This is a genomic window from Allokutzneria sp. A3M-2-11 16 (genome assembly GCF_024213555.1).
In the GTDB taxonomy this organism is placed as follows: Bacteria; Actinomycetota; Actinomycetes; order Mycobacteriales; family Pseudonocardiaceae; genus Allokutzneria.
The window spans coordinates 1-230,686 of the sequence record NZ_JANAVO010000004.1; the positions used below are offsets into that span (position 1 = coordinate 1).

At 70.3% G+C, this 230,686-nt stretch carries 184 protein-coding genes, 1 tRNA gene and 1 riboswitch (1 of these 186 cut by a window edge); of the genes, 92 read left to right on the top strand and 93 right to left on the bottom strand.

Annotated features, from left to right (window positions below; genetic code table 11):
• Positions 1-207: 207 nt before the first annotated feature.
• Positions 208-1,317 (bottom strand): nucleotide disphospho-sugar-binding domain-containing protein, encoded by a 1,110-nt coding sequence (locus NLX83_RS24395; protein ID WP_254237481.1) that lies wholly within the window; start codon positions 1,315-1,317, stop codon positions 208-210.
• An 84-nt stretch (positions 1,318-1,401) separates the two neighbouring features.
• Between NLX83_RS24395 and NLX83_RS24400 the strand changes: the two genes are divergently transcribed.
• Positions 1,402-2,025 (top strand): TetR/AcrR family transcriptional regulator, encoded by a 624-nt coding sequence (locus tag NLX83_RS24400; protein WP_254237482.1) that lies wholly within the window; start codon positions 1,402-1,404, stop codon positions 2,023-2,025.
• A gap of 11 nt (positions 2,026-2,036) precedes the next feature.
• Here NLX83_RS24400 and NLX83_RS24405 read toward each other — a convergent pair whose 3' ends face one another.
• The 4 genes from NLX83_RS24405 to NLX83_RS24420 form a co-directional block, all read right to left on the bottom strand.
• On the bottom strand, positions 2,037-3,623 hold the full coding sequence (locus NLX83_RS24405; protein WP_254237483.1) for a S8 family peptidase: 1,587 nt from the start codon (positions 3,621-3,623) through the stop codon (positions 2,037-2,039).
• A gap of 620 nt (positions 3,624-4,243) precedes the next feature.
• Positions 4,244-7,255 carry an AfsR/SARP family transcriptional regulator gene (locus NLX83_RS24410; RefSeq protein WP_254237484.1) on the bottom strand — a complete coding sequence of 1,004 codons (3,012 nt, stop codon included), beginning with the start codon at positions 7,253-7,255 and terminating at the stop codon, positions 4,244-4,246.
• Between the two features lie 157 nt (positions 7,256-7,412).
• On the bottom strand, positions 7,413-8,132 hold the full coding sequence (locus NLX83_RS24415) for a CHAP domain-containing protein (protein WP_254237485.1): 720 nt from the start codon (positions 8,130-8,132) through the stop codon (positions 7,413-7,415).
• Between the two features lie 313 nt (positions 8,133-8,445).
• A complete protein-coding gene (locus tag NLX83_RS24420) occupies positions 8,446-9,651 on the bottom strand; it encodes an NAD(P)/FAD-dependent oxidoreductase (RefSeq protein WP_254237486.1) in 1,206 nt (401 codons plus the stop codon).
• 175 nt (positions 9,652-9,826) lie between these two features.
• Here NLX83_RS24420 and NLX83_RS24425 point away from each other — a divergent pair, with 175 nt between their 5' ends.
• The gene (locus tag NLX83_RS24425) at positions 9,827-13,600 is read left to right on the top strand and encodes a hypothetical protein (protein WP_254237487.1); all 3,774 of its coding nucleotides are present in this window, start codon (positions 9,827-9,829) and stop codon (positions 13,598-13,600) included.
• 263 nt (positions 13,601-13,863) lie between these two features.
• Positions 13,864-14,835, top strand: a complete 972-nt coding sequence (locus NLX83_RS24430) for an ArsR/SmtB family transcription factor (RefSeq protein WP_254237488.1) — start codon at positions 13,864-13,866, stop codon at positions 14,833-14,835.
• A gap of 209 nt (positions 14,836-15,044) precedes the next feature.
• Here the strand turns inward: NLX83_RS24430 and NLX83_RS24435 are convergent, their stop codons facing one another.
• Both NLX83_RS24435 and NLX83_RS24440 read right to left on the bottom strand, forming a co-directional pair.
• On the bottom strand, positions 15,045-15,716 hold the full coding sequence (locus NLX83_RS24435; protein WP_254237489.1) for an HNH endonuclease family protein: 672 nt from the start codon (positions 15,714-15,716) through the stop codon (positions 15,045-15,047).
• A 94-nt stretch (positions 15,717-15,810) separates the two neighbouring features.
• Complete coding sequence (locus NLX83_RS24440) at positions 15,811-16,197, bottom strand: hypothetical protein (RefSeq protein WP_254237490.1); 387 nt, start codon at positions 16,195-16,197, stop codon at positions 15,811-15,813.
• Positions 16,198-16,471: 274 nt separating this feature from the next.
• Between NLX83_RS24440 and NLX83_RS24445 the strand changes: the two genes are divergently transcribed.
• Positions 16,472-17,398, top strand: a complete 927-nt coding sequence (locus NLX83_RS24445) for a CHAD domain-containing protein (protein WP_254237491.1) — start codon at positions 16,472-16,474, stop codon at positions 17,396-17,398.
• Between the two features lie 204 nt (positions 17,399-17,602).
• Here the strand turns inward: NLX83_RS24445 and NLX83_RS24450 are convergent, their stop codons facing one another.
• Positions 17,603-18,058: a MarR family winged helix-turn-helix transcriptional regulator gene (locus NLX83_RS24450; RefSeq protein WP_254237492.1), complete on the bottom strand. Its 456-nt coding sequence runs from the start codon at positions 18,056-18,058 to the stop codon at positions 17,603-17,605.
• Positions 18,059-18,107: 49 nt separating this feature from the next.
• On the opposite strand from NLX83_RS24450, the gene NLX83_RS24455 reads away from it, so the two are divergent.
• Positions 18,108-19,169, top strand: a complete 1,062-nt coding sequence (locus NLX83_RS24455) for a serine hydrolase domain-containing protein (protein WP_254237493.1) — start codon at positions 18,108-18,110, stop codon at positions 19,167-19,169.
• On the opposite strand, the gene NLX83_RS24460 is transcribed toward NLX83_RS24455, so the two are convergent.
• Genes NLX83_RS24460 through NLX83_RS24470 form a run of 3 tightly spaced genes read right to left on the bottom strand, consistent with a single transcriptional unit; the run spans position 19,151 to position 21,928 of the window.
• The gene (locus NLX83_RS24460) at positions 19,151-20,008 is read right to left on the bottom strand and encodes a bifunctional 5,10-methylenetetrahydrofolate dehydrogenase/5,10-methenyltetrahydrofolate cyclohydrolase (RefSeq protein WP_254237494.1); all 858 of its coding nucleotides are present in this window, start codon (positions 20,006-20,008) and stop codon (positions 19,151-19,153) included. The genes NLX83_RS24455 and NLX83_RS24460 overlap by 19 nt on opposite strands.
• A 16-nt stretch (positions 20,009-20,024) precedes the next feature.
• Complete coding sequence (locus NLX83_RS24465) at positions 20,025-20,669, bottom strand: response regulator transcription factor (protein WP_254237495.1); 645 nt, start codon at positions 20,667-20,669, stop codon at positions 20,025-20,027.
• Positions 20,666-21,928: a sensor histidine kinase gene (locus NLX83_RS24470; RefSeq protein WP_254237496.1), complete on the bottom strand. Its 1,263-nt coding sequence runs from the start codon at positions 21,926-21,928 to the stop codon at positions 20,666-20,668. Before NLX83_RS24470 ends, NLX83_RS24465 begins: the two co-directional genes overlap by 4 nt.
• A gap of 164 nt (positions 21,929-22,092) precedes the next feature.
• Here NLX83_RS24470 and NLX83_RS24475 point away from each other — a divergent pair, with 164 nt between their 5' ends.
• From NLX83_RS24475 to NLX83_RS24495, 5 genes are all read left to right on the top strand, one after another.
• Entirely contained in the window at positions 22,093-22,542 is a 450-nt protein-coding gene (locus tag NLX83_RS24475) for a hypothetical protein (RefSeq protein ID WP_254237497.1), read from the top strand.
• Between the two features lie 97 nt (positions 22,543-22,639).
• Positions 22,640-23,737: a LamG domain-containing protein gene (locus NLX83_RS41960; protein ID WP_254237498.1), complete on the top strand. Its 1,098-nt coding sequence runs from the start codon at positions 22,640-22,642 to the stop codon at positions 23,735-23,737.
• A 136-nt stretch (positions 23,738-23,873) separates the two neighbouring features.
• Complete coding sequence (locus NLX83_RS24485; RefSeq protein WP_254237499.1) at positions 23,874-25,097, top strand: NAD(P)/FAD-dependent oxidoreductase; 1,224 nt, start codon at positions 23,874-23,876, stop codon at positions 25,095-25,097.
• A gap of 114 nt (positions 25,098-25,211) precedes the next feature.
• A complete protein-coding gene (locus tag NLX83_RS24490) occupies positions 25,212-25,592 on the top strand; it encodes a hypothetical protein (protein WP_254237500.1) in 381 nt (126 codons plus the stop codon).
• Between the two features lie 89 nt (positions 25,593-25,681).
• The gene (locus NLX83_RS24495) at positions 25,682-26,530 is read left to right on the top strand and encodes an SDR family NAD(P)-dependent oxidoreductase (RefSeq protein ID WP_254237501.1); all 849 of its coding nucleotides are present in this window, start codon (positions 25,682-25,684) and stop codon (positions 26,528-26,530) included.
• A 248-nt stretch (positions 26,531-26,778) separates the two neighbouring features.
• Here the strand turns inward: NLX83_RS24495 and NLX83_RS24500 are convergent, their stop codons facing one another.
• Positions 26,779-29,076 (bottom strand): M20/M25/M40 family metallo-hydrolase, encoded by a 2,298-nt coding sequence (locus NLX83_RS24500; protein WP_254237502.1) that lies wholly within the window; start codon positions 29,074-29,076, stop codon positions 26,779-26,781.
• A 97-nt stretch (positions 29,077-29,173) separates the two neighbouring features.
• On the opposite strand from NLX83_RS24500, the gene NLX83_RS24505 reads away from it, so the two are divergent.
• Both NLX83_RS24505 and NLX83_RS24510 read left to right on the top strand, forming a co-directional pair.
• On the top strand, positions 29,174-30,130 hold the full coding sequence (locus NLX83_RS24505) for a LysR family transcriptional regulator (protein WP_254237503.1): 957 nt from the start codon (positions 29,174-29,176) through the stop codon (positions 30,128-30,130).
• Positions 30,131-30,548: 418 nt separating this feature from the next.
• Positions 30,549-31,667 carry an HNH endonuclease signature motif containing protein gene (locus NLX83_RS24510; RefSeq protein ID WP_254237504.1) on the top strand — a complete coding sequence of 373 codons (1,119 nt, stop codon included), beginning with the start codon at positions 30,549-30,551 and terminating at the stop codon, positions 31,665-31,667.
• 53 nt (positions 31,668-31,720) lie between these two features.
• Here NLX83_RS24510 and NLX83_RS24515 read toward each other — a convergent pair whose 3' ends face one another.
• From NLX83_RS24515 to NLX83_RS24550, 8 genes are all read right to left on the bottom strand, one after another.
• Positions 31,721-33,766, bottom strand: a complete 2,046-nt coding sequence (locus NLX83_RS24515; protein WP_254237505.1) for a S8 family serine peptidase — start codon at positions 33,764-33,766, stop codon at positions 31,721-31,723.
• 283 nt (positions 33,767-34,049) lie between these two features.
• Positions 34,050-35,060 (bottom strand): TolB family protein, encoded by a 1,011-nt coding sequence (locus NLX83_RS24520; protein WP_254237506.1) that lies wholly within the window; start codon positions 35,058-35,060, stop codon positions 34,050-34,052.
• Positions 35,057-36,283, bottom strand: coding sequence for an MFS transporter (locus NLX83_RS24525; protein ID WP_254237507.1), 1,227 nt, complete (start codon positions 36,281-36,283; stop codon positions 35,057-35,059). The genes NLX83_RS24520 and NLX83_RS24525 overlap by 4 nt, the downstream gene beginning before the upstream one ends.
• A gap of 36 nt (positions 36,284-36,319) precedes the next feature.
• On the bottom strand, positions 36,320-37,909 hold the full coding sequence (locus tag NLX83_RS24530; protein WP_308209367.1) for a discoidin domain-containing protein: 1,590 nt from the start codon (positions 37,907-37,909) through the stop codon (positions 36,320-36,322).
• A 108-nt stretch (positions 37,910-38,017) separates the two neighbouring features.
• Positions 38,018-38,683: a metallophosphoesterase family protein gene (locus NLX83_RS24535; protein WP_254237508.1), complete on the bottom strand. Its 666-nt coding sequence runs from the start codon at positions 38,681-38,683 to the stop codon at positions 38,018-38,020.
• 81 nt (positions 38,684-38,764) lie between these two features.
• On the bottom strand, positions 38,765-39,298 hold the full coding sequence (idi, locus tag NLX83_RS24540) for an isopentenyl-diphosphate Delta-isomerase (protein ID WP_254237509.1): 534 nt from the start codon (positions 39,296-39,298) through the stop codon (positions 38,765-38,767).
• Between the two features lie 216 nt (positions 39,299-39,514).
• Positions 39,515-40,888, bottom strand: coding sequence for an FAD-binding oxidoreductase (locus NLX83_RS24545; protein WP_254237510.1), 1,374 nt, complete (start codon positions 40,886-40,888; stop codon positions 39,515-39,517).
• A gap of 98 nt (positions 40,889-40,986) precedes the next feature.
• Complete coding sequence (locus tag NLX83_RS24550; protein WP_254237511.1) at positions 40,987-43,896, bottom strand: helix-turn-helix transcriptional regulator; 2,910 nt, start codon at positions 43,894-43,896, stop codon at positions 40,987-40,989.
• 471 nt (positions 43,897-44,367) lie between these two features.
• Here NLX83_RS24550 and lanL point away from each other — a divergent pair, with 471 nt between their 5' ends.
• Together lanL and NLX83_RS24560 are read left to right on the top strand one after the other, a co-directional pair.
• Positions 44,368-47,028 carry a class IV lanthionine synthetase LanL gene (lanL, locus tag NLX83_RS24555; RefSeq protein ID WP_254237512.1) on the top strand — a complete coding sequence of 887 codons (2,661 nt, stop codon included), beginning with the start codon at positions 44,368-44,370 and terminating at the stop codon, positions 47,026-47,028.
• 51 nt (positions 47,029-47,079) lie between these two features.
• Positions 47,080-47,310 carry a hypothetical protein gene (locus NLX83_RS24560; protein ID WP_254237513.1) on the top strand — a complete coding sequence of 77 codons (231 nt, stop codon included), beginning with the start codon at positions 47,080-47,082 and terminating at the stop codon, positions 47,308-47,310.
• Between the two features lie 338 nt (positions 47,311-47,648).
• Here NLX83_RS24560 and NLX83_RS24565 read toward each other — a convergent pair whose 3' ends face one another.
• A complete protein-coding gene (locus NLX83_RS24565) occupies positions 47,649-49,016 on the bottom strand; it encodes a dihydrolipoyl dehydrogenase family protein (RefSeq protein WP_254237514.1) in 1,368 nt (455 codons plus the stop codon).
• Positions 49,017-49,759: 743 nt separating this feature from the next.
• Here NLX83_RS24565 and NLX83_RS24570 point away from each other — a divergent pair.
• The 7 genes from NLX83_RS24570 (at position 49,760) to NLX83_RS24600 (ending at position 67,469) form a co-directional block, all read left to right on the top strand.
• On the top strand, positions 49,760-56,875 hold the full coding sequence (locus NLX83_RS24570) for a type I polyketide synthase (protein WP_254237515.1): 7,116 nt from the start codon (positions 49,760-49,762) through the stop codon (positions 56,873-56,875).
• Positions 56,876-56,890: 15 nt separating this feature from the next.
• The gene (locus NLX83_RS24575) at positions 56,891-61,321 is read left to right on the top strand and encodes a type I polyketide synthase (RefSeq protein WP_254237516.1); all 4,431 of its coding nucleotides are present in this window, start codon (positions 56,891-56,893) and stop codon (positions 61,319-61,321) included.
• A 53-nt stretch (positions 61,322-61,374) separates the two neighbouring features.
• Positions 61,375-61,629, top strand: coding sequence for an acyl carrier protein (locus tag NLX83_RS24580; protein ID WP_254237838.1), 255 nt, complete (start codon positions 61,375-61,377; stop codon positions 61,627-61,629).
• A 2-nt stretch (positions 61,630-61,631) separates the two neighbouring features.
• The gene (locus tag NLX83_RS24585) at positions 61,632-62,450 is read left to right on the top strand and encodes an alpha/beta fold hydrolase (RefSeq protein WP_254237517.1); all 819 of its coding nucleotides are present in this window, start codon (positions 61,632-61,634) and stop codon (positions 62,448-62,450) included.
• A gap of 40 nt (positions 62,451-62,490) precedes the next feature.
• On the top strand, positions 62,491-63,696 hold the full coding sequence (locus NLX83_RS24590; protein WP_254237518.1) for a glycosyltransferase: 1,206 nt from the start codon (positions 62,491-62,493) through the stop codon (positions 63,694-63,696).
• Positions 63,693-65,555 (top strand): class I SAM-dependent methyltransferase, encoded by a 1,863-nt coding sequence (locus NLX83_RS41965; RefSeq protein ID WP_254237519.1) that lies wholly within the window; start codon positions 63,693-63,695, stop codon positions 65,553-65,555. The genes NLX83_RS24590 and NLX83_RS41965 overlap by 4 nt, the downstream gene beginning before the upstream one ends.
• Positions 65,556-66,311: 756 nt before the next feature.
• Positions 66,312-67,469, top strand: coding sequence for a hypothetical protein (locus tag NLX83_RS24600; RefSeq protein ID WP_254237520.1), 1,158 nt, complete (start codon positions 66,312-66,314; stop codon positions 67,467-67,469).
• Here NLX83_RS24600 and NLX83_RS24605 read toward each other — a convergent pair.
• A complete protein-coding gene (locus tag NLX83_RS24605) occupies positions 67,438-69,369 on the bottom strand; it encodes a tetratricopeptide repeat protein (protein WP_254237521.1) in 1,932 nt (643 codons plus the stop codon). The genes NLX83_RS24600 and NLX83_RS24605 overlap by 32 nt on opposite strands.
• A 447-nt stretch (positions 69,370-69,816) precedes the next feature.
• On the opposite strand from NLX83_RS24605, the gene NLX83_RS24610 reads away from it, so the two are divergent.
• Genes NLX83_RS24610 through NLX83_RS24635 form a run of 6 tightly spaced genes read left to right on the top strand, consistent with a single transcriptional unit; the run spans position 69,817 to position 74,039 of the window.
• Positions 69,817-71,682, top strand: a complete 1,866-nt coding sequence (locus tag NLX83_RS24610) for a class I SAM-dependent methyltransferase (RefSeq protein WP_254237522.1) — start codon at positions 69,817-69,819, stop codon at positions 71,680-71,682.
• Positions 71,683-71,704: 22 nt separating this feature from the next.
• Positions 71,705-72,328 carry a TetR/AcrR family transcriptional regulator gene (locus NLX83_RS24615; RefSeq protein ID WP_254237523.1) on the top strand — a complete coding sequence of 208 codons (624 nt, stop codon included), beginning with the start codon at positions 71,705-71,707 and terminating at the stop codon, positions 72,326-72,328.
• A complete protein-coding gene (locus NLX83_RS24620) occupies positions 72,325-72,891 on the top strand; it encodes a DUF1349 domain-containing protein (protein ID WP_254237524.1) in 567 nt (188 codons plus the stop codon). The genes NLX83_RS24615 and NLX83_RS24620 overlap by 4 nt, the downstream gene beginning before the upstream one ends.
• A gap of 51 nt (positions 72,892-72,942) precedes the next feature.
• Positions 72,943-73,278, top strand: coding sequence for a hypothetical protein (locus NLX83_RS24625; RefSeq protein ID WP_254237525.1), 336 nt, complete (start codon positions 72,943-72,945; stop codon positions 73,276-73,278).
• Between the two features lie 27 nt (positions 73,279-73,305).
• Positions 73,306-73,707 (top strand): phage holin family protein, encoded by a 402-nt coding sequence (locus tag NLX83_RS24630; RefSeq protein WP_254237526.1) that lies wholly within the window; start codon positions 73,306-73,308, stop codon positions 73,705-73,707.
• Positions 73,704-74,039, top strand: a complete 336-nt coding sequence (locus NLX83_RS24635) for a DUF3618 domain-containing protein (RefSeq protein WP_254237527.1) — start codon at positions 73,704-73,706, stop codon at positions 74,037-74,039. Before NLX83_RS24630 ends, NLX83_RS24635 begins: the two co-directional genes overlap by 4 nt.
• 42 nt (positions 74,040-74,081) lie before the next feature.
• Here NLX83_RS24635 and NLX83_RS24640 read toward each other — a convergent pair whose 3' ends face one another.
• Positions 74,082-74,531, bottom strand: coding sequence for a hypothetical protein (locus NLX83_RS24640; RefSeq protein ID WP_254237528.1), 450 nt, complete (start codon positions 74,529-74,531; stop codon positions 74,082-74,084).
• Positions 74,532-74,626: 95 nt separating this feature from the next.
• Positions 74,627-76,282, bottom strand: a complete 1,656-nt coding sequence (locus NLX83_RS24645; protein ID WP_254237529.1) for a DUF885 domain-containing protein — start codon at positions 76,280-76,282, stop codon at positions 74,627-74,629.
• Positions 76,283-76,561: 279 nt separating this feature from the next.
• Between NLX83_RS24645 and NLX83_RS24650 the strand changes: the two genes are divergently transcribed.
• The 3 genes from NLX83_RS24650 to NLX83_RS24660 all read left to right on the top strand — a co-directional run bounded on the left by NLX83_RS24650 (position 76,562) and on the right by NLX83_RS24660 (position 79,307).
• Entirely contained in the window at positions 76,562-77,836 is a 1,275-nt protein-coding gene (locus NLX83_RS24650) for a glycosyltransferase 87 family protein (RefSeq protein ID WP_254237530.1), read from the top strand.
• 180 nt (positions 77,837-78,016) lie between these two features.
• Positions 78,017-78,601, top strand: a complete 585-nt coding sequence (locus tag NLX83_RS24655; RefSeq protein WP_254237531.1) for a DNA-binding protein — start codon at positions 78,017-78,019, stop codon at positions 78,599-78,601.
• A 49-nt stretch (positions 78,602-78,650) separates the two neighbouring features.
• Positions 78,651-79,307, top strand: coding sequence for an RES family NAD+ phosphorylase (locus NLX83_RS24660; protein WP_030431495.1), 657 nt, complete (start codon positions 78,651-78,653; stop codon positions 79,305-79,307).
• On the opposite strand, the gene NLX83_RS24665 is transcribed toward NLX83_RS24660, so the two are convergent.
• From NLX83_RS24665 to NLX83_RS24675, 3 genes are all read right to left on the bottom strand, one after another.
• Positions 79,289-79,834, bottom strand: coding sequence for a GNAT family N-acetyltransferase (locus tag NLX83_RS24665; RefSeq protein ID WP_254237532.1), 546 nt, complete (start codon positions 79,832-79,834; stop codon positions 79,289-79,291). The genes NLX83_RS24660 and NLX83_RS24665 overlap by 19 nt on opposite strands.
• Before the next feature lie 87 nt (positions 79,835-79,921).
• On the bottom strand, positions 79,922-81,859 hold the full coding sequence (locus NLX83_RS24670; RefSeq protein ID WP_254237533.1) for a S9 family peptidase: 1,938 nt from the start codon (positions 81,857-81,859) through the stop codon (positions 79,922-79,924).
• A 66-nt stretch (positions 81,860-81,925) separates the two neighbouring features.
• A complete protein-coding gene (locus NLX83_RS24675) occupies positions 81,926-82,699 on the bottom strand; it encodes an IclR family transcriptional regulator (protein ID WP_254237534.1) in 774 nt (257 codons plus the stop codon).
• Between the two features lie 176 nt (positions 82,700-82,875).
• Between NLX83_RS24675 and NLX83_RS24680 the strand changes: the two genes are divergently transcribed.
• On the top strand, positions 82,876-83,907 hold the full coding sequence (locus tag NLX83_RS24680) for an alcohol dehydrogenase catalytic domain-containing protein (RefSeq protein WP_254237535.1): 1,032 nt from the start codon (positions 82,876-82,878) through the stop codon (positions 83,905-83,907).
• 253 nt (positions 83,908-84,160) lie between these two features.
• Here the strand turns inward: NLX83_RS24680 and NLX83_RS24685 are convergent, their stop codons facing one another.
• The gene (locus tag NLX83_RS24685; protein ID WP_254237536.1) at positions 84,161-85,147 is read right to left on the bottom strand and encodes a TerC family protein; all 987 of its coding nucleotides are present in this window, start codon (positions 85,145-85,147) and stop codon (positions 84,161-84,163) included.
• Between the two features lie 233 nt (positions 85,148-85,380).
• Here NLX83_RS24685 and NLX83_RS24690 point away from each other — a divergent pair, with 233 nt between their 5' ends.
• From NLX83_RS24690 to NLX83_RS24705, 4 genes are all read left to right on the top strand, one after another.
• Positions 85,381-85,674 (top strand): antibiotic biosynthesis monooxygenase family protein, encoded by a 294-nt coding sequence (locus NLX83_RS24690; RefSeq protein WP_254237537.1) that lies wholly within the window; start codon positions 85,381-85,383, stop codon positions 85,672-85,674.
• 69 nt (positions 85,675-85,743) lie between these two features.
• Complete coding sequence (locus NLX83_RS24695) at positions 85,744-86,058, top strand: antibiotic biosynthesis monooxygenase family protein (protein WP_254237538.1); 315 nt, start codon at positions 85,744-85,746, stop codon at positions 86,056-86,058.
• Positions 86,059-86,148: 90 nt separating this feature from the next.
• Positions 86,149-89,019: an alpha/beta fold hydrolase gene (locus NLX83_RS24700; RefSeq protein ID WP_254237539.1), complete on the top strand. Its 2,871-nt coding sequence runs from the start codon at positions 86,149-86,151 to the stop codon at positions 89,017-89,019.
• Between the two features lie 23 nt (positions 89,020-89,042).
• A complete protein-coding gene (locus NLX83_RS24705) occupies positions 89,043-89,936 on the top strand; it encodes an ABC transporter permease (protein WP_254237839.1) in 894 nt (297 codons plus the stop codon).
• Here NLX83_RS24705 and NLX83_RS24710 read toward each other — a convergent pair.
• The gene (locus NLX83_RS24710) at positions 89,873-90,079 is read right to left on the bottom strand and encodes a hypothetical protein (protein ID WP_254237540.1); all 207 of its coding nucleotides are present in this window, start codon (positions 90,077-90,079) and stop codon (positions 89,873-89,875) included. The two genes, NLX83_RS24705 and NLX83_RS24710, sit on opposite strands and share 64 nt — an antisense overlap.
• A gap of 449 nt (positions 90,080-90,528) precedes the next feature.
• On the opposite strand from NLX83_RS24710, the gene NLX83_RS24715 reads away from it, so the two are divergent.
• Both NLX83_RS24715 and NLX83_RS24720 read left to right on the top strand, forming a co-directional pair.
• The gene (locus NLX83_RS24715) at positions 90,529-91,374 is read left to right on the top strand and encodes a helix-turn-helix domain-containing protein (protein ID WP_254237541.1); all 846 of its coding nucleotides are present in this window, start codon (positions 90,529-90,531) and stop codon (positions 91,372-91,374) included.
• A 190-nt stretch (positions 91,375-91,564) separates the two neighbouring features.
• On the top strand, positions 91,565-91,945 hold the full coding sequence (locus NLX83_RS24720; RefSeq protein WP_254237542.1) for a VOC family protein: 381 nt from the start codon (positions 91,565-91,567) through the stop codon (positions 91,943-91,945).
• A gap of 94 nt (positions 91,946-92,039) precedes the next feature.
• On the opposite strand, the gene uvrB is transcribed toward NLX83_RS24720, so the two are convergent.
• Positions 92,040-94,205 (bottom strand): excinuclease ABC subunit UvrB, encoded by a 2,166-nt coding sequence (uvrB, locus tag NLX83_RS24725; RefSeq protein WP_308209368.1) that lies wholly within the window; start codon positions 94,203-94,205, stop codon positions 92,040-92,042.
• A gap of 46 nt (positions 94,206-94,251) precedes the next feature.
• A complete protein-coding gene (locus NLX83_RS24730) occupies positions 94,252-95,388 on the bottom strand; it encodes a DUF5685 family protein (RefSeq protein ID WP_254237543.1) in 1,137 nt (378 codons plus the stop codon).
• 109 nt (positions 95,389-95,497) lie between these two features.
• Here NLX83_RS24730 and NLX83_RS24735 point away from each other — a divergent pair, with 109 nt between their 5' ends.
• Positions 95,498-96,037 (top strand): DUF402 domain-containing protein, encoded by a 540-nt coding sequence (locus NLX83_RS24735; RefSeq protein ID WP_254237544.1) that lies wholly within the window; start codon positions 95,498-95,500, stop codon positions 96,035-96,037.
• 155 nt (positions 96,038-96,192) lie between these two features.
• Entirely contained in the window at positions 96,193-96,720 is a 528-nt protein-coding gene (locus tag NLX83_RS24740; protein ID WP_254237545.1) for a DUF402 domain-containing protein, read from the top strand.
• Positions 96,721-96,738: 18 nt separating this feature from the next.
• On the opposite strand, the gene coaE is transcribed toward NLX83_RS24740, so the two are convergent.
• Genes coaE through NLX83_RS24755 form a run of 3 tightly spaced genes read right to left on the bottom strand, consistent with a single transcriptional unit; the run spans position 96,739 to position 100,296 of the window.
• Positions 96,739-97,929: a dephospho-CoA kinase gene (gene coaE, locus NLX83_RS24745; RefSeq protein WP_254237546.1), complete on the bottom strand. Its 1,191-nt coding sequence runs from the start codon at positions 97,927-97,929 to the stop codon at positions 96,739-96,741.
• Between the two features lie 13 nt (positions 97,930-97,942).
• Positions 97,943-98,803 (bottom strand): SDR family oxidoreductase, encoded by an 861-nt coding sequence (locus tag NLX83_RS24750; protein ID WP_254237547.1) that lies wholly within the window; start codon positions 98,801-98,803, stop codon positions 97,943-97,945.
• A complete protein-coding gene (locus NLX83_RS24755; RefSeq protein ID WP_254237548.1) occupies positions 98,800-100,296 on the bottom strand; it encodes a flavin-containing monooxygenase in 1,497 nt (498 codons plus the stop codon). Before NLX83_RS24755 ends, NLX83_RS24750 begins: the two co-directional genes overlap by 4 nt.
• A gap of 100 nt (positions 100,297-100,396) precedes the next feature.
• On the opposite strand from NLX83_RS24755, the gene NLX83_RS24760 reads away from it, so the two are divergent.
• The gene (locus NLX83_RS24760) at positions 100,397-101,032 is read left to right on the top strand and encodes a TetR/AcrR family transcriptional regulator (protein WP_254237549.1); all 636 of its coding nucleotides are present in this window, start codon (positions 100,397-100,399) and stop codon (positions 101,030-101,032) included.
• 231 nt (positions 101,033-101,263) lie between these two features.
• On the opposite strand, the gene rpsA is transcribed toward NLX83_RS24760, so the two are convergent.
• Positions 101,264-102,796, bottom strand: a complete 1,533-nt coding sequence (rpsA, locus tag NLX83_RS24765; protein ID WP_254237550.1) for a 30S ribosomal protein S1 — start codon at positions 102,794-102,796, stop codon at positions 101,264-101,266.
• Positions 102,797-103,048: 252 nt separating this feature from the next.
• Between rpsA and NLX83_RS24770 the strand changes: the two genes are divergently transcribed.
• The 5 genes from NLX83_RS24770 (at position 103,049) to NLX83_RS24790 (ending at position 108,320) form a co-directional block, all read left to right on the top strand.
• The gene (locus tag NLX83_RS24770; protein ID WP_254237551.1) at positions 103,049-103,885 is read left to right on the top strand and encodes a class I SAM-dependent methyltransferase; all 837 of its coding nucleotides are present in this window, start codon (positions 103,049-103,051) and stop codon (positions 103,883-103,885) included.
• Positions 103,886-103,888: 3 nt separating this feature from the next.
• Positions 103,889-104,818, top strand: a complete 930-nt coding sequence (locus NLX83_RS24775) for a GNAT family N-acetyltransferase (RefSeq protein WP_254237552.1) — start codon at positions 103,889-103,891, stop codon at positions 104,816-104,818.
• A gap of 276 nt (positions 104,819-105,094) precedes the next feature.
• Positions 105,095-105,766 carry an ATP-binding cassette domain-containing protein gene (locus NLX83_RS24780; RefSeq protein WP_254237553.1) on the top strand — a complete coding sequence of 224 codons (672 nt, stop codon included), beginning with the start codon at positions 105,095-105,097 and terminating at the stop codon, positions 105,764-105,766.
• Positions 105,763-107,742: a YhgE/Pip domain-containing protein gene (locus NLX83_RS24785; RefSeq protein WP_254237554.1), complete on the top strand. Its 1,980-nt coding sequence runs from the start codon at positions 105,763-105,765 to the stop codon at positions 107,740-107,742. The genes NLX83_RS24780 and NLX83_RS24785 overlap by 4 nt, the downstream gene beginning before the upstream one ends.
• Positions 107,739-108,320 carry a TetR/AcrR family transcriptional regulator gene (locus NLX83_RS24790; RefSeq protein ID WP_254237555.1) on the top strand — a complete coding sequence of 194 codons (582 nt, stop codon included), beginning with the start codon at positions 107,739-107,741 and terminating at the stop codon, positions 108,318-108,320. Before NLX83_RS24785 ends, NLX83_RS24790 begins: the two co-directional genes overlap by 4 nt.
• Here the strand turns inward: NLX83_RS24790 and NLX83_RS24795 are convergent.
• Together NLX83_RS24795 and NLX83_RS24800 are read right to left on the bottom strand one after the other, a co-directional pair.
• Positions 108,304-109,182 carry an alpha/beta hydrolase gene (locus NLX83_RS24795; protein ID WP_254237556.1) on the bottom strand — a complete coding sequence of 293 codons (879 nt, stop codon included), beginning with the start codon at positions 109,180-109,182 and terminating at the stop codon, positions 108,304-108,306. The genes NLX83_RS24790 and NLX83_RS24795 overlap by 17 nt on opposite strands.
• 235 nt (positions 109,183-109,417) lie before the next feature.
• A complete protein-coding gene (locus NLX83_RS24800) occupies positions 109,418-110,194 on the bottom strand; it encodes an SDR family oxidoreductase (protein WP_254237557.1) in 777 nt (258 codons plus the stop codon).
• A 52-nt stretch (positions 110,195-110,246) separates the two neighbouring features.
• Here NLX83_RS24800 and NLX83_RS24805 point away from each other — a divergent pair, with 52 nt between their 5' ends.
• Positions 110,247-111,005, top strand: a complete 759-nt coding sequence (locus tag NLX83_RS24805) for a helix-turn-helix domain-containing protein (RefSeq protein ID WP_254237558.1) — start codon at positions 110,247-110,249, stop codon at positions 111,003-111,005.
• On the top strand, positions 111,002-111,505 hold the full coding sequence (locus NLX83_RS24810; protein WP_254237559.1) for a class I SAM-dependent methyltransferase: 504 nt from the start codon (positions 111,002-111,004) through the stop codon (positions 111,503-111,505). The genes NLX83_RS24805 and NLX83_RS24810 overlap by 4 nt, the downstream gene beginning before the upstream one ends.
• Here NLX83_RS24810 and NLX83_RS24815 read toward each other — a convergent pair.
• The 3 genes from NLX83_RS24815 to NLX83_RS24825 all read right to left on the bottom strand — a co-directional run bounded on the left by NLX83_RS24815 (position 111,489) and on the right by NLX83_RS24825 (position 112,851).
• Entirely contained in the window at positions 111,489-111,923 is a 435-nt protein-coding gene (locus NLX83_RS24815; RefSeq protein WP_254237560.1) for an SRPBCC family protein, read from the bottom strand. The two genes, NLX83_RS24810 and NLX83_RS24815, sit on opposite strands and share 17 nt — an antisense overlap.
• A 10-nt stretch (positions 111,924-111,933) precedes the next feature.
• Positions 111,934-112,260, bottom strand: a complete 327-nt coding sequence (locus tag NLX83_RS24820) for an ArsR/SmtB family transcription factor (RefSeq protein WP_254237561.1) — start codon at positions 112,258-112,260, stop codon at positions 111,934-111,936.
• 111 nt (positions 112,261-112,371) lie between these two features.
• Positions 112,372-112,851 (bottom strand): NlpC/P60 family protein, encoded by a 480-nt coding sequence (locus NLX83_RS24825; RefSeq protein WP_254237562.1) that lies wholly within the window; start codon positions 112,849-112,851, stop codon positions 112,372-112,374.
• Between the two features lie 213 nt (positions 112,852-113,064).
• Here NLX83_RS24825 and NLX83_RS24830 point away from each other — a divergent pair, with 213 nt between their 5' ends.
• Positions 113,065-115,905 carry an AfsR/SARP family transcriptional regulator gene (locus NLX83_RS24830; RefSeq protein WP_254237563.1) on the top strand — a complete coding sequence of 947 codons (2,841 nt, stop codon included), beginning with the start codon at positions 113,065-113,067 and terminating at the stop codon, positions 115,903-115,905.
• Positions 115,906-115,977: 72 nt separating this feature from the next.
• Here NLX83_RS24830 and NLX83_RS24835 read toward each other — a convergent pair whose 3' ends face one another.
• From NLX83_RS24835 to NLX83_RS24850, 4 genes are all read right to left on the bottom strand, one after another.
• Positions 115,978-116,415 carry an SSI family serine proteinase inhibitor gene (locus tag NLX83_RS24835; RefSeq protein WP_254237564.1) on the bottom strand — a complete coding sequence of 146 codons (438 nt, stop codon included), beginning with the start codon at positions 116,413-116,415 and terminating at the stop codon, positions 115,978-115,980.
• A 667-nt stretch (positions 116,416-117,082) separates the two neighbouring features.
• Entirely contained in the window at positions 117,083-119,728 is a 2,646-nt protein-coding gene (polA, locus tag NLX83_RS24840; protein ID WP_254237841.1) for a DNA polymerase I, read from the bottom strand.
• Between the two features lie 88 nt (positions 119,729-119,816).
• Complete coding sequence (locus NLX83_RS24845; protein WP_254237565.1) at positions 119,817-120,224, bottom strand: type II toxin-antitoxin system VapC family toxin; 408 nt, start codon at positions 120,222-120,224, stop codon at positions 119,817-119,819.
• Entirely contained in the window at positions 120,221-120,577 is a 357-nt protein-coding gene (locus NLX83_RS24850; RefSeq protein ID WP_254237566.1) for a type II toxin-antitoxin system Phd/YefM family antitoxin, read from the bottom strand. Before NLX83_RS24850 ends, NLX83_RS24845 begins: the two co-directional genes overlap by 4 nt.
• 106 nt (positions 120,578-120,683) lie before the next feature.
• Between NLX83_RS24850 and NLX83_RS24855 the strand changes: the two genes are divergently transcribed.
• From NLX83_RS24855 to NLX83_RS24865, 3 genes are all read left to right on the top strand, one after another.
• Entirely contained in the window at positions 120,684-121,106 is a 423-nt protein-coding gene (locus tag NLX83_RS24855) for a hotdog fold thioesterase (RefSeq protein ID WP_254237567.1), read from the top strand.
• A 64-nt stretch (positions 121,107-121,170) separates the two neighbouring features.
• Positions 121,171-122,439: an ATP-binding protein gene (locus NLX83_RS24860; protein WP_254237568.1), complete on the top strand. Its 1,269-nt coding sequence runs from the start codon at positions 121,171-121,173 to the stop codon at positions 122,437-122,439.
• A gap of 39 nt (positions 122,440-122,478) precedes the next feature.
• Positions 122,479-123,387 carry a hypothetical protein gene (locus NLX83_RS24865; protein WP_254237569.1) on the top strand — a complete coding sequence of 303 codons (909 nt, stop codon included), beginning with the start codon at positions 122,479-122,481 and terminating at the stop codon, positions 123,385-123,387.
• A gap of 48 nt (positions 123,388-123,435) precedes the next feature.
• On the opposite strand, the gene NLX83_RS24870 is transcribed toward NLX83_RS24865, so the two are convergent.
• The 6 genes from NLX83_RS24870 to NLX83_RS24895 all read right to left on the bottom strand — a co-directional run bounded on the left by NLX83_RS24870 (position 123,436) and on the right by NLX83_RS24895 (position 129,362).
• Positions 123,436-124,149, bottom strand: coding sequence for an ABC transporter ATP-binding protein (locus tag NLX83_RS24870; protein WP_254237570.1), 714 nt, complete (start codon positions 124,147-124,149; stop codon positions 123,436-123,438).
• Positions 124,136-125,068 (bottom strand): ABC transporter ATP-binding protein, encoded by a 933-nt coding sequence (locus tag NLX83_RS24875; protein ID WP_254237571.1) that lies wholly within the window; start codon positions 125,066-125,068, stop codon positions 124,136-124,138. The genes NLX83_RS24870 and NLX83_RS24875 overlap by 14 nt, the downstream gene beginning before the upstream one ends.
• Complete coding sequence (locus NLX83_RS24880; RefSeq protein ID WP_254237572.1) at positions 125,065-126,213, bottom strand: branched-chain amino acid ABC transporter permease; 1,149 nt, start codon at positions 126,211-126,213, stop codon at positions 125,065-125,067. The genes NLX83_RS24875 and NLX83_RS24880 overlap by 4 nt, the downstream gene beginning before the upstream one ends.
• Positions 126,210-127,199 carry a branched-chain amino acid ABC transporter permease gene (locus NLX83_RS24885; protein ID WP_254237573.1) on the bottom strand — a complete coding sequence of 330 codons (990 nt, stop codon included), beginning with the start codon at positions 127,197-127,199 and terminating at the stop codon, positions 126,210-126,212. The genes NLX83_RS24880 and NLX83_RS24885 overlap by 4 nt, the downstream gene beginning before the upstream one ends.
• 123 nt (positions 127,200-127,322) lie before the next feature.
• Positions 127,323-128,525 carry a branched-chain amino acid ABC transporter substrate-binding protein gene (locus NLX83_RS24890; protein ID WP_254237574.1) on the bottom strand — a complete coding sequence of 401 codons (1,203 nt, stop codon included), beginning with the start codon at positions 128,523-128,525 and terminating at the stop codon, positions 127,323-127,325.
• Positions 128,526-128,753: 228 nt separating this feature from the next.
• Complete coding sequence (locus tag NLX83_RS24895) at positions 128,754-129,362, bottom strand: ANTAR domain-containing response regulator (RefSeq protein WP_254237575.1); 609 nt, start codon at positions 129,360-129,362, stop codon at positions 128,754-128,756.
• Positions 129,363-129,703: 341 nt separating this feature from the next.
• On the opposite strand from NLX83_RS24895, the gene NLX83_RS24900 reads away from it, so the two are divergent.
• The 8 genes from NLX83_RS24900 (at position 129,704) to NLX83_RS24935 (ending at position 137,711) form a co-directional block, all read left to right on the top strand.
• Positions 129,704-129,940, top strand: coding sequence for a hypothetical protein (locus tag NLX83_RS24900; RefSeq protein ID WP_254237576.1), 237 nt, complete (start codon positions 129,704-129,706; stop codon positions 129,938-129,940).
• Between the two features lie 163 nt (positions 129,941-130,103).
• On the top strand, positions 130,104-130,325 hold the full coding sequence (locus NLX83_RS24905; protein ID WP_254237577.1) for a hypothetical protein: 222 nt from the start codon (positions 130,104-130,106) through the stop codon (positions 130,323-130,325).
• Positions 130,326-130,783: 458 nt separating this feature from the next.
• Complete coding sequence (locus NLX83_RS24910) at positions 130,784-133,390, top strand: nitrate- and nitrite sensing domain-containing protein (protein WP_254237578.1); 2,607 nt, start codon at positions 130,784-130,786, stop codon at positions 133,388-133,390.
• A 32-nt stretch (positions 133,391-133,422) separates the two neighbouring features.
• Positions 133,423-133,854: a roadblock/LC7 domain-containing protein gene (locus tag NLX83_RS24915; protein WP_030431546.1), complete on the top strand. Its 432-nt coding sequence runs from the start codon at positions 133,423-133,425 to the stop codon at positions 133,852-133,854.
• A gap of 4 nt (positions 133,855-133,858) precedes the next feature.
• A complete protein-coding gene (locus NLX83_RS24920; protein WP_030431547.1) occupies positions 133,859-134,230 on the top strand; it encodes a DUF742 domain-containing protein in 372 nt (123 codons plus the stop codon).
• The gene (locus NLX83_RS24925) at positions 134,211-134,816 is read left to right on the top strand and encodes a GTP-binding protein (protein WP_254237579.1); all 606 of its coding nucleotides are present in this window, start codon (positions 134,211-134,213) and stop codon (positions 134,814-134,816) included. Before NLX83_RS24920 ends, NLX83_RS24925 begins: the two co-directional genes overlap by 20 nt.
• Before the next feature lie 365 nt (positions 134,817-135,181).
• The gene (locus tag NLX83_RS24930; protein ID WP_305884199.1) at positions 135,182-136,273 is read left to right on the top strand and encodes a tryptophan dimethylallyltransferase family protein; all 1,092 of its coding nucleotides are present in this window, start codon (positions 135,182-135,184) and stop codon (positions 136,271-136,273) included.
• Between the two features lie 61 nt (positions 136,274-136,334).
• Positions 136,335-137,711, top strand: a complete 1,377-nt coding sequence (locus NLX83_RS24935; protein ID WP_254237581.1) for a tryptophanase — start codon at positions 136,335-136,337, stop codon at positions 137,709-137,711.
• Positions 137,712-137,732: 21 nt separating this feature from the next.
• Here the strand turns inward: NLX83_RS24935 and NLX83_RS24940 are convergent, their stop codons facing one another.
• Positions 137,733-138,569, bottom strand: coding sequence for a methyltransferase domain-containing protein (locus NLX83_RS24940; RefSeq protein ID WP_256564369.1), 837 nt, complete (start codon positions 138,567-138,569; stop codon positions 137,733-137,735).
• A gap of 182 nt (positions 138,570-138,751) precedes the next feature.
• On the opposite strand from NLX83_RS24940, the gene NLX83_RS24945 reads away from it, so the two are divergent.
• Together NLX83_RS24945 and NLX83_RS24950 are read left to right on the top strand one after the other, a co-directional pair.
• Positions 138,752-139,570: a VOC family protein gene (locus NLX83_RS24945; protein ID WP_254237583.1), complete on the top strand. Its 819-nt coding sequence runs from the start codon at positions 138,752-138,754 to the stop codon at positions 139,568-139,570.
• 279 nt (positions 139,571-139,849) lie between these two features.
• Positions 139,850-140,455 carry an NIPSNAP family protein gene (locus NLX83_RS24950; protein WP_254237584.1) on the top strand — a complete coding sequence of 202 codons (606 nt, stop codon included), beginning with the start codon at positions 139,850-139,852 and terminating at the stop codon, positions 140,453-140,455.
• Here NLX83_RS24950 and NLX83_RS24955 read toward each other — a convergent pair.
• Both NLX83_RS24955 and NLX83_RS24960 read right to left on the bottom strand, forming a co-directional pair.
• Positions 140,452-141,120, bottom strand: a complete 669-nt coding sequence (locus NLX83_RS24955; RefSeq protein WP_254237585.1) for a vitamin K epoxide reductase family protein — start codon at positions 141,118-141,120, stop codon at positions 140,452-140,454. The genes NLX83_RS24950 and NLX83_RS24955 overlap by 4 nt on opposite strands.
• Positions 141,117-141,794, bottom strand: coding sequence for a DsbA family protein (locus NLX83_RS24960; RefSeq protein WP_254237586.1), 678 nt, complete (start codon positions 141,792-141,794; stop codon positions 141,117-141,119). The genes NLX83_RS24955 and NLX83_RS24960 overlap by 4 nt, the downstream gene beginning before the upstream one ends.
• A 149-nt stretch (positions 141,795-141,943) precedes the next feature.
• Between NLX83_RS24960 and NLX83_RS24965 the strand changes: the two genes are divergently transcribed.
• Genes NLX83_RS24965 through NLX83_RS24975 form a run of 3 tightly spaced genes read left to right on the top strand, consistent with a single transcriptional unit; the run spans position 141,944 to position 144,418 of the window.
• Positions 141,944-142,678 carry an alpha/beta fold hydrolase gene (locus tag NLX83_RS24965; protein ID WP_254237587.1) on the top strand — a complete coding sequence of 245 codons (735 nt, stop codon included), beginning with the start codon at positions 141,944-141,946 and terminating at the stop codon, positions 142,676-142,678.
• A gap of 33 nt (positions 142,679-142,711) precedes the next feature.
• Entirely contained in the window at positions 142,712-143,506 is a 795-nt protein-coding gene (locus NLX83_RS24970) for a MerR family transcriptional regulator (protein WP_254237588.1), read from the top strand.
• Positions 143,507-143,518: 12 nt separating this feature from the next.
• Positions 143,519-144,418, top strand: coding sequence for a hypothetical protein (locus NLX83_RS24975; RefSeq protein WP_254237589.1), 900 nt, complete (start codon positions 143,519-143,521; stop codon positions 144,416-144,418).
• Here the strand turns inward: NLX83_RS24975 and cobN are convergent.
• Positions 144,387-148,016: a cobaltochelatase subunit CobN gene (gene cobN, locus NLX83_RS24980; protein ID WP_254237590.1), complete on the bottom strand. Its 3,630-nt coding sequence runs from the start codon at positions 148,014-148,016 to the stop codon at positions 144,387-144,389. The genes NLX83_RS24975 and cobN overlap by 32 nt on opposite strands.
• Positions 148,017-148,075: 59 nt before the next feature.
• Positions 148,076-148,141: riboswitch (cobalamin riboswitch) on the bottom strand.
• A 49-nt stretch (positions 148,142-148,190) separates the two neighbouring features.
• Here cobN and NLX83_RS41970 point away from each other — a divergent pair.
• The 3 genes from NLX83_RS41970 to NLX83_RS24995 are packed head-to-tail and all read left to right on the top strand — an operon-like array spanning position 148,191 to position 151,440.
• Positions 148,191-149,345 carry a hypothetical protein gene (locus NLX83_RS41970; protein WP_254237591.1) on the top strand — a complete coding sequence of 385 codons (1,155 nt, stop codon included), beginning with the start codon at positions 148,191-148,193 and terminating at the stop codon, positions 149,343-149,345.
• On the top strand, positions 149,342-149,968 hold the full coding sequence (locus NLX83_RS24990) for a precorrin-8X methylmutase (protein ID WP_254237592.1): 627 nt from the start codon (positions 149,342-149,344) through the stop codon (positions 149,966-149,968). The genes NLX83_RS41970 and NLX83_RS24990 overlap by 4 nt, the downstream gene beginning before the upstream one ends.
• Positions 149,965-151,440: a precorrin-2 C(20)-methyltransferase gene (locus NLX83_RS24995; protein ID WP_254237593.1), complete on the top strand. Its 1,476-nt coding sequence runs from the start codon at positions 149,965-149,967 to the stop codon at positions 151,438-151,440. The genes NLX83_RS24990 and NLX83_RS24995 overlap by 4 nt, the downstream gene beginning before the upstream one ends.
• Here NLX83_RS24995 and NLX83_RS25000 read toward each other — a convergent pair.
• The gene (locus NLX83_RS25000) at positions 151,415-152,155 is read right to left on the bottom strand and encodes a cobalt-precorrin-6A reductase (RefSeq protein WP_254237594.1); all 741 of its coding nucleotides are present in this window, start codon (positions 152,153-152,155) and stop codon (positions 151,415-151,417) included. The genes NLX83_RS24995 and NLX83_RS25000 overlap by 26 nt on opposite strands.
• A gap of 17 nt (positions 152,156-152,172) precedes the next feature.
• Here NLX83_RS25000 and NLX83_RS25005 point away from each other — a divergent pair, with 17 nt between their 5' ends.
• Positions 152,173-153,240, top strand: coding sequence for a cobalt-precorrin-5B (C(1))-methyltransferase (locus NLX83_RS25005; RefSeq protein ID WP_254237595.1), 1,068 nt, complete (start codon positions 152,173-152,175; stop codon positions 153,238-153,240).
• 141 nt (positions 153,241-153,381) lie between these two features.
• Here the strand turns inward: NLX83_RS25005 and cobM are convergent, their stop codons facing one another.
• Genes cobM through NLX83_RS25020 form a run of 3 tightly spaced genes read right to left on the bottom strand, consistent with a single transcriptional unit; the run spans position 153,382 to position 156,041 of the window.
• Complete coding sequence (gene cobM, locus NLX83_RS25010; protein ID WP_254237596.1) at positions 153,382-154,125, bottom strand: precorrin-4 C(11)-methyltransferase; 744 nt, start codon at positions 154,123-154,125, stop codon at positions 153,382-153,384.
• Complete coding sequence (cbiE, locus tag NLX83_RS25015) at positions 154,122-155,321, bottom strand: precorrin-6y C5,15-methyltransferase (decarboxylating) subunit CbiE (RefSeq protein WP_254237597.1); 1,200 nt, start codon at positions 155,319-155,321, stop codon at positions 154,122-154,124. The genes cobM and cbiE overlap by 4 nt, the downstream gene beginning before the upstream one ends.
• A 9-nt stretch (positions 155,322-155,330) precedes the next feature.
• The gene (locus tag NLX83_RS25020; RefSeq protein ID WP_254237598.1) at positions 155,331-156,041 is read right to left on the bottom strand and encodes a S1 family serine peptidase; all 711 of its coding nucleotides are present in this window, start codon (positions 156,039-156,041) and stop codon (positions 155,331-155,333) included.
• 131 nt (positions 156,042-156,172) lie between these two features.
• Between NLX83_RS25020 and NLX83_RS25025 the strand changes: the two genes are divergently transcribed.
• Entirely contained in the window at positions 156,173-156,535 is a 363-nt protein-coding gene (locus NLX83_RS25025) for a DUF2203 domain-containing protein (RefSeq protein WP_254237599.1), read from the top strand.
• Between the two features lie 66 nt (positions 156,536-156,601).
• Here the strand turns inward: NLX83_RS25025 and NLX83_RS25030 are convergent, their stop codons facing one another.
• From NLX83_RS25030 to NLX83_RS25070, 9 genes are all read right to left on the bottom strand, one after another.
• Complete coding sequence (locus tag NLX83_RS25030) at positions 156,602-157,399, bottom strand: hypothetical protein (RefSeq protein WP_254237600.1); 798 nt, start codon at positions 157,397-157,399, stop codon at positions 156,602-156,604.
• Between the two features lie 123 nt (positions 157,400-157,522).
• The gene (locus tag NLX83_RS25035; RefSeq protein WP_254237601.1) at positions 157,523-158,206 is read right to left on the bottom strand and encodes a Crp/Fnr family transcriptional regulator; all 684 of its coding nucleotides are present in this window, start codon (positions 158,204-158,206) and stop codon (positions 157,523-157,525) included.
• A 73-nt stretch (positions 158,207-158,279) separates the two neighbouring features.
• A complete protein-coding gene (locus tag NLX83_RS25040) occupies positions 158,280-158,966 on the bottom strand; it encodes a sirohydrochlorin chelatase (protein ID WP_254237602.1) in 687 nt (228 codons plus the stop codon).
• Positions 158,963-160,093: a uroporphyrinogen-III synthase gene (locus NLX83_RS25045; protein ID WP_254237603.1), complete on the bottom strand. Its 1,131-nt coding sequence runs from the start codon at positions 160,091-160,093 to the stop codon at positions 158,963-158,965. The genes NLX83_RS25040 and NLX83_RS25045 overlap by 4 nt, the downstream gene beginning before the upstream one ends.
• Positions 160,090-160,455 (bottom strand): nitrite reductase small subunit NirD, encoded by a 366-nt coding sequence (nirD, locus tag NLX83_RS25050; protein ID WP_254237604.1) that lies wholly within the window; start codon positions 160,453-160,455, stop codon positions 160,090-160,092. The genes NLX83_RS25045 and nirD overlap by 4 nt, the downstream gene beginning before the upstream one ends.
• Complete coding sequence (nirB, locus tag NLX83_RS25055; protein WP_254237605.1) at positions 160,452-162,944, bottom strand: nitrite reductase large subunit NirB; 2,493 nt, start codon at positions 162,942-162,944, stop codon at positions 160,452-160,454. Before nirB ends, nirD begins: the two co-directional genes overlap by 4 nt.
• 98 nt (positions 162,945-163,042) lie before the next feature.
• The gene (locus NLX83_RS25060; protein ID WP_254237606.1) at positions 163,043-164,350 is read right to left on the bottom strand and encodes an MFS transporter; all 1,308 of its coding nucleotides are present in this window, start codon (positions 164,348-164,350) and stop codon (positions 163,043-163,045) included.
• A gap of 572 nt (positions 164,351-164,922) precedes the next feature.
• A complete protein-coding gene (locus tag NLX83_RS25065; protein WP_254237607.1) occupies positions 164,923-166,359 on the bottom strand; it encodes an FAD-dependent oxidoreductase in 1,437 nt (478 codons plus the stop codon).
• Complete coding sequence (locus NLX83_RS25070) at positions 166,356-168,389, bottom strand: molybdopterin oxidoreductase family protein (RefSeq protein WP_308209370.1); 2,034 nt, start codon at positions 168,387-168,389, stop codon at positions 166,356-166,358. Before NLX83_RS25070 ends, NLX83_RS25065 begins: the two co-directional genes overlap by 4 nt.
• Positions 168,390-168,533: 144 nt before the next feature.
• Between NLX83_RS25070 and NLX83_RS25075 the strand changes: the two genes are divergently transcribed.
• On the top strand, positions 168,534-169,844 hold the full coding sequence (locus NLX83_RS25075; protein WP_254237608.1) for a S41 family peptidase: 1,311 nt from the start codon (positions 168,534-168,536) through the stop codon (positions 169,842-169,844).
• Here the strand turns inward: NLX83_RS25075 and NLX83_RS25080 are convergent.
• The 7 genes from NLX83_RS25080 to selD all read right to left on the bottom strand — a co-directional run bounded on the left by NLX83_RS25080 (position 169,790) and on the right by selD (position 175,897).
• Complete coding sequence (locus NLX83_RS25080; RefSeq protein WP_254237609.1) at positions 169,790-170,737, bottom strand: nucleoside hydrolase; 948 nt, start codon at positions 170,735-170,737, stop codon at positions 169,790-169,792. The two genes, NLX83_RS25075 and NLX83_RS25080, sit on opposite strands and share 55 nt — an antisense overlap.
• A gap of 14 nt (positions 170,738-170,751) precedes the next feature.
• Positions 170,752-171,156: an SsgA family sporulation/cell division regulator gene (locus NLX83_RS25085; protein WP_254237610.1), complete on the bottom strand. Its 405-nt coding sequence runs from the start codon at positions 171,154-171,156 to the stop codon at positions 170,752-170,754.
• Between the two features lie 273 nt (positions 171,157-171,429).
• Positions 171,430-172,134 (bottom strand): ABC transporter permease, encoded by a 705-nt coding sequence (locus tag NLX83_RS25090; RefSeq protein WP_254237611.1) that lies wholly within the window; start codon positions 172,132-172,134, stop codon positions 171,430-171,432.
• Positions 172,135-172,139: 5 nt separating this feature from the next.
• Entirely contained in the window at positions 172,140-173,057 is a 918-nt protein-coding gene (locus NLX83_RS25095) for an ABC transporter ATP-binding protein (RefSeq protein WP_254237612.1), read from the bottom strand.
• Positions 173,054-173,908, bottom strand: coding sequence for a hypothetical protein (locus tag NLX83_RS25100; RefSeq protein WP_254237613.1), 855 nt, complete (start codon positions 173,906-173,908; stop codon positions 173,054-173,056). Before NLX83_RS25100 ends, NLX83_RS25095 begins: the two co-directional genes overlap by 4 nt.
• Positions 173,892-174,827 carry an ABC transporter ATP-binding protein gene (locus NLX83_RS25105; protein WP_254237614.1) on the bottom strand — a complete coding sequence of 312 codons (936 nt, stop codon included), beginning with the start codon at positions 174,825-174,827 and terminating at the stop codon, positions 173,892-173,894. Before NLX83_RS25105 ends, NLX83_RS25100 begins: the two co-directional genes overlap by 17 nt.
• Positions 174,824-175,897, bottom strand: a complete 1,074-nt coding sequence (selD, locus tag NLX83_RS25110; protein WP_256564370.1) for a selenide, water dikinase SelD — start codon at positions 175,895-175,897, stop codon at positions 174,824-174,826. The genes NLX83_RS25105 and selD overlap by 4 nt, the downstream gene beginning before the upstream one ends.
• A gap of 34 nt (positions 175,898-175,931) precedes the next feature.
• Between selD and NLX83_RS25115 the strand changes: the two genes are divergently transcribed.
• From NLX83_RS25115 to NLX83_RS25160, 10 genes are all read left to right on the top strand, one after another.
• Positions 175,932-176,024: transfer RNA gene (locus NLX83_RS25115), tRNA-Sec, on the top strand.
• Between the two features lie 14 nt (positions 176,025-176,038).
• On the top strand, positions 176,039-177,304 hold the full coding sequence (gene selA, locus NLX83_RS25120) for an L-seryl-tRNA(Sec) selenium transferase (RefSeq protein WP_254237615.1): 1,266 nt from the start codon (positions 176,039-176,041) through the stop codon (positions 177,302-177,304).
• Positions 177,304-179,010, top strand: a complete 1,707-nt coding sequence (gene selB / locus NLX83_RS25125; RefSeq protein WP_254237616.1) for a selenocysteine-specific translation elongation factor — start codon at positions 177,304-177,306, stop codon at positions 179,008-179,010. Before selA ends, selB begins: the two co-directional genes overlap by 1 nt.
• A 149-nt stretch (positions 179,011-179,159) precedes the next feature.
• Positions 179,160-179,702, top strand: a complete 543-nt coding sequence (locus NLX83_RS25130) for a hypothetical protein (protein ID WP_254237617.1) — start codon at positions 179,160-179,162, stop codon at positions 179,700-179,702.
• The gene (locus tag NLX83_RS25135; RefSeq protein ID WP_254237618.1) at positions 179,702-180,211 is read left to right on the top strand and encodes a hypothetical protein; all 510 of its coding nucleotides are present in this window, start codon (positions 179,702-179,704) and stop codon (positions 180,209-180,211) included. Before NLX83_RS25130 ends, NLX83_RS25135 begins: the two co-directional genes overlap by 1 nt.
• Positions 180,183-180,734 (top strand): hypothetical protein, encoded by a 552-nt coding sequence (locus tag NLX83_RS25140; RefSeq protein WP_254237619.1) that lies wholly within the window; start codon positions 180,183-180,185, stop codon positions 180,732-180,734. Before NLX83_RS25135 ends, NLX83_RS25140 begins: the two co-directional genes overlap by 29 nt.
• A gap of 187 nt (positions 180,735-180,921) precedes the next feature.
• Complete coding sequence (locus NLX83_RS25145; protein WP_254237620.1) at positions 180,922-181,419, top strand: hypothetical protein; 498 nt, start codon at positions 180,922-180,924, stop codon at positions 181,417-181,419.
• 1,182 nt (positions 181,420-182,601) lie between these two features.
• The gene (locus NLX83_RS25150; RefSeq protein ID WP_254237621.1) at positions 182,602-182,868 is read left to right on the top strand and encodes a hypothetical protein; all 267 of its coding nucleotides are present in this window, start codon (positions 182,602-182,604) and stop codon (positions 182,866-182,868) included.
• A gap of 4 nt (positions 182,869-182,872) precedes the next feature.
• Positions 182,873-183,676, top strand: coding sequence for a DddA-like double-stranded DNA deaminase toxin (locus NLX83_RS25155; protein ID WP_254237622.1), 804 nt, complete (start codon positions 182,873-182,875; stop codon positions 183,674-183,676).
• The gene (locus NLX83_RS25160) at positions 183,673-184,131 is read left to right on the top strand and encodes an Imm1 family immunity protein (RefSeq protein ID WP_254237623.1); all 459 of its coding nucleotides are present in this window, start codon (positions 183,673-183,675) and stop codon (positions 184,129-184,131) included. Before NLX83_RS25155 ends, NLX83_RS25160 begins: the two co-directional genes overlap by 4 nt.
• A gap of 13 nt (positions 184,132-184,144) precedes the next feature.
• Here NLX83_RS25160 and NLX83_RS25165 read toward each other — a convergent pair whose 3' ends face one another.
• The 3 genes from NLX83_RS25165 to NLX83_RS25175 all read right to left on the bottom strand — a co-directional run bounded on the left by NLX83_RS25165 (position 184,145) and on the right by NLX83_RS25175 (position 189,820).
• Positions 184,145-187,309 (bottom strand): S8 family peptidase, encoded by a 3,165-nt coding sequence (locus NLX83_RS25165; RefSeq protein WP_254237624.1) that lies wholly within the window; start codon positions 187,307-187,309, stop codon positions 184,145-184,147.
• A 45-nt stretch (positions 187,310-187,354) separates the two neighbouring features.
• Complete coding sequence (locus tag NLX83_RS25170; protein WP_374118806.1) at positions 187,355-188,215, bottom strand: HAD family hydrolase; 861 nt, start codon at positions 188,213-188,215, stop codon at positions 187,355-187,357.
• 456 nt (positions 188,216-188,671) lie between these two features.
• Positions 188,672-189,820, bottom strand: coding sequence for a L,D-transpeptidase (locus NLX83_RS25175; RefSeq protein WP_254237626.1), 1,149 nt, complete (start codon positions 189,818-189,820; stop codon positions 188,672-188,674).
• A gap of 94 nt (positions 189,821-189,914) precedes the next feature.
• Between NLX83_RS25175 and NLX83_RS25180 the strand changes: the two genes are divergently transcribed.
• Positions 189,915-190,826 carry a phosphotransferase gene (locus NLX83_RS25180; protein WP_254237844.1) on the top strand — a complete coding sequence of 304 codons (912 nt, stop codon included), beginning with the start codon at positions 189,915-189,917 and terminating at the stop codon, positions 190,824-190,826.
• Here the strand turns inward: NLX83_RS25180 and NLX83_RS25185 are convergent.
• The 10 genes from NLX83_RS25185 to NLX83_RS25230 all read right to left on the bottom strand — a co-directional run bounded on the left by NLX83_RS25185 (position 190,814) and on the right by NLX83_RS25230 (position 210,248).
• Positions 190,814-191,722 carry an aminoglycoside phosphotransferase family protein gene (locus NLX83_RS25185; RefSeq protein ID WP_254237627.1) on the bottom strand — a complete coding sequence of 303 codons (909 nt, stop codon included), beginning with the start codon at positions 191,720-191,722 and terminating at the stop codon, positions 190,814-190,816. The genes NLX83_RS25180 and NLX83_RS25185 overlap by 13 nt on opposite strands.
• On the bottom strand, positions 191,719-192,603 hold the full coding sequence (locus NLX83_RS25190) for an aminoglycoside phosphotransferase family protein (protein ID WP_254237628.1): 885 nt from the start codon (positions 192,601-192,603) through the stop codon (positions 191,719-191,721). Before NLX83_RS25190 ends, NLX83_RS25185 begins: the two co-directional genes overlap by 4 nt.
• A complete protein-coding gene (locus NLX83_RS25195; protein WP_254237629.1) occupies positions 192,600-193,343 on the bottom strand; it encodes an acetoacetate decarboxylase in 744 nt (247 codons plus the stop codon). The genes NLX83_RS25190 and NLX83_RS25195 overlap by 4 nt, the downstream gene beginning before the upstream one ends.
• Entirely contained in the window at positions 193,333-198,300 is a 4,968-nt protein-coding gene (locus tag NLX83_RS25200) for a beta-ketoacyl synthase N-terminal-like domain-containing protein (protein WP_254237630.1), read from the bottom strand. Before NLX83_RS25200 ends, NLX83_RS25195 begins: the two co-directional genes overlap by 11 nt.
• Positions 198,297-203,756 (bottom strand): type I polyketide synthase, encoded by a 5,460-nt coding sequence (locus tag NLX83_RS25205; protein ID WP_254237631.1) that lies wholly within the window; start codon positions 203,754-203,756, stop codon positions 198,297-198,299. The genes NLX83_RS25200 and NLX83_RS25205 overlap by 4 nt, the downstream gene beginning before the upstream one ends.
• Positions 203,757-203,780: 24 nt before the next feature.
• Positions 203,781-205,346, bottom strand: coding sequence for a PfaD family polyunsaturated fatty acid/polyketide biosynthesis protein (locus tag NLX83_RS25210; protein ID WP_254237632.1), 1,566 nt, complete (start codon positions 205,344-205,346; stop codon positions 203,781-203,783).
• Complete coding sequence (locus tag NLX83_RS25215; protein ID WP_254237633.1) at positions 205,343-206,170, bottom strand: 3-hydroxyacyl-CoA dehydrogenase family protein; 828 nt, start codon at positions 206,168-206,170, stop codon at positions 205,343-205,345. The genes NLX83_RS25210 and NLX83_RS25215 overlap by 4 nt, the downstream gene beginning before the upstream one ends.
• A gap of 91 nt (positions 206,171-206,261) precedes the next feature.
• A complete protein-coding gene (locus NLX83_RS41975; RefSeq protein WP_254237634.1) occupies positions 206,262-207,074 on the bottom strand; it encodes an NBR1-Ig-like domain-containing protein in 813 nt (270 codons plus the stop codon).
• Between the two features lie 167 nt (positions 207,075-207,241).
• Positions 207,242-209,062 (bottom strand): DNA helicase RecQ, encoded by a 1,821-nt coding sequence (gene recQ / locus NLX83_RS25225; RefSeq protein WP_254237635.1) that lies wholly within the window; start codon positions 209,060-209,062, stop codon positions 207,242-207,244.
• Positions 209,063-209,435: 373 nt separating this feature from the next.
• Complete coding sequence (locus tag NLX83_RS25230; protein WP_254237636.1) at positions 209,436-210,248, bottom strand: SAM-dependent methyltransferase; 813 nt, start codon at positions 210,246-210,248, stop codon at positions 209,436-209,438.
• Between the two features lie 111 nt (positions 210,249-210,359).
• On the opposite strand from NLX83_RS25230, the gene NLX83_RS25235 reads away from it, so the two are divergent.
• The 3 genes from NLX83_RS25235 (at position 210,360) to NLX83_RS25245 (ending at position 213,530) form a co-directional block, all read left to right on the top strand.
• Positions 210,360-211,706 (top strand): cytochrome P450, encoded by a 1,347-nt coding sequence (locus NLX83_RS25235; RefSeq protein ID WP_254237637.1) that lies wholly within the window; start codon positions 210,360-210,362, stop codon positions 211,704-211,706.
• 56 nt (positions 211,707-211,762) lie between these two features.
• Entirely contained in the window at positions 211,763-212,824 is a 1,062-nt protein-coding gene (locus NLX83_RS25240; protein ID WP_254237638.1) for an alpha/beta hydrolase, read from the top strand.
• Between the two features lie 202 nt (positions 212,825-213,026).
• Positions 213,027-213,530 (top strand): hypothetical protein, encoded by a 504-nt coding sequence (locus tag NLX83_RS25245; RefSeq protein WP_254237639.1) that lies wholly within the window; start codon positions 213,027-213,029, stop codon positions 213,528-213,530.
• Positions 213,531-213,770: 240 nt separating this feature from the next.
• Here NLX83_RS25245 and NLX83_RS25250 read toward each other — a convergent pair whose 3' ends face one another.
• Positions 213,771-214,460 (bottom strand): phospholipase D-like domain-containing protein, encoded by a 690-nt coding sequence (locus NLX83_RS25250; RefSeq protein WP_254237640.1) that lies wholly within the window; start codon positions 214,458-214,460, stop codon positions 213,771-213,773.
• Between the two features lie 360 nt (positions 214,461-214,820).
• Here NLX83_RS25250 and NLX83_RS25255 point away from each other — a divergent pair, with 360 nt between their 5' ends.
• A complete protein-coding gene (locus NLX83_RS25255; RefSeq protein WP_254237641.1) occupies positions 214,821-215,984 on the top strand; it encodes a type VII secretion protein EccE in 1,164 nt (387 codons plus the stop codon).
• Here NLX83_RS25255 and NLX83_RS25260 read toward each other — a convergent pair.
• Positions 215,948-216,517 carry a hypothetical protein gene (locus NLX83_RS25260; protein WP_254237642.1) on the bottom strand — a complete coding sequence of 190 codons (570 nt, stop codon included), beginning with the start codon at positions 216,515-216,517 and terminating at the stop codon, positions 215,948-215,950. The two genes, NLX83_RS25255 and NLX83_RS25260, sit on opposite strands and share 37 nt — an antisense overlap.
• Positions 216,518-216,535: 18 nt before the next feature.
• Here NLX83_RS25260 and NLX83_RS25265 point away from each other — a divergent pair, with 18 nt between their 5' ends.
• Positions 216,536-217,438 (top strand): hypothetical protein, encoded by a 903-nt coding sequence (locus NLX83_RS25265; protein ID WP_254237643.1) that lies wholly within the window; start codon positions 216,536-216,538, stop codon positions 217,436-217,438.
• A 58-nt stretch (positions 217,439-217,496) separates the two neighbouring features.
• Here NLX83_RS25265 and NLX83_RS25270 read toward each other — a convergent pair whose 3' ends face one another.
• The 3 genes from NLX83_RS25270 to eccCa form a co-directional block, all read right to left on the bottom strand.
• Entirely contained in the window at positions 217,497-218,513 is a 1,017-nt protein-coding gene (locus tag NLX83_RS25270) for a hypothetical protein (RefSeq protein WP_254237644.1), read from the bottom strand.
• 48 nt (positions 218,514-218,561) lie between these two features.
• Positions 218,562-220,562, bottom strand: coding sequence for a hypothetical protein (locus tag NLX83_RS25275; protein ID WP_254237855.1), 2,001 nt, complete (start codon positions 220,560-220,562; stop codon positions 218,562-218,564).
• 153 nt (positions 220,563-220,715) lie between these two features.
• Positions 220,716-224,690 (bottom strand): type VII secretion protein EccCa, encoded by a 3,975-nt coding sequence (gene eccCa / locus NLX83_RS25280; RefSeq protein ID WP_254237645.1) that lies wholly within the window; start codon positions 224,688-224,690, stop codon positions 220,716-220,718.
• Between the two features lie 160 nt (positions 224,691-224,850).
• Between eccCa and eccD the strand changes: the two genes are divergently transcribed.
• The 4 genes from eccD (at position 224,851) to NLX83_RS25300 (ending at position 228,592) form a co-directional block, all read left to right on the top strand.
• The gene (gene eccD, locus NLX83_RS25285) at positions 224,851-226,254 is read left to right on the top strand and encodes a type VII secretion integral membrane protein EccD (protein ID WP_254237646.1); all 1,404 of its coding nucleotides are present in this window, start codon (positions 224,851-224,853) and stop codon (positions 226,252-226,254) included.
• A 43-nt stretch (positions 226,255-226,297) separates the two neighbouring features.
• A complete protein-coding gene (gene eccB / locus NLX83_RS25290; protein WP_254237647.1) occupies positions 226,298-227,731 on the top strand; it encodes a type VII secretion protein EccB in 1,434 nt (477 codons plus the stop codon).
• A gap of 159 nt (positions 227,732-227,890) precedes the next feature.
• Positions 227,891-228,232 carry a hypothetical protein gene (locus tag NLX83_RS25295; protein WP_254237648.1) on the top strand — a complete coding sequence of 114 codons (342 nt, stop codon included), beginning with the start codon at positions 227,891-227,893 and terminating at the stop codon, positions 228,230-228,232.
• Positions 228,233-228,301: 69 nt separating this feature from the next.
• Positions 228,302-228,592 carry a WXG100 family type VII secretion target gene (locus NLX83_RS25300; protein WP_254237649.1) on the top strand — a complete coding sequence of 97 codons (291 nt, stop codon included), beginning with the start codon at positions 228,302-228,304 and terminating at the stop codon, positions 228,590-228,592.
• A gap of 100 nt (positions 228,593-228,692) precedes the next feature.
• Here NLX83_RS25300 and NLX83_RS25305 read toward each other — a convergent pair whose 3' ends face one another.
• Entirely contained in the window at positions 228,693-229,967 is a 1,275-nt protein-coding gene (locus tag NLX83_RS25305; RefSeq protein ID WP_254237650.1) for a S8 family serine peptidase, read from the bottom strand.
• Positions 229,968-230,064: 97 nt separating this feature from the next.
• Here NLX83_RS25305 and NLX83_RS25310 point away from each other — a divergent pair, with 97 nt between their 5' ends.
• Positions 230,065-230,493, top strand: a complete 429-nt coding sequence (locus NLX83_RS25310; RefSeq protein WP_254237651.1) for a YbaB/EbfC family nucleoid-associated protein — start codon at positions 230,065-230,067, stop codon at positions 230,491-230,493.
• A protein-coding gene (locus NLX83_RS25315) for a hypothetical protein (RefSeq protein ID WP_254237652.1) crosses the window boundary here: on the top strand, positions 230,490-230,686 show its 5' portion. The gene runs 148 nt beyond the window's last position; the window shows 197 of its 345 coding nt (coding positions 1-197); the start codon lies at positions 230,490-230,492; its stop codon lies beyond the right edge, outside the window. The genes NLX83_RS25310 and NLX83_RS25315 overlap by 4 nt, the downstream gene beginning before the upstream one ends.

The following is a 230,686-nucleotide window of genomic DNA, read 5'->3' on the forward strand; positions in this document are numbered from 1 at the left end:
GGGTTTCATCCCGTGCCCCCGTGAGGCCCAAGGGCACGCGCAAGGGGCCCCAGGTCAAGCCGACCCCCACGCTGGAAGCCCAGCGCCCCACGCAGGAAATCCAGCCAACTCCGCTGGAAGTCCAGCCGTTCCCCCGCTGGAAGCCCAGCCCACTCGCACTGAAAGCCCAGCCACCCAAGCAGGGAGCCCAGCCCGCACAAGCCCAACTCACCCCGAAAGCACCCCAACAACCTCCGCCGGAGCAGGCATAGCGCGAATCTCCGCCCGAACCTCCGCCGCCGCACCACGAAACCCCGACCCCAGCACAGATGACACCACCGCAGCGTCCACATCGGACTCCGATGCCCGCAGCCCCACCCCCCGCCGAGCCACAGCGTCCGCGTTCACATAACGATCAGCTCCCGTAGGCAGAACCAACTGCGGCACTCCGGCATCGAGCGCCGCCATGGTGCTACCGGCACCGCCGTGGTGCACGATCGCGGCACAGCTCGGCAGCAGCGCGTTCAACGGAACCCATCCTGCCGCGCGCACGTTCTCCGGCAACGTGCCGAACTCACTGAGATCCACATCGCCGAGCGCGAGCACGAACTCCGCGTCGATGTCCTTGGCGCACTTGATGATCCGAGATACCGGGGTAATGCCCGTCATCCCTGGAGCAACGGTGCCGAGGGTGACGGCGATGCGCGGGCGATGGGGTACCGTGCGCAGCCACGAAGGCAGCGAAGCTCCACCGTTGTAAGGGATGTAGCGCATCGGCAGGCCAACGGGAGAGACGCCCATGCTCGGCGGCGCCACGTCGAGCCACTGGCGCGAAGTGGGCATGGTGAAGCCATAACGGTCGAACGTCTCGGCCATCCTCGCGTACGCGCCTTCCTGGGTGCCCGTGGCACGAATGAGGCCGAAGTTGTGCTCTACCAAGGGAATCCCAAGCACTCCCGCGACTAGCAGGCCGACCGTCTGCCCCTGGGACTGCACAACGAGATCTGGCCGCCACTCTCGCGCGACCGTGAGCGCGCCGTCGAACAGCGCGGGCGTGATCTCCGCCATCGCCTCGACGATCTCGCCGAGGTCCCGCACTTCGGCGGTGAGCATGGCCCGCACCAGGTCCGGGCGCTCGCGGCGGAGCCGGGCCATGGTCTCCGCGCGGCTGAGCCCCGGCGCGATGTCGACGACAGGCAACCCGGCGTCCGCCACCGCGAGGGCCTCGCCGGAACTGCCCACCAGGACCTCGTGCCCGGCGGCGCGGAACGCCCAGGCCAGCGGAACCATCGGGAACACGTGCCCGATACCGGGCGAGGACAGGAACAGCACCCTCATGCCGACCCCCTACCAATAGAGAACGCAACGTTCCCTACGGTAGGGTGCGGCGGTAGAGAACGCAACGACCTCTAAGCGGAGAACATGGGCGACCACCGGAGCAACCCGCGGCGACGCGGCGACGTGCTGCTCAACGCGATCTTCGAGGCGACACTCGCGGAACTGGCGGAGTCGGGCTACGCGAACCTGACCATGGAACGGATCGCCGAACGCGCGCGGACCAGCAAGGCGTCGTTGTACCGGCGCTGGCCGAGCCGGGCGGACCTGGTCGCGGCGGCCGCGGGGCACGCGTTGCCCGCCGACGACGAACTGCCCGACACCGGGGACCTCCGGCGCGATGTCCTCACGCTGCTGCGGATGATCGCCGATCGGTTCGACGGACCGTTGGGGGCCGCGGCGCGGGGGTTGCTCGCGGAAACGCTGCACCACCCGGAGCTGGGCAGGGAACTGCGCTCACGCACCACGAGCAACCGGGAGCGGATGATGCGCGGGGTCCTCGACAAGGCGGTGGAACGGGGAGAGATAACCCCCGAAGCGCTCACGCCGCGAGTGGTGATGGCCGGGCCTTCGTTGCTGCAACTGCACTTCCTCCAGTACGGCGCGCCTGTCCCGGACGAGGTGATCGAGCAGATCACCGACGAGGTCGTACTGCCCCTGGTCACGCGGAAGGGGTGGCACCGGCGAACCGGCACCACCCCGACTGGCTAGATCAACTAGAACTAGAAGCGCAGCGTCCAGGAGTCGACCGAGCCCGAGTCACCGCGGGCCACGTCCTGCACCCGGAGCTTCCAGGTCCCGTTCTTCACCTTGCCGCCGACGTTGACCGTGTAGGTCTCGTTGACGTTGTCGGCGCTGTCGTAGGCGCTGGAGTTCTTGACCCGGAAGGCCGTGTTGTCCGGCGCGATGAGGTCGATCACCAGGTCACCCCGGTAGGTGTGGGTGATCTTGACCTCGGCCTTGACGGAGGTGGCGTTGCCGTCGCAGCGGGCGACGACCACGGGGCTCTCCACGGTCTTCAGGTCACCGATGGCAACGGCACCGCCGCTGGTCACCGCGTCACAGGTGGGCGGAGGAGTGGTGCCGCCGCCACCGACGAAGAGCAGCTTGTTCGGCGAGCCCGCGCCCGGGTTGGTCACCTTGCCGCTGGTGGCGTCGGCGACCAGCTTGTCGCGCACCTGGGCCGGGGTCCAGGTCGGGTTCGCCGCGAGCACCAGTGCCGCGCCACCGGCGACGTGCGGAGCCGCCATCGAGGTGCCGCTGATGGTGTTGGTCGCGGAGTCGCTGTCCTTCCACGCCGAGGTGATGCCGACGCCGGGTGCCCAGATGTCCAGGCAGGTACCGAAGTTGGAGAACGTCGCCGACGCGTCGGTCTTCTGCGTCGCGCCGACCGTGATCCCCTCCGGGGTGCGGGCGGGCGAGGCGGTGCACGCGTCCTGCGGGCGACCGAAGATGTCACCGTTGCCCGCCGCGAGGGCGAACGGGATGCCCTTGCCGATGGCGTTCTTGACCGCGGTGTCCAGGGCGTCGTTCGCGCCGCCGCCGAGGCTCATGTTCGCGACGGCGGGCTTGACCGCGTTCGCGGCGGTCCAGTCGACACCGGCGATGACCTGCGCCCAGGTGCCGCTGCCCTGGCAGTTCAGCACACGGACGCCGACGACCTTGGCGTCCTTGGCGACGCCGTAGCTGGTACCGGCGACGGTGCCCGCCACGTGCGTGCCGTGGCCCTGGCAGTCGTCGGTGTTGTCGTCGTTGTCGATGAAGTCGCGACCGGACCGCGCACGGCCACCGAAGTCCTGGTGCGTCTGCCGCACACCGGTGTCGATGATGTACGCCGTCACACCCGCCGCGGACGGGTAGGTGTAGGAGTTGTCCAGCGGGAGGTCACGCTGGTCGATCCGGTCCAGGCCCCACGACGGGGTCGGGGTCTGCGTACCGGACATGCGCACGGTCTTGTTCTGCTCGACGAAGTCGACGTCCGGGTTGGCGGCCAGCTTCTTGGCCTGCGCCTCGGTCATCTCCACGGAGAAGCCCTGGAGCGCGGTCGCGTAGACCAGTCCGACCTTGCCCTGGTACTGCTGCGCGAGCGCCCCGGCCTCGGCGGAAACGGCTGCCGCCGTCCTCACCTTGTCCTTGAGCACCACGATGTAGCTGTTGGCTACGGCATCGGCCCCACCGGCGTTGCGCACGGCGCCCTCAGCCGGTGCGGCGGTCGCGGTGGAACCCAGGGCCACCAGGCTCATCGCCAGGGTGGCACCGAGCACCGAGGCCGCGGCGAGCCGAGACCTGGTCCTGTGCTTACGAGTCATATCGCGGTCCTCTCTCCTCCATGCACGTTCGGCGCCCGTCGATGCGGGGGCCGAGCAAGGAAAAGCGCACGTCCTCCCCACGGCAGGGGTTTCTGCCGGTGGGGTCAAGGAAACGGAGTACTGACTACAACGTCCGCGCGAACGTAAGATCGATGTTAGGCGGGGTTCACCGAGTTCGTACAGACACTGATTTCAACGGCTTGACCGCGTCATAAGTAAAACCCCGGGGAATTCCACAGAAAAGAAAAGCAGACGAAGTTCGGCGACTTTATCGCACGAAAAACGGCCGGTCGATAGGCCAAGGGGCGTCCGGGCGTTACCCGGAGCCGCCCACGCCGGTCGGACGACGCGTTAGGCCAAACCGCCGTATAGGCAAATCCGCAGCTCACAGCGCTGTAGCCGAAGGCAAGATCGAATGCACACGTTCTTACCTGGGCTAATACCGGCCGCCTCCGAGTTCGGGCCGCGACGGGCGTGACACGAACAGCCCACAGCACGCGTGAAACCGGTCATAGCATGTTCCACACTGCTCCCTGGACGGAAGCGGCGCATCTCCGGGTGGCACGGCCGGGAAAAATCCCCCCGATTGTCGTAACGTCGGCGGAACTCGAATGGCGGCGCTAGCGGCGGCACGGCCAGCGCTGTGGCCAGCTCGTTACCTCGGCGGCCTCCCTGGTGCCCAGCCGCCGGAACTCCGCGGCCGCGGCCGACCAGGCCCGTTCGCTGCTGTCCGCGTCACCGGTGATCGCGTGCGCGGCGCCGACGTCGCGCAGCGTGCGGGCCCGCCACACCGGCAGCCGGATGGTGTTCCAGTCCGTCAGCGCCTGCTCCAGGTACGCCAGCGCGCGCTCTGGTTCGTCCATGGCGATGTAGCACTCGCCGAGGGTCCGCCTGGCCAGCGCGACGCCGAACGCGTCGTGCAGTTCGCGGCAGCCGCGCAGGCATTCCAGCAGCATCGGCTCCGCCTCGTCGGCCTTGCCCTGGCGGATGCGCACCTTCGCCAACGCCTGCGCGGTGTAGCGCACCAGCAGCGCGTCATCGACGGCGACGACGATGCGGTGCGAGCGCTCGCAGTACTCCTCCGCCGCCGCCAGATCGTCCGACGCGCGGTGCACGAGCCCGATTCCGCGCAACGCCAAGGCTTCGCCACGGTCGTTGCCGACGAACCGGTACATCTCCGCGGCCAGGTTGAGCGTGCGCAGCGCCGCCTGGTCCTCCCCCAGTTCGCGGTAGGAGTAACCGATGCCGTAGAGCGCGTGCGCGACGCCTTCCTCATCCCCCTGGTCCGCGAGCAGCGTGTACGCGCGGTTGAGCGCGGGCAGCGCGGTGGAGTGCTCGCCGAGCTCGCGGTTGACCATGCCGATCCCGTTGAGCGCCACCGCTTCCCCGCGCGCGTCGCCGTCCTCGGTGAAGAGGGCGAGCGCGGTGCGGAAGTGCTCGCGCGCGGTCTCGAAGTTGTCGCGCTTGTAGTACATCTGGCCGAGGCTGCATTCGAGCGCGGCCTCGCCGTGGCGCAGTCCGGTCCTGCGCAACGCGGCCAGCGCGGCGTCGTGCGTCCGCTCCCAGCCGTCGTAGCGGTTGTGCACCGCGAACCAGGCGAACACCAGCGCCTCGGCGAGCCCCGCGGCGGACTCCGCGAGGTCCAGCTCGGCCGCCCGCTCCACGGCGGTGATCAGCGCGGCCTCCTCCTGCTCGAACCAGCTGTCCGTCTCCGGAGTCCGGTTCCGCTTGGAGGGCAAGGAGTTCAGCTCGGTCTGGCACAACCGGGGAACCGCGGGCGGGAGGTTCTCCACCAGTGACTCCACTGTGGACAGAAGCGCGGAGACCGCGCGGTGCACGGCGTCCCTGCGCACCTGCTCGGAGTCCTCCAGCTCGGCGCGCTCGCGGGCGTGGATGCGGACCAGGTCGTGCACGCGGTAGCGCAGCGGCTCGACCGGCTTGCTGATCACCTCGACCAGCTGCGCGTCCACCAGCCGCTCGAAGACGTCCTCCGCGTCGTCCTCCGGCAGGTCGAGCAGCGGCGAGGCCAGCCAGCCGGGCAGGTTGGCGTAGCCCAGCGCGCCGAGCAACCGGTACGCGCGCCTGCTCTGCTCGTCCAGGCCGAGGTAGGTGACGGCGAGGCCGGTGCGCACCGCGAGGTCGCCGACGGAGAGCTCGTCCAGCCGTTGGCGTTCGTCGCGCAGCCTGCGCAGCAGCCGCGACACCGGCCAGTGCGACCGCGCGGCGAGCTTGGCGCCGGTGATCCGGATCGCCAGCGGCAGGTACCCGCACAGCTCGACGACCTCGGTCACCGCGTCCGGCTCGGCCTGCGCGCGGTCGTCGCCGAGGATGCGGGAGAACAGGGTTCGCGCGTCCTCGGGCGGCAGCACGTCAAGGGGAACCCTTGTGGCGCCTTCGATCCCGGACAGCCGCTGGCCGCTGGTCACGATCACCAGGCAGCCGGCGCCGCCCGGCAGCAGCGGCCGCACCTGCGCCTCCCCCGCCGCGTCGTCGAGCACCACGAGCACTCGCCGCCCCGCCAGTTCGGCCCGCCACAGCGCCGCGCGCTCCCGCAGCCCTTCGGGGATTCGCTCGCTCGGCACGCGCAGCGCCCGCAGCAGCGCGTCCAGTGCCGCTTCCGGTGCGGCGGGGCTGTGATCGGCGGATTGCCCGTGCAGCTCAACGAAGAGCTGTCCGTCCGGGTAGCGGTCGGAAAGGCGGTGCGCTGCGCGAATCGCCAGCGCCGTCTTGCCGACGCCGGTCGGTCCGTCGAGCCACCACACCCGCAGCGCGGACGAAGTGTCCACAGTGGACTCGGTCAGCCTGCGCAGTTCGTGCTCGCGGCCGGTGAAGTCGTGCACGTCGCGCGGGAGGTAGTTGCGCGTGGCCTGGTCCCGCCCGGCAGCTGTCTCACCGCTGAACCCCGCTGCCCCCGGGCGACCTTCGAGGATGTCGAGGTGCAGGCGCTGCAAGTCCGGCCCAGGCTCGATGCCCAGTTCCTCGGTGACCGCGCGCCGGGCGTCCTGGAACACGCGCAGTGCCTCGGCACGGCGGCCGCACCGGTAGAGCGCTGTCATCAGCTGCCCGCGCAGCCGTTCCCGCAACGGGTTGTCAGCGACCAGCGTCGGCAGTTCCGTTGCCAGTTCCGCGTGCCTGCCCAGGGTGAGGTCGGCGTCGATGCGCGCTTCGATGGCGGCCAGCCGCTCCTCTTCGAGCCCAGGGAAGAACCGCTCGCGCATCCAGTCCGAGCCGACGTCGGCGAGAGCGCGGCCGCGCCACAGGGCCAACGCGTCGCGCAGCAGCGCGCTCGCGCGCCCCGGATCGGGCTCCTGCATCGCGGCGGCCACGCGGGATCGGAACACGTGCAGGTCGACCTGCTCCGGCCGGACCGCGAGCAGGTAGCCGGGCGGGCTGTAGCGCAGCGACACCGACGGCAGCAGCTGGCGCAGGTGGGAGATGTGCACCTGGAGCGCTTTGCGCACGTGCGGCGGTGGTTCGTCGCCCCAGACCGCGTCGATCAGCCGCTCCGCCGGGGTGATGCGACCGGCTTCGAGCAGCAGCATCGCCAGGATCTGGCGGGACTTCGGCGGCGGCGGGTCCAGGCGCGACCCCGCCTCCCAGACCTCAACCGGGCCGAGAATGCGAAAGTCCACCGTGGCCCTCCGTCTCGGACGGTCGATGGCCAATTGTTGGGTGTTCCCTCGCCTATGTCTGCGTCCGACTGTCGCAGCCGCCACCAGAAAATTTGATATCCATGGCCGAAATACCGGGTGGGGACGGCCATCCCCACCCGGTAACCCCCAGCGGCCGTCAGGGGTGGCTGCCGCCGTAGAAGGTCCGGCTGCTCAGGGTGCGCTTGACCTGGCGAACCTTGTTCTGCGAGTTGCCCTCGACCAGCGTCACCGAACTTCCGGAAACCGATTTCACGATCCCAATGTGGGTGCTGGTCTTCGTGCTGGACGGGCCGGTGCCGAACAGCAGCACATCACCCTTGGTGGCCTTCTTCAGGTTGGCCTTGCCGTAGGACTTGCCCTTGCGCTTGCCCCACTTGTAAACGTCGCCCGTGAACGGGTACTGGGGAATGCCCACCCCGGCCTTGCGCCAGACCCAGGTGGCGAACAGCGCGCACCACGCCACGCACATCTTCGAGTACTTGGTGCAGTTGCTGCCGTTCGGCTTCTCGCCGTTGCCCTTCTCGGCGTTGGCGATCTTGACGATGGTGTCCTTGAGCGCCAACGTGTTCGCGTCATCCGCGTTGGTGTCGTCGGCGACGTCCGCGGCAGTGTTCCTGTTCCGCTCTTCTTCCTCGGCCATGAACTGACGCAGTTCCTCGCCCGCGAGCGGAGCGCCGTGCTCGTCGAGCACTTCCAGCACCGCGGGCGCCGGATCGGACGGTGCGGCCACCGCGGGCACCGACACCGAGCTGACGGCCACCGCCGCGCTCATGCCGACCACCGCGAAACCGCGAACGAGACGCCGGAAAACCGAAGACTTGCTTGCAGAGTCGAGAATCTGCACGGTGTTCTCCATGCCGCATCCCCTCATTTGGCGCCCAGCGGCGGCAGGGGGTTGCCGCTAAGGCACCACCGCCAGGTCTCCCCGACGGCCACCCCACAGTGCGCGCACGGCCCTAAGCCCCACCCAAGGCGCGGTAAACCCGCACTCCGCCGCACGGGTAGGGCCCCCGCCGGAGTTCCCCGGTCTTCAAGTACCCCGAACCCCGGCCCCAGCGATCGCAAACGACCCCCAACCCCGGAAGCGGGGCCGGGGTTGGGGGCGGTTTGAGACGTTCTGGAGGGGGGTCGGGGGTACTTGAAGACGGCCCTACCCGGGGGGCGGAGTGCTAGGGGGCCAGGGAGCGCACGAGGGAGGGGAGCGACGCGGAGCGGAGCAGGTCGCCGGAGACCTCGGCGCGCCGGGCGATCAGGGTGTCCAGGAGCTCCCCCGCGTCCCAGACGTTGACGTTCATCGTCGCCATGACGCGCCCGCCGGAGAGCCAGAAGGCGATGAACTCCCGCGCCGCCACGTCACCGCGCACCACCAGCTCGTCGCTGGGCCGCGCCACCCCGCGGAACTCCATGCCCAGGTCGTACTGGTCGGAGAAGAAGAACGGCACCTCGGAGTGGATCTCGTTGCGCCCCAACATGTTCCGCGCGGCCACCGGGCCCTGGCCGAGCGCGTTCGCCCAGTGCTCCACCCGGACCTTCCTGCCCAGCAACGGATGCCGCACCGTGGCGACGTCACCCGCGGCGTAGATCCCGGGCGAGGAGGTCTCCAGGTACTCGTTCACCACGATGCCGTCCTCGACGGACAGCCCGGCGGCCCTGGCCAGCTCGACGCGCGGGCGCACCCCGACCCCGACGACCACCAGGTCGGCCTCGACCAGCCCGCGATCGGTGCGCACGCCCGCGTCCACGATCTCGGTGACCGTGACGCCCATGTGCATGTCCACGCCGTTCTCCGCGTGCAGATCGCGGAAGACCTCGCCCATCCGCACGCCGAGGACCGTCTGAAGTGGACTGTTGCGCCGCTCGACGAACGCCACCGACCGACCGAGCCGTCGCGCGGAGGCCGCGACCTCCGTGCCGATCCAGCCGCCGCCGATCACCGCGATCCGCTCCGCGCCGTCCATCGCCGAACGCAGCGCCTCCGCGTCGGCCATGGTGCGCAGGTAGTGCACGTGCGGCCGGTTCGCGCCGGGGACCGCGAGCGGCCGCGCCGTGGCCCCGGTGGCCAGCAGCAGCCGGTCGAACGGGATGCGCTCGCCGGTGACCAGCACGACCTCGCGGTTCTCCCGGTCCAGCGCCGCGACGCGCTCGCCAATCCGCAGCTCGATCCCGTTGCCCGCGTAGAACTCCGCCGGGTGCACCCAGGACGCCGCCGCGCCGCGCAGGAACTCCTTGGACAACGAGGGCCGCTCGTACGGCGGCCGGTCCTCCTCGCCGAGCAGCACGACCCTGCCATCGAAGCCCTCGGCACGCAGGGTCTCGACGGCCTTCGCGCCCGCGAGCCCCGCCCCCACCACCACGAAGATTCGATCGCCACCCATGGGTGAACACCATGCAGCGCCAACGATCAAACGATCAACTATGCACGCGAACACCTACCTGTCAGGGTGACGCCCACCCCCCACCTGTGGCGTTGCGCCTTAGTTACCCCCGGTAAGTGACGGGTTACTAGGCTGGGCGATCTGCATCGGCCGCCGGAGGAGGGGACACCGACCTGTGCTGGAGCCTGAGATCGGTCTCGTCGGCCGCGATTCCACCGCCGCGCTGGTGGAGTCGCTCATCGACCGGAGGGCCCGGTACCCGTTGCCGGTGCTGGTGGCGTTCGGCCCCGGCGGCAGCGGCAAGACCACGCTGCTCGACCACGTGCGGCGGCGGTGCGAGCCCTCGGTCCCGCTGGCGCGGGTCGACCTCGACGAGACCGGCTCCAAGTCCTGCCGCGACGTGCTCGACGCCGCGCACAACCAGCTCCGCCAGTACTACCACCCGCAGTTCGGCAGGCTGCGGATGCCGCGCTACGGCCTGGCCCGCGCGGTGCTCGGCGGACGGCCCCCGGCCGAGGCCGATCCGCTGCGCGCGGCGCGGGAGCTGATCGGCCGCGACGCGCGCACCCTGCCGACGGTGACCGACGCGCTGAGCACGGTCGCCGAGGCGAGCACGCCGACGCAGTGGCTGGGCAGGCTGATGCGCCCGCTCGGCCGTTCGCTGGCCACGGTGGCCACCGTGCTGCCCGGCTGGCTGCGCTGGCTGGCCGGTTACCGCCAGGCCGCCGTGCTGCGCTGGTACGAGCGGGAGGCCGGGCGCGAGCTGCTCAGGATGAGCCCGGGCTGCAAGGTCGACGCGGTGATCTCCCAGCTGTGGCACCTCGCCGACAGCGAGGACCGCAGGGACCGGCTGACCGTGGACCGCTTCCTGGTGGCCGCGTTCCTGGCCGATATCGAGGCGGCCTACCGCGGCGCCCGGCACCGCAAGGTCAACTGCGTGCTGTTGCTGGACGGGGCGGACCTGCTCTCCCCGATCGAGCTGAACCTGTTCCCGGCCGACCGGCCGGTGTCCCCGGCGCCACCGACCGACGTGGTGGAGCTGTTGGCCGAGGCGCGATTACGCCATCCGGACCTGCCGCTGCTGGTGATCGCCACCAAACAGTCCACTGCGGACATCGAGGACATCCCGCTGCCGCCCGAGCTGGCAGGCGAGGACGGCGGCGATCCGTCCTCTGTGGACATCGCACGGGCGGTCTACTGGGGCTGGCGCAACCGGTTCGAACGGGTCAGGCGGACCGACAGCGCCTACCTGCCGATCCGCCTGCGCTCGTTCACCAGGGACGAGACGGGGCAGTTCCTCGCGCAGTGGACGCAGCGGCGGGCGGGCACGGTCGAGCGCCCCGCACTGGTCTCCGAGCTGCACGAGGTCACCCACGGGCACCCGCTCGCGGTCCGGCTGGCCATAAAGGTCGTCGACCGGCGCTACGCCCGCGACCGCGTCGTGCCGCCGGTGCGCTCGGTCTACGCGCAGCTGGTGCCCAACCCCGAAGCCGAGGGCGCCGACCGCACCGAGACCGTCGGCGAGTACCTGATGTTGCGCTTCCTGCAACGGTTCCGGGACAGCGACCTCTCGCAGCGCACGCTGACCAGGCAGCTGCTGGCCCGGCTGGCGGCGCCGCGGCGGCTGGACGTGCACACGATCCGCCTGCTGGTCCCCGATCGCGACGCCGACGAGATCTGGACCAGCCTGTCCACCTACAGCTTCGTCACGCTCAGCCCGGACTGCGCGCAGCTGGAGTTCCACCCGCTGCTGCGCGACCTGCTGGCCGAGGAGTTGTTGCGCACCAACGGCAATCCCGACTTCACCCACGACCAGGTGCATCGCGCGCTGCGCGACCACTACGCGCGGCTCGGCAAGCACTCCGACCGGCTCTACCACTGCCTCGCGCTCGGCGACGTGCGCGCGGTCGCGCTCTACCTGGCGCCGCGCATCGCGCAGTGGCACGGGCGCTGGGCCACCGAGCTGGAGGAGATCGCCGCAGCGCCCTACCGCTCCGACATCGAGGTCGCGCCGCTGAAAGCCGGACTGGGCTGGCTCAAAGGCCCTCGGTTGCGCCGGGTCGAGGACCTGGTCCGGGCCACCTGGCGGTTGCGCTCGGGGACCGGAACCGCGCTGCGCGGCGGGGAACTGTTCCACGACGTGCTGGACGGGTACCGCTCGCTCAACGCCGACGACGACCCTTCTGTGGCCCGGCAGCTGTCCCGCTACCGTGCTCTGGTGCACGCCTCGCAGGACGGCAACCCCGCGACCCCGCTGCCCCAGCTCCCGGAGTACTGCACCGGGACCGGCAAGCACCCCTACCCCCGGGTGTGGCCGCCGAGGCACGCCATCCGCAAGTCCGTCGCGGTGCTTTCCGTGGTGCTGCTCGTGCTCTACGGCGCCGTCTACATCCGGCACGTGCTGGTGCACTGCGACCGCGAGGGACCGCTGTCGGTCGGCACGGTGGCGGGCACGCTGTTCGACGACAGCAAGGTTCTGTCCAATATGGACGGCGAGTGCGTCGGGGTGACCGGTGCCGCGGGCACCTTCCTCGCCGACGAGAGCACCGCGGGCGAGGACGACCACGAGGTCGCCGAGCTGACCAGGCTCATCAAGGAGCAGAACGACCAGGTGCTCAAGGAGGCCGGGCGCGCGGGCGGGCGGCCGTACGTGAGCATCGTGGTGGCCACCATGCTCAGCTCCACCGAGCGCCCCAAACGGGACCTCTCGGCGGGCGTCAACGAGCTGCGCGGCGCCTACCTCGCGCAACGCGACTGGAACCGGTTCCGCACCTCGACCATCCAGCGCGGGTTCCTGGTCCGCCTGCTCCCGGCCAACTTCGGTGGCGACTCCGAGCACGCCGAGCACACCGCGGAGCAGATCCGCGGGCTCGCCGACGCCGATCCCACCGTGGTCGCGGTCAGCGGGATGGGGCAGACCAGGGACGCCACCGTGCGCGCCGCCGAACTGCTCGGCACCGCGACCGGGACCTGGACCGGCATCCCGATGATGGGCTCGGCCCCCTCCGGCAACACCTTCAGCGGCAAGCCGTACTTCTTCCGCGTCGCCCCGACCAACGCCAGGCAGGCGCAGGTGGCGATCGAGTGGGCGGTGACCGCGCGGCCCTTCCGCGGCAGGCAGCCGTTCCTGGTCTACAACCCCACCGACCGCTACAGCCGGGAGCTGAAGGAGGACTACCAGCGCGAGCTGGAGAAGGAACAGCGCAAGCAGGTCCCGGAGCTGCGGGCGGGCATCGAGAAGCCCTACGAGGCTGGCACCACCGGCACCGCGAGCACCCTGCGCACGCGGGTGCGCGAGATCTGCGAGGAGAACCCGCCGGACCTGCCGGGCCCGATGATCGTCTACTCCGGACGGGCCAACGAGCTGCCCACCCTGCTCGACGAGCTCAGCCGCAGCACCTGCCGGGACGAGGCGATCATCCTGGGCGGCGACGACCTCTCGCAGCTGGAGACCGCGGGCTTCCGCGACCTCGCCGGGCGCGAGGACTACGCGAGCGAGCGGCTGTTCTTCACCACCTTCGGCCCGACGAGGGAGGGCTGGGAGCTGCGCGGCAACGGCCGGCTGGAGCCCGGCGTCGACCGGTTCTTCGCCGATCACCTCGCCGTGGAACGGGAACAGCGCCAACGCGGTGGACCGGCATTTCGGTCAGGGCCGAATGGCCACGTGATGCTCTCCTACGACGCCGTGCACCTGCTGCTCACCGCGGCCGAACGGGCGCGGACCGACGCGCGCGGGGTGCCCAACCGGCACCAGGTCTACCAGTCGTTACGCGAGACCACGGGAGCACTCGCCCACTCCGGAGTGACGGGAAAGGTGGACTTCGGGGCCCCTGACCGCGCTCTCGGGCGCGGCGGGGCGAATCCGCAGGACAAACTCGTGGTCGTGCAGGAAGTGGTGAAACAGGACGGCCGTCTTGTTTCGTCCTACCTCACCAGTCGCGGCCGATGACCGCTACCGTGTGTGCTCACCACCCCTGGTGCGACCCTGCGTGACCGGGTGGGGGTACGGCGGACGAAGAGGGATACGTCAGCTGGCTGATATCGATATCGGCAGTTTGATGGAGTATTTCCCACCGACGGGTTTCCTAGGTATTTGTTGACGGTTCGGGTTCCCCTCTCGGGGAGCCGGGACACCCGCAAATCCCCCACCGCCGCGGAGGGCTCGTGCTACGCATACGCTTCGGACCCGACGATCTGCCGCGGATCCGCTTCTTGGTATCTCCCCTGGTGGAGACCCTGCTCAGCGTTCGGGTGCTGGCCCAGACGGGCGGCGGCGCCGAATTCGGCCGCTGGCGGCGCAGGCTCGCCGAGCTGACCAGGTCGGACTCGCTGACCCTGCTCGACCTGGTGCCCCAGGACCAGCCGCTGAGCACCGCCCTGGTCACCGCGCTCGGCGAGCGCACGTCCTTCGACCGCGAGCTGCAGGACCTGGCGACGCACTGCGAACAGCCGCTGCACCGGCACCTGCGGACGATCGACCCGCGGTCGGTCAGCGCCCCCAGCTGGATGTGGCACTCCGGCGGCCGCAGCGGCACGCGCATCCTGCTCACGGTGCTGCGCCGCTATCACGAGACGTGCCTGCAACCGGACTGGGCGAAGCTGCGCGCGCACCTTGAGGCGGATCTGGCCGACCGGTCGACGGTCCTGCTCGCCAACGGGACGGAGCGGCTGCTCAGCGGCCTGCACCCGACGATCCGCTGGCGCGCCCCGGTCCTGGAGCTGGCCGCCACCCAGCGCTCCGAGGTCGACCTCGCGGGCCGCGGGCTGGTGCTCGCCCCCTCGGCGTTCCTGCCGGAGGGACCGCAGCTGATGCGCGACCTCAGCGGCCAGCCGATCCTGGCCTACCCGACCAAGGCCCGGTTCTCGCCGGACGTGCCGTGGTCGGAGGACCCGCTGCGCTCGCTGGTCGGGCAGACCAGGGCGGCGATCCTGCGCGGGCTCGGCCAGGGCGGGTCGACCACCCAGATCGCCCAGCGCGTCGGCGTCAGCCTGAGCCGGGTCTCGGAGCACCTGACCGTGCTGCGGCACTGCGGGCTGATCGCCACCGCCCGCCAGGGCCGGTCGATGTGGCACGCGCCGACCGCGCTGGCCCAGCAGCTGCTGAGCACCACCACGACGCCCGCGGTCTCGCGCCGCGCGCCCACGCCCGGTCAGGCACCGGCGCTCGCCATCGCGGCCGACTAGGCGTCGCTTCGAGGTTAGAGCGCGCTAACGCTGGGGAGAGCAGACGCGCGAAGGGCGCCCGATCCGCACCGGATCGGGCGCCCTTCGGAGTTCGCGCGTCTTCAAGTACGGCACACCCGCCCTCACACCGTCTCAAACGACCCCCAACCCCCGGGTTCGCTGCGGTTGGCGACTTCTCCAGCAGGGGTCGGGGGTACTTGAAGACCGTCTTACTTGCAGGTGGCGAGCATGTCGCGCAGCGCGGTCTTCTCCGCCTCGGTGACGTTGAGGGAGTAGACCTTCTTCACCGCGATCCAGTCCTTGGCGTACTCGCACCAGGTGTCCTTGGCTGGCGGCTTCCACTGCGAGGGGTCCTGGTCGCCCTTGGAGCGGTTGGTCGCCGCGGACACCGCCAGCAGCTGCGGGTTGGCCAGGTCGTTGGCGAACTCCTGGCGGCGCTGGTCGGTCCAGGTGTCGGCGCCCGAGCGCCACGCGTTGGCCAGCGGCACCGTGTGGTCGATGTCCATCTCGCCCGCCGCGGCGATCTCCTTGCCCTCGTAGCGGCTGACCCACCTGCCCGCGGTGGCCTTGCAGCTGGCGTCGGTCACGACGCTCCTGCCGTCCCGCTTGAGCACCGTCTCCCGGGTGTCGCACTTCTCGCCCTGGGTGATCCAGTGCTTGAACTTCTCCCTGGTGTAGCCCTTCATCGGGTGCCAGGCGGCGACGGCGAGCCGGTCGAGGTCGGCCCGGCTGGCCGCGGCGGAGTCCCCGGCCGGGGCGTGCTCGGTGGTCACCGGCGCGGAGCCGGTCGGCTTAGGATCCTCCATGAACAGCGCGGCCGTTCCGGAGACGATCGCGATCACGGCAAGCACGGCGGCCAGAATCCAGCGCCCTCGGCTCACGCCAGTTTCCTCTCACAGCGACGGTGGACGAGCGCGCTGATCATGGCGCATCCCCGACGTGAGCGGAGGACGACCCTCCGTGGAGAGCCGGAAATCAGGTGCGATTCGCGTGGTCCAGCAGCTCGCAGACCCCGTTGCCGACCACCGCGAGCCCGACGAGTCCCGCGGTCGGCAGCACGCCGAGCGTCGCGGCGGTGACGGCCAGCCCGGCGGCGATGGCCACCAGCATCGGCGTGCCGCCCGAGGCGGGCCTGCGGTGCAGCACCGACCGCGCGGCGCGGACGGCCCTGCGCAGCGCGGGGCGGCGACGGGCGGGCGGGGTGATCGGCTCGGCGGCGATCGGGTCCCGGACCACGGTCAGGCGGACACGGCCGGGGCTCACCGGGACGGACCTTCTGCGGAGCGCGCGTCGCGGCGGGACCGGCTGGGGCGCGGCGAAGGCGATGTCGTCCAGCACGGCGGCTGCGGCGTGTCGGCTCACGTGGACCTGGTTTCTGATTCGACGAGCGGGTGCGCGGAGCAGACTCGCGAGAGCAGTCCAGTCCGACCAAGTGGATCTTGACAGCCCAATGCGGACTGCGCCAGGGGAGTCAACCGGTCGACAGAGAGCGACGACGCCTCTGCCAGGCATAACGTTGCGTCGTTTGTAAAGATCACCCATTCGAGTGATCGCGCTTACCGCGCGATGTGGGGCAGTCGCCCCACACGGCCGGGGCGGTGCGCTTGCCCCGGCCGTTCGGTGGTAAGTACCACCCATGACCACGAAACAGGAGTCCGCTGTTCCGGCGCTGGCGGGCCAACGGGCCGGGGACGTGGTCGGGGCCTATCTGCGCGAGCAGGTCGACGTCGTGCTGTTCCAGGAGGGCAGGGTCCGGCACCGCGAGCCCGACGCGCTGCGCAGGCTGCGCGTCGGCGTGCGCAGGCTGCGCAGCGGGCTGGAGGCGTTCCACCGCTTCCTCGACGCCGACCACGCGCGGTTCGTGGTGGCCGAGCTGTGCTGGTTCAACACCATGCTCGGCGACGCGCGGGACCTGGAGATGGTCCAGGCCAGGCTCAACGGCCAGATCGCGCTCACCCCGCCCGTCCTGATGCGCGGTCCGGTGGCGGCGCGCGCCGGCAAGTTCTTCACCGGGCGGCGCATCGAGCTGCACACGCGCGTCGTGTCCACTTTGGACAGCGAGCGGCAGGCCGGGCTGCGCGTGGCCATGGAGCGGATCTTCGACCACAGCTCCCCCGACGCGTCACTGGCCGCCGCGTCGGCGTTGCCCGGGGAGGTGGCCCGGTCCTACCGCCGCCTGGAGTCGCGGATGGCCGCCGTCGCGGAGTACCGGCACCCCGGCCCCGAACGCGACGAGGCACTGCACGACGTGCGCAAGGCCGCCAAGTGCGTGTGGGACGCGTCCATGGCCGCCGCGCAGGTCTGCGGGCGCCCGGCCGTCCGCTTCGGCAAGCAGATGCGCGACCTCCAGCGGTTCCTCGGCGTCCACCAGGACAGCGTGGTGTGCCGCCGCCTGCTGCGCGCCCTCTCCGACGAGGCGGAGGAACACGGCGAGAGCGCCTTCACCTACGGCCTGCTCTACGCCCGCGAGGAGCACCGGGCCCACGACGTCGAGCACGGCTTGCCCGGCGAGTGGCGACAGCGCACCCGCTCCAAGCACCGCCAGTGGCTCACCCCCGCTTAGTCCCTGAACGAGTCATTCAGGGAACCCAACGCCCCCAATGACTCGTTCAGGGGCACTCATCACGATCCACCCGCGCAGGTTGGCCAGTCTTCAAGTACGCCCAACCCCCCTCCGCGCAGTCTCAAACCGCCCCCAACCCCCCACGTTTAGGCCCTGAACGAGTCATTGGGGTAGTTGAGCGGCCTCAATGACTCATTCAGGGCGTTAAGCGCGGGGGCGGAGGCGGCGGGCGAGGAGGTCGACGAGGCCGCCGGAGTGCTCGGCGAGCGCGTGCAGGGCGGATTCGAAGGCGGGGGCGGAGGAGCCGAGGGCGGCGCGGAACTCGGCGTCGACGGCGGCACGGGCGGCGCGGCCGGCCTCGATGAGCGAGCGGCCCCGGGGCGCCAGCTCCACCAAGCGGTTGCGCTGATCGCCCGGGTCGACGACGCGCCGCACGTAGCCGGCGCGCTCCATCTCGGCGGTCAGCTTGGACGCGCCCTGCGGGGTCATGCCGAGCTTGGCGGCGAGGTCGGAGATCCGCTCGGGGCCGACGAGCAGGTGCTGGAAAACGAAACCGTGGCTGTCCCGGACATCGGTGAAGCCCGCCGCGGCGACCGCCTCCCGCACGCGCGCGTCGGCCGCCGCGGAGGCCGCGGTGAGCAGCAGGACCAGATCCGTCACGAGCTCCACCCTATTTACACAACCATGGTTGCGCAATTACGGTTGCGCGATGGACGGACGATGGGACCGGGCGTTCACCCCGGTACGAGAGGCATTCGCGGCCTGCCTGGACGACGACGAGCTGGGCGCGGCGGTCTGCGTCAGCGTCGACGGCGCGGTCATGGTCGACCTGTGGGGCGGCGAGACCGCGGCCGGAACGCCGTGGCAGCACGACACCGTGGTCAACGTCTTCTCGGCGACCAAGGGCGTCGTGGCGACGATCGCGCACGAGCTGGGCCTGGACCTCGACACGAAAGTCGAGTCCTACTGGCCCGAGTACGCCGCGCGGGGCAAGGGCGACACGACAGTTCGCGATCTGCTCAGCCACCGCGCGGGACTTCCCGCGCTCCGCCAAGAGCAGCCGCCGGGATCGCTCTACGACTGGGATCACCTCGCCACCGCGTTGGCGAACGAGGAACCGTGGTGGGAGCCCGGGACCAAGCACGGCTACCACGCGGTGACCTACGGGTTCCTGGTCGGTGAGGTGCTGCGACGGGCAACCGGGAAAACCGTGCGACAGCTGACGGAGGAACTCGCGCTCGATGTCCACATTGGACTCCCGGAAGCCGAACGGAGTCGCCTCAGCGGTGTGGTGTTCGGACCGCCGCCGAAGCTGGCCGCGCTCACCGACCCGAACTCGGTGACAGCAAAGGCATTCGGCAACCCGCCGGACCTGGCCACGGTCGACCTCACCGGAGCGCGGTGGCTCGACGCCGAGGTTCCCGCGGCCAACGGGCACGCGACCGCACGCGGACTCGCGGAGCTCTACGCGCGGACGATCACCAAATCCTTTGTGCGTCAAGCGATCGCGCCGGTCAGCGATGGGCCGGACGAGGTGCTGCTCGGCCACTCCAGGTTCGCGAGCGGCTACATGCTGCCGAGTCCGATGCGGCCGTTCTCCCCTGGCGCCAACGCATTCGGGCATCCCGGAGCGGGCGGCGCGCTGGCCTTCGGAGACCCGGACGCGGGCCTGGCGTTCGGGTACACGCCGAACAAGCTGCGGACCACGGTCTCCGGTAGCGATCCTCGATGGGACCGACTGGTCGGCGCGGTCTACTCCTGCTTGAGCTGAACCATCGCCGCCTGCGCGACGTGGCGCAGCACGAGCGTGGGCATCAGCGCGCCCACGGTGAGCGAGCCGATGAAGGCGCCCGCGACCTCGGCGACGTCCTTCGCCTCGGCGTCGCCGACCGCGCCCGGGAGCAGGCCGCCGAACTCGCCGCCGTGGCTCTCCCCCGAGTGGTCGAGCCCGACGCTGACCACGGTCGCGCCCTGCTTGACGTGCTTCGCGGTGATCAGGCCGCCCTGCCCCACCGCGGACACCAGCACGTCCGCGGCGGCCGTGATCTCCGGCAGCGCGGGTGCGTCCCCGCGCACCACCGTGACCGTGGCCTCGGCGGCGCGCAGCTGCAACGCCAGCGAGATCCCCTTGCCCACCAAGACAACTCGCGCGCCGACGAGCGGAATCTCCGCGTGCCGCAACAGTTCCATCACGGCGACCGGAGCCACTGGGGAGAACGCGGGCAGGCCGTGCGCGAGCCTGCCGATGGAGAGCGGGTTGACGCCCTCGACGTCCTTGCCCGGATCGATGCGCTCGCGCAGTCCCTCGGCGGCGAGGAAGCCCTCGGCCACGCTCACCCCGTGCACCTCGGGGTCCGCGGACAGCTCGTCGAGCAGCACCGCGAGGTCCACGGCGGGCGCGTCCACCGGCAGCACCCGCAGCACGACGTCGATCCCCAGCTCGACGCCGTCCCAGCTCAGCTGCTCTCCGTGGAGCGCGCCGACCGGATCCTCCTCGGGGATCAGCGCGGCGAGCCGGGGCCGCGCGGGCAGGGCGGCGACGGTGTCGGCCACCTCCGCGTACAGCGCCTCGGCCAGCGGCGAGCCGTCGATCTCCCGAAGTTCATGCATGGTCATAAATGTTAGGTCAGCGAACGCTGACGAATCCGGACTCGTAGGCAATGATCACGGCCTGCGTGCGGTCACGGGCGTGCAGCTTGCCCAGCACGTTCCCGACGTGCGTTTTCACCGTCTCCACGCTGACGACGAGCTCCGCCGCGATCTCCGCGTTCGTCAGACCTTTCGCCACCAGCCGAAGCACCTCGGCCTCCCGCTCGGTGAGCTGAGCCCCGTTGAGCGCCTTCCGCTCGCCACCCGCGCGCTGTTCGGCGAGCGCGCGGATCGCGCTGGGGAACAACAGCGAATCCCCGCTGGCCACCGTGCGCACTGCCTGCACGATCTCCGCGGGCCGAGCGCGTTTGAGCAGGAACCCGCTCGCACCTGCGCGCAGCGCGTCGTAGACGTAGTCGTCGTTCTCGAAGGTGGTGACCACCAGGATCTTCGGCGGCTCGGCCATGGTCGACAGCAGGTGGCGGGTCGCCTGGATGCCGTCGACCGCGGGCATCCGCACGTCCATCAGCACCACGTCCGGCTTCAGCGAACGCACCAGCGGCACCACCTCGGCCCCGTCCGCCGCCTCGCCGACGACCTCCAGATCCGGCTCAGCGCCCAGGATCGCCCGCAGTCCCGTGCGAATCAGGTCCTCGTCATCAACAAGCACGACCGAAGTCATCTGTCCCCCAAAGGAAGAGTCACCGAGACCCGCCACTCCCCGTCGTCCGCGCCCGCGGAGAACCGGCCGCCGAGGACCGTCACGCGCTCCCGCATCCCGATCAACCCGCGGCCACCGCGCCCCGCTGCCTTGGCTGCGCCGACCGGGTTCGCCACGTCCAGCTCCAGCACTCCGTCCAGCACGGCGATCCGCACCCGGACATCGACCTCGCCCGCGTGTCGAAGAGCGTTGGTCAGGCACTCCTGCACGATCCGGTACGCCTCCCTGGACACCGCCGGACGCACCCGGTCGAGGTCGCCGGTGAGCTCGGCCTGAACTCGCGGTTTGTCCAGCAGTGAACGGATGTCGGCAAGCGTTCGCTGCGGCGTCGTCCCGGCGGCGCGCTCCTCCCGCAGCAGTCCGAGCACGTGGTCGAGGTCCTCCAGCGCCGCGCGGCCCGCCTCCTCGATCGCCAGCAGCGCCTTGCGCACGAACTCCGGATCGCTGTCGAGCACCAGTCGCGCCGCACCGGCCTGCACGGTGGTGACGGTGAGCGCGTGGCCGACCGAGTCGTGCAGCTCGCGCGCCAGGCGGTTGCGCTCGGCGAGCTGTTCGGTGCGCCGCTCCAGCCGGGCGATCCGCTCCTCCGGCGACGGCCCGAGCAGCGCGGGCGCCAGGTGCCGCAGCAGCACGCCGAGCCAGAAGATCACGTACAGCGAGCAGGCGAACAGCACCAGCCCGGCGGGCACGCCCCACAGCGCCGCCGCGCCACTGGGGAACTCCACGACCCCGGTGTCGGAGAACTTGATGCGCTGCTCCGGCACGAGCGGGGCGATCATCATCGCGACGCCGAAGGTCGGCGCGATCAACGTGATCAGCGCGATGACCCCACCGCACAGCAGGTGCAGCAGGAACCAGGCCGCGGTGCGCCACCGGGTCCGCCACGAGCGCCCGTCCTCGGCGGAGTAGTCCGGCAGCGGCACGCCGAGCAGCGCGCGCACGGCGACGATCTCCACCATCCGCACGGCCGGGATGAAGCCGGTGATCACCGGCGGCACGACCATCGCCAGCACCATGACCAGCACCTGCGCGGGCGGCCACGGGAACCAGCCGCCGACAACCGTGCCGATCCCGGCGTCGAGCCCGACGAACGACAGCAGCAGGCCGCCGCCGGGCAGCAGCAAGATCCACGACCGGAACGTGAAGCGGCTGACCAGCGGACCCAGCACGCGACGGAGACCGGTGCCGATGCTCGATCCCGCAAGCGGATCTTCGGTCACACTCCGATCCTCGCAGACCACCCCGACGACCGTCTCCCTCGCGCGGGGGAGACGGTTCGCGCCTCAGCGGGAGTCCCACGACGGGGCGGCGAGCACAGGCTGAGCGGGGTGATCGGCCTGGGCCGCTGGGGGTGCCCAGGCCGATCCGAGGCGGAAGGAGGCGCGTGACCGGCAACCCGGACCTGCGCGGTCCACTCGCGACGATCGCGTGCCACGGAGCGGTCGCGCTCGCCGTCCTCTACGCCGGGCTGCGGGCTTACTGGACGTTGGGCGGACAGGCCCTACTGGAGTCGGTCGGCGTCGCAGAACGCCTTCTCAGCGATTCCCTCTTGCCCCCGCCGGGCCTCGTGATAGCGGCACTGGCGATTGCCGCGCTGCCGCTCGGACTTCGTCGAACGAATTTTCGCCGAGCATTGCTGATTCCGGCGTGGGTGGCCGTGGCGGCACTGGCGACGCGCGGGTTCTCCGGGTTGCTCCTGCTGTATCCGCTTCGCGAGACCGTTCCCCCGCTGAGCACGCCCGCAGTCCTGGCACTGGCCGCGTACTCGCCGATGTTCCTGCTGTGGGCGGCCCTGCTCGGCGGCGTCGCGATCCTTTCCAAGACGCATTCTTGAGCACCTACCGGAAAGTTCAAGAATTCGCCATATCGATTCTTTGAAGTAACCGTCGTGCTATCTTTGAATTCCCGTTTCGGTGAATGCAGGAGGTGTCGTGACGGGAAGCTTCGAAGACGCGCCGCCGGATCCGGCCGGAATCTCCGGCAATGCCGAACTGGTCGCCCGGCTCAACGAGTTGCGCGGCTGGGCGGGCACGCCTTCGCTGCGCAGGCTGCGGGCGCTCGCGGGCCCGGCGGACGCGCTGCCCCCGGCCACCGTCTCGGACGTCCTCACCGGAAAACGGCTGGCCAGGCTGCCCCGGCTGGAGTTCGTCGAGGCGTTCGTGCTGGCCTGCCTGCGCGCGAGGGAGTACGACGAGGCGGAACTGGCGGCCTGGACCAGGGCATGGCGGGCGCTCGCCAGCGCCGAGCACCCGACGGCTCCGGTGAAGACCGAGCTGCCCGTGTCGCGCTGGTGGGCCCGGCGCGCGACCCGCGTGGCGTTCGCGTTGCTGTGCCTGTGCGTGTTGCCAGGGGCGCAAGCCGCCCCGGTGCTCGCCGATGCGACCCACACCGGGCCGGTGACCTGGTGGAAGCTGGACGACGGGGCCGGGGCGACCGCCGCCGACTCGACCGGTTCGGGCGCGGCGGGAGTGCTGAGCGGGGGCAGTACCTGGGTGCGGACCGAGCAGGGCCCCGCGGTGGAGTTCGACGGCAACGGCCGAGTGTCCACCGACCGGCGCGTGGTCGCCGCCGAGAACGGCTTCAGCGTGACCGCGTGGGTGCGCCTCACCGCCACCGGCGACTGGGCGACGGCGGTCAGCGCGCGCGGCGGCGGGTTCGACTCGTTCCTGCTCGGCTACAACGGCGACGCCGACGCGTGGTCCTTCGCCGCCCCGCACAAGGACGACGGTGACGTGATCAGCGCGGCGCTGTCCGGGACGCCACCGCGCAGGGGCCGCTGGACCCACCTCGGCGGCGTCTACAGCGCGGCGACCCGGCAGCTGACCCTCTACGTCGACGGCGCGGCGGTGGGCACCAGCGAGCTGCCCGCCGGACTGCGCCGGACGACGGGCGCCTTCGACATCGGCCGCGCGGTGTACCGGGGGCGGCACATCTCGGGCTGGCGCGGGGAGATCCGCGACGTGCGGCTCTTCGACCGGCCGATCAGCCGCACGGAGCTGCGCGCGATCACCGAGAAGATTTCCGGCTGAGCACCGTCCCGGCCGGAAAATCGCATGTCCTCCCCGTCCGAGCCTGTCCGGGACACGGGGAAGTCGTTGCCGGACACCGAGCGCCCGGCGGAGGTTCGGTCCCTTGCCCCCAGGACTTCCAGCGAAGGGACCACTCGTGTCAGGACCCGGGCACCGGCCGCCCCTGACCGCGCTCACCACCGACGCCCCACCGGCGAGCACGGAGATCACCGTCATCGGCGGCGGCCTGTTCGGCGCGGCCTGCGCCTACTGGCTGTCCCGTTCCGGCAGGCGGGTCGCGGTCATCGAGGCGGGCAGCCTCGCGGGCGGGGCCAGCGGCAGCGGTGCCGGGCTGGTGGTGCCCACCACGCCGGAGCCCTACGAGCGGGCGGTCGACCGGCTCGGCGGGCGCTCCGCGCGCCAGGTGCTGCGGATCGCTGAGAAGGGCTTCTCCCTGCTGCGCAAGGCGACCGAGCACGGCGAGGTGGACTGCCCGCTCAAGGACAACGGCCACATCCAGCTCGCGGTCGGCGCCGAGCGGCACGCCGTGCTGGCCGAGCGCGCGAGGGCGCTGAAGGCCGACGGCGTGCCGACCGAGTGGCTCAGCCCACGCGACCTGCGCGGCCCGGTCACCACCGCGCTCGCCGCCGACGTGCGCTGCGGCCTGCTCCTACCCGGGGGCGTCCTCGATCCGACGCAGCTGGTACTCGCGCTGACCAAGGCCGCGATGGACCTCGGCGCCACGGTGCACACCGGCACCGCGGTGATCGACGTCAAGCAGTCGGCCAAGGGCGTCCGGGTGATGACCACGCGCGGGCTGGTCCGCTCCGAGGCGGCGATCATCGCGATCAACGCGTGGAGCGGGCGCCTGGTGCCCGACCTGGACCGGATGATCACCGCGAGCCAGGCGCAGGTGCTGGCGACGGACGTGCTCCCGCCGGTGTTCTCCACCGGGATGTCGGCGACCATCGGCGCGGACGGCACCTACTGGCAGCAGACCAAGGACGGCCGGGTGATCCTGGGTGGCTACGGGCCCGCGGCCTCCGCACAGGCCAACGGTTCCGGCCCGCTCGACCGCAAACCGGAGGACGCGGTGCACGCGACGCTCGTGCGGGCGCTGCCGCGGCTGTTCCCGGCCATCGGACAGATCCGGACGACGCAGCGACGGGCCGCCCCGGTCGCGCGCACGGCCGACCACCTGCCCGTCGTGCACCGCGTCGACGAGCGCGTCTGGGCGGCGGGCGGTTTCGACCTCAACGGCCTGCCGCTGGCCTTCGCCCTCTCCCGTGCGCTGGCCCTCGCGGTGCCCACCGGCTGGGCGCCCGCCGAACTGAGCCCGTTCGCCCTCACCCGCCCGTCGTTGCGCCCCGCAGCCGTCTGAGCTGCGCGTACGGGTCCGTCCGGGACAGTCCGGACTAGGCCGATCGGGTTGCCGGTCAGCTCGCCGCGCCCAGAAGGTCGAGTTGTCGGATTCACCCAGCTCGGGAGAGATCGCATGACCATCACTCGCACCGCAGCAGTCCTCACCGCCGCGCTCGCCGTCGCAGGCGGCCTCACCGCGGGCGTCGCCGGCGCATCGGCCGCGGCCTGCAAGCTCACCGCGGGCACGCCGTTCCACCACAGCGGCAACGTCAAGGCCAACGTCTCCACCTCGGGCTGCAGCACGGCGATCACCTACACCGCGAAGCTGCAGTGGCGGAACATGACCGGGTTGAACTGGACCAATCTCGACTCGGGGACGTGGCGGGGCAACGAGAGCCAGACCCTGCTCTTCGACTGCAAGGCCGGCGAGAAGGAGACCTACCGCGCGGTCGTCGACGGCAGCAACGGCACCGAGAAGTACAGCGCGGAGAAGACCTTCACCTGCGGGCAGTAGCGCCGAGGTCGCGCCGGAACACTGACAGCGGTTGTCAGGTTTCGGCGCGACCATCTCCTCGTCGGAGAACGCGACGACGGAGGAACGACATGCGACTGGACGGCAAGATCGCCGTGGTGACCGGGGCGAGCAGGGGCGCGGGACGGGGCATCGCGGCCGTGCTCGGCGAACGGGGCGCCACGGTGTACGTGACCGGGCGCTCCAGCAGGGAAGGCGGTAGCCCGACCGGTCGGCCGGAGACCGTCGAGGACGCCGCGGCGGAAGTCACCGCGCGCGGCGGCAAGGGCATCCCGGTGCGCTGCGACCACACCGACGACGAGCAGGTGCGGGCGTTGTTCGACCGGGTCCGCGCCGAGTCGGGGCGGCTGGACATCCTCGCGTCCAACGCGTGGGGCGGCTACGAGAAGCGGATCATGCCGCTGAGGTCGTGGGAGCTGGAGACCGCGCACCTCGATCTGATGCTCGACGCGGGCCTGCGGGCGCACATGGTCACCGTGCAGCTGGCCGGGCCGTTGCTCACCGAGACGCGCGGTGGGCTGGTCGTGCTGACCACGTGGGCGGTCGGGGACGACTACAAGGAGAACCAGAACCTCTACTACGACGTGGTGAAGACGGCGATCAACCGGATGCCGGTCGGGCTCGCCGAGGACTTCGCGCCGTACGGGGTGACCGCGCTCGCGGTGTCGCCGGGCTGGATGCTCACTGAGTCGATGCGCGAAGTGCTCCCCGAGGAGAAGGCGGAGCTGACGGAGTCGACCGAGTTCGTCGGGCGCGCGGTCGCGGCGCTCGCCGCCGACGCCGATCCCTCCCGGCACGCAGGGACCGTTCGCACCGTCGTGGAGCTCGCCGAGGACTACGGGTTCACCGACCTCAACGGGCGACCGTCGAGCCTGTGGTGGGACTCCTACCTCAAGGGCGTGAACCTGGCCCTGGACTAACGCGGGTCCTGCAAGTCCTCCCCGCACTCCGCCCACCAAGTAAACTGAGCCCATGCACCCCACGCGCCCGTCCACCCCATCCCCCGCGCGCGCCGTCTAGAGAACCCCGTTTCGTACTCATAACGGGAAAAAGAGCGCTCCAAAAACCCGTTAAGAGTACGAAACGGGTTGTTCAGGCTGCGCTGGCTGATGTTGGGGGCGAGTGCGAGGGGCGTTGCGGTCGCGGGTGACCACTTGCAGGACACGGCCTAACGCGGGTCCAAGTCCATCCGCTGCGTCCGGGAAACCACGGTGTCCCCACCGGGACGCGAGGAGAGCACCAGGTCCGTGGGCATCGGGCGGAACTCCGCGACGCCGGGAAGGCCGTAGCGGCGGCTCACCAGTCGCAGCGGCAACGGCCCGGTGCCGCGCACCCGCAGCTCCACCTCGATGCCCTCCGGCGGCACGGCGGTGAAGGTGAAGCCCCAGTTCCACGGCTCCCGCGCGAGCAGGCTCTTGGCGAGCTTGCCGAGCCGGACGTTCTGCACCGCGGCGTCCACGATCGTGTGCGCCGTGGTGTCCGCGTACACCGAAACCCGTTGCGCGCCAAGGGAATCAACGCGCACGCGGAGCACGGTGGCGTCTCGTTCCCTGGAGACCCGCAGCACCGTCGCGCGCGGTGCGGGGACCGCGGCGAGCGAGGCGTTGCCGCCTTCGTAGTCGGCCAGCGATCCCGGGTTCGCGTCCTCGGCGAGGACCGCCAGTTCGGGGTCCTCGGTCCCGGGCACGTAGCGGCGGGTCCACGGGGGCGGGTGCCGGTCGTGGCTGATCCAGAACGCCTTGCCGATATCGGCTTCCATCGCGTACAGCAGGCTCGTCTGGTGCGGGTGGTCGCGGTCGAAGCGGTCCGCGACGAACCCGGTGACGACCAGCGCGACGGCGATCCCGGCGGCGCCCGCCGTGATCAGCACGGGGCGGCGCGGTTCGAGGAGGTCGACCAGGGGCAGCGCCAGCGCCACGACCAGGGTGGCCGCCACCAGCGGCGGCCCGGCGAAGGCCAGCCCGCGCCAGGTGAAGTCGACCAGTGGCGTCATCAGGGGCACCGCGGGCAGGGCCGCCGCGCACAGCGCCAGCCTCGGCCAGAACGGATCGTCGCCACCCCAGCGGAAGGCCGCGAGCGCCGCGAGGCAACCCACCAGCAGCGGCAGGGTCGTCACGTACGCGGCGCCCTTGACCAGGAAGGCGCACGCCAGGGCCAGCACGCAGAACCACGCCCAGACCCCGAGCATGATCTCCTCGGTCGACCAGCGCCGCCGGACCAGGCGGTACCAGACCGCGGTGAAGAGCGCGCTCAGCACGAGCAGGCCGGCTTGGTAGAACTCCGGCCGGTACGTTGTCCCGCCGCCGATGTAGGCGTAGTCCGGGCGGAGCACGTTCAGCACGTACCAGGCCACGTGCGCCAGCGTGTTGGTCACGACGATCGGCAGGACGAACGTGCACGCGGCCAGCCCCACCGCCCGCAGCCGGACGCCCCTGCGCCGCACCGCGATCCAGCCGACGAGGAGGAACAGCAGCGCGGCGGCGGCCGCGAGCGGGATGACCACCCCGTTCGGGTAGCTCATCACCAACCCGAACGCCGTGAAGTAGCTGGCGTTGCCGCGCTTGGCCTTGGCGAAGTCGCGCTCGCCGACCGACCGCGCCAGCGAGAGCGCCTTGTCCCCGTGGTCCTGGACGCTGCCGGGGTCCACCGCGGCCACCGTGTCGGCGCCGGTGCGGTTGCGCGCGGCGCCCTCGTCGAAGGCGAAGCTCAGCCCGGCGAAGCCCGCGCGGCGGAACACCGAGAAGTCCGACTCGTCCGGGATGATCCTGCGCAGCGACCCGGCGAACGACCAGGCCAGCGGTTTGTCCACTGTGGACAATGCGGGCAGCAGCCACGCGCTCGCCCGTCCCGCGTCGACCACAGTGGACGGTCCGCCGGAGCCCCGCGCGTCGAAGTTGAGCACCACGGTGTTGCGCGGATCGAGCAGGCTGGCGCCCACAAAGGCTTGCGCGCCAAGCAAACCGGCTTCTTCACCATCGGTGAGCAGGATCGCGATGTCGTTGCGCGGCCTCGGCCCGCTCAGCACCGCCCGCGCCGCTTCGAGGACCGCGGCCACCCCGGCCCCGTCGTCGGCGGCACCCGGCCCCTTCGAGGTGGAGTCGTAGTGCGCCACCAGCAACACCGTTCCCGTGCTGGCGCGCCCGGGGATGCGCGCGTACACGTTGCGCACCTCGCCCAGGTCGGCCTGCCTGTTGGTGGTGGCGCGCTGCACGGTGGGGTCGACGCCCAGCGAACGCAGCTGCCGCAACAGGTACTCCCGCGCGTCGGCGTGCGCCTGCGAGCCGATCGGGCGCGGGCGGGCGCTGATGGCGGAGAGGTGCGTCATGGCCCGCTCGGCGGAGAACCGCGACGCCGGGGCGCTCGCCGGGACCGGGGCGGGCGGGCTGATCTCCACCAGCGACACCGTGAGCAGGATGGCGAGCAGCCCGAGGAAACCCGCTGCCAGCCAGCGGCGCACGGCGCCCATGATCCCCCTCAGGTCGGCTCCCGACGAACCTAGCCCACCGGCGTTCGCGCGCACTCGGGCACTAGGCGGATATTTCCCAGCCCCATAGGGTGGGGCTATGGAGCTCGATATCCGGCATCTGCGGGTGATCTGCGCGATCGCGGACGCGGGCAGCGTGACCAAGGCCGCGACCTCCCTCGGCCTGTCCCAGCCCTCGCTGACCGGGCAGCTCCAGCGGATCGAGTCCCTGCTCGGCGGGAAGCTGTTCCTGCGCGGCCCGGACGGCACCGTGCCGACCGACCTCGGCACCTTCGTGATCTCCAGGGCGCGCGCCGTGCTCCCCGCCATCGACCAGCTCCAGGCCGACGCGATCCGCCGCGCCGGGGCCCAGCAGGACCTGCGGCTGCTCCGCTACGGCGCGGCGCCCGGCCCGCTGATGGTCGGCCTGCTCGGCAGGCTGCGCGAACTGCTGCCCGACGCCGAGGTCACCCTGCGCACCGAGTCCTCCTCGGCGACCCTGGTCGACCTCGTCGCCTCCGGCCGCCTGGAACTCGCGGCGATGCTCGAATACCCCGACCACGAGGTGCCGCCCCGCCAGGAGGTCGAACGCCGCATCGTGGCCACCGAGCCGAGCTTCGCCCTGCTCTCCAGCACCCACCCGCTCGCCGCCCGCCCCGAACTGGCCCTCACCGACCTCGCCGAGGAATCCTGGGTGATCCCACCGCCCGGCGACCGTTTCCGCGAATACTTCGCCATCGCCTGCCAGCAAGCCGGGTTCCGGCCCAGGGTGAGCCACGAAACCGAAGCCTCCGGCGCACGCGACCTGATGATGGCCGGACAGGCCGTGGCGATCGGCCAAGCCACCTTTCGCGAAACCCCCGGCGTGGTGGTGCGGCCGATCATCGACGTTCCGATGCGGGTCCGGCACGTGTTGGTGTGGAATCGGAATGGTTCGCTGACGCGGCTGGCCGAGCGGTTGCTCGCGGCGGCGCGGTCGGCTTATCAGGAAGCGGTGGATCGGAGTCCGGATTATCAGCGGTGGCTGGCTAAGCATGGGCCGCTTCCGCCGGTTTAGGCTCTTGTTGTTTTGGGGCTGGGCTTCCGGCTTGCGTGGGCTGGGCTTCCTGCTTGCGTGGCTGGACTTCCGGTTGGGGTACGGCTGGGCTTCCGGCTGGGGTACGGCTGGGCTTCCAGCCTGTGTGGCTGGGCTTCCAGCGGAGTCGGGCTGAACTTCCAGCGTGGGACGCTGGGCTTCCAGCCTGGGGGTCGGCTTGACCTGGGGGCCCCTTGCGCGTGCCCTTGGGCCTCACAGGGGCACGGGATGAAACCCCGGCCCTCGCGACAAGCGTATGGCACGCGCACCCCAGGTAAAGCCGACCCGCTTTCATGTGCGGCTTGCCGTTTCGCTGGGGTTGCGTTTCGGGCTTTTCGGGCGCCTGGCAATTCATCCTTTAGAGCCATGATCCACTATTATTGTGCGATAAAATGGAGGCATGACCCTCGATATCACTGATGCGAAAGTCAAGGCAACGTTCACCGGCATCGGTACAGCGGTCGTCGAATTTCTGGTGGCGTTGATGGAGTACGTCGCTCAGCTCCGGCCCGCCGAGCGTGAGTACGCCGAAGAGCTACTGATGCCGTTGTTGCGGATCTCGAAGGAGAAAGCATCCCGACTGCTGGCCAAAGCCTCAGATTTGACCGCGCGCCCCGTGGTCTTGCAGGCGCTGGCCGAAGGCCGCGTCGACGAAGGCAAAGCCTTGATGATCGTCGAACTGCTTCAGCCCCTCTCCGCCGTGCAGGCCGCCACCGCTGAGGAAGCTCTGTTGGCGCACGCGGAGAACAACGCCTACTCCGCCACCCGCCAGTACGCGCGCCGCTACATCGACCGCCTCGACCCGAAGGCCGCCGAACACCGTCATCAGGAGAAACGTGAGCAACGCAAGGTGGAGAAAACCAACCTTGACGACGGCATGGCATCACTGCGGCTGATCCTGCCCGCCCTGGACACCGCGTTGGCCTTCGACCACATCGACGCCATCGCCCGAGGGTTGCCGAAGGATGGCCGAACGTTGGATCAGAAGCGCGTCGATGTGGCCCTGGACCTGTTGTTGGGCAAGGAAACCGGTGCCCCGCAGGGTCAGGTGACGGTCAACCTCACCATGGCCATCAGCTCACTCATCGGCATGGACGATGACCCCGCCATCCTGCAAGGGCACGGGCCGCTGCCGATCAAGATCGCACGCGATTTCGCCGCAGGAGGCATCTGGAAGCGCATCCTCACCGACCCCGCCACCGGCATCGCCGAAGACGTCACCACCTACCGACCCACCACCAAGCAGCGAGAACTCATCGCCGCCCGCTACCCCCACTGCACCATGATCGGATGCCGCCAGCCGGTGCACCGCTGCGACCTCGACCACTGCTGCCCCTTCGACGGAAGCAACACGACAGTCGACAACCTCCGGCCGAAATGCAGACGGCACCACCGCATGAAGCACGAAACCAGCTGGCAATGCCACAACCTCGAAGACGGACGCCACGTCTGGACCACACCAGAAGGCAAGACCTACGAATCAGAAATCGAGCCGATCGGCGAACCCGCCCCGTTCTGAGCAAGCGGAACGGGGCGCCACCTCAGCGGTGGCGCCCCGTCCGGAGGAAACCGTTACTTGGTGACGACGAGCGCGAAGTCGGCGTCGGTGTCCGGGGTCTCCCGGTGGCCGTCGACGTTGATCGCGTCCGCGGAGACCTCGACCTTCCAGGTGCCCGCCGCCGCCTTCTCGATGATCACGTTCTCGACGTTGTCGATGGTGTCGGCGGAACCGCCCGGGGTGGAGAAGTTGCCCGCGCGCAGGCCGTTGTTACCCCAGTAAACGGTGCCGTCCGGCGCGGTCACCTTCAGCGTCAGGTCGTTGACCAAGGTCTTGGCCGCGCTGGGCGCCGCCTCGGGATCGCTGTAGGCAAGGGTGGCCTTCAGCGGCTTGCTGCCGTCGGTGGTCACCTCGTAGCTGCGCGACTGGCCGACCTTGAGCACCTCGGTCTCATTGACCAGCACGGGCAGCTTCCACCCGTTCGCCTTGGCCTGCTCGTACATGTTGCCGACGCTGGCGGTGCCCCAACCCTGGTGCACGCGGGTCAGGTCGTGCGCCTCACCGGAGAACGCGTACTGGTTGGCGGTGTTGATCATCAGCGCCTTCATCGTGGCCGCGTGGGGGCGGCTGTCGAAGACATCGCGCTTCTTGCCGGGGCCGCCGTCGAAGACACCGTCAGCCCACATCTGGAACGCCAGGCCTGCGGTGCCGCAGGTGATCGGCGTCGCGCCACTGGTACCACCGAAAGACGTGGTGTAGGTGTTGTCGCCAGTCGACGAAGTGGTGTCGATGTTGTCGTAGTAGTGCGACACATCGGGCTTGATCCGGCCATCAGCGGCGGGACCGATGCTGGCGCCGCGGTTCCACTGGTCATCAGCGCGGTCGAGGGTGTTCTTGTGGTACTGCGCGCCGACGGACAGCACGTTCTTCGCCCACGCCTCGGGCCGCGAGTTCCGCGAACCGGCGTTGCTCTGCGAATTGCAGATGAACAGGTCGGTGTCGAAGATCGTCTTGTCGAAGGCCGACGAGATCGCGGTGTAGGACGTGGTCAGCGGGTTGCCCCAGCTGTTGGTCTGGAACACCGCGCGGTACTTGCCCGCCGGGTCCACCAGCTCCTGCGTGTGCTTGTAGCGGTCGGGCTGCTGGTAGGCGGCGAAGATGCCCTGGCCCTCGGAGAGCAGTCCGCGCTGCTTGGCGGAGACACCGGAAGCGAAGATCTCGCCGTAGGTCGACGTGCCGTGGCTGGGGCTGGTGCCGTTGGCGCCGTGCATGACCGGCGGGGTCTTCTGGAACTCCTGGTGCGTCAGGCGCAGCCCGGAGTCCATCACCTCGCCGCGCACGCCCGCGCCGTTGTAGCCGCCAGCGGTCTCGATCGTGGTCGCGCCGACGTCCTGGCGCGCGTTGTCCATGTCGGTGCCGACCTCGCCGGTGTGCTTCTCCGCGGCGAGCACCTCGGCGCGCTTGGCGACGGAGAGCAGCTGGTCGTGGGTCAGGGTCGCCTCGACGTGCTGGCGGCTGGCGGAAGCCGTCTCGACCTTGCCGCCGAGCTTGCCGATCTCCGCGACGAGCGCCTGCTGGTCGGCGGCGTCGGCCTCGACCAGGGTCAGCAGGTAGCGCTGCTGCGGCAGCCGCTGCTTGGCCCGGACCGCCTCGGCGATCCCCGGCGTGAGCTTGTCCCCGGCCTGGTAGGCGCCGACCCAGCGGACGTAGTCCAGCTTGGCGACGCGCTCACTGGTGGCCCGGTCCATCCGCACCACGTAGGCGTAGTCGGGGATGAACGCGCCCACCCGCGCGCCGAGCCCGCGCAGCTCCCGGCGCTGGGCGTCCAGCGGAGCGGCGGTGAACTGCACCAGGTAGACGCCGGTCTCGTCGGCGGTGGCGTCGCGCTGCGCGTCGGCGGACCTCGGGTCGAACGAGCGGTTGACCAGGTGGATCTTCTTGGCGGTCGGCAGCTGGCGGCTCCAGCTCTTGCCGCCGTCGAAGCTGACCGAGAAGGAGTTGTCGCCGACGAGCCGGACCTGCTCGCCCGTGGACTGGCCGTTGGCACTGACCACACCCAGCGAGAGCAACACCGTGGTCGCTGTCGCAGCGACCATCAGCGCGCGACGGGAACGCCGCATGGAGAACCTCCTGAAGCAGGGAATGCAGGGACCCCGCGAACGAAGAGCGAATTTCGCAAGGCAATAGCGACAGTAATGAGACGCAATACCCGATTCACCCGACTTAAGTCGGTGCTCGTTACGACGTAAGAATCGGGCCGAACAGCCCACACAAAAGACTCCATCTGGCTCAGCGAATGGCGGTTTACCTGCACATATCGCGCATGTGAACCGATTCACACGCCATCAAATGGCAAAAACCCGGTGGAAATTAAGCCATTGAGCCGAAAGGCTTGGCAACCGGTCAGTCGGACGCTGGCGACGAACCCGAGGCGACCAGCAGTCGCGGCGCCCCGGAACCGTCCGCGGGCACGGCCCAGACATCGCTGCCGCCGCGCTCGTTCGGCAGTGAGTAGGCCAGCGTGCGCGGGTCGAGCCACACGGCCTGGTCGTCCACGCTCCGCGTCTCGGCCAGCGGGGTCTCGGTCATCGTGGCGAGGTCGAGCACGTGCTCCCGCCAGGGCCGCGCGTTGTCGGTGGAGACCCGTTTCTTGAACGCCAGCCGGGTGCCGTCCGGCGACAGCGACGGGCATTCCGCGTTCTCCCGCACCGTTTTCGCTTCCCAGGCGTCGTAGTCGGCGACGACGAGATGAGTGCGTCCGCCGGTCGCCACGGTGGCGTAGAAGCGCTTGTTGTCCCGCGTGAAAGTGACGCCCCAGTAGTTGACGTCCTCCGCGTGGTGCCGCTCCCCCGCGACGAGCAGCGGGATGCCCTCGATGTTGGAGTAGAGCTGGTCCTGATCGCGGTCCATGATCCCGGTGCGCGTGGAGAACGTGCCGCTCTGCGAGTAGGAGTCACCGGTGACGAAGGTGGTCCACGCCCCCATCTTCCCGTCCGGGGAAAGCTTGGCGCGATTGGGAATGCCCGCGAGCTCCACCCGTTTGACCTCGCGCAGCTCCTTGTCGACGAACACCGCGACGGCGCTGGGCAGCGGCCCCGGGGCGGTGGCCAGGCACAGACCGGTCCCGGCGCTGAGGTAGAAGCGGTCGCAGCTCAGCCCGCTGATCCGGCGCGGACCGGCTGGGTCGGCCAGCGAGACCGACGCGACCTTGCCGTGGTCCGGGCCGGGCGCGGTGTTGCGGAAGACCAGGCGCCCCGGCTCGTCCAGCCGCACCCCGCCGGAACGGTCGACGAGCACGGACGCGTCCGCCTGCTGCCGGTCCGGCCGCTCCGCCATGGCCCGCACCGTGTGCGTGATCGCCGCGCCCGCCAGCACCAGGGTCGTCAGCAACGCCAGCAGAACCTTCTTCGTCACCGCGAAATCCTTCCGAACAACCCGGCGGCGAGGGTGGCCGCCGCCAGCGCGACCAGGGCGAGGGTGACCGCGGTTCCCATGCCCCACAACGTCCACGCCGCGCCGAAGAGCACCGAGGAGAACAACTTCGCCAGCGCCTGGCCGGTTTGCAGCAGCGCCATCCCGCTCGTCTTGAGCTCGGCGGGCAGCAGCGGTCCTGCCGCCGCCATCAGCACGCCGTCCGTGCAGGCGTAGAAGATCCCGTGCGCCGCCAGGCTCGTGACGAGCAGCAGCACGCCGTCCGCGGCGCCGACCAGCAACACGTAGGCCACGAGCAGCGACGCGTGCCCGGCCAGGAACACCCGCCACCGCCCGAAGCGGTCCGCCAGCCGCCCCATCGGCACCGCCAGGAGCAGGTAGACCCCGGCGGTGCCGAGCGGAAGGATCGCGAAGTACTCCGGCGCGATGTCCAATCGCCTCTGCAGCAACAGGTACACGAACGCGTCGCCGACGGTGACCAGGCCGAGCAGGACGGCCCACCCGCAGATCCGCCGGAACCCCTTGTCCCGCAACAAACCGAAGGCGGAGCGCAGCGACACCGCCTTGCTCGGCGGCATCGGCCCGCGCTGGTCGGTGACGAACAACCCGAGCAGCACCACGCCGAGCACCGCGAAGCAGGAGCTCACGAAGAACACGGTGTCGTAGCCGCCCGCGACCATCCACAGCAACAGGAACGCCGCGAGCGGGCCGAGGAACGCGCCGACCGTGTCCATCGCCCGGTGCACGCCGAAGGCCCGGCCGAGCGTGTCCGGGTTGCTGCTCAAGGAGATCAGCGCGTCCCTCGGCGCGGTCCGCAACCCCTTCCCGGTCCGGTCGGCGGCCAGCACGAGCCCGAGCGCGGTGGCCGAGCCCGCCGCCGCGACCAGCCCGAGCTTGGCCGCCGCCGAGATCCCGTAGCCGACACCGGCGACGAGCTTGCGCCGCTGCCCGCGGTCGGCGAGGTTGCCGCCGAAGACCCGGACGAGCGCCGTCACCCCGGAGTACAGCCCGTCGAGGACACCGAACTGGAGCGGCGAGAAACCCAGGCCCAGCACCAAGTAGAGCGGCAGGACCGCGGTCACCATCTCCGAGGAGATGTCGGTGACCAGGCTGACCGCGCCCAGCGCGAGGACGTTTCCCGCGACCCGGCCCTGTCTCTTCCCGTCCACTTCGGACGGACCGGAGCGCGCCGATGCGATGTACATCGAAGTTCCTCCCTCGTGGGCGCGGTCAGCGCGGATCTACCGGCAGGTGTAGGGACCGGCCTTGTCCAGCAGGGTGCCGCCGACGCCGACGATCTCCCAGGAGTAGGTCTTGCCGGAGAGCACCAGCTTCATCACGCCGTGCTTGGCGAAGGCCTGCTCGACCCCTTCCCGCTTCTTGATCTGGGTGTAGAGGTTGTCCCCGCCGATGCCCACGATCGCCGACCGCACACCGTTGGCCTCGTCGACCTTTCCGGAGGAGTTCAACGGCTTCAGCCGCTCGTAGTGGTGGTCGTGCCCGGAGAAGACGACGTCCGCGCGGGCCTTGACGAACTCGTTCCAGACCTCCGTCATGGTCTTGTCGTCGCCGTACTTCCCGGAGTTGAACCGCGGGTGGTGGCCGTAGCCGATGACGCACGCCTTCTTGTTCGCGGCGAGGTCCTGCTTCAGCCACGCCAACTGCTCGCTCTTGCTGCTGGTGCCCTTGGCGATCGGCTCGGTGTCCAGCGCCACGAAGTGGAAGTCGCCGATGTCGTAGCTGTAGTACGGCTTGCCCTGGGGTGTCGCGGCGGCGCCGAAGTACTGCTTGTACCCGTTGAGCTTGTCGTACCACTCGTGGTTGCCCGGGGACGGCTTGGTGATCGCCTTGAACTTGCCCCAGGTCTTGTCGTAGTGCGCGCGGTACTCGGCGATCGTGCCGTTGTGGTACTGGTTGTCGCCGACCGTCAGCACATACTGCGGTTTGATGCCCTCCACCAGTTTCGCGGTGTTGCGGTGGGTCTCGGGCAGGTCGGGGCTCGCGATGTCACCGGCGACGACGATCACGGTGCCACCGGGGTTGCCGCCCTGCTGGGTGCTCGCCTGGATCGCGGCGCTCTGCGCGGAGAGGTTGCCCGCCGCGTCGCGCGCCCGCACCGCGTAGGTGAAGGATGTGGCCGAGACCAGGCCGGTGTCCGTGTAGGACGGTGTGGTCGCGGTGCCGACCACGTTGCCGTTGCGCAGGATCTCGTATCCGGTCACGCCGACGTTGTCCCTCGCCGGGTCCCAGGCCAACGCGATGCTGTCCGAAGTGGACGATGGCGAGCGCAGACCCGCGGGCGCGGTCGGCGGCTCGATGTCCCCACCGCCCGTGCGCGAGCCGTACACCTCCAGCTCGTAGAGCGAGTAGCCGTAGACGCTGCCGCGCTTGGTGCCCAGGACCCGGACGTACCGGGCGGAGACGGCCAGCCCGGTGATCTCGTCGGTCCCGCCGTCGCCGCCGGTGACCTTTTTCGCGTCCTGCCAAGCCTTTCCGTCCGCGGAGACCTGGACCTGGTAGTCGGTGGCGTAGGCGGCCTCCCACGCCAGCTTCACCCGGCTGACCACCGCCGGGCCGCCGAGGTCGACGGCGATCCACTGTGGATCGACGCCCTCGGCGCTCGCCCAGCGGGTGGCGATGTCGCCGTCCACGGCCAGACCGCCGACCGTGGTCTCGTCCTCCACCGAGGACGTCGTGGTGGGTTTGTTGTAGGACAACAGGTTTTCGGCCAGCAGCGCTTCGGTTCCGGACGCGACCAGTGGCTGGGCCAGCAGCGCGAGGGCGGCCATCGGCGCGACCACCCGCCTGCCCCATCGGGATCGTGCGTTCACGTTCTCTCCTCGACGAGCCTGTCGACGAGACCGGCGCGGGCGGCGGACGAACCGGCATCGACGAGAAGTGTGTGCGCTTGTTAGGAAACCTTTAGTTAGGAAACTTACCTAACTGTTTATCCAGGCTGCCACGCACAAAGCGCGCCCGTCAACACTTCGGAATCGAAGCAGAACGTTCAGTGACAATCCGGGACGATCGGAGGTCAGTGACAGGTGTACGGGCCCGCCGAGTCGAGCACCGATCCGTCCAGCCCGAGGTGCTCCCACGCGTACGTGGAATCGGTGATCCGCAGCTTCATCACGCCGTGCTTGCTGTACGCCTTTTCCGTGCTGGGCCTGGGAGTCACCGGGTACAGGCTGGCGCCACCGCTGCGGCTTGAACCGCTCGTAACTGTGGTCGTGCCCGGCGAAGACGACGTCCGCGCCCGCCGCGTACAGCATCCGCCAGAACGGTTCGGCCACCTTCTGGTCCCCGTGACTGGCCCCGCTGGCGAACGGGTGGTGCCAGTACGCCGCGATGCAGCCCTTCGTGGTGCGCTTCAAGTCCTCGACGAGCCACTTGCCCTGCTCCGAGGTCTCCGCTGTCGGCAGGTTGGAGTCCAGCGCGACGAAGTGCCAGTTGCCGATGTCGTGGCTGTAGAAGGTCTTGCCCTGCGGCGTGGCGATCGCCCCGAAGTACTCCTTGTAGCCGCGGGCGCCGTCGTTGTACTCGTGGTTGCCCGGCGTGGGCGGGTGAGTGGGCCCGCGCGTCCCTGGCGGCACATGATCTTCCACCGCATCAGCTCGAATCAGGAGGTCTGGTGAGAAGCACCGCGCTCGCGATAACGGTCGTGCCCGACGTGGCGCGCTGACGGCTCAGTTGGCGCTGCGCGCCCGGTCGATCAGGGCGAGCACGCCCGGGATCCACGGCGCGTAGCGCTCCGGCCGCGAGGCCGCGTCGCTGACCAGCTCGGAGTAGGGCAGCCAGGCCAGCTCCTCGATCTCCTCGCGGTCCGGGGACAGCTCCGCCGAGGAGTCCAGGTCCCCCATGAGCACGTGGTCGAACTCGTGCTCGGCGGCACCCCGGCCGTCCAGCGCCTGGTAGACGAACGTGCCGACCTCGCGCAGTTCCCCGACGTGCAGGCCCATCTCCTCGTCGAGGCGCTTGGCCGCGGACTCGGCGACGTCCTCGCCCGCCGCGGGGTGGCTGCAGCAGGTGTTGGCCCAGAGTCCGGGGAAACGCGACTTCGACAGCGCCCTGCGCTGCAGCAGCACCCGGTCCTGCTCGTCGAAGAGCATGATCGAGAACGCCCGGTGCAGCCTGCCGGGGGGCTGGTGCGCCTCCTCGACCGGGCACTCGCCCAGCGTCGTCCCCCGCGCGTCGACCAGCTCGACGATCCTGCGGATCATGGTGCAGCTCCTCAAATCCCGCCGAGCGCGACTCCGCACGGTGATTGGCAAGAACTCAACGTAGCCAGGGTGTCCTCACCCGTCCAGAACGACATCGGTCACATGCGTATGCCCGAAGTGGCCGAAAAAACAGCGCCGGAGAGACAACACGGCCCCGGCGGGCTGGCTGCCCGCCGGGGCCGCGCCCCACCATCCCCCCGGATCTCCCGCCCCGCCCTACGCGGCTGGCGGGATGTTGTGGTTGAACCGGAACACGTTGTGCGGGTCGTACATGCCCTTTATCCGCTGCAACCGCTGGTAGTGGTCATCGCGGTAGGAGCGGCGCACGCGGTCCGGTTCGGTGTTGGCCGGCCCGATGAAGTTCAGCGTCGTCCGCTCACTGGCGAAGGGCTCCAGGCCGCGGGCGAGCCTGCTGTAGAACCGCTGCGCCGTCGCGACCTCGTCGGCGACCGGTGTGCGCATCGCCGAGTGCAGCACGAACTCCGCCCCCCACAGGCCGAGCCCGGCATCGGCCTCCTCGGGCCGGTTCCCCCCGCCGATGTGCCGCAGCTCCAGGTGGTCGTAGGGGGCCCGCCGATCCGGCCCCGCGACCATCAGCAGCGCCGCGCACGCCGCCTCCGACAGCTCCGGCAGCAGCATGCCGAAGCTGACGTGCGGGTTCGGATCGGTCGGCAGCATGGCGATCTCGGCGATCCGCGAGTACGGCAGCGGCCCGAAGGAGTCCGCCAGCACCCCCGGCAGCGAGCGCAACGGCTTGACCAGCCGCTCCGCCTCCTGCCGATCCCCGCTGTGGCACGCCCGCAGCCCGATCACCCAGCGCCCGCGCAGTGGCTCCGGCACCCCCGGCTCGGCGCCACGGCGCATCAGGCACACCGACGAGCTGATCTCCGGAGGCAGCTCCCGCACCCACTCGCGGTAGACCTCCAGCACCTGCCCGGCGTGGTCGATGGGGTAGTAGACGCCGCCGCCGTGCACCTCGGACACGGGGTAGAGCCGCAACCGCAGCTCCGTCACCACGCCGAAGTTCCCGCCGCCCCCGCGCAGCGCCCACACCAGCTCGGGATGCCGCGACTCACCGGTCTCCACGAGCTCCCCGTCGGCCAGCACCACGCGCGCTCCCACGACGCTCGCGGCGCTCACCCCGTACCGCCGGATCAGCCAGCCCATCCCCCCGCTGAGCGTGCTGCCGACGGCACCGTCGTGCGCGGCGAAACCGGACAACGGCGCCAAGCCGTGCCGCTGCGCCGCGTCGATCACGTCCTGCCACCGCGCCCCCGCCTGCACCCAGGCCGTCTCGGTGACCGGATCGACCCGCACCCCGCGCATCCCCCCGGTGTTGATCAACACCCCGTCGTCGCACGGGCGCGGCAGGCCGTGGCCGGTGCACATCACCCCCACCGGCAGGTCCCGGACGTAGGCGAAGCGCACGGCCGCCGCCACGTCCTGCTCGCTCAGCGCCGACACCGCGAACGCGGGGCGTTGGTGCATCGCGAGGTTCCAGGACCGGCACTCGGCCTCGTACCCGGGCTCACCGGGCGTCAGCACCGTGCCGTTCAGACACATCCGCAGCAGGCCGAGTTCGATTCGCATCCTCGACCCCCCGCATCCAGGCACAGTCCGCACGAATCAAGACTGCCGCCGGGGGGCTGCCAGAGCATCGGGGAAACCCCCACATCGGGGGGCAGGGGTCAGTCCTTCGTCTCCCGCGCGGCGAAGACCACGGCGGTCAGCCCGGACCGGCTGCTGACGTTGAGCTTGTTGAAGATGCGCGACAGGTGCGCCTCGACCGTCTTGGGGCTGACGAACAGGTGCTCCGCCACCTGCTTGTTCGTCCGGCCCTGGCTGATCAGCTCCGCGACCTCGCGCTCGCGGGAGGTCAGCGCCAGCAGCCCGTCGCCAGCACCGCGCCGCCGCGGCATCTTCGCGCCGAGCTGCCGCTGCGCGCTGATCACGTCCTCGTGCAGCCGCTTCGCCCCGCGCGCCGCGAACAGGTCCTTGGCCGCGCCGAACTCCACCCGCGCCTCGTCGTGCCTGCCCAGCTCCCCCAGCGCCATCCCGGCCACCAGCCGACACCGCCCCTCGTAGAGCCGCATGCCGACGCTCGCGCACAGCTCGGCGCCCTCCCGCCCCAGCCGGGCCGCCTCCTCGAAGCGATCCCTGGCGATCAGCACCTGGGCGTGCGCCAGGTGCCGCATCCCCCACCGCCCGGGCAGGACCTCCCCGATCTGCGGGTCGATCCGCCGCGCCCAGGTCTCGGCCGCGCCGACATCACCGAGCGCCAGCTCGATCCGCACCAGGATCTCCAGCACGGGGGGCCGCATCAGCACGGCGACCGAGGCCATGCTCTCGTCACCGATGGCGGCCATCATCCACCGCCGCGCCTCCGCGGGCTCCCCCTTGAGCAGCAGCGCGGCCGCGCTGTAGTAACCGGCGGACCGGCTGCGGCCGCTGGTCGCCGGGTCCTCGCCCCCCAGGGCCAGCCTGCCGAACCGCAGCGCCTCCTCGACGTCGCCCCGCCACATCGAGACGGCGCACAGGGTGCTCCAGGCGATCAGCCGCTGCTCCTGGTTGTCGGTGAGCATGGCGGCTTCGAGTGCGTCCTCCGCGGCGGTCTCACTCGCCTCCAGCGCCCCCTGCCACATGTGCGCCTCGGCGCTGGCCAGGATGACCGCCATGATCGAGTCACGGTGGGTGCTCTGCCGCGCCAGGTTCATCGCGCGGATGAACTGCCGGACCGAGTCGTCCATCCGTTCCACCCACATGACGGTGGTGATCGCCGAGACCACGAGGCTGAAGTAGGTGCTGAGCTCCTCGTCGGAGGCGGCGTCGATGGCGGGCGTCGCGTCGAGGACCCGCTCGGTGAGCCTCGCGGACGCGTCGCCCCCCGGCGCCGTCGCCATGATCATCGCCGCGGCCACGGCGGAGTTGAGCCGGTCGACGAGGCCGGGGCCCGAGGACAGGGTGAGCGCGTCCTCCGCCCAGTGGCACGCCTCCGGCACATCGCCCTCGGCGAGGTTGATGATCGCGATCTCCAGCAGCGCCCCCGCGCGGCCGGACCGGTTGCGCTCCCCCGCGTTCTCCAGCTCGCGCAGCACCAGCGCCCGCGCCTCGTTCGCCCTGCCCAGCCCACGCTCCACTTTGGACAGACGAAGCACGATGTCCAGCCGCTGGTCGCTGTCCTTCGGCAACAGGTCCAGCACCTCGTGCATGAGATCTCGGCTGCGCCCCGTCTTCCCGATGGCGGAGAAGGCGGTGGCGAGGTTGCTGAGCAGCTCGATGCGCTGGGCGTCGTAGGGCTCGCCCGTCGGCAGCAGCCGCAACGCCGTCTGCAACCAACTTGCCGCCGTGTCCGGGGCGGTGGAGAGCACGCTGCGGGCCGCGGAGGAGAGCACGCTCGCGGCGTCGTGGTCGCCCGGTTGCGCCGAGCGTTCGAGGTGGTGCGCGTAGAGCAACACGGGGCTGCGCCGGGCTCGCAGGGCATCAGCTGCCCGCCGGTGCGCGGCGAAGCGCCACACCGACTCAGTGTCGCCGTAGGTGACACTACGCACGAGCGGATGCCGGAAACCGAACTGGCTTCCGCCCGCGGACACCCGGATGACGTCCTGCCTGACCAGCTCGTCCAGCGCCGCGACCGCGGTCGGCAGGTCCAGTTCGGCGACCTCGGCGACCAGGTCCGGGGTGAACGGGTCACCGAGCACCGCGGCCGCGCCCGCCGCCCTGCGGACGACGGCGGACAGCCGGTAGAGCTCCGACCGCAACGCGGCGAGGACCGCCGGTGGCGCGCTGCCCTCGGTGAACACCCCTGGCAGGTACCGCGCCTCCGTGGCGACCTCCGACAGGGCCTCGGCGTAGAAGGGATTGCCCCGGCTCGCCTCGAACAGGTCGGTCAGGCGCGGGTCGTCGGCACCGAGCTCCAGCAGGTCGGCGGTCTCGGCGAGGGTGAGCGGAGCGACCTCGACGACCTCGAAGTACCACTGCGTGTTGGCCAGCAGCAGCGCGGTGGACAGCTGCGGGGCGAGCTGCCGGGGCCGGTAGGCCGCGGCGATGAGCACCCGGCCCCGCGGCGGGTGCCGGAGCAGGTGCTCCATCAGCTCGATGGAGGCGCGGTCGGCCCAGTGCAGGTCGTCCAGCGCCAGCACCAGACTGGTGTCCTTGGCCAGCACGTCGAGCAGTTCCCGCATCGCGCGGTAGATCCGGAACCGCACCGACGGCGAGGACGCCTCCTGCCCCTGGTCGGAGGCGTGGTCGGCGAGTGAGGGGAACACCGCGGCGAGCTGGGCGACGTGCGCCCGGCCCAGCGCTTCCAGCTCTCCGGGCTGGAGGTCGGCCAGGTAGTCGTCGAGCGCGTCCACGAAGACGCCGAAGGGCAGGTCCCGCTCGAACTCCGCGGACCGGCCGCTGAACACCGTGAGGCCGCGCATCGACGCCCGCCAGGTGAGGTCGGTCAGCAGCCTGCTCTTGCCGATGCCGGGGTCACCGGAGAGGAACAGGCCCCCGCCCTGTCCTTCGGCGAGGCGGCTGATCGCGCGGGTGAGCGCGTCCTGCTCGGCCTCGCGTCCGACCAGCGGGCGCACCGCGCCGCCGACCCTCTTCTGCATTACGGCATCCACCCCTCGGGGTGCCCCGGGGCACGCTCGGCGAGCGCAGACCCGAAGCCCGCCTGCGTCTCAGCAATGATGCCGACCAGGGCTACTCCTCACCAACCCGGACAACCGGCTATTCCGCCGGATGACCTTCTCACGGCGCGCAGCCGCGGTCCGATCGGCGTGGGTCGCGCCGGTCCCAAACTACGCCGAGCCCGCCCGTCCGCGGAAACGGGCACGTGGCGGCCGGATGCCGGACGGAAGCAGGGAACCGGGACCGCGCGTGGTCGCGTCCCAGGAACGCCACCGACCACACGAACGGACCATGGAACAGCGACGATCGCTTTAGGTGATTCCCTGATCGCGGCACGTGACGAGCTACCCAGTAACGAATTGAGGGGTTTCCCCGATGCTCCGCCACCTGGGTGAGCGGCAGATTGCCTTCCGCAGCCGGACATCCACTCGAAGGGGGCCGAACAGGTGACCATGATCGTCGCATCCACCGATCAGCCCACCCCTGGCGCCGCGCGTCCCTCCTTCGTCGCACTGGTCGAGCGGGTCCTCGCCGAGCTCGGGGAGCAGGACCGGGTCGTCCACCTGGGCGAGCAGTGGTGCTCCGTCACCCCGCCCGAGGTGGGGATCCGCAGGCAGGGCTGGAAGCTCCACCTCTCCGCCACGACCGCGCACGCCGAGCGAGTGCTCGAACGGGCCGTGCGAGTGCTCGCGGGCTTCCGGATCGCCTTCAAGTTCGCCGCCTCCCGCGCGGTGCTGCGCGACCTCAACGGTCCCCGCTGCACGCGGAGCGGAGCGGGCAAGTTCATCACCGTCTACCCGGCCGACGACGCGCAGCTGCGGGTGCTCGCGCTCCGGCTGCACCGCGCGACCGCCGGTCTGTCCGGGCCGCGCATCCTCTCGGACCGCCCGTACCGCGCGGGGAGCCTGGTGCACTGCCGTTACGGGTGCTTCCTCGCGAACCCCGTGCTGAGCCCGGACGGCGATTACCGCGACATGCTGCTGACCCCGGACGGCGGCACGGTCGAGGACCGGCGCGACCCCTGGTTCAGCGCCCCGGCGTGGGCGACGTGGCCGTTCCCGGACTCGCGGAAGAGCACGCGGGGCACGGGCTCCGGCGGCGTGCTGCTCGGGGGCCGGTTCCTCGCCGTCGAGGCGATCCGGCACGCGAACAAGGGCGGTGTCTACCGCGCGATGGACACCGAGACCGGCGAGACCGTCGTGGTCAAGCAGGCCAGGGCGCACGTGGGCGACGACGGTGCGGGCGGCGACGTCCGGGACATCCAGCGGCACGAGGCCGCGATGCTGCGCCGGTTCGAACCGCTCGGTGTGACGCCGCGGTTCGTCGCGGAGTTCGCCCAGGACGGCGACGACTTCCTCGCCCAGGAGCTCGTCGAGGGGCAGTCGCTGCGCCGGTGGCTCGCCTCGGCGGGCACTCCCGGGCTCGGCTGGCCGAAGCTGCTCGCGGTCACGAGGAACCTGATGGCGCTGCTGGCCAAGGTGCACGCGGACGGGCTGGTGCTCGGCGACCTGACGCCGGGCAACGTCATGGTCCGCCCCGATGGCGGGCTGACCCTGATCGACGTGGAGCTGGCCGCCGAGGAGGGCGCGACGCTGTCCGCGTCCGGCACGCCGGGCTACGCCCCGTACGAGCAGCTGGCGGGCTCGCCGAGGACGGCGGCGGCCGACCGGTACGCGCTCGGGGCCGTGCTGGTGTTCCTGGCGACCGGGGCCGAGATCGTCCACAGTGGACAGATGGCGGAGCGGATGCTCCAGCGGAAGCGGTGGCTGGACCTCGTCTGCGCGGAGCACTCGGTGCTCGGCAGGCTCCGCCCGCTGGTCGACGGGCTCCAGGACGCGGACCCGGACCGGCGGTGGACGCTGGACCGGGCGGCGCAGTACCTCGACGCGGTGTCCGTGCGCGGGATCGTCACGCCGTGCGCCCCGCACGAGGACGGCGTCCCGGACGCGGACACCTTGATCACCGACGGCGTCGAGCACCTCGTCGCCGCGATGCGGCCGGGAGCGAAGACCCTCTGGCCGGTCGTGGACCCGCGCCAGGACGCGTGCTCCGCGTGGCCGGGGGCGGCGGGCGGGCTCACCACGGTGCTCGCCGCGGCCGAGGCGACCGGGGACGTGCGGTACCGCGGCGCTCTCCGCGCGGGTGCGGACTGGCTGCTCAGGCGGATGCGCGCGGAGGCGGTGCTCACGCCGGGCCTGCTGCACGGGCGGGCCGGGACGCTCCTGGTGCTGCACCGCGCCGGTCAGGTGCTCGGCGACTCGGCCCTGGCCGACGAGGCCCTGGGGTGGGCGCACCGGCTGCCCGCGCGCTGGCCGAACCTCGACCTCGCCAGCGGGACCGCCGGGGCCGGGCTGGCGATGTGCGCGCTCACGGTGGCCTCCGGCGACCCCGGCCTGCTCGGGCGGATCGAGGCGATCGCCGAGCACCTCGCGCACGAGGCACGTCTGGACGACCGCGGCCTGACCTGGGCGTCCTCGCGGTCACAGGGCGGTGCCGCCTACGGGCTCGCGCACGGCACCGCGGGCATCGCGACCTTCCTGCTCTCCGCCGCCGCGACGCTGGGCCGCGGCGACCTGGTGGAGCTGGCCGGGCTCGCCGGGCGCACCATGGCGGGCGCCGCGGTGCAGGACGGCTCCGGGATGCGCTGGCCGGGCCCGACCGGTCAGGCGGGCGACACCTGGACCGCGGGCACGGCCGGGATCGGCTCGTTCCTGGTCCGGTTGTGGCGCGCGACCGGCGAGCGCACCTGGCTCGAACTGGCGGAACGGGCGGCCCTGTCGGTGTGGCAGCGGCGCTGGGTGCCCGACCCGTCCTCCGCGCACGGGCTCGCGGGCCGGGGCGAGTTCCTGCTGGACCTGCACAGGGCCACCGGCGAGCAGCGATATCGATTGTGGGCGGAGCGCCTCGGCCGGATCATCGGAGGGCACGCGTACCGGCACGACGGCCGGTGGCTCGTGCCTGGTGCGGGCTGGCGGCGCGACGACCTCTCGCACGGCACCGGGATGGCCGGGAGCCTCGGCTTCCTGGTGCGGCTTCGGCACGGAGTCGGCGCCCCGTGGCTGCCACCGGGCGGGCGTCCGCTCACCGCGGGCGCGCGCGCCAGCCTCGTCTGACCAATTTCCACGAACACCGCTTCCACGAACACCGCAAGAAGGAGAACCTCCATGGAACCGAACACCGACATCGACCGCCTCCAGGAACTTCCGGAGACCGAGCCCGAGCCGGGAACCACGACCGGTCCCGGCGACCCCGGCGTCGTGCGCCCCTACACCTCGCAGACGCTGCACATCGGCGCCCCGGAGCCCGAGCAGGAGCCCGACCTGGACGAGGAGTTCATCGCCGAGTTCGGCGACGGCGAGGCCGCCCCGGAGGCGGACAAGACCGCCAAGGCCTGACCGGCTCACCCGGCTCGGGGGCGGGCGGAGGGGATCCGCCCACAGGGAGCCGGGACCGTGAAGGCCTCGGGGGGTGCGCGGGGGCTCGGCGATCACGCCGGGCCCCCGCGCCCACGTCCGCACTCCGCTGTCCGCCCCGCCGCCCGCGCTCCGCCGCCCGCACTCCGCTGGCCGCACTCCGACAGGCCCCGGCCGCACTCCGCTGCACCGGTTCCGCGGTCTTCAAGTACGCCGAACCCCCGCCTCAGCGGTCGCAAACCGCACCCGACCTCGGGGTTCGCTGCGGTTGGAGACGGCCGGGGCGGGGTTCGCGGGACTTGAAGACCGCCCGACCACGGTCAGGAGAGGTCGGCCAGCGCGGAGGAGATGGCGCGGTGGAAGGTCGGGTAGGCGTAGATCATCGACTTCAGCCGGGCGATGGGGACCTCGCCGTGCACCGCGACGGCCAGGGCGCCGAGGATCTCGCCGCCCGCCGGGCCCATCGCGGTGGCGCCGACGAGGACACCGCGATCGGCGTCCTCGACGACCTTGATCAGGCCCTCGTTGCCCGCGCCGTGGATCCAGCCGCGCGAAGAGGCCGCCAGGTCGGTGCTGCCTGTGCGGACGGAGATCCCCCACTCGCGGGCCTGCCCCTCGGTGAGGCCGACCGCGCCGACTTCGGGATCGGTGAAGGTCACCCTCGGCATCGCGCGGTAGTCGGCGGGCGGGCCGTCGCGGCCGAGGATGTCGGCGATCGCGACGTCCGCCTGGTACATCGAGGTGTGCGTGAAGGCGCCCTTGCCGGTGATGTCGCCGACCGCCCAGACGCCGTCGGTGACCCGCAGCCGCTCGTCGACCTCGAGGAACCGGGCCTGCTCGTCGACGCCGATCGCGCCGACGCCGAGCTTGGCCAGCTCGGTCCGCCTGCCGGTCGCCACGAGCAGCTTCTCCGCGGTGACGGCGGTGCCGCCCAGGTCAAGGCTGAAGCCGTCCGAGGAGTGCGAGACCCCGGCGACCTTGGCGCCCGTGTGCACGGTGACGCCCTCGGACTCAAGGACCTTCGCCAGCAGTTCGCCCGCCTCGGGTTCCTCGAGGGCCAGCAGCCTCGGCTGGGCCTCGACCACCGTGACCGCCACACCGAAGCGGGCGAAGACCTGGGCGAACTCCACGCCGATGGCGCCGCCGCCGAGGACGGCCAGCGAACGCGGCAGCTCTTCGAGCCGGACCGCGTCGCGGTTGGTCCAGTACGGGGTCTCGGCCAGTCCGGGGATCGGCGGGACGGCGGGCTCGGTGCCCGCGTTGATCACGATGGCCCTGCTCGCGGTCAGCCGGTGCTCGGTGCCGTCGTCGTCGGTCACCAGCACCTCGTTCCTGCCGGTCAGGGTCGCCGCGCCGCGCAGGAACCGGCCGCCCGTCGCGGTGAAGCGGTCCACGGCGACCTTGTCGTCCCAGTTGTCCGTCGCCTGCTCGCGGATGCGCTGGGCCACGACGGACCAGTCGCCACGCACGGTGCTCGACCCCGCGAGCTGGGGTACCCGGCCACCCTCGGCGAGCAGGCCCGCGGCGCGGACCATCATCTTCGTCGGCACGCAGCCGTAGTAGGGGCACTCACCGCCGACCAGGCGCCGGTCCACGCCGACGACGCTCAGCCCGGCCCCGGCCAGGCTGCTCGCGACGTGCTCCCCGCCGGGTCCCATCCCGATCACCACGACGTCGGCCTGTCCCATCCGCGCCTCCTCATCAGCGTGCTGCCCCGTGTCCTGCCTCCACTTTCCCGCTTCCCGCAGGCGCGCCGCCAGCGCCTCCCACCACGCTAAGCCCGGTCCGGCGTTCCCGCTGGCGGCGCGCCGCCGTCGTTGCCCACAGTGTCCGGATGCGACCCCCAAAGACGTGTGGTAATTGCCGTGAGCGCAATGCGGGAACCCTGATGCGAAGTCGGCAAATAGCAAATAGAACCGCTCGATAAATGCTGGGTATCGCGTAGATGACCAGCGTGAATTTACGGTTACAGCAAATAGCAAGGTCCACCGTGCGAGTGAACGCGGCACGGGGACCACTCCCGCCGGTGATCACCTAGCGTGAGCGGGAGCCCTTGAGAGTGGTCACGGTCACATCTCGTTCGTGGCCCCGGGCTAACACCCCACGCGTCTCTCAACGACGAGGAAACTGAGGAGTGCGGCCTCCGGGCGGCCCCCGCCGCGGGCCGTAGGTGTGAAAACCCCCGGTTGAGGGAATCAGAGTGGTTCGGGAGCGGCCGAAGTTAGGAACGACGGCCGCCGCCAGTCGGCTGGGACCGCTTGAGTCCCGCTTGAGGATCGCTCAAATCGAGCTTGAGGTGACCTCAAGATGCTGTAGTGCCCGTTGCACCAATTCGTTTTTCCCAGATAGCTTCCCGCTTCGATTCAGCCATTCGGGTTGGACCTCGCATGTCCAGCCGGACTACCGGGTTGTGTTGATCGACGGAGGCTCAATGGCCGCGGAAACGCCTGAGCGCGAGCTGATCATCGGGGTGACGCCCTTCGGTGAACCGAACGCTCGCCTCGTGGCCGCGCTCTGCCGCGCGGGTGCGCTCGGTGTTCTCGACCTCGGACGTGGTGACCGGCACGCGCGGCACGCGCTCGACCTGGCGGCCCGCTGGACACCGGGTACGTTCGGAGTCCGCGTCGCCCCCGGCTGCGCCCTGCGCCCGGAAGACCTCCCCCTCGACCGCGTCGACACCGTCGTCCTCGCCGACGGCGCGCCCTGGACCGCCGCCGAGGCCGGTCCGCGCGTGCTGGTCGAGGTCACCTCGCCGGAGCAGGCCCGCGCCGCCGTCGCGGCGGGTGCGCACGGCCTGATCGCCCGCGGCCACGAGGCCGGTGGCAAGGTCGGCGAGCTCAGCTCCTTCGTCCTGGTGCAGAAGCTGGTCGCCGAGTTCGGCCTGCCGGTGTGGGTCAACGGCGGCATCGGGCCGCGCACCGCGACCGCGGCCGTCGTCGGCGGCGCCGCCGGTGTGGTGCTGGACAGCCAGCTCGCCCTGCTCGCCGAGTCCGACCTCGCCGAAGAGGTCACCGCCGCGCTGAGCACGATGGACGGCTCCGAGACCGTGCTGGTGGGCGGGCACCGCGTGCTGCTGCGCCGCGGCCCGGGCGCCCCGGCGACCACTGATCTGACCGAGACCGAGGTCATCGCCCGGCTCGGCGCGAAGGACCTGCGCGAGCAGCTGCTGCCGGTCGGCCAGGACGGCTTCCTGGCGAAGCAGCTCGCCGACCGCTTCGGCTCGGCGACCGCGCTCGTGCGCGGGCTGCGGGCCGAGCTGGTGGAGTCGCTGCGCTCGAACGCTGGCGCCGACGCGCTGTGCCCGGGTGCTCCGCTGGCCGCCGCGCTCGGCGTCGAGCTGCCGATCGCGCAGGGCCCGATGACCCGCGTCAGCGACCAGGCCGCCTTCGCCAAGGCCGTCGCCGAGGGCGGCGCGATGCCGTTCCTGGCGCTCGCGCTGGCGGGCAAGGCCCAGACCCGCGCGCTGCTGGAGGAGACCCGCGACCTGCTGGGCGAGCGCCCGTGGGGCGTCGGCGTCCTCGGGTTCGCGCCGGAGGACGTGCGCGCCGGGCAGCTGGAGGTCATCCAGGAGATCAAGCCCGCCTGCGCGATCATCGCGGGTGGCCGCCCGGCGCAGGCCAACGCGCTGGAGGACAACGGCATCGCGGCGCTGCTGCACGTGCCCTCGCCCGGTCTGCTCAGGCAGTTCCTGGAGGCGGGCGCGCGCCGGTTCATCTTCGAGGGCCAGGAGTGCGGCGGCCACGTCGGCCCGCGCTCCAGCTTCCCGCTGTGGGAAGCCCAGATCTCCGTGCTGCTGGACTACCTGTCCACCAAGGACGGTCAGGGCATCCAGGTCCTGTTCGCCGGTGGGGTGCACGACGAGCGCTCCGCCGCGATGGTCACCGCGATGGCCGCCCCGCTGACCGAGCGCGGTGTCGCGATCGGCGTGCTGATGGGCACCGCCTACCTGTTCACCGAGGAGGCCGTGGCCGCCGGTGCCGTCCAGCCCGCGTTCCAGCGCCAGGTGATCGCCGCCGAGCGCACCGAGCTGCTGGAGACCGCGCCCGGCCACGCCACCCGCTGCGTCACCTCCCCGTTCGCCGAGGAGTTCCTGGCGATCAAGGACGAGCTGCGCACCAGCGGCGTCCCGGACCGCGAGGCCTGGGAGAAGCTGGAGCAGCTCAACGTCGGCCGCCTGCGCATCGCCAGCAAGGGCGTGACCCGCGACGGCGACAAGCTGGTCGAGGTGGCCGAGGCCGGGCAGCTGGCCGACGGGATGTTCATGGCCGGTCAGGTCGCCGTGCTGCGCTCCGCCGTCACCACCGTCGCCGACCTGCACGCCTCGGTCAGCTCCGACGCGGCCGCCTACCTGACCACGCGGCTGGACGAGCTGGCCGGGATCAGCGGGCGCGCGCGCGCCGAGGTGCCCGCCGCCCCGCCGGTGGACGTGGCGATCGTCGGCATGGCGTGCATGTTCCCCGGCGCCGCGGACCTGCCGACCTACTGGGCCAACGTGGTCGGCGGCCGGGACGCGGTCACCGAGGTGCCGGGCAGCCGCTGGGACCACGAGACCTACTACTCGCCGGACGCGACCGGTCGCAGCGCGGGCGAGAAGACCCCGTCGAAGTGGGGCGGCTTCCTGCCGGAGATCCCCTTCGACCCGCTGAGCTACGGCATCCCCCCGGCGTCGCTGGCCGCGATCGAGCCCGTGCAGCTGCTCGCGCTCGAAGCCGCGCAGCGCTCGCTCGTCGACGCCGGTTACACCGATCGCGCCTTCGACCGGTCGCGGGTCGGCGTGGTGTTCGGTGCCGAGGCGGGCTCGGACCTGTCCAACGCGTCGTCGCTGCGCGCGGTGCTGCCCGGCTACATCGGTGAGATCCCGGCCGAGCTGGACGCGCAGCTGCCGAAGCTGACCGAGGACTCCTTCCCCGGCATGCTGGCCAACGTCATCTCCGGCCGCATCGCCAACCGCCTCGACCTCGGCGGCGCGAACTACACCGTCGACGCGGCGTGCGCGTCCTCGCTGGCCGCGCTGGACGTGGCGTGCAAGGAGCTGGTCAGCGGCTCGGCGGACATGATGCTCTGCGGCGGCGCGGACCTGCACAACGGCATCAACGACTACCTGCTGTTCTCGTCGGTGCACGCGCTCTCGCCCACCGGGCAGTGCCGCACCTTCGACGGCAGCGCGGACGGCATCGCGCTCGGCGAGGGCGTCGCCTGCGTCGCGCTGAAGCGCCTTGAGGACGCTGAGCGCGACGGCGACCGGGTCTACGGCGTGATCAAGGGCGTCGGCGCGGCCAGTGACGGCAAGTCGCTCGGCCTCACCGCCCCGCGCCCGGAAGGTCAGCGCAACGCGCTGGAGCGGGCTTACGCCAACGCGCGGATCTCCCCGGCCGAGGTCGGCCTGGTCGAGGCGCACGGCACCGGCACCGTCGTCGGTGACCGCACCGAGCTGGGCACGCTGACGAAGATGTTCGTCGAGCACGGCGCGCTGCCCGGCACGTGCACGGTCGGCTCGGTGAAGTCGCAGATCGGCCACACCAAGTGCGCGGCGGGCCTGGCGGGCCTGATCAAGGCGGCGCTCGCGCTGCACACCGGCATCAAGCCGCCCACGCTGCACGTGTCCGAGCCGAACGCCGCGTGGCAGCCGGACAGCAGCCCGTTCACCTTCACCTCGGCCGCGCTGCCGTGGGAGGCCGAGCCCGCCGAGCGCGTCGCCGGTGTGAGCGCCTTCGGTTTCGGTGGCACGAACTTCCACGTGGTCCTGCGCGGCTACGACGGCGGTCCTGCTCCCCGGCACGTCGGCGACCAGTGGCCCGCGGAGCTGTTCACCTTCCGCGGCGCGGACCTCAAGACCGCGGGCAAGCACGTCGAGCAGACCCTGGAACTGTTGCGCACCAACGACTCCAGCGGTCGGCCGTGGCGGCTGCGGGACATCGCCCGCACCGTGGCGCGTCGCTCGGACGCGCGCACCGAGCCCGTGCAGATCGCCGTGGTCGCCTCCGACCTGGACGACCTGGCCCAGCTCCTGCGTTCCGCGCTCGCCGGTGAGACGCCGCGTGGCGTGCACCTGGCGTCGGTTTCTCCTGAAGCGGGCGGCAAGGTCGCGTTCCTGTTCCCGGGCCAGGGCAGCCAGAAGCCGGGCATGCTGGCCGATCTGTTCGTGGCCTTCCCCGAGGTGCACCACCTGCTGCACGAGGGCCGCAAGTGGGCCTCGACGATCTTCCCGCCCACCGCCTTCGACGAGCAGCGCGCCAAGGAGCAGGACGCGCGGCTGCGCGACACCCGCGTGGCGCAGCCCGCGCTGGGCATCGCCGGACTGGCCGTGCACCAGCTGCTCAGCCGCCTGGACGTGCGCCCGGACATGGTCGCCGGGCACAGCTACGGCGAGCTGATCGCGTTGGCGGCGGCGGGTTCCATGGACTCCGCGACGCTGCTGCGGCTGAGCGAGGCGCGTGCCGACTCGATCCTCGGCGCCACCGGGGACGACCCGGGCGCGATGGCCGCGGTGAAGGCGAGCCGCGAGCGGGTCACCGAGGTGCTCACCGAGGCGGGGCTGGCGGAAGAGGTCGTGGCCGCCAACCACAACTCCCCCGAGCAGCTGGTGATCTCCGGTCCGACCGCCGCGATCGACGCGGCGGTGGCCGCGCTCAAGGCGGCCAAGCTCAGCCCGAAGAAGCTGAACGTGGCGTGCGCCTTCCACAGCCCGCTGGTCAGCGGCGCCACCGAGACATTCGGGGCGGTGCTCGCCGACGCCGACGTGCGCGCGCCGGAGCTGCCGGTCTACGCGAACCGGACCGCTGCGGTCTACTCGGATGACGTCCGCGCCGAGCTGGCCGCGCAGATCGGCTCGCCGGTGCGGTTCGTCGAGCAGATCGAGGCCATGTACGCCGATGGCGCGCGGATCTTCGTGGAAGCCGGTCCCGGCAAGGTGCTCACCAACCTGGTGAAGGCGATCCTGGGCGACCGGCCGCACCTGACCGTTGCCTGCGAGGGCCGCCCGAGGCACGGGCTGGCCGGACTGCTCAACGCGGTCGCCACGCTCGCGGTGTCCGGGGTCGGCGTGCGCACCGGCTGGCTCTTCGCCGGTCGCGACGCCAAGGACCTGACCAACGCCAAGCCGCCGAAGCGCGCGGGCTGGACGATCGACGGCCACGTCGTGCGCACCGCCTCCGGCGACTTCCTGCCCAACGGCCTCGCGCCCGCCCGACGTGTGGAGATCACCACCATGACGACCCCAGGCGGCTCCTCGCAGCCCGGTACCAACCGCGACGCCATGGTCAACCAGTTCCTCCAGGCCAGCCGCGAGATGGTGCAGGCGCAGCGCGACGTGCTGCTGACCTACCTCGGCTCCGCGCCGGAGGTGCAGTACTCGATCCCGGCCGTCGCCACGGTCGCGCCCGTTCAGCAGTACGCGGCGCCCGCTCCCGCCGTTGTCGAGGCGGCTCCGGTTTCGGCAGCCCCGGCGGCGCAGTCCACTGTGGACGTTCTGGGCACGGTGCTGGAGATCATCAGCGAGCGCACCGGCTACCCCCTCGACATGATCGAGCCCGACCTCGACCTCGAAGCCGACCTCTCGATCGACTCCATCAAGCGCACCGAGATCGCGGGCGAGCTGGCCTCCCGTATCGGCGCGGCGGACACGCAGCTGGCGGACGACCAGTTGGAAGAGCTGGCCAAGGCCCGTACGGCGCAGGCGATCTCCGACTGGCTGAGCAGCCGGGTCGGGTCGACCGCCCCCGCGCCCGCCGCAGCGGCTCCCGCGCCGGTTCAGTCCACTGTGGACATCCTCGGCACGGTGCTGGAGATCATCAGCGAGCGCACCGGCTACCCGCTGGACATGATCGAGCCCGACCTCGACCTCGAAGCCGACCTCTCGATCGACTCCATCAAGCGCACCGAGATCGCCGGGGAACTCGCCTCCCGTATCGGCGCCACCGACGCGCAGCTGGCCGACGAGGAGCTGGAGGAGCTGGCCAAGGCGCGCACCGCGCAGGCCATCGCGGACTGGCTCGGCGGCCACACCGGTTCCGCGGCTCCGGCTGCGACTTCCGCCAAGGTCGAAGAGCCGGTGAACCCGGGCATCGCGCCGAAGCGCCTGGTCATGGCGCCCGCCGCGCTGGATGCGGTGGACCTCGGCGCGGCTGGGAAGGCGTTGGGCGGCAAGAACTTCCTGCTCTTCGGCACCGGTCCGGTCAGCACTGAGGTGGCCGCGCTGCTCGGCGAGCACGGCGCCGCGGTGTCCACTTCGGACACTCCGCGCCCGCTGACCGACGCCGATGGCTCGGTGGACGGTGTCCTGCACCTGGACGGGTGGGACGAGGTCGACGAGCCGGTGCTACCGGAGACCTTCCCCTCGTTCAAGTCGGCGCTCACCTCCGGGCTGCGCTGGCTGATCTCGGTCAGCCCGACCGGTGGCGGCACCGCCGTCCCCGAGCTGACCCACGGCCGCGCCGCCGGGCTGCGGGGCTTCTTCCGCACCGTGCAGCGCGAGTACCCGGACACCGTGGCCCGCCTGGTCGAGGTCGACCACACCACCGACGCGGCCGTGGTCGCCAAGCTGGTGCTGGCCGAGCTGCTGTCCACTGAGGACGCTCCGGTGGTGCTGGCCACCCCGGACTCGCGGCACGGGCTGGTGATGACCGAGCTGCCGCTGACCCTGGGCAGCACCGGCGCCGGTCCGGCCGGGGACGGGGCCGCCGAGGCGCAGGCCATCGGGCTGGACCGCGATTCCGTGGTGCTGCTGATCGGCGGGGCGCGCGGGATCACCGCGCAGTTCGCCTCCACGCTGGCCTCGGCGAGCGGCTGCCGGATCGAGCTGGTCGGGCGCACCGCCGCCGCCACCGAGGACGAGGACCCGAAGACCGCGGCTGCCACCGACAAGACCGCGCTGCGCAAGGCGTTGATCGAGCTGGGGCACCGCTCCCCCGCCGAGATCGAGAAGCTGAGCAGGAAGATCCTGGCGCAGCGCGAGGTCGCCGCGACCGTGGAGCAGCTGCGCGAGCTGGGCAGCCAGGTCCGCTACCACAGCCTGGACGTCCGCGACCACGACGCGCTGCGCCAGCTGGTCAAGGAGATCCACACCGAGCACGGCCGGATCGACGGCGTGGTCTACGCGGCGGGCGTGATCGAGGACAAGCTGTTGGCGGAGAAGGACGTCGAGTCCTTCCGCCGGGTGTTCAACACCAAGGTCGGCGGCGCCCGCGCGCTGCTCGGCGCGCTGGAGGAACTGCCGACCGGGCCGGGCTTCGTGACCCTGTTCGGCAGCATCGCCGCCGTGCTGGGCAACCGCGGCCAGTCCGACTACTCCTCGGCCAACGACGCGCTGGAGGCGATCGGCGCCGGGTGGGCGGGCCGCACGGGCAACCGCGCGGTGACCGTCCACTGGGGACCGTGGGCGCCGAGCGCGCAGCACGGCGGCATGGTGACCGTGGAGCTCCAGCAGGAGTACGCGCGCCGGGGGATCTCACTGATCGACCCGGAGGAGGGCACGATGTCGCTCCTGCGCGAGCTGGCCTTCGGCGCACCGGACCTGCGAGCCGTCGTCTACACCGCCTCCGGCTGGTGATGCGGGGTTAACGGCATGCATATCGCGATCACTGGGATGTCCGTGCTCCTCCCGGGCGCTCCCGACCTGGAAAGCTACTGGCGCAACCTCGTCGACGGGGTCGACGCGATCACCGAGGTGCCCGAAGGGCGTTGGGACGCGGAGTTCTACAAGCCGTCCTCGGCGACCGGGAAGGCGGAGGCGGACGAGATCTACTGCCGCCGCGGTGGTTTCGTCGACGCCTACGCCGAGGTGGACCCGACGCGGTTCGGCATCATGCCCAACTCCGTCGCGGGCACCGAGCCGGACCAGCTGATCGCGTTGCGCGTGGCCGCCGCCGCCATCGCCGACGCCGGTGGTGACGCGAAACTGCCCGCCAGGGATCGGATCGGCGTGGTGCTCGGCCGCGGCGGTTACCTGACGCCCGGCCTGGTGCGGCTGGAGCAGCGGGTGCGGACCGCGCACCAGCTCGTGCGCACGCTCGCCGAGCTGATGCCGGACCTGCCCGCCGAGAAGCTGGAGTCGGTGCGCGCCGCGTTCACCGAGCAGCTCGGCCCGCACCAGCCGGAGTCCGCGATCGGCCTGGTGCCCAACCTCGCCGCCTCGCGCATCGCCAACCGCCTCGACCTGCGCGGCCCGGCGTACACAGTGGACGCTGCCTGCGCTTCCTCGCTGATCGCGGTGGACCAGGCGGTCAACGAGCTGGCCGCCGGGCGCTGCGACGTGATGCTCGCGGGCGGTGTGCACCACTGCCACGACGTCACGTTCTGGAGCGTCTTCTCCCAGCTGCGCGCGCTGTCGGTGAAGCAGAGCATCCGCCCGTTCAGCAAGGACGCTGACGGCATCCTGATCGGCGAGGGCACCGGCGTCGTGGTGCTGAAGCGCCTTGAGGACGCCGAGCGCGACGGCGACCGGGTCTACGCGGTCATCCGCGGTACCGGCGTCGCCAGCGACGGCAAGGCGGCCAGCCTGTTCAACCCGGAGCCGGACGGCCAGGTGCTCGCGCTCCAGCGGGCGTGGTCCGCCGCCGGGCTCGACCCGACCTCGCCGGACGCCATCGGCATGCTGGAGGCGCACGGCACCGCGACCCCCGCCGGTGACGCCGCCGAGCTGGACACGCTGCGCCGGATCTTCGGTTCTGGTGGGGATTCCGACGATTTCCCGGTGATCGGTTCGGTCAAGTCCATGATCGGGCACACTATGCCCGCGGCGGGGATCGCCGGTCTGGTCAAGGCCGCGCTCGCGGTGCACCGGGGCGTGCTGCTGCCGACGCTGCACTGCGAGGAGCCGCACCCCGCGCTCGCCGAGACCCGCTTCCGGCCGATCTCCACCGCGCGCCCGTGGGAGACCTCCAAGGGGAAGCCGCGCCGCGCCGCCGTGAACGCGTTCGGTTTCGGCGGCATCAACGCCCACGTGGTGCTTGAGCAGGCGTCCGCCGAAGACCCGCTTGCGGGGTCGAGCATCAGCACTGTGGACGCTCCCGTCGTCGTGTCCGAGCCCGAGCAGGTACTGCGGCTGAGCGCGTCCTCCCCCGCCGAGATGGCGAAGCTGCTCGAAGCCGATGACGCCGAGCTGCGCGCTATGTCCTTTGTGGACGGTTCGCCGCTGGACACCCGCCTCGGCGTCGTCGGGCCCACCACGCGCAAGCTGACGCTGGCCCGCAAGGTCGCCGCGAAGGCGGTGTCCTGGCGCGGCCGCAACGACGTCTGGTTCAGCCCCTCGCCGCTGCTGGGCGCGCCGAGCGCGAAGATCGCGTTCGTCTTCCCCGGCCTCGAAGCCGACTTCGAGCCGCGGATGGACGACGTGGCCGCGCACTTCGGCCTGCCCAAGCGCGACCTGTCCGGTGACACCGTTGGCGCGCACGGTGAAGCGGTCTTCAGCATGGGCCGCATGCTCGACACGGTGTTGCGCCGCAGCGGGATCACCCCGGACGGCGTCGCCGGGCACAGTGTCGGCGAGTGGTCGGCCATGGTGGCCGCGGGCATCTACTCCGACGCGGAGATCGACAGCTTCCTGCACACCTACGACCCGGACGCGCTCCAGGTACCGGGTGTGGCCTTCGCCGCGCTGGGCTGCGGGGTCGACCGGATCGCCGACGCGCTCGCCGCGCGCCCGGAACTCGTGCTCTCCCACGACAACGCGCCCAACCAGTGCATGGTGTGCGGGCCCGTCGAGGTGGTCGAGGACCTGGTCCGCGAGATGCGCGGGAAGAACGTCCTCGGCCAGCTGCTGCCGTTCCAGTCCGGCTTCCACACGCCGATGCTGGGGCCGTTCATGGACCCGATCCACACCGCGGTGAACGAGCTGACGCTGCACCCGGCCACGCTGCCGATCTGGTCGGCGACCACCGCTTCCCCTTACCCCACAACGGAAGCCGCGATCCGCGAGCTGTTCGTCCGGCACCTGCTGGAGCCCGTCCGGTTCCGCCAGCTGATCGAGGCGATGTACGCCGACGGCTACCGCGTCTTCATCCAGACCGGTACCGGCCAGCTGGCCTCGCTGATCAGCGACACGCTGCGCGGGCAGGAACACCTCGCCGTGGTGGGCAATGCGGGCAACCGCGCCGGGATGGAGCAGCTGCGCCGCGTCGCCACCTCGCTGTGGGTGGAGGGCGGCACTCCGGCCCAGGACCTGTTCGGGCAGCCCGCTCCCGTTGCCCCGGCACCGAAGAAGGCGAGCAGGTCGCCGATGCGGCTGGACCTCAACGGCGCTTTGGTGTCGCTCAACGGTTCCGTGCCGCCCATCAGCAGGCCGACCGTGGACGCGGGCGCGTTGGGCAAGCTGGGCAACCAGTTCCCGCTCGCCGCTCAGCTCGAAGACCTGCTGCGGGAAACCGCGGACACCGCTGCCGCCGTCATCGGTGCAGCGGGGAGCGCGCCGGTCGCAACGCTTGCCGCGCCGCGCGAGCTGCACGAGAAGCTGGCGGTCAACACCACGGCGATGCCGTACCTGTTGGACCACTGCTTCTTCCGGCAGCGTGCGAACTGGCCGGACGAGACCGACAACTGGCCGATCGTGCCCGCGACCACGCTCGTCCAGCACATGATGGACGCGGCCGAGCGCAGTGCCCCCGGGCGGCGCGCGGTCACGCTGCACGACGTGAAGTTCAACCGCTGGATGGTCTCCGCGCCCGGCATCGAGGTCGACGTCAACGTCGTCCCCGTTACGCCGCACCGGGTCGAGGTGTCGATCACCGGTTACTGCCAGGCCACGATCGAGCTGGCCCCGAGCTACCCCGGGCAGGTGCCCGCGCCGTGGCCGCCGTTCGCGGGCGAGCAGACGCCGGAGCTGGCGGGTGAAGAGCTCTACACCAAGCGCTGGATGTTCCACGGTCCGCTGTTCCAGGGCGTGACCGCGCTGTCCGGCGTCAGCGAGAACCACGTGCGCGGCACCATCACCACGCCCGCCGCACCCGGTGCGCTGCTGGACAACGTCGGCCAGATCCTCGGCTACTGGATCATGTCGCGGTTCACCGAGAAGAAGGTCGTCTTCCCGGTGGGCATGCGCTCCATCCGGTTCTTCGGGCCGCACCCCGCCGCCGGGGTCCCGCTGGAGTGCGTGATCGGCATCCGCGGGGTCACCGACACGCTGCTGGAGGCGGACATGCAGCTGCTGCTCCCCGACGGCACGCTCTGGGCGCACATCGACAGCTGGGTCGACCGGCGCTTCGACAGCAACCCCAAGACCGAGCCGGTGGAGCGCTTCCCCGAGCGCAACACGATCTCAGAACGCCAGGACGGCGGCTGGTACCTGCTGCACGAGCTGTGGCCGGACCTCGCCTCGCGCGACCTGATCATGCGCAACCATCTCTCCGCCGTCGAGCGCGACGAGTACGAGAAGCGGCCCCCGAGGACGCGGCGGCAGTGGCTGCTCGGCCGGATCGTCGCCAAGGACGCCGTGCGCCGGCAACTGTGGGCGGCGGGCGCTCCCCCGCTGTTCCCCGGCGAGGTCCGGGTGGGCAACGAGCCCTCCGGCAGGCCGTTCGTCGCCGGGCGGCACGGCACCGAGTTCACCGACACCGACGTCTCCATCGCGCACAGCCGCGAGGTCGGTGTCGCGATCACCCGCCCCGTCGCGGAGCGGGAGGTCCCCGGTATCCCGGGGATCGGCATCGACGTGGAGGAGGTCGCCGAGCGCGACGAGTCCACCGTCACCTTCGCACTGTCCACAGTGGAACTGGAACTGCTCGACGCGCTCGTCGCGGACACGGGCGAGTCCAGGGCGCTGTGGTTCACCCGGTTCTTCACCGCCAAGGAAGCAGTCTCCAAGGCGGAGGGCACCGGCCTGCAAGGAGCACCGAGGAACTTCGTCGTCGAGCAGGCCACAGGCGTCCGGCTCGTCGTCAGCGTCGGAGAACGGCGCTACCTGGTGCACAGCACCGAGGCGAGCAACGCCGAAGGACTGCCGGAACGGCATTACGTGGTGGCCTGGACTACGGGCCTCACGCACGAGGAGGAAACCCTGTGACGACGACCCCTGATCTGTCGGCACCCGAGGCGGTGCTCGCGGACATCAGCGAGATGCTCCGCGAGGTCCTCGGCGAGTACGGCCTCGACGACGCGGTGATCGAGATGGACACCAAGTTCCACGAGGACCTGGAGCTGGAGAGCATCGACCTGGTCGCGCTGTCCGGTCAGCTGGAGCAGCACTACGACGGCCGGGTCAACTTCGCCGAGTTCATCGCCGACCTGGAGCTCGACGAGATCATCGAGCTGACCGTCGGTCGGCTGGTCGACTACGTGGTGTCCTGCCTCACCTCGGTCGGGGGTCGGTGACCATGGCGATGATCGACGCGAACGGCATCCGGCTGCACGTGCAGCGCATGCCCGCCAAGAACACCGCCGCCGAGCGCCCGCCGACCGTGGTGTTCATCCACGGCCTCGGCACCGACAGCCTGGCCAGCTTCTACTTCACCCTCGCCGCCCCGGTTTCGGCCGCGGGCATGGAGGTGCTGGCCTTCGACCTGCGCGGGCACGGCCGCAGCGGGCGGCCGGAGAGCGGCTACCGGATCGACGACTTCGTCGGCGACCTGCACGCGATGCTCGACGCGATGGACGTCGAGGGCCCGGTTCACCTGGTGGGCAACAGCTTCGGCGGCACGGTGGCCTTCAGCTACGCGGTGGCGCACCCGGAGCGCGTCGCCAGCATCGTGATGATCGAGTCCGAGCCCGCCACCACGGCGTGGTCGGCGAAGCTCGGCGGGCTGCTCGGCCGCGCGGCGGAGCAGCTGCGCTACGAGGAGGCCTTCGCCTGGATCACCGAGAACCAGGGCGCGCACACCTCGCGGCTGGCGAAGGCGGCCAGCAACGCGTTGTGCAACACCAGCATGGCCACCGACATCCCGGCCAGCCGCGTGCACACCGCCGAGGAGATCGAGTCGGTGACCTGCCCGGTGCTGGCGATCTTCGGCAGCGAGTCCGACCTCGCGGTGCAGGCGCAGGTGATGGAGACCCGCCTGGAGCGCTGCCGTTCGGTGATCGTCGGCGGGCACGAGCACTCGGTGCTGGTCGAGGCGCCCAAGACGGTCCGCGACCTGTTGCTGCCGTGGGTCGCCGAGCACGAGGGCGGCCGCGTGCTTGAGGGCACTCCGGCGTGATGCGGTCCCCGGACAAAGCCGTCCTCAAGGAATTCGCCACATGAGTCGTTTCCTGTTCGTCGTGCCGCCGCTGGTCGGCCACACCAATCCCACGATCGGTGTGGCCGCGCGGCTCGTCGAACTCGGCCACGAGGTGGCGTGGGCGGGCCACGAGGAGTTCGTCCGCCATCTCGTCGGCCCGAAGGCCGCCGTGTTCCACTGCGCCGGTCCCGTGCTGGGCCCCGAAGGCGCCGAGCGCCCGCCGGAGATGCGCGGTCCCGCGGCGCTGAAGTTCCTGTGGGAGAACTTCCTCGCCCCGTTGGCCAGGGGCATGGTCCCCGGGGTCCGCGCGGCCTGCGCCGGGTTCCGCCCGGACGTGCTCGTGGTGGACCAGCAGGCGGTGGCGGGCGCCATCGTGGCCAACTCCCTCGGTCTGCCGTGGGCGACCTCCGCGACGACCTCGGCGGAGTTCACCGATCCCCTCGCCAGCATGCCGAAGGTCGAGGAATGGCTGCGGGAGTTGTTGCAGGGCCTGCAAACCGAGTTCGGGGACACTCGGCTCGACATGGATCTCCGGTTCTCTCCTTTCTTGACGCTGGCCTTCACCACGAGGGCGCTGATCGGGGAGACCGCGCACGAGAACGTGCGTTTCGTCGGGCCGTCCATCACCGAGCGCCTCGACAACGACGACTTCCCCGACGCCGAACTGGACGATTCGCGGGCGAAGGTGCTGCTCACCCTGGGCACCGCGAACGCCGACGCCGGTGAGCGCTTCCTGCGCGAGGCCGTGACCGCGCTCGTCGAACGCGCCGACCGGGTCCAGGCGATCGTGGCCGACCCCGCCGGCGCGCTGACGGAGCACCCCGGTGGCGGCGCCGTCGTCGCGGCGCGGATTCCCGTGCTGCGGCTGCTGAAACGACTCGACGCGGTGATCTGCCACGCCGGGCACAACACCGTCTGCGAGACGCTCTCGCACGGGCTGCCGCTCGTGGTCGCCCCCATCCGCGACGACCAGCCGATCGTCGCGCAACAGGTGGTCGACTGCGGCGCGGGCGTCCGGTTGCGGTTCAACCGGGCCACCGCCGAGCAGATCGGCAGGGCCGTGGACTCCGTGCTGTCCGATGTGGACCACCGGGCCGCGGCCGAACGGGTGCGGGACTCCTTCCGCGCGGCCGGCGGGGCGGCCAGCGCGGCGAAGCACCTCGAGCTCCTGGCGCACGACGCCACCGCCACCGCACTCGCGGGCACAGGAGGGACCACAGCGTGACCGCAGGAAAGTCTTCTCGTCGCCGTTCCGGGAAGTGGGTCCGGCGCACCATCCAGGCCGGGCTCATCGCGGGGCTCGTGCTGGACACCGCGCAGCTGCGCCGCAGGCTGGCCGGCCTGCGCACGCTGCCCGACCGCCCCGAGCCCGGCCAGGACCGCTTCCGGGTGCTGGAGGCCGAGGACGTCCGGGTGGACCGGGCGACGCTGGCCGCGGCCCGCGCGCACGCCCAGGCCGAAGGTCTGTCCACTTTGGACCTCGTGCCGCGGGACCTCCCGGTCGCCCAGGCGCTTGACCTGTTGCGCGCGGTGGACCCGACGACCTACCGCACCGACCGGCAGGCCCCCGGGCGGGGCGCGCTGCACGCGACGCTGGCCGATGACGGCGTGCTCCGCGCGGCGGGAATCCCCACCGACAACGGGCATCCGAGCGCGCCGGAGCTGGCCGAGGCGATCGCCCAGCTGAAGCTGCACGCGCCCGGCGGCACCGACCTCATCGTGGCGCCGCGGCTGACCAGCGCGCCGGACGTGGTGGCCAAGGACCCCGAGGTGCTGGCGTCGATGCACGGCGAGAACACGATGGGCGCTCTGCTGCCGCAGATCGCCTGGCTGTCCACGCTCGCGGCGAGCACGCTGATCAATCCCGCGTGGGCCTTGGCCGCGATCGGCGCGTGGTCGGCCCAGCCGATGATCGTGTTCTACGGCAGCAAGAACATGCGCCCGGCGGACCTGTTGTCCTACAGCGCGACCCGGGCGGTGAAGGAGCCCAAGCGGCTGTTCGCCGCGATCGCGACCGCCCAGTCCCGCACGGTCGAGCGGGTGGACCCGGTCGAGGAACGCCGCGCCTCCTACCAGGCCGAGCTGTCCAAGGGCACCGAGCGCTTCTTCGGCGAACGCCGCACCGACTGCCCGTGGTGCTCCTCGACGCGCCTGGAAACCCGGTTGCGCACGCGTGATCTGCTCCAGCGCAAGCCGGGCACGTTCGTGCTGGACCGCTGCCAGGACTGCGGGCACGTCTTCCAGAACCCGCGGCTGAGCCCGGCGGGCCTGGACTTCTACTACCGGGACTTCTACGACGGCCTCGGCGAGAAGAAACTCGACTCGCTGTTCAAGGCGCGCGGGGTGATGTACCGCCCGCGCGCGGAGTCGATGAAGCGGTTCGCCCAGCCCGAGTCCTGGCTCGACGTGGGCACCGGCCACGGCCACTTCTGCAACGCCGCGCGGGAGGTGTGGCCGCAGACCACCTTCGACGGCCTGGACATCACCGACGGCATCAAGCTCGCCGAGCACCGCGGCTGGATCGACCGCGGCTACCGCGGCAGCTTCGTCGAACTGGCCCCGTCGATGGCCGCGAACTACGACGTGGTCAGCATGTTCCACTACATGGAGCACAGCCTGGACCCGAAGCTGGAGCTGGAGGCGGCGCACACCGCGCTGCGCTCCGGCGGGCACCTGCTCATCGAGGTGCCCGACCCCGAGGCCCGCTGGGCCGACCTGCTCGGCAAGTGGTGGATGCCGTGGCTCCAGCCGCAGCACCTGCACTTCGTCTCGATCGGCAACCTCCGGCGGCAGCTGGAGAAGATGGGCTTCACCGTGGTGCTGGAGCAGCGCGCCGAGGCGCACGAGCCCATCGACCTGCTGTCGGCGGCGTGGACGCGGCTGAGCAACCTGGCGGCCAGCGGCGAGGACCTGCCGTGGTACCCGGCCAAGCCCGAACCCGCCCGCAAGGCGATCCGCGCGGCCACGCTCGCCGTCGGCAGCCCGTTCCTGCTGGCGGCCAGCCTCGCCGACGGCGCACTCCGCCCCTTCGCGGCGCGCCTGGGCCTGACCAACGCCTACCGCGTCATCGCCCGCAAATCCTGACCACCGCCGTTGTGCCCTGAACGAGTCGTTCGGGGACCTGAACGCCCCAAATGAGTCATTGGGGTACTTCAGCGCCCCCAATGACTCATTCAGGGCATCGTGACGCCCAGGGTTCGCCAGTCTTCAAGTACCACCAACCCCCACCCCAGCGGTCTTTAACCACCCCCAACCCCCACGCACCCGCCCACGCGAGTGCCCTGAACGAGTCGTTTGGGGCGTTGGTGTCCCTGAACGAGTCGTTCAGGGACACCAACGCCCCAAACGCGGCATTGGCGTACGGGTAGGATCGCCGGTCGTGCGCGAGGAGCTGTGGCGGAAAGTGCCGGTCGGACCACACACTCCACAGTGGACGACCGTGCCCGCCGAGAAGACGGTGCTGGCGGTGGTGCACAACGTCACCGCCGCCACCCGGCTGCTCGACGTGCTACCGCTCGTCGCAGACGATCCCAGGGTGCAGGTGGTGTTCACCTGCACCGGGTCGTCCGCGTTCTCACCCGGCACCGAGGAATGGTTGCTGCGGCGCGGAATCGACACCGTGCCGTGGTCCCAGGCCGTGCAGGTCCCGTTCGACGCCGCGATCTCCGCGAGCTACGGCGGCGCGCTGCACGACGTCCAAGCCCCCATGATCGTTGTACCTCACGGAATGGGGTACAATAAATACTCGCCCGGAAATCGGAAATCGGAAATCGGAAATCGGTTTTCGGTTTGTCGGTTCCGTGGCTGTTCTCGAGCGGCGGACTCATCCCCTCGGTCATCGTGCTGTCACACGACGAACAGCTGGACCGGTTGCGTCTGGCCAGCCCCGAAGCCGCCGAAGTCGCTGTTGTGGCGGGAGATCCGTGCTTCGACCGGATGCTGGCCGGGTTACCGCTGCGCGAGACCTACCGCGCCGCTTTCGGTGTCGCTCCCGGGCAACGGCTGGTCCTGATCTCCTCGACGTGGGGACAGCATTCTCTCTACAGCGCGAACCCTGAGCTTCCCGGCCTTCTCGCCCGCTCCTTCCCGCAGGACGAGTACAAGTTCGTCATCGCCTTGCACCCCAACGTCTGGGCGGCCCATGGGACCTGGCAGGTCGAACGCTGGCTAGCGCGCTCCGGCGTCCTGGCCGTCCCACCGGAGGAAGGCTGGCGCGCCGCGGCGATCGCGGCCGATCTCGTGATCGGCGACCACGGCTCGGTCCCGTTCTACGCCGCCGCGCTCGGAACACCCTTGCTGCTGGCCATAAAACAACGAGATCAGGTCGATCCCGCTTCACCGGTCGGGCTCCTCAACGCGGCCGCTCCGCTGCTCGACCCCGGCCGCGACCTGATGGAGCAGATCAAGGTGGCCCCTCGGACGATCATCGACCTGGCCACCTCGACTCCCGGAGAGTCGGCGAAGTTGTTGCGCACAGCCATCTACTCCGCTATGGGGCTGCTCGAACCCGACACTCCCGCCGAGCACACCGCTGTGCCACTCCCGGTGATCCCTACTCCTTCGACGGGTGCTCAGCTGGTCAGAGCGTCGCTCACGGAGTCCACTGTGGACATAACTCGCTGGTCGGCGGAACGTCTGCGCGGCGGGCCCGCTCCGCAGGACACGCATCTGCTGAGCGGAACCGACCAGCCGAAGCGCGAATGGCTCGAACTGGCCGAAGTCCTTGTGCACGAACAACTCGGTGCGCCGGAGAGCTGGATCGGTGTCACCCTCAAGGCGTTACCGGGCTGCCTGCTCGCCGCCATGCCGACAAGGACGGGCTGGCTGGTCGGCGATCGCGACGGGAACCGCGTGCGGTGCACCGGCGAAGACGGACGCGCGATCGCATCAGCGGTCTACGCGTGGTTACTGACTGGGCGCCCGTGGTCGGAGCTGCCGAACCGGTTGACCGTCAACACCGGTCCGATCAGTTCAGTGTGGACAGTCGAGCCCGAATAGCCTCCGCGCGATCACGCAGCCACAGCCGCTCGAACAATGCGAGGGCTTCGGTGTAGTACGCGCGAGCCTCCTCGCCACCCGAGAGGTCTCCCAGTGCCTCAAGTACCAGAGCGATGTCGAACGGCCGGTCCTGTTCCCTCATGATCGCCAGCGCGCTGTCCAGTGCGGCGCGGTCACGGAGGGTCTTGCCGCGCCAGGTCAGCACCTTGCCGAGGTTGTACGGCTCGTTCAGCTCACGGAAGGTCTCAGCTGCGGAGTCGAACAGTTCGGCCGACGGCGCGACCTTGCCGAAGTGCAGCTGCGCCAGCGCGATCCGCCGCCGATCGCCGATCTCCATCGCCAAGGAGAGGTTGCGGGACAGCGCTGTGAACGCGTCATCTATCCGGCCGAGGTCCAACAGCACCAGACCGAGGGCTTCCTCCGCTGTCGCGGCCACCTCGGGATCTCCGGCGCCGCGCTCCGCTGCTTCGCGCAGGGTGTCCTCGGCATCGGTCAACCGTCCACTGTGGCGCTCGGCGAACGCGCGCTGAGTCAGCAGCACACTCTCTACTTCGGACAGTCCGAGTTCACGTGCCGCGAGGATGCCAATCTCGTGTGTGGCAAGGAGATCCTCGACGTACTTGCCCGGCTCGTGCAGTGACCACAGCAGCAGGCAAAGCTGCGCCGCGATGAGCAGCTCCCCCATGTCTCCGGCCACGCGCACCGCCCCGGTGAGGTTGGCGCGCTCGGTCTCCAACCACCCACGCGGATCTTCATGTGGCGCGCCCATGACCAAGTCCGGGAAGAACTTCGTCCGCCAGCGCCGGTTCGCCATCACGTACGCCTCAGCGGCGGCCGTCTCCGCGAGGTACCACCGCAACATCCGGACGCGCTCGCCAGAATCCTTCGCCAGACCGCGCGCGTGCGCCCGAACCAAGCCGTGGACCACGAATCGACCGGGCGCCACGGGTTCCACGACGCGCCGGACGCGCAGTTCCCTCAGCCCTTCGCGCACCACCGCCGGATCAGCGGCCGCGGCGAGCGCGCCGAAGGACACATCGCCATCTCCGGGATACAGACCGAGGAGTTCGTAGCAGGTCCGCGCCGCCGGTCCGAGCCTTCGGTAGGCCGCGTCGAACACGGCGGAGACTTCGCTGAGGTTGCCGTCGAACTCATCCAGCAGCTCGCTGATCCGCAGCTCGGGCACGTCGGCGAGCAGGGCCCCGACCACGCACAGCGCGATGGGGAGCCCGCCGCAGAGCCTCAGCAGCGCCTTCACGGCTTCCGGTTCGTCGGCGACGCGGTCGTCCGCGTACTCCTCCAGCAGCACGCGAGCCATCTCGTCCTCAAGCGGCTCCACGTCGATCAGATCGGCGCCGTCCCGCTTCAGACTGCCGAACGCCCCTTGCCCGGTGACCACGACGACCGCCTTCGTCGAGCCCGGCAGGAGCGCACGGACCTGCGCCGGGACGACCGCGTCATCGAGGAAGACCTGAATCGCCTTGTCCCAGCACAAAGAGCGGTACAGCGCCTGCCGGGTCTCCAGGTCGATGGGCAAGGTCGCGCGGTCTTCGCCGAGCGCCACCAGGAAATCCGCGAGGATGTCACTGACCGAGCGGGGTTTTTCAGTCCAGCCGCCGAGGTTCGCGTGCAGCTGACCGTCCGGGTAGTCGCCGATCCGCTCGTGCAGGAAGTGGTTGCCCACCGAGGACTTGCCGCTGCCGCGCATGCCGAGCAGCACCTTCAGCGGCTTCGGCCCGGCCAGCGCGTCGAGCACACGGCGCTGGTTGACCAGCCTCGCCAGGCGCGGCGGCAGCTGGTGCGGCTTCGGCCGTTCCCGGTCGTGGAAGTGGACGTCGCCGTGGATCTGCCCGGCCTGCACCATTTTCCCGGCGATGCCGTCGAAACGATTCTCGGTCACTGGCTTCCCCCGGCCGCTCGCGACAAGATCGACCCGCGAAGGCTACCCGTCCCGGCTCGCCCCGGGACGGACTTCGTCACCATCGGTGGACCGGCAACCACCTAGGTGTCCTACAGGCCATCCACACCACGTAAACTGTGCCCATGCCCCCCCAGCCGCCCTCACACCCCACCTCCGGCGGCCGCAACCTAGAGAACCTCGTTTCGTACTCATAACGGGAAAGAGAGCGCTCCCAAATCCCGGCAAGAGTACGAAACGGAAGTTCTCCAGCCACCTCAGCGCAGGATGCGGATGGCGCGCGTGGGCAAGGTGGCCGTGCTTGTCCCGTTTCGTACTCATAGCGGGTGTGGAGCGCTGCTGAACCCGTTATGAGTACGAAACGGGTCCGGGCGTCACCCACAAGATCGGGTAATCGGGTTACCGCAGGTAGATGCCGATATCTGAAGTATGTCCAAGCGTGGATGGTCCAAGGTGGCGCGCGTCCTGCCCGTGGTCGCGATGCTGGTGACGGTGCTCGACGCGCTGACCAAGCGGCGCAGGCTGGCCGGGCTGCCGGTGCTGCCGCTCGTGCCGAGGCAACGGGCGGGCCAGTCCGAAGTGGACAGACGAGGTTCCACGCTGCGCCTGGTGCGCGCCAAGGGCGTCGTGGTGGACCAGGTCACCGAGGTCGCCGCGCGCGAGCTGGCCGAGCGCGACGGGCTCGCGGTGGTGAACCTGATCCCGCGCGACCTGCCGACCGCGCAAGTGCTGGAGCTCCTGCACGACGTCGACCCGCGCACGTACCGCCAGGACCGGCAGGCGAAGGGTCACGGCGGCGGGCACGCGGTGCTCGCCGAGCACCAGCTGCTGCACAAAGTGGGCCTCCCCCAACGGGGTGCGCCCAGCGCGGTGGAGCTGGCGCGCGCGGAGAAGGAGCTCAAGCCGCACGCGGCGGCCCGCACACAGGTGGTCGTGGCGCCCAGGTTGTGGTCGTCGCCCGCGGTGCTCGCCGAGAGCGCCGAGGTGTTGCGGGTACGGCACGGATCGCGGCTCGGCCCCGACCTGGCCACCTCGCTGTCGATCCCCGCGTTGATCGTCGCAAGTGGACTGTTCAGCCCGGGGTGGGCGCTGGCGGCGCTGGCCGCGTGGTCGGCACACCCGTTGATGGTGCTCAGCGGCAACCGGCACCTCAAGCCGGCGGACCTGTGGTCCTACAGCCTCAAGCGCCTGGTCCGCGAACCGAAGCGGCTCGTGGCGGCGTTGCGCGCGGACGCGGCGCACCAGGCGAACGGCGAGGACCCCGTGCAGCGGCGACGCGCCCAGTACCAGGCCGATCTGGACGCCGGGCTGGACCGGTTCTTCGAGCCGGAGCGCGCCGACTGCCCGTGGTGCGGGGCCACCGAGCTGACGGTGCGGCTGCGCTCCGGCGATCTGCACCAGGGCAAGCCCGGTGAGTTCAAAGTGGACGAATGCCGTTCGTGCGGCCACGTCTTCACCAACCCGCAGCCGACCGCCGAGGGGCTGGCCTTCTACTACCGCGACGCCTACGACGGGCTGAGCGAGGACTTCGTGCAGGGCTTCTTCGCCACGCGGCGCGGCTACTTCCAGCCGCAGGCGGAGACGGTGCGGCCGTTCATCACCCCGGAGAAGTGGCTGGACGTCGGCACCGGGCACGGCCACTTCTGCAACGCCGCCAAGGAGGTCTGGCCCGAGACGAGCTTCCACGGGCTGGACATGAGCGACGGCATCCCCATCGCGGAGCGCCGGGGCTGGGTCGAGCGCGGCTACCGCGGCATGTTCGTCGACCTCGCGTCGAGCATGACCGACCGCTACGACGTGGTCAGCATGTTCCACTACCTGGAGCACAGCAAGGACCCGCAGCTGGAGCTGGAGGCGGCGACGAAGGTGCTGCGGCCCGGCGGGTACCTGCTGATCGACGTGCCCGATCCCGCGTGCCGCTGGGCGAAGCTGCTCGGCAAGTGGTGGTCGATCTGGCTCCAGCCGCAGCACCTGCACTTCTTCCCGGTGGAGAACCTGCGCGAGCGGCTGACCGAGCTGGGCTACACCGTGGTCCTGGAGCAGCACGCGGAGGCGCACCAGCCCGCCGACCTGCTCACCTCGGCCTGGACGGTGCTGCGCGCGGTGGCACCGGAGCGGGATGTGCCGTGGCGCCCGGAGCCGCCGTCGACGCTCAGCCGGATCGCCAGGGGAGCGACCTTCGCGGCCGGAACGCCGCTGATGGCCGCGAGCATCCTGGCCGACAACGCGCTGAAGAACGTCGCGGAGAAGTACAGCCTGTGCAACTCCTACCGACTGCTCGCCCGGAAGGACTGAGCACCGCCTCTAGGCTCGGGCCATGGGTGACACCCGCAGACGGCTCATCGACGGCGTGATCGGGACGATCCGCGCGCACGGCATCACGGCGGTCTCCGCGCGCACGATCGCGGCCACCGCGGGAGTCAACCAGGCGCTGGTCTTCTACCACTTCGACAGCGTCGACAACCTCCTCGCGCAGGCGTGCCTGGTGACGACAGAGGAGCGGGTGGCACGCTTCCGCGAGCGCTTCGCCGAGGTCGACTCGTTCTCCGGACTGCTCGCGCTCGGCGCACGGCTGCACGAGGACGAGCGCGAAGCGGGCAACGTCACCGTGCTCGCGCAGATGCTCGCCGGGGCGCAACGCGATCCGAAGCTGGCCGAGGCGACCGGTGCCGCGGTCCAGCTGTGGATCACCGAGATCGAGCACGTGCTGCGGCGGCTGCTCGCCGGCTCGCCCCTGGAGGACCTGCTCGATCCCACGACGCTGGCGCGGACGGTTGCCGCCACGTTCGTCGGGCTGGAGCTGTTCGAGCCGGTCACCCCGATCGGGTCCACACTGGACGAACTGGCCAAGCTCGTCGAGGTGGTCGACGATCTGGGGCCGGTCGCGCGTCGCGTGGTGCGCGCGAAACTGCGCAACACCGTCAAGAAGGAGCGCGCATGAACGAGGTCACCGCATTCGGCGTGTCCGGCTGGCGCTGGCTCAACCCGCCCGCCGACTGGTCCACTGTGGACGGTCTGGAGGTCACGTCGAAGGACGACAGCGACTTCTGGCGGACGACGCACTACGACTTCGTCAGGGACACCGGGCACGCGCTGCTGCGGCCGGTGCGGGGCGACTTCGTGCTGCGGCTGAGCTTCACCGGCTCCTACGCCGAGCAGTACGACCAGGCGGGCGCGCTGCTGCGGATCGACGACCGGAACTGGATCAAGACCGGGATCGAGTTCGTCGACGGCGAGCACCTGCTCAGCGCCGTGGTGACCAGGGACTTCTCCGACTGGTCGGTGGTGGCGCTCCCGCAGCTCACCGGGTCGGTGTCCCTCGTGGTCGACCGAACCGGTGACGCGGTGACGATCCGTTACGGCCTCGACGAGGACGAGCCGGGCACCATGCTTCGGCTGGCGTACCTCCCGCCCGGTGACGAGGTGCTCGTCGGCCCGATGTGCGCCTCCCCGAAGGGCAAGGGCTTCCCGACCCGGTTCCACCGCTTCGAGGTGGTTGGGTAGCGCGAGTGCCGCCCGGGTACCCGATGTGCTCCACCAGCCAGGAGGTGCGCGATGGGTACCCAGACCGCGGAGGAGACCCCGCGTGCGGAGGCCGCGCAGGAGTTCCTGGTCACCTCGTCGCTGCGCCGCCTGCTCATCATGAGCGTGCTCGGCGTCCTGTTCGTGCTCACCGGGCACGAGCCCTTCGGCACCGCGGCCACCCACGTCGCCGCGGTCGGTCTGGCGATCAGCATGGTGCTGCGCCCCCCGCGCGCCGAACGCGTCCAGGCCCGGGCGGAGCGCACCCGATGGCGGGTCCTCGTGCCCAGGTGGCTCTGCTCCGGACGGGAGCACCAGACGCAGGCGCCCCTGCTCCGCTACCGGATTGACCGGCGTCGATCGGGGTAACCGACATCGTCAGGAAGGGAGCTGACGATGTCGAAGACAGCGAACGCGGAGCCGACCACCGGTGAGCTCGTTTCGCAGTTGTCCGAGCAGGTTTCCCGCCTGGTGCGGGACGAGATGCGGCTCGCACAGGCCGAGTTGAAGGAGAAGGGCAAACGCGCGGGCATGGGTGCGGGCGCGTTCGGGGTGAGCGGGATCCTGGCGCTCTACGGGCTGGCCGCGGTGTTCGCCGGGATCGTGCTGCTGCTGGCGCTGGGCATGGCTCCCTGGCTGGCGGCGTTCGTCGTCGGCGCGGCGCTGCTGCTGATCGCCGGGGTGCTGGCGCTGGTCGGCAAGAAGCAGCTCGCGAAGGCGGTGCCACCGGTACCGGAACAGGCGATCGCCAATGTGCGCCAGGACATCACCGCGCTGAAGGAGGGCACGCCCCGATGACGACGAAGCGGACCAACGACGGCGTTGACGTGATCGGCAGCGCGGAACCCCAGCAGGACAACGAGAAAATGAGTCCGGAGGAGCTGCGGGAGGACATCCTGCACACACGTGCACAGCTCGCCGGAACCGTGGATGCCTTGTCCTACAAGCTGGACGTGAAAGCACGCACGAAGGAGAAGGCGGAACAGCTGCGGGAGAAGGCACAGCTCGCGGTCGGGCACGCGGTCGACTGGGCGCGCACAGTGGACCGCAAGAAGGCGGCCACCACTGTGGGCGGGGTCGCGGCTGGCGTGCTGGTCCTGCGCCTCATGAAACGCAGGAAGGACAAGTGAAATAAGCCCCCGTCGAACTCGACGGGGGCTTATTTCTTGTTGCTAGCCAACAGGCTCGAGTTCCCGGAGCGCCTTGGCGACGGCGTCGACGACGACCGGGTGTCCCAACGGCAACGGCGCACCGGCGTCGTTGCGCGTGTCCTCGCTGACTGCGATCACCCGCACGGGAACGGGAAGTTCCCCGAGCGAACGCTCATCGGTGATCGGGTCCACCAGCAGCACCGAACGTACGACATCGGCGTGCAACTGGGACACCCTCAGCGCGGCCTCCGCGGCAGTCCCGTTCGCGAGCACGTACACGCGCTCCGCGTCCTGGGGCACGAAAGCGAAGGCATCTCCGCGCTGCTCAAGGAAAACCGGCATCCGCACCCAGCCCACCCGGGCGCGGTCGAGCAGCGGCCGCCACGTCGGTGGGAGAGAGCCGCGTTTGGCCTCTCCCTCGGCGTCGAGCACGAGCAGCGCGGGTTCGCGACAGCGACCCTCGTACACCACCGGCGGTCCTTGAGAGCGCGGGGAGTCCATGTTCGCCTCCTAGAACAGGCACAGACAGGCACAGCTCCCCGCCGGATACCCGTTGCGGCGACGGCCTACCCCAGCTCCGCCGCCCACGCGGCCACGACCTCGGAGAGCACCGACAGCGGCAGCGACCCGCCGCTGAGCACGACGTCGTGGAACGCGCGGATGTCGAAGCGGTCGCCGAGCTTGCGCTCCGCCTCCGCGCGCAGCCGCAGGATCTCCAAGCGCCCCACCATGTACGCCAGCGCCTGCCCCGGGTAGGAGATGTAGCGATCGGTCTCCGACTCGATCTCCACCGCGGGCATCGGGGTGTTCTCGGTGAGGTAGTCGATCACCTGCTGACGGCTCCAGCCCAGCGCGTGCACGCCGGTGTCCACCACCAGCCGCGCGGCCCGCATCGAGTCCATCGACAGCATGCCCAGGCGCATGACGTCGTCGGAGTACAGCCCCATCTCGTCGGCCAGCCGCTCGGTGTAGAGGCCCCAGCCCTCGGCGTAGGCCGTCACCACGCTGACCCTGCGCAGCATCGGCAGGTCGGTGAGCTCCTGCGAGATGGCGATCTGGAAGTGGTGGCCCGGCACCGCCTCGTGGAAGGCCAGCGCCTCGCAGCCGAACCGGAACCGCTCGCTCGCCTGGTAGGTGTTGAGGAAGTAGATGCCCGGCCGCGATCCGTCCAACGACGGCGACATGTAGTAGGCGGCGGGACTCGCTGGAGCTTCGGCGGCGGGCACCTCGCGGACCTCGCAGGGCGACTCCGGCTGCACGGTGAACCACTGCGGCGCCGCGGCCTGCGCCTTCGCCACGGCGGTCCGTGCGGCGGTGAGCATCTCGTCGGCGTCGCGCCACCGCATCTCCGGGTCGGTGCGCATCCTGGAGAAGATCTCCGCGAGGTCGGTGGTGCCCCACAGCCGCGAGCCGATCTCCTTGTACTCCTCGGCCAGCTTCGCGATCAGGTCGAGGCCGACGCGGTGCAGCTCCCGCGGGTCGTGGTCGGTGGTGGTGTGCAGCCTGGCCAGCTTGGCGTAGCGCCGCTCGCCCTCGGGCAGCCAGCACAGCCCGGCCCTGTCCTCGGGACGGCCGTGCGGCAGCACCTCGTCGACGAGCAGCGCGCGGTACTTCGCGTAGGCGGGGTGCACGACCTCGGCGAGCACGCGGTCCAGCTCGGCCGCGAACGCCTCGTCGGTGACCGGCCTGCGCAGCACGTCGCCCTCGGTGTCGGCGAGGTAGCGCTCGATGTAGTCGATGGCGCCCTGCACGAGGTGCGCGACCGGCAGCAGGCCGTCGGCCACCGCGGCCACGTTGCGCTCGCCCAGCTCGTCGAGGATCCGCGGGATCTCGCCGAGGCGGGTGAGGTAGGCCCTGGTCTGCTCCGGCGTCTGGCACACCGCCATCGGGATCGCGGTCAGCAGCTCCGCGTAGGGGGCGATGAAGTCGTCGGTGACGGTGAAGTCCTCGAAGCGCACGTCGATCTGGTCCAGCGCGGACTGCGCGTTGTGCACGACGACCGCCCTGGTCACCGCGTCCTGGGCGCTCAGCCCGTCGGCGGGCAGCGCACGCGCGCGGTCGAGGATGCCGGTGTAGCGGGCGACCAGTCCCGCGCGGAAGTCCTCGGAGTGCCCGCCGAGCAGGTGGTCCCGCTCGCGCATCCCGGTGATCGTCGCGAAGACCGGGTTCTGGTCGAAGATCACGTCAAGCAGTTCGTCGGCGAGCCGGTCCACGGCGGACATCCGCTACCCCCAAAGAGTTGTTGTCCTGTTCGCATCCTAACCGCGCCGCGCCCGGAGTCCACCGCTCTTCAAGTACCCCCAACACCCCTCCCCGCGACCGTCAACCGCCCCTAACCCCCATAGCGCCCACGCGGGTTAGGGGCGGTTGACGGTCGTTTTCAGGGGGGTCGGTAGTACTTGAAGACGCTCCAACCCCGGCTGGGACGGGGGCGGAAAGCCGGACTGTTCGGGCACTGCCTAGGCTGGCCGGGTCCCCCGACGCCTGCCCCCTGGGGAGCCATGCCGTTCCTGGCCACGTCATCGCCCGAGGCCAACGGTGACCAGAACCCCTCGGTCACCGAACGCACGCTCGTGCTCCCGACCTGGCTGCGGATCTTCGCCCCCGTGCTGCTCGTGGCGGCGCTCGCGGCGCACGCGGTCACCGTCATCGCCTGGCCGGGCCACCAGATCATGATCGACGTGCTGGTCTACAGCGCGGGCGGCGACGTGGTGCTGCAGGGACGGCCGCTGTACGAGGGACCGGTGCTCAACGCGCTGGAGTTCACCTACACGCCGTTCGCCGCGCTGATCTTCACCCCGCTCGCGCTCTTCGACGCGGACACGCTCAAGATCCTCTCCACGCTGGGCAACCTGGCGCTGCTGGTCGCGGCGATCTGGTTGTCGCTGCGCCGCCTCGGCTACCGCGGCAACCGCGACCTCGTCCTGCTCACCGTGCTGCTGACCGGCCCGCTGTTCTGGCTGGAGGCCGTGCGCACCACGTTCTGGCTGGGCCAGATCAACCTGCTGCTGCTGGTGATCGTGCTGTGGGACCTGACGAGCCGGGCGGGCAACCGCTGGAAGGGAGTCGGCGTCGGCATCGCGGCGGGCATCAAGCTCACCCCCGCGATCTTCATCGTCTACCTGCTGATCACCCGTCGCTTCCGGGCCGCCGGCGTGGCCACGGCGAGCTTCCTCGGCACCATCGGGCTCGGCTTCCTGGTCATCCCGAGCGACGCGGTGAAGTACTGGACGGGCACCTTCTTCACCTCCGGCCGGGTCGGGCCGACGATCTGGCCGAGCAACCAGTCGGTGCGCGGCATGCTGGCGCGGTTCTTCGACACCAACGAGCCGCCGACGATCCTGTGGCTGCTGGTCGCCGGTTCGCTCGGCCTGGCCGGGCTCGCGGTCGCGGCGTGGGCGGCGGGGCGGGGCAACGAGCTGCTCGGCGTCACCATGTGCGGCCTGACCGCCACGATGGTCTCGCCGTTCTCCTGGTGCCACCACTGGGTCTGGTTCGTGCCGCTGCTGGTCTTCCTCGTGCACGCGGCGCTGACCTACCGGGCGCGGGCGGCGACCGCCCTCATCGTCGCGGTGTACCTGCTCGGCTTCGCCTGGCTGGTGAAGGTGCACCAGCTGACCCCGCCGCACACCCCGCCACCGGACAGCGGACTGTTCCTCTGGGACGCGCCGACCTGGCTGGAGCCGTTGAGCAGGAACGTGTACCTGCTGGCGTTCGTGCTGGCACTGGGCTATGTGGCGCACTACCTGCGTCGCACCGCGCCGCGCATCCTGTGATTTCTGTCACGCCTTTGTAATCGCATCACCACCTCCGCCGTGGGACACTCCTTTCTTGTGTGATTTCCCCACAAGCCCTCTTTACTGTGCGTGATGTTCTCACGCACATTCGGCGTAGCCGCTGGTTCTCCCCAGCGATCCAGAGAGCACGAACCCGCACACATGCGCTACTCTGTGCGTATGAGTGTTGCGCTGGAGGATGTCCTGGCCCGAGCGGGACTCCGCGTCACCGCCACCGAGTTCCTCTCCCTCGTGGAGGACGCGGCGCGCAAGCTGGCACCGCCGCACCCCGACCCCGCGGCCTACTTCTCCGCCGACCAGCGCACCGCGTTGGCCGAGGTCGGAGCCGATCTGCGCCCCCGGGCCGCCGAGGAGGCCGACCCCAGGGCGAAGTCCGTCGCGGCCCAGGCCGTGCTGCGCGACTCGGCCCTGTCCGTCGCCGACGCCGCGCGCTGCCTGGACGTGGACACCAGCCGCATCCGGCACCGGGTGAGCGCGGGCCGGTTGACGGGATGGAAGGATCGGGGTGGCTGGCGCCTGCCGGCGTGGCAGTTCACCGACAACGGCGTGCTGCCGGGGCTGGAGGTCGTGCTGGCCTCGATCCCGGCCGATCAGCCGCCGCTGGTGGTGGCCGCCTTCATGACGACGCTCCAGGAGGACCTGATGCTCGGCGACCGCCCCGCAACGCCTCGGGACTGGCTGCTCGCGGGCGGCGACCCGGTCCGGGTGGCCCAGCTCGCCTCGGTTCTGGGGACGCCGGCCTGACGAGAACTCGTCACGCCAGTCGCCCCACGACCGAGACGACAGGACACGAATGGCACGGCTCCCCCAGCCGCCGTCCGCAGCCGCCCTGCAGGCCCTGCTGCGCCGCACCGAAGACGTGGTCGCGGTGCACCGGGCCACTCGCCTGGTGAGGATCTTCGCCGCGGGAGGTACCCACCCCCAGCGATGGAACTCCTTCCGCTACGCGGGACCGCTGCCGCACGCGCGCTTCGACCCGCACCCGCCCGCCGTCGGCGGCGTCTACCAGGAGACGCACGAGAACGGCGTGCTCTACTTCGGCCTGTCCGTGCGGACGAGCGTGGCCGAGGTCTTCCAGGCCACCTCCACGGTGGACCGCCGCACCCGCAGCCCGCACCTGGTGGTCATGCGCCCCAAGCGGACGCTGCGGCTGCTCGACCTCGCCGGGCTCTGGCCGACCAGGGCGGGCGCCTCGCAGGCGATGAGCAGCGGTCCGAAGAACCGCACCCAGGCGTGGGCCAGGGTGATCCGGGCGGCCTACCCGGAGCTCGACGGGCTCTGGTACCGCTCGTCGATGGACTCCGGCAACCCCGCGATCTGCCTGTGGGACCCGCCGGGCGGCAGCGGGATGCCCGCGACGCCCGACGTGCTGCTGCCCCTGGACCACCCCGGCCTGGACCTCCCGCTGGGCCGGATCTGCCAGGAGCTGAACTACACGTTGTTGGGTTGATCGACCCGTAGCCGCACGGAGTACCTGCGCTCCGGCAGTCGCGCCCCGTTCAGCTCGATGTCCTTGTGCACGTCGTCGTCCTGCCAGCCCTGTGAGCGGTAGAAGTTGCGCGCGAGGGCGTTGTCGTCGAGGACCCACAGCACGGCCGTGGTGAACCCGCTCTCGGCGAGGTGCCGCAGTCCCGCGCGGTGCACGGCGCCGCCCGCCCCGGTCCCCCACAGGTCGGGATCGGCGTAGATCGCATAGAGCTCCCCGGTCGGTTCCGGGAAGTCCTCGTCGTCCGAGCGGGCCGCGCCGACCCCCGCGTAGGAGCCGATCCGGCCCGACTCGTCCGCGGCCACGAAGACCGCGGAGGGCCCGGGGGCGGCGATCCACCGCTCCCACCCGGGTACGCGCTGCTCGGGGTCCATCGAGTCGAGGAACGCGTCGTCCACGATTCCCCGGTACGCCCGCCGCCACGCGTTCACGTTGATACGGGCGATTTCCACCGCATCCGCCGCGGCCGCCCGGCGCACTGTCCACATCATGTGGGGAAGCGTGCGCCAAGCGGCCGCAAACAGCGAGTCGATTTCTTCAAGATCTCGATATTCGGTTGGAGCTACGCGAGGTTGGAGCTACCCCAGGTGCCTGCTCCACCAGTCGAGGACGGCGTCGAAGCGCTGCTTCCGGTGACTGGGCAGGCCGCTGCGGCTGAGCTCGTGCCCTTCACCGGGGAACAACAGGAACTCGGCGGCGACTCCGTTGCGGCGCAAGGCGACGAACTGCCGCTGGGCCTGCTCGATCGGGCAGCGCCAGTCCTCCTCGGAGTGCACGACGGCGAACGGGATCGTGACCTTGTCGGCGTGGTAGAGCGGGCTCTGCCGCCGCTGCGCCTCCGGGTCGGCGCCGCAGTACGCCTCCGCGAAGTACCAACCGATGTCGGAGGAACCGGTGAAGGAGTCCCAGGCGTTGACCGCGCGCTCGCTCCACGCCGCCTTGAACCGCTCCCCGTGGTGCGCGGCCAGCCAGCTCGTCATGAAGCCGCCGTACGAACCGCCCATCACACCAACGCGATCGGCGTCACAGTCGGGGCGCTCCAGTGCGGCGTCCAGGAGGGCGAGCACGTCGTCGGCGTCCACGGTGCCCATCGCGCCGATGATCGCGCGGCCGTGCTTCTCGCCGTATCCCGCCGAGCCACGGGGGTTGGGCAGCACAACCGCGTACCCGGCCTCCGCGTACACCTGGGCCTCGTCGAAGAAACCCCAGCCGTAGTAACGGAAAGGCCCGCCGTGCACGTTGAGGAGCACGGGGTGCGGCCCCTCGCCCTTGGGCAGCACGAGCCACCCGTGCACCGGGTAGCCGTCCGGGGCGGTGCCGGAGATCTCGATGGTCTTGTGCAGCCCGGCCGCCCGCACGTCGGCGGCGAAGTCGGTGCGCACCAACGGGTTCTCCGCCTCCAGGGTGACGACCTCACCCGGACTGTCCACTGTGGAGACAACGGCGGCGATGCGGTCGCCGTCCGCGGTGAAGGCGTTGACCACACCGCGCTCGCCGAGCACCGGCTTCAGCTCGTCCAGCACCGCGTTCTCGGCGCCGTCCGGCACCAGGCGGAGTTCGTTCGCCCCGCGCACGCGCACCACGACCAGCACGCCCCCGGGAACCGGCACGGGCACGCCGGAGCCCGACTCGCAGTCGACCGTCTCGGCGTCGGTGAGCCTGGTGCCCGTCGTCGGCTCGCCGCCGATGCTCAGCGGCGCACGGAAAAGCCCGCTGTTGCGCGCCACCGCGTGGATTCCCTCGAAATCGGCGCCGTAGTAGAGGACGTCGCCGTCTGGCAGCGCGACCGGGTGCTCGACCCCACCGCCGGAGCGCACCGCGAGCGTGAGCCCGCCGCTGCCGTCCGCCGGAACGGAGTACAGGTCCTCCTGCAACGTGTCCCAGGCGTCGAGGTCCCGGTCGGAAACGACCAGGAGGTGCGCGCCGTCGGGTGTCCACGCGGGCGAGGCGACGCGTGTCGTGCCATCGGTGAGCTGCACCGGCTCGGCGTCGAAGTCCAGCGCGTCGACCACGAACAACCGCGGTCGCCGGTCGCTGATGAACCCGATGTTGTCGAAGCGGTACTGGTAACCGGTGAAGCGGCGCGGAGCCTCCTTGGCCGCGGTCACGCCTTCCTCGGTGCCGTAGCGCCCCTCTTCGGGGATGCGCGCCACGAAGGCGATGCGCCGGGAGTCCGGGGCCCACACCGGGACGTCCACACCGAGCGGCAACGCGGTGACGGCGCGGGCGTCTCCGCCGGAGGTCGGCATGACGTGCAGCTGCGGCTTGCCGCCCTCCTCCGCCACGCGCAGGAACGCCACCCACTCGCCGTCCGGGGAGATGCGGGGCGCGGAGTCGCGCGTGCCGAAGGTCAGCCGCCACGGCGCCTCAGGGGACTCGGCCAGCGGCACCCGCCACAGCGCGGAGCGGTAGGCGTTGGCCGTCAGGTCCGGCGTCGCCACATCGGTCAGGAGCAGATCTCCGTGCAGGGCCAACGTTCCGGGGGTGTGCAGCAGCGCAAGGTCATCCGGTCGCATGAATCCGGACCGTACCCGACTCTTAGCAAGGCGTACGAAAAAAAGGCGCCATCGTTGTACACCTCGCTACAGCAGCAGCGCCGCCAGGGACTGGGCCGCATGGCGTACCTCCGGCGCGAAGGACTCGATCTGCTCGCGGCCGACGAGGAAGGCGACGCCGGACACGCTGACCCCGCCCACCGGGCGCCCGGACGCGTCCAGCAACGGCGCGGCCACGCAGCGGATCGAGGGCTCGTTCTCCTCGTCGTCGACGGCGTAGCCACGCCGCCGGACCTCGGCGAGTTCGGTGTCCAGCCGGTCGCGCTCGGTGATGGTGGCCGGGGTCCGCCGCGCCTGCCCGGCCGCGCCGAGGACGTCGTCGACCTCGCCCGCGCCGAGGTGCGCCAGGACGCACTTGCCGATCGCCGTGCTGTGCAGCGGCAGCCACATCCCGATCCGGGAGGAGGTGCGGAACGGCTGGTCGGCTTCCACCTTGTGGGTGTAAACCGCGCGGTCCCCCGCTCGCAGCGCGAGGTGCACCGTATGGCCCACCTGGCGTTGCAGCTCGGTGAGCACCTGGTCCACCCCCCGGTCGTCGTCCCCGGCGACCTGGGCGGCCATCGCGCGCAGCCGCGGCCCCGGCGCGTACCGGCCGCCGCCGTGGCTGTGCACGAACCCGCGGTCGGCGAAGGTGCCGAGGATGCGGTGGGCGCTGGGCTTGGGCACCCCGGCCGTCGCGGCGATCTCGGCGAGCCGGTGCGGGGCGCCCGGCATGGACACCGCCTCGAGCACCCGCAGCGCCTTCTCCACGGCGTTCCCGGCGGACGACGAACGACCGTTGCCCCCGGTCTCGGCTGTCATCGCAAACTCCTCGCCGCGTTGATCTGCGACCCACAATTCAAGCAGCGCCCCCGCCGTTCCACAACGTGGAACAATTCGGGCATATTCCCCGGCAGAGCCCCCGGTCGGCCGATCAGGACGGGCCCCGGGGCGGTCGATCACTCCAGTGGGATCACGTGCCCGCGGGGAGGTGCCGGATGACCCAGTTCACCGAGCGCGAGTTCGCCGCGGTGCTGCACGGGCCGCGCGACCTCCGGCTGGAGGAGGTGGACCGGCCGCGACCCGGGCCGGGCCAGGTCCTCGTCCAGATCGAGCGGGTCGGCCTCTGCGGGACCGACCTCAACTACTACGTGGACGGCTACAACGGCCCCACGGTGCTGAGCACGCCCACCGTGCTCGGTCACGAGGCGTCCGGCATCGTCGTCGGAGTCGGCGAGGGCACGCCGCCGAAGCTGCTCGGCAGGCAGGTCGCGCTCGAACCCGCGACCTCCTGCGGGGTCTGCCTGCTGTGCCGCAGCGGCCGGTCCAACCTCTGCTCCAGCGGCTACTGCCTCGGTTCCCCGCCGACCAACGGCGCGCTGCGCGAGCACGTGGTGATCGAGCACCGCCTCGCCCACCCGCTGCCGGAACGGCTCAACCCGGAGGAGGGCGTGCTGATCGAGCCGCTCGCGGTGGGCTGCTGGGCGGTGCACCGCGCCAGGGTCGCCACCGGTCACCGGGTCCTGGTCACCGGCGCGGGCCCGATCGGCCTGCTCACCGCCAAGGCGGCGCTGGCGGCCGGGGCGCTGGAGGTGACCGTCGCCGACGTGCACCCGCAGCGGCTGGAGCTGGCCCGCAGGCTGCACCCCGGCCCGGTGGTGGACCTCAACGCCGACGAGCTGCCCGGCGCGAGCATCGACCGCATGCTGGAGTGCTCCGGTGCCGCGTCGGCCCTGGAGGCGGTGGAATCGCTGAAGCCGGGCGGGGTGATCGCGCTCGTCGGCGTCCCCCAGCGCTGGCCCGCCGCGCCCCTGGGCTACGTGCAGCGGTGGGAGGTCGACCTGGTCGGCTGCTTCCGCTACGGCCCGGCCGCCTTCCGCAGCGCCATCGGCTGGTCGGGCACCGGCCGCGTCCGGCTCTCCGGCCTGGTCACGGCGAGGTTCTCGCTGGCCCACACCGGCCAGGCGATCGAAACGGCGCTCACCGACCGCACCCAGCTCAAGGTGGTCGTCCAGCCCAACGCCGCCTAGACCCCACACCCCGATCGACCACCACCGCAGCCGAGACATGCCCGTCGTTGGGGCGTCTTCAAGTACCCCCGGCCCCCACCCAGAACGTCTTCAACCGCCCCCAACCCCGGCCACCGACCGGGGTTGGGGGCGGTTCGCGACCGCTGGAACGGGGGTTCGGGGTACTTGAAGACCGGCGGACCCCGCTGGAAGCCGGAGACGACAACGGGGCCGGTGCGCGTGCGCACCGGCCCCGTTCGACGTCGTGTCGCGGCTAGTCGAGCTGCTTGACCGCCTCCGGGTCGCGCCGGACCTTGATGAGGCTGGCGATGGTGGTGATCGCCAGGACGCCGACGATCACCGACAGCGAGAGCTCGATGCCGATGTGCGGCACGTCCAGCGGCTGGCCGTCGTTGATGAACGACAGCTGGTTGGTGGCCAGCGCCTCCAGGATCAGCTTCACGCCGATGAAGCCCAGGATCACCGAGAGGCCGACGGAGAGGTAGACCAGCTTGTTCAGCAGGCCGCCGATGAGGAAGTACAGCTGCCGCAGGCCCATCAGCGCGAAGGCGTTGGCGGTGAAGACCAGGTAGGTCTCCTTGGTGAGACCGAAGATCGCCGGGATCGAGTCCAGCGCGAAGAGCAGGTCGGTCGAGCCGATGGCCACCATGACCACGAACATCGGGGTGACCCAGCGCTTGCCGTCGATGCGCACGAAGGACTTGGCCTCGTGGTACTCCTTGGTCACCGGGAGGACCCTGCGGATCGCGCGCAGGAACAGGTTCTCCTTGAACTCCTCGTCGTCGTGCCCGGTGAACGCCAGCTTCCAGCCGGTGTAGATCAGGAACGCGCCGAAGAGGAAGAACACCCAGGTGAAGCGCTCGATGAGCTGCGCGCCCGCCGCGATGAACGCGCCGCGCATGACCAGCGCCATCAGGATGCCGATCAGCAGCACCTTGTGCTGGTGGATCGCCGGCACCGAGAACGTCGACATGATGATGACGAAGATGAAGAGATTGTCGATCGAGAGCGAGTACTCGGTGATATAGCCGGCGAAGAACTCACCGGCGAACTGCCATCCGGAAAACATCCAGATGCCCAGTCCGAACAGAACCGCGAGCGCGATGTAGAAGACGACCCATCTGGACGCCTCACCGATCGTGACCTCGTGCGGCTTTCTGTCCACGATCACGAGATCGATCGCGATCAGGACGAGCAGGCCGACGATCGTCGCGATCCACAGCCAGACGGGAACGTTCACCATTCACCTCCGGTTCACAGGCATGCGCCATTGACCGGAGGTCTCTTCCGCCGACTGAGCTCAGCCGACCGACGGCACCGGGAGGGAAGCCCTCCGTGATGACGATGCCGCCGCGAAGGAATACTCCCCTCCAACAACGGAGCAAGATTCTCATGCCCGACCGCCCCCGCACCAGCGGGGGTGAGCGGACACACGCTGCACGCGTCCCGGCAGGGCTGGGACGATGTGCAGCCATGATCCTCGAAGTCGCCGAGATCCTTGTCCAGCCGGGCGAGGAAGAGGAGTTCGAAGCCGCCTACCGGGTGGCCGTCGCCCATCTCCTCGGCAGCCCCGGTTGCCGTTCCGCCCGTCTGACCAGGGGCGTCGAGAACCCGAGCCGGTTCGTGCTGTTCGTGGAGTGGGACAGCGTTCAGGCCCACACCGAAGGCTTCCGGAACTCCCCCGCGTTCACCCGTTGGAGGGATGGCATCGGCCGCTTCCTGGTCGGTGCCCCGCGGGTCGAACACTTCGTTCCCGCTGGTGAGTGAGCGTGCGGTGGCAGCACTGACAAAAGTCACGGCTGGGCCGGGCGCCCCGACCGTGCGACGATCAGCGATGTGATCGTCACGATCGCCGAGATCATCATCCGTCCCGGTGACGAGAAGGCGTTCATCGCCGCCTACCACGAGGCGTCCCGGCATATCGCCGACTCGCCTGGCTGCCGGATGCTCCGCCTGGTCCGCGGGATCGAACAACCGAACCGTTTTCTTCTCCTGTCCGAGTGGGTTTCACTCGAATCTCACATCGAGGGTTTCTATGGCTCGGACGGTTTCCTGTCGTGGCGCGCGGGCGTATGCGAATTCTTCGTCGAACCGCCCTGCGTCGAACACGTCGTGGACCTGCGGGACTCCGACCGGGAACACCTGCCGTAGTGCCACGAGCACGGTGCGTTGATCCCGGACACGTATCGATTCCACGTTCTGTGACGCCCTGCTCACCCGAGTTCGCATAACGTCGGCCCCGTGCCCGTCCCGCGCTCCCGAAACCGGGCGTTGCCCCTGCTCGCCCTCGTCGCCCTGCTGATCTGCGGCGGGGTAGTGCTGTGGTCGAACACCCCGGCGACCCCCGCCCCCGTCACCACCCGTCCCGTGCTGCTCGACGTCGTCGACGGTCCGCAGCGGACGGAGCGGGTGCAGATCGACGCCACGCTCTACCTGCCCGCGCGCACACCGGCACCGGCGGTGATCGTCGCCCACGGCTTCGGCGGCAACAAGGACTCGGTGGCCACCGACGCCACCGAACTGGCCGACCGGGGCTTCGTGGTGCTCGCCTACTCGGCGCGCGGCTTCGGCCGTTCGACCGGGCAGATCGCCTTGAACGCGCGCGACTACGAGATCGCCGACGCCGAACAGCTGGTGAGCTGGCTGTCCCGGCAGCCCGAGGTGGCACTCGACGGGCCGGGTGACCCCAGGGTGGGTGTCACCGGCGGCTCCTACGGCGGCGCGCTGTCGCTGATGCTGGCCGGGGTCGACCGGCGCGTCGACGCGATCGCGCCGCTGATCACCTGGAACGACCTCGCGCAGGCGCTGCTGCCGAACGCGGCGACACGGGACGCCGCCGTCCCCGGCAGTCCCGCGGGCGGCGGAGGCGCGGACAACGGCGTGTTCAAGCGCGCGTGGGCGGGCATGTTCTTCTCCTCCGGCCTCGGCCCCGCGAGCACCGGCGGCGGTGGTCCCGGCCCGGAGGCCCCCGAACCCGGCGTCCCGTCCACCGGCACGTCCGCCCCGGCCGACACCGCCGCGCCGCCGCAAGGTGGCGAGCGGGGTGCGCCGAACCTCGCCGCGCTGGGCCAGGGTCCGGCGACCTGTGGCCGGTTCCGGCCCGAGGTCTGCGCGGCCTACACCGAGGTGGCCACCACCGGCAAAGCCAGCCAGCAGACCATCGACCTGTTGCGGCGCTCGTCCCCGGTCAGCGTCGCCGACAAGATCACCGTGCCCTCGCTGATCGTGCAGGGCGAGCGGGACACCCTCTTCGGGCTCGATCAGTCCGACGCCAACGCCAGGCAGATCGCCGGGGCGGGCGGCAAGGTCAAGACGATCTGGTACGCGGGCGGTCACGACGGCGGCGGGCCGGGACCGTTGCTGCGCGGGCAGATCGCCGACTGGTTCGGCTTCCACCTCTCCGGCCAGGGAACCGACCCCGGCACCGGGTTCTCCTACGCGGTGCAGGGCGCCTTCCGCACCGGCGGCGGCGCGTCCGTGCGCGAGGTGGTCTCCCCGGGCTACCCCGGGCTGCACGGGCAGAACGCGGTGCGGCGGGACCGGTTCGAGCTGATCGGCACGGCGCAGCCGGTGATCAACCCGGCCGGGGGCAACCCCGCCGCGGTCAGCGGTTTCCCCGGTCTGTCCGACCGGATCGGCGGCGCGTCCGCGCTGAGCAGCGGGTTGAGCATCGACATCCCCGGCCAGTCGGCGATTTTCACGACGCGCCCGCTGGCCGAGCAGGTGCTCGTTGCGGGGTCGGCAAACGTCCGGCTCCGGCTGCGGTCGATCCCCGGCCAACCGGCCACCGGCGAGGCGGTGCTGTTCGGCAAGCTCTACGACGTCGGCCCGGACGGGCGGCGCACGCTCGCGGGCGGTGCGGTCGCGCCGATCCGCGTGACCGGGTTGCCCGCGGACGGCTCGCCGGTCGAGGTGACCGCGGCGCTGCCGGGCGTGGTGCGGCCGATCGAGGCGGGGCACCGGATGCAGGTCGTCTTCGCCACCACCGACCAGTCCTTCGCGGGCGCGGCGGAACCGGCCACCCACCTCGTCGAGGTCGATCCCACGCTGTCGGTGCCGATCGTGCCCGGCACGCGCAGCTCCTCCCCCGCGCCGGTCGGTGCCCTGATCGGCATCGGCGTGGTGCTCGCGGTGGCCGTGGCCGCCGCGCTGCTCGCCCGGTTCCGCAGGCGGCGCGCGGACGACGTCGATCAGTCCCTTGTGGACACTCCGTTGGTGATCAGCGGTCTGCGCAAGGAGTACAAGGGCGGGCTGACCGCGGTGGACGGCCTGTCCTTCTCCGTGGAGCGCGGCCAGGTGCTCGGTCTGCTCGGCCCGAACGGCGCGGGCAAGACCACGACGCTGCGGATGCTGATGGGCCTGGTCCAGCCGACCGCCGGTGAGATCAGGGTCTTCGGCCACCGGGTGCACAGCGGTGCGCCCGTGCTGTCCCGCATCGGGTCCTTCGTGGAGGGTTCGGGTTTCCTGCCTCACCTTTCCGGTACGGCGAACCTGCGGCTGTACTGGGCGGCGACGGGCAGGGCGGCCGAGGAGGCGCGCTTCGACGAGGCGCTGGAGATCGCCGGGCTCGGCAAGGCGGTGCGGCGCAAGGTGGGCACCTACAGCCAGGGCATGCGGCAGCGGCTGGCCATCGCCCAGGCGATGCTCGGACTGCCGGACCTGCTGGTGCTCGACGAACCGGCGAACGGGCTGGACCCGCCGCAGATCCACCAGATGCGCGATGTGCTGCGGCGCTACGCGGCGACCGGCCGGACCGTGGTGGTCTCCAGCCACCTGCTGGCCGAGGTCGAGCAGACGTGCAGCCACGTCGTGGTGATGCACCGCGGCCGTCTCGTCGCCTCCGGTGAGGTCGCCGAGATCGTCGCGGGCGGCGGCGCGGCCTCGTTCCGGGTGGACCGGCCGAGCACCGCGGTGAACACGCTGCGCACACTGGAGGGCGTCGGCGAGGTGAGCGCCGAGGGCGAGTTCGTCTCCGCGGAGCTGGGCCCGCTGCCGAGGGCGGTCGCGGTGGCCGCGCTGGTGCAGGCGGGCATCGCGGTGGAACAGGCCGGGCCGCGGCGGCGGCTCGAGGACGCGTTCCTTCAGCTGGTCGGTGAGGAGTCGGTGCAGTGAGCGAGCAGGTCAAGGAGCGTGCCGTGCCGGAGGCGGCGGAGGACCCCACCCCGGCGCCGCCCACCGAGACGCGGGCGGACGGCGCGATCGCGGGTTACCGCGAGCGGCGCACGCTGCCGCTGCGGGTGGAACTGGCCCGGCAGTTCGGCAGGCGGCGCACCCAGGTGACGCTGGGCCTGCTCGCCGTGCTGCCCGTGGTGCTGCTGCTCGCCTTCGAGCTGGGGTCCAACGGCACGGCGCGCCGCCAGGGCGGCCTGGTCGACCTGGCGACGGCGAGCGGCCAGAACTTCGTCACCTTCGCGTTGTTCGCCTCGGCGAACTTCCTGCTGGTCGTGGTGGTCGCGCTGTTCTTCGGTGACACGGTGGCGAGCGAGGCGTCGTGGTCCAGCCTGAAGTACCTGCTGGCGATCCCGGTCCCGCGCGGGAGGTTGTTGCGGCAGAAGGCGTTGGTCTCCGGCCTGCTGTCGGTGCTCGGCCTGCTCGTCCTGCCCGTGATGTCGTTGCTGGTCGGGCTGATCTGGTACGGCGCGGGCGATATGGTGACGCCGACCGGCGAGTCGGTTCCGCTCGCCGACGGCCTCGTCGCGCTGGGCCTGGCGCTGTGCTACCTGGCCGTGCACCTGTTCTGGGTCGCCGGGCTGGCGCTGCTGCTGTCGGTGTCCACCGACGCTCCGCTGAGCGCGGTGGGCGGCGCCGCGCTGGTGTCCATCGTGTCGCAGATCCTCAACCAGATCACCGATCTCGGTTCCCTGCGCGAGTTCCTGCCCACGCACTACTCCTACGCGTGGTCGGACCTGCTGAGCACCGACATCGACTGGTCGAACATGGCGGCGGGCGCGTTCTCCTCGCTGGCCTACGGAACGTTCTTCGTGCTGCTGGCCGTGCGGAGGTTCGCGCGCAAGGACATCACCAGCTGACGCCTAGAACCACAGCAACCCCACGGTTCCCCCGGCAGCAGCACGACCGCGGCGATCGCGATCGCGACCACGATCGCCAGGAGCGTGACCAGCCGGTCGGAGAACGAGTAGGCCGAAGCGGCTGCCGGGGCGAGACCCCCCATGCCCCGCTTTTCCCGTTTCGTACTCTTATCGGGTTTGAGAGCGCTCTCCTCGGCGGCTAAGAGTACGAAACGGGCTTTCCCCGGAGCGCGATGGGTGTGCTATGGGAGAGGGTTCGACGAAGAGCACGGGAAGGCCGGGGACGAGGGTACCTGCGATTCGCATCGCCTTGCTCCAGCACAAGTTCCCCGACCATGAGACGGATTCCCCCCAGGTCCGACCTGCGCGTTGACGCCTCCCGGCAAATGCCGGAATAATCGAATTAGGGGGTCCCCCTGAGCGGGCGAAAGCCACCCTCGCCCACCTCTCTCGCGCGAGCGGGTTTTTGCCACCGTGGCAATCAATAACGCGTTGGAGTGATTCCCCGGGTTCGGGCCCGTTCGGCGGCCTTTTTCGTCAGTGCCCCGCGCCACCATTGCGCCGAAATCGTTCACGACGCTGGAGGGCACACATGACCGACCCCGAGCCGACGCTGCGCGGGCAGGAGCTCGGCGAACAGCTGCGCAGGCTGCGCGTCGCCGCGAGCCTGACCCTGGCCGAGGCGGGGGAACGGATCGACGCCTCCAGCAGCAAGCTGAGCCGGATCGAGTGCGGCAAGCGCTGCGCGCGGGTGGAGGACGTCGCCGCCCTGCTCGCCCTCTACGACGTGACCGGCGACCGCCGCGCCCGGCTGCTGGCACTGGCCAGGGAGGTCGACCGGCGCGGCTGGTGGCAGCCCTTCCACCCCGACCACGACGAGCGGCTGCGCACGCTGCTGAAACTGGAGGCCGAGGCCAGCGGCATCGTGGACTTCCAGGCCACCCACGTGCCGGACCTGCTGCAGACCACCGAGTACGCGCGGGCACTGCTGACCGAGAGCGAGATGCTCACCGAGCGGGAGATCCGCCAGCTGGTCACCACCAGGAAACGACGGCGGGCCCGGCTGCGCGGGGAACCCTCGCCCACCCTGCTGGCCATCACCACCGAACCCGCGCTGCGCTACACCGTCGGCGGCGTGCCGGTGCAGCGCAGGCAGCTCGACCACCTGCTGCGGATGTCCACCCGGCGCGGCGTGACCCTGCTGGTCGTGCCGAACTCCAGCCGGTCCAACGTGGGCTGGACCGGATCGTTCTCGATGTTCGCCCGCAGCAGGCCGCCGACGGTAGTCTTCGTCGACCACCTGACCTCGCACCTGTTCCTGGAGGACGACAGCGACGTCGAGACCTACGAGCGCGCCGTGGACCGGCTGGTGGACGCGGCGCTGGACACCGGGGAATCCGCCGCGTTCATCGCCCGGATCGCCAAGGAACTGGAATGAGGACGCGGTGTCCTGCGAGACGACCGGCACGGCGCTGATTCCCTTGTCCGCGTTGACATCCAGGTGCTTCCGGCGCCTCACGGACCGGCCGGGCGAAGCGCTGACGGTCACCGGGCGATCATGCTCCGCGACGGACTGTCTAGGATCTGCCTCTCCCCCTGCCGACACCCCACCCGGAGGAGAGACAACGATGGCAACCCCCGTCCACTTCACGATCAACGCCAGCGACCCTGCTCGCGCGCAGGCGTTCTACAGCGCGGTCCTGGACTGGAAGTTCAGCCAGTTCGGCGAGATGCCGTACTGGGGGATCGAGACCGGCGAGGACGCCACCATCGGCGGCGGCATGGTGCAGCGCACCGACGCCGCCCCGGCCGAGGGCCAGTCCGCGAACTCCTTCGTGCTGACCGTGCTCGTCGAGGACTGCGACGCCACCGCGGAGACCGCGGTCGCCAACGGCGGTGCGGTCGCGGTCGCCAAGACCGCGCTGCCCGGCCTCGGCTGGACCGTCCACATCAAGGACACCGAGGGCAACATCTTCGGCGCCATGCAGCACGACCCGAGCGCGGCCTGATGACGCGCGGGGCCGGTCGGCCAACCACCGACCGGCCCTACCTCCGGGATCACTACACCCGGCCGCATCGCCGATCTGACGCCTGCGACTGTGTTTATTTGACGCCTGCGGCGTCCATGCCGCGGAGCTCCTTCTTCAGGTCGTGGATCTCATCGCGCAACCGCCCGGCCAGCTCGAACTGGAGCTCCCGCGCCGCGTTCATCATCTGATCCGTCAGCTGCTGCACCAGATCCGCCAGCTCGGCCCTGGCCATCGTCTTGACGTCGCGGTCACCGAGCACGCCCGCGGTGGTGCGGCCACCGCCGCCCTGCTCCGGCTTCTTGCCGCGAGAGGCGTTGCGGCCCGAACCACCGACGGCCACCTGCTCGCTGTCCTCGGCCTCCGCGTAGACCACGTCGAGGATGTCGGCGATCTTCTTCCGCAGCGGCGTCGGGTCGATGCCCTGCTCGGTGTTGTAGGCGATCTGCTTGGCGCGCCGCCGGTTCGTCTCGTCGATCGCGTACTGCATCGAGTCGGTGATCTTGTCGGCGTACATGTGCACCTGGCCGGAGACGTTGCGCGCCGCGCGGCCGATCGTCTGGATGAGGCTGGTGCCCGAGCGCAGGAAGCCCTCCTTGTCAGCGTCCAAAATGGACACCAGGGAGACCTCCGGCAGGTCGAGGCCCTCGCGCAGCAGGTTGATGCCGACCAGCACGTCGTACTCGCCGAGCCGCAACTGGCGCAGCAGCTCCACCCGGCGCAGCGTGTCCACCTCGGAGTGCAGGTAGCGCACCCGGATGCCGAGCTCGAGCAGGTAGTCGGTCAGGTCCTCGGCCATCTTCTTGGTCAACGTGGTGACCAGGACCCGCTCGTCCCGCTCCGCGCGCACCCGGATCTCGTGCACCAGGTCGTCGATCTGGCCCTCGGTCGGCTTGATCACCACCTCGGGGTCGATCAGACCGGTGGGCCGGATGACCTGCTCGACGAACTCGCCGCGCGCCTGCCCCATCTCGTAGGAGCCCGGCGTCGCGGACAGGTACACCGTCTGCCCGATCCGGTCGGTGAACTCCTCCCAGGTCAGCGGGCGGTTGTCCATCGCGCTCGGCAATCGGAAACCGTGCTCGACCAGGGTGCGCTTGCGGGAGGCGTCACCCTCGTACATGCCGCCGATCTGCGGCACCGTCACGTGCGACTCGTCGATGACGAGCAGGAAGTCCTCGGGGAAGTAGTCGATCAGCGTCGCGGGCGCGGTGCCGGGCTCGCGGCCGTCGATGTGCCGGGAGTAGTTCTCGATACCCGAGCAGAAGCCGACCTGGCGCATCATCTCGATGTCGTAGTTGGTGCGCATCCGCAGCCGCTGCGCCTCCAGCAGCTTGCCCTGCTTCTCCATCTTCGCGAGCGTCGTCTCCAGCTCTTCGAGGATGGCCTTGATGGCGCGCTCCATGCGCTCCGGACCCGCGACGTAGTGCGTGGCCGGGAAGACCCGGACCTCCTCGACCTCCTTCACCACGTCACCGGTCAGCGGGTGCAGGTAGTACAGCCGCTCGATCTCGTCACCGAAGAACTCCACCCGCACGGCCAGTTCCTCGTAGGCGGGGATCACCTCGACCGTGTCGCCGCGCACGCGGAACGTGCCGCGGGCGAACGCGATGTCGTTGCGGGTGTACTGCACGTCGACCAGCGCGCGCAGCAACGTCTCCCGCTCCACCTCCTGGCCGACCTTCAGGTGCACCGAGCGGTCCAGGTACTCCTGCGGGGTACCGAGGCCGTAGATGCAGGACACCGAGGCGACGACGATGGTGTCGCGCCGCGTCAGCAGGCTCATCGTCGCGGAGTGGCGCAGTCGCTCCACCTCGGCGTTGGTCGAGGAGTCCTTCTCGATGTAGGTGTCGGTCTGCGGGACGTAGGCCTCTGGCTGGTAGTAGTCGTAGTAGCTGACGAAGTACTCGACCGCGTTGTTCGGGAAGAGCTCGCGCAGCTCGTTCGCCAGCTGGGCGGCCAGGGTCTTGTTCGGCGCCATCACCAGCGTCGGCCGCTGCAACCGCTCGACCAGCCACGCGGTGGTCGCGGACTTGCCGGTACCGGTGGCGCCGAGCAGCACGACGTCCGGCTCGCCCGCGCGGATCCGGCGTTCGAGCTCGTCGATGGCCGCGGGCTGGTCACCCGCTGGGTTGTAGTCGCTGACCACCTCGAACCGGCCCGACGCTCGTGGGATCTCGCCCACTGGGCGGTGCTCGGAGATCGGGCCGGTCGAGGGGTAGTAATGCGGTTCCTGTGCCACGACGTCGAGGGTATGTCGGACCCCCGACAATCACGAACGGACCAGCTCAGCAGCAGTCGCAATCGCAGTCGCACTTGCGGCAGCACGCCCGGCAGCCGCAGTTCAGGCCGCCCTCGCAGGCGCGGCACCCGCACTCGCCGCAGCAGTCAGCGCAACAGTCGGTGCAGCAGTTGTCCCGATGGCAGAAGCCCTGCCGCTTCTTGCGGTCCCACGGGTCGTTGTACTCCTTGCGGCAGCACATCTGCCCCGTGCAGAACATGAAGGAGGCGATGCCGCAGCCGACGAACCAGTTGCGCCGCGGCAGATCGGGGGCCTGCGGCGCGGTCGGGTCGGCGTGCTGGGCGAAGACCCGTTCGACGGCGGCCTCCAGCTCGTGCACGAGCAGCGCGTGGGCGAGCCGCTGGTCGGTGAACTCGACCTCCTTCAGGGCCAGCCGCACGCCGAGGACCGCGTCGTCGCACAGCCTGCGGGCCTCGTCGAAGTCGGTCCCGGTCGCCAGCAACGGGTTCCACGCCCCGGACGCGCGGTCGGCCGCCAGGTCCTCCACCGCGTCGAGAAGGTGCGCGACCCGGCCGAATAGGCGCCCGGCCTCGGCGAGCGCGTCGGCGTTGCCGGGGCGCCCCGCCAGCACGGCGGTGTAGGAGAACGCCGCCGCCGTCGCGGTCTCGGTGGGCTCGGTGGCCAGCAGCGGCGAGTCCCCCGCGCCGATGCCGCGCTCCAGTTCTCCTTGTCGCAGAACGGCTTCGGTGAGCACGGTGGTGTCGAACCCGAGGCTGTCGCCGGTGCTGGCGCCCTGCCGGGCCCACCGGGTGGCGACGCGGCGGCCCACCCCGGCCAACCGCGGGTTGGCGAAGGCCCCGTCGCCGTCCTCGGCGTGGTCGCGGACCTTGGCCGAGGCCAGCACCAGGGAGACGGCGGCGGCGAGCTCGGCCCCGGAGCCGATGCTGATCTTGGCGGGCAGCATCGCGCGCAGCGGGCACGGTCCCGCGGTGCGCCTGCTCGCCCGCTCCGACTGCGCCTCCACCAGGACCGAGATGACCAGGCCGTCGTAGTTGGTGACCACCCTGGCGAACTGGCCGTGCTGGTCGCGCAACGCGTGGCAGAGCCCGCACAGGTGCGCGAGCCAGGCTTCGCGCAGCTGCTTGGACAAGCGGTTGCGACAGGGTCGAATGATGCCGAACACAAATCCCCCTCATGAATCGGCCCCGCACCGGGAGCGGCAGGATCCCACGACGCGACCAGGCGTGTGATTGTTCTGGACGAATGACCTTCGCGTCGCGATCGTGGACGGCGTGACGCCCAGCGCAGCCCACCGGGACCCCGGCCACATCCACCCGCCCAAGGCGGAGGTCTTCGACGTCGACGCGGGCACGAACACCGATCCCAAGGGGTTCGTGCGCCAGGTGGACGCCTACCGGACCGAACCGTTCGGCCTCTACATGGCCCGGCCGACCCCGGGGCACCCGCGACTGGCGTACTTCCGGAGCTGGCTGCTGCCCTCGCTCGGGCTGCGGGTGGGCCGCTGGTCCTGGCACCCGGGCCACGAGGAGAGCTTCGATTATTACCTCGATGTAGTGAACATCAGCCGCGTCGGAAACGTGTGGCGGACCAAAGACCTCTACCTCGACCTCCTCGTGACGGCCGGATCGGGCGTCCGCGTGCTCGACATCGACGAGTTGCTGACCGCCCTCGGTTCGGGGCTGATCGAAGCCGACGAGGCCGAGCGAGCACTCACCGTGACGCACCGCACAGTCGACGGGATCAGCCGCAGCGGCTATGACCTCGACAAATGGCTCACCGGTCACGGTATCGCCCTGTCGTGGAAACCATGACCGAGCGTGATCGCCTTCAGGCGTGACACCCCGAACGGATTCGGCGAGCCGGGGCGAGGGGCTTCCCCGGATCGATACTTGGGCACTGACCGCACGTGAGCGCGGTCACGGACCCGTCGATCACGCCCCGCGCCATCCCCGCTACTCTCCGATTTGTGAGCGCGGTCATCACACCGCAGCTGGTCGACGTGGTTGACACGTTTACCTCGGTGCGAAACTACTCGTCAGGAACTGCCCGGCAGCTGACTACGTGCCGGGTCGAGCCGTGGGGTCTCCGCACGGAGTGCCCCACCCCGGAGGATCCGTTCTCCGAGTGCGAGGTCACCTGGCTGTTGCCGGACCTCGGACTGCGGTTGACCTACCTCCGGCCGAGATCCAGGCACGCCCGCAGCACGCCCAGCGTGCTGACGGCGGTTCGGGTGCAGCGAGATACCCGGTCCTGGCGCACGACCGACCTGTTGCTCGGGCTCGCGGTGCCCGGCGGGACCACGGCGCGGATCGTCCGCTCCGAGGAGTTCGCCGCCGCCGTGGCCGGACGGGTCCTGCGGTCCTCCGACGCCGACCTGGCGCTGCGGACCGTGCACCGGACGCTGGAGGAGATCAGCTACCAGCGCCACGACATCAGCAGCTGGCTGTGCTCCATGGGGATCTATGACAGCTGGCCCCCGATGCCGGAGATCTAGGGCGTTCGCGCCGGCCGGTCACCACGGCCGGTCGGCGTGACCCCCTGCCCACTCGATCGCGCGAGCCAGTGCGGCGTGCATCCACGGGTCCTTGGCGTCGGCGTAGCGTGTGGCACCCCCATCCGCGGCGAACGCCGGTGCCAGCTCCCGCTTGAGCGCCGCGTAGGCCGCGACCTCCTCCGGGTGCGCGCGCATCCAGTCGCGGAAGACCAGCGCGTAGCGCCACGCGGGCCACTCGCGGACGCGGACGTGCACGTTCACCGGGCGGCCTGGGTCGGCGGAGCAGTGCACGCGCTTGCGCCACATCTCGGGGTCGGGGTGCGAGGGCAGAACGGTATCGCTCAGCGGCTCCGGGTAGCGCGGGAAACCTGCCTCCCCCAACGCGTGCGCCAGCTTGTCGGCCTCCTCGAGCGAGTCGACGCCGAGCTGGAGATCGATCACGTCCTTGGCCGCGAGGCCCGGTACCGACGTGGAGCCGATGTGCTCGACCGGCGCGCCGCTGGTCGCCGCCTGGATCCGCGAGATCAGCCGCGCGGCCTGCGCGGGCCAGTCCGGGTCGTACTCGGCGATCTTCGGCGAGCCCGCGCGGTGCACCCGCTGCTCGCGGACGTTCGCCTCGAAGGGCACCAGGCGCTCCGCCCACAGTCTGTCCACTTCGGACAGAACGACGGCCCGCTCACCGCCGTTGTCCAGCCACACGTCCGCCGTCGCCCGGCGCTGCTCGTCACCGGCCTGCGCGGCGATGCGCGAGCGCGCGTCCGGCTCGGCCATGCCGCGCACGGCGACCAGCCTCCGCACCCGCTCCTCGACCGGCGCGTCCACCACCAGCACCAGGTGGTACGCGGGCGCCATGCCCTTCTCCACCAGCAGCGGGACGTCGTGCACCACGATCGCGTCCGACGGCGCGGCGGCCATCATCTCGCCGGTGCGCGCGCCGACCCTGGGGTGCACGATGCCGTTCAGCGTGCGGCGGGCTTCGTCGTCGCTGAAGACGATCCCGGCCAGCGCGGCGCGGTCCAGCGAACCGTCCGCCGCGAGGACCCCCTCGCCGAAGGCGGCCACGATGTCGCGCAGCCCGTCCGTTCCCGGGGCGACGACCTCCCTGGCCAGCAGGTCGGAGTCGATCACGACCGCGCCGAGCTCGGCGAGCCTCCCCGACACGGTCGACTTCCCAGATCCGATCCCACCGGTGAGCCCCACGCGCAACATGGGCCGGATTGTGTCAGCTGTGCTCGGCCTTGTCGGCGTGATTCCCGATCGCCCGCCCGAGCCGCGCGGACTCGGCCTCGTAGGCGTCGATGAAGCCGCCCATCACGCGCCGCGTGGCGAGATCACCGAAGCGACTGGTGATCAGGCTGCGCACCCAGTACGCGACAGCGACCGAGCCTGGCACGTAGACCCGCCGCGAGCGCCGCTCGATCCCCCGAACCACGGCGCGAGCGCACTCGGCGACGTCAGTCGTGGAGTTCGCGGGCCACGGCAGCCGGGACCGCAATCGCCTGAAGCTGGGCAGTTCGGCGTCGGCGTCGCGGACCATGTCGGTGTCGATCCAGCCGAAGTGCGCGGAGCCCACGGTCACGCCGAGGTGGGCGACCTCGTTCCGCAGCGAGCACGTCATCGCGTCCACCCCGGCCTTGCTCGCCGCGTACGCCGCCATGCCCGGCGCGGGGGCGAACGACGCGAGCGAGGCGATGGTCAGGACGTGGCCGCGGCTGGCGATGATCGACGGGAGCGCGGCGCGCACGGTGTTGAAGACGCCGTTGACGTTGACGTCGATGGTCCGCGCGAAGTCCACGGGGTCGGTGGTGCGGACCGTGCCGTAGTTGACGATGCCCGCGTTCGCGATCACCACGTCGAGCCGTCCGAACGCGGCGACCGTGGCGTCGACGACGGTCCGCAACGCCTCGGGCTCGGTGACGTCGACGGGATGCCACAGGTGACCGGGACCGAGCTCGTCGGTCAGCGCCGCGAGCCGTTCGGGCTCCAGCCCGACCACGGCAACGCGGGTTCCCTTCGCCGCCAAGGCTTTCGCGGTGGCAGCGCCGATTCCCCTGGCCGCCCCGGTGATCAGCGCCGTCTTCACCGGACGCCCGTCAGCTCGTCCCGCGCCGCTCGGGAGCGGACCAGCGCGCGGTAGGCGTCCGGGTCGAACTTCCTGGTGGCCATGCGCAGGCTGAAGCTGAAACCGGGCCACAGCGCGATGTTGCGGCCCTGGTCGTCGAGGTACCAGCTGGAGCAGCCGCCGCGGGACCACACGGTGCGGCGCATCCGCCGCTGCACGCGCTCGTTGAAGCGGATTTGCGGCTCCCGCAAGGGTTCCACGGCGGTGACGCGGTGCTCGCGCAGGTGGTCGAGCGCGTCGAGCACGTAGTTGAGCTGGCTCTCGATGATGAACACCATCGACGTGTGGCCGAGGCCGGTGTTCGGGCCGATCAGCATGAACAGGTTGGGGAACCCGGCGATCGTGGTGCCGCGGTAGGCGCCCGGCTCGTCGTGCCAGGTGCCGGTGAGCGAGGCGCCGTCGCCGTTGAAGATCCGCCTGCCGACCGGGAAGTCGGTGGCGTGGAAGCCGGTGCCGAAGATCAGGGTGTCCACCGGGCGCTCGGTGCCGTCGGCGGTGACGATCGAATGCGGCCGGATCTCGGCGATGCAGTCGGTGACCAGCTCCACGTTCGGCTCGGTCAGCGCGGGGTACCAGTCGCTGGTCACCACGACCCGTTTGCAGCCGAAGGCGTAGTCCGGGGTCAGCTTCTCGCGCAGCACCGGGTCGGCGATCTGGCGGCGGAGGTTGCGCAGCGAGGCGCGCTTGGCGAGGCCGAGGATCTTGGGCTGCACGGTGAAGCCCAGCGCGAAGCTCTCGCGGCCCCAGTAGACGGCGTAGCGGGCCAGGCGTTGCAGCACGGGTAAGCGGCGGTAGAGCAGGCGCTCCACCCGACTGACCTCGCGGTCCCACCTGGGCATCGTCCAGTGCGCGGTGCGCTGGAAGACGTGCAGCTTGGCGGCCTTCGGCTGGATCTTCGGCACGAACTGCACGGCCGAGGACCCGGTGCCGATCACCGCGACGTTCTTCCCGGAGAGGTCGTGCTCGTGGTTCCACCGCGCGGAGTGGAAGGTGGTGCCCGCGAAGGACTCCAGGCCGGGGATGTCCGGGATCGACGGCTCCGAGAGCGGACCGGTGCCGAGGATCAGCACGTCGCCGGTGAATTCGCCGCGGCCGGTGCGCACGTGCCAGCGCATCCGTTCCGGGTCCCACCGCGACTCCAGCATCTCGTGGCCGAAGCGGCAGCGCGGGTAGATCCCGTTGTCGCGGGCGAAGCGCCGGAGGTAGGCCAGGATCTCCGGCTGCCCGGAGAAGGACCGGGACCAGTCGCTGTTCTGCGCGAAGGAGAAGGAGTAGAGCAGGGACGGCACATCGCAGGCGGCGCCGGGGTAGCTGTTGTCCCGCCAGGTCCCGCCCACGTCGTCGGCACGCTCCAGCAGCAGCACGTCGGTGATCCCGCGCTCGCGGAGCCGGTGCGCGGCGCCGAGCCCGGAGAAGCCGGTACCGATAATCAACACGTGTGCGTGCTCGGCCATGCCCCGCCACCCTCCGTTACTACTGAGAAGTACTCAATTCCACGGTAGGGTGACTGTTGAGAGGAAGTCAATAGTGCGCGCGGGTCCCTACACTGGGCACATGTCGTCGATCACCGACCCCGTTCCCGGGCGCGCTCGCGGCCGGATGACCCGGGACGCGCGCCGGGCCCAGCTGCTGGAGCTGGCCACCGAGCTGATGATCGAACGCGGGGTCGACGGCTTCTCCACCAACGAGCTCGCCCGGCGCGCGGGCATCTCCAACCCGCTGCTGTTCCACTACTTCCCCACCAGGGGCGACATCGTGCTCGAGGTGGTCAGCGCGACCATCGAGGAGCTGGTGGAGCAGGTCCGCCCGAATCCCGAGCTGTCCCCGATCGACCAGCTGACCGAGGGCCTGACCCGCTACATCACCTACGTCGAGCGCACCCGCAACGGCTACCTGTCCCTGGTGCGCGGCGCCGCCGCGGCGGACGCGGACCTGCGCGCGGTGGTGGACTCCAGCCGGACCCGGATCGCCCGGTACTTCGCCGACAGCCTGGCGGCGGCGGGCATCGAGGTGGACGCGGCCCTGTCCCTGCTGGTCCGGGGCGCGGTGGCGTTCGTCGAGGAGATCGCGCTGCACTGGGTGGAAAGCCCGCAACTGGGTCGAGAGGACCTGGTCGGCCTGCTCCGCGAATCCCTCCTGCGCGCGCTCCCCTTCTCCGCGGAGCAACTGGAAGCCCTCACCGCCTCCTGACGCGCGGGTTCCCCCGTCTTCAAGTACCCCGCACCCCCACCCCAGCGGTCTCAAACCGCCCCCAACCCGCGCCGGGGTTGGGGGCGGTTTGAGACGGTTGTGGGCGGGGTCGGGGGTACTTGAAGACCGGTGGACCCGCGCTGGGACGGGTGAACATGGCGAAGGGCCCCGCACCACGGAGCGTGGTGCGGGGCCCTTCGGACGTACTGCGTGGCCTACCCGATCAGGAGATCAGCCCTGGTTGCCGGAGAGCTTCTCGCGAAGCGCCGCGAGCTGCTCGTCGCTGGCCAGCGAGCCCGAGGACTCGCCACCCGAGGAGTAGTTGCCACCGCCGGACGCGGCGCCACCGGCGGAGCCGGAGCCACCACCAGCGGCCGCGGCCTCGGTGCCACCGTTCGCGGCGGCCTCCGCCTCGGCCTCGGTGGCCTTGACGACCTGCTTGATGTGGGCGTCGTAGCGCACGCGGGCCTCCGCGTACTGCTTCTCCCACTCCTCGCGCTGCTTGTCGTAGCCCTCGAGCCAGTCCTGGGTCTCCGGGTCGAAGCCTTCGGGGTAGATGTAGTTGCCCTCGGCGTCGTACTCGGCGGCCATGCCGTACTGGGTCGGGTCGAACTCCGAGTCCGCGGTGAAGCCCTCGTTGGCCTGCTTCAGCGACAGCGAGATGCGGCGGCGGTCCAGGTCGATGTCGATGACCTTGACCATGACCTCGTCGCCGACCTGCACGACCTGCTCCGGGATCTCCACGTGGCGCTCGGCCAGCTCGGAGATGTGCACCAGGCCCTCGATGCCCTCGTCGACGCGGACGAACGCGCCGAACGGAACGAGCTTGGTGACCTTGCCCGGCACGATCTGGCCGATCGCGTGGGTGCGGGCGAACTGGCGCCACGGGTCTTCCTGCGTCGCCTTGAGCGAGAGCGACACGCGCTCGCGCTCCATGTCGACGTCGAGGACCTCGACGGTGACCTCCTGGCCGACCTCGACGACCTCGCTCGGGTGGTCGATGTGCTTCCAGGACAGCTCGGAGACGTGCACCAGGCCGTCGACGCCACCCAGGTCCACGAAGGCACCGAAGTTGACGATGGAGGACACGACGCCCTTGCGGACCTGGCCCTTCTGCAGCTGGTTGAGGAACTCGCTGCGGACCTCGGACTGGGTCTGCTCCAGCCAGGCGCGGCGGGACAGGACCACGTTGTTGCGGTTCTTGTCCAGCTCGATGATCTTGGCTTCGAGCTCGCGGCCGACGTACGGCTGCAGATCGCGCACGCGGCGCATCTCCACCAGCGAGGCGGGAAGGAAGCCACGGAGGCCGATGTCGAGGATGAGACCACCCTTGACGACCTCGATGACGGTGCCCTTGACGGGCTCGTCCTTCTCCTTGAGCGCCTCGATCGTGCCCCAGGCGCGCTCGTACTGGGCGCGCTTCTTGGACAGGATCAGACGGCCTTCCTTGTCCTCCTTCTGGAGAACCAGGGCCTCGACGTGGTCACCGACGGAGACGACCTCGGCCGGGTCGACGTCGTGCTTGATCGACAGCTCGCGCGAGGGGATGACGCCCTCGGTCTTGTAGCCGATGTCGAGCAGCACCTCGTCGCGGTCGACCTTGACGATGGTGCCCTCGACGATGTCGCCATCGTTGAAGTACTTGATGGTCTTGTCGATGGCGGCGAGGAAGTCCTCTTCCGAACCGATGTCGTTGACGGCGACCTGGGTCTTGGCAGGCGCGGGACCGGTGTAGGAAGGGATGGTGACGGTGTCGGTGGACATTAGGTGGGGTGCTCCGGTACGGATAGGTGTAGTTGGCCTCTGCACGTTCTTTCGCTGCGGGCTTTGTCTAGCCGGCGCAAGTCATAGTGCTACAAGGCCAACAACGAGCGACGAGCGCCCCCTGTTCCGAGCTTCTGCTTCGTGAGATGCCGGTAGCAGGCAGCGCGCACCCACCGCGCGGACGGTATCGTACGCGCCTGCTCGACGGCCGGGCAAACCGGTTACTCCGATCCAGTCCCCAGTAGGAGCAGTGTGTCTGACCAGCACCAGCACGCCAGCGCGGAACGAGCACTCGGCACCATCGGGATCGTGAAGCGCGAGGCGGGGGTGGTGGAGTCGCGGCTGGCGAATATCGCCTGGTGGGACGCTGACGCGGACGACTACCGCGAGGAGCACCGGGACTTCCTCGGCGCCGCGGACTTCGTCTGGTGCCCGGAACGCCTGCGCGAGGAGGACGCCCGTCTGCTCGGCGACGTGACGGGCCTCGACGTGCTGGAGCTGGGCTCCGGGATGGCCGCGTGCGCACGGTGGTTGGCGGCGCGAGGCGCGCGCACTACGGCACTGGACGTGTCGGCGGGCATGCTGCGGCACGCGGCGAGCGACAACGCCGCCACGGGCATCCACGTGCCGCTCGTCCAGGCGAGCGGGGACGCGCTGCCCTTCAAGGACGGCTCCTTCGACATCGTGTGCTCCGCGTTCGGCGGTGTGCCCTTCGTGGCCGACATCGACCTGCTGATGCGCGAGGTCGCCAGGACGCTGCGCCCCGGCGGGCGGTGGGCGTTCGCGGTGACGCACCCCGTGCGGTGGTGCTTCCCGGACGATCCCGGCCCGGACGGGCTGACGGTGCACCAGTCCTACTTCGACCGCTCGCCCTACGTCGAGGTCGACGAGGACGGCAGGGCCACCTACGTCGAGCACCACCGCACGCTCGGCGACTTCGTGCGCGCGATCACCGCGGCGGGCATGGGCTTGAAGGACATCGTGGAGCCCGAGTGGCCCGAGGGGCACACGGCGATCTGGGGCCAGTGGAGCCCCTTGCGCGGGAAGCTCTTCCCCGGCACAGCGATCTTCCTGTGCGAGAAGCTGTAGGGCATGACCGAACTCGACGAGCTGCTCGCCGCTCAGCGGGCGCACTTCGCGGCGTTGGACCCGCTGCTCCCGCGGGCCGTCGCACCCCCCGTCGAGAACATGATCACCGCCGCTCTCCCGGACGGCCGCAGGGTCACGGGCGTCATCGCGCACGACCGGCACCCGGTGGGAGCGGCGCAACGCCTGTGGACGACCGCGGACGTGTGGGAGCTGCTGCCCCTGGTGGGCGGTGACAGCGGCGTCGGGATGGACGCGCTGCTCCGGCTCTGGGTGGACCGGATGCGCGAGATCGGACCGCCCGGCACCGACTCCACGTGCCTGGTGTCGTGGCCGAGCCGGGACGCGAGGGCGACGAAGGCGTTCCTGGACCACGGTTTCAGCCCGCGGTCCGTGCTGGCCGTGCGGCGGGCCGCGCCCGCGGAGACCTCGGCGGGGAGCAGGCCGGAGGTTCGCCGGGCGAGGACCGCGGACATGGCGGAGATGGTCAAGCTGGCGCTGGCCGAGCTGCGGTACTCCGAGCTCGTCGGCGCGGCGACCTTCCGGGACAACGCCGCGGCGCTCAAGCGGGACGGGCTGCGCAAACAGCTGCTCGACGGTGGCCCCGTGTGGGTGGCGGAGCGGGACGGGATGACGCTGGCGCTCGCCGACTGCCTGTGGATGCCGGTGACCGCGAGCAGCTGGGCCGGGAGCCGCTTGCAGCCGGGCAACTGGGGCTACGTGAACTGCGTGTCGGTGCTGCCCGGCGCGCGGGGCAACGGCATCGGCAGGCGGCTGATGGACGTCGTGCACACGGAGTTCGCGCGGGGCGGGGCGACCGGGACCTACCTCTACTACAACCCGCCGAACCCGCTGTCGTCGGTGTTCTGGCCGCGCCAGGGCTACCGTCCACTGTGGACACTCTGGGAAGTCCGCCCCGCCACCGCCCTCCGCTAGCGCCCAGCCCGGTTGGGGCGTCTTCAAGTACCCCCAACCCCCTTCCCAGCGGTCTTTAACCGCCACTAACCCCCGGGTTTGTGCCGGTTAAAGACAGTTTCGGGCGGGGTTGGGGGTACTTGAAGACGTGTCTACCTCGCGCGCTGGAGCGAGGGGTGCGGCGGGTGTTTGTCCGGTTCGCGCGGTCCTGATGGAGATCACAGGGGCGCGAGTTGCCGTGCGCCAGACGGAGGGCCACTATTCAAACTGACCAGTCAGTTCGAATAGGAGGCGAGCGTGCAGATCCAGGCCAAGGCGGTGGGCGTCACCGGCCCGCACGGACCGCTGCTGCGCCCCACCTCGCTGCGGGTCGCGCCCGGTCAGGTCGCCCTGGTCACGGGCGAGCCGGGGGCGGGGCACACCGTGCTCGCGCTGACCCTCGCCGGGCGGATGCGCCCGCACGAGGGCGCCGTGCTGCTCGACGGTCGCACGAACGCCGCCGGACTGCGCGCCGGAGTCGCGGTGGTCGACGCTCCCGGCGTGACCGAGCCGGACGGTTCCCTGCGGCTGCGCGACGTGATCGGCGAGGAGCTGGCCATGGCCGGGCTGCGGGCGAGCCGCCGGGCCGTGCGCGGCTGGCTGGCCGAACGCGACGCGGAGCAGCACGCCGACGCGCGCTTCGAAACCGTGCCCGCGACCACGCGCACGCGTCTGCTCGTCGAGTCCGCTGCAGCGCGGCCCCGGGTGAAAGCGCTGGTCATGGACTGCCCCGACCGGCACACCGACGACCCGCACGCGTGGTGGGCACTGGCCCGGCAGCAGGCCGAACAGGGCATGGCGGTCGTCGCGCTGTGCACCGAGACGTCATCGCGGCTGCTGGGGATACCCGCCGCGCGCCTCGGCTGCTGTGAGCAACCGCCCGCGCTCACCGTCCACCGCAAGCACGAAGCCCAGGAGATGACCCAGTGACCCCGTTCCGCCTCGCCGCGAACGAGCTGCGCCGGCTGACCGCGGGGAAGCTCCCCCGGCTGGCCGTGCTGGCGATCACCCTCGTCCCGCTGCTCTACGGGGCGCTCTACCTCTACGCCAACTGGGACCCGTACGGGAAACTCAGCGAGGTGCCCGCGGCGCTCGTGGTCGCGGACACCGGGGCGAGCCGCGACGACGGCACCGAACTCAAGGCCGGGCAGAAGATCGCCGACAAGCTCGACGACTCCGGCACCTTCTCCTGGACCAAGACCGACGCGGCCGACGCCGACGCCGGGGTGCGCGACGGGCGGTACACCTTCTCGATCACGCTGCCCGCGGACTTCTCCCAGGCGCTGCTCTCCCCCGCCGAGTACAAGCCGCGCCAGGGCATCATCGTGATGACCACCAACGACGCCAACAACTACCTGGTCAGCACGATCGCGGACAAGGTGGTCGGCGAGGTGCGGCGGGCGGTGTCCTCCGAGGTCGGCACCGAGGCCGCGGACAAGCTGCTGGTCGGCTTCTCCACCATGCGGGAGAAGACCCAGCAGGCCGCCGAGGGCGCGGGCAAGCTCGCGGACGGTTCGGTGAAGGTGCGCGACGGCGTCGGCACCGCCCGGGAGAAGATCAACGAGCTGGGCACCGGGCTGACGAAGCTCGCCGAGGGCGGGCAGAAGCTCAACGACGGGATCGTCAAGCTCTCCGGCGGGCTCGGCGAACTGCGCACCAAGACCGCGGAGCTGCCGACGAAGTCCAAGCAGCTGGCGGACGGCGCGAAGCAGGTGTCCGACGGCAACAAGCAGCTGGCGGACAGGGGAGCCGCGGTCGCGGACGCGGCGAAGCAGCTGGTCGACACGCTGGACGGCAAGCGGGACGACATCGCGAAGAAGCTGCGCGCGCTCGGGCTGCCCGAGGAGCAGGTGCAGAAGGTGCTCGGCCTGATGAACGAGGCGGGCAAGCCGTTGCACCAGGCCAACGACAAGGTCCAGGGCCTGTCCGGGCAGCTCAAAACGCTTGCCAATGGCGCAAAGCAGGTCTCGGACGGGGCCGCGACGCTCGCCGCGCAGACCCCGCGGCTGAGCTCGGCGATCAAGCAGCTCGACGACGGCGCCGGTCAGCTGGCCGAGAAGACCCCGGAGCTGCGCGACGGCCTGAAGAAGGCCAGCACCGGCGCGGGCCAGCTCTACGACGGCACCAAGCCGCTGACCGAGGGCGCGGTCCAGGTCGCGGATGGCAACAAGGAGCTGGCGGGCAAGCTCGGCGAGGGCGTCGAGACCATCCCGAACCTCGACGAGCAGACCCGCAAGGACACCGCGCGGACCATCGGCGACCCGATCTCGGTGCGCGCCATCGGGGAGAACAAGGCGGGCAGCTACGGTGCCGGGCTCGCCCCGTTCTTCCTCGGCCTCGCCAGCTGGATCGGCGCGTTCGTGATGTTCCTGCTGGTGCGCCCGCTCTCTCGGCGGGCGCTGACCTCCGGGGCGGCACCGTGGCGGGTCGCGCTCGGCGGCTGGCTGCCCGCCGCGCTGCTCGGCAGCCTGCAGGTCTCGCTGCTGTTCCTGGTGGTGACGACGGCGATCGGGGTCAGTCCGGCGAACCCTTTGGGGACACTGGGTTTCATGGTGCTGACGTCATTGGCGTTCACCGCGGTCCTGCACGGGCTCAACGCGCTGCTCGGGCCGAGCGGGAAGTTCGTCGCGCTGGTGCTGCTGGTGTTGCAGCTGACCACGGCGGGCGGCACGTTCCCGTGGCAGACCACGCCGGAGCCGCTGCACGTGCTGCACCTGGTGCTCCCGCTGTCCTATGTGGTCGACGGGCTGCGGCACCTGATCTACGGCGGCGGCTGGGCGAACATGGGCACCGACATCGGCGTCCTCGGCGGATATCTGATCTTCGGCTTGCTGTTGGCGGTGCTGGCCGCGTACAAGCAGAAGGTGTGGACGCCCAACCGCCTCAAGCCGGAGCTCGTGCTGTGAACCCCAGGCCCGCGCGCACCGCGGTGACCAAGCAGAAGCTCTTCGACGCCGCGCTGCGGCTGCTCGGGGAGCGCGGGGCCGCCGAGGTGACGGTCGACGAGATCGCCTCGGCGGCCGGGGTCGCCAAGGGCACCGTCTACTACAACTTCGGCAGCAAGGACGCGCTGATCGACGCGTTGCTGCGGCACGGGGTCGACCTGCTCGCGGAGCGGCTGCGGCCCGAGGGCAGCGACGACGCGGTGGAGCACCTGGTCGGCGCTTCGCTGGAGTTCTTCCGCGACTACCCCGCCTTCGGCCAGCTGCTGGTGAGCGAGATGTGGCGCAGCCCGGGGCAGTGGCACGGCACGCTGAGCCTGCTCCGCGACGACATCGTGGCCATCTTCAAGCAGGTGGTACAGCGTTCCGCGGACGCCGGGAAGCTGCCAGACGGCGTGCAGGCGGGCACGGCGTCCGCGGCCCTGTTCGGCACGCTCCTGGTCGTGGCCCTGGACTGGCAGGTGTTCCAGCCGGACCGGAGCCTCGACCAGGTGCGCGACTCGGTGATGCTGCTGGTGCGCGGGGTCACGCCACGCGCTTGACCCACTCCCCGATCCGGTCGAGGAAGGTCGTCGCGGTCGGCAGGTGCCCGGTCGGGTCGAACAGGACGGCCGCGTGGAAGGCGTGCGTCATGCCCTCGTAGAGGTCGAGGGTGACGTCGACCCCGGCCGCGGCGGCGGCTTCGGCGAAGCGCACCGAGTCGTCGAGCAGGACCTCGTCCTGGCCCACCGCGAGAAGGATCGGTGGCAGCCCGTGGAAATCGCCGAACAACGGCGACTGCGGGGCCTGGTCCGGCCGGGCACCGCCGAGGTAGGCCGGACCGACCCCGCCCATGACGCTCGGGTCGATGACGTCACCGCCCCTGTTGGCCTTGATCGATGGGCTGGACTCGGTGAAGTCGGTGACCGGCGAGACAGGAATGGCCCCCGCGGGCAACGGATCTCCGGCCGCGGCGAGCGCGAGCAGGGTCGAGAGCACGAGCGTGCCACCGGCCGACTCACCGACAAGAACGATCTTCGTCGGTGGAATCCCTTGCCGCACAAGGCTTCTGTAGGTCTCGACGATATCGTCCATGGCCGCCGGGAACGGATGCGCGGGGGCGAGCCGGTAGTCCACGGCGAAGACCGGGCGCCCGGTGGCCTGGGAGAGCCGGTGCGCCATGATCCGCTCCATCGGCGGGTTGCTGTGGGCGAAACCGCCTCCGTGCACGTAGATCGTCACGCCGGAGGCGGGCGTGCGGCCCGATCCGTTGACCCACATGCCCGGGACGCCCCCGGTGGGCAGCACGTCCGGGGTCAGGTCGGCGGCCGGGTCGATCGTGGGCGGATCAGTGAAGAACGCCGCGAGCAGTTCGCGGACGGCAGCGCTTTCCTCCGCTGTCGCGGAAATGGTGTTGACGCGCAAAAACAATCCTTTCAGGCATGGGTGCAATCCGCGCACGGGCGCGGCGAAGAAAATGCGGGCGGGCAGCGCGGAACCACGGCAAGAGGGGGTAACGCGCGCAGGATGCGCTCAGCAGGCGCCAGTGCGGTGAGGAGTCACGGCATCATCCCGGGGTACGGTGCCGCCTAGCCGCCGCCGTCCTCCTGGCAGCGTCACACGACACGAAATGCATCCCAGTCGACGCGCACGCCTTTTGTCAAGAGTTCTCGACGTCCACGAATCCGTATTCCGCGGAGAGATCGGCGACAGTGACGGTACGGCCGGAATGGCGTGTCACGTCAGGATCGGCGAGCAGTGCGCACACCGCGCGGCCCGGGAACTCGATCGAGTCGGACTCCGGCGGAACGGCTCCCCCGAGCGCGGCGGTGATCGCCTCGGTCCGGGTGAAGCCGGGGGACAACGCCAGCGCGGCGGCACCGTGCGGCGCCAGGTCCCGCGCGAGGGTCGCGGCCAGCCTGCTGATCGCGGTCATCGCCAGGTCGTAGAAGGCATGCCCGCCAAGCACTTCGTCGGCGTCGTGGGCGTAGCCGGTGAGCACCGCCAGCCCGCGGCGCTCGATCAGCAGCGGCGCGGCGTGCCACGCGGTGAGGGCGTGCCCGCGCACTCCCGAGTCGATCATGTTGTGCCAGTGGGCCCACGGCAGGGTCCAGAACGGCCCACCGCGGAACGGCAGCGCGTTGCCGTCGAAAGCGTTGGCCACCAACAGGTCCAGGCCGCCGTGCGCCACGCGGACCCGCTCGAAGAGCCCGGCGACCGCGTCGTCGTCGGTGACGTCGACGACCACGGGAATCCCGCGCCCACCGCGGCGGTCCACCTGCTCCGCGGTGTCCTCGACGGTTCCTGGCAGCTCGGAGTGCTTGCGCGCGCGGGATTCGCGATCGGTGACGTACACGGTCGCGCCCTGTTCAGCGAGGGCGAGCGCCACGCCCCGGCCGACTCCGCGAGCGGCCCCGGTGATCACGGCGACCGTCATCTCCACCACCTCCGGCTTGCTCCACCAGTGATATGTGGGTATATAACCACATATGAGCCGCCGAGTGGTACCCGACGAGGACCGGATCTGGCACGCCCTCGCCGATCCGACCCGCCGCGCGATCCTGGACGCGCTGCGCTCCGGGCCGCGCACCACCGGCACGCTGGCCTGCGGCTTCCCCACCACGCGGTACACGGTGATGGGGCACCTCGACGTGCTGGCCGAGGTCGGCCTGATCACCGTGGAGCGCCGGGGGCGGGAACGGCTCAACCACCTGACCGCGGTGCCGCTGCGCGAGGCGTACCGGCGATGGGTCCGGCCGCTGGCGGAGTCCGCGGCCGACACGCTGCTGCGCCTCGGCGAGGCGGCGGAGGAAAGGAGTGCGGCGATGGATGTCCAGGCGCAGCACCGGGTCCGGGCCGATGTGGCCCGCACCTGGGAGACGGTGATGGACCTGCCCCGGTGGTGGCCGCGGCGGTGGAGCGAAGGCCAGCGCCTGGTGTTCGAGCCCGTCGTCGGCGGCAGGCTCGGCCCGGCCAACGGCGAGTTCGACGACGGCGCCGAAGGTGAGCTGTGGGGCGTGGTCACCGCGCTGCGGCCGCGGCGGGAACTGGTCGTCGACGGGGCGATGGGCCTGGCCGGTCCCGTGCTCGGGCAGTGGCGGATGATCTTGGAGCCGATCGGCGACGAGACGACCGTGACGCTGCGGCACCGGGTTCTCGGCGAGGTCGGCGACGAGGACCGGGACTGCTACGCCACCGGGTGGGTGGAGAACCTGGCCCGCCTCGCCGCCGCCGCGGAGAACCGGTGAACGTCCCGGACCGCGTGCGCTGGGCGGTCGAGGTGCTCGATCCGCGGCCGGAGGACGAGATCCTGGAGATCGGATCAGGCCCGGGTGTCGCCGCCTCCCTTGTCTGCCAACGACTCCAGAGCGGACGACTGCTGGCGCTCGACCGCTCCCCCGTCGCCGTCGAGCGGATCGGCGAGCGCAACGCCGACCACGTCGCCGCTGGCAGGCTCGCCGTACGGCAGTCCGCGCTGGCCGACCTCATCGTGCCGCCGAGCAGCTTCGACAAGGCCTTCGCGGTCAACGTCAACGTGTTCTGGGTCGGTGATCCCGCTCGCGAGCTGGCCGTGCTCAAAGCGGCACTGCGCGAGGGCGGGAGCCTGCACATCCTTTATGGCGCAGGAGGTCCGACCTCGGCCGACCGCGTCACCGGACCCGTCGCCGCGGCGCTGCGGGAACACGGCTTCGCGGAGGTCACCGCGCGCGCCTCGGCATTCGGCATCGGGGTTACCGCTCGGCGATGAGCTTTTCCAGTGCGGCGAGCTGGGTTTCGATGCCGCGCTGCCGCCACTCCGGCTCCTCGTGGCCGTCGAGGTAGGCGCCCTGTTCGGTGACGAGCAGGTGGGTACCGCCGCCGGACGCCTCGAACTGCACGGTCGTCTGCGACACGGTGGCCACGGTGTCGCCCGCGCGGAGCACTCCGCTGCAAACGATGCGCTCGTCGGCCACGATCTCGCGGTACACGGCCTCGAACGTCAGCTTGGTGCCGTCGTGGACGCCGCTGGCGATCTCCGTGCCGCCCTCGCGGAAGTCCAGCTCGTGCTCGGCGCCCGGCCCGGCGAACCACTTCGCCTTGCTCTCCGGGTCGGCCCACAGCGCGAAGACCTTCGCGGGCGGGGCCGGGAAATCGCGCTCCAGCGTGAACGTCGCGTGCTTGATCATGGGTCGCTCCTCACGAGTCGGGTTCCAGTAGCTCGCCCAGCCGGTCGAGGCGGTCCTCCCAGCCGGTGCGCTGCCCGGAGAGCCAGCCCTCCGCCAGCCGCAGGCCCTCGGGCCGGAGCGCGCACGTGCGGACCCGGCCCACCTTCTCGGTGCGCACCAGCCCACAGGCTTCGAGCACCTTCAGGTGCTGCATGACGGCCTGGAGGGTCATCGAGTGCGAGCCCGCCAGCTCGCTCACGGACGCGGGCCCCCGGACGAGCCGCTCGACCACGTCGCGCCGGGTGCTGTCGGCCAGCGCGTGGAACAACCGGTCCAACCGGCCTCGATGGTCAAGCATGGACTTGAGTATCGACCCGGCCCGCCCAATAGTCAAGTAATCGCTTGAGTATCCGGGCGGAAAAGATCCCCGCCCAGCTGGGACGGCAGCTGGACGGGGATCGCCTGGTTCCTAGCGGCCGGGCCAGCTGGACGGGGCGTCCGCCCAGCCCGCGTTGCTCGCGGTGCTCAGGATCTCGATCTTCGAGCTCTTCTGGCCGGTGCTGACCGCCGTGCCGTTGCCCAGCGAGACCACGACGTGGCCGTAGGTCGAGCTCATGAACATGAAGACCAGCGTGCCCGCGGGCGCGGAGCCGGACTTGAGGCGCCCGGCGGCCTTCGCCGCGTTGTAGTGCGCCTTCGCCGAGGCGTAGCGGCCACTGGTGCCGTAGGCCAGCTCGACGAACAGCTCGCAGTAGTGGTGGTACTGGCTCTTGCCGACCATCGACCTCGCCCAGGACACGGCCTTGGCGCGACCGGGATGGGCGGCGGCGACGGAGACCTCGTCGGCGGGAGCCGCCGGGGCCGCCATGGCGACCGGGGTCGCGGCACCGACGCTGGCCAGCGCGAGGGCGCACGCGGTGCCCAGCTTGGCGAAAGCAGAAAGACGCATCACAAACCTCCGTTGTGAAGGGGGGCAGGGGTCCCGGTGGAGAAGATCCGCGTGCCCGCTTGTCTCTCGCTGGTCCCGAATCGTCCTCTCAGCCCCTTGAGAGAGGGTTATCGCAGGTCAGACCGTAAGAGGCATTCGGTTGTTCGAAGGTGCCTGGAGCTCACACCGCGCGGCGGTGAAGATTGGGCTCCGCGATGTTGGGGGAGGCGAGAAATGGAATTCCGGCTCCTCGGTCCTCTCGAAGTGGTCGCGGGCAACGAGATCGTGCGCATTCCCGCCGCCAAGCACCGCGCGCTGCTGGCCGCGCTGTTGTTGCGCGCCAACCAGGTCGTGCCGTCCTCGGAACTGATCACGCAGCTGTGGGGCGAGGAACCGCCGTCCAGCGCGCGCACCACGCTCCAGGGCTACGTGCTCCGGTTGCGGCGCACGCTCGGGCCGGTGATCGTCACCCGCAACTCCGGCTACCTCATCGAGGTCGACGAGGACTCCCTCGACCTGCGGCGGTTCGAGCGGCTGGTGGAGCGGTCCAAGGTGGCCGAGTCCGACGGCGACCTCGCCCAGGCCGCGCACCTGCTGCACGCCGCGCTCACGCTGTGGCGGGGCCCCGCGCTCGCCGACGTGGGCTCGGACTGGATGCACCGGGTGGAGGCACCGCGCCTGGCCGAGCTGCGCGGGCGCACGCTGCACCGCAGGGCCGAAATCGACCTGCGCCTCGGCAAGCACGCCGAGGTGATCGGCGAGCTGACCGTGCTGGTCGCTGAGAACCCGCTCGACGAGGGGTTCAGCGCGCAGCTGATGCTCGCGCTGCACCGCTGCGGGCGCCGCGCCGAAGCGCTGGAGGTCTACCGCCAGACACGGCGGATGCTGGTCGAGGAGCTCGGCGTCGAGCCCGGCCCGGAGCTGCGGCGGCGGGAACAGGAGGTGCTGCGCTCCGATCCGGAACAGCCCCGCCCGCGCACCGCCGAGCCGATGCGGGCCCCGCACGTGCTGCCGCCGGACATCGCCGACTTCATCGGCCGCGCCGAGGAGGCCGAGTCGCTGCGCTCCGCGCTGCGGCCCGTCCCCGGTGGGTGCAGCCCCCAGGTGATCACCGTGGTTGGCATGGCCGGGGTCGGCAAGACCGCGCTCGCCGTGCACGTGGCGCACTCGCTGCGCGCGGAGTTCCCGGACGGCCAGCTCTTCGCGCGGTTGCGCACCGCGAGCGGATCGGTGAACCCCACCGAGGTGCTCGGCCGGTTCCTGCGGTTGCTGGGCATGCTCGGCAGCCACCTTCCGGAGGACGTGGAGCAGCTGGCCGAACTGTTGCGGGACCGGCTCTCCGGGCGCCGGGTGCTGCTGGTGCTCGACGACGCGGTCGACGCGGCGCAGGTCCGCCCGCTGCTGCCCGGCGACGGCGGTTGCGCGGTGCTGGTGACCGGGCGCAACCGGCTCACCGGACTGACCGGCCGCTCGGTCGACCTCGACGTGCTCACCGAACCGCAGGCGATCGAGCTGCTCGGTGAGATCACCGGTGTGGCGAGGATTTCCGCTGAACCCGACGCGGCCGGGGTGCTGGTGCGGCGGTGCGGCCTGCTGCCGCTGGCGCTGCGCATCGCCGCAGCCCGGCTCCGCTCCCGTCCACAAAGGACAGTCGCGTGGCTGGCGGAGGAACTGGCCGACGAGCACCGCAGGCTGGACCGGCTGGTCACCGGGGACCTCGCGGTGCGGGCCAGCATCGGGCTCAGCGAGCAGGGGCTGGACGAGGAGTGCAGGCGGGCGCTGCGGCTGCTCAGCGCGGTGAAGGTGCCGCACTACCCGGCCTGGTTGAGCGCCGCGGTGCTGGACCGCTCCCCCGAGCAGACCGAGCGGATCATCGACGACCTGCTGGACGCGCAGCTGCTGGAGGACGCGCGCGGCACGGGCGGATCGGCGCGGGTCCGGTTCCACGAGCTGGTGCGGATCTACGCCGAGGAGCAGCTCGAACAGGCACCGGAGCCGGTGCTGGAGCGCGCGTTCCCGGCGATGGTGCGCGCGGCGGAAGAAGTGAGCGCGCGCCTGCCCAGCCGCTCCTGGACCGCCGGTGTGGCAACGGAAAAGCCGTGCGTCGGCCTGGACTGGTTCACCGCCGAGCAGCCGGTTCTGGTCGGCGCGGTGCGGCAGGCGGCGACGGTGGGCGACGCCGACTCGGCGTGGCGGCTGACCGCGGCGCTGACCGGCTACCTCGACCTGCGCGGCGAGTGGGACGACTGGCGGCGCACGCACTGCTGGGCGTTGTCGGCCTGCCGGTCCGCGGGCGACTGGTACGGCGCGGCGCGCATGTCCTACGGGCTCGGATTGCTCGCCGCGGCACGGGATCGCTACCCGCAGGGGATGCGGTGGTTCGCGCGGGCGCTGAGCAGCTGGCGGTCCCTGGGCGCGCGCTCGGAGGCGGGGTACGCGTGGATCGGCATCGGCGACATGTACCACCAGCTCAGCAACGTGCGCCGGGCGTCGCGGTGTTTCCGAAGGGCCGCAACGATTTTCGCGGAGATCTCCGATGAGCGCGGTGCGGCGTGGGCGCGGCTGAGCCTGGCGCTGGCGCTCCGCGACCGCGGTGAGCGCGAGCGGGCGCTGGAGTCGTTGCTGCGCACGATCGACGACTTCGACCGGCTCGGCGACTGGTACTCGGCGACCGAGGCGCGGTTCTTCCTCGCGCTGACCTACAACCGGTGGGAACAGCCGGAGCAGGCCCGCAGCTACGCCGAGCCCGCGCGGACGGCGTTCGCGGAGATGGGTGCGCGGCTGAAGGAGCTGCGCTGCCAGCGGTTGCTGGGGCACGTGCTGGCGTCCTCAGGCGATCCGGGCGCGGCGCGGCCGTTGCTGGAGGAGTGCGTGCGGGAGTTCCGCGACCAGGGCGACACGTTCAGCGAGGCCGTCAGCCTGTGGAGCCTCGGCGAGCTGATCCGGGGGCACCACGCGCCCGCCGACGCCGTGGAGATCCTGACCAAGGCGTGCGCGCTGTTCACGAAGGCCGGTGTGCCGACCTGGCGGATGCGGGCGGCGGCGAGCCTCCAGTCCGCGCTGCGCGGTGGGTGAACCGGACCTGAGCCGGACGGTCCCCCGTCAACCCCGTGCGGGGGCTCCGCCCGGCCAGGGCGCCGTGCTCCGTCAGCCTGGCAGGCCCGGACGCCCGACGCCGGTCTCGAACTGGAACAGCTCGCCCGTGGCGCGCCACATCTCGCAGCGGTTCGGCCAGGTCTTGCTGTAGGACACCGGGTGACCCCGGTAGACGCCGACCGCGGTGGTGGTGACCGGGGCGTACTCGTCGGTGCAGGCGCCCGCGCGGTGGTTCAGCCGGGCGACGTCGCCCTGGACGTCGCGCAGCCGGTCGCACGCCTGGTGCTTGCGGGAGTGGGAACCGCCGAGCGGTTCGCAGCCCAGCAGCGCGGTGTGCCCGGCGGGCAGCGCGCGCTCCCCCGACGTGACGGTGAGGACCAGCGCGATCGGTCCGGCGCCGCGCACCTCGGACGGCCCACCGGCCATCGCCGGGGCCGCGCACACGCCCGCGAGCAGCACGCTCGCCAGCACCGCCTTGGCCAATCTCATTCGTGGACCTCCTCACTCACCCGGCGCGTCGGCCGCGCCACTGATCGGGGATATCCGATCACGATCGGCGGACGTCGCTTGACCATCGGGCGGGAGTCCACCGCATCGTGCCGCCAACAGAACCCGGTCGATGCGGCGGAGTCACCCAGCGTCGATCACGGACGCGAGGGTTGCTCGGCAACCGCCTGAACCTGCCACGGAGCCGGGCCCCGCACTGTCGCTGTCCGTACCCACCCACTGTCCACAGTGGACAGTGCTCGTGGGTTCCCCCGTCTTCAAGACCCCCCAACCCCCCGCCCGCCCCGCACCCAACGCCGCGTTTGGTGCGCTGAGCGCCCCGAACGGAACATTCGGGGCGTTAGATTCCCTGAACGGGTCGTTCGGGGCGTTGGGTTCCCCGAACGACCCGTTCAGGGACAACGGCGGGGAGGGATCGGATCGTGGGCGGGGCTCGATCCGCGCGTGCGCCAATGTCGCGTTTGGTGCGTTGAACGCCCTGAATGAGTCATTGAGTGCGTTGGAGTACCTGAACGAGTCATTGGGGGAGTTCAAGTGCCCCAATGACTCATTCAGGGCGTAAACGTGGGGCGCGGACGGGGGTTTGTGGTGGTTTGAGACCGCGTGGAGGGGGGTTGGGGGTACTTGAAGACGGGCCAACCACCAGGGGCTAGTGGGCGGCGTCGTCCCAGGATCGGCCGTAGCCCACGGAGACCTCCAGCGGGACGGAGAGCTCGTAGGCGCCGCCCATCTCGGCGCGGACGAGCTTCTCGACCTGCTCGTGCTCGCCGTCGGCGATCTCCAACACGAGTTCGTCGTGCACCTGGAGCAGCACCCGCGAACGCAGCTCGGAGGTGGCCAGCGCCTTCTGCACGCCGAGCATCGCGACCTTGATGATGTCCGCGGCGCTGCCCTGGATCGGGGCGTTGAGCGCCATCCGCTCGGCCATCTCGCGGCGCTGCCGGTTGTCGCTGTTGAGGTCCGGCAGGTAGCGGCGGCGACCGAGGATGGTCTCGGTGTAGCCGTCCTTGCGGGCCTGCTCGACGACCTGGTGCAGGTAGTCGCGGACGCCACCGAAGCGCGAGAAGTACGCCTCCATCTGCGCCCGCGCCTCCTCGGCGGAGATCTTCAGCTGCGCGGCGAGGCCGTAGGCGGACAGGCCGTACGCCAGGCCGTAGGACATCGCCTTGACCCGGCGCCGCAGCTCCCCGGTGACCTCGGCGGCGGGCACGTCGAACGCCTTGGACGCCACGTAGGTGTGCAGGTCCTCGCCGGTGTTGAACGCCTCGACCAGGCCCGCGTCGCCGGAGAGGTGGGCCATGATCCGCATCTCGATCTGGCTGTAGTCGGCGGTCATCAGCTCCGAGTAGCCGGAGCCGACCACGAACGCCTGCCGGATCGTCCTGCCGTCGTCGGTGCGGATCGGGATGTTCTGCAGGTTCGGGTCGGTGGAGGACAGCCGCCCGGTCGCCGCGATGGTCTGGTTGAAGGTGGTGTGGATGCGCCCGTCCGGCGCCACCGACTTCAGCAGGCCCTCCACGGTCACCTTCAGCCGGGTGGCGTCGCGGTGGGTGAGCAGGTGCGCGAGGAACGGGTGCTGGGTGTCCTCGAAGAGCTTCTGCAGCGCCTCGGCGTCGGTGGTGTAGCCGGTCTTGGTGCGCTTGGTCTTCGGCATGTTCAGCTCGTCGAAGAGCACCACCTGCAGCTGCTTCGGCGAGCCGAGGTTGATCTCCTTGCCGATCTCGTCGTAGGCGTCCTGCGCGGCCTGCCGCACCTTCGCCGCGAACGCCGACTCCAGCTCGGTGAGCCGGTCGTTGTCCACGGCGATGCCCGCCGCTTCCAGCTCCGCCAGTTCGAGCAGCAGCGGCAGCTCCAGCTCGGCCAGCAGCTTGGTGCCGCCGGTCCGCTCCAGCTCCTCGTCCAGCGCGTCCGCCAGCTCGGCGACCGCGCGGGCGCGCACGATCTCCGCGACCGCCGCGCGCTCGGCGTCCTCTTCCTCGTCGGCCAGCAGCGAGAGCTGGCCGTCGGCCTCGCCCTCCTCGGCCCGCAGCTCGCGCTGGAGGTAGCGCAGGACGAGGTCACCGAGGTCGAACGAGCGCTGCCCCGGCCGCACCAGGTACGCCGCGAGCGCCGTGTCGGTGGTCAGCCCGGCCACGCTCCACCCGCGGTCGCGCAGCGCGTGCAGGCCGCCCTTCACGTCGTGCGCGGCCTTCGGCACCGACGCGTCCGCCAGCCACGCGGCCAGCGCGCGCTCGTCGTCCTCGGTCAGCGCCGCCGACGCGAGGTAACCGCCCTCGCCCCTGGCCCCGGCGAGCGCGAGCCCTTCCAGGTCCCCGCTGCCCCGGCCCCAGGTCCCGCGCAGCGCGAGGCCGATCCGGGCGCCACCGCGCGCGTGCGCGTCCAACCAGGCGGCGACCGCGCCCGGGGCCACCACGCCGCCAGTGACCTCGAAGCCGTCCTCGGCCTCCGGCTCGCTGGTGGACAGCGTCGCGAACAGCCGCTCCCGCAGGACGCGGAACTCCAGCTCGTCGAAGAGCTTGTGCACGCCGTCGCGGTCCCAGTCGCGCGCGGCGAGGCCGTCGACGCCCACCGGCAGCTCGACGTCCTTGACCAGCTCGGTGAGCTGGCGGTTGAGCAGCACCGAGGACAGGTTGTCCCGCAGCGCCTGGCCCGCCTTGCCCTTCACCTCGTCGGCCCGGTCCACCAGCTGCCCGAGCGAACCGAACTCGGTGATCCACTTGGTGATCGTCTTCTCGCCGACGCCGGGGATCTTGGGCAGGTTGTCCGAGGGATCTCCGCGCAGCGCGGCGAAATCGGCGTACTGGTCCGGGCGCACCCCGTACTTCGTCAGCACCGCCTCCGGGGTGAACCTGGCCAGCTCGGAGACGCCCTTGACCGGGTAGAGCACGGTGATCCTGTCGTTCACCAGCTGGAGCGCGTCGCGGTCGCCGGTGCAGATGGAGACGTTGAAGCCCTGCTCGGTCGCCTGGGTGGCGAGGGTGGCGATGAGGTCGTCGGCCTCGAAGCCCTCCTTCTCCAGGGTGGTCACGCCCAGCACCGCGAGCACGTCCTTGATCAGGCCGACCTGGCCGCGGAACTCGTCCGGGGTGGCGCTGCGGGTGGCCTTGTACTCCGGGAACTGCGCGGTGCGGAAGGTGACCCTGGAGACGTCGAAGGCCACCGCGATGTGGTCGGGGGCCTCGTCGCGGAGCAGGTTGATCAACATCGACGTGAAGCCGTAGACCGCGTTGGTCGTCTGGCCCGTGCCGGTCTGGAAGTTCTCCTTCGGCAGGGCGTAGAAGGCGCGGTAGGCCATCGAGTGGCCGTCGATGAGCAGCAGCTTGCGGTCTCCGGGAGCACTCACGCCGGGGAGTCTAGGCCGCCCCACCGACACTCCGATCGGGCTACTCCGGCCAGACGGGCAGGCCCGCTCCCCGGGCCGCCTCGGCCAGCCGCTTGTCGTAGGTGACGAACGCCGTCAGGTCCGCTCCGGGCTGACGGGCCAGCATCTGGGCTGTCGCGAGGTGGATGGCGTCGAGTGAGCGCAACAGGGGATCGGAGTACGCCGCCGCTGTCTGCCGCACGGTCGCATCGATCTCCAACAAGTACAACGCGGCCAGAACGCCGGGCACTCCGGCGGCGGCAGCCGGTGCGTTGCGCCGCACGGCGCGGGGCAGTTCGACCTCGGCCAGGGTGGAGGCGACCCGGGGCGACCCGTTCCGCTGCGGATCGTTGAGCCAGGCGACGAGTTCCTCGGTGTGCGGCTCCCGCCGGACGAGCTTCATGAGCGCGGCGGTGTCGAGGTAGATCACCAGCGTTCGTCCTCGCGATCGGCGGCCAGCGCGGCGGCGGAGTCCACGTCCGAATCCCCCAGCACGGGTGGCATCGGCACCGGCCCCTGCGGAATCTGCGGCGGCCGGGCCCGTCCGGTCGACACGAGCTGGTCGAGCACGGGATCACCGGGCTGCACCGGGATGAGGTGCGCGATGGGTACCCCGCGATCTGTCACGGTGTAGGCGTGGCCGTCCCGGACGCGCTGCAACGCCGCCGAGGTGTTCTGGTTCAGCTCGCGCACACCGATGTGCTCAAGCCTCAGCACGTACGGTTGACCGAGCTCTAGTTCGGTGTAGCCCCGCATGTCCTGCGCAAGCTTCTTCTCACCCATGCCGACGAGTGTAGAACAAGATGTTCTACACATCTAGCGGGAATGAATTCCTGACCTGGATGGTTCCGTTTTATGCTGTGGTCCCGCCGTCCCCCGAGGAGCGCCCGTGAACCACCCCGTGACAGAAGACCCGAACCTGGTGCTCACCGAGCAGCTCACCGAGAAGCTCGGCATCCAGATCACCGAGTGGGAGGCCAAGCGCCTGGTGGGCACCATGCCGGTCGCGGGCAACCGCCAGCCGTACGGGCTGCTGCACGGGGGCGCCAGCGCGGCGTTCGCGGAGACGCTCGGCTCGATCGCGGCGGTGATGAACGCGGGCGAGGGCCGGATCGCGGTCGGCCTGGAGCTGTCCTGCACCCACCACCGCGCCGCGCGGGAGGGCCTGGTCACCGGCGTGTGCACCCCGCTGCACGTGGGTCGGACCACCGCGACGTTCGAGATCGTGATCAGTGACGAGTCGGACAAGCGCGTCTGCACCGCCCGGCTGACCTGCGTCAGCCGCGACGCCCCGCCCGGCGCCAAGGGCTGACGATCTTCGGCAGATCTAAAGCCATCCCTTCGGCAGATCTAAAGCTCTGTGATAGTTTGCGCAGGTGAGAAGGGCGATCGGCTATCTGCCACGGCGTGTGACGGAACTCGTGCTGGACGCGCTGTCCGACACGCGCGTCGTGGTGGTCAACGGGGCTCGCCAGGTCGGTAAGAGCACCCTCGCCGAACACGTCCTCCGCGACTGGCCGAACGGGATCGCGCGCTTTCTCGACGACGCGGGCACCCGGTCCGCCGCACAGGAGGATCCGGCCCGGTTCGTCGTGCACGACGGCCTCATGCTCATCGACGAGGTGCAACGCGTCCCGGATCTGTGGCTGGCGATCAAGCATCTCGTCGACCGCGAGCCCCGGCCAGGGCGCTTCTTGCTGACCGGGTCGGCGCGCTTGCTCGGCCTCGCGCAGCTGCCCGACTCATTGCCGGGACGGTCCGAGACGATCGAGCTGTGGCCGCTGTCCCAAGGGGAGATCGAGGGGGCGCCCGACGGGTTCGTCGACGCGGCGTTCGCCGTCGGTGCGGCGCTGCGGGCGCAGCCGCAGGAACTGCGCCGCAAGGACTACCTCACCCGAGCGGCCCGAGGCGGCTACCCCGAGGCCGTTCGCCGGGAGTCCGCCCGCCGTCGCGAACGGTTCTTCGAGGGCTACTTGGCCGACCTGATCGCACGAGACGTCAAGCAGGTCGCGGACATCCGGCGCTCCGGCGACATGCGCAGGCTGTTGTCCCTGTTGGCCGCCCAGACCAGTGGTCTGCTGAACGTGAACCGTCTCGCCGGGAACCTGAACATCACGGCGCCGACAGCCCGGGACTACGTGGAGATCCTGGAGACGATCTACCTGGTGCGGCTGATCCCCGCGTGGGCGGCGAACGTGACGACGCGTGCCGTCGCGACCCCGAAGCTGATCTTCTTGGACACGGGCCTCGCCAGCTACCTGAGCACCGGAGCGGCCAGCGACTGCGCTGCGGGCAACCTGATCGAGAACTTCGTCCTGGGCGAGATCGCCCGGCAGCTCACCTGGTCGCGCCGGGTCGCGCGGCTCTACCACTACCGCGACCGCGACCAGTACGAGGTGGACGGGGTCCTGGAGGACAACGCGGGCCGGATCATCGGTATCGAGGTGAAAGCGGCTGAAACGGTTCGCACGGAGGACTTTCGCGGCCTGAAGCTGCTCCAGCGCCGCCTGGGCTCACGGTTCCACGCGGGGTTCGTGCTCTACTGCGGAACGGAGTCACTGAGCTTCGGCGACGGATTGACCTGCCTGCCGATCTCTGCTCTGTGGACGACACACCCGCAGTGGCCTCTGACAGGACCGGCGTAATGCGGTGCTCGCCAGTGACAACGCAACGCATACTGCGGCATGAGCCGTGAATGGCCCGTGCGCATGACCACCCCGACCGATGACGCGGACGGACCGCCGTGGGTGGCGGCCGACGAGTCGGGCTGGACGGGCGGGGCGGTGCTCCACCAGCGCGTCATGACGCACGCGACCGTGCGCGTCGACGACGTCCTCGCCGGGGCGCTGCTGCGGGAGCTTCGCGACACCACGGGCCTGCGCCAGAGCCGCGAGGTGAAGTTCTGGCAGTTCGAACGGGACAGGCCCCTTGCAGCTCTAGTGGAACTCCTCGGCGAGGGCGGCGCGCTGCACGGCCGCGCCTCGATCCTGGTCGTGGACAAGCTCTTCCTCGCGGTGTCGAAGATCGTCGGCCTGCTCCTCGACGAGGACGAGGGCGCGAACACAGCGGTCGATCCCCTGGTCGAAGACGGGCCGGACCTCCTCGGTCCACAGTGGACACAACTGGTCACCGCGCTCACCGGGCTCGCGAGGGGAACGCGGCGGAACGGACGGACGGTGGAGCTCACGCCGTTGTTCGCCCTGCTGGAATCCGCACGCGAGAAGTGCGAAGGCCACCCCGCCGCGGAGGTCCTGGCGCGGCTGGTCGAAAGCCGTCCGCGCGCGGAGGAACTGCTCGCCGCGGAGCCGCCGACCCTGGACCCGCTCCCCCGCATGCTGGCGACGCACATCGAGCGCAGGCGGGCCGAACTCGGCGAGTTCCGCCTGCTGCACGACCAGCACAAGATGCTCAACGAGCTCGCGCACGGCGTGCACACCTTCGCGGTGGGCTCCTCCGACGAGCACCCGTCGATCCAGCTCGCGGACCTCATCAGCGGCGCGGGCCGGGTGGTTTTCGAGGCACAGCGGGGGAATCCGAGCAAGCAGGGCACTGCGCTGCGCGAGGTCGTCGAGCCGTTCCTGTTCGGCACATAAGAAACGGGCACTGTCCGAAGTGGACAGTGCCCGTTCACGGGGACGGCCTCAGGCGACGCCGAGGTAGGCCTCCTTGATCGACGGGTCGGCGAGCAGCTCCGCGCCGGTTCCCGTCTTCACCACGCGGCCGGTCTCCAGCACGTATCCCCGGTGCGCCCGGCTGAGCGCCTGCTGGGCGTTCTGCTCCACCAGCAGCACCGTGGTGCCCTGCTCGTTGATCTCCTTGACGATCCGGAAGATCTGCTGGATGAACTGCGGCGCCAGGCCCATCGACGGCTCGTCGAGCAGCAGCAGCCGCGGCCGGGCCATCAGCGCCCGCCCGATCGCCACCATCTGCTGCTCACCGCCGGACATGGTGCCGCCCACCTGCGACTTCCGCTCGGCGAGCCGGGGGAACAGGTCGAAGACCCGCTCGAAGTCCTCGGCGATGGCCGCGCGGTCCTTGCGGGTGTAGCAGCCCATCTCCAGGTTCTCCAGCACCGTCATGCCGGGGAACACGCCCCGGCCCTCGGGCGACTGCGAGATCCCGCGCACCACGCGCAGGTCGGCGCGCAGCTTGCTGATGTCCTGGCCGTCGAAGACCACCGACCCGCCGGAGAGCGGGCGGATGCCCGAGACCGCCCGCATCGTGGTGGTCTTGCCGGCACCGTTGGCGCCGATCAGCGAGACGATCTCGCCTTCCTCCACGTGCAGCGTGATGTCGGACAGCGCCTGGATGCGCCCGTAGTGCACGCACATCTTGTTCAGCTCAAGCAGCGCCATCGTCGGGCACCCCCAGGTAGGCCGCGATCACCGCGGGGTTGTCCCTGATCTCCGCGGGCAGCCCCTCGGCGATCTTCTTCCCGAACTCCAGCACCACGATCCGGTCGGTCACGCCCATGACGAGCTTCATGTCGTGCTCGATCAGCAGGACGGTGTAGCCGTCGTCGCGGATCTTGCGGATGAGCCCCATCAGCTCTTCCTTCTCCGCGGGGTTGAAGCCGGCCGCCGGTTCGTCGAGGCAGAGCAGCTTCGGCTCGGTGGCCAGCGCGCGGGCGATCTCCAGCCGCCGCTGGTAGCCGTAGGGCAGGTTGCGGGCCTTGTCCGCCGCCCGGTCGGCGATGCCGACGAACTCCAGCAGCGCCATGGCCTTGTCGACCGCGGCCTGCTCCTCCCGGTGGTGCCGGGGAAGCCGCAGGAGCGCGCCGAGCACGCTGGTCTTGTGCCGAGCGTCGGTGCCGACGACCACGTTCTCCAGCGCGGTCATCTCGCCGAAGAGCCGGATGTTCTGGAAGGTCCGCGCGATGCCGAGCCGGGTGATCGCGTTGCGCTTGGACCGCCCGAGGGGCTTGCCCTCCAGCAGCACCCGCCCCCTGGTGGGCCGGTAGACGCCGGTCATCACGTTGAAGCAGGTGGTCTTGCCCGCCCCGTTCGGCCCGATCAGCCCGAGGATCTCCCCGCGCCGGATCTGGAAGCTCACCGAGTCCATGGCGGTCAGGCCGCCGAAGGCCATGGTGACCTCGTCCAGCTCCAGCAGCGTGTCGCCCACCTCGACGGCGATCTCCCGGTCGGGTGCGACGACCTCGGCCACCTCGGCCTCGTGCGCCGCCCGCTCCTCCGGGCTCATCCGCTCCAGCTCGGCGACGAGCCCGCCCTCGGCGGGCACCTCGGGCTCGGGTGCGTTCTCAGCCGCGTGCGTCATCCCTGGACCCCCTTCGCCGAGTCGATCATCGCGCTCTCCTTGGCGATCTGCTCGGGTCTGCCCAGCAGTTTCCGGTACGCCTGCCGCCCCTTGGCCAGCAGCCGCTGCCGCGAGCCGAGCAGGCCCTGCGGGCGGAAGATCATCAGCACGATCAGCGCCAGGCCGAAGATCAGGTACTTGTACTCGGCGATGGCCTGGAACCGGTCGGGCACGTAGGAGATCACGAACGCGCCCAGGATCACCCCGACCTTGTTGCCGGAGCCGCCGAGCACCACCGCCGCGAGGAACAGCACGGAGGTGACTACGTCGAACTTCTGGTTGTTGACGAAGCCGATCTGACCCGCGTAGATCGCGCCGGAGAGGCCGCCGATCGCCGCGCCCATGGTGAAGGCCCAGATCTTGAACTTGAACGTGGGCACGCCCATGATCTCGGCCGCGTCCTCGTCCTCCCGGATCGCCACCCACGCGCGGCCGACCCGGCTGCGCTCCAGGTTGCCCACGAAGATCAGGATGATGATGATCACCGTGACGACCAGCCAGTACCACGGCGTGCCGTCGGAGGAGTTGAAGATCGCCGTGCCGTCGGCGTTGAGCCCCTCCGGCCGCCCGACGTCCTGGAACCCGCGCTGACCGCGCAGCGGGGTCACGTTGTCGGCCAGCAGCCGGACGATCTCGCCGAAGCCCAGCGTCACGATCGCCAGGTAGTCACCGCGCAGGCGCAGCGTCGGCGCGCCGAGCAGGACTCCGGTGGCCATCGTGACCACCACCGCGACCGGGATGATCGCGATCCACGGGTAGTCCCACCGCAGCGCGGAGTCCGGGCTGGTCAGGATCGCCGCGACGTAGGCGCCGACGGCGAAGAAGCCGACGTAGCCCAGGTCCAGCAGGCCCGCCTGGCCGACCACCACGTTCAGCCCGATCGCGATCAGCGCGAACCGCGCCGCGTTGAACAGGGCGATCTGGAAGTCGGTTCCCGGCTCGGTGGTCAGCAGCGGCGGGTTGAGGATCGGCAGCGCGTAGATCAGCACCACCAGCGGGATGAGCACGCCCCACTGCTGGAACCGGTTCAGCCCGTTCCACCAGTCGCGCACACGCTGCCCGAAGGGCGCCCGCACACTCGTCTGTGCCTGTTGGTGTGCGTTCATACCCGTGCCTTCCCCAGGGACTCGCCGAGGATTCCCGTCGGCCGGAACATCAGGATCACGATCAGCAGCACGAAGGCGACGATGTCCCGCCACTCCCCGCCCAGCAGCGACTGGCCGTAGTTCTCGACCACGCCGAGCAGCAGGCCGCCGAGCAGCGCGCCGCGCAGGTTGCCGATACCGCCGAGCACCGCGGCGGTGAACGCCTTGATGCCCAGCAGGAACCCGCCGTTGTAGACCACGCCCTGCGGGATCTGCAGGAGGTAGAAGACCGCGGCGGCACCGGCGAGCACACCGCCGATGAGGAACGTCAGCATGATCACGCGTTCCCGGTTGACGCCCATCAGCGTCGCGGTGACCGGGTCCTGCGCGACCGCGCGCACCCCTCGGCCGAGCCGGGAGCGGTTGATGAACTGGTCCGCGACGACGAGCAGCAGCAGCGCGGCGACGAACACCAGGAGCTGGATGTTGGTCACCCGGGCGCCGAAGACCGTGAAGACCTCGGTCGGCCGGATCAGCCGCAGCGCGGGTTCCGGATTGGCACCCCGGCTGACGAAGAACAGCTGCTGGATCACGAACGAGGCGCCGACCGCGGTGATCAAGAAAACCAGGGTCGGCGCGTTGCGCTTCCGCAGTGGCCGATAGGCGACGCGTTCCAGAACGACGGCGGAGACCCCGGAAATGATCATGGCGACCGCCATCATCAGCAACAGGAATCCGATGATCTCCAGTATGCCGAGGCGGGCCGTCGGGCCCGGTTTGAGGCCGAGGGCCTCCATCGCGAAATAGGCGCCGAAAGCGCCGGTGATGAAGATTTCGGAGTGCGCGAAGTTGATCAGACGCAGCACGCCGTAGACCAGCGTGTAGCCCAGTGCGATGAGGGCGTAGATGCTGCCGTAGGCGAGTCCGTCGACCGTGTTGCTCCAGAACTGGTCGAGGAAGAGGCCGACGTTGAAGTCGATCCAGCTGTCCTCGGCCTGCGCGAGCATGGCCGTAGCTTGAACAATCACTGATCTGCCCGTTCCCGTGCAAAGCGCCGGGGCCGGTCACGGCGGGGGGAGACCCGTCGTGACCGTGCCCCGTGCGACAACCGTCGTGTCTGGCTCTGCCGGTTAGCCGATCGGCTTGTTCTTGACGATCTTGCCGCCCTCGACCTTGTAGGACCAGACCGGCGTCTCGGTGAGCTCACCGGTGGCGTCCCACTTGAACTTCTTGGTCAGGCCCTGGCCCTCGTAGGTGCGGACGAACTCCAGCACGCTCGCACGGTCCTTCTTGCCGCCGTCGATCGCCTTGAGCAGGATCGTCGCGGCGTCGTAGCCCTCGGCGGAGTAGGTCGAGGGGTCCATGTTCGCGAGCTTCTTGTACTCGTCGGTGAACTCCTTGAACTCGTCAGCGGGCACGCACGGGCAGGTGAAGTAGGCGCCCTCGGCGGCGTCGCCGGAGTTCTTGACGAACTGGTCGTCCTTGGTGCCGTCCGGGGCGACCAGCTTGGCGGTCACGCCCTTGTTGAACAGCTGGTCCGCCAGCGGGGCGGCCTCGGTGTAGTAGCCGGAGTAGAAGATCGCGTCCGGCTTGGCCGCCTCGACCTTGCTGACCGTGGCCGCGAACTCCTTCTGCTTGCTCTTGACCTGGTCCTCGCAGATGACCTTGCTGCCGAGGGCCTCCTTGACCGCGGCGGCCAGGCCGCTGCCGTACTCGGAGTCGTCCCGGATCACGCAGACCTTGGACGCCTTGAGGTCGTTGGTGATGAACTTGGCCGCGGCCGGGCCCTGCACGGCGTCGTTGCCCAGCGCGCGGAAGAAGGTCTTCCAGCCGTTCTTGCTCAGGCCCGGGTTGGTCGCCGAGGGGCTGATGGTGACCAGTCCGGCGTCGGCGAAGGTCTTGCCGACGGCCTTGGACTCACCGGAGAACGGCAGCCCGACCACGCCGAGGATGTCCGGGGTGTTCACCGCCTGCGCGACCACGCCCGGGGCCTTGTCCGGCGAACCCTCGGAGTCGAACTCCCGCAGGTTGACCTGACAGCCGGGGTTGGCCGCGTTGTGCTGCTTGATGGCCAGGCGCGCGCCGTTGAGGATCGCGAGGCCCAGCGCGGCGTTGTCACCGGCGATGGTGCCGATGTAGGCCAGCGAGGCGTTGCTGCACTGCGCCTTGCCGTCACCGCGCGGGTCGGCCGCGTTGGCCGCCTTGGTCGGGCCCGCGGCGCCGCTGGTGCCGCCGCCGCCCGTCGTGTCGTTGCTGTTTCCCCCGCACCCTGCGATCGCCAGAGCCACCACTGCCGTCGTCGCCAGGGCTCGCACGAGTCGTGTCCCAGACACCCGTACCTCCGTAAACCCAATTCACCACAATGCACGTTTGCCTGGTGGTGAGCCCCGTTCCATCAGGGGCGTGGTCAGGGCAGGAAGCTAACTGCCGAAAAGCGGCATTGCACAGAACCCCGCGACGCTCGTAGCCACATCGTGACGATGAAGAGCAACCGGACTCGGCCAATAGTTTGGCAACCGCGAACATTTGTCACCGATGGGTGACACGACCGTTACTTCCGGTCAACCAATATTCTCGACGACCGCATCCGCAACCGCCTTCATGGTGGACCGGCGGTCCATGGCGGTGCGCTGGATCCAGCGGAAGGCCTCGGACTCGGTCAGGCCCTGCTTGGTCATCAGCAGGCCCTTGGCCTTCTCCACCACCTTGCGCGTCTCCAGCCGCTCGGTCAGCCCCGCGACCTCGGTCTCCAGCGCCTGCAGCTCGGCGAAGCGGGACACCGCGAGCTCGATGGCGGGCACCAGGTCCCGCTTGGCGAAGGGCTTGACCAGGTAGGCCATCGCCCCGGCGTCGCGGGCGCGCTCGACGAGGTCGCGCTGGCTGAACGCGGTGAGGATGACGACCGGGGCGATGCGCTCGCCCGCGATGGCCGCCGCCGCCTCGATCCCGTCCTTGCGCGGCATCTTCACGTCGAGGATGACCAGGTCCGGGCGCAGCTGGGTGGCCAGCTCGACGGCCTCGACGCCGTCGGCCGCCTCGCCGACGACCTCGTAGCCCTCCTCGCGCAGCATCTCGACCAGGTCGAGGCGGATGAGGGCCTCGTCCTCGGCGACCAGGACGCGGCGCTGGACGGGCGTGGCCTCGGGGGCCTCGGTAGCCGGCTGGGTCACCGGGGTCCTCCTGAAGGTCGGGTTCTCGGGCGGAGTCCGCAGTTTACTCGCGGGCGGTGACCGGAACCGGCGCACGACGCTGTGACGTTGCGCCGAAATGCCCCGGCCCTCGAACGTCCACAGTGGACGAACTCGGTCCGGTCCGAGGTGGACGGTCCGGCTGTGCCGTGCCGCGGCGCCATGCCGGGACGGCCGCGCCGTCTCCCCTTCGGGCGACCGTGGGTGACCGGCTGCCGAGAGGCTCGTCACCGCCGGGCGAACAACGAGTGGAGTCGGCTGACAACGCGGGGTTCCCTCGGCTATAGAGGAGGTATCCCTTTCAACGGGACGGAGGACCACCCATGAACGACAAGCCTCGCCGGAAGCGGTCCGTCATCGGCGCGATCGTCGGCGTCTTCGCCGCCGTCACGGTTTCGGTCGCCACCACCCTCGGCGCGCTGGGCGCCGCGCTCTTCGTCGCCGCCAAGCACAGCGGCCCCGAGCCCGCGCCCGCTTTCGGGCCGAACCCGGTCGCGGAGGAAACGATCGAGGGCCCCGGAACGACAGACAGGGCAGCGGGCGCCGATCGGGCGCTCTAGCGATCCGGCCACCGGCACCGGCGAAACCGGTGGTGGCCGTCAGGGAAATGGATCGGGAACGCGCGGGGAAGGTTCGGCCGACGTGGTTTGACCACTGATTCCCGCGGCAATCCCGGATTGGCAGCAGGAGCCGTTGCCGCTCCACCGGAGGGAGGATCATCCGATGGCCGATAGGCGCAGAAAAAGGTCGGCGATCGCCGTGGCGCTGACCCTCGGAGTCTCCGTGGTCGTCCCCCTCGCCGTCACCACGCTCGGTGCCGTTGGCGCCGCGCTGTTCGTCGCGGCGAAGTACACCACCGCCGACCTCGCCCCGGAGCGGGCGGCGGCCGTGGATGCGGTTGACAGCGCGGAAACCCAGGCTGACCGCGGGCCCGCGAACGACTGAACCCGGCACGTCCTACGATGGCCGTCGACCCCTCGGGGCGGCGGTCATCGGCACGTCCGGCCAGGGGGTTCCGGCCAGGCTTCGACTGCCACCCGGTCGAGTGGTCCGCCTTCCCTACACAGCTCCGACTTCCGCTGATAGGGTGACGCGTTTACGCATTCCGGTGAAAACGAGGGCGTTTCGGCATCCACCAGCAGGCCAGCCCTCTAGGGTGTACTCCCTCGATCACCCTGTGCTACGGTTCCCGTCATTTCGACGGCCTGTTCGCACTGGAAGGGCAATCTCCAGCTGAATATTGTGGGGAAATAGACGGTGGCATTATCACGGTGTCCTACACCGGACGGCCGAAGCGCCGGGCAGGCATTTCCGCTGGTACCACCTCCATCCCACCGGACGGCGTTTCGCCAGCCTGTCACAGCCCCAGGCCCCGGGGATAGCACACGAGTTTGTGGAGCGTCGTGAAGACGGACAGCGATTACAAGAGTCACGGGTCGATCAGGAGCCGCCTGACCGGCGCGGTGATGATCCCCAGTATCGCGCTGCTGGTGATGTGGGTGCTCGCCTCGTCGTACCTGGTCTTCGACGGGTACTACGTGCGCGAGGTCGCGCTCGGTGTCCGCAACGCCTCGTTGCCCGCGGTGAGCGCACTCGCCTCCGCCCAGAAGGAACGCCAGCTGAGCATGGCCTACCTGGGCCGGAAGGCCCTGGGCACCGCCGAGCTGCGCGCGCAGCAGCAGACGACCGATGACGCCGTGCGCGTCATGCGGACCGAGATGACGCCGCTCATCAAGAACGCGCCGCCCGACGTCGCGGACGGGGCGAACCAGCTCCTGTCCGTGATCGACCAGCTGCCGGGCATCCGGAGCCGGATCGAGGGCGGTGACGCCACCAAGGAAAACGTCTACTCCATCTACAACAACCTGCTCGACGCCGGATACCGGCTGTTCAACGTGCAGGCCCGCATCGTCCCGGACCCGTACGCGGTGCAGGGCGCGATGGACGCCCTCTCCTTCGTCCGGGCCTCCGACTACATGTCCCGCGCGGGCTCCCTGGTCACCGGCGCGTTCGCGCTCTCCGCCTTCTCCGCCGAGGACCACCTGCAGTTCACCTCGCTCGTCGGTGCCTACCACTCCGAGCTGGACAAGTCGATCCCGAACGCCAGGAAAGAAGTCCAGGAGATCTACCCCCGGCTCACCAACAGCGATGCGTGGAAGAAGCTGGTCTCAGCCGAGTCAGCCCTGATCACCAACGGCCCGTGGGTGCGGTCGTCCGGGACCAACGGGCGCGGCGCCCAGAGCGCGATCCCGATCACCGAGACCGAGTGGCTGCAGGTGACCACCCGGGTGGCCGACGAGCTGGCCAACCTGCTCATCAAGCAGGCCGACGTCGTCTCCGCGACGGCGCTGCAGGCGGGTACCACCAAGCTGATCACCGTGGCCATCGGCGCGATCATCGCGCTGGCCCTGTCGATCGCCTCGATCGTCATCGCCAGCCGGGTCTCCCGCAAGCTCGTCGACAAGGCGCTGGTCGTGCGCCTGGCCAGCCTGCGCAACGAGGCGCTGGAACTGGCCCACCGCAAGCTGCCGAACCTGGTCAACCGGCTGCGCAAGGGTGACGCGGTCAAGGTCTCCACCGAGGTGCCAGAGCTGGACTACGGCAAGGACGAGATCGGCCAGGTGGCCAGCGCGTTCAACGCCGCGCAGCTCACCGCCGTCGCGGCCGCGGTCAAGGAGGCGCAGGCCAGGGAAGGTATCAACAACGTCTTCCTCGGCATCGCGCACCGCAACCAGGGCCTGGTGCACCGGCAGCTGAAGATCCTGGACCGGATGGAGCGCCACGAGGAGGACCCGGAGCAGCTGGAAGGCCTGTTCCAGCTGGACCACCTCGCCACCCGCGCCCGCCGCAACGCCGAGAACCTGATCATCCTCGGCGGCGAGCAGCCCGGCCGCCGCTGGCGCAACCCGATCCGCCTGGTGGACGTGCTGCGCGCGGCGATCTCCGAGACCGAGCACTACGTCCGGGTCCGGCTGCAGCGGGTGCCCGAGGCCGCGATCGTCGGTTCCGCGGTCGCCGACACCATCCACCTCGTCGCCGAGCTGGTCGACAACGCGACCTCGTTCTCCCCGCCCCGCTCCCAGGTCCAGGTGCACGGCTCGCTGGCGGCCAAGGGCGTCGTCGTCGAGGTCGAGGACCACGGCCTCGGCATGAGCGAGGAGGACCAGGCCGCGGCGAACGCCATGCTCAGCGACCCGCCGGAGTTCGACGCGATGGCGCTCAAGGGCGACTCGCGGCTCGGCCTGTTCGTCGTCGCGCGGCTGGCCTCCCGGCTCGGGGTGAAGGTGGAGCTGCGGACCTCGCCCTACGGCGGCACCCGGGCGATCATCCTGATCCCCAACGAGGTGCTGGCGTCCAAGGCGAGCTCGGAGGACATGAGCCCGGGCACCAACCCCGGGCTTTCCCGGCACCAGCACACGCCGCCCAACGGCACCCCGTTCCCGCCGCAGAGCCGGACCGAGCAGACCGGGGTGGACCAGGTCACGGCCCACCGCCAGCGGCACTCCGCCGCCCCCGTGGACACCGGGGCCCGGCTCGGCGCCGACCTGGAGAGCTTCTGGTCCGAGCCGCTCGGCGACGAGGACTCCGACGGCGGGCGGCCGCTGAACCTGCTCGGCGGTCTCAGCTTCGAGGCCGTGCGGGAGGTGCCTGGACCCGATCTCGATCCGATCGTCGACGAGCCCAGGAGCGGCCACCCTGTGGAGACGCCGAGGTACAGCCACACCGGACCCATTCCGGTGTATACCGGCAATAGCCAGACAGAGCCGCCCGTTCCGGAAGCACCCCGGGCGGGCATGGGGGATAACGTCAGGCCGCGCCCGGCGTTACCGCAGCGCAAGCCGCAGCAGAGCCTCGCGCCTCAGCTCCGGGCGGAACCGGCACCGGTCCCCCAGATCGCCGAGGACCTGGCTGAGCACCAGCGCTCCGCAGAGGAGATCCGCAATACCATGTCCGCCTTCCAGCGGGGCACCCGTGAGGGCCGCAACGCGGACAGTCCGTTCGAGTCATGAGCCACGTGGAAGACGGAGAAGGTCACCCCCACATGAGCGAGAAGTCTAATCAGCACACCGACCTGAACTGGCTGCTCGACGAGCTGGTCAGCCGGACGGTCGGGGTCCAGCACGCGGTGGTGCTCTCCGCTGACGGGCTGCTCATCGGGCGTTCCAAGGCGCTGTCCAAGGACGACTCCGAGCACCTGTCGGCGATGGCATCGGCCTTCCAGAGCCTGGCCCGCGGTACCGGCAGGCACTTCGGCGGCGGCGCCGTGCGGCAGACCGTCGTCGAGATGGAGCACGCGTTCCTCTTCGTCACCGCCGCCGGGCGGGGCGCCTGCCTCGCGGTGCTCGCCGAGGAGAACGCCGACGCCGGCATGATCGCCTACGAGATGAACCTGCTCGTGAAGCAGGTCGGTGTGTACCTGAGTTCAGCTCCCCGGTCAGAGCAGGCTGCGGCCAACGGCGCGTCGAGGGCGTGATGTGATGTCCGAACCAGATGACCGATGGTTCGACGAGGCAGCAGGTCCCCTGGTCCGCCCGTACGCCATGACCAGGGGCAGAACTCGCCCCGGGAACACCGATCTCGACCTGGCGACCCAGGTCGTGACGGTGTGGACCGAGAACGACTCGGGCTCGCTGAGTCCGGAGCACCAAGCCGTCATCGAGCTGTGCCGCACCCCGTTATCGGTCGCGGAGGTCGCCGCGTACGTCGATGTCCCGCTGGTCGTGGTGAAGGTCCTGCTCAGTGACCTGATCGAACGCGGGGACGTGGTGGCGAGAGCGCCGCGGATGGCGAACAACCTGCCGGACCGGAATCTACTTCAGGCGGTGCTTGATGGTGTCCGTAGAATCTGAGGCCCAGGGAGCCGCGATGGTCATCCCCACCTCGGTCAAGGTCCTCGTCGCGGGCGGTTTCGGCGCCGGCAAGACGACGATGGTCGGCTCGGTGAGCGAGATACCCCCGCTGAGCACCGAGGAGCTGCTCACCGAGGCGAGCACCGACGTCGACGACCTGGTCGGGGTCGAGGAGAAGACGACCACCACGGTGGCGCTGGACTTCGGCCGCATCACGATCAACGCGGAAATCGTGTTGTACCTTTTCGGCACCCCCGGCCAGAATCGTTTCTGGTTCATGTGGGACGAGCTGGCGAATGGTGCCATCGGGGCGATCGTGCTCGTCGACACGCGTCGGCTGGACAGCAGCTTCCCGTCGGTCGACTTCTTCGAGCGGCGGAAGATCCCGTTCATTATCGCGGTGAACTGTTTTGACGACGCGTATCGATACCAGGTCGACGAGGTGCGCAGCGCATTAGCTCTGAGCGAGGATATTCCGGTGCTCATGTGCGATGCACGGGAACGCGAATCCAGCAAGCAGGCGTTGGTCAGCTTGGTGGAGCACGCAATGAGCCGAGCGCCCATGTCGGTGGACGAAGTAGTCTAATACCAGAGTAGTACCGCGTGTTCGAGCGCGGGTTCGGATCGCGACTGAGCTCAGGGCGACGACCACACCGGGTGACGATGTCCACCGGTCGGACCGTCGCCCTGAGCCCTGTTTGCCGCAGGACGGTAGCCCAGTTGCTTGCAGAGTGATCCCACGCGGAGTAGCGCCGCCATCCGGTCGACTAACTCGAATAGCGTACTACTCCCGCTTCGCCAGGACGCTTCACCCGCACGGCGGTACACTGTGTAACATTACCGCTCCTCACTCAATCACCAAGTAAGCGGTAGAAGCAAGATCATTTCTCCCTGTAGATTGACTGGCTGTGCGGGCGGCATGCTGGACAAATATCGGGGCAGGTGAGGGACATGAGCTCTGTTTCTTTGCGCGATTATGCTGCAGTCCGACTGAATGAGCTGTGTCGGGCAGTGGATTTCCCAGGGCCGCGCGACGAAGCGACGAGACTCTTTCAGGAAATTCTGGGCCCCGGCGGATACAACTCGATCTCCGATGATCCGCGGTGGGGATCGGACGTCTCCGACGACCGGACGCCGTTCGAGTTCTCCGTGGCATTCGACTCCGATGGCACCCCGACGATCCGGATCCTCATCGAGCCGACGGCGGAGCACCCCAGCAACCTCGCCAACATGGAAGTCTCGAAACGAATATTGCAGGCACTCTCGAACCGACTGGACTTCTCCCTGGACCAGTTCACGGCCATTCAGGACCTCTTTCTTCCGGAGGACCCGCAGGGCAAATTCGCGATGTGGTACTCCCTGGTGTTACGGCCGAACACGCCGCCCTCTTTCAAGCTGTACTTCAATCCCGAGGTGCGCGGGCACTGCAACGCTCCGGCGCTGGTGCGCGAGGGCTTCCAGCGCCTGGGCTTCCCCGCCGCCTACGAGACGGTCCTGCGCCACGCCGGCAGGCGAGGGCACCACCTGGACAGCTACTCCTTCTTCACCCTCGACCTCCGGCAGCACGTGCGGCCCCGGGTCAAGGTCTACGTCTCGCACCACATGGCCGAGGAGCCCACGGTGCGCCGCGCCGCGGAGGCCGTGCCCAACGCGGACCCCGACCAGGTGGTGGAGTTCTGCCGGGTCTCCGGCGGTGGCACAGGGCTGTTCGCGCACCGGCCGCTGATCTCCAGCTACTCCTTCGTCGAGGGCGACACCGACCGGCCCAGCGTCTACACGCTGTACGTGCCGATACGGGACTACGTCAACAACGACGAGGAGGCCAGGAACCGGGCCGCCGAGCTGATGACGCGGATGGACCTGGACCCCGCGCTGCTGGACCGGGCGCTGGAGGCGGTCGCGCGGCGGCCGCTGACCGAGGGGGTCGGGATGATCCCGCACCTGTCGCTGCGCCTGGGCTGGCCCAAGCCGGGGTTCACCGTCTACCTCTCCACCGAGGCCTTCGCGGTCTGCCCGCCCCGGCGATCAGCCCTGGTCTCCTGACCGCTGTCCCCGTCCGCCCGCCAGCCAGCACCGCCAGCAACCACGAAGGGGCAGCGCACCCATGCCGATCATGGAGCCGTACCGGATCAAGGTCGTGGAGCCGATTCCGATCACCACCCCGGAACAGCGGCGCCGGGCCATGGAACGGGCCGGCTACAACCAGTTCAACCTGAGCGCTGACGAGGTCACCATCGACCTCCTCACCGACTCCGGGACGAACGCGGTCTCGGCGGCGCAGCTGGCGGCGGGCATCGACGGGGACGAGACCTACGCGGGTTCCCGGTCCTGGCACCGGTTCCGGCAGGCGGTCGGCGACCTGATGAACTACGAGCACATCCTCCCGGCGCACCAGGGCAGGGCGGCCGAGCGCATCCTGTTCACCGCCCTGCTCAAGCCGGGCCAGATGTCGGTCAGCAACACCCACTTCGACACCACCAGGGCCAACGTCGCGCTGCTGGGCTGCGAGCCGAGGGACCTGCCGTGCCGGGAGGCCGCGGACCTGGACAGCCCGGCCCCGTTCAAGGGCAACATCGACCTGGACGCGCTGCGGGAGGTGCTGTCCGGGCCGGAGCGCGAACGGGTCGGCCTGGTGCTGATGACGGTGACCAACAACGGCGGCGGCGGGCAGCCGGTGTCCATGGCGAACCTGATCGCCACGCGTGAGCTGTGCAGGCAGTTCGGGGTGCCGCTGTTCCTCGACGCGGCCCGGTTCGCGGAGAACGCGTGGCTGGTGACGCAGCGGGAGGAGGGCTACCGGGACCACACCCCCCGCCAGGTCGCGCAGGCCATGTTCGCGCTGGCCGACGGGTGCGTCGCGAGTCTGAAGAAGGACGGGATCGCGCACATCGGCGCGGTGCTGGCGTTCAACGACGACCGGCTCGCCGACATCTGCCAGCTGCACGTGATCGCCTCGGAGGGCTTCCTCACCTACGGCGGGATGACCGGGCGGGACCTGGACATGCTGGCGCAGGGACTGGCCGAGGTCACCGATCCGCTGTACCTGCGGGCCAGGGCGTCGATGACCGAGTACCTGGCGGAGGTGGTGGACGCGGCGGGCGTCACGATCGTGCGTCCACCCGGTATCCACGCCCTCTACCTCAACGCGGGCAGGCTGCTGCCGCACCTGCGGCCCGACCAGTTCCCCGGGCACGGGCTGGCCTGCGAGCTCTACCTACAGGGCGGGATCCGGTGCGCCGAGCTGGGTTCGCTCTACCTCGCCGAGATCGACGACGACGGCACCGTGCGCAACAGCCCGCCCCACGAGCTGGTGCGGCTGGCGGTGCCGAGGCGGGTCTACACGCAGACCCACCTGGAGTACGTCGGCGAGGTGCTCGCGAAGATCGCGAAGCACCCGGAGCGGGTTCCCGGCTACCGCCTCACCAAGAACCCGCAGGTGCTCCGTCCCTTCCACTGCCGACTTGAGCCGATCACGAGCTGAACCCGTTTGCTCACAAGGGTTTCACGCGCGCTTGGTCGCGGCGAACAGGCCGACGGTGAACACGCCGGCGTCCCGTGCCGCGTCCAGCGCCACCTTGCCCTTGCGGAAGAACTCACCCTCGGGACCCTCGTAGTTGGTCCACTGTGGACGCTCCCCGTCCGGGGTGCTGCCCCAGCACTTGACGCCCTCGAACAGGTCCCGCGCCAGCGTCACGTCGAACCCGGCCTCGGTCATCATCTCGCGGTACTTGTCGACGGTGCCGTGCCAGGCGATCCGGTAGTACTCGTTCACGCCGCTGATCGCGCCGAGGATCTGCTCCTCGGTCTGGTACTCGCCGAACGGCCGCTGCAGCCAGTCCAGGCCGACGATGCGCCCGCCCGGCTTGAGGATCCGGTACGCCGCCCGGAAGAACGCCGCCTTGTCCGGCAGGTGGCAGACCGACTCGTAGAAGATCACCGCGTCGAGGCAGGCGTCCGGGAAGGCGACCAGCGTCTTGTAGTCCTCGTCGCCGATGGTGAAGAAATTGACCTTGTCGGACATGCCGGTCTTCTCGGCGAGCGCGCGGGCGCGGGCGCTGAGCCCCTCGTTGTTGCACAGCCCGACGAAGTTGCAGGAGGCCACCTTGGCCATGTAGACGGTCTCGCCGCCGACCCCGGAACCGAAGTCGAGCGCGTAGTCCCCCGGCTTGAGGCCCGCGAGCGCGACGACCTGCTCCTCCAGCTCCTGGGCCGCGGCCAGGCCCGTCAGGCCCCGCGCCTCGGCGGCCGGATCCGCGTGGTGCCAGGTGTGTCCCATGATCGATTCGTAGCAGTGGACGGCGTTATCATAGAACTCGCGAACCAGCTGTTCGTGACTCATTTCGTCTCCTGTCGAACGGGTGGCGGCGGCGCCGGATCATGATGTCGGTCCGGCTGTCGCGGAGGCAATCACGGTGCGGCGCGGGGAAGACCGCGGCGGGCCAACGGCCCTGGCAGCACCGTAGCCACGGTGATGTCTCATGTACCCGATAGGGTGATCCGTCGCGCTACCAAGGAGGCGGCATGCCGAGCAAGTCCACCCTGCCTGTCGGCCAGCCCTGCTGGGCGGAACTGCCGACGGCGGATTCCGCGGCGACGCAGGAGTTCTACCGCGCCGTGCTCGGCTGGGACTACGAGGTCCGGCGCGACGACCACGGCGCGGACTACACGGTGGCGACCCTGTTCGGGGAGCCGGTCGCCGGGCTGCGCCCGCACGACGGGCCGGTGCGCGACTGGACGCTCTACCTCGCCGTAGCCGACCTCGCCCGGGGCGCGCACCAGGTGCGGCGCTTCGGCGGTTCGGTGCTGGAGCAGCCGCAGGTGATCCCGGGACTGGGCGCGAAGGTGCTCGTCGACGATCCGAGCGGGGCCACGGTCGGGCTGTGCCAGCCGGCGCGGGACTGGAACTTCACCGTGGGGCTGCCGGGTTCGCTGGTGTGGGCCGAGCTGATCACGCCGCGGCCGACGCTGGCGGACCGGTTCTTCGGCGCGGTGTTCGGCTACGAGCAGCGGCAGGTCGCCGACGGGGTCCGGGTGGACCACGTGGTCTGGTACGTCGAGGGCGAGTCGGTGCTCGCCAGGGTCCGGATGAACCTGGACAGCGCGGAACCCGTGCCGCCCAGGTGGATCGCGCACTTCGCGATCGACCCGGACGTCGGGTTCGACGAGACCCTGGACCGCGCGCGGGCCGCGGGGGCGCGGCTGCGGTTCAAACCCTACGGCTCCACCATCGGCAAGGTCGTCGTGCTCGCCGATCCGCTCGGCACCAGGTTCGCGTTGATCGACCCGGGCCAGGCCGTCGACGAGTACGACTCACCGGCCGAAGATCCCTACGACGACTAGGCCATGTCCTGCGAACCCCGCCCGCACTCCGCACACCACGTAAACTGTGCCCATGCCCCGCACCCGCCCGCTCACCCCCTCCTCGGCGGGCGCCGTCTAGAGAACCCCGTTTCGTACTCATAACGGGAAAAAGAGCGCTCCAAAAACCCGTTTTGAGTACGAAACGGGAGTTTGGGCTGCGGTGGTGATGTTGCGTGTGGAGGGCTTTGGCCGCGATGTGGGTCCACAGCGGGACAGCGGGGGCCGTGATTGTCAGGGCGGCGGCATAGGTTCGGCGCCATGACGGATCAGGTGGTCGAACTCCGGCAGTACACGTTGCGGCCCGGGACCAGGGACGCGCTCATCGAGCTGTTCGACCGGGAGTTCCTGGAGACCCAGGACGCCACGGGCATGCGCGTCATCGGGCAGTTCCGGGACGAGGCGGACCCGGACCGGTTCGTCTGGCTGAGGTCGTTCCCGGACATGGCCAAGCGCGAACGCGCGTTGAGCGCCTTCTACGGCGGGCCGGTGTGGGCCCAGCACCGCGACGCCGCGAGGGCGACGATGGTGGACACGGACAACGCACTGCTGTTGCGGCCGGTCGGCGAGGGATTTCCCTTATCTGACAGGCCAGTTCCCGGCTCGACAGCGCCGCCGGAGAGCAGGTTCCTCGTCACCATCCACTACGGCGAGGAGCCCTTCAGGGACTCCTACGCCGACGAGCTGGGTTACCGGCCCATCGCGTGCTTCCGCTCCGAGTACGCGGCGAACACCTTCCCCGCGCTGCCCGTGCGCGAGGGCGAGCACGTGTTCGTGACCGTCGAGCGGTTCGCCGGGGTTCTCCGTGGTGGCGAAGGAAAGGAGGAGCTGGTGCTGCGGCCGACCTCACGGTCCGGCCTGCGCTAGAAGAACGACATCCAGTGGGCCCAGAACGCCTGGCCGACGAGCAGCACGATCATCAGCAGCCAGGTGGTCACCACGGTGCTGTGGAAGCGCACGAGCAGCGGCGTGCGCAGCCCGAGGTAGCCGCGGTCCAGGTTGTGCACGGTGGTGTACCAGAAGACCGGGATGGTCACCGCCCACACGACCATGCAGTACGGGCACAGCGCACGGATGTCGTACAGGCTCTGGATGATCAGCCAGTGCACGAAGAGGACGCCGAGGGTCGCGCCCACCTGGAGGCCCAGCCACACCCAGCGCGGTAGCCGTGCGCCCGCGAGCAGCACGACGCCGAGGGTGGTCACCACCGGGAACGCGATCACGCCCAGCACCGGGTTGGGGAAGCCGAACAGCTCCGCCTGCGGCGAGCGCATGACCGAGCCGCAGCTGAGCACCGCGTCCACCGTGCACGACGGAATGTGGAAGGGGTTGGCCAGCAGGAGGAACTTCTCGACGACCAACGCGAACGAAGCGGCGGTGCCCAGCACGCCGCCGACCGTCAGCACCCACGCGATGAGGCGGGTCGACAGCACCGGGCCGTCGTCTTCGGCTGTGTAGTCCGTGTCGATGTCGGCGTCGTCGTCACTGGACCTGGCGTGGGCTTTGTCGTGAGCCCCGGGCCGGGCGCTCATCGGCCCGCCAGCGCGGTGTCGATGGCGGCGCGGAGGTCCTGCACCGAGCGCGGGGTGATCTTGGCTCCGTTGATGTAGAAGCTCGGTGTGCCCTCGACGCCCGCCGTGGCGCCGTCGGCCTGGTCCTTGGCGATGCGAGCGGCGGTGGCGGGGTCGACGACGGCGGCCTTGAACTTGGCAACGTCCAGGCCCAGTTCGGCGGCGTAGCCCTCGAAGACGCCCGCGCGGGACTCGGTGGTGTGCCCCCAGCTCTCCTGGTTCTCGAACAGCTTGAGGTACATCTGCTCGAACTTGCCCTGCTGCGCGGCGGCCTCCGCGGCGCGCGCGGCGTTGTGGGAGTTGGGGTGGCTGTCGATCGGGAAGTAGCGCACCACGTAGGTGAGCTTCCCGGCGTACTCCTTGCGGAGCTGCTCGACGGCGGGGAAGGCGGCGGCGCACGCCTCGCACTCGAAGTCCAGGAACTCCACCATCGTGGCCTTGCCGTCGGCGGCGGAGGAGATCTTGTGGCTGTCGGGGCGGACGAGCACGTCCATCGGCACCCTCGGCACCTCGGAGGTGGTCGGCGCGCCGCCGCTCACCTGGGGCGACCCGCCGCGGGGGATCAGCACGAAGGCGGCGACAGCGATCACCACCGCCGCGACTACGCCGAGGGTGATCTTGGCGTTCTTCGTCATCGTGCCGACTCCTGTACGTGGGCTGTCCGCGCCCTGTCTACCTGGGCACCTGTCAAGGCGAGGTGATGTCGCGTCCCACCCTGTCACGTCAACCTGGGCTGACTTCATCCCGCTCGTCAACCTAGGTTGACGAAAGGAGGTGGTTCGTCGTGCTGGTCGACGTGCGAGGGCGGGCGTTGTGCGCCCGGATTCGGGGGAAAGGGCCTGCGGTCGTGCTCGACTGCGGAGGGGCCGGAGCCGGGGTCGACGGCGGCTGGGGGCCGGACCTGGAAGCACTGCTCGCCGAGAGCCACACCGTCGTCTCCTACGACCGCGCCGGGTCGGGGCAGTCCGGTGGGGATACGCCCGGCACGGTCGCCGAGATGGCCGATGATCTCCGGGAACTGTTGCGGGGGTTGGAGATCCGGTTGCCCGCGGTCTTCGTCGGCTGGTCCTTCGACGCGCTGGTGACGCAGGTCTTCGCCACTCGCCACCCCGAGGACGTGGCCGGGCTGGTGTTCGTGGACCCCACGCCCACCGGGCAGCGACCGGGGTCGAAGGCGTTGCAACGGGCCGGGTTCGCCGTGACTCCCCTGCTGCTCCGGATGAGCCCGCGGACCAGGGAACTGGGGCGGGCGCTGCGGCACATGCGGGAGAACATCGCCGAGGCCACGGAGGTGGTGGAGCGGAACGGGCTGCCCGCCGTGCGGCTGCGGGTGCTCGGGGCCGGTGTGCGGCCTCGGCTCCCCAGGGCTCAGGCGGAGTTCCAGGAGCGCAGCCTGCGGGAGCTCGCCGCGCGCTCACCGCTCGGGGAGTTCGTGCTCGTCGAGGACGCCAGTCACCACATTCCCTTGGAGCGCCCCGAAAGCGTGGTCGAGGCGGTGCGCTGGGCGCATTCGGGTTGACCTCGCCCCTGGGGCGAGCCGCAGACTGCGTTCATGACTGATGCGTACTTGCTGGCCGGGAGGTTCGGCGCGGCGGCGCGGTTGTCACCGAAGGCCCTGCGGCTCTACGCCGAGCAGGGGCTGCTGGTGCCTGCCCGCGTCGATCCGGCCACCGGTTACCGCTACTACGCGCAGGAGCAGGTGCCGCGCGCTCGGCTGATCGCGCGGTTGCGCCAGCTCGGGCTGCCCGTCGCCCGGATCGCCTGGCTGGTGACGCTGCCCCCTGAGGCCCTGGTCCTGGAGCTGCGGGCGTGGCTGCGAGCGCAGGGCGAGCGGCTGGCCGAGCAGACCGAGATCGTGGAAGCCGTGGCCCGCCACGCCGAGGGCAGGCCGTCCGCCGCCGTCGTGGTGCGCGACGTGGCGGCGAGCAAGGTGCTCTACCGGCAGAAGGTCATCGACGTCACCAAGCTGGACACCGTCATGGCCGAGGCGGAGCGCGACCTGCGCGCGCACCTGAGGGCGCACGGGGTCGACGCGGACGGACCGATGAACGTGCACTTCCACGATGAGCTCACGCGGGACAGCGAGGGCCGTGTCGAGGTGTCGATCGCCTACGCGGGCAGCGTCGAGCCCGCGGCGGACCTGTGCATCCGATTCCGGCCCGCACTGCGCGAGGCCTACATCCCCGCGTCGCAGGAGGATGCGGCGTTCCCCCAGGTACTGCGGTTGTACGACGCGGTCGAGACCTGGTTGGACGGCCACGGTCTGACCAGTGTGGACAGTCCATATGAGATCTATCCCGGCACCGGCGGTGCCCCGTTCGACGTCACCTACCCCATCAACCCCTAGGAATGTCCCGTCATGACGCACTTTCCGTATGTCGGCTCCGGCCCCTACTGCTACAGCAACTCCTTCGCGATGGTGTTCGGTGCCGACGCGCCGTCCACCGCCGTGATCGAGACCGCGACCGGCAGCCCGTTCGGGATGCAGCTGGTCAACGGGAACCTGCCGTTCTTCGACCCGTGCGGCTGGACCCCGGAAGCGGGTTTCGACGGCGCTCTCACGGCGCTCGGGTGGTCCTCGACCACGGTTCGGGCCACCGACGCGGGCGAGGCGCTCAGCCTGCTCCGGGAGTCCCTTGTGGACGGTCCGGTGTGGGTCGGCCCCGTCGAGATGGGGCACCTGCGGCACCAGCCCGACATGACCGGGCCGATCGGGGCGGACCACTACGTCGTCGTGATCGAGGTGGACGACGAGCGAGTGCTCATGCACGACCCGCAGGGCTTCCCGTACGCGTCCTTGCCGCTCGATGACTTCGTCGAAGCGTGGCGGATCGAGGAGGTCGGCTACGGCAAGCCTTTCACCATGCGAACCGGCTTCACCAGGATCGCCGAAGTGTCCGAAGTGGACGCGATCAGGGCTTCCGTGCCGATCGCGGTCCACTGGTTGTCCCAGGGAGACAACGGTGCCGCCGCCGAAGCGCTCGCCGATCTGGTCGAAGCCGGGGAGCACCCGCGCGAACACCTGATCCACTTCGCCGTGCGCGTGGGGGCCAGGCGGGTCGCGGACGCGGCGACCTGCCTGGCGCGCACCGGACTCATCAGGGCGTCCCGGATCCTCGGCGAGCAGGCGCGGCTCATCGGATCGACGCAGCACCCGCTGGTCGTCGGCGATCACAAGCGGGCCGCCGACGCGTTGCGAGCGCTCGCGCCGACCTACGACGAGCTGCTCACTGCTCTTCCAAGTCCCCTTCAGTACTGAGGTAGATCTCCTGGAGCGCGGCGAGGGTGGCCTGTTCCGGGTGTTCCCACATGCCCCGGTTCGCGGCTTCCAACAGGCGCTCGGCGATGCCGTGCAACGCCCACGGGTTGGACTCGGTGAGGAACTTGCGGTTCTCCTCGTCCAGCACGTAGGTCTCGGTCAGCTTCTCGTACATCCAGTCCGCGACAACGCCTGTCGTGGCGTCGTAACCGAACAGGTAGTCCACTGTGGCCGCGAGCTCGAACGCGCCCTTGTAGCCGTGCTTGCGCATCGCTGCGAGCCAACGGGGATTGACCACGCGGGCACGGAAGATCCGGGTGGTCTCCTCGCTCAACGTCCTGGTGCGCACCGCGTCCGGCCGCGTGCTGTCGCCGATGTAAGCCGCGGGGGCCTTGCCGGTGAGCGCGCGGACCGTGGCGATCATGCCGCCGTGGTACTGGAAGTAGTCGTCGGAGTCGGCGATGTCGTGTTCGCGCGTGTCGATGTTCTTGGCCGCCACCGCGATCCGCTTGTACGCGGTCTCCATGTCCGGCCGTGCCTGCACACCGTCGAGTTCGCGGCCGTAGGCGTAGCCGCCCCACACCGCGTACACCTCGGCCAGATCGGCGTCGTCGCGCCAGTTGCGGCTGTCGATCAGCGGGAGCAGACCCGCGCCGTACGCGCCCGGCTTGGACCCGAAGATCCGCATCGTGGCGCGGCGGTCATCGCCGTGCGCCGCCTTGTCGGCGAGCACGTGGGCGCGGACGAAGTTCTGCTCGGCGGGCTCGTCCAGTTCCGCGACCATCCGCACCGCGTCATCGAGCAGTCCGACCACGTGCGGGAACGCGTCGCGGAAGAAGCCGCTGATGCGCATCGTGACGTCGATGCGCGGGCGGTCCAACTCCGCAAGCGGGATCACTTCGAGGCCGGACACGCGGCGCGACTGGTCATCCCAGACCGGCCGGACACCAAGTAGCGCAAGGACTTCGGCGATGTCGTCGCCAGCGGTGCGCATCGCGCTGGTGCCCCAGATCGACAGGCCGACCGAAGGCGGCCACTCGCCGGTGTCCGCGCGGTAGCGGGCCAGCAGGGAGTCGGCCATCGCCTGGCCCGTCTCCCAGGCGAGGCGGCTCGGCACCGCCTTCGGGTCGACCGAGTAGAAGTTGCGGCCGGTCGGCAGCACGTTCACCAGGCCGCGCAACGGTGATCCGCTCGGGCCCGCGGGCACGTAGCCGCCGTCCAGGGCGTGCAGAACCATGTCCAGCTCGTCGGTGGTGCGGGCCAGCCGCGGCACCACCTCCACCGCCGCGAAGGTCAGGATCTCGGTGATCTGGTCGTCGGCGCGGCCGAGCACCTCGCGCGTGACGCGCACCGCGGCCGACGCGTCCCACTGCGCGTTCTCCATGCCCTGCACCAGGTTGCGCGCGGTCTCCTCCACCGCGTCGGTGCCGGTCCTGGACGCGCTGCCGTCCTCGACGAGCCCCAGTGCCTCGCGCAGCCCCGGCAGAGACGTTGCGCCGCCCCACATCTGGCGGGCCTGGAGCATCGCCAGCACCAGGTTCACCCTGGCCTCCCCCTCTGGGGCCTGGCCGAGCACGTGCAGGCCGTCGCGGATCTGCACGTCCTTGACCTCGCACAGCCAGCCGTCGACGTGCAGCAGGAACTCGTCGAACTCCGCGTCGTGCGGGCGATCGGCCATGCCGAGGTCGTGGTCGAGCTTGGCGGCCTGGATCAGCGTCCAGATCTGCGCGCGGATCGCGGGCAGCTTCGCCGGGTCCATCGCGGCGATGTTGCCGTACTCGTCGAGCAGCTGCTCCAAGCGCGCGATGTCGCCGTAGCTGTCCGCGCGGGACATCGGCGGCACCAGGTGGTCGACGAGTGTCGCGTGGGCGCGGCGCTTCGCCTGGGTGCCCTCGCCGGGATCGTTGACCAGGAACGGGTAGATCAGCGGCAGGTCGCCGAGCGCCGCGTCCGGGCCGCACCCCGCCGACATGCCGACCGTCTTGCCCGGCAGCCACTCCAGGTTGCCGTGCTTGCCGACGTGCACCACCGCGTCCGCGCCGAAATCCTCGGTCAGCCAACGGTATGCGGCCAGGTAGTGGTGGCTCGGCGGCAGGTCCGGATCGTGGTAGATGGCGATCGGGTTCTCGCCGAAGCCGCGCGGCGGCTGCACCATCACGACGATGTTGCCGGTGCGCAGCGCGGCCAGCACGATCTCGCCATCGGGGTCGGCGGAGCGGTCGACGAACAGGTTTCCTGGTGCGGCGCCCCAGTGCTGTTCCATCTCCTCGCGCATGTCCTCCGGCAGCGTCCCGTACCAGGCTCGGTAGCGGTCGGCGGGCATCCGCACCGGGTTGCCGGTGAGCTGTTCCTCGGTCAGCCAGTCCGCGTCCTGGCCGCCCGCCGCGATCAGCGCGTGGATCAACGCGTCACCGTCGAGCGCGGCCAGGCCCGGCAGCGCGTCGAGACCGTCCAGCGGGCCGACGTCGTAGCCGCGCTCGCGCATCGCGCTGAGCAGCCGGACGACGCTGGCCGGGGTGTCCAGGCCGACCGCGTTGCCGATGCGGGAGTGCTTGGTGGGATAGGCCGACAGCATGATCGCGATGCGCCGTTCGGCGGGCGGGATGTGCCGCAGCACTGCGTGCCGGTACGCGATCCCGGCCACCCGGCGGGCGCGCTCGGGATCGGCGACGTAGACCGTGAGGCCGTCCTCGTCGATCTCCTTGAAGGAGAACGGGACCGTGATGATCCGCCCGTCGAACTCCGGGACCGCCACCTGCGTCGCGGTGTCCAAAGGGGACAGTCCGTCGTCGTTCTCGTCCCACGCCGCGCGGCTGCTGGTGAGGCAGAGCGCTTGCAGGATCGGCACGTCGAGCGCCGCGAGCGCGCCGACGTCCCACGCTTCCTCATCGCCTCCCGCGGACGCGGCGGCGGGCTTGGTGCCACCGGCGGCCAGGACCGTGACGACCAGCGCGTCCGCTTTGCCCAGTTCTTCAAGGAGTTCCGGCTCTCCTGAAGATCCGCTTGCGGGATCGAGCATCTGCAGAGTGCGCAACGACGAACAATAAATCGGCAGCGCGCGGGCTCCGGCTTCCTCGACCGCATCGCACAACGTGTGGACGAACGCTGTGTTTCCCGCCACATGGTGAGCGCGGTAGTAGAGGACCGCGACGGTGGGGCCTTCTTGTGCGCTTTCTCGTTCCAGCGGTCCCCAAGTCGGCGTCGGCGCGGGCGGCGCGAAGCCGAAACCGGTCAGCAGCACGGTGTCGGAGAGGAACTTGTGCAACTCGGCGAGGTTCGCCGGGCCGCCGTGCGCGAGGTAGGCGTGGGCCTCCGCGCAGACTCCGCCGGGCACCGTGGACAGCTCCATCAGCTCCGCGTCGGGGGCCTGTTCACCGCCGAGCACCACCACGGGAACCGCACCGGCCAGGAGTGCGTCGAGACCCTCTTCCCAGGCCCGCCGACCGCCGAGGATGCGCACCACCACCAGGTCAACGCCCTCGACCAACCCCGGGAGATCGTCGACATCGGTCCTGGCCGGATTGGCCAGCCGGTAGTCGGCGCCGCTGGCGCGGGCCGACATCAGGTCTGTGTCGGAGGTCGACAACAACAGCAGCACAGGACACGCTCCGCTCCCCCGGGGTCCTCGCCCCGGCTCATGTGGGCACAGCGCTACTGGAGTTCCTGGCTCCTCTTCTCAGAGTCACAGTGGCGGGACCGCGCCGGACTTCCACCGGCTTCCTCCGCGTAGCGCTGTTCGCCGTGACCATACTCGGCAAGTAGCATCCGCCGGGTGCCAGCCGACGCCCCAGCCGACCGCTCGCGCCGGGACGCCTGCCCCGGCGCGGTCACCGTGCACGGCGCGGCAGACGGCGGACTCGCGCGCATCCGGGTGCCGGGCGGCACCATGACCGCGCCCCAGTTCCACGCGGTGTTCGCGGCGTCGGCGGCGCTCGGCGACGGGCAGCTGGAGCTGACCTCGCGGGCGAACATCCAGATCCGCGGGCTGCGGCCGGGGGCGGAGGCGAAGCTGGCCGAGCGGCTGCGCGAGGCCGGGTTGTTGCCGTCGCTGAGCCACGAGCGCGTGCGCAACATCATCGCCTCGCCGCTCGGCGCGGACCAGCCACTGGTCGACGAACTGGACCGGGAGCTGTGCTCGTGGCCGGAGCTGGCCGATCTGCCCGGTCGCTTCCTGATCACCGTGGACAGCCAGGGCGACGTGAGCGGGCTCGGCGGGGACGTCGGGCTGGCGCGTGTGGGGCCGGACTGGGCGCTGCTGCTGGCGAGCCAGGACACCGGTGTGCGGGTGCCGGAGAACCAGACCGTGACCACCGTGATCGCCGCCGCGCAGGCGTTCCTGGTGGAGCGCAGGCGGCAGGGTTCGGCCGCCTGGCGGCTGCACGAGCTGACCGAAGGGCCGCAACGGGTCCTGCAACGGCTGGCCCTGCCGGTCACTCGGCGCAGGCTGATGGTCCGGCCCGCCGTGCCGCTGCGGACCGGCTTCGCGACGCCGAGAACGCTGGTCGTCGGCGCGCCGCTGGGCAGGCTCGACGCGGCGCAGTCCCGGGAGCTGTTGCGCGCGGCGGGGCCGACGCTGCGGCTGACCCCGTGGCGCAGCATCGTGCTGCGCGGGGTGGAGCCGTCGACGGTGGTCGGGCGCGACCTGATCATCGACCCGAACTCGCCCTGGCACGGCGTGACTTCGTGCGCTGGGATGCCCGGCTGTGTGAAGGCGGTCGCCGACGTGCGCGCGGATGCCGCCGCCTGGCTGCGCGAGCGGCCGGAACCGAGTGCGCAGCGGGTGCACTGGTCGGGTTGCTCACGTCGGTGCGGCCGCCCGCAGGGGCAGGTGATCGACGTCGTGGCGACCGACGAGGGCTACGAGGTCAACGAGAAGCTGGCCCCTGACACGGCCGCCGCGCTCGCAGCGGCCAGGAGGAACACGTGACCGGGTACATCAAGGACGGTGCGGAGATCTACCGCCGGTCCTTCGCGACCATCCGCGCCGAGAGCGATCTGAGCGGGCTCCCGGAGGACGTGGCCCGGGTGGCGGTGCGCATGATCCACGCGTGCGGGATGACGGACCTGGTGCAGGACATAGCTTTCTCGCCGCGCGTGGTCGCCGACGCACGGGCAGCGCTGCGTTCAGGGGCGCCGATCCTGTGTGATGCCAACATGGTCGCGGCCGGAGTTACACGCAAGCGGCTGCCCGCCGACAACGAGGTGCTGTGCACCCTGCGCGATCCGCGCGTGGCTGATTTGGCTTCGTCGTTGGGAAACACACGCAGTGCGGCGGCGCTGGAGTTGTGGCGTGACAAGCTCGAAGGCGCCGTGGTGGCGATCGGCAACGCGCCGACCGCGCTGTTCCACCTGCTCGACATGATCGCTCTCGGAGCGCCCCGTCCGGCCGCGGTGCTGGGCATGCCGGTCGGCTTCATCGGGGCGGCGGAGTCGAAGGAAGCATTGGCGGACAACGACTTGGGGCTGGAGTACCTGGTCGTCCGTGGTCGACGCGGTGGCAGCGCGATCACCGCGGCGGCCCTCAACGCGATCGCGAGCGAGGAAGAATGAGCGGGCGGTTATACGGCGTCGGAGTCGGTCCGGGAGACCCGGAACTGGTGACGGTGAAGGCGGCGCGGCTGATCGGCGCGGCGGACGTGATCGCCTACCACAGCGCCCGGCACGGTCGCAGCGTCGCTCGCGCGATCGCCGAGCCCTACTTCCGCGGCGACCAGATCGAAGAGCAGCTGGTCTACCCCGTCACGACCGAGGAGACCGACCACCCCGGCGGCTACCAGGGCGCGATCGACGAGTTCTACTCATCGTGCGCTTCGCGGCTCGCCGCGCATCTTGAGGCGGGCCGCGACGTTGTCGTGCTGGCGGCCGGTGATCCGTTCTTCTACGGCTCCTACATGCACATGCACAAGCGGCTCGCACATCGTTTCCCCACCGAGGTCGTTCCCGGAGTGACCTCGGTGAGCGGTGCTTCGGCGGAGCTGGGCCGACCGCTGGTGGAGCGGGACGAGACGCTGACCGTGCTGCCCGGCACCCTGCCGACCGAGGAGCTGGCGGAGCGCATCGCCGCCACCGACTCCGCCGCGATCATGAAGCTGGGTCGTACTTTCGAGAGCGTTCGGTCCGCTTTGGACACTGCGGGACGGCTCGGCGAAGCCTGGTACGTGGAGCGCGCCACCACGGGCAAGCAGCGCATCTCACCGCTTGCCGACGTTGATCCGTCGACGGTGCCGTACTTCTCGATCGCGATCCTGCCGAGCAGAGATCCATCCACTGTGGACGCTCGACCGTCCGGCGCTGGCGAGGTCGTGGTGGTCGGGCTCGGCCCGGCCGGTCGCGAATGGATGACTCCGGAGGTCCAGGCCGCACTCGCGTCCGCCGACGACCTCGTGGGTTATGTCACCTACATCGACCGCGTGCCAACGAATCCACGCCAACGCAAGCACGCCTCGGACAACAAGGTCGAGGCGGAGCGCGCGGCGTTCGCGCTCGATCTGGCCAAGCGCGGTTCGCGGGTCGTCGTTGTCTCGTCGGGTGACCCCGGCGTGTTCGCGATGGCCAGCGCGGTGCTCGAAGTGGCCGGCGAGGAGCAGTTCGCCGATGTGCCCGTGCGCGTGCTACCCGGGCTCACCGCGGCGCAGGCGGTCGCGAGCCGCGTGGGCGCTCCGCTCGGCCACGACTTCTGCGTGCTCTCGTTGTCGGATCGGCTGAAACCGTGGGAGATCATCGCCGAGCGGCTGACGGCGGCGGCACGGGCGGACCTGGTGCTGGCGATCTACAACCCGGCTTCGCGGAGCCGGACGTGGCAGGTGTCGCGGGCCCGGGACCTCCTGCTGGAGCACCGGTCGCCGGACACGCCGGTGGTGATCGGCCGCGATGTCGGCGGGCCCGCGGAGTCCGTCCGCGTCGTGCGCCTCGCCGAGCTCGATCCGTCCACAGTGGACATGCGCTGCCTGCTGCTGATCGGGTCCTCGGCGACCCAGGTTCGCGACGGGGTGGTGTTCACTCCTCGCCGTTATCCCGCATGAGCCACTCGCGGGCTTCGGCCACCGTTGCCACTTCGGCAACCCCCTCCGGCAGCGGCGGGCGACGGAGAACGACCACGGGCAGGCCGAGGTGACGCGCCGCGACGAGCTTCGCGGCCGTCATCGGGCTACCGCTGTCCTTGGTGACGATCACGTCGATCTTGTGCTCGCGGAGCAGATCGATCTCACCGTCCACAGTGAACGGTCCGCGATCGAGGACCACGTGCGTCCGGCTCGGTTGGTGATCAGGCGCATCGACCGAGCGGACGAGGAAGAACTTGTCCAGCTCGGCGAAGGCGTGCAGGTCGCGGCGGCCCGTGGTGAGGAAAACCCTGTCCCCCAAGGGTTGCACGACGTTCGCGGCTTCTTGGATCGAGTCCACCCAGTGCCAGCGGTCGCCGGGTTCCTCGGCCCACCCCGGTCTGCGGAGCACCAGGAACGGCAGCCCGAGCCGCGTGGTGGCTTCGGCCGCGGACGCGGTCATCGTCGCCGCGAACGGATGCGTGGCGTCCACCACGGCATCGATGTGGTTGTCGGCGAGCCAGGCGGCCAGTCCCTCCACACCGCCGAACCCGCCCACGCGCACTTCGCCGACCGGGAGCTTCGGCTCGCGGACGCGTCCGGCGAGGGAGGAGATCACCCGCAGGCCCGGGCGCAGCTCCTCGGCGAGCCGCCTCGCTTCCCCGGTCCCGCCCAGGACCAGCACGGTTCTCGTCACTGTTGCATCCTGTCCCGGTGAGCACTCTGCGCTACGGCTGGACGACGGGGGCGTGCGCCACGGCGGCGACCACCGCGGCCTACACGGCGCTGCTCACCGGCGAGTTCCCCGACCCGGTGGAGATCCTGCTGCCCAAGGGACAACGCCCCGCCTTCGCTCTGGCGCGCGAGCGGCTTCGGCCGGATTCCGGCTACGCCACGGTGGTCAAGGACGCGGGCGACGACCCCGATGTGACCCACGGGGCCTCGATCTCCGCGACGGTGTGGCACGGCACTCCGGGTTCCGGTGTGGTCTTCCGCGCGGGCCCAGGGGTCGGCACGGTGACCAAACCCGGGCTGCCGTTGGCGGTAGGCGAGCCAGCGATCAATCCGGTTCCGCGTCAGATGATGCGCGAGCACGTCGCCCGCGTGGCCGCCGCGCACGGTGGTTCCGGTGATGTGATCGTGGAGATCTCGGTGGACAACGGCGCGGAAATCGCCAAGCACACGTGGAATCCTCGATTGGGAATCCTGGGTGGACTGTCCATTTTGGGCACAACGGGAATCGTGGTGCCGTACTCGTGCTCGGCGTGGATCGACAGCATCCGGCGTGGTGTGGACGTCGCGCGCGCAGCGGGCTACCAGCATGTCGCGGGCTGCACGGGCAGCACGTCGGAGAAGGCCGCCGCAGAGCTGTACGGGCTGCCGGAGGACGCGTTGCTGGACATGGGCGACTTCGCGGGCGCGGTGCTGAAGTACATCACGCGGCATCCCGTGCCCCGCCTGACCATCGCGGGCGGCATCGGCAAGATGTCCAAGCTGGCGGATGGGCACCTCGACCTGCATTCCGGGCGCTCCCAGGTGAACCACGACCTGCTGGCCGACTTCACCGCGCGGGCGGGCGGCTCCGCCGATCTGGTTTCGGCTGTGCGAGGCTCGAACACCGCGCTCGGCGCGCTGCACCTGTGCCAGGAAGCCGGTCTGCCGCTGGGAGATCTCATCGCCGTGGGCGCGCTGGCCACCTGCCGCAACGTTCTCGCCGAGGCCCCGGTCGCGGTCGACATCGTGGTGATCGACCGCGCGGGCGTGATCGTGGGCCGCGCCTAGCTCCGCTGGTTCCGCAGTCTTCAAGTACCCCGAACCCCTCTTTCGATCACCGCTGACCGCGTCATACCTCGGCGGGGGTTGGGGGCGGTTAGTGGTGATCATTTGGCGGGTGGGGTGTACTTGAAGACGGGGTAACCACGGTCACGTGCGGCATCGGGTCGCGGAGTACAGGTGGCTGTCGAGGAAACCGCTCGCGGTGAGCACCTTTCCGACGACGATCACCGCGGTGGTGCGGACGCCCGCGGCGTGCACCTGGTCGGCGATGTCCGCGAGGGTCCCGCGCAGGATCACCTCGTTTTCCCGGCTCGCCCAAGCGACGACAGCGACCGGGCAGTCCGCGCCGTAGTTGGGCACGAGCTCCGCGACGACCTCGTCGATCCGTTGCACCGCAAGGTGAACGACCATCGTGGCGCGACTGCGGCCCAGTGACGTCAGATCCTCACCGTCGGGCATCGGCGTGGAGCGCGCGGAAGTCCTGGTGAGGACGACGGTTTGCCCCACGCCGGGCACGGTGAACTCACGCTTGAGGCTCGCCGCGGCAGCCGCGTAGGCGGGAACGCCGGGCACCACTTCATAGGGCACACCGGCGTCGTCGAGACGACGCATCTGTTCGGCCATGGCACTGAACACCGAGGGATCGCCGGAGTGCAGCCGCGCGACGTCCTTGCCTTCTCCATGCGCCGCAACGAGTTCGTCGATGATCTGGTCCAGGTTGAGCTTCGCGGTGTCGACCACGCGCGCGTCCGGCGGACAGAGCTTCAGCAGCTCGTCCGGCACGAAGGCGCCCGCGTACAGGCACACCGGCGCGGACTCGATGACCCGTTGACCGCGCACCGTGATCAGATCGGCCGCGCCCGGCCCGGCTCCGATGAAGTACACGGTCACGTCGGTTCTCCCTTGGTAGCAATCAAGATCGTCACGGGCATCATCGCCCGCCAGCCGGTGAAACCACCCACCGGCGAGCCCCTGCTGACCGCGAGGCGCACCAACTCCCCGCCCAGTTCGGCGTGCCAGCGCGCGAGCACGGCTTCGGACTCGACGGTGACCGCGTTGGCCACCAACCGCCCGCTCGGCTTCAGCGCTTCGAAGCAGCGCTCCACCACTCCGGGCACCGTGACGCCGCCGCCGATGAACACCGCGTCGGGCCGCTCGTCCGGCAATGCGTCGGGAACCGCCCCGCGCACCACCCGAATCGACGGCACACCAAGCCTTTTCGCGTTGTCCACGATGCGCTCGGCGCGCTCGGGGTCTTTCTCGATCGCGATGGCGCGACAGCTCGGATGCGCGCGGGACCACTCGATCGCGATGCTGCCCGCTCCGGCGCCGACGTCCCACAACAGTTCGCCGGGCACGGGTGCGAGCATCGCGAGGGTCACGGCGCGGACCTCGCGCTTCGTGAGCTGGCCGTCGTGTTCGTAGGCGTCATCGGGAAGGCCCGGAACCGAGGAGAGCTTCGGCCCCGCGCACTCCACGGCGATCACGTTGAGCGCCCCGCACTTCTCGTGCCAGTCGGCCGCCGTGGAACTGATCTTGCGTTCTTCAGGTCCGCCAAGGTGTTCGAGCACCGTCATCGTGCTGGCGCCGTACCCGCGGTCGGTGAGCAGTTCCGCGACCTCCGCGGGTGTGCCGCCGTCCGCGCTCAGCACCATGACCCGGCGACCGGGATGGATCGCGGCGTTCACCGACTCCACGGGGCGGCCGACCGCGGTGATCACCTCGACCTCGTCGAGCGGCCAGCCGAGGCGCGCACAGGCCAGGGACACCGACGAGGGGTGCGGCACGACCCGCAACCGTTCCGGGCCGATCAGCCGCGCCAGGGTCGAGCCGATACCGAAGAACATCGGGTCGCCACTGGCCAGCACGCAGATCGCCTTGCCGCGGTTGGCGTCGAGCAGGCCCGGCAACGCTGGCAGCAGCGGCGAGGGCCAGCTGACCCGCTGGGCGTGGCCGGGCACGAGCGCGAGCTGTCGGGTGCTCCCGAAGAGCACATCGGCGCCCAGTACGAGGCGCCGCGCGCTTTCCGGGAGCCCGTCCCAGCCATCCGCGCCGATACCGACGACGCTGACGAAGTCAGCTTCCACACGCCGACCCTATGTCAGCTGAGCGGCGATCCAGTCCGCGTAGTGAGCAACGCTGCTCCCGACGGTCGGGTAGCGCAGCTGCCCGCACGGGGCAACACCCCACGAGATCACGCCGACGAGCTTTCCGCCCGCGTACATCGGGCCGCCGTTGTCGAACATGCAGGCGCCCTTGCCCTCGAATCCGCCGACACACAGTGCGCCCGCGCCGACGTGGCCGACACCTTCGTAGTTCGCCACGCACGTGGCGTGCTGAACCGGCCGCACGGTCACCTTTCGCAGCGAATACGGCGGCTTGGCGTTGCGATCGTGGCCCCATCCCGCGAGAACGACGTCGCCGGTGGGCTGGTCACGGCCGAGTTCGACCGGCCGAATGCGCTTCGTCGCGGCGACCTTTTCGGACAACCGTATGACCGCGACATTGTTCGTCAGCTTGGAGCTGTCGTATCCCGGGTGCACGACGACCTTTTCCACGCCGACCGCGCGCTGCCCGGGTGCGGCCATCCGCAGGGAATGCCCGCCCAGCACCACTTTCAGCGTCGCGGGATCGGGTTGCCGCACGCAACTGGCACCGGTGAGCACGTGCTGCTCGCCAACCAGGATCGCGCCGCAGGCGAACTCGCCCAGCTCCTGCACGTATGCGGCGGAAGGGAATTCCCCCGATCTGGCCGCGCTCCCGCCCGCGATGGCGTTCGCGGTGACGGACGGGAGCAGAACCGTCAACGACGCTGCTGTCAATGCTGAAACTGCGATCGCGAGAACCTTTCGGCGCACGGCGGCGGTTTCCCTTCGGACGGCGCGAATATCGGCCCGCAGAGTATGGCGAACATCGTCCGGGGTGGCATGCTCGGGGCATGGCAATCTTTACGGTTGACGAGGCGCGCGCGGAGCTGGAACGGCTCCAGCCCGTGCTGCGGGAGATCGTGGCCGTACGCGCCGACGCCGCCGAACTCGCGGGCACGGTCGCGGACGGCGGCCGATCGGTGCGCCTCGGCGGGCTGCCGGAATTCAAAGCGGCACAGGCGAAACTCGACGACCTGATGACACGGGTGCAGGAGACCGGCGCCGAGCTCAAGGGATTCGCGCCGCTGCTGGTGGACTTCCCCGCCGAACTCGACGGCGTGCCCGTCCTGCTGTGCTGGCTCGAAGGCGAGGCCGAACTCGGTTGGTACCACCGCGCCGACCTGGGCTTCGCCGCACGCCGCCGCCTCCCCTGACCCGCGTTTCGGCACCCGGTGGGGCGGGTGGGCCGACCTGACCCCGCCGACAGGTCGGCCCCTCGCTCAGCTCACCCGGGTGTAGTCGTCGGTGTGCGGGACGGCTCCGTTCATCGCGGCACTCTCCCCTGGTGCCACGGTGCTCGGTGCTGCCGGGCGCGGTGGTGGGGTGAAGCGCGGTGGCCGCGCGGTCTGTTGCTGGGGCAGGGGAACGGGCTGCGGCACGGGTGCGGTGGCCATGAACTGGGCGTGGGCCTGGGCGAGCACGTGGTCGGCGTCCATGCCGGGCAGGTGGATCCACGCCAGGTCCTGGTAGGTGGAGCTGTCGATGGGCACGGGCGCGCACCGGGCGGGCGGGACCTGCATGATCCGGAACGGCTCCACGACGTTGTGCCAGACCCACCGGGAGACGACCAGCGCGGCCCCGACCTTGTCGCCGCACGGGTCGGTCGCCATGCACTGGGCGACGGCCGCGCGGAAGGCCGGGGCGTCCAACAGCCTGCTGGCCACGATGTAGGGCCGATGGTAGTGGCCCTCCTCGCGCATGGGTCCACAGTGGACGGCCATCCGGGCGCGCAGGGGGATGCGGTGCTCGCGGTTGCGCCAGCGCAGCAGGTGGTCGAGGTGGAACAGCATCTCGACCAGCCGCGGCGCGGCGTCCTCGGCGTAGGCGAGCAGGACCCCGTCGCCGGTGTGCCGGGGCTGCACCGCGGCCTCGCGGTCCAGGCCGACCGCGCGCAGGGCCCGGTCGAGGTGGTCGTCCAGGTCGGTCTTCATGCTGTCGAGCTGGTCGTCGGCCACCTGGGTCGAGCTGACGACGTCGACGGCGAGCACGGCGTGTGTCGCGGGTACCTCCACTGCCACAGTCGCTCCCTCCACGCGTCTGCTTACGCAATGCATGGGAGAAGTCTGTCCGGCGCGGAACTGCCGGACTCCCGAAAAGTGGGGAATTGTGGACAGCGGCCCTTGCGCTAACGGGTGATGTGATCAGGACTGGGTAAAAGCGCGCAGCGCCGGAAGATCAAGAATCACCATCGTGCGATAGCGGGTATCCACCAGGTTCAGCTCGCGCAGCCGCCGCAGCGCCAGGTCCACCGAGGTCTCCGAGGCGGGAAGGCTCTGCGCGAGATCGCGCTGGGACCACGGGACGTCGATCTGCCAGCCGCCGTCACCGACCGGTCTCCCGTTCTCGGCGACGAGGTCGAGCAGGCGCCGCGCCAGCCGGTAGGTGACATCGCCCTGGGTTTGCACGAGCCTTTGTTCATTGGCATATGCCAGCCTGGCGAAGTTCATCATCAGCGTTTCCCGGCGGGCGTCGTCGTAGTCGGCGAGAAACCGCCGGAACGCCTCGGCGCTGATCCTGCGGACCTCGACGTCCTCGACCGCGACCACGTCGGCCATCCTCGGCCGCTCCCCGAGCACGGCCATCTCCCCGTAGAGATCACCCGGCTGGCCGAGGGCGAGCACCACCTCCGAGCCGTTGCGGCCCCGCGCCACCACCTTGACCCGCCCGGCGAGCAGCAGCACGACGCTGTCCCCCGCCTCGCCCGCGTGCAGCACCGGGGTCCCGCGCTTGTAGGACTGCACGGTGCCCAGGGTCCGCAGGTGCGCCGCGGTGCTGGCGCTCAAGCGTTTCGCGAACACCGCGGGCGTTGCGGTTCCCTCGTCCATGACGCCTCCCGGGCCTCGCCGAGGGGCTTTGCACCCCCCGCAAGCCACCCCGGAGAGTACTGGAACGACTACCTCAAGCAGCCGCCCGGTAACTCCGCGCGGAGCGGTACCGCCGGACGATCACGTCGACCACCCGGGGATGCGCGCCGAGCGGTGCGGCGACGAGATCGGGCTCCGCCGCGGTGATGGCACGGTGGAACAACCCGGGTGCCAGCAGCCAGGAGGCCACCGCGATCCGGCCGCCGCGCTCCCGCAGGTCGGCCACCACCTCGGGCACCGACGGTTGGGCGGTGGCGACATACGCCTGGTGCACCGGCGTTCCCAGTCGCAGCGCCAACATCGTCGCCGCGCGTCGGACCTCGCGGAGCGCGGCCTGGTTAGAGGACCCCGCGGCCGCGAACACCACGGCGTCCCCTGGGCGCCATCCCGCAGTGAGCAGGCGATCGTGGGCCGCTGCGACGATGCCCGGCTCGGAGCCGAGCGCGGGTGTCACCACCACGTCGGACCGTTGCGCCGCAGCGATTTCCGCGGGAATGTCCACGCGCACGTGGTAGCCCGAGGAAAGGAACGCGGGCATCACCACACACGGACCGGGCGGAAGATCGCCCAGTACCGCGGACAGCCGAGGCTGACACACGTCGGCGTAGGCGACGGAGACCGGGATCTTTGGCAACCGCTCGCGCACCGCGTCCGCGATGCGCTCGACCATCCGCGTCCCCGCAGGGTCGCGTGTCCCGTGCGCGACCAGGACCAGGGTCATCCGGCGCCTCCGATCGGCTCGGTCTCCACGGGTAATCGGTAACCGCGTTTGACCACGGTCTGCACCAGCCGGGGTTCGCCGAGGGCGGTACGCAGCCGCCCGATCGCGGTCTCCACGGCATGGCCGTCACCGGTTCCCGGCAGCGCGCGCAGCAGTCGGTCCCGTGGCACCACGCGCCCGGCTTCCTCGGCGAGCAGCCGGAGTACGGCCATCTGGGCCGGAGCGACCGGACGGAACCGGCCGTCGACCAGCACCGCGCGGCCACGGATCTCCAGATCGCGACCGGCCACTCGCAGGCGTTGGGCGCGCGCGGGCAATTGCTCGGCGAGCAGGCGCACCAGCCCACCGATGCGTGCGCGTTCCGGTCGCGAGCTCGGCACGCCAACCGCCTCGAACGGTGCGGCGCACACCGGCCCGACGCAGGCGGCGAACACGCCATCGCGCAGTGCCGCGCACAACTCGTCGTGCCTGCCGTTCACCTTGGCGCGGGCCAACATGCTGCTCACCGCCGGAGCACTGGTGAAGGCCACCGCGTCGACCGCGCCACCGAGCACTCCGTCCACGAGCCGATCGAGCGGATCGGTGTTCGCGGGTGGGACCCAGCGGTACACGGGCACCTCGACCACCTCGGCGCCCGCGGACCGCAACGCCTCGACGAAGCCCCGCAAGGGTTCGCCGTGCAGTTGGACGACGATTCGGCTGCCGCGCACACCGCGGTCGAGCAGGTGCCGAAGGAGTTCGGCGTTGGACTCCGAGCCGGGTGACCAGTCCTCGACGAGACCGGCCGCGCGCACAGCGCCCTTGGCCTTGGGGCCCCTGGTGAGCACCGTCGCCCGGTTCATCCGGCTGAGCAGCGCGCCCGCCAGGCCCCATCCCTCAGCGGCTTCGAGCCAGCCCCGGAAGCCGATCGCGGTGGTGACCACGACCGTGTCCACGGCATCAGCGAGAACCTCTCTCGTCGCGGCGAGCAGTTCGGCGTCGTCGGGCAACGGGACGATCCGGATCGCCGGGGCGTGCACCACGGTCGCGCCTCGCCGCTCCAGCAGCGCGATCAGCTCGTCGGCGCGGCGGGCCGCCGTCACGCCGATGGTGAACCCCGCCAGGGGTGGGGCGGTGGTGGGTGTCATCGCCCGCTCATCTCCTCCACCGCCACCTCGATCACGCCGTCCACGACGCGCGCGGGGTAGACCGGGATCGCCACCAGGGGATCGTCCACGCACTCGCCGGTGCTCAGGTCGAAGGTGTGCTTGAGCATCGGCGAGATCACCACCGGCCGCCCCGCCCGGTCGCCGAGGATGCCGCGGGAGAGCACCGCCGCCCCGGTGCACGGGTCGAGGTTGCCGACCGCGTGCACGGCGCCGTCGGTGGTCCGGAACAGGGCGACCTGACCGCCGTCTGGCAGCAGCGCCGCCGATCCGCGCTCCGGCCACAGCCGCGCCTCCGGGCAGATCCGCAGCCAGGTCAGTCGTGGGGCCTCGCTCGTCGTCATGTTCGTACCTCCGGAACTCCCAGTGGAACGGGCACCCGCTGCCCCCGTTCGGTGCGGAAGGTGATGGTCGGGTCGGGTGCGCCGGGCGCGTTGACGAAGGAGGTGAACCTGGCGAGCTTCACCGGGTCCTCGAGCACGCCCCGCCACTCGTCGGCGTAGGAGTCCACGTGCGCCGCCATCGCCCGTTCGAGCTCACCGCAGATGCCGAGGCTGTCCTCGACGATCACCTCGCGCAGGTGGTCGAGGCCGCCCTCCAGCGACTCCACCCACACCGACGTGCGCTGGAGCCGGTCCGCGGTGCGCACGTAGAACATCAGGAACCGGTCGATCAGGGTGAGCAGTGAACGTTTGTCCACATCGGACACAAGAAGATCGGCGTGCCGCGGGGTGAAGCCGCCGTTGCCGCCGACGTAGAGGTTCCAGCCGTTCTCCGTGGCGATGACGCCGATGTCCTTGCTCCTGGCCTCGGCGCACTCGCGGGCGCAGCCGGACACCGCGGCCTTGATCTTGTGCGGCGCGCGGAGGCCCCGGTAGCGCAGCTCCAGCTCGATCGCCAGGCCGACGGAGTCCTGCACGCCGTAGCGGCACCACGCCTCACCGACGCAGGACTTCACCGTGCGCAGCGCCTTGCCGTAGGCGTGACCGGACTCGAAGCCCGCGTCCACCAGCCTGCGCCAGATCAACGGCAGCTGGTCGACGGTCGCGCCGAAGAGGTCGATCCGCTGGCCCCCGGTGATCTTGGTGTAGAGCGCGAAGTCCCGGGCGACCTCGGCGATCACCAGCAGCTTCTCCGGGGTGATCTCGCCGCCGGGGATGCGCGGCACCACCGAGTACGTGCCGTTGCGCTGGAGGTTGGCGAGGAAGTGGTCGTTGGTGTCCTGCAACGCCGCCTGCTCACCGTCGAGCACGTGCCCCGAGCCCAGCGACGCGAGGATGGACGCCACCGTGGGTTTGCAGATGTCGCAACCCCGCCCGCGGCCGTGCCGGGCGAGCAGGGCGCTGAACGTGCGGATGCCGGTCACCCGCAGGATCTCGAACAGTTCGGCGCGCGAGTGGTCGAAGTGCTCGCACAGCGCCTTCGACTGCTCCACACCGCAGGAGACCAGCACCTGCTTGAGCAGGGGCACGCACGAGCCGCATCCCGTGCCCGCCTTGGTGCAGCCCTTGAGCGCCGGGATGTCACGGCATCCCGCGCCCACCGCCTCCTCGATCGCGTTCTTGGTGACCGCGTGGCAGGAGCAGACCTGGGCATCTCCCGGCAACGCGTCGACACCGAGCGCCGGTGCCCCGCCCGCCGGCGCGATGAGCGAGCCCGGGTCCGCGGGCAGCGCGCGGCCGACCAGTGGACGCAGCGATCCGTAGGCGGAGGCGTCACCGACCAGGACGCCGCCCAGCAACGTGCCCGCGTCGTCCGAGACCACGAGTTTCTTGTAAACGCCCGAGACCGGGTCGTTGTGCACGACCTCGAGCGCACCCGGCGTGACTCCGTGGGCGTCACCGAAGCTCGCGACGTCCACGCCGAGCAGCTTGAGCTTGGTGGACATGTCAGGCATGGAGAACGTCGCGTCCCCGCCCAGCAACCGATCCGCGACGGTCTCCGCCATCGCGTAGCCGGGGGCGACCAGGCCGTAGGCGCGCCCCTCGAAGCTCGCGCACTCCCCCGCCGCCCACACGGCCGGATCGCTGGTGCGGCAGGTCTCGTCCACGAGGACCCCACCGCGCTCGGCCACGGTGAGCCCGGCGACGCGGAACAGCTCATCCCTCGGCCGGATGCCGGCGGAGAACACCAGGAGTCCAGTGTGGACAGTTGTGTCGTCGGAGAGCCGGAGCAGCAGTCCGTCCTCGTGCCGGACGACCTCGGTCACCGACACTCCACAGTGGACTTCCAGGCCCATGCCCTCGATGGTCCTGCGCAGCAGCGCACCGCCGCCCTCGTCGACCTGGAGCGGCATCAGCCTGGGCGCCAGCTCGATGACGTGGCCGCGCAAACCCAAGCCCCGCAACACGTTCGTGGCTTCCAGGCCGAGCAACCCACCGCCGACCACCACGCCCGTGGTGTGACCGCGCGCGGCGGCCCGGATCGCGTCGAGGTCCTCGATCGTGCGGTAGGTGAAGCAGCCGGGAAGGTCCCGTCCGGGCACGGGCGGCACGAACGGGGCTGAACCGGTCGCCAGCACGAGCGCGTCGTAGCCGAGGACATGACCGGTCACCGTCCGCACCGCCCGCGCGGCCCGGTCGATCTCCACCACGGGGGCGCCGAGCCGGAGGTCGACACGGGGGTCATCGGAGAACTCGGCACCGTCGAGCTGGAGCCGCCCCGCATCCCAATCGTCCACATAGGACGACAGCGCGACCCGGTCGTAGGCGGGACGGTCCTCCTCGGCGAGCACGGTGATCCGCCACGCGTCCCCGGCGTCCCGCGCGCGCAGCGCCTGCACCAGCCGGTGGCCGACCATGCCGTGCCCGATGACCACGAGGTGCCTGCTCATCGACGTCCCTCCCGCCGTTCGGTTGGGTTCCACCGCTCATGCTGGTGGCCCGGGGTTTCGTGTTGTTCTCCCGCGTGTGACACCGCCGTTAACCCCCGTCACACCCGCGCGTACGCCAGGCTGGGCACCTGCGCCACCAGCACCCGGCTGCGCAGGTAGCACCACCAGGTCACGCCGACGCAGACCAGGTAGAAGGCCAGGAACCCGTACAGCGCGCCGGTGATGCCGCCGGTGGCCGCGACGGAGATCCGGAAGCCCTGGCTGACGAAGAAGCCGCCGAAGGCGCCGACCGCCCCGGCGATGCCGATCGCCGCCGCCGCTTCCCGCCGGGCCTCGGCCGCGCCCCCGGCCCGCGCCGCGAAGATCGCCGGGATCATCCGGTAGGTGGAGCCGTTGCCGATCCCGCTGGTGACGAACAGCAGCAGGAACGCGCCGAGGAACACCGCGAACTCACCCGTGCGCAGGCCAGCCACCACGAGCAGCGTCGACGCGCCCATCGCGAGGAACGTCCACTGCGTGACCCTGGCCCCGCCGAGCCGATCGGCCAGCCAGCCGCCGAACGGTCGCGACAGCGAGCCGACCGCCGCGCCGAGCCACGCGTAGTGCGCGCCCTCGACCTCCGGAAACTGGGTTTGGATCAGCAGTGGGAGCGCTCCGGAGAAGCCGATGAACGAACCGAAGGTGCCGATGTAGAGGAACGACACCACCCAGGTCTGCGGCCGCGCCGCCGCCCGCGCCTGGGACTTGAAGTCGGCCTTCGCTCCCGCCAGGTTGTCCATGAACAGCAACGCGCACACGGCGGAGAGCACGATCAGCGGCAGGTAGAACAACCCCGCGTACACGAGGTGCACGCCCGTGCCCACCGAGATGATCACCGGCACCAGCAGCTGCGCGAGCGCGACGCCCAGGTTCCCGCCCGCCGCGTTCAGGCCGAGCGCCAGCCCCTTGCCCGACTCCGGGTAGAAGTAGGAGATGTTCGCCATCGAGGAGGCGAAGTTCCCGCCGCCGACCCCGGCGAGCGCGGCGGCGAGCAGGAACATCTCGAACGGCGTCCCCGGCGTCGACACGCACCAGATCAGCAACCCGCACGGCACCAGCAGCAGCGCCGCGCTGACCGCCGTCCAGTTGCGCCCGCCGAAGCGCGGGACCGCGAAGGTGTAGGGCAGGCGCAGGGCCGCGCCGAGCAGGCTGGGCACGGCGACCAACCAGAAGCGTTGGTCGACGGTGAACGGGAACCCCGCCTGCGGCAGGCTGACCACGATCACGCTCCACACCGTCCAGAGCGAGAAACCGATGTGCTCGGCGAGGATCGAGAACCACAGGTTCCGCCGGGCGACGCGCTTGCCCGTGCGCTCCCAGAACTCCGGGTCCTCCGGCTCCCAGTGCTTGATCCATCGACCGCTCATACACCCTCCCTCGGTTTCTCCTGCGCCGACGCTAGGAAACGGGCGTTACCCGTGTGAGGCCGTTCGTGACGGCCGTGCGAATTCAGGCTCACACAGCGGAAAGCGGCGCGGTGAGCTCGTTCGCGATCTGTGGATGGAGCACCTCGATGTGGATAACTCACCCGCACCTGCCCGGTTCTCGCGCGTCGTTGTCGGGGGTGTCTGGGAGAATGGATTCGTGGGGACCCCCTCGCGCGCGGGTGTGGTTGCGAGGTGCAGCGAGGGGCGGACGCCTTGTGGGGCAACGTGTTCGGCAATTTCGAAGGACGCCTGTCGAGGGGCGAGGATTCGCACGGCGCGCTAGTGTTCGACGGCGCGGGGATGCGGTGCGGCGAGGTTGGACGCCTCGGGTGAACCCGCGACATGAACGATGTGGCACGGACAGGACGGGCGAGTGAGACGGTGCGCACAGAGCACACGGAGCACGTCATGATGTCCGCGCCGGAGGACTAGAGAACCCCGTTTCGTACTCATAACGGGAAAAAGAGCGCTCCCAAATCCCGTTATGAGTACGAAACGGGAGAAGCGTGGGGTTAGCTGGGTTGGGGTTCCTGGGCGGAGAGCCAGTCGGCCAGGCCGCACACGGCGTCGCGGCAGCCACCGCAGCCGGTGGTGGCCCGGGTCGCGTCGGCGAGGGCCCCGGTGCTGCGGGCGCCGGCGCGCCACGCGGACACCAACTGTCCCTTGCTGACGGTGTTGCACCGGCAGATCACCGCGCTCGCGGGCAGGTCGGCAGGACCTGCCTGAGCGACCGGCGACAAAGCTCGGCCCAGCAACAACGCCAGCCGGTCGGCGGGAGCGGGAGCACCGCGGTCGTAGAGCTGGGTGATCACGGCGGCGGCGTCGGGGGCGCCGAGCAGGATCGCGCCGGTCACCCGGTCCTCGCGGAGCACGAGCTTGGCGTAGCGGCCGCGCGTCGGGTCCTCCAGGCGCAGCACCTCCGCGCCCGGCTCGTCCGGTTCGGTGTGCACCTCGCCGAGCGCGGCCAGGTCGATGTCGCGGGCCTTCAAGCGGGTCACCACGGGCGTGCCCAGGTAGCGGGAACTCGGGTCCGCGCCGGTGAGCAGGTCGGCGAGCACGACCGCCTGGTCCCACGCCGATTGGACCAGGCCGGACACGGTGCCGGGGTGCTCGGCGCAGTCCCCCAGCGCGAAGATCCGCGGATCGCTCGTGCGCAGGGCGTTGTCGACGACGATCCCGCGCTCGACGGTCAGGCCGCACGAGCGGGCGAGATCAGCGGAAGGACGCACCCCGGCGGAGACCACGACGAGGTCGGCGGGAACGTGGCTGCCGTCGTCCAGCTTGAGCCCGTCACCGGGCAGGTACCGGGTCGCGAGCACGCCGAGCCGAAGCTCGATCCCCAACGTGCGCAAGGACTTCGCCAGCGCGGCGCCTGCCTGTGCGTCGAGTTGCCGCTCCATCAGGTGATCGACCGGGTGGACGACCGTGACGAGGTTTCCCCGGCCCGCCAAGCCCCGCGCGGCCTCAAGCCCCAACAACCCGCCGCCGAGCACGGCGACAGGCGACCCGGGCGCGGTCGCGGCCACGATCCGCGCGCAGTCGTCGAGCGTGCGGAACGTGTGCACGCCTTCCGCCAGGGAACCGTCGTCCGCGCGCAGTCCCTCGGTCGGCGGAACCCACGGCTCACTTCCCGTCGCGAGAACCAAAGCGTCGTAGGGCAGGGTTTCCCCATCCGCGAGAACGACCGCACGGACTGATCTGTCCACAAAGGACACTTCGGTGTCCAGCCGCAGATCGACGTGCTCCGAACCGCGCAACCGCACCGCGTCAGGCGCGAGCGACCCGGCGAGCACCGATGACAGCAGCACCCGGTTGTACGCGGTGTGCGATTCCGCGCCCACGATCGTCAGTGAGACGCGCTCGCCCTTCGGGTCACGCCGCCGAACTTCCTCGGCCAGCCGCGCTCCGGCCATGCCGTAGCCGACGACGACCACTCGCCTCGGGCTCATGTCACCGCCTCCAGTCGGACCGCGCACACCTTGAACTCGGGCATCCCGCTGATCGGGTCGAGCGCCGGATTGGTGATCAGGTTCGCGCGCTGCTCGCCGGGGAAGTGGAACGGCAGGAACACCGTGTCGATCCGCATTCCTTGCACGCAGCGGACTTTCGCGAGCACTTCACCGCGTCGGGAACAGATCCGCGCCACATCGCCTTCCGCGAGACCGGCTCGGTCGGCGGTGTCGGGGTGCACTTCGACGAACGCCTCCGGCACAGCCGCGTTCAGCTCCGGAACCCGACGCGTTTGCGCCCCGGATTGGTAGTGCTGCAAAACCCTTCCCGTGGTCGCGCTGAGCGGATAGTCATCGTCGGGAAGTTCAGCTGGCCCGCGGTGGTCCACGGGAACCATTCGCGCCTTGCCGTCCGCGTGCGCGAAGCGATCGAGGAACAGCCTCGGCGTTCCGGGATGCCTTTCGTCCGGGCACGGCCAGTGCAAGGCTTCTCCAGCACGCAGGCGTTCATAACTGATTCCCGCGTAGTCGGCGACGCCACCCGCGCTCGCCCTGCGCAGCTCCGCGAAAACCGATTCCTCGTTGACCGGGAACCGTTCCGCGGGCTGCCCGAGCCGGACGGCCAGCTCGTGCAGCACTTCGAGGTCAGTGCGCACTCCAGGAGGCGGCGTGACAGCGCGGCTGCGCAGGAGAACGCGTCCTTCCAGATTGGTCATCGTGCCGCCTTCTTCCGCCCACTGCGTCACAGGGAGCACAACGTCGGCCAGCACAGCCGTTTCCGACAGCACGAAGTCGGCGACCACCAGGAAATCCAATGCCGCCAAGCGTTCCGTCACGTGAGCGGAACGCGGGGCGGACACGGCGATATTGCTGCCGAACACCATCAGCGCGCGCGGTCCGACACCCAGGGAATCCAGCAGCTCGTAAGCCGACTTTCCCGGTCCCGGCAAGGATTCCGGGGCGACTCCCCACACTTCTGCGACGTGTTCCCGCGCGGCCGGATCATCGATCTTGCGATAACCCGGCAACTGGTCGGCTTTCTGGCCGTGTTCCCGGCCGCCCTGCCCGTTTCCCTGGCCGGTCAGACAGCCGAATCCGGAGCCCGGCCGCCCTGGCAGGCCCAATGCGAGGGCGAGGTTGATCCACGCCGACACCATGTCGGAGCCGCTGGCGTGCTGCTCCGTCCCGCGCGCGGTGAGCACATAAGCGTTGGTGGCACGAGACAATACGGCGACCGCGCGCCGCTGATCAGCCGCCGATACGCCAGTGACCCGCTCCACCTGTTCCGGCCACCACCGCGCGGCGACTTCCCACGTTTCTTCGAAACCGATGGCGCGCTCCGACAGGTAGTCCTTGTCCACATACCGTTCAGCCACCGCGACATGCAGGAGCCCGAGCGCGAGGGCCAGATCCGTTCCGGGCGTCGGAGCGAGATGCACCGCAGCTTGTTCAGCGGTCGCGGTGCGGCGCGGATCGACCACGACGAGCCCGCCCGAGTCGATTGCCCGGCGGAGGTGCTGGACGAACGGCGGCATCGTCTCGGCGACGTTCGCCCCGACCAGGAGAACGGCGTCAGCGTTCGAGAGATCGGTTACCGGGAAAGGAAGCCCTCGGTCGACCCCGAACGCGCGAATGCCCGCCGCCGCGGCAGAGGACATGCAGAAGCGGCCGTTGTAGTCGATCTGCGAAGTGCCGAGCGCCACTCTGGCGAACTTGCCGAGCAGATAGGACTTCTCATTCGTCAGCCCACCGCCGCCGAAGACCGCGACGGAATCCGGCCCGTGTGCGGCCCGCAACTCCAGAAGCCGTTGCGCGACATGGTCGAGCGCCTCGTCCCACGATGCCGGGCGCCCCTGGACGAGCGGGGTCGTCAGCCTGCCCGGGGTGTTCAGCAGCGCGGCCGAGGTCCAGCCCTTCTGGCAAAGTCCGCCTCGGTTGACCGGGAAGTCCCGCGGCACGACCGCCGGACCTGGCTTGACCGTCATTCCGCACTGCAGGGCGCAGTACGGGCAGTGTGTCGGAGTCGGCACGGATCACCCCCTTCGCTGACCTCGACGCTAGGAGGCCGGGGTTATCCCGAGGTGGCCGTGTGTTTCCGGCACGCAAACTTGTCCGCACCACGGCGGGCCGGGTCTTGACAGCCCGGGAGTGGCCGTCGCCCGTAGTTTGGGGGTATGGATCTCGTGTGGCCCGCGGGCGCGGAGTTCGACGACCGCGCCCTTCTCCTCGCCGACTCGCTGCCGGTGCTCGCAATCGAACTCGGTGTTCCGGTCCGCTTGGTGCGCGAGGACCCGGGCGCTGGACCGCGCTGGATCTGCCGGGTCGATCCCGATCACGACGGCCCGGCCGTACTGCGCCGCGACGGCGATCTGATCGAATCGGTTGGCCGCACACACGAAGAGATGTGGGAAACGTTCAGCCTGCGGCACACATGGTTGCGGACGGGGCAGGACACCTACGCGACGGACGCCGCCGATCTCGACGAGGCAGTCAACCGGATCATCAACGAGATCCGTTTCAGCTATCCGGCATTCGCTCTGCGCGGCCTGGACTGGGACCAGTTGTGCGAGCACTACGTGCCCGAAGTCCTCGCGGCGGACGATCCTTTCGCGATGTGCCAGGAATGGGTCGCGCAGCTCGGCGACGCCCATACCGCCGTGCACGCTTCCCCACGCCCGCTTTCCCTTCCATACAAGGCATTCCACACGACCTTCACGGACGTTCCCGAGGGCAGCGCGGCATGGGAGGCGGGAGTTCGTCCCGGCTGGCGGCTGGACGCACCGCACGAAGAGGATGTCGCGCGGCGCACCGGAGCATCGCCGCACATGCGTCCCTACGCGATCGGCAGGAGACTGCTTTCCGCAACGGAAAGCCAGGAATGGCGCGCGTTCGGGCCGGGAGGCGAAGACGTCAGGTGGACCGAGAAGCCGACTGGCTTGCCCTTCGGCGACCTGGTGACCTGGCAGAAGGACGGCCGGATCAGGATCGGGCAGTGGGTCGCGAAATCGGGGACCGCGGAGGCGCTCGACACGGCGCTGACCGAACTGGCCGACCGCGCGGAGCTGACGCTCGACCTTCGCGGGAACGTCGGCGGGAATGTCGTGCTGGCGTGGGCGACCCGGGATCGTTTCCTCCGCGAGGAAACCGTTCTCGGCTCGGTGCGCTATTGCGTCAACGGAAAGCTCTCCGAGCCGGTGCCCATGATCGGAAAGCCTTCTAGCGGAGTGCGCTGGGGAGGGCGGCTGACCGTGCTCACCGACCCGATGACCTACTCCGCGAGCGAGGATTTCCTGTCGGGGCTACAGGGACTCGACCACGTCCGGGTGATCGGTGAGCCCAGCGGCGGCGGCAGTGGCAGGCCGCGCACGGTGCGATTGCTCCCGGGCTGGACGCTGAACATCAGCACCGTGCTCACCTACGACCGCAACGGTCATTGCGTGGAGAACTCAGGAATACCCGTCAACGTTTCCAGGCAGTGGCGGTAGAAGCGCTGGGCGTCGACCTTCTTGGCGCACTTGACCAGTCGGCCCGTCTCCGAGCGCACGGTGCGGCCCTGGCTCACGCCGGAGGTCACGACCTCGCAGCGCACGTCCTCGAACTCGCACATCTCCGGTTCGGCGAGGTACGACGTGGTGAGGCTGTCCCAGCAGCAGTAGGCGAACCCGGTGGTCTCGAAGCCGCCGAAGGTCATCGCCAGCAGCGACCCGGCGAGATCGGTCAGCGGAGTGCCGTAGTGCGGGCCGAACGACCGCACGAACTCCGACGTGATCGGCACCTGGTCGGTGGCGTCCAAGGGGAAGAGGGTGATCGGAATCCGCGAGGCGAACACGCGGTGCGCGGCCTGCGGGTCCCAGTAGACGTTCCACTCCGCGGTGCCGTCGTGGTCCGGCTCGTCGACATTGCCGCCGACGTCGACGGCACCGCCCATGAAGACCAGCTCGGCGATCTTGGACTCCACCGCCGGATGCGAGTCCAGGCACCACGCGAGGTTCGTCAGCGGCCCGATCATCAGCAGGGTCACCGGCTCCGGCGCGGCGAGCAGCCACTGGGCCAGCTGCTCGTGCGCGGGCAGCTCCGACACGCGGGCCCTGGGTTCGCGCTGGTTGAGCACGGGTAACGCGTCCGCTCGCAGCGCGTCCACCCGCCACTCCAGCGGGAACGGGTTGGGTCCGGCCAGGGTGCCCTCCGCGACGGGCACGTGGTGCGCGCCCGCCAGCTCCAGGATCTTGCGGGTGGCGGACACCGCGGGCTCGACGAGGCAGTCGGCCGGGGTGACCGTGACGCCCTTGAGCGCGATCCCCCGGTACCTGGTCAGCAACGTCAGCGACAACAGGTCGTCGAGCGCGCCGTCGTGGTCGAAGTAGATCGCTCTGCTCACCGGAGGGATTATCGTCAGGCTTCCCCGAGCAGGGCCAGCTCCTGGTCGAAGTCGAACCACAGCTCTTCCTCGCCCGAGGGCACCAGCAGGTAGCTGTCGTTGAGGAAGTCCGCGAGCACCTCGGCGTCCGCGCCGAACCGGGCCTGACCGGCCGGGGTGCTGAACTCGATCTCCACCAGGTTCATCGGGCCCGCGATCGGCCACAGCCGCACGTCGCCCTCCCCGGCCTCGCCGAGCAGGCCGTCGGCGAGCAGGTCACGGGCGAGGAGCCACTCGACGCTCTTTCCGCGCACCGGGTTGAACAGCATGCGGATCGCGTAGGGGTCCCGGGTGGAGTAAGCCAGCTCCACCTCCACGGTGACCGCGGGAGCGAGCAGCAGGTTGAACATCGTGGTGGTGCGGATCTCGTCGTGCTCCATGCCATCTCCCTCGTCCGTCGTGCGGCTTCGGGGAGGAGACGCCGATGCCCGCCGTGCTCTGACGCGGTTCGGGCCACGTCACACCCGATCGTGACAAAAAGCGGCCCCGCTCACAGTCGGAGCGGGGCCGCCGTTGCCGATTCGTGGTCTTCAAGTACCCCGTACCCCCGCTCCGGCGGTCGCTAACAGCTACACACCCTGTACGGGGTTTGTCGCGGTTAGCGACGGTGGGGAGGGGGGTCGGGGGTACTTGAAGACCGCCCTACGTCGGCGTCAGTTGGTATCGCCCGCGAGGGAGAAGGAGCGGAGGCGGTGCGTGGCGGAGACGGTGCCGAGGAGTACGAAAACGCCTGCCATGACCGCCGCCGTCGTCACCGACAACGTGCTCTGCAACAGCGGGTTGCCCGCGATGGTGTCGGTGATCGTGCTGGAGAACTGGCGCACGCTGAGCACCTTCGTGCCGTCCACGTAGGTGCCGAGCAGGTTCTCCCAGATCAGGATGTAGCTCATCCCGATGATCACCGGCCGCCGCGTCACCACGCTCAGCGCCAGGAACAGCGCCGAGTACGCCAGCGCCCCTACCGCGGCTCCGACGAACAGCGCCGTGCCCATGGTCGCGCCGTCTGCGATCGCCCCGGCGACGCCGAGCGGGACGCCCGCGGCCACCGTGGTCACCAGCCAGGCCACCAGCAGCTTCGAGACGATGATGTCCCGGCGCGGCAGCGGCTTGGTCAGGATGTGGGTGATCGTGCCGTCCTCGATCTCCAGGCCGAGCACGCTGCTGCCGACGATCAGCGCGGTGAGCGGCAGCAGCACGCCCAGGCCCATGCCGTTGAGCAGGATCGGTGCCCAGCGTTCCACCGCGACGCCGGTGGTGGTGGCGAACCCGGTCAGCCCGATCAGCAGCACCGGGATCGGCAGCAGCAACAGCGCCCTGCGCCTGCCGAGCAGCGCCCGCAGGGTGATTCGAATGATCATGAGGTTCATGACGCCACCAGGTAGGAGAAGACGCGTTCCAGGGACTCGTCCGAGGGCAGCAGCTGCGAGAGGCGGATGCCCTGCGCCCTGGCCACCTTCGCCAGCTCCCTGGTGAAACCGCCGAAGTCGCTGGCTCGCACCTGCAGGCCCGCCGTGCCCAGCTCCACCCCGGACACCGACGGCAGGCACATCAGCGCGGCGGCCAGGCGCCGGTCGTCGGAGGAGGAGATGACGAACTCGTGCGGGCGGTTGGTCATCAGCCGCCGGATGTGCCGGTAGTCGCCGGAGGCGGCCAGCCGCCCGGAGACGATCACCTGTACGGTGCCGGAGAGCTGCTCGACCTCCTCCAGGATGTGCGAGCTGAACAGGATCGTCCTGCCCTCGCCCGCCATCCGGTGCAGCAGGTCCATCATGTGCATCCGCTGCCGCGGGTCCATGCCGTTGAACGGCTCGTCCAGCAGCAGCACCGAGGGGTCGTGCACCAGGGCCGCCGCGACGCGGGTGCGCTGCCGCATGCCCTTGGAGTAGGTGCCGATCCGCCGGTCCATCGCCTCGCCCATCTCGACCAGGTCGATCGCCCGGCGGGCGGCGGCCTCGGCGTCGGGCAGCTTGTGCAGCACCGCGCTGGCGTGCACGAACTCCCACGCGGTCAGGTAGCCGGGCACGCTCTCGCGCTCGGTGACCAGGCCGAGCGAGCGGTAGACCTCGGGGTTGCGCCAGCTCGGGGTGCCGTTGACCAGCACACTGCCCTGCGAGGGCGCCAGGAACCCGGCCATCATGTGCAGCACGGTGGTCTTGCCCGCGCCGTTGGGGCCGAGCAGGCCGGTCACCCCGGGGCCGATGGTCAGGGTCACGTCGTTGACCGCGACCACGTTGCCGTACCACCGCGACACGGAGCTCAGCTCGATCATGTTCGTGGTCATGCCGACACCTTCCGGTACCTCAGCAGGAGCAGGCCGACCGCGGCGCAGGTGAGCAGGAGCGTCACCACGCCGTGCATCGGTCCCCACACGCCCACGGGGTGGTTGGTCCCCTCCAACAGCCAGTTGTCCACGCCCTGCAGCAGGTTCGCCGGGGTGATCATGCCGACCACCTCGGGGTTGTCGCTGAACTCCGCCAGTCCCTCCGCGATCGGCGCGGTCACCAGGAACAGCGCCAGCACCAGGGTGGAGGCGAAGATCCGCCTGCCGGAGAGCGAGGCCAGCGGCAGCGCGAGCGCGGCCAGCACCACCGAGTGGATCACCACCGCGGCCATGCCCTGGCCGAACTGACCGGCGTGGTCGAGCACCCCCGTCATCCCGTCCTTGGTGGCGAACGCGTTGCCCGCGAACATGATCACCATGGCCGGGCCCAGGGTCAGCGCCACCGAGGAGATCAGCGCAGCCAGCTTGGACAGCGCGTAGTCGGTGCCGCTCAGCGGCCGGGCCAGGTAGAGCGGCATGACGTTGCTGCCGAGGTCGCGGGAGACCAGCTCCGGCGCGACGACGGCGAGCAGGATGATCGCGACGTAGGTCAGGTTGGCGACCAGGTCGACGTAGCCCACCAGCTGGAACCCGGTCTGGGTGCCGACGACCATGATGACCAGCCCGGCGATGCCCGCCGCGGCCGTCAGCGTCCACGGCAGCAGCTTCGCCTTGAAACCGCGGCCGAGGCCGAACGCGGTGCGCAGGCTGTGCACGTACAGCGACCACATCGCGTAGCGCCTGCCGAGCCGCTGGCCCTGGTAGCGCTGGTAGCCGATGTCGTGAATGACACCCTCAGGCGTGCTGGACATCGCCCACCTCCGATCCTGCGACGGGGTCCCGGAACAGGTCCGCGACCTGGTGGCGGCGCTGCTCCAGCCGGTGCAGCGACAGGTCCAGGTCGACCACGGCGTCCCGGATCACGTCGTAGGTCTTGTCGTCGTCGAAGCGCACCAGCAGTTCCCTGCCCTGCTCGCGGACTTCGAGCCCGGCGGCGGCCAGGCGCGCGACGAGCTCGTCGACCCGCTCGTCCACCTCGACCGCGAGGACGCCCTTGTGCTGGGTCATCGCCGACAGCGAGTCCGAGCGCAGCAGCCGCCCGCCCTCGATCGCCACGAGCGAGGTGCAGATCCGCTCGATCTCCCCCAGCAGGTGCGAGCAGACCACCACGGAGATGCCGAACTCGGTGCCGATGCGCTGCACCAGGCCGAGCATGGCCTGCCGGCCCTCCGGGTCGAGCCCGTTGGTCGGCTCGTCCAGCAGCAGCAGCTCCGGGTCGTGCACCAGCGCCTGCGCGAGCTTCACCCGCTGCTTCATGCCGGTGGAGTAGCCGCCGATCGCCCGGTAGCGCTCCTCGTAGAGCCCGACGTGGCGCAGCGTCTCGGACGCGCGTTCCCGTGCGGTCGCCGCGGGCAGCCCGGACATCCGCCCCATGTGCGTCACGAACTCCGCCGCGGTCATGTCCGGTGGCAGGCAGTCGTGTTCGGGCATGTAGCCCACCTGCGACCGCACCTGCTCCACATCGGTGAGGGGGTCCAGCCCCAGCACCCTGATCCGCCCCGCCGTCGGTGCGATCAACCCCAGAGCCAGCTTGATCAGCGTGCTCTTCCCCGCCCCGTTCGCACCGACCAGCCCGACGACGCCGGGCTCGATGCTCACCGTCAGGTCGGCGAGGGCGAGTGTCCCGCCGCCGTACCGTTTTTCGAGCGATTCGCTCTCGATGAGTGTCACGGTGTGCACACTACGGCCGGCGGCCGGGGGACCACATCGGGTTCGGCCCTGGGAATCCCCCTAAGGGCTTGCCCTATTTTCACGACGATCGCGTTGTCCCGCTGGGGAATCAGCTCTCCGATCACCACTCCGCCGGAGACCTCGCCCGCGACCAGTAAACCACCCGAAGTCTGAGAGTCTGTCAGCAACAGCGCCTCCGTTTCTTCCACTGTGGACAGATCAACGTGCGGCCGCACCCAGTCGAGGTTCCGACGGCTCCCACCGCTGACGAAACCGTCCCGCACCGCCTCCCTGGCACCGTCCAAATAGGGCACCGCTGCGGCGTCGACCACCGCGCTCACCCCGCTGGCGCGGACGAGCTTGTACAGGTGCCCGAGCAGCCCGAACCCGGTGATGTCGGTGGCACAGGTGATTCCGGCGGCCACCGCGGCCACCGAGGCGTCCCGGTTCAGCGCGGTCATCGCCTCGACCGCCTGCGGGAAGACCTCGCCGGTGGCCTTGTGCCGGGTGTTGAGCACGCCGATCCCCAGCGGCTTCGTCAGCGACAGCGGCAGCCCGGCGCGGCCCGCGTCGTTGCGCAGGGTCCTTGCGGGGTCAATGATTCCGGTGACGGCCATGCCGTACTTGGGCTCCGGGTCGTCGACGCTGTGCCCGCCCGCGACGTGGCACCCGGCGGTGGCGGCGACGTCCCGCCCGCCGCGCAGCACCTCCGCGGCCAGTTCCATCGGCAGCACCTCCCTGGGCCAGCCCAGCAGGTTCACCGCCACGACCGGCGTGCCGCCCATGGCGTAGACGTCGGAAAGCGCGTTCGCGGCCGCGATCCGGCCCCAGTCATAGGGATCGTCGACCACCGGGGTGAAGAAGTCGGCGGTGGCGACCAGCGCCAGGTCCGGCCGCACGCCGACAACGGCCGCGTCATCCCCGGTGCCCAGACCGACCAGCAGTTCTCCGGCGGGATGCTCCGGCCGCGCCCCGGTCAACCCGGCGACGATCTGCTCCAGTTCGCCCGGCGGGATCTTGCAGGCGCACCCGCCGCCATGGGCGTATTGGGTGAGACGGTAGGAGATCATGCGGTCATCGTGTCAGGATGGTCTTGTGATTCGGGGAGGTGTATCCGGTCTGGTGACCGGCGCGGTCTTCAAAACCGTTGAGCGGCAGCACCTGTCGCTGGCGGGTTCGATTCCCGTCCACCTCCGCTTGCCGGGCCTGCCATGACGGACCCGCGGCGGAACATCCCGCGCACCGACGCCCTCCTCTCGTCTTTCGCCTACGCTGTTGGAGAACTCGGCACGGCCACCGTGAAAGCGGCGATCGTGGCTGCGCAGCAACGGGCTCGCGCCGGCGAGATCGCTCCGTCCGAAGTGGCCTCCGCCGTCGCGGCGGCACTGCCGGCAGGTCCGCGGCGCGTGATCAACGCGACCGGGGTCGTCGTGCACACCAACCTCGGCCGCGCTCCCCTGTCGCCCGCGGCCCGCGCTGCGATCGACGCCGCCGCGGGCACCACGGACGTCGAGTTCGACCTCGCCACCGGGGCGCGGGCGCGACGCGGGCGGAGTGCGCTCGCGGCGCTCGCCGAGGCCGTGCCGGACGCGGGCGGAGTGCACGTGGTCAACAACAACGCTGCGGCTTTGCTGTTGTGCGCCTTGGCGTTCGCACCGGGTCGGGAGATCGTGATCAGTCGTGGAGAACTGGTCGAGATCGGTGACGGCTTCCGCATCCCCGAGCTGCTGCGCTCCACCGGCGCGCGGTTGCACGAAGTCGGGACGACCAACCGCGTCCACCCGCGCGACTACGCCGACGCCGTCGGTCCTTCCACGGGCTTCATCCTGAAGGTGCACCCGTCCAACTTCGAGGTCACCGGCTTCACGTCCACTGTGGACATAGCGGAGCTGACCGGTTTCGGCGTCCCGGTGATCGCGGACATCGGCTCCGGCCTGCTCGCGCCACATCCGCTTCTGCCCGACGAGCCGGACGCGGCGACGGCTCTGCGCGCCGGGGCGAACCTGGTCACGGCGAGCGGCGACAAGCTCCTCGGCGGCCCGCAAGCCGGATTGCTGCTCGGCGACGCCGACCTCGTGGAGCGGCTTCGCCGACACCCGGCGGCCAGGGCACTGCGGGTCGACAAGCTCACCCTTGCCGCCTTGGAGGCCACTCTGCGCGGGCCGCTTCCCCCTGTGCGCCAAGCACTTGAAGCTCCTGTCGAGGCTTTGTTCGAGCGCGCGTCCGCTCTGTCCACGTTGTTGCGCAACGCGGGAATTTCCGCTGATGCAGTGCGCTGTGTGGCGGCCGTGGGCGGCGGTGGCGCTCCGGGTGTCGAGCTGCCGTCTGCCGCGGTGAGCCTACCTGCGGAGTACGCGGAATCGTTGCGGTTGAGCGAAACTCCCGTAGTGGGCCGGATCGAGCGCGGGCGGTGCCTGCTCGACCTGCGCACGGTCCACGACGATTCTCTGTTACTGCAAGCGGTTCTGGGCTGCTGATGCGAGTCATCGCCACAGCCGGGCACGTTGACCACGGCAAGTCCACCCTGGTCCGGATGCTCACCGGCATGGAGCCGGATCGCTGGGCGGAGGAGCGGCGGCGCGGTCTCACCATTGACCTCGGCTTCGCGTGGACAACCCTCGAAGACGGCTCGGAGATCGCGTTCGTCGACGTGCCGGGGCACCGGAAGTTCGTGCCGAACATGCTTTCCGGGATCGGACCGGTGCCAGCGGTGATGTTCGTGGTGGCCGCCGACGAAGGCTGGATGCCGCAGTCCAGCGAGCACCTCGCCGCCCTGGACGCTCTCCGCATCGAGCGCGGCGTGCTCGTGATCACTCGCTCCGACCTCGCTTCGCCGAGCCGTGCGCTCGCTGAAGCGAGGGAACGCCTTGCTGCGACCTCGCTTGCGGGGATCGCGCACGTCGTGGTCAGCGGGGCGACCGGCGCGGGGCTGGACGAGCTGCGTTCGGCCTTGTCTTCGTTGGAGCTTCCGGCTCCGGACACGGCTGCCGATGTGCGGCTGTGGGTCGATCGCTCGTTCAGCGTTCCCGGGGCGGGGACCGTGGTCACCGGCACGCTCACAGGTGGAACATTGCGCGTGGGTGACGAACTGCTGTTAGGCGGTTCTCATGTCACGGTGCGTGGCCTCCAATCGTTGGGGCGCAAGGAAGGTTCGATTCAAGCTGTCGCCCGCGTCGCGGTGAGCCTGCGCGGAGTGGATCGTGACGCCGTCCACCGCGGCGACGCGCTCTTGACGCCCAGCCGATGGCTGGACAGTTCCACTGTGGACGTTCTCGTTTCACACGAATTGCCTTCTCAGGTGACGCTGCACATCGGTTCGGCTTCGGTTCCCGTGAGCGTCCGTCCACTGGGGACCCCTGCGGCACGCCTCACGTTGTCGCGCGCGCTGCCGCTGCGGATCGGAGATCGCTTGCTGCTGCGGGACCCTGGCAGTTCGACGATCGTGGGCGCTTCCGTCGCGGACCTCGATCCCCCTCCGTTGACTCGACGCGGAGCCGCACGGGCGCGCGCGGATGAGCTGGCTTCACCGTTTGAACTCCAGTTGCGACAACGGAAGTTCGTGCACCGGGACCGGCTGCGCGCCATGGGACTGCCGCACGACGGTCCGGAGTGGCGGGTCGACCCGGACCGCTGGGCGAGCTTGACCGAGCGACTCAAGTCCGAAGTGGACAGTTGGCCGCCGCTGGATCCGGGCCTGCCGGTGACCGTGGCACTCCAGCGGCTGAACATGCCCGCGGCACTGATCGGTGACCTGGCGACGGCAGCGGGGTTGCTTGTCGTGGGTGGAAGGCTCCAGCGGTCCGAGAAGGCGGAACTGCCCGCACGCGTCGAAGCCGCGCTGGTGACGCTGACGCGAGAGCTGCGAGCAGATCCGTTCGCGGCGCCGGACGCGCACCGTCTGGCCGAACTCAAGCTGGGGCAGAAGGAACTCGCCGCGGCGGTGCGCGCGGGACGCTTGGTGAAGGTGACGGAAGGGGTCGTGCTGCTGCCGGAGGCCATCGAGCTGGCGCGGCGCGTCCTGGCGCGGTTGGAGCAGCCGTTCACCGTGAGTCAGGCCCGTCAGGCACTGAGTACCACACGCCGCGTCGCCGTTCCGCTGCTCGAAACGCTCAACCGGATGGGCCTCACCGAACGCCTTGCCGATTCCCGGCACGTAGCGCACGTAACGGCTCACGGTCAGTGATCGATAAGCGGCTTGTGGCTGAACAGCAACTAGACCTGATCTCGCCGAGCGGCGGTCGGGTACGGGTGGCGCTCCCGGGCACGGCGCCGGTATCCAGCGTGGTCACGGGCGTGCGGTTCGCCGGTGGGTCTTATGGAACCGGGTTCCAAATGGGACCGCGTGGCTACCACGACTTCGCGTGCACCCACGTCGCCCCGGCAACACCGCGCGAGCGGCTGGTCGTCCACGGCCGCGAAGTGCTGGTCGCGGAGGCGAACGACGGCGAGTCCTCGGTGGCCACGCTGATCGGCACGTACCACGAGCTGATGACCGTCTTCGCCGGACCGGCACCGCGGCGCGACCGGGTGTTCTCACTGTTCAACTCGCTGACGATCACCGACAACAGCGGCGGCATGGTGGTGCGGCCGCGTTCGGCGACGCTGCTCGACACCATGTCCGAGCAGGTCGTCGTGGTGGTGAAGGACTACGGTTCGGTGTCCATTCCCGGCCCCAGGCAGGCGAGTGCGCTCGTGCCGAGGCACGCGGGCGCCCCGACCACGCACGGCGAGGTGTGGAAGGCCGCCTACCCAGGCGGTTTCGCGTTCATCCTGGGCTGTTCGCGCGGCGTGGCCGAGGTGCACCTGACCGGCACCACGCAGGAGCACCTCGACTGGCTCGACGGGATCAACGTGTCGTGGCGGGATGCGAGCTGATGTCTGCTGAACTGGCCTTCTACCTGATCACCTGGGCCGCGATCATCGTGCTGTTCCTCGGGCTCGTCGCGACGCTGCGCGAGGTCCGGCTGCTGCGCGCCGTCGTCATGCGCGACCCGGACGGTTTCGCCGCCGCGCAACCGGATGTGGTGCTCGGCGGGGTGTTCGCCGACGGCACCTCGCGGCCGATCGTCGCCGCCGTGGACTCCGGCTGCCCGCTGTGCCGGGTTGTGGTCGATGAGCTGGCACAACGCGCTCCGCACGCGAAGCTGCTGACGCACGAGTCCCCCTCGGTGTGGAGCGGCGCCGGGCTTGAGATCATCAGCGACCGCGAGGCGTGGCGGGCGGTCTCGCACCTGTCACCGCCGGTGTTGATGCACGTGGACGGCGGCGGGGCCGTGCGGAGGATGACGTTGCCCGTGCGCGTCGAGGAGCTTGACGGCTGGATCGACACCGACTCTGACTTGAAGGGAGCCGTCGATGTCGTTGACGCTCGATCGGATTCCTGACCACGACCAGGCTCCCCCGGCCGCGGAGCCGTCCCGTGCGCTGTCTGGGCTGAAGATCACCGGAGCCCGGCGGACCGTGCTCAAGGCGATGGCGCTCGGCGCGGTGACCTTGGGCGCGTCGGCACTGAGCTGGCCGAGGGCCGCGCGGGCCGAGACCGGCAAGTACGGCATGCAGGGGTGGGACCGCAACGACTGCAAGGACGCCTATCCCGTTGGCTACGAGGTGAAGGGCGACACCAGCGGCGCCTACGTGAACACCTACGGCGCGTGCTTCAACGGCGCCTGGCGGGGCAGCACGTTCTGCGACGGCGGCTGGCACAAGTACGGCACGTGGAACGACAACGGCATCCAGGCCGACCACGCGCCGACCGCAACCGCTTGTGGCACAACGACAACGAAGAACGCGTGGAAGTGGACCACGCCGGACGGGATCGTCTACCGCTGCTCTGACGGCTTCACCACGTACTGGGGCGGCGGGCACACCGGGCAGACCTACCTGACCATTTGCCGGGCGATCGTCTGACATGCGGTGGCACCCGTTGACGATCGCCGTGGGCGTCCTGCTCGCGGCGATCGCCTGCGCGGTGTGGTGGCCGCCGTCGATGTGGCTGCTGATGGGCGCGGCCGCGGGCTTCGCCACCAGCGGCAGCACTTGAAGCAAGAACTCGGCATTCGTGCTGAGCTCGCCGGTCCGGCGAGGTTCCCCTCTGGTGGCGTTCTGCGCCGGTCTCGTCGTCGGCGGTGCGCTGACCGCGACGGGTCTGGTCGTCGTCGGGTCCCTGATCCGCGCGCCACTACCCGACGCTGTCCGCTGGTCGATCGTGGCCGCGGCCCTGGTTCCCGTGCTGCTGCGGGATTTCGGCGTGCTGTCCTTCGCACTGCCGGAGAACCGCCGCCTCGTGCCGGAGAGCGTGTTCCGCCTGGGCCCGCACCTCGGTCCGCTCCAGTTCGGCATCGAGATGGGCACCGCGATGCGCACCTACCTGCCCAGCGGGCTGCCCTACATCGGCGGCCTCGTCGTGCTGCTGTTCGCGCCGCTGCCGCTGGGGTTGTGCGCCGGGGTGGGCTTCGGCCTCGGGCGGGCGCTGATGACCACGTCGAACGTGCGCTACCGCGGCGATTGGGACGCTGAGTGGGCCCGGCACGCCCGCACGCTCGCCGCCCTGATGACCGCCGCCTTCGTGCTCGGCCTGCTCATCCTGTCGTAACCCACGCAGCGTCGCTTTCCCGTTTCGTGCTTTTGGCAGGAGGCCTCACGTAGGCAGTTCCTCTGAGGGGATGTACCCGCAGGCGAGCGGCCCGCGAGGGGGTGGCACCGAGGGGCTTGGGGCGCGCTTGCCCGCACGCTGGGCGTGATGCCCTTGAGTGTCGGTCCCGACTACCGCACGACTAGCCCCAACGCCATGCTGCGCCGCACCCCGACTAGTGCCATAGGAGACGAGATGCGCGGGCGCATGCTGACCGACCTCGGCAGCTACGCCGTCGGTGCAGTTGTCGAATTGGGCAAGCGGAGAGCCGAACGGCTCTTGCACCACACGCAAGCAGCAGTTCGTGAAGAAGAAAAATCCCAGGGGCACAAAAGTGCAGGTGACAGGGGTGGCCTAGTGGGCTAGGCCACCCAGCGCAAAGTTACCATTCAAATGGTAATCTGGTTTTATCTTGCCAGCGGTGCAGGATGCGAGACGGCGGCCTAGTGCACGCACCAGGCCGCCGTCCTACAGTTACTCCAGGTCTGTCCACCAGCCAAAGTAGTCGACCCGGAGTATCACGAGCAGAAGCCTGGCAGCCCAGCTGACCAGGCTTCTGCCATGCTTGGCGGTAAAGCTCCGCGCTCGCGTGAGCACGCGCTTGACCCTCAAGCGGGCAGGCTCTTGGCCACCCGAGTCGTTCGACTTCCTCTCATTCGATCTGGGCAATCTTCACCCTCTTTCACCACTGCAAGCCACCCGTGTGCGACCTACAAGGGCTTGGTGCCGCCTGCGGCTCGCGAACCCGCAGGCAGAGAGAGCAAATTTTCCCAGCCGTCATGAGAATAGCCGAACCATTGGGCCACCTGCGGCGCCGGTCTACCTTGCGGGCTCTCGCAGGAGGAACTGGACCGCAACTTACCAACAACGTTGTCCAATGAAAGGGACAGGAAAGAGGCGTCATGAGGGCCGAATGTCCAGTAACTGTCCAGTCATTGGGCTTGCAGTTGCGCATCGAATCTGCTAGTCGTCACTCATACGAGTGGAATTGTTCTCGGCGAGTCCGCGACATGACCGCCGCATTCGTGCTCAGCCTGCTCCTCCTGTCGTGAAGCTTTTCGGCGTATGCCAACCAGCCGCCGCTCGGTGTCAGACCCGGCTCGCATGCTGGCGTGAGCACCTTGTCGCAGAGGGGGACGCACCATGGAACACACATCCGCGGGGGACGTGAGTGCCGCGCTCAGCTCGCTGGCCGAAGTCATCGACCAAGGCACCGGGCGAGCGAACGGACTGCGCGAGTCGGTCGAACAGATGCAGGCGCAGCTCGGTTCTGCCTGGGCGGGATCGCAGCGGGACGAGGTCCACAACGCCCTGGCCAACACCCACGCCGCCGTCGAGATGGTCACCAGTGGGCTGCACCGCCTGCGGCACTGCGCGACCCTGCTCCGCATGTCGGCGACGCAGTACTGACGCCGTGTCGTACTTGACCGAGGTCTACAAGAGGCTGCGTGCGGCCCGCGACGCCAGTCCCGCGAACGAACTTCGCGCACTCGCGCGCCGCATCCTCGACGAGCATCGACCGGGTTTGGCCGCGGTGTCGGCGGGCAGCGAGAACTCCACGCTGTACGACGTCCGGCAGGGCTTGGAGACCGCCGCCCAGGACTTCCTCGACGCCGCCAACGCACTCGACCAGGTCACCGAGAAGATCAACGCCTATGTCGGCGACGTCTTCCTCACCGGGTCTCCTCCAACAACCCCCTGTGCGGCGCAGGACCGGGAACCCGCCGAGCGCAGCGTCAGCGTCCCGCACCCGGCCCGCGGGCACGCGCCGGACGGGATCGGTGAAGCCCTCGATCACGCCCTCACCAAGGATTGGGCCGTCAACATCGCCCGCCGACTGCCCGAGCGCGTCGGTCCGCGTGACCGAACCACCGGATTGGGTGTGCTCGGCGACGGTTCACACGTGGAGGTCGTCAGCGGCGGGGACCAGGATGCCGTCCAAGCCGAGCTGATCCTTGTCAACGCCTCCCACTTCCCGCGTCCGCGATCGCAGACAGGCGGCTTCGACACGGCGAAGCACGTCGAGACGAAGATCGCCTACCGAATGCGCGAGCAGGGCATCACCTACGCCGCCGTCGTGATCAACAACGAGATCTGCGACGGTGTGTACGGCTGCACGTACGCCGTCCCGGCGATCCTGCCGCGCGGCTACACCCTGGTCGTCTGGGAGCCAGGCGCCACCAAACCGATCCGTCTTCGCGGGAAGGCCCAACCATGAGCAGCGGCGCCGAGCTGATTCTCAGCGCGATCATCGACAACCGCTTCGTCTACGCGCGCACCGGCGCGGAGAAGGCCGAGGTCATCGATCGAGTGGTCGATGACGCACATCCCCGGTGGGCGAGCCTGCTCTACCTCTGGGACCGGCCCTGCCGCAGCATGCGCGCACACGACGTCGAGGAGAACGAGTTCCCGCGGCACCAGATGCGGGTGCACACCTCTCCAGAAGAGGGCTGGGGCGCGATCAACTTCTCCGACGAGGAAGCCGCCTGGGACACCCACAACCCCGCGGTCCCGGACGAGGCGCCACCGATGTACTTCGACCCCGGCCACGGAACCGAGTTCGACCGCAGTGCCACCATCCGACTCGACCTCGTTCGTGCGGCAGTCAGGGAGTTCACCGTCACTGGTGCTCGCCCTACCTGTGTCGCTTGGCAGGCGGCACGGCTGATCTAGTGGCTCGGTTGCCCTAGAAGCGATACGCACGCAGGACTGTCTGCAACACGGAGCCTCCCGCGGCGTCGGAAGCTCCGATCCGCAAGCCGACGAATCCTGACCCGCCGGGGTGCTCGACCACTGCCAATCCCCGTTCTCCCACGCGCAGAACGGGAATGTGCTTCCACGTCACGCCGTCGTCGAACGAAGCCTCCACCGTCAGCGCCACGACATCCGACCGCACCGATCCGGGTTGCCGTTGCACCAGAAGCGAAAGCGGGTGGAGCCGCCCGGAAGCACGGTTCTGATCGTCGACCGGGCCGCTCGCGCGCACCACCATCAGCGGCAGTGGCGCGGTCTTGGAAGCACCTGGCTCGGCGAACGTCCACGTGGTGTCGATCCTGGTTCCGATCACCGACCACGGCACGGAGCGGGTGGCCTCCGTGCGGAGGGTGTACCGGCCAGGGGCGTCCGGGATGGTGAAGCTCGCCATTCCCGCGCCTGGAACGCTTTCTGGGGTGCCGCCCACCCGGGCCAGGGTCGTCGTGCCGGTCATGGCCTCGGCTGGCGAGATGTACTGGTCGGGGTCACTGCCCGACAACAGCGGCATGCCGACGGACAGCTGGTTCCCCGCGCGCTGCACGGCCCAGCCGTCCTCCGCGTTCCCGAACGCCGGTCCCATGGCGGCCTTGTTCCACCCAACCTGGTAGGAGCCGGGCTTGTAGCTCCGGTACGACCACGTGTTCTCCGAGTCGTTCCCGTCCACAAAGGACGCGAGTACGTGCCGCCAGGTGACGTCCGGATGGGCGGTGAAGAACTCCGTGCGCTTGCTCGGAACGGCGTGGTCGGTGGTCTCGTACACGCCGATTCCCGGCTCCTGCACGGCAAGCCGCGCGTAGTCCGCCCGCAGCCCCTTCGCCGGTGCGCCCTGCGCGTGGTACCGCGACTCCACCTTCGCCAGCTCGTGATCACGCACGCGGTAGGTCGTGTTCGCCGGAATCCTGCCGCGCTCGAGGAAAGCCAACTGGTACGTGGCGGACGAATCGACGAGCCCGACGCGGAACGTGAACGCGTACGTGTGGTCGGAGACCTGTGTTTCCGTGCCCACCGCGTACAGCTGGTGTGCCGGGCCCGCCGTCCAACCGAGGGAGCTGATCCGGTCGCCCTTGCCGGAGAGCAAAGCGACCTGGCCGAACTTGAACTTCGCGCCCTGCCGGTCGACGGCGGCGCGGATCGGCTTGCCCTGCCTGGCATCCAGGGTGACGACAGCGTCCTTGCCGACCACGAAACCGGTCTTGGACAACGCCGTCACGGCGAGCGGCTGCGCCTTGTTGGCGGGGTCGTCCGACAGGTCGAACGCGTTGATGTCGTAGCGCCCCTTCGGCAGCCGCGCGGTGCCGTTCGGGCGAAGTCCATACGCCGCACCGGTTTCGGTGTTCACCGCTTTCGCGACGCCGCCGTTGGGCCGTCCGGTGCGGCTGATCAACTCGACCTTGAGGTCGTAGCTCTCCCCTTCCAGCACTGCCGCAAGTGCCGTCTGCACAACGGTTCCCGGCGCGGTGGCCGTCAAGCGACCGCCGTGCCTGCCCGCGGGTTTGCCGACAGGGTCGGCCACAACACCGACGCTGGCCGTGCCGTTGGCGGGCACGGTGATCTTTGGCGAGGACGGAGTGAACGGGCCAGCTGCGGCCAGGTCGAGGGTGACCGGAGCCGCGCCGTCGTTGCGGTAGGTCACGGTCTTGGAGTCGGATCGCTTGTACGGCCAGGAAAGGAAGCCGAAGCTCACGCCGCCGGAGATCGCGGTCACCTGCTGGGTCACCGCGCGACCGATGTCCAGCCTGCCCGCTCCTTGTTCCAGGGCGTCCGCGGTCGGTCGGGCCGATCCGGTCAGCGCGGCCTTGAGGCGGTCCGCCTTCCAGTCCGGGTGCTGCTGGGCCAGGAGCGCGGCGGCACCGGCAGCGTGCGGCGCGGCCATCGACGTCCCGGAGAGCGTCGCGTACAAGGCATCGACGGGTGCGAGATCACCGTCCCGAGTACCGGGCGCACGCGCGGAGACGATCTCGGCTCCGGGTGCGGCGATGTCCGGCTTCACCGCCAGGTCCCCGGTGCGCGGGCCGCGCGGCGAGAACGGGCTCGTGGTGTCCTCTTTGGACACACTGCCCACGGCGAGCGCGGCGTCCGCGGAGGCCGGGGCGGTCACGGACGCGAGCGGGTCCGCGCCGTCGAGGTTGCGGTCGTTGCCCGCCGAGACGACGAACAGCGTGCCGTGCTGGGCGGAAAGCCGGTTCAACGCCTGGGAAACAGGGTCCGTGCCATCGGTGGCCGCCCCGCCGAGGCTGAGGTTGACCACCTTGGCCTTCGGCGCGATCCACTCCATCCCGGCGATCACCGCGGAGTCCGGGCAGCCGTGGTCCACGCACACCTTGCCGCTGATCAGCTTCGTGTCCGGCGCGACGCCGCGGTAGACCGAGGAAGCGCTCGCGATGATCCCCGCGACGTGCGTGCCGTGGCCGAGGTCGTCGCGCGCGTCCGGCCGCGTGCCGGTGAAGTCCTTGGCCTCCACCACTTTCCCGGCCAGGTCGGGGTGGTCGGCCTTGATTCCGGAGTCGAGCACGCCGACCGTGACACCCTTGCCGGTGAACCCGGACTGCCACGCGCGCGGCGCTCCGACCCGTGGGACGCTCGTGTCGACGGCGGGCTTGCCGATGCCGTCCAGCCACACCTGGGTGGGCGAGGCCGAACGGGTCACCCAGTCCCAGAAGTCCTTGGTGCGCTTGGGATTCTGCCGCACGGCGATGCCGCCGACGCTGGGCAGGTCGCGCACCTTGGTCACTCCGGGCGGCGGGGCCGCCGAGGTGACGATCAAGGGCGTGTCGTCCCGCCTGCGCCGGGTCAGCTCGGAGACGTTGAACAGGCGGCGGTCGACGCGGCCCGCGGCCACCAGCGCGCTCGCGTCGGAGGGGATGACCGAGACGTCGGCCGCGCCGGGACCGGCCTCGCGGATGAAGCCCACGTGCTCCCGACCGGGCCCCGGGGTGATCATCACGCCCGGTGCGCCGCCGGGCTGCCGCAGCAGCCGGACCTGATCGCCGGTGACCAGCGTGACGGCTCCGGCGAGATCAGCGGTGGCGGGCGCGGCGGTGGCCGGGACGATCCCGGCCAGGACCGCGAGGACCACCGGCGGCACGAGTCCAGTCATTCTCACGAGGGGTACTTCGTCGCTCACACACAGTGTTGTTACAGGCTATCGGCGGGAACGCGCGAGCCCCGCGGCAACGGCGCTGATCACAGCCCCGGCGCCGAGCACCGAGGGCACGCCGACACGGGCGACCTTGCGGCCGGTGCGGAAGTCCTCGACCTCCCAGCCCTTGGCCCGCGCGATGCGGCGCAGCCCGGAGTCCGGGTTCACCGCGACCGGCGTGCCGACCGCGGTCAGCATCGGGACGTCGTTCTGCGAGTCGGAGTACGCGGTGCAGCGCCGCAGGTCCAGCCCCTCGCGGGCGGCGAGCGCGCGCACCGCGTGCACCTTCGCCGGACCGTGCATCAGCCCGCCGACCAGCCGTCCGGTGTAGACGCCGTCGACGCTCTCCGCCACCGTGCCCAGCGCCCCGGTCAGGCCGAGCCGCCGCGCGATGATCGTGGCCAGCTCCACCGGGGTCGCGGTGACCAGCCAGACCCGCTGGCCCGCGTCGATGTGCTTCTGCGCGAGCGCCCTGGTGCCCGGCCAGATCTTGTCGGCCATCAGCTCGTCGTAGATCTCCTCGCTGACCGCCGACAGCTCCTCGACGGTCCGACCGGCCACAAAGGACAGCAGCTGGTCCCTGCTGGAGTCGATGCTGGCCTGGTCCTCGCGCCCGCCGACGCGGAACTTCAGCTGCTTCCAGGCGAACCCGGCCAGCTGCGCTCCGGAGACGTACCTGCGCGCCACCAGACCGCGCGCGAAGTGGAAGATCGACGCGCCCATCATCATGGTGTTGTCCACGTCGAAGAACGCCCCGGCCGTCAGGTCCAGCGCCGGGCCATCCCCCACCGGCCCCACTACGGCGGCCTCCGCCGACGCGGCACCGGCCACCGCGGCCAACCGCTCCAGTTCCGGCTCCTGCACGGGTTCTCCCGCTGGCTTCCTCACCGGCATGCGCACCGCCTTCCCCAATGCTCCAGCCTATCCGGACACCACCCGGCCGCCCCGATCGACCTCTTCAGTGCACGCTGAGATCCCCAATGACTCATTCAGGGACTCCAACGTGCTGAATGAGTCATTGAGGTACTTCGCGAGCCCACGTTGTGCTGGCCGCCGCGACCCCGTGCCTCTGGCGGCGGCTCGGCCTCAGCCGCCGCTTCGGACACATACCGGGCGTCCGAGGGCACTCAAACCCACGTTATGAGCCCGAAACGAGGGGGTTTGCCCTGAACGAGTCGTTCAGGGACCTCAACGCCCCAAACGCGTCATTCGCCGCGTGGAGAGTGGACTGAATGAGTCATTGGGGGAGCTCAAGTGCCTCAATGACTCATTCAGTGCGCTGGAGTACCTCAATGACTCGTTCAGGGCAAAAACGTCGGGTCAGGCCTTGGTGGCGGAGAGGGCGGTCCACCTGTCCCACGGGTAGGCCCAGAAGTCGGCGCCCTTGGCGGGGAGGTCGATGGACGAGCCGGTGACCACGACCGGATCGCCTTCCAACGCGGTGGCGTAGTAGTCCTTGGCGTCCTTCATCGACAGGTTCGCGCAGCCGTGCGACACGTTGTTGCGGCCCTGGCTGCCCACGGAGTCCGGGTTGGCGTGGATGAACTCGCCGTGGTTGGACATCCGCAGCGCCCAGTGCGCGTTGAACTCGAACTGCTTCATGTAGTACTGCTCGTGCTTGGCCATGATGAAGTAGCGGCCGTTGCGGGTGACGAGCTTCGGGTCGGACTCGCGGCCGAAGCTGGCGGGGTAGTTGCGGAACTCCTTGCCGTCGCGCTCGACGATCAGCCGGTGCTGGTCGGTGTCGGCGCGCACGAGCTGGTGGCGGCCGATGACGAAGTTCGTGGTGAAGTCGTTCTTGCCGTAGGCGTTGTTGCCGAAGTGCACGCCACGGAGTCCACTTCGGACGGTCACGCGCGTTCCGGGCTGCCAGTACTCCTTGGGGCGCCACACCAGGTTCTCGCCGTCGATCCAGCCCCACGAGCCCTCGACCTCGGGGGTGGTCTCGACCGACACGGCCTTCTCGACGGCGGCGCGCTCGGTGCTCTTGACGCCGGGAGAAGGGAAGACCAGCCACACGGGCTGCGCGACGCCGTAGCTGCCGCCCTCCGTCACGCGGGGACTGACGGTGACCGGCACCCGTGGCTTGACGGTGCGGAAACTGCTGTTCACGGGCAGCGGCTTGCCGTCGGAGCCGGTCGCAGTGCCGGAGAAGCTGTACTCGGCGTCGAAGTCGGGCTTCTCGGTCGCGGTCCAGGTGCTCTTGTCGTCGGAGAGCTTGCCAGCCAGCTGCTTGCCCTCGGCCCCGGTGAGCCGGATGTCGCCGAGGGTTCCGCCGGTGACGCTCACCTTCAGCGGTGCGGCCGGGGCCACTCCGGTCGCCTTGTCGGCGGGCTCGACGACGACCTTGCTCTCCGGCGGCGCGGCCACGTTGGCTGCCTGCTGCGCGGGCGAGCCGGTGGTGCACGCACTGAGCCCCAGTGCCGCCACAACGGCTAGTCCGATCGCGATCGACTTGGCTCGCGCCATGTGCGTCTCCCCTGTGGTGATGGTTTCGCAGAGATGACGCGGTGCGCGGCACCCGGGTTGTGTGAGCAGCCGCACAAGCTAACTTTCCGTTGTGATGCAACTTTGGGCGAGTGACCCGTGGCGCCGCGAGGCCGTTGCCTGGATGGACGCGCAGCTGGTCAGGGCGGGGATGGTCCGCACCGGCGAGGTGACGCAGCCGCGGGTGCAGTCGTGGGCGACGGTGCTTCGGGCGGAGACGAACCAGGGCGTCGTGTGGCTCAAGGCGTGCGGTCCGGGCACCGCGTTCGAGGTGCCGCTCTACCCGCTGCTGCACCGGCTCGCCCCGGACCGCGTGCTCACCCCGATCGCAGTGGACCTCGACCGCGAGTGGCTGCTGCTGCCCGATGGCGGGCCGACGATGAAGGACAGCCCGCGCGATCTCGCGGAAGTGCTTGCGGGGTATGCGAAACTGCAACGCGACCTGGCCCCGCACGTCGACGAGCTGCTGGCGATCGGCGTCGTCGACATGCGTGCGGCGATCATGCCGAAGCGGTTCACCGAGGCCATGGAGGCGGTCGGCGCCTACGTGGAGCGGCGCGGTGGCGAGGCCGAGCGGACCACGTTCGACCAGCTCGTGGCCTTCGAGGACACCTACCGCGAGTGGTGCGAACGGCTCGCCGAGGACCCGATCCCGCCCAGCCTCGACCACAACGACCTGCACCAGAGCAACGTCTTCGCTACCGGCGCGAAGTTCTACGACTGGGGCGACAGCGTGGTGGCGCACCCGTTCGCGAGCCTGCTGTTGCCGTTGTCGCGCAACGAGGACCACCGAGTGCGCGATGCCTACCTCGCCGGGTTCGGACCGCCCGCGGAGCTGGTCGCGTCCGTCGAGCTGGCTTGCCGGGTCGGCAAGGTGGCGAGGACCCTGGTGTGGATCAGGGCCCTGGGCGGCGACGTGGACCACGAGTATGCGAGCGCCCCGCTGGAGCACATGGCGTCGCTACTGTCGGAGTCCTACCTCTTGTAAGCGGCGATCAAGGTCTCTCCGATGGCGACCTGGGCCGCGTTCAGCTCGGGCTCGCCGTCCTCGATGTCCCACAGGCAGTTCTGCAGCACGCGAGCGAGCGTCCAGCCGAACGCGCGCTGCCGGTCCAGCCCCAACCCCTCGGTCATCAGGTCGAAGCGCCTGCGGACCACACCGGCGACGTCACCGGAGGCCACGACCTCGTCCCACCGGTCCGACAGCGCGGGCATCAGGTCGAACCCGGGATCACCGACGAGCGGCTCCGGGTCGATCACCAGCCACGGTTCGCGATCGGTGCCCGGCAGCGGCGCCAACACGTTGCCCTGGTGCAGATCCCAGTGCAGCAGCTGATCTCCCGGCTCGTCGACGAGGTCCCGGACGACACCGGCACAGGTGTCCAGCAACGCCTGTTCATCCGGATTGGACAGTCGAGGCACATCCTCCAGCATGGCGGCCGCGACGTCGCCCAACCGTCGCAGCCCGGCGGGCGGCGGAACCGAGCCGATCCGGGCGAGGAGGTCGGTCAGGATGCGCAGCGCCGCCCACTCATCCTCCATAGTGGACAGTGGGCGGGCGTGGTCGAGCCGTTCCAGCAGGAGCGCCCTGCGCGAGTGGTCCTCGGCGAGCAGCCGCACCGCTCCGTCACCGTCCCACGCGCGCAACGCGGCTGCCTCGCCCGCGTTCTCCTCGGTGACCCGGCCGATCTTGAGCGCGGCGGCCGCGCCGTCCGCGTGCCGCACCGGCAGGACCAGCGAGGCCATGCCGTGCCCCGGCGCGCCATCGGGCCGCAGCTCCCACCGGTCGAGGTATTCGGCGACGAAGCGGGGCAGGTTGTCGAGCCAGGTCTGGTCCTGCCCGCTGTGCAGCCGGACCAGACCGGCGGGGAGAACGGTGGTCATGCCGACCTCTTGTAGATCTCAGCGAGGATCTGCCCAACGGTGACGGTCTCCGGCCACGGGAAGAACTCCTGCTCCAGGTCGTGCAGGCAGTTGTCCAGAACACGACCCAGAGCCCAGCCCGCCGTCCGGCGCCGGTCCAGACCGAGGCGCTCCACCATCAGGTCGAAGCGCCTGCGGACCACGCCCGCGACGTCACCGGAGGCGACGACTTCGTCCCACCGGTCGACCAGTGCGGGCAGCAGGGCGTAGCCGGGATCACCGACCAGCGGCGCCGGAGCGATGACCAGCCAGGGTTCGCGGTCGAAGCCCGGCAACGGAGCCAGGACGTGGCTCTGGTCCAGGTACTGGTGCAGCAACTGGTCCCCTGGCTCGTCACGGAGGTCGTGAACGGCTCCGGCACAGGCGTCGAACAACGCTCGGTGGTCCGGATCGGGCATTCGCGGCACGTACTCCATCATCTCCGCCACGACCTCGGACAGCCGCCGCACTCCCTCAGGCGGGCGGGCGGAGCTGGTCCGGGCGAACAGCTCGGCCAGAACGTCGAACGCGGCCCACTGGTCATCCACAGTGGACAGTGGCCGGGTGTGGTCGAGCCGTTCCTGCAGCAACGCCCCCCGTTCGTAGTCCTCGGTGAGAAAGCGCACCACGCCGTTCCCGCCGTAGGCGCGCAGCACGGCGGCATCTTTCCGGAGTACGACGGCGGCCCAGCTGGTCCTGACTTTCAGCAGGGCGGGCGAGCCATCGGCGCAGTGCACCCGCTGGACCAATGAGCACGCATGGCTCAGCTGGAGAGGACCGTCGGGCGACAGCCGCCACCGGCCGAGGCACTCGGCGAGACGGCGCGACGCGTCGTCGAACCAGTCCCGGTCAACGTTGTTCACGCCTCCAGTGTGAGGTAGTCGTGCAACACAGTTGCGGGCGCGAGGGTGAGGTCGGTCAAGATGTGGCTGGCCAGGACGACCTCCCGCACCGGGAGGTCCGCGAGCGGCGCGAGCACGTGCTCGAACAGCTGGAGCCGCGCGGGACCGGTCCACGCCTGCTTCACGGTCACGTCGGCGATCTGCGTGCGCACCAGCTCGGCGATCCTGGGCCGCGCGTCGTAGCCGGGCACGATCTTCATCATGTAGGTCGGCACGGTGATCTGCCGCAACGCGTCCTCTTCGGACAGTGGGTGGTGCTTGTACCCCATGGTCGCCGTCGCAACCCGCAGGGACCCGATGTCCAGCGTGCCGACGAGTGCCCCGCTGTCCACCTGGAGCCGTGCCTCACCAAGGCTTTTCGGATAGGCCGAGAGTTCGCGCCCGCAGGCGATCGCCGCGAAGCTGTTGAGGTACATGGCGTGGAGGTACTCGCCGCGTTCCTCACCGAAGCGCACCGGGATCGCGATGCCCGCTTCGGTGTACGGCCCGAAACCCCCGACATCGCCCATGTGCATGACCTCGAAGCGCACCAGCGGTTCGTCGATCTCCAACGGTTCTGGGACGATCGCGCACAGTGCGTCGAGATCGGTGCGGTAGAAGATGTTCAGGTACTCGCGGTCGGTGAACCGGTACACACCAAGCGGATAAGCGGGCGCGGCCAGCGGCGTCGTCACCTTCGCCAGGACGTCCTCAGCGCGCATCGCCCCTCCTCAGGGTCAGGCCGAAACGGGAGCCGTGGAACGCGTTCACACCGTCCACCGCGCACACGATGTCCGCGATCAGCGTGGGCTCGTCGCCGCCCCTGACCTCCGCCACGAACAGCTCGTACACCAGGCGCTCGTTGGCCGGGGTGATCTGCTTGCCACAACGCCAGTCATAGGTCTCGCGCTGCACCGGTTCGAACCGCCAGCCGTCCCGATCGACGGTGAATCCCAACGCTGCCAGGTAGAAGGCCATCGCCTGGAAGCCGCCGTCGACGATGAGGTTGCCCGGCATGCACGGATCGTCCCGGAAGTGCCCGTCGAAGAACCACGCGTCGTCGGCAACCGGCGTCTCCACTCGGAGATAACCGCGGCCCCAAGGACCACCGGCCGGATCGAACTCGGTCACCTCGTGCAGCAACCAGGTTCGTTCGCTGCCCAGCCGCGGCGAGCTGCTGTGCGACCGCAGCTCCGCCCGGCCGAAGCACTCAGCGGCGCGCCCGTTGGCGAACGCCAGCATCTGGTGCGGCGCGAACTTTCCAGGTGAGCAAGCGTTCGACGGCGTGTCCAGCGGGGCGTCGGCCGCAGGGACGTGCTCGGCCGGGTTCCACGGGACGCCCGGTGAGCTCGCCAGGGCTTCGTCGGTGAACAGGCCGCTGCGCGAGCGAACGGTGACACGCAGCTCGTTGCCAACCCAGTAGTCGTAGCGGCACGCGAAGATGATCAGTCCGTTGTACTCGCTGTGCCCGTCGACGTTGACCTCACAGCTGATCACCTCGCCAGCCCGCGCGGGACTGCCGACGTAGGTCAGCTCCGCGTCCAGCAACCGGTAGTTGCGGTCCCCGGAATGGCCGAGGTCCGCGCCCAGCCAGCTCATCAGCACCAGGGTGCCCTGACCGGTCTCCACCATCAGCCCTGGCGGCAGGTACCCGGTGTGGTCCAGGTACCAGGCGTCCGGGTGCACGTCGGTCTCGGTCCTGATCACGCCCGCGCCCATGGAAGCCTGTTCCGCCTCCATCTCCAGGACGCGGTCGAACAACAGCATGGGCGGCTGCGGAAGGCGAATGTGCCTGCGGTGGTCGTCCTGCGCGGCGAAGCGAGGACCGAAGACCCGCGAAACCGGCCCAGCACCAAGGAGAAGCAGGTCCTCACGATCGAAGACCAGCTTCTTCTCCGGCTGCCGCCCCATCAACGCGATCGCCGTCCGAGTCTGGAGTTCGAGGAAATGCCGGTGCACCTCGGTGTGCTGGGTGAGCACCGCCGCGTGCGCTGCGGCCACCCGTTCCCGTTGCGCCATAACGAAGCTGACGCGATCCGGAGCGACAACAGCCGGAGTAGCAACCGGGACTGGTGCGAACCGCAGCTCCGGCAGGCGAACCTCGCTCCACTCCACCGGGAACCGCATGGTCTTGCCGATCTCCGCACGCGGGCGGCGCATCCGCTCGAAGAACTCCGCCGCGGCAACGGGAACTCCGGCCGCGACGAGTTCAGCCAACGCGAAGCCGAACTGGCGCAGCCCTCGCCCGTCCGGCGCATCCAGCGCAACAGCCAGGTGTTCACGATCGCCAAGGGTCCGACGAATCCATCCAGTGCACAGCCCCTGCGGACCCAACTCGACGAACACGCGCACACCGTCGGCCCACGCGCGCTCGACCACTTCGGCGAACCGCACGGTGCTGACGCCCTGCGCGCTGACCGCCTCTGCGGCGCGCTCCGACGTGGCCGTGTAGGACTCCGTGGTAGCACCGCTGTAGAAGCGAACACCGGGGATGTCGCGAGCGGGCTGAGTGGCGAAGTCACGCCACGAAGCGCGCACCGGCTCCAGCTCCGGCACGTGCGCCGCGAAGTGGTAGCCGATCTTGATGGACGGCAGACCCGTGCGCGCCAACAGCATCGAGCAAGCCTGCTCCGGGCCACCCACCACGCACACGTCCGGCGCGTTCTCCGCCATCACGTGCACGCCGGGGTAGTCGTCCAGTACCGCGCTAACGGAAGCGGCCGGACCGTTGACCAGGTGGCTGGCCCACCGGTCCTCGGTGATGCCCGCCCGCTGCCACTGCTCCCGCAGCGCATGACAGTCGCCGGTGAGATCGTTGAGAAGCGAGTTCTCGCGGAAGTCGTTGTTCCACTTGGTGATGTCCGGCCAGACGCCCATCACCGTCAGCCCCACCGGTTCCCCGGCGGAGTACCCGATCACCGCACTGGGCCGCAAGCCCAGCGAGTCGGTGATCTCCTTGTGCAGCATGCTGAACTTGCCGAGGTCGACTATGTCCTCGACCACCGACGGCGGCCGGCCGCCGGGCGGGGTGAGCGGTCCGCCGAAGCGCTCGGACGCGGAGGCGACCGCGTCCGGGAACGCCAGCCACAGCTCACGGCCCATGTCCGGGTACACCGCGGCACCGTTGGTGAACACGAACGCGATCTCTCCGCCGAGCGGCTCGTCCCGGTACGCGACGCCCGCGGGCTTCACTCCCCCGTCGACGAGCCAACGCCGGGCACGTTCGATCGCCTTGCCCCGGTCGCCCTCGATCACCACCGCGAGCCTGGCTGGACCGCTGTCCGACATGTCACCGGACTCCAGTGCCGCAACGACTTCAGCGCGGTCGCGGCCCGAGTAGACCTCCAGCGTGGGCTCGTCCGCGATCCACGGCTCGGGAGTTCCCGCCGCGCGCAGCCGAACCCGGGTCCTGGGCGCTTCGAGCGGGTCCACAACGACCTCTGCGGTCTGCAATCCCACGACGGGCGTCGCCGGAGAACCGGCCTGCGGGAGCGCTCCGTGCCGCAACGCCGTAGCCGCCATAGCGACACCGACGAGCCCGACCGCCGCGTGCGCCGATCCGAAGAAGTCCACAGTGGACTCCTCGACGATCAGGTCAGCGGGCTGGGAATCGTCCTGGTCCAGCAAAGCGATCACGCGATCACCGTCACGCTCGGCGTCGCTGAGCCGCTTCAACACCAGCGCAACAGCCGCATCACCCGGCGTGGTCTCGCGACCGAGCTCGCGGAGTGCCGCCTGGTGCACCGGATCTCCGGAGAGGTCGACCGCACCGACGACCGCCGCATCGGCCTCACCGAGCCGCAAAGCGCGTGCGGCGAGGTCGAGCGCCACCAGACCGGAGGCTTCCTCCGCCGACACCGTGTAGCCCGGCCCGGCCAGGTCCAGCTGCGCGTTGATCCGGTTGGCGACGAGATTCGGCATCGCACCAACGGAAACGGCCGCGGTGTACGGTCCCGCGATGGCTTCGCGGAAGGCAGCCGCATCACTGGTGTCCGCGCCCGCGTCCTCCATCCACTGTGGAACGCGAAGCCGGGCGCAGTACCTGGTGCCCGTAAGGTCCGTGCCCATGCCGACGAGCACAAGCGTGCGCTCGCGCGGCAGCTTCACATCGCGAACGGCCTCGCGAGCGGTTTCCAGTACTACCAACTGCTGTGGATAGGCGCGCTCCAGGTCGCGCGGCGGGAAGCGCAGTCCCGCAAGGGACAGGTTGACGTCACGGCGCAGGTTCCGGCGGCGGTTTCCGGTGAGCACATCCCTGCGGAAGTCCTCCGCGTCCGCGCCATCGGCCACCTTCGCGCCGATCGCCACGATCGCCACCGGATCTAGTCGCTTCGGCGGCACCGGAGCCTCGATGACCCCGACGTTCTCGGTCCAGCCGTCCACAACGAGATGGGCGTTGTTGCCGCCGAAACCGAACGCGCTCACCCCCGCGCGCAGCGGCCCGGTCCACTCCTCGGTCTCGGTCACCAGGCGGATCGGAGTTCCGTCCAGCGCGGAGATCGGCTCGTCGGCGTCCAGGGTCGGCGGGCGGAGCCCGGCCCGCATCCCGCCGATCACCTTGAGCAGACCGGCAACGCCCGCGGGGGCGAGCACGTGGCCCAGGTTGGACTTCGCGGAACCGATCGGCAGGCTCGCGCTCGCCGCGAAGACGTTCGCCAGCGACCGCACCTCGATGGAGTCACCGACCGGGGTTCCGGTGGCATGACACTCCACAAGGGACACTGTCTCCGGCGCGACACCCGCGATCTCGTATGCCTGCCGCATCGCCCGCTCCTGCCCGTCTTGCGCAGGTACGAGCAAACCACCGGTCCGGCCGTCGTTGGACAAGCCGACACCGCGCACCACACCGAAGATGGGCATGTCCTGGCGCACCGCGTCGGCCAGCCGCATCAACGCGACCATCCCGGCGCCCTCACCGAGCACGAGGCCGTCGGAGTCGCGGTGGAACGGACGGCTCCGCCCGGTGCTGCTCGTCGCCGAGAGCGCGGCGAAGTTCACTTGCAGGATCAGCTGATCCGCGCGGTTCACCGCCCCGGCTAGCATGAAGTCCGCGGAGCGGTCGAGCAGCCGGTCGCAGGCGAGCTTGATCGCGTAAAGCGAGGAGGCGCATGCCGCGTCGAGCGCGAAAGACCCGCCGTCCAGCCCGAGCGCCTTGGCCGCGAGGTGCGCAGGAAGTCCTGCGGAGAAACGGTTTCGAGCGTCCGGCCGAACGCGATCGCCACGCAGGGCAGGGGTTCCGTCGAGCAACACGTGCTCGGCGAAGCCCGCCATGGCCTCCGGCGGCATGCACAGGTTGCCGAGCACGAGTCCGGACCGGGACGGGGCGGCGCCCAGTCCGGACTCGCGCAGTGCTTCGCGACCGGCGTGCAACACCCACTGGAACAACGGATCCAGGGCGAGCACGAGTGGGGGGTCGATCGCGAAGCCGGAGGGGTCGAACACGGCATCGAAGCCGCGCACGTACCCGCCGACGTCGGAATAGGTGCGGTCGACGGTCTCGGTGTCCGTCGCCATCGCCCACTGTGGACCGAGCCCCCACCGGTCGGGTGGCACGGTGGACAGGCTCTGCCTGCCCGCGGCGAGGTTGTCCCAGTACTGGTCCGGGGTGAACGCGCCGGGCAGCACGCAGCCCCGGCCGACGATCGCGATGTCCACGCTGGTGTTCTCTTCCCGGGTCACTGGATCTGCAGGCGGGCGCGGAAGCTCGGCGCGTCGCCGACCTCGATGTCCACCACGGAGGCGTCGATCCGCTTGCCGCGCACCGGAATCCGGCTACCCGAGCCGGTGAGTCCCGGCAGCGGCAACGTGCCGAGCTGCTGCACGTCGTCGAGGACGACGCTGTCCAGCTCGGGGAACCACGTGCGCGCGGCCCGGCTCATCCAGTCGACCGCGGTCGTGGCGGTCACCCCGGTGTCGGCGTGCCCGACCAAGTCGGGGTGGGTCGATGCGTGCAACCGCACCTCGACCGAGGGCGGGTCCTGGTTCCGGCCGGTCATCACCGCAACGCCTTCGCCCGCGGTGATGATCACGCGCACGTCGTTGCCCGCACCGGTCACCTCGTCGGTGAAGGCGGCCCCGCCCTCAGCGAGCGGGATCAGCGCGATCTCCCTGCGGCGGAAGAACTCCTTCAGCGACGAGTCGACCATGCCGCCCTCCCACGGCCCCCACGCGATGGAGCGCACCAAGCAGTCCGGCCTGCGAACGCTCTCCGCGACGGCGACGTGGTTCAGCGTCTCGTTGGCCATGGCGTAGTCGCTCTGCCGGTCGCTGCCGAAGGTGCCCGCCACCGAGGAGAACAGGCAGAGCATGGTCAGCGGGTCCTCGGCGGTCGCGTCCAGCAACGCGCGCAACCCGGTGAGCTTGGTGCTGGTGACGAGTTCGTACTGCTCGTCGGTCTTCTCGACCAGCGGGTGGTCCTCGATCACGCCCGCCGCGTGCACGAGCCCGGTGATCGGCCCCCACTGCTCGCGAACGGTGGCCAGAGCGACGGCCACCTCGGCGCTGTCCCGGATGTCCACGGCGTGGTAGCTGACCTCGGATCCCGCGTCCCGCAAGGCTTTCAGGTTCGCGTGCACCTCGCGGTTGGCCAGCACGCCGCGCACCCTGGAGCGCACCACGCCCGGCGCCGCGCGCTCGTGCCGCGCGACGGCCTGCACCAGCGCGGACTCATCGGTGATCCCGGCGAGGTAGTCCGGCTCGTCCGCGAGCGGACTGCGGCCGAGGATCACCAACCGTGGCCGGTGTGAACGCGCCAGCGCCAGCAACCCGGGAGCGGTCACGCCGCGCGCCCCGCCGCCGACCACGATCACCGACTCCGGCCCGACCGCGGTGCCCGGAGTGCCGTCGAGCTCCTGGGCGACCGCGCGCAGCGTCAGCCTGGTCCCATCGGCCCGCAGACCAACGTCCAAAGTGGACCCACCGGAGAGCAGCTCGCCGACGATCGCCTCCGCGATCTCGTCGGGCGTGCGGCCACCGCGCTCGCAGTCGATCGCACGGACGCTCGCGTAGTCCCATTCCTTGGCCACCACACGGGAAAGCGCGGAGATTCCCCCGAGCCACGCGCGGTTCGGGCTGCGCCCGTCGAGCCCGAAGTCCCCGCCGGTGTCCTGCACGGTGACGAAGACACCGCCCTCAGTGGTGAAGGTGGCGGCAGTGCGCCACGCCGTCTGGTAGGCGTCGCGGTGGATGGTGAGGGCATCGTCGATCGACCTGATCTCCGCGAGTCCGCCGAGGTGCACAACCCCGTTGGCGTCGGCCGGAACCTCGGTCACGACCTTGGCGGCGATGCCCCGCGCGGTGAGCTTCGCCGCGACGCAGTCGGCGATCCCCCCGCCGTCCTCGGTGACGTAGAGCGGGAAGTCGCCCAGCCCCACCATGGCCAGACCCGGAGCCGGGGTGCCGACCGCCCGGGTCACCCGGCGAACGACCGTGTTCCCGGCGCTCCCGGTGCTCCCGGCCTCGACCGCCCCACCGAACTCGCTCGTGATCTGGCGCAGCGTGCGCAGGGCACCGAGCCGCGCGGAGTCCAGCTCGGCCAGACCCGGAACCTCCTTGCGCAGAGCCGAGAACACCTCCACCCGCTTGATCGAGTCAATCCCCAGATCCGCCTCAAGCTCCATATCCAGATCCAGCATCTCCACCGGATAACCCGTCCGATCCGCCACCACATTCAGCAACACCCCACTGATGTCCTGACCGGCGGTGCTGGAGCTGGAAACGCCACCACCGAGCCCCGAGGAGATCTCACGCAACGTCCGCAGCGCACCGAGCCGAGCCGAGTCCAACTCCGCCAGACCCGGAACCTCCCTGCGCAGAGCCGAGAACACCTCCACCCGCTTGATCGAGTCAATCCCCAGATCCGCCTCAAGCTCCATATCCAGATCCAGCATCTCCACCGGATAACCCGTCCGATCCGCCACCACGCTCAGCAGCACGGCGCTGACATCGGTGGCAGGCCCGACAGGAACCGAAGCGGAAACCGGGGGCGCGGGCATGGCGGTGATGCTCGGCATCACCGGAGCGGCGGGCATCATCGGAGCACTGGGCATCGCCGGAGCGGACACTACCGCGGCAGCGGGCAGGCTGACCGGAGCAGGAACTGGAGCTGGAGCGGGAGCGGCGGACAGCTCGCCAGGACTGCCCAGCAGCGCGGCGAGCGTGGCCTCCGAGGAACGCAGGAAAGCCAGGTGACTCTCCGACAGCAGCTGCTGGTAGGTGTTGTGCGCCTCGGCGGTCTGCCGCTGGCTCTCCTCCACCGCGCGCAGCCACCCGGGCGCGGAAGCCTCCTGAGCCACAACGGGTTCGGCTGCCGGGACCACCGGATTGGGCGCGGGGAACGCCGTCGCTCCACCGGCGGGCGGGTACTGGCGCCCCTGGTTGGCACCGTTGATGCGCACCGTCATCTTGGCCTTGCTCTCCTTCTTCGGTTCCGCGAGCGGTGCGTTCCGCTCCCACAACGCCTCGTAGCCCAACTCGGTACCACTCACCGCGAGCCGGGCCAGCGCCTCGTTGAGGCTGCTGATCCCGTTGCGGCCCTTGCGATCGGTTCCCACGGCCAGGTGCTCCCGGTCACCGAGAATGCGGCCGACCAGCCCGGTCAGCGTCGACCCGGCGCCCACCTCGACGAACCGCCGGACCCCCGCCGCGTACAGCGCCTCGATCTGCTCGACGAAGCGGACCGGAGCCGCGAGGTGTCCCGCGACGCGCGAGCGGATCTCCTCCGGCGCGCTCGGGTACACCGCGGCGTCGGCGTTGCCAAACACCTCGACACCGGGCTCGACAACCGGGATTCCGCTGAGGAAGTCCAGGAACGGCGCCGAAGCGTCCGCCACCAGAGGGCTGTGGAACGCGGTCGCGGTGTTGAGCCGCTTCACCGCGACGCCCTCGGCGGCGATCTTCTGCTCGACGACATCGGCCGAGGGCGCGCCGACCGAGATCACGACCTGGTCCGGCGCATTGTGGTTGGCCACCCACACATCGGCGATCCCGATGCCCGACAACACGTTCTCGACATCCTCGCGGGAGGCCGTGACCGCGGTCATGACGCCCGGGACCTCGGCAGCGTCCCGCATCAGCTCGCCGCGCCGCCGCGCCATCCGCAGCAACGACCGCTCGTCGACCGCACCGGCCGCGTACAGCGCGACAAGCTCACCAAAGCTGTGTCCCGCAACGCAACCCGGCCGCAAGCCCAGCGAGTACAGCACACCGAGCAGCGCGAGGCTATGCGCGGCGAGCGCGGGCTGAGCCCACTCCGTCGCGGTGATTCGAGCGGTCTGCTCGGCACGTTCGGCATCGGTGAACGCGGGGCGCGGGAACACCACCTGGTGCAACGGTTGCTCGTCGAAGTCACCGATGCGGTCCCACACCCGCTGAGCACTCGGCACGTGCATGGTGATGTCGGCGCTCATCCCGACGTACTGTGACCCCTGACCGGGGAACAGGAACGCGGTTCGTCCCTCCACAATAGAAAGTCCATAGTGGACTCCGTTCGGCGTGGAGAACCCCTTGTCCGGGGACTTCTCGACCAAGGCCGCCGCTCGTTCGAGGTCGCCGATGTCCGTGGCCACCACCGCGAGCCGAACGGCATCGGTCGCCCGGAAGCGAAGCTGGCTCCGCCGGGCGATGTCGGCGAGTGAGCCACTTCGCTTGGCGCGCAAGCTCTTCAGCAGCTCTTGAGATGAGGAAGCGCTGAACAGGACGAGTTCACTCGGCTGCGAGCGGTGCCGCCAGGCCGCGGCCGGACCGGTGTACTCCTCCAGGGTCAGGTGGAAGTTGCTGCCTCCGAAGCCGAAGCTCGACAGCGCGGCACGGCGCGGATGCGCGGGATTGCCGACCCACGGGCGCGCCTGGGTGTTGAGGTAGAACGGAGTCCGCTCCAGCTCCAGCTCCGGGTTGGGCCGGTCCACCTTGATCGTCGGCGGCAACACCTTGTGGTGCAAGGCGAGCGCGGCCTTGACCAGCCCGGCCGCACCCGCGGCGCACTTCGTGTGACCGACCTGGGACTTCACCGAGCCGAGCGCGCACCACTGCCGGTCGGTGCGCCCGGACTCGTCGAAGACCTCGCGCAACGAGCCGAACTCGGCGCGGTCACCCGCGATCGTGCCGGTGCCGTGCGCCTCAACGAGTTCGACGGTGCCGGGGTCGTAGCCCGCCACGTCGTAGGCTCTGCGCAACGCCCTGGCCTGGCCCTCGGGCAGCGGCGCGTAGATCGCCGTGCTCCGGCCGTCCGACGCCGCGCCGATACCGCGGATCACCGCGTAGATCCGGTCGCCGTCGCGCTCCGCGTCGTCGAGCCGCTTGAGCGCGAGCATCGCCAGGCCCTCGCCGAGCATGGTGCCGTCGGCGTCCTCGGCGAACGGGCGGCAGTCCCCGCTCGGCGACAGCGCGGGGGTCTTGCTGAACGAGACGAAGGTGCCGATGTCGTTGGTGGTGTCCACACCGCCGGTCAGCACCAGGTCGGCGCGGCCGATCGCCAGCTCCGCGATCGCCGCGGACACCGCGGCGAGCGAACTGCCGCAGGCGGCGTCGGTGGTGTAGTTGGCGCCGTGCAGGTCGAAGCGGTTGGCGATCCGCCCGGCGACGACGTTGCCGAGCATGCCGGGGAAGGTCGCCTCCTGCCAGTCCACGCCGTGCCCGGCGATGCCGTCGCACACCGCCTGCGCGGTTGGCTCGTCGACCCCGTTCTCCCGCAAGGCTTTCAGCCACACCGGGCGGTTGAGCCAGCCGGTCATCTCCGACATCAGCTTCATCGCCGACGCGCCCAGGATCACGCTCACCCGGTCCCGGTCGGTCTCCCCGAGCCCGCCGCCGAGGTCGGCGAGCACCTGCTCGGCGACCACGAGCGAGAGCAACTGGGTGGAATCCGTCGCGGGCAACACGTTCGGCGGGATGCCGAAGGCCACCGGGTCGAAGTCCACCTCGGGCAGGAACGCGCCGCGGCGCGCGTAGGTCTTGCCCGGTGCGGACGGGTCGGCGTCGTAGTGGTCCTCCACCAGCCAGTGCGTGCCGGGCACATCGGTGATCAGGTCTCGGCCCTCGACGACGGTGCGCCAGAACCCTTCTGCGTCAAGCGATCCTGGCATGATCGTGCCGAGGCCGACGATGGCCACCGGCGGTTGCGCGCTCTCGCGTGCCACAACAATCTCCTGTGAAATCGGGAATCAGACCAACCGGCGCGGCGCGAAGGCGAACGCCTCCGGCGGCACGGGCAGGCCGTAGACGCGGAGCTGGTGGGCGCGGGTGATCACCGCGGCGCCCTCCAGCAGGTTGAGCGCGATCTGCACGACGGTGCGGTTGGCCTGCTCGGCGAGGAAGGTCCCGGCGGTCCACCGGTTGAACGCGCCGATCGCCGGGCCGCACCAGATCTGGTAGTCCGTCCGCCGCACGGGATCGCCGTCCACCGCCCACCGGCTGCTGCGGCCGAGGTAGGACCGGAAGACCAGGGCCATCCGGTGCTTCGGGTCGACGCGGGCGCGGGTCAGCTCGGCCGGGTCGCGCTCCTGCCAGAACCGCTCGGTCTCCGCCCACGCCTGGGCGACCGGCATCCGCAGGATGTCCCGCTCGATGCGGGCGCGCAGCCGCTCCGGCAGGTCCTCCAGCGAGTCGTTGTCCCGGTACGCCTCGTAGAGCTGGGTGGCCCGCGCGGCGAACATGGTCCCGCGCCGCAGCACCTGGACCTTCACGCCCTGCTCGAACATGTCGGCGGCGGGTGCCATCGTCACGTCGGCCAGGTCCGCCGCGGCGAGCAGGTCCTTGGCGGCCTGCGACAGCCCCGACTCGACCGCGACCTGGTTGACCGAGCCGGTGACCACGTACGCGGCGCCGCCCGCGAAGGCGGCGGCCACCGCGGTGGGCGTGCCGAGCCCGCCCGCGGCACCGACGCGAACCGGTCGGTCATAACCGAACCGGGCAACGAGCTTGTCCCGCAAGGAAAGGATCACTGGAAGCAGCGACACGAGGGGCCGGTTGTCCGTGTGGCCACCGCTGTCCGCCTCCACGGTGATGTCCTCGGCGACCGGGACGAGCGCGGCTAGCTCGGCCTCCTTCGCGGTCAGCAGACCACGGTCGACCAGCCCGCGCAGCAGCTCCGGCGGGGCCGGGGACAGGAACCGCTCAGCCGTCTCCGGACGGGAGATCTTCGCGAACATCCTGGTGCGCCTGATGATCCGGCCCTGCGCGTCCTGGCTCAACCCGGCGGCCGAGCACCGCACCACGGCGGGCGTGAGGTCGGTGAACGCCGAGGCGCACACGCACGGCACACCGTTGCGGATCAGCAGGTCGGCGACCTCGTCCTCGGTCGCGGGCTCGTTCGGCGAGTGGATGAGGTTGACGCCCCAGTTCGGCACGCCCAGCAACGATTTCCTCAGCTCGGCGACGGCCTCGTGCACCCGCGGCAGGCCCAGCCCACCCGCGCCGAAGAAGCCGAGCATGCCGCCGCGCGCCATGGCCTCGACCATCCCGACCGTTGCGATGCCACCGGCCATTTCGCCCGCCACATAAGGAAAGCGCGTGCCGTGGGTCTCGCCGAACGTCCGGTCGCCGAGCCACTCCGGGTACAGCGGCGGGAGGATGCCGATCACCTGGTGCCGCGGCGCGTGCCCGCCGACGGCCAGGCCGTAGCCCTCGGACGGGTTCTCGGTGGCGACGACGTGCGCGGGCTCCCGGACCCGCTCGACGAGCCCGGCGATCTGCGCGGGGTGGAAGGCGGGCTGGGGCAGCGTTTTCATGAGTCTTCCCGGTAGTCGTCGTAAAAACCTCGGCCGCTCTTCACGCCGAGGAACCCCCGCTCGACGTACTCGCGCAGCAGGGCCCGAGGCCCCTCCGGCAGGCCCTCGCGCTCGGCGGCGTAGCCGTTCTCGATGTCCAGCGCGACGTCCAGCCCGACCTGGTCCATCACCCGGAACGGCCCGGTCGAGACCCCGACCACCATCCGGTAGAGCAGGTCGACCTCGGCCGGGGTGGCGACCCCCTCGGCGACGACCGCCAGGGACTCGCGCTTCACCGCGGCCCAGATGCGGTTGTAGATGAAGCCGGTGCTCTCGGCGCGCACCTCGACCGGGGTGAAACCGAATTCCGGAAGGGCGCCGAGCACGCTGTCCAGCACCGCGCGAGAAGTGCGCCCGGAGGACATCACCTCGACCGCGTTGATCAACGGCGGCAGGTAGAAATGCGTGTTGAGCACGCGCTCCGGGAAATCCAGCCCGCTGATCATCCGGCTCGTCGGGAACGAGGAGGAATTGCTGGCGAGGACGATGTCGTGATCGGTGAGCCGGTCGAGTTCGGCGAACACCTGGCGTTTCAGTTCCAGGCGCTCGGGAACGGCCTCGACGGCGAGCCAGGCACCGCGCACCGCGTCCTTCAGGGAAGGGACCGCGACAACGCGACCCGGCGCGTTGGGCGCATGTGCGGAAACGAACTCCAGTGCTTCGGTGACCTGGTCGGGGACCGGATCGGTGATGCGGACCTCGGCGCCGCCGTTGGCGAACATGAGGGCGAGTCGGCGGCCGAGCGTTCCCGCTCCGACCACCGCGATGGGGGACGCGGGGGGCACGGGTCCAGAGCATGCGAGCGGGGCCGCCCCTCGGACAAGCCATCGGTGTCCGAGCGTTGTCCACGGTCATCGCACAAAGCGAAACCGCAGGTCAGGAGATGATCACGTGCAGCTGGACGTAGAGGCTCTCCGGGAAGAACAGCGTGCCGTCCGCGGCGGCCATCTTCCACCGCACCACGCACTGGCCGAGCCGGTCGGGGATGTGGAACGGCGCGGCCACCAGCACCGACTGCCCCGGCCTGGTCATGGCGATCGGCACCCGCTCCGGCGAGGAGCACCCGCCAGGCTGCATCGGGTCGATCCGCACCAGATAGCGGTCGGTCCAGGTGGCCGAGCCGACGTTCACCAATTCCCAGATCTTGACGATATCCGTTCCCGGGTGCACAATCGCACCATTCGGGTAATTCACCATCCGACGCATTCCGACGTTGTCACCGGGCACCAGCCGATGCAGGTGCTCCGGCACGCCGGTGGCCACCAGGGGAACCTGTTCGGCACTCGTCAGAAAAAGGCCGAGCAGCAGAAAAATAGCCAACAGCACAACACCGCTGCCAAATAACCGAATCGGCTTGACCGGTTTCGGAGCAGATCTCTGGAGCGGTACGACAAGGGGGCCGCCCTCGATCTTCGCCCGAGCGCGCTCCCATTTCGCACACCATTCCGTGCGCACCTCGTCGACGTCCTCGCCGAGCGCGTTGACCGCGAGCGCGCGCACGTACTCCCAGGTGGTTTCCCTGCTGGGGAAGTGCTGGCCGCGCGCGGCCGCGGCCAGCGAGGACTTCGACGCGGCCGCGCCGTAGACGGCGCGCATGCAGTCGTACGAGGGGTTGCCCGCGCGGAGCTTCAGGCGCCACAACTCGTCGGCGAACTCCGCGACGGGTCCGGAGGCGGGGTCCGGCCGCACCGCTCTGCGTCCCTGTTTCGCCCGGTCAGCACCGGGGCTCCCGGTAGTACTGATGGGTTTTCTCCACAACGTCCACAACCATGATCAAACGAGTCAAGCTACAACGCGGCGGGCGCCCGCCACGCCCCTGTTCGGTGACGGCCGAAACGCGAGGGATCTGCCGCGTGTCACGTTCCCAGCGTGTCCAGGATCTGCTGGCCGTAGCGGGCCAGCTTGTTCTCGCCGACCCCGCTGACGGTGCCCAGCTCGGCCAGCGACTTCGGCGCCTCGGTGGCGATCTGCCGCAGCGTCGCGTCGTGGAAGATCACGTAGGCGGGCACGCCCTGCTCCTTCGCGGCCGCCGCCCGCCACGCGCGCAGCTGCTCGAACACCGGCGCCGCCTCGGCGGGCAGCTCGACCGCGGCGGCCTTGGCCTTCGCGGTCTTCGCCGCCCGCGGCGCGCGTTTCGGTTCCCGCCGCAACAGGACGTCTCGCTTGCGCCCCAACACATCCGAGCTGGCCTCGGTGAGGACGTAGGTGCTGTACTCCCCCTCGACCCCGAGCAGGCCGTGCGCGAGGAGCTGCCGGATCACGCCGTGCCACTCCGTGCCGTCCAGCTCGGCGCCGATGCCGAACACGGAGAGCTGGTCGTGCCGGTACTGCTCGATCTTGGCGGTGCGCTTCCCGAGCAGGATGTCCACGATCTGCGCCGCGCCGAACTTCTGCCCGCGCTCGCGGTCCAGCCGGAGCACCGTGGAGAGCACCTTCTGCGCCGCGATGGTGCCGTCCCACGACTCCGGCGGGTTCAGGCAGGTGTCGCAGTTGTCGCACGCCGCGCCGGTCTGCCCGAAGTAGTTGAGCAGCTGCACGCGGCGGCACTGCACCGTCTCGCACAGCGCGAGCATCGCGTCCAGGTGCATCGCCAGCTTCCTGCGGTGCGCGCGGTCGCCCTCGGAGGTCTCGATCATCTGCCGCTGCTGCACCACGTCGGCCAGCCCGTAGGCCATCCACGCGGTCGACGGCAGCCCGTCCCGTCCCGCGCGGCCGGTCTCCTGGTAGTAGCCCTCGATGGACTTCGGCAGGTCGAGGTGGGCGACGAAGCGCACGTCGGGCTTGTCGATGCCCATGCCGAAGGCGATCGTGGCGACCACGACCAGGCCGTCCTCGCGGAGGAACCGCGACTGGTGCTTCGCGCGCGTGGCCGCGTCCAGCCCAGCGTGGTACGGCACGGCCGGAATCCCGTTCTGGCTCAGGAACTCCGCGGTCTTCTCCACCTTCGCCCTGGACAACCGGTAGACGATGCCCGCGTCGCCGGCGTGCTCGGTGCGGATGAAGTTCAGCAGCTGCCGCTCGCCGCCGTCCTTGAGCACCATGCGGTACTGGATGTTCGGCCGGTCGAAGCTGGAGACGAAGTGCTTGGCCTCGGTCAGCTTCAGCCGGGTCGCGATCTCGCCGTGCGTCGCCTTGGTCGCGGTCGCCGTGAGCGCGATGCGCGGCACGTCCGGCCACCGCTCGTGCAGCTCGGAGAGCGCCAGGTAGTCCGGCCGGAAGTCGTGGCCCCACTGGGAGACGCAGTGCGCCTCGTCGATGGCGAACAGCGAGATCGTGCCGCGCTCCAGCAACCGCACCGCCGACTCCACCCGCAACCGCTCCGGCGCCAGGTAGAGCAGGTCCAGCTCGCCGGAGAGGAACGCCGCCTCCACCTCGCGGCGCTGCCGGGCGTCCTGGGTGGAGTTGAGGAAACCGGCCTTCACACCGAGCGCGGTGAGCGCGTCGACCTGGTCCTGCATCAACGCGATCAGCGGCGAGATGACGACCCCGACGCCTTTCCTGACCAGCGCGGGCACCTGGTAGCACAGGGATTTCCCGCCGCCGGTCGGCATCAGCACCAGCGCGTCGCCGCCGCCGATCACGTGCTCGACGATGGCCTGCTGGTCCCCGCGGAAGGAGTCATAACCGAAGACTCGGTTGAGCACTTCCACTTCTGGACGGGTCTCGGGGAACGCCATGCGCCCGATCCTACGAGCGCCCCTGACACCCTCCGCGCCCCCCGCTGGTTCCCCCGTCTTCAAGTCCCCCCAACCCCCGGCGCAGAGGTCTCCAACCACCCCCAACCCCCGCGCTTTTGCCCTGAACGAGTCGTTCGGGGACCCCAACGCCCCGAACGACCCGTTCAGGGACATCGACCAACGCCCCAAACGAGTCATTGGGGTACTTGAACGTGCTGAATGAGTCATTGGGGGAGTTGAGCGCCCTCAATGACTCATTCAGCACACTCAACGGGACAAACGCGGCATTGGGGCGGGGAGCGGGTGAGCAGGGGTTGGGGGTGTTTGGAGACCTTGGGGGCGGGGGTTCGGGGTACTTGAAGACCGCCCGACCTCAGGGCTTGCGGCCCACCCCCGCGTAAGGCAACGCGTTGATCTCCGGGTTGTCGGTGACGTCGCCCGCGCCCTCCGGCCGCCACAGCGCGCAGCCGACCAGGCCCGGCTCCACCAGGTCGAAGCCCTCGAAGAAGCGGATCACACCGTCGTAGTCGCGGACGTAGGGCAGGTTCTGGCTGGACTTGTACACCTCGACCGCCTCGTCCAGCCGCGAAACCCCCGAGTCGCCCGCCACGTGCGACAGCGCCATGAAACTGCCCGGTGCGAGCCGGTCGCGGTAGCGGGCGAGGATGCCGACCGGATCCCAGGAGTCCGGCACGAAATGCAGCAGCAGCAACATCATCAGCCCGACCGGCTGGTCGAAGTCGAGCTGCTCCCGCACCTCCGGGGAGTCCAGAATCCCTTCCACATCACGGAGATCGGCCTGGAGCACGTCGGTGCGGTCGTTGTCCTCCAGCAGCAACCGCGCGTGCGCGACGGCCACCGGGTCCTTGTCCACGTACACCACGCGGCAGTCCGGCTCCACGGCCTGGACGATCTCGTGCAGGTTGCCGACCGTCGGGATGCCGGAGCCGACGTCGAGGAACTGGCGCACCCCGGACTCGACCATGAACAACGCCGCGCGGCGCAGGAACGCGCGGTTGAGCCGGGTGGCGTCGCGGATGCCGGGCATGATCGTGAGGATCTTCTCGGCCAGCTCGCGGTCGGCGGCGAAGTTGTGCCCGCCGCCCAGCCAGTAGTCGTAGACCCGGGCTGGGCTGGGCACCGTCGGATCGACCTCGGGTGGAACCCGGTACGGGCTTCCGGTCACGGCGCAACACCTCGACATCCGATCGTGTGGATGTGCCCACGAGATCATCGCGGGCCGCAGCGCACATTACCTACTGTGACCGGTCGACACGATTCCTGTGAAGGCGGTTGCATGGGCACAGCCCCGGTGGTCCCCGGTCGGTTACCTCTCGTCGGCCACACCATGTCCATGGTGCGCGGCCCGGTGCGCTTCCTGACCTCGCTGCGGGAGCACGGCGAGGTCGTGCGGATCTTCCTCGGCCCGCTGCCGGTCTACCTGGTCACCACGCCGGAGCTGGCCTGGCAGGTGCTCGCGGGCGAGGCGGACAAGTTCGACAAGGGCATCGTCTTCGACAAGATGCGCCCGCTCTTCGGCGACGGCCTCGCCACCTCCAACGGCGCGTTCAACCAGCGGCAGCGGCGGATGGTGCTGCCCGCCTTCGGCCGCGCCAGGATCGAGGGCTACGCGGAGTCCACGATCACCGCGCTCGCCCGGGAGCTCTCGCTGAGCTGGCGGCCGGGCGAGGTCGTCGAGGTGGACCAGCGGATGCAGGACCTGGCGCTGGGCATCGCGGGCCGGACCCTGTTCTCCACCGAGCTGGGTGACGACGTGCTCGCCGAGATCCGCCGGTCCATCCCGATCATGCTGGAGAACGTGCTCGTGCGGGCGTTCTCCCCGCGGGTGGTGGAGAAACTGCCGATCCCGGCCAACCGCCGCTTCGACGCCGCCGCGGCCCGGCTGCGCACGGTGATCCCCGCGGCGATCGGGGCGGCGCGGGCAGGCGGCACCGACCACGGCGACCTGCTCTCGACGCTGCTGCTGGCCGAGGACCCCGAGACCGGCGAGTCGATGACCGACGAGCAGGTGCACGACGAGGTGATCACGATCCTCACCACGGGGGCCGAGACCACCGCCGTCGCGCTCGCCTGGTTCTTCCACGAGATCGCGCGGAACCCGGAGATCGAGCGGCGGTTCCACGCCGAGATCGACGAGGTGCTCGGCGGAAACCCCGTCACCTTCGCCGATCTGCCGAAGCTGGAGTACACGCAGCGGATCATCAACGAGGTCCTGCGCCGCACTCCGCCGGTGATCCTGATGCGCCGCACCCGCGAGGACACCGAGATCGGCGGGGTGCCCGTCCCGCAGGGCACCGAGGTCGCGGTCAGCCAGCACACGTTGCACCAGAACCCGGAGTTCTACCCCGATCCCGAGCGTTTCGACCCCGACCGCTGGCTGCCCGAACGCGCGGCGAAACTGCCGAGGGGCGCCTACATCCCGTTCGGCGCTGGCGCCCGGTTCTGCCCCGGTCACTTCTTCGCGCAGACCGAGATCGCGATCGTCGCGGCCACCGTCGGCGCGCGCTGGCGACTGGTCCCGGTACCGGGAAAACGCGTGTACGCCAAGGTGAAAGCCACGATGCAGCCCAACCAGCTGCCGATGACCGCGGTGCCGAGGGATCACCTGAACGTGACTCCTTGATCACGAACGGTACTGTCCCCTCCCCGGCGCTTAGACGATCTTGGAAGGTTGTCCCCGTGCGACTGCTGCCGAAACTCACCTCCTCGTTACTCGCGTGCGGCCTGCTGATGGCCGGGGCCGCCGCCCCACCCGCCTTCGCCGCCGAGGTCACCTGCTCCGAGGTGACGCTCCCGGTGACCGCGCCGGGGCTGCTTCCCTTGCTGAGCCCGGGAATGCCCGCCGTCGTGCGCGGTCAGTACTGCGCACCCACCGGCGCCGCACCGAAAACGGTGCAGCTGCTGGTGCACGGCGGCACGTACAACCGCGCGTACTGGGACCTGCCCTACCAGCCGGAGAAGTACTCCTACCAGCGCGACATGGCCAAGCACGGGTACGCCAGCTTCGCCGTCGACCGGCTCGGTGCCGGGCGCAGCAGCAAGCCGCTGAGCATCCCGATGACGATCGAGGCGGAAGCCCTTTCCCTGCACGAGGTCGTCGGCCACCTGCGCGCGGGCCGGGTCGGCGGGATCGCGTTCGACAAGGTCATCATGATCGGCCACTCCGTGGGGTCGGGCATCGTGTCCTACGCCGCCGCGAAGTACAAGGGCGACGTGGACGGCGTCGGCCTCACCGGCATCACCCACCTGCCCAACGTGCCAGCGCTCGGCCTCGGCGCCGGGCTCGGACTGCACCCGGTGCTCCTGGACCCGTTGCTGGGCGACAGGGGCAGCGATCCGCTGTGGTTCGCCACCCGCCCCGGCGCGCGCGGCCCGCTGTTCTACTCCGACAACGCCGACCCGGACGTGATCGCCGCCGACGAGGCCACCAAGGACCAGGTCTCCGTGCCCGGCATGGGCACCGTCGCGGTCTTCGGCATCGTCCTGCCGGTCACCCTCGGCATCGACGTCCCGGTCTTCCAGGCCGTCGGCGAGAAGGACATCCTCTTCTGCGGCCTGCTCGCGCTGCGCGACTGCTCCAGCGCGCAGACACTGCGCCCCGCCGAGGCCCCGTTCTACACCGCCAAGGCGAAACTGGACCTCCACGTCCTGCCGAAGGCGGGCCATTCCCTTGGCCTGCACAAGAACGCCGACGTCTACCGCGACGCCACCCGGGTGTGGCTGCAGCAGTTCGGCTCCTGACGCACCACCCCGCACAGCGCCCGCCGCCCATCAGGACGGCGGGCGCTGTCGTGTTCAGTGCACAGCGGCCACCACCTTCACAGCAGCATCGTCGTAACAATTCAAAGAACACCCAACCAGGCGCCAACCGAAGACCTCCGCTAACAAAGGGATTCTCCGCCTCGATGACCTGAATCGACGGCAACATATCCTGGAGGCCTACATGTACGAAGCACTCGGCGCCAATGCTCCCGCTTATCGCCCCGCCGGAAAATCTTCCGGTCTGCTTTTCGGCGTGGTCGGTTTCGTAGCGGGCGCGATGGTCGTCGGTGCCGCGTGGGCCCTGTTCACGTCGAGCGCGGCGACGAGCGAACCCGAAGACACCTTCACCCTCCGGGGCACGATGGCGCTCACCGCCAGCGGTTCCACCCGGCTGTCCGGGACCACGTGCGCGGGAACCGGTGGTTACAGCGACATCAGGGAGGGCGCGAGCGTCACGGTCTACGACCCGCAGGGCTCGGTGATCGCCATCGGCCACCTCGGCACTTCCTCCACCAGTACGACCACGTCGAGCTACTCCGAGCCGTGCACGTTCAAGTTCGAGGTGGCCGGCGTTCCGGGCCATCACCGCTTCTACCAGGTGGAGGTCAGCCGCAGGGGAAAGGTGACGAGTGAGCAGAACGCCGCCAAGTCCGGCTCGGTGGCCCTCAGCCTCGGCATGAAGTGAACGGACCCCCGGACTGCCTCATTCATGGGCATCCGCCTAAATCTCCTTTTCCACTGAACCAGCGGTTCCCATCACCCCCACTCCACGAGCAAGGTCGAGGACAAGCGCAACACGGGGGTGAATGTGCAGGGAAATGGAAACCACAACGGCAGGTGCTAGGCCGGTGCGCGGCGGTGGAGACGAAATGGGCGAGGCACGCTGATTCCAGCCGGATCACCAAGCCGGGCAAGAAAACAGGGATCAGGCGCGGTTCTTGCAGGTGGTGTGGATCTTCGTGAACTGGCGCAGGTACTCGTCGTGAGCATCGCCGCCCGTGACGCGCATCAGCACCTCGTCGCCCTGCCGCAGCGCCGACCACGCGAGGTTGTGGCTGCCGGTGTACACGCGCGGCGTGGTGTCGTCGTCGTAGCGGCCGTCGATCATGATGGTCTTCGAGTGCACCTGGAGATCGCGCTTGCCGGGCGTGTTGTCGAAGTTGTTGCCCGCGGCCGTGCGGCGGTACCGGGTCAGATCGGTGAAGTAGGTCCGGAAAGCCTTGTGCACCTTGGCATCGGTGAAGGTGAACATGTCGTTGTACGCCTCGACGGCGTCCCAGTCACCGAGGTTGGACGAGCCCATGTGCACCACGTCCGACACCACGGTGCCGTCGTTCATCCGCACCTTCGAGAACGCCGCGAACTTGGTGTGGAGGTATCCGGTGCTCCAGCTCGTCTGGCGGGTGGCGATGCAGCCGCGCCGCGCCCCGCAGGTCACCACGTGGTTCGGCTTGGTGTCGTCCGCGCCGAGCGCCGCCTTGAGCTGGGCGTGCGCGGGTTTTCCCACCAGCTCCTCGGGCAGGATGACCCGCACCCCGCGCGCGTGTGCGGCGAGCAGGCGCGCCACCGGGTTCGACTCGTGCTTGATGACGTCGAAACCGGAGTACGCCAGCACGATCTCCTCACCGGCGGTTCATCACCGGATCGGCTCGGCCCGCACGGGTGTCAGCACCGCGAGCACCGCCGAGACAACGAGAAGGGACCTCCTCATGACCATCCGCCTCCTCTGCTCAGTCCTCAATGGACTGCCGCGGGGTTGAGAACCGGACGGGCGCGGTAGACGATCAAGACGCGCGACGGCCAGGGGCGTGAATGGTATTCACGTGTGACCGCAGACATGAGGAAAAGACAATTTCTCCAAGGTTGGATGTCGGTCATGACCCGGACGGACTCATCCGGAAGGATGCATGAGACCGGTGACACAGGCCCGCGGTGACACGAGGACTCCGCTGGCCGTGGAAAGGAACTGCGAGTGATGACGAGCCAGTCTCCGCCGTCCGACCCACGGGCGAAGGGCACGGCACCGCGTCGGCGCGGACGCGCGGGCGCCTGGTTCCGCCCCCGGCGGCAGCCGGGCCGCCTCGGTGGTTTCGGCCTGGTCCGACTGATCGCGTTGCAGGTCGTCCTGCTCGGCCTGGCCTACGGCGTGTTCCAGGGCATGTGGGCGCTGATCGCCTCGTGCGTGCTGGGCCTGCTCGCGCTCGCCCTGATCTTCGGCAGGTCGCACGGGCGCTGGTGGACCGAGAGCCTCGCGCTGTGGCTGCGGTTCCGCCGCCGCCGCGGCGCCCCCGCCGAGGTCCGGGAGGACCCGAGGCTCGCCGCGCTCAGCGAGCTCGCCCCGACCCTGGTGGTCGACGACGTCGACGGGCCCAACGACCGCAAGCTCGGCCTCGGCAGCGACGGCGCGGGCTGGTTCACGGTGATCGAGGTCGCCCCGGCCGACGGCAGCACGCCGACGCCGCCGGTCCCGCTCGCCGCCCTCGTCAAGATCGCCGCGGAGGCGGAGCAGGCCGGGGTGGTCACCCAGGTCGTCGCGCACAACGGCCCGATCGTCGGCCCCGGCAGGCGCGAGCACACCACCTGGGTGGCGGTGCGGCTGGACGCGCACGCCGCCGCCGAGTCCATGATCGACAACGAGGACGGCCGGGTGGACGTGCCCGCCGTGCTCTCCGAGATCACCCGCCGGGTGGAGCGGGTGCTCCAGCGGCGCGGCCACGGCGCCAGGATCCTCACCGCCGAGGAGGTCACCGAGGCCCTGGCCCGCGCGTGCGACCTGGCCCGGCCGGGCGGCCCGGAACGCATCCGCGAGGAGTGGGACGCCTGGTACTCGCCCTGGCTGGCGCACACCTGCTTCTGGGTGCGCTCCTGGCCCGACCCGGTCCGCGGGGTCGAGCTGCTGGCCGCGCTCGCCGAGCTGCCCGCGCCGATGATCAGCGTGGCGCTGCTGCTCGACCCGACGCTGGCCGGAGCCGACCTGCGCTGCCTGATCCGCGTGGCGGCCCCGCCCGACCGCATCGGCCAGGCGTGCGCCTCGGTCCTCGAAGTGGCTGCACGCTCGGGGGCCCGGCTGACACAATTGGACGGGCAACACGCACCGGCGGTCTACGCGTCGGCGCCATCAGGGGGAGGTGCACGTTGAACGAGCCCGAGCAGCCCGACCCGCGGCCCCGGAACCCCCAGGGCCCGCAGCGCCCGCCGGGACCACCCCAGCCGCCCCACCAGCAGCGCCCGCCCCAGCCGCCGCAGAACCCGAACAACGGGCCGCAGCAGAGGCCACCCCAGCAGAGTCCGCAGCCGGGACCGCAGCACGGGCAGCCGCAGGGCCCCAGGCACGGACACCCGCCCACCCCGCACCAGGGCATGCCGCAGCAGACCCGTCCCCCGCAGCCGGGCCCGCCCGGCCAGGGCGCGGTCCAGCAGCGCCCGTTCCCGGGCGGCCCGGGAGGGGTGCGGCCGGTGCTCGGCGGGCAGCACGCGCACACGCCCCCCGGCGGCCAGCAGCTCCAGCAGCCGCACCCCCAGCACCAGCAGCAGCCCGTGCCGGGCCCGCACCAGCAGCCGGGCCCACAGCAGCAGCCGGGACAGCAGCCGGGACAGCACCGCCCGGCGGGCCCGCCCCCGCAACACCAGCAGCAGCCGCATCCCCAGCAGCAGCAACCGGGTCCCGCGCACGCGCGCCCCGGCGTGCCCATGCCGCCACCGGGCCAGATGGGCCAGGTCCTCGGCGGGCCGATGGCCTACCCGGGCGCGGCCGCGGCGGGCGCCGCCGCGGCGGCGGCCCAGGCATCGGCCGCCGGAACGCTGCTCGCGCAACCGCTCGCGGTGGGGTCGAGCCCTCCGCTGGCCCCGCCGACCCCGCCGGGGCCGACCCCGGAGCGGACCGGTTCGCGGGAGGAGGAGTCGTGGCAGACCCGCAAGCACGGCGGCCTGTCGCCGCTGCGCATCGGTCACCACCACGCCTCCGACGAGGAGCTGGACCTGCTGCAGATCGCCGGGAGCTCCTTCGGGCTGCGGCTCGGCCGGGACCAGGCGGGCCAGCCGGTCGCGATCCCGCTGTTCCGGCCGGAGCACACCGAGGCGCTGCTGGTCGGCGGGATGTGGGCGGCGCGGCTGCTCGCCTTCCGCGCGCTGCGCTTCGGCGCCCGCGTCGTGGTGTTCACCCACCAGTCCGGCGGCTGGTCGGAGCTGGGCGAGCTGGCCGTGGGGCGGGTGGACCGGCTGATGGTGCTGCCGCCCGGCTCACCGAACGAGCTGACCGCCTCGGCCGACAAGCCGCTGCTGTGCGTCCACGACGACCAGCCGCCGCCCGCCGAGGACCCGGTGCCGTGGCGGACCAGGCTGACCGTGCTGCGCCAGCTCACCCCGGAACGGGCCAGGCTCGCCGCGAGCTCGGATCTCGTGCTGCTGCAACGGTTGGCGCCGTTCGAGGCGTCGTTGGTGGCCACGGAGATGAGCTTCACCCCGGACACCACGCAGGAGATCTCCCGGCTCCGGGACGACATGGTGGCGATGTTCATGGACACCGCCCGGCAGTACGCGGCGCTCACGGTCACCGGCCAGGAGCAGCGGCTCGGCCGCCCCGGCCGCTACTAGCGAACACGACGGCGGCCCACTCCCGATCGGGAGTGGGCCGCCGTCGTGCGGAGCCGGGCTACAGGCCGTTGATCCGGGTGCGAGCGCGCTCGCCCTCCGTCTCGGCGAGCTCCTGCCAGTCATCCGGCGTCGCCGGGGCGGGCTGCTTGCCGATGTTGCGCCTGCTCTCCTCGTCCACCTTGCCGTCCTCGGTGGTGTAGAGCTGCTTGGTCTGCCGGTTCTCCTCGTAGTTGTGCTTGGTGACGACGTGGTCGGTCCGCTCGTCGAGGACCTTGCCGTTGGCGTCCTTCTGCACGACGGTGGTCTGCTCGTGCGTCGTCTGCGGCCCCCTCACGGGGCAGTCGGTCGTCAACGTCCGCGTGGTGGTCGTGGTCCCGGCGGGCTTGCCGTCCTTGTAGAAGGTGGTCGTGGTCGAGCCGGTCGGAAGGCTGGACATCGTGTAGATGGTCTCGCCCTTGGCGTTCGTGACCACCTCCTTGACCTCCGTGCCGGTCTTGGTCACCGTGCGCTCGCCGCCGTCAGCGGTCCGGTAGGTCGTGATGATGGTGCCGTCGGCCATGCAGACCCCACCGGTCTTGACATCGCCCCGGGCGCCGTCGTTCGCGGCGCCCTCGCCCGCCGCGTTGAAGACGCCGTCCATCGTCTGCAGCTTGCCGTTCTTGTCGTAGAGGTGCGACAGGTTGGCTCCGGCCGGCTTCTTGCCGCCCGCCTCCTGGTAGACCCACTGGATGGCGCTCAGGCTGACCCCGTGGTTGTTCGCCCCGGTCTCGTAGCAGTCGGCGAGGGTGTGGAAGGCGCTGCCGTCGGCGAGCAGCGTCTGGTACTCGTCACCGCAGAACGTCGACATGCTCACCTGGTTGGAGCTGGTCAGCTCCTCGGCGGCGCCACCGGCCGTGAGACCGCCGGTGCTCAGCGGGTACTTCGAGCCGCTGACGAAGAGCTCCATCATCGGGCCGTTGACGTCGGCGAGCAGGTTGGCCGCGATGGTGGAGACGTTCTTGGCGAACCCGCGCAGGCTGCTCGGGTCGGCCTTGAGCTCGTCGCCGGATGTTGCCCAGTCCGGAGTGGTGTTCATTCAGCTCCTCCAACGGTCCGGCCTTGGCGGACCGGTGTGCTGCGGCTGCTACTTGGCGGTGACGTCGGGCTTCGGTTCGGCGCGGTACTCCTGCTCGGTGCGCTTGTCCACGACCGGCCCGCCGGGGTTGGCCTGCGGGGCCCACGCCTCCTCGGTGCTCTCCGCGACCTGCTTGCGGATCTCACGGGCGACCTGGTCGGCGGAGCGCTGCGGGGCGATGCGCTGGTCGAGGGCCGCGGGCTGCGCGCCGAGCAGCGAGGTCGGCACCGACGCTTCCTTCTCCCGCTTCGCGTCGACCGGGTCCTTCGCCGCCATCCGGCCTTCGAAGACCGACTCCGCCGCTGACGGCAGGGCGGTGCCGAACTCCGAGTTCTGGCGCTTCAGCTCGCGCATCCGCTCCTTGCGCTCGCGGAGCGCGCGCTCGCGGGCCTTCATCTCCTCGGAGTGGGTCTTCGCCGGTCCGGTCCGGTGCGGGTTGGCCAGCACCGGCGGCACGGAGTCACCGGTCAGCGGGGCCGCGGGCTGCGCGCCGGGCCGGGTCCGCCGGGAGGGCGTGTTCGGCTTGCGGTCGCCGAGCACCGATGGCGGGGGCGTCGTGGACGGCGGCGCCTGGAACGCGTCTTCCACGTCGTCGTTGCGCGGCGCGCCCTGCTTCGGTGCGGCGGGCCGGTTGCGGTCGTTGTTCTGCGGCGCGGGCGGCGGGGTCATCTGCCCCGGCTGCTGCGGTCCGCCGAGCCCCGGCACGTCCTTGCGCTTCTGCTGGTCCTTGGCCTGGTTGCCCTGCGGCGCGGGCGGCGGGGTCATCTGGCCGCCCATCGCGTTCTGGCCCAGCGTCGACCCGCCGAACCCGGGCGGGGCGCCGCCCTTGAAGGCCGAGGGGGCGCCGCCCGGTCCGGGCGCGTTGAGCGAGGGGTTCGTCCCGAGCACGCCGAGGTTGCGCCCGTTCAGTCCGGGCGGCGGGGTGCTGAACGTGCCCGGCGTCGGCGTCCTCAGGCTGCCGGGCGAGGGCGGGGCGCCGGGCGTGCGCAGGCCGTTGGGCAGCGGCGGAGGGGTGGTCAGCCCCGTCGGGACCACCGGCGGGGCCAGCGGCGGTGCCGTCGGCGGCGGCGTCGCGGGCGGGGGCGTCGGCGGTGCCGTTGGCGGAGGCGTAGCGGGCGGTGCCGTGGGCGGTGCGGTGGGCGGCGGGTTCGCCGGAGCCCCGGGCGGGCCACCGGGAGTGCCGGGCGGTCCGCCGGGAACGCCACCGGGCGCGACGGGCGGCAGCTCCATCCCGGTCACCTGCGGGTTGAACACGGCGTTCGGCGGGTTCAGGATGTGCGCCTGCGCCTTGGCCATCCGGCCGAGGTAGGGCGCGTAGCCGTTCTCCATGTTCTTGAGGAGGGTCCTGGCCTTCCTGCTGTACTCGTCCTGGACCTCCTTCTCCGCGTCGGCCTGCATCTGCTCGTTCGTCCGGCCCTGGACGAGGCCGAAGCCGTACATGTCCTTGGCGATCGCCCCGGCGTAGTCGCCGAAGCTCGGCGAGGCCTCGCCCCGCTTCTGCTCGTACTCCGCGTAGAGGACGTCCATTTCCTTCTGGTACTGGTCCATCACCCCGGCGATGCCGTTGAGCACGGAGGAGTTCTCGGCCGCAGCCTGGCGCCACACCTCCAGGTAGGCCAGGTTCTTGCCGAGCTTGAGCAGGGCCGCCTCCTTGGCGGCGGGCGACTCCCACTCGACGTTGAGCTTGTCGACCTGCTGGCGCAGCTGGGTGCCGGTGTGCTGGAGGTTGGTGGCGACCTGGTTCCAGAGGTCCGCCCGGGTCCTGGCGTAGCCGGGCATCTCGCCCATCACCATGATCTTGATGGCCTCGATCGACAGCGTCTCGAGCTTGCCGTCCTCGGTCGCGCGGGGCGAGGCGGGCGGCGGGGTCTGGCCGCCCTTCACCATTTCCCGGCGCTGCTGCTCGGCGTAGGTGAGCGGACCCACGGTGGGGCCGATGAAGTTGCCATGGGACAGACGGTCGAGCCCGTTGAAATCGAAGCCGTAGTAGTCGCCGTTCCTGTCACCCATGTCGCCTTCACCGCCCGCTGCTCGCCGTGCGCCCCGCCACCTGGAGTCATGTCACCGTTATTAGGGACGTTGCCAGTGTGCCGATGGTTCCAGGCGAGCGGGGCGGTTGCCGACCAAAAGGATCAGATTCCTTGTAGGTGCATGCTTGTTGCTTCAGTCTTCCTGATCCGGTGGGAGGTAGCCCAGCTGCACGAGCTCGTTACCGTTTCGTGACGTCAGCCAGCCGCGGCCGGGCGGCAGCGGCTGCGGCTTGATGTTGCCGAGCAGCGCGCCCTCCTGCGGGCTTCCGGACATCAGGATGCCCGGCGAGGCCAGGTCCCTGATCCGCGCGATGACCGGGTCGTACATGGCCCGGGAGGCGCCACCGCTGCGGCGGGTCACCACGATGTGCAGGCCGACGTCGCGACCCTGGGTGAGGAACTCCAGCAGCTGCGTCAGCGGGTTCTGGTGCGAGCTCGGCGCCACCAGGTCGTAGTCGTCGACCAGGATGAACAGCTCCGGACCGCTCCACCAGCTCCGCTTGCGCAGCTGCTCGGGGGTGACGTCGGACTTCGGCAGCCGCTTGGTCATCACGCCGATGGTCAGCTGCACCAGGTCCTGCACCGTGGCCTGGGTGGTGGTGTAGGAGATGAGGTACTCCTCCGGCACCAGGCCCAGCATGCTCCTGCGGAAGTCGACCAGGGCGATCTGGGCCTCCTTCGGCGAGTAGCGGGACATGATGCCGGTGGCCAGCGAGCGCAGGAACGCGCTCTTGCCGGACTCCACGTCACCGAAGAGCACCAGGTGCGGCTCGGCCTCGAAGTCCAGGAAGACCGGCTGGAGGTCGCTCTCGGCGATGCCGATGGGCACGGCCTTGCGGCCCCCCGGCACGGCGGCGGGCAGCTCCGAGTAGGGCAGCAGCGCGGGCAGCAGCCGCACCGCGGACGCGCGAGGACCGCGCCAGGCGCTGTTGACCGTCTCGACCAGGTTCTGGGTGCCCTCGGTGATGTTGTCCGCGGTCTCCTGCGAGTCGATGCGCGGCACCCCGGCCAGGAAGTGCATGGCGTCCGGGGCCAGGCCGCGGCCCGGGGACTGCTCCGGGACGGCGGAGGCCTGCCTGCGGCCGATGACCGAGTCGGTCGCGTCGCCCAGCCGCAGCTCCACCTTGGTGCCGAACATGTCCCGGATGTTCATCCGCAGGTCCATCCACCGGTTGCACGCGACGAGCAGGTGCACCCCGAAGGCCAGACCGCGGTTGACCAGCTCCGAGAGGGCGGGCTCCAGGGTCTCGAACTCCGTGCGGATGGTCGCCCAGCCGTCGATGACCAGGAACAGGTCGCCGAAGCGGTCCTCGGGGAAACGGCCCGCGCGCAGCATCTGCCGGTAGGTGGCCATGCTGTCGATGCCCAGGTCGGAGAAGCGCTGCTCCCGCTCGGCGAGCAGGCTCTGCGCCTCGGCCACCGAGCGCCGCACCTGGTTGCCGTCCCGCCGCGTCGCCACCCCGCCGACGTGGGCGAGGGTGCGCAGCGCGGCCAGACCGCCGCCGCCGAAGTCCAGGCAGAGGAACTGCACCTCGCGCGGGGTGTGGGTGAGCGCGAGGCTGCAGATGATCGTGCGCAGCGCCGTGCTCTTGCCGCTGTGCGACCCACCGGCGACCGCGATGTGCCCACCGGCGCCCGCCAGGTCCAGCCAGTAGGTGTCCCGCCGCTGCTCGGCGGGCCGGTCGATGACGCCGACCACGCCGCGCAGCGCGCCCCGGTTCTCGGCGGAGGAGCAGGTCAGGCCGCGATCGGGGTCCACGATCAGCGGGCCGACCAGCTGGTCCAGGGTCGGCGGCGCGTCCAGCGGCGGCAGCCAGACCTGGTGGGCGGGCCGCCCCTTGCCCGCGAGCCGGTCCACCAGCACGTCCAGCAGCGTGTCGCCGATCTGCTCGCTGGTGTCGGGCTTCTTCTCCACCGGCTTCTCGGAGAGGCGGGGCCGCAGGTAGCGGGTGGAGTAGTCCTGCACCGGGTCGATCTCGCGGCCCTCGTCGTCGACGAGCTTCTGGCCGCCCTTGTGGTGCACCCCGGAGACGTAGGCGGCGCGGAAGCGGACCAGGTCCTCGGTGCCGGTGCGCAGCAGGCCGTTGCCCGGCGCCCTGGGCAGCTGGTGCGCGTCGGGCACGCCGAGCACCGCGCGGCTCTCCATGGCGGAGAACGTGCGCAGACCGATCCGGTAGGACAGGTGTGAGTCCAGGCCGCGCAGCCTGCCCTCGTCCAGCCGCTGCGAGGCCAGCAGCAGGTGCACGCCCAGCGACCGGCCGACGCGGCCGATCTGCACGAACATCTCGATGAAGTCCGGCCGCGCGGTGAGCAGCTCGGAGAACTCGTCGACGATCACCAGCAGCGCGGGCAGCGGGTCCAGCGGGGCGCCCGCGGTCCGCGCCTTCTCGTAGTCGCGCTGGTTGGCGTAGTTGCCCGCCTTGCGCAGCAGCTCCTGCCTGCGCATCAGCTCGCCCTGGATCGCGTCGAGCATGCGGTCGACCAGGTGCAGCTCGTCTTCCAGGTTGGTGATCACCGCGCTGGTGTGCGGCAGCTTGTCCAGCTTGGTGAAGGTCGCGCCACCCTTGAAGTCGGTGAGCACGAAGTTGAGGATCTCCGGGTCGTGGGTGATCGCCAGCGCCAGCACCAGGGTGCGCAGCAGCTCCGACTTGCCGGAACCGGTGGCGCCGACCAGCAGGCCGTGCGGGCCCATGCCGTCGTGCGCGGACTCCTTGAGGTCCAGGTCCATCGGCCTGCCGTCGGCGGTCAGCCCGATCGGCACCCGCAGCCGGTCCCGGTTGGACCTGGTGGTCCAGGTCTGCCCCACGTCGAGCTGGTACGGGTCGCCGAGGCCGAGCAGGTCGGTCAGCTCCAGCGAGGTCGACAGCGGCTGGTCGCCGCTGGAGAGCGCGGACAGCCGCAGCGGCGCCAGGCCGCGGGCCAGGCCCAGCATCTCCTCGACGGAGAGCACGTCGGCGGTGCCGATGGCGGCCTCGCCGTCCATGGTCCGGCTGCGCATCGCGCCCTCGGCGTCGATGTCGAGCACCAGGGTGGTGGAGTCCAGCACCCTGGGCGGGGTCTCGGAGAGGTTGAACACCGTCACCCCCTCGACACCGCCCTCGATCATCAGGTGCTCCGAGCTGGTGGTGTTGCCGCCGTCGACGAAGACGACCAGCTGCGCCGAACCCTCGATCGGCATCGAGCCCGGGTTGAACCGCGGCCGGTTGGCCAGCACGTCGTCGAGCATCGCCTCCAGCGCGGTGACCGCGGAGGCCACCAGCCGGATCTGCCCGACCGCGTCGGTCTTGCTGTCGTGCAGGGCGTGCGGCAGCCACTTCGCCCATTCCCACAGCGGCCGCTCCTCCTGCCGCACGCAGAAGGCGATCAGGATCTCGCCGGGCGCGTGGAAAGTGGCCAGCTGCGCGACGACCGCCCTGGCGAAGGCGCGCTTGCGGTCGTCGTCACCGGTGACGTAGATCCGGGAGAATCCGCGCAGCGCCACCGCGATCGGCAGATCCGGCACCGTGGAATAGCGGTTGACGAACTTGCTCAACGCCATCGCCGACATCGGTTCGAGCTCGTCGACGGGCTTGGTCTCCGGTGGCACCAGCGGGGTGGCCAGCGACTGGCTGCCGAGCCCGATCCGGACCACCGAGAAGTCCCACTCGTGCGGCCTGCGCTCCCACAGCCGGGCGCTCTGCACGGTGGACCAGAGGCGGTCGGGATTGGGGTGGCGGTAGAACATCGCCAGCCGCTGTCGCTCGATCGTGTCACGCACCTGGGCCCGCTGCTTGCTCAGCTTGCGCAGGTAGGAGCGCCGGTTCTGGGCCATCTCCTGCTTGCTCGCGCCCTGCCCCTGCTGGCTGAGGATCTGGTAGAGCACCATGCCCAGCGCGGCCGTGCCGTAGAGACCACCGGCGACGTACATCAGTGGGCCGCGGTTGCCGCCCGCGCCGATCAGCAGCGCCATACCCGCCGTACCCGCGAGCATCGGCAGGATCATCATGGCCCGGCCCCAGCTCTTGCCGCCGGGGGGCGGGTTCTCCGGTGGCGGCTCCAGGACCACCTCGCCCGAGGGGAGCTCCGGCGCCGCTCGGCGCTCCGGCCGCCTGACGATGATCGTTGCCAAAACCTGAACCTTCTCCCGAAAATCCTGGTGCTGATCCTGGCGCTGAAACGCCCGAGCTATTGATGGGGCAAACTACCCCGGTGATTGTCTGTGCTGCCCGCCCCTGCGAATCACGGTCTCATTGTGCCGGGTATGCCCGGTCCTTTTGTGGGAGGTGCTCATGACCATGCCCGTACGGGGTGCCACGCTGGCCAAGGTCACGGTCGTGACACCGAAGCGCACGATAGACGTGGCGCTGCCGGAGGACGTCACGGTCGCCGAGCTGCTGCCCTATCTGCTGCGACACGCCGGTGAGGACGCCGCCGACGACGGCGAGCGGCACGGCGGCTGGGTGCTGCGGCGGCCGACCGGGGAAGCGCTCGACAGCCAGCGCACGCTGGCCGCGCAGGACGTGCGCGACGGCGAGCTGCTGCACCTCGGCCCCGGCCAGGCCGAATGGCCCGAGATCTCCTACGACGACCTGGTCGAGGCCATCGCCAGCGGTTCCCGCCGCTTCGGCCGCAGCTGGGGCAACACCGCGACCCGCCGCTGCGGTCTCGCGCTGACCGCGGCGATCCTGCTCGCCGGCTCGCTCGGCGGGCTGCTGTTCCGGCCGCCGTGGCTGGTCCCGGGCATCGTCATGCTCTCCGGCGCCGCCGTGCTGATGGCCATCGGCGTGACCATCGCCCGCGCCGTGCCCGACGCGTGGGCCGGGGTGGTCTTCGCGGGCGGTTCGCTGCCCTACGCCTTCATCGGCGGCTACCAGCTCACCGCCCCCAGCCACCTGCCGATGGGCGCGTTCGGCTCGCCGCAGCTGCTGCTCGGCACGATCGCGCTGCTGGTCTTCGGCGTGGTCGGCTACGTCTCGATCGCCGTCGCCGGGCGGGTGTTCATCGCGGCCATCCTGATCGGCGTGCTGGGCTCGCTCGGCGCGCTGCTGGCCGGGTCGATGACCGCGGCGGGGGCCGCGTCGGTGGTGCTCGCGGTGGGCATCGGCCTGCTGCCCGGCTACCCGATGCTGGCCATGCGCCTGGGCAGGCTGCCGCTGCCGGAGCTGCCGCAGCGGGCCGCCGACCTGCTCAAGGAGGACAAGCAGCCGCCGTCCCCGGTCGTGGTGGCCGCGGTCGGCCGCACCGACGAGGTGCTCTCCGGCCTGCTCACCGGCGTCGCCGTGACCAGCGTGCTGGCCTCGGTCGCGCTGGTCACCGAGGGCGGGGCGTCCAGGATCACCATGGCGATCCTGGTGGTGCTGGCGCTGACGCTGCGCGCCCGGCTGTTCCCGATCCCCCGCCAGCGGCTGCCGCTGCTGCTCTCCGGGGTGCTGGTGGCGCTGCTGCTGGCCGGGGCGTGGGTGGCGGTCGTGGAGACCACGCTGGCCAGGTCGTTGCTGCTGCTCGGCGTCGCCGTGCTGGCCGGGCTGGTCGCGATGGCCGGGCTGGTCTACAGCAAGAAGGCGCCCTCGCCGTGGCTGGGCCGCTTCGCCGACATCCTGGACGTGGTGGCGCTGATCGCGCTGATCCCGTACGCCGGCTACATCACCGGCTTCTTCTTCTACGTGCAAGGACTGATGGCCTCGGTCGGCTGACCCTCCCCCGGCGACCGAAGACCCCACCCAGCGAAGGACGAGCGTGGCTACCCGACGCGACCAGCTCCAGGCGTACCAGTTCATGATGCAGCGGGTGATCTCCGCGGTGATGCTGCGCGAGACGGACCCGGAGCAGACCCCGCTGCGCCGCGGCGTCGGCGCGGTGTTCGCGGGCGTGATGATCGCGGTGCTGGTGGCGGCCGGGTACGGGATCTACGGCATCTTCACCGGGATCGGCGGCACGTCGTGGAAGCAGCCGGGCGCGGTGATCATCGAGCGGGAGACCGGCGCCACCTTCGTCTACCTGCCGGGACCCGGGGCGCAGGCCAGCCTCCAGCCGACGCTGAACTACACCTCGGCGCGCCTGCTCAGCACGGGGTTCAACGTGGGTCCGTACCGGGTCTCCAGCGCCGACCTCGCCGGAATCCCCCGCGGCGGTGCCACCGTGGGCATCCCCGGGGCGCCGATGTCGCTGCCCGACGCGAAGCGGGCCAACACCGAGCCGTGGACGACCTGCTCGGTGCTCGGCGACAACGGCACCGGCGGGCTGACCCCGACCACCACGCTGATGGTGGGCGCGGGCGTGCCGGGCGGGACGCCGCTGGGCGAGCGGGGCCTGCTCGTGCGCGACGAGTCCGACCGCGCCGTGCACCTGATCTGGCACGACCACCGCTACCGGATCACCGGCAACTCCCCCGACCAGCTGCTGCGCTCGGTCTTCGGCGCCCAGACCATGATCGAGCCGGTCGGCCCGGCCTGGCTCAACGGGCTGCCCGCGGGCCAGGACATCGGGCCGATCCAGGTGGACAACGCGGGCCAGAACTCGACCGTGCTGGCCGGGCGCAAGGTCGGTGACATCGTCTTCCACCCGGTCGGCAACGGCGTGCAGAACTACCTGGTGCGCTCCGACGGCCTGGCGCCGGTCAACGACTTCCAGGTGCGCATCCTGCGCGGCCAGTACTCGGTGCAGCCGGTGGAGGTCTCGGCCGCCGCCGCGACCGCGGCCCCGAGCAGCAACGCGCTGGCCCCGGCCGCGGGAACGGCGGGCCTGCCCGCGCAGCCGCCCGCGCTGACGGTGGTGGGCGACGGCGGCAAGGCCCCGGTGTGCTCCAAGGCCGTCGACGCCAAGTCCGCGCCGGTGGTCTCCCTCGGCGGCTCGGCGGAGGCGCTGGCCAACGGCCTGGTCACGCGCGCGCAGACCGCGGGCGGCACCAAGCTCGCCGACCGGGTGCTGCTCCCGCCGGGCGCGGTGGTGATCGTCCGGGCCTCGCCCTCGGACCGCACGGACGGCTCCGGGGCCCTCAACATCGTCACTGACCTGGGCATCCGCTATCCGGTGCCGAACGCCGAGGTGCTGGGCAAGCTCGGCTACACCACCACGCGGGCGGTGTCCATGCCCGCGGCCCTCGTCCAGCGCATCCCGGTGGGCCCGACCCTGGACCCGAGCCTGGCTGGATCGGTTCACAGCGCGGGCTGAACGGACGCTAAACCCGAATAACATTTCCATCGAAACTGAAGAGTCGGGTCTACAACCTGCGGTTAAGCTTGTTCTAGGGTCCGGTGGAACCGCGCGCCGAGTCGGCGCGTCGGAGAATGTGAACGACTCGCTGATTCCAAGATCGAAGGTGACCAGCCCGTGTCGGAGTCCAAGCTCACAGAAGACCAGATGATCAAGCTCGAGAAGGCCATCGAGCAGTGTGGTAACGACTCGCTTGAGATCATGAACAAGATCCGGCAGGACTACATGAGCAACGTCGGAGGCTCGTGGATGGGTCCCGCGGCCAACGCCGCCCTGCAGAAGCAGGAGGACTTCAGTGACGAGTGGAAGAGGATCGAAGAGATCCTCAACAAGCTGCTCAACGGCGTCAGCACGGTGAAGAACCGGGTGCTCGAGTTCTCCGACGAGCAGAAGCGAGCCTTCGAGGCGATGAACCTGGGCGATGACGGTGCGCTCTTCAACAGCCGCATGGGCGGCTGAGCCGGTCCAGGTCAGCTTCGACAGCCAGCCACTCACTCAGCGAAGATCAGACTCGAAGGTGGAAGACCAATGAGCCAGCCTATCGGTTACAGGTTCGGTGAAGTCGAGACGCTCGGTGCCAACACCAGGACGCACGCGGAGGCGCTGAAGCAGGCGTTCCAGGCCCTGATGACGGAGGCCCAGGCCATCTGCGGCGAGGACTGGAAGGGTGCCGCGATGGGGGCGTTCCAGGAAGCCCAGGTCGAGTGGAACAAGATGGCCGACAGCATGGGCAGCGCCCAGGAGCAGTTCGGTCAGAAGACCACTCTGGGCAGCCAGGACATGCAGGGTCTGGACCAGTCCCTGACGGGCCTCTTTTAGCACTCCGGCAGTTCCCACCCCGCGCGGGTGGCTCTCCTTGCCCACCCTGGCCCCGCCGCCATCCGGATCCCGAGGGACGAGCACCGTGCGGACGAACCCGTCAGCTGTTCCCAGCGCGCCCGCCGAAGAGTTCGGCGGGCGGCTGGGGCAGCTCGTCCTCGGGGTACTCGACGGGGTCCGGTGCCAGCCCGCTGCGCCAGCGGCGGCCGCGGCCCTTCGGCCAGAAGATCGCCAGCGCGATGACGAGGCCGACCAGTCCGACTCCGATGCCCGCCGCCCCGAAGCCCCACGCCGTGGCGTGGTCGTCGGCGGCCTTGATGGCCTTCTCCTCCGCGGTCGGTTCCTTCTGCCGCAGCGGCGGCAGGTCCGCGGGGCGACCGCCCGAGACCTGGTCGATCACCGCCTGGTACGGGTTGACGATGCCGTCGCCGTAGGTGCGCCGGTCCGGTCCGTCGTTGGCCGGGGTCGTGGTGGCCCGCAACCTCTTCACGACGTCCACATTGGACAGATTCGGCCAGTAGGCGCGCACCAGCGCCGCCGCGGCCGCGACGTAGCCGGTGGCGAAGGAGCTCCCGGCCGCCGTTCCGAGCCCGCCGCCGGGGTAGGTCGTCAGCACGCCGACGCCGGGCGCGACGATGTCGATCCGGCTGGCGCCCGGCACGACCTGGCCGCCCTCGTCGATCGCGCCGACCGTGAGCACCCCGTCCAGCGAGCCCGGGTACGTGGGCTTGCCCGCGTACGGACTGTCGCTGCCCACCGGCTCCCCGGTCGCGGCGACCACGACGGCGTTCTTGGCGATCGCGTTCTGCACCGCCTGCCGCAGCGCGGCGTTGTCCTCGCGGGCGACCTCGGCCACCGCGATCACCGAGGCGCCCTTGCCCACCGCCCAGTCGATGGCGTCGGCGAGCAGCCCGGGGTCCACGGCCTTCGGCGGCCCGCCCGAGACGTACTGGTCGGCGACGACCTTGGCCGAGAGCAGCGAGACGCCCGGCGCGACGCCGTGGAAGCCGATCCCCGGCGCGCTGCCCGCGGCGATGACGCCCGCGACGCCGGTGCCGATGCCCATGCAGTCCGGCCTGCCGCTGGCGTTGCGGCCGCTCGCCTGGGCGAGCGTGGTCGAGTCGGCGACCTTGCCGGAGAGCAGCGGGTTGTCCCCGGTACCGGTGCTGATCACCGCGACCTTCTGCCCCGACCCGGTGCTCATCGGCCAGGCGCGCTCCGGCGCCAGGAAGCGCTGCGGCCAGGGAACCGAGCGGATGTCGGAGCCCCCGGTGACGCACTGCTGCTGGGCGGTCGCGGTGGCGGGGGCGGCGAGCAGGCCCGCGGCGAGCACGGCCGGGACAAGAAGCACTTGGCCGATGCGCTTGGCGTTCACGGCGGCGATAATAGGATAATGGTTCCGGGGCGCCAACCCGGCGGCCAGCGGTCATGGCGTGCACGGTGTGCGCAGTGTGCTCTTTGGGGAGGGCGGCATGGATTACTCGACGCCGAGTGAGAACTTCTTCGACAGCATGCTGGAGCAGCTGCAGAAGACGACCGCGGCCATTCCGCAGACCCAGCAACGGATGATGGACATCGTCGGCACCGGTTGGTCGGACGACCGGATGGTGAAAGTCGTCGTCGGCCCGCGCGGCCAGCTGGTCGACCTGGAAATCGATCCAAGGGTGTTCCGCAAGCCGGACGCGGCCGAGTTGCGCGCCAAGATTTTGAAAGCTTCGAGGGACGCCGTTCGGCAGAGCACCGAACAGGCACAGGATATCGTGAACGAGAATTTCCCCCCGGAGCTCGAGGAGCTGCGCGCGCTGGCGGGCGACGGCGGCCTCGAGAACGGTGACCCGCTCGCGGACGCGTTCCGCAGCGATGCCGACGTCTACGCCGAGCGACAGGAGAAGAAGAAATGAGTGGAAACCTTCGCGCATTCCTGGAGCAGGTCGAAGCACTGGGAAACCGCTTTTCCGAGGCCGGTCAGACCTTCAAGGACACCTCGGACGGCAAGGTGAAGCCGATCACGGAGCTGGAAACCGACTCCCGGACGTTCGGTGACGACGCCATCGGCAAGAAGATGTACAACGAAGAACGGTACAAGCCGGGCAC

Bases quoted from the DNA above. Each gene is read 5' to 3' on its own strand.
- NLX83_RS24395 (WP_254237481.1), bottom strand. From the start codon at position 1,317: ATGAGGGTGCTGTTCCTGTCCTCGCCCGGTATCGGGCACGTGTTCCCG.
- NLX83_RS24400 (WP_254237482.1), top strand. From the start codon at position 1,402: ATGGGCGACCACCGGAGCAACCCGCGGCGACGCGGCGACGTGCTGCTC.
- NLX83_RS24405 (WP_254237483.1), bottom strand. From the start codon at position 3,623: ATGACTCGTAAGCACAGGACCAGGTCTCGGCTCGCCGCGGCCTCGGTG.
- NLX83_RS24415 (WP_254237485.1), bottom strand. From the start codon at position 8,132: ATGGAGAACACCGTGCAGATTCTCGACTCTGCAAGCAAGTCTTCGGTT.
- NLX83_RS24420 (WP_254237486.1), bottom strand. From the start codon at position 9,651: ATGGGTGGCGATCGAATCTTCGTGGTGGTGGGGGCGGGGCTCGCGGGC.
- NLX83_RS24445 (WP_254237491.1), top strand. From the start codon at position 16,472: ATGACCACGAAACAGGAGTCCGCTGTTCCGGCGCTGGCGGGCCAACGG.
- NLX83_RS24455 (WP_254237493.1), top strand. From the start codon at position 18,108: ATGGACGGACGATGGGACCGGGCGTTCACCCCGGTACGAGAGGCATTC.
- NLX83_RS24460 (WP_254237494.1), bottom strand. From the start codon at position 20,008: ATGCATGAACTTCGGGAGATCGACGGCTCGCCGCTGGCCGAGGCGCTG.
- NLX83_RS24465 (WP_254237495.1), bottom strand. From the start codon at position 20,669: ATGACTTCGGTCGTGCTTGTTGATGACGAGGACCTGATTCGCACGGGA.
- NLX83_RS24490 (WP_254237500.1), top strand. From the start codon at position 25,212: ATGACCATCACTCGCACCGCAGCAGTCCTCACCGCCGCGCTCGCCGTC.
- NLX83_RS24495 (WP_254237501.1), top strand. From the start codon at position 25,682: ATGCGACTGGACGGCAAGATCGCCGTGGTGACCGGGGCGAGCAGGGGC.
- NLX83_RS24500 (WP_254237502.1), bottom strand. From the start codon at position 29,076: ATGGGCGCCGTGCGCCGCTGGCTGGCAGCGGGTTTCCTCGGGCTGCTC.
- NLX83_RS24505 (WP_254237503.1), top strand. From the start codon at position 29,174: ATGGAGCTCGATATCCGGCATCTGCGGGTGATCTGCGCGATCGCGGAC.
- NLX83_RS24510 (WP_254237504.1), top strand. From the start codon at position 30,549: ATGACCCTCGATATCACTGATGCGAAAGTCAAGGCAACGTTCACCGGC.
- NLX83_RS24515 (WP_254237505.1), bottom strand. From the start codon at position 33,766: ATGCGGCGTTCCCGTCGCGCGCTGATGGTCGCTGCGACAGCGACCACG.
- NLX83_RS24525 (WP_254237507.1), bottom strand. From the start codon at position 36,283: ATGTACATCGCATCGGCGCGCTCCGGTCCGTCCGAAGTGGACGGGAAG.
- idi (WP_254237509.1), bottom strand. From the start codon at position 39,298: ATGATCCGCAGGATCGTCGAGCTGGTCGACGCGCGGGGGACGACGCTG.
- NLX83_RS24545 (WP_254237510.1), bottom strand. From the start codon at position 40,888: ATGCGAATCGAACTCGGCCTGCTGCGGATGTGTCTGAACGGCACGGTG.
- NLX83_RS24550 (WP_254237511.1), bottom strand. From the start codon at position 43,896: ATGCAGAAGAGGGTCGGCGGCGCGGTGCGCCCGCTGGTCGGACGCGAG.
- lanL (WP_254237512.1), top strand. From the start codon at position 44,368: ATGATCGTCGCATCCACCGATCAGCCCACCCCTGGCGCCGCGCGTCCC.
- NLX83_RS24560 (WP_254237513.1), top strand. From the start codon at position 47,080: ATGGAACCGAACACCGACATCGACCGCCTCCAGGAACTTCCGGAGACC.
- NLX83_RS24565 (WP_254237514.1), bottom strand. From the start codon at position 49,016: ATGGGACAGGCCGACGTCGTGGTGATCGGGATGGGACCCGGCGGGGAG.
- NLX83_RS24570 (WP_254237515.1), top strand. From the start codon at position 49,760: ATGGCCGCGGAAACGCCTGAGCGCGAGCTGATCATCGGGGTGACGCCC.
- NLX83_RS24575 (WP_254237516.1), top strand. From the start codon at position 56,891: ATGCATATCGCGATCACTGGGATGTCCGTGCTCCTCCCGGGCGCTCCC.
- NLX83_RS24580 (WP_254237838.1), top strand. From the start codon at position 61,375: ATGCTCCGCGAGGTCCTCGGCGAGTACGGCCTCGACGACGCGGTGATC.
- NLX83_RS24585 (WP_254237517.1), top strand. From the start codon at position 61,632: ATGGCGATGATCGACGCGAACGGCATCCGGCTGCACGTGCAGCGCATG.
- NLX83_RS24590 (WP_254237518.1), top strand. From the start codon at position 62,491: ATGAGTCGTTTCCTGTTCGTCGTGCCGCCGCTGGTCGGCCACACCAAT.
- NLX83_RS24610 (WP_254237522.1), top strand. From the start codon at position 69,817: ATGTCCAAGCGTGGATGGTCCAAGGTGGCGCGCGTCCTGCCCGTGGTC.
- NLX83_RS24615 (WP_254237523.1), top strand. From the start codon at position 71,705: ATGGGTGACACCCGCAGACGGCTCATCGACGGCGTGATCGGGACGATC.
- NLX83_RS24620 (WP_254237524.1), top strand. From the start codon at position 72,325: ATGAACGAGGTCACCGCATTCGGCGTGTCCGGCTGGCGCTGGCTCAAC.
- NLX83_RS24625 (WP_254237525.1), top strand. From the start codon at position 72,943: ATGGGTACCCAGACCGCGGAGGAGACCCCGCGTGCGGAGGCCGCGCAG.
- NLX83_RS24630 (WP_254237526.1), top strand. From the start codon at position 73,306: ATGTCGAAGACAGCGAACGCGGAGCCGACCACCGGTGAGCTCGTTTCG.
- NLX83_RS24635 (WP_254237527.1), top strand. From the start codon at position 73,704: ATGACGACGAAGCGGACCAACGACGGCGTTGACGTGATCGGCAGCGCG.
- NLX83_RS24645 (WP_254237529.1), bottom strand. From the start codon at position 76,282: ATGTCCGCCGTGGACCGGCTCGCCGACGAACTGCTTGACGTGATCTTC.
- NLX83_RS24650 (WP_254237530.1), top strand. From the start codon at position 76,562: ATGCCGTTCCTGGCCACGTCATCGCCCGAGGCCAACGGTGACCAGAAC.
- NLX83_RS24655 (WP_254237531.1), top strand. From the start codon at position 78,017: ATGAGTGTTGCGCTGGAGGATGTCCTGGCCCGAGCGGGACTCCGCGTC.
- NLX83_RS24660 (WP_030431495.1), top strand. From the start codon at position 78,651: ATGGCACGGCTCCCCCAGCCGCCGTCCGCAGCCGCCCTGCAGGCCCTG.
- NLX83_RS24665 (WP_254237532.1), bottom strand. From the start codon at position 79,834: ATGATGTGGACAGTGCGCCGGGCGGCCGCGGCGGATGCGGTGGAAATC.
- NLX83_RS24670 (WP_254237533.1), bottom strand. From the start codon at position 81,859: ATGCGACCGGATGACCTTGCGCTGCTGCACACCCCCGGAACGTTGGCC.
- NLX83_RS24675 (WP_254237534.1), bottom strand. From the start codon at position 82,699: ATGACAGCCGAGACCGGGGGCAACGGTCGTTCGTCGTCCGCCGGGAAC.
- NLX83_RS24680 (WP_254237535.1), top strand. From the start codon at position 82,876: ATGACCCAGTTCACCGAGCGCGAGTTCGCCGCGGTGCTGCACGGGCCG.
- NLX83_RS24690 (WP_254237537.1), top strand. From the start codon at position 85,381: ATGATCCTCGAAGTCGCCGAGATCCTTGTCCAGCCGGGCGAGGAAGAG.
- NLX83_RS24710 (WP_254237540.1), bottom strand. From the start codon at position 90,079: ATGGGGGGTCTCGCCCCGGCAGCCGCTTCGGCCTACTCGTTCTCCGAC.
- NLX83_RS24715 (WP_254237541.1), top strand. From the start codon at position 90,529: ATGACCGACCCCGAGCCGACGCTGCGCGGGCAGGAGCTCGGCGAACAG.
- NLX83_RS24720 (WP_254237542.1), top strand. From the start codon at position 91,565: ATGGCAACCCCCGTCCACTTCACGATCAACGCCAGCGACCCTGCTCGC.
- coaE (WP_254237546.1), bottom strand. From the start codon at position 97,929: ATGTTGCGCGTGGGGCTCACCGGTGGGATCGGATCTGGGAAGTCGACC.
- NLX83_RS24755 (WP_254237548.1), bottom strand. From the start codon at position 100,296: ATGGCCGAGCACGCACACGTGTTGATTATCGGTACCGGCTTCTCCGGG.
- NLX83_RS24760 (WP_254237549.1), top strand. From the start codon at position 100,397: ATGTCGTCGATCACCGACCCCGTTCCCGGGCGCGCTCGCGGCCGGATG.
- rpsA (WP_254237550.1), bottom strand. From the start codon at position 102,796: ATGTCCACCGACACCGTCACCATCCCTTCCTACACCGGTCCCGCGCCT.
- NLX83_RS24775 (WP_254237552.1), top strand. From the start codon at position 103,889: ATGACCGAACTCGACGAGCTGCTCGCCGCTCAGCGGGCGCACTTCGCG.
- NLX83_RS24800 (WP_254237557.1), bottom strand. From the start codon at position 110,194: ATGACGGTCGCCGTGATCACCGGGGCCGCTCGCGGAGTCGGCCGGGGC.
- NLX83_RS24805 (WP_254237558.1), top strand. From the start codon at position 110,247: ATGAGCCGCCGAGTGGTACCCGACGAGGACCGGATCTGGCACGCCCTC.
- NLX83_RS24815 (WP_254237560.1), bottom strand. From the start codon at position 111,923: ATGATCAAGCACGCGACGTTCACGCTGGAGCGCGATTTCCCGGCCCCG.
- NLX83_RS24820 (WP_254237561.1), bottom strand. From the start codon at position 112,260: ATGCTTGACCATCGAGGCCGGTTGGACCGGTTGTTCCACGCGCTGGCC.
- NLX83_RS24825 (WP_254237562.1), bottom strand. From the start codon at position 112,851: ATGCGTCTTTCTGCTTTCGCCAAGCTGGGCACCGCGTGCGCCCTCGCG.
- NLX83_RS24830 (WP_254237563.1), top strand. From the start codon at position 113,065: ATGGAATTCCGGCTCCTCGGTCCTCTCGAAGTGGTCGCGGGCAACGAG.
- NLX83_RS24835 (WP_254237564.1), bottom strand. From the start codon at position 116,415: ATGAGATTGGCCAAGGCGGTGCTGGCGAGCGTGCTGCTCGCGGGCGTG.
- polA (WP_254237841.1), bottom strand. From the start codon at position 119,728: ATGGCCTACCGCGCCTTCTACGCCCTGCCGAAGGAGAACTTCCAGACC.
- NLX83_RS24850 (WP_254237566.1), bottom strand. From the start codon at position 120,577: ATGGGTGAGAAGAAGCTTGCGCAGGACATGCGGGGCTACACCGAACTA.
- NLX83_RS24865 (WP_254237569.1), top strand. From the start codon at position 122,479: ATGAGCCGTGAATGGCCCGTGCGCATGACCACCCCGACCGATGACGCG.
- NLX83_RS24870 (WP_254237570.1), bottom strand. From the start codon at position 124,149: ATGGCGCTGCTTGAGCTGAACAAGATGTGCGTGCACTACGGGCGCATC.
- NLX83_RS24875 (WP_254237571.1), bottom strand. From the start codon at position 125,068: ATGACGCACGCGGCTGAGAACGCACCCGAGCCCGAGGTGCCCGCCGAG.
- NLX83_RS24880 (WP_254237572.1), bottom strand. From the start codon at position 126,213: ATGAACGCACACCAACAGGCACAGACGAGTGTGCGGGCGCCCTTCGGG.
- NLX83_RS24885 (WP_254237573.1), bottom strand. From the start codon at position 127,199: ATGCTCGCGCAGGCCGAGGACAGCTGGATCGACTTCAACGTCGGCCTC.
- NLX83_RS24900 (WP_254237576.1), top strand. From the start codon at position 129,704: ATGAACGACAAGCCTCGCCGGAAGCGGTCCGTCATCGGCGCGATCGTC.
- NLX83_RS24905 (WP_254237577.1), top strand. From the start codon at position 130,104: ATGGCCGATAGGCGCAGAAAAAGGTCGGCGATCGCCGTGGCGCTGACC.
- NLX83_RS24915 (WP_030431546.1), top strand. From the start codon at position 133,423: ATGAGCGAGAAGTCTAATCAGCACACCGACCTGAACTGGCTGCTCGAC.
- NLX83_RS24920 (WP_030431547.1), top strand. From the start codon at position 133,859: ATGTCCGAACCAGATGACCGATGGTTCGACGAGGCAGCAGGTCCCCTG.
- NLX83_RS24925 (WP_254237579.1), top strand. From the start codon at position 134,211: ATGGTGTCCGTAGAATCTGAGGCCCAGGGAGCCGCGATGGTCATCCCC.
- NLX83_RS24930 (WP_305884199.1), top strand. From the start codon at position 135,182: ATGAGCTCTGTTTCTTTGCGCGATTATGCTGCAGTCCGACTGAATGAG.
- NLX83_RS24935 (WP_254237581.1), top strand. From the start codon at position 136,335: ATGCCGATCATGGAGCCGTACCGGATCAAGGTCGTGGAGCCGATTCCG.
- NLX83_RS24940 (WP_256564369.1), bottom strand. From the start codon at position 138,569: ATGAGTCACGAACAGCTGGTTCGCGAGTTCTATGATAACGCCGTCCAC.
- NLX83_RS24945 (WP_254237583.1), top strand. From the start codon at position 138,752: ATGCCGAGCAAGTCCACCCTGCCTGTCGGCCAGCCCTGCTGGGCGGAA.
- NLX83_RS24950 (WP_254237584.1), top strand. From the start codon at position 139,850: ATGACGGATCAGGTGGTCGAACTCCGGCAGTACACGTTGCGGCCCGGG.
- NLX83_RS24955 (WP_254237585.1), bottom strand. From the start codon at position 141,120: ATGAGCGCCCGGCCCGGGGCTCACGACAAAGCCCACGCCAGGTCCAGT.
- NLX83_RS24960 (WP_254237586.1), bottom strand. From the start codon at position 141,794: ATGACGAAGAACGCCAAGATCACCCTCGGCGTAGTCGCGGCGGTGGTG.
- NLX83_RS24970 (WP_254237588.1), top strand. From the start codon at position 142,712: ATGACTGATGCGTACTTGCTGGCCGGGAGGTTCGGCGCGGCGGCGCGG.
- NLX83_RS24975 (WP_254237589.1), top strand. From the start codon at position 143,519: ATGACGCACTTTCCGTATGTCGGCTCCGGCCCCTACTGCTACAGCAAC.
- NLX83_RS24995 (WP_254237593.1), top strand. From the start codon at position 149,965: ATGAGCGGGCGGTTATACGGCGTCGGAGTCGGTCCGGGAGACCCGGAA.
- NLX83_RS25025 (WP_254237599.1), top strand. From the start codon at position 156,173: ATGGCAATCTTTACGGTTGACGAGGCGCGCGCGGAGCTGGAACGGCTC.
- NLX83_RS25035 (WP_254237601.1), bottom strand. From the start codon at position 158,206: ATGGACGAGGGAACCGCAACGCCCGCGGTGTTCGCGAAACGCTTGAGC.
- NLX83_RS25040 (WP_254237602.1), bottom strand. From the start codon at position 158,966: ATGACCCTGGTCCTGGTCGCGCACGGGACACGCGACCCTGCGGGGACG.
- NLX83_RS25045 (WP_254237603.1), bottom strand. From the start codon at position 160,093: ATGACACCCACCACCGCCCCACCCCTGGCGGGGTTCACCATCGGCGTG.
- nirD (WP_254237604.1), bottom strand. From the start codon at position 160,455: ATGACGACGAGCGAGGCCCCACGACTGACCTGGCTGCGGATCTGCCCG.
- nirB (WP_254237605.1), bottom strand. From the start codon at position 162,944: ATGAGCAGGCACCTCGTGGTCATCGGGCACGGCATGGTCGGCCACCGG.
- NLX83_RS25060 (WP_254237606.1), bottom strand. From the start codon at position 164,350: ATGAGCGGTCGATGGATCAAGCACTGGGAGCCGGAGGACCCGGAGTTC.
- NLX83_RS25065 (WP_254237607.1), bottom strand. From the start codon at position 166,359: ATGAGCCCGAGGCGAGTGGTCGTCGTCGGCTACGGCATGGCCGGAGCG.
- NLX83_RS25075 (WP_254237608.1), top strand. From the start codon at position 168,534: ATGGATCTCGTGTGGCCCGCGGGCGCGGAGTTCGACGACCGCGCCCTT.
- NLX83_RS25085 (WP_254237610.1), bottom strand. From the start codon at position 171,156: ATGGAGCACGACGAGATCCGCACCACCACGATGTTCAACCTGCTGCTC.
- NLX83_RS25090 (WP_254237611.1), bottom strand. From the start codon at position 172,134: ATGATCATTCGAATCACCCTGCGGGCGCTGCTCGGCAGGCGCAGGGCG.
- NLX83_RS25095 (WP_254237612.1), bottom strand. From the start codon at position 173,057: ATGACCACGAACATGATCGAGCTGAGCTCCGTGTCGCGGTGGTACGGC.
- NLX83_RS25100 (WP_254237613.1), bottom strand. From the start codon at position 173,908: ATGTCCAGCACGCCTGAGGGTGTCATTCACGACATCGGCTACCAGCGC.
- selD (WP_256564370.1), bottom strand. From the start codon at position 175,897: ATGATCTCCTACCGTCTCACCCAATACGCCCATGGCGGCGGGTGCGCC.
- selA (WP_254237615.1), top strand. From the start codon at position 176,039: ATGACGGACCCGCGGCGGAACATCCCGCGCACCGACGCCCTCCTCTCG.
- selB (WP_254237616.1), top strand. From the start codon at position 177,304: ATGCGAGTCATCGCCACAGCCGGGCACGTTGACCACGGCAAGTCCACC.
- NLX83_RS25130 (WP_254237617.1), top strand. From the start codon at position 179,160: ATGGGACCGCGTGGCTACCACGACTTCGCGTGCACCCACGTCGCCCCG.
- NLX83_RS25135 (WP_254237618.1), top strand. From the start codon at position 179,702: ATGTCTGCTGAACTGGCCTTCTACCTGATCACCTGGGCCGCGATCATC.
- NLX83_RS25140 (WP_254237619.1), top strand. From the start codon at position 180,183: ATGTCGTTGACGCTCGATCGGATTCCTGACCACGACCAGGCTCCCCCG.
- NLX83_RS25150 (WP_254237621.1), top strand. From the start codon at position 182,602: ATGGAACACACATCCGCGGGGGACGTGAGTGCCGCGCTCAGCTCGCTG.
- NLX83_RS25160 (WP_254237623.1), top strand. From the start codon at position 183,673: ATGAGCAGCGGCGCCGAGCTGATTCTCAGCGCGATCATCGACAACCGC.
- NLX83_RS25165 (WP_254237624.1), bottom strand. From the start codon at position 187,309: ATGACTGGACTCGTGCCGCCGGTGGTCCTCGCGGTCCTGGCCGGGATC.
- NLX83_RS25175 (WP_254237626.1), bottom strand. From the start codon at position 189,820: ATGGCGCGAGCCAAGTCGATCGCGATCGGACTAGCCGTTGTGGCGGCA.
- NLX83_RS25180 (WP_254237844.1), top strand. From the start codon at position 189,915: ATGCAACTTTGGGCGAGTGACCCGTGGCGCCGCGAGGCCGTTGCCTGG.
- NLX83_RS25185 (WP_254237627.1), bottom strand. From the start codon at position 191,722: ATGACCACCGTTCTCCCCGCCGGTCTGGTCCGGCTGCACAGCGGGCAG.
- NLX83_RS25195 (WP_254237629.1), bottom strand. From the start codon at position 193,343: ATGCGCGCTGAGGACGTCCTGGCGAAGGTGACGACGCCGCTGGCCGCG.
- NLX83_RS25210 (WP_254237632.1), bottom strand. From the start codon at position 205,346: ATGAAAACGCTGCCCCAGCCCGCCTTCCACCCCGCGCAGATCGCCGGG.
- recQ (WP_254237635.1), bottom strand. From the start codon at position 209,062: ATGGCGTTCCCCGAGACCCGTCCAGAAGTGGAAGTGCTCAACCGAGTC.
- NLX83_RS25235 (WP_254237637.1), top strand. From the start codon at position 210,360: ATGGGCACAGCCCCGGTGGTCCCCGGTCGGTTACCTCTCGTCGGCCAC.
- NLX83_RS25245 (WP_254237639.1), top strand. From the start codon at position 213,027: ATGTACGAAGCACTCGGCGCCAATGCTCCCGCTTATCGCCCCGCCGGA.
- NLX83_RS25255 (WP_254237641.1), top strand. From the start codon at position 214,821: ATGACGAGCCAGTCTCCGCCGTCCGACCCACGGGCGAAGGGCACGGCA.
- NLX83_RS25265 (WP_254237643.1), top strand. From the start codon at position 216,536: ATGCCGCCACCGGGCCAGATGGGCCAGGTCCTCGGCGGGCCGATGGCC.
- NLX83_RS25270 (WP_254237644.1), bottom strand. From the start codon at position 218,513: ATGAACACCACTCCGGACTGGGCAACATCCGGCGACGAGCTCAAGGCC.
- NLX83_RS25275 (WP_254237855.1), bottom strand. From the start codon at position 220,562: ATGGGTGACAGGAACGGCGACTACTACGGCTTCGATTTCAACGGGCTC.
- eccD (WP_254237646.1), top strand. From the start codon at position 224,851: ATGACCATGCCCGTACGGGGTGCCACGCTGGCCAAGGTCACGGTCGTG.
- NLX83_RS25300 (WP_254237649.1), top strand. From the start codon at position 228,302: ATGAGCCAGCCTATCGGTTACAGGTTCGGTGAAGTCGAGACGCTCGGT.
- NLX83_RS25310 (WP_254237651.1), top strand. From the start codon at position 230,065: ATGGATTACTCGACGCCGAGTGAGAACTTCTTCGACAGCATGCTGGAG.